186 protein-coding genes and 15 pseudogenes (2 of these 201 running past the window's edge) are annotated in these 230,686 nt (G+C 70.9%); 106 read left to right on the forward strand and 95 right to left on the reverse strand.

The genetic code is table 11. The annotated features are described in order from the left end of the window. Both ACZ9QC_RS37135 and ACZ9QC_RS37140 read left to right on the forward strand, forming a co-directional pair. Window positions 1-196 carry the 3' portion of a sugar phosphate isomerase/epimerase family protein gene (locus ACZ9QC_RS37135; RefSeq protein WP_472917100.1) on the forward strand. It extends 677 nt beyond the left edge of the window, so 196 of the gene's 873 nt are visible here — the last part of the coding sequence; its start codon lies off the left edge, out of view; its stop codon occupies window positions 194-196. 24 nt (window positions 197-220) lie between these two features. Then, window positions 221-2,575 carry an RICIN domain-containing protein gene (locus tag ACZ9QC_RS37140; protein ID WP_472921914.1) on the forward strand — a complete coding sequence of 785 codons (2,355 nt, stop codon included), beginning with the start codon at window positions 221-223 and terminating at the stop codon, window positions 2,573-2,575. Between the two features lie 168 nt (window positions 2,576-2,743). Here the strand turns inward: ACZ9QC_RS37140 and ACZ9QC_RS37145 are convergent, their stop codons facing one another. Beyond that, window positions 2,744-3,514 (reverse strand): FadR/GntR family transcriptional regulator, encoded by a 771-nt coding sequence (locus ACZ9QC_RS37145; protein WP_472917101.1) that lies wholly within the window; start codon window positions 3,512-3,514, stop codon window positions 2,744-2,746. A gap of 159 nt (window positions 3,515-3,673) precedes the next feature. Between ACZ9QC_RS37145 and ACZ9QC_RS37150 the strand changes: the two genes are divergently transcribed. The 7 genes from ACZ9QC_RS37150 to ACZ9QC_RS37180 all read left to right on the forward strand — a co-directional run bounded on the left by ACZ9QC_RS37150 (window position 3,674) and on the right by ACZ9QC_RS37180 (window position 14,017). After that, a complete protein-coding gene (locus ACZ9QC_RS37150; RefSeq protein ID WP_472917102.1) occupies window positions 3,674-4,945 on the forward strand; it encodes an ABC transporter substrate-binding protein in 1,272 nt (423 codons plus the stop codon). Window positions 4,946-5,039: 94 nt separating this feature from the next. Continuing rightward, on the forward strand, window positions 5,040-5,930 hold the full coding sequence (locus ACZ9QC_RS37155; RefSeq protein WP_472917103.1) for a carbohydrate ABC transporter permease: 891 nt from the start codon (window positions 5,040-5,042) through the stop codon (window positions 5,928-5,930). Further along, entirely contained in the window at window positions 5,930-6,757 is an 828-nt protein-coding gene (locus tag ACZ9QC_RS37160) for a carbohydrate ABC transporter permease (protein WP_472917104.1), read from the forward strand. Before ACZ9QC_RS37155 ends, ACZ9QC_RS37160 begins: the two co-directional genes overlap by 1 nt. A gap of 3 nt (window positions 6,758-6,760) precedes the next feature. Next, entirely contained in the window at window positions 6,761-7,963 is a 1,203-nt protein-coding gene (locus tag ACZ9QC_RS37165; RefSeq protein WP_472917105.1) for a mandelate racemase/muconate lactonizing enzyme family protein, read from the forward strand. Between the two features lie 235 nt (window positions 7,964-8,198). Continuing rightward, entirely contained in the window at window positions 8,199-9,173 is a 975-nt protein-coding gene (locus tag ACZ9QC_RS37170) for an RNA polymerase sigma factor (protein ID WP_472917106.1), read from the forward strand. Between the two features lie 400 nt (window positions 9,174-9,573). Further along, window positions 9,574-11,022, forward strand: coding sequence for an RICIN domain-containing protein (locus ACZ9QC_RS37175; protein ID WP_472917107.1), 1,449 nt, complete (start codon window positions 9,574-9,576; stop codon window positions 11,020-11,022). 79 nt (window positions 11,023-11,101) lie between these two features. Further along, window positions 11,102-14,017 carry a glycosyl hydrolase family 95 catalytic domain-containing protein gene (locus tag ACZ9QC_RS37180; RefSeq protein ID WP_472917108.1) on the forward strand — a complete coding sequence of 972 codons (2,916 nt, stop codon included), beginning with the start codon at window positions 11,102-11,104 and terminating at the stop codon, window positions 14,015-14,017. Window positions 14,018-14,074: 57 nt separating this feature from the next. Here the strand turns inward: ACZ9QC_RS37180 and ACZ9QC_RS37185 are convergent, their stop codons facing one another. Further along, window positions 14,075-14,359: a hypothetical protein gene (locus ACZ9QC_RS37185; RefSeq protein ID WP_472917109.1), complete on the reverse strand. Its 285-nt coding sequence runs from the start codon at window positions 14,357-14,359 to the stop codon at window positions 14,075-14,077. Window positions 14,360-14,430: 71 nt separating this feature from the next. Here ACZ9QC_RS37185 and ACZ9QC_RS37190 point away from each other — a divergent pair. Beyond that, window positions 14,431-14,763: pseudogene (locus tag ACZ9QC_RS37190) on the forward strand (aldehyde dehydrogenase family protein); the annotation flags it as partial. A gap of 513 nt (window positions 14,764-15,276) precedes the next feature. On the opposite strand, the pseudogene ACZ9QC_RS37195 reads toward ACZ9QC_RS37190, so the two are convergent. After that, window positions 15,277-15,609 (reverse strand): annotated as a pseudogene (locus tag ACZ9QC_RS37195) (bifunctional methylenetetrahydrofolate dehydrogenase/methenyltetrahydrofolate cyclohydrolase); the annotation flags it as partial. A 127-nt stretch (window positions 15,610-15,736) separates the two neighbouring features. Here ACZ9QC_RS37195 and ACZ9QC_RS37200 point away from each other — a divergent pair. Together ACZ9QC_RS37200 and ACZ9QC_RS37205 are read left to right on the forward strand one after the other, a co-directional pair. Continuing rightward, window positions 15,737-16,387 carry a TetR/AcrR family transcriptional regulator gene (locus tag ACZ9QC_RS37200; protein ID WP_472917110.1) on the forward strand — a complete coding sequence of 217 codons (651 nt, stop codon included), beginning with the start codon at window positions 15,737-15,739 and terminating at the stop codon, window positions 16,385-16,387. A 3-nt stretch (window positions 16,388-16,390) separates the two neighbouring features. After that, window positions 16,391-16,534, forward strand: a pseudogene (locus tag ACZ9QC_RS37205) (ATP-binding protein); the annotation flags it as partial. Window positions 16,535-16,577: 43 nt separating this feature from the next. Here ACZ9QC_RS37205 and ACZ9QC_RS37210 read toward each other — a convergent pair. After that, complete coding sequence (locus ACZ9QC_RS37210; RefSeq protein ID WP_472921915.1) at window positions 16,578-17,147, reverse strand: MarR family winged helix-turn-helix transcriptional regulator; 570 nt, start codon at window positions 17,145-17,147, stop codon at window positions 16,578-16,580. A gap of 437 nt (window positions 17,148-17,584) precedes the next feature. On the opposite strand from ACZ9QC_RS37210, the pseudogene ACZ9QC_RS37215 reads away from it, so the two are divergent. Further along, window positions 17,585-17,793 (forward strand): annotated as a pseudogene (locus ACZ9QC_RS37215) (thiamine pyrophosphate-binding protein); the annotation flags it as partial. An 89-nt stretch (window positions 17,794-17,882) separates the two neighbouring features. Here the strand turns inward: ACZ9QC_RS37215 and ACZ9QC_RS37220 are convergent. The 8 genes and pseudogenes from ACZ9QC_RS37220 to ACZ9QC_RS37255 form a co-directional block, all read right to left on the reverse strand. Next, complete coding sequence (locus ACZ9QC_RS37220) at window positions 17,883-19,370, reverse strand: FG-GAP and VCBS repeat-containing protein (protein WP_472917111.1); 1,488 nt, start codon at window positions 19,368-19,370, stop codon at window positions 17,883-17,885. A gap of 896 nt (window positions 19,371-20,266) precedes the next feature. Further along, on the reverse strand, window positions 20,267-21,298 hold the full coding sequence (locus ACZ9QC_RS37225; RefSeq protein ID WP_472917112.1) for a Rieske 2Fe-2S domain-containing protein: 1,032 nt from the start codon (window positions 21,296-21,298) through the stop codon (window positions 20,267-20,269). A 222-nt stretch (window positions 21,299-21,520) separates the two neighbouring features. Beyond that, window positions 21,521-22,750 carry a monooxygenase gene (locus ACZ9QC_RS37230; RefSeq protein WP_472917113.1) on the reverse strand — a complete coding sequence of 410 codons (1,230 nt, stop codon included), beginning with the start codon at window positions 22,748-22,750 and terminating at the stop codon, window positions 21,521-21,523. 74 nt (window positions 22,751-22,824) lie between these two features. Next, a pseudogene (locus ACZ9QC_RS37235) lies at window positions 22,825-23,272 on the reverse strand (transposase family protein); the annotation flags it as partial. A 3-nt stretch (window positions 23,273-23,275) separates the two neighbouring features. Beyond that, window positions 23,276-24,166 carry a nuclear transport factor 2 family protein gene (locus tag ACZ9QC_RS37240; RefSeq protein ID WP_472917114.1) on the reverse strand — a complete coding sequence of 297 codons (891 nt, stop codon included), beginning with the start codon at window positions 24,164-24,166 and terminating at the stop codon, window positions 23,276-23,278. 30 nt (window positions 24,167-24,196) lie between these two features. Then, a complete protein-coding gene (locus ACZ9QC_RS37245; RefSeq protein WP_472917115.1) occupies window positions 24,197-25,966 on the reverse strand; it encodes a protein-arginine deiminase domain-containing protein in 1,770 nt (589 codons plus the stop codon). A 1,072-nt stretch (window positions 25,967-27,038) separates the two neighbouring features. Beyond that, on the reverse strand, window positions 27,039-28,550 hold the full coding sequence (locus ACZ9QC_RS37250; protein ID WP_472917116.1) for a sensor histidine kinase: 1,512 nt from the start codon (window positions 28,548-28,550) through the stop codon (window positions 27,039-27,041). 25 nt (window positions 28,551-28,575) lie between these two features. After that, complete coding sequence (locus ACZ9QC_RS37255) at window positions 28,576-29,256, reverse strand: response regulator transcription factor (protein ID WP_472917117.1); 681 nt, start codon at window positions 29,254-29,256, stop codon at window positions 28,576-28,578. Window positions 29,257-29,617: 361 nt separating this feature from the next. On the opposite strand from ACZ9QC_RS37255, the gene ACZ9QC_RS37260 reads away from it, so the two are divergent. The 4 genes from ACZ9QC_RS37260 (at window position 29,618) to ACZ9QC_RS37275 (ending at window position 37,459) form a co-directional block, all read left to right on the forward strand. After that, entirely contained in the window at window positions 29,618-32,959 is a 3,342-nt protein-coding gene (locus ACZ9QC_RS37260) for a S8 family peptidase (protein WP_472917118.1), read from the forward strand. A gap of 740 nt (window positions 32,960-33,699) precedes the next feature. Beyond that, window positions 33,700-34,845, forward strand: coding sequence for a sugar ABC transporter substrate-binding protein (locus ACZ9QC_RS37265; protein ID WP_472917119.1), 1,146 nt, complete (start codon window positions 33,700-33,702; stop codon window positions 34,843-34,845). 14 nt (window positions 34,846-34,859) lie between these two features. Then, the gene (locus ACZ9QC_RS37270) at window positions 34,860-36,446 is read left to right on the forward strand and encodes a sugar ABC transporter ATP-binding protein (protein ID WP_472917120.1); all 1,587 of its coding nucleotides are present in this window, start codon (window positions 34,860-34,862) and stop codon (window positions 36,444-36,446) included. After that, window positions 36,443-37,459: an ABC transporter permease gene (locus tag ACZ9QC_RS37275; protein WP_472917121.1), complete on the forward strand. Its 1,017-nt coding sequence runs from the start codon at window positions 36,443-36,445 to the stop codon at window positions 37,457-37,459. The genes ACZ9QC_RS37270 and ACZ9QC_RS37275 overlap by 4 nt, the downstream gene beginning before the upstream one ends. On the opposite strand, the gene ACZ9QC_RS37280 is transcribed toward ACZ9QC_RS37275, so the two are convergent. Further along, window positions 37,460-38,392, reverse strand: a complete 933-nt coding sequence (locus ACZ9QC_RS37280; protein ID WP_472917122.1) for a LysR family transcriptional regulator — start codon at window positions 38,390-38,392, stop codon at window positions 37,460-37,462. A 109-nt stretch (window positions 38,393-38,501) separates the two neighbouring features. Here ACZ9QC_RS37280 and ACZ9QC_RS37285 point away from each other — a divergent pair, with 109 nt between their 5' ends. Beyond that, window positions 38,502-39,440: a LysR family transcriptional regulator gene (locus ACZ9QC_RS37285; protein ID WP_472917123.1), complete on the forward strand. Its 939-nt coding sequence runs from the start codon at window positions 38,502-38,504 to the stop codon at window positions 39,438-39,440. A 356-nt stretch (window positions 39,441-39,796) separates the two neighbouring features. Here the strand turns inward: ACZ9QC_RS37285 and ACZ9QC_RS37290 are convergent, their stop codons facing one another. After that, complete coding sequence (locus tag ACZ9QC_RS37290) at window positions 39,797-40,930, reverse strand: FAD-dependent monooxygenase (RefSeq protein WP_472917124.1); 1,134 nt, start codon at window positions 40,928-40,930, stop codon at window positions 39,797-39,799. A 182-nt stretch (window positions 40,931-41,112) separates the two neighbouring features. Here ACZ9QC_RS37290 and ACZ9QC_RS37295 point away from each other — a divergent pair, with 182 nt between their 5' ends. From ACZ9QC_RS37295 to ACZ9QC_RS37325, 7 genes are read left to right on the forward strand one after another with little or no spacing between them, the layout of a single operon-like run. Further along, window positions 41,113-41,403 carry a putative quinol monooxygenase gene (locus ACZ9QC_RS37295; RefSeq protein ID WP_055539746.1) on the forward strand — a complete coding sequence of 97 codons (291 nt, stop codon included), beginning with the start codon at window positions 41,113-41,115 and terminating at the stop codon, window positions 41,401-41,403. Window positions 41,404-41,405: 2 nt separating this feature from the next. Continuing rightward, window positions 41,406-42,389, forward strand: coding sequence for a fumarylacetoacetate hydrolase family protein (locus ACZ9QC_RS37300; RefSeq protein WP_472917125.1), 984 nt, complete (start codon window positions 41,406-41,408; stop codon window positions 42,387-42,389). Next, window positions 42,390-43,799, forward strand: a complete 1,410-nt coding sequence (locus ACZ9QC_RS37305; RefSeq protein ID WP_472917126.1) for an aldehyde dehydrogenase family protein — start codon at window positions 42,390-42,392, stop codon at window positions 43,797-43,799. A gap of 7 nt (window positions 43,800-43,806) precedes the next feature. Beyond that, entirely contained in the window at window positions 43,807-43,935 is a 129-nt protein-coding gene (locus ACZ9QC_RS37310) for a hypothetical protein (protein WP_472917127.1), read from the forward strand. Then, the gene (locus tag ACZ9QC_RS37315) at window positions 43,932-44,882 is read left to right on the forward strand and encodes a VOC family protein (protein WP_472917128.1); all 951 of its coding nucleotides are present in this window, start codon (window positions 43,932-43,934) and stop codon (window positions 44,880-44,882) included. Before ACZ9QC_RS37310 ends, ACZ9QC_RS37315 begins: the two co-directional genes overlap by 4 nt. Before the next feature lie 11 nt (window positions 44,883-44,893). Then, on the forward strand, window positions 44,894-45,670 hold the full coding sequence (locus ACZ9QC_RS37320; RefSeq protein WP_472917129.1) for an SDR family NAD(P)-dependent oxidoreductase: 777 nt from the start codon (window positions 44,894-44,896) through the stop codon (window positions 45,668-45,670). Window positions 45,671-45,710: 40 nt separating this feature from the next. Then, a complete protein-coding gene (locus ACZ9QC_RS37325; protein WP_472917130.1) occupies window positions 45,711-46,865 on the forward strand; it encodes an alpha/beta hydrolase family protein in 1,155 nt (384 codons plus the stop codon). An 83-nt stretch (window positions 46,866-46,948) separates the two neighbouring features. Here ACZ9QC_RS37325 and ACZ9QC_RS37330 read toward each other — a convergent pair whose 3' ends face one another. Then, window positions 46,949-47,464, reverse strand: coding sequence for a cupin domain-containing protein (locus ACZ9QC_RS37330; RefSeq protein ID WP_472917131.1), 516 nt, complete (start codon window positions 47,462-47,464; stop codon window positions 46,949-46,951). A 445-nt stretch (window positions 47,465-47,909) separates the two neighbouring features. On the opposite strand from ACZ9QC_RS37330, the gene ACZ9QC_RS37335 reads away from it, so the two are divergent. Both ACZ9QC_RS37335 and ACZ9QC_RS37340 read left to right on the forward strand, forming a co-directional pair. Continuing rightward, window positions 47,910-49,154, forward strand: coding sequence for an MFS transporter (locus tag ACZ9QC_RS37335; RefSeq protein ID WP_472917132.1), 1,245 nt, complete (start codon window positions 47,910-47,912; stop codon window positions 49,152-49,154). A gap of 162 nt (window positions 49,155-49,316) precedes the next feature. Then, window positions 49,317-49,536: pseudogene (locus ACZ9QC_RS37340) on the forward strand (IS5/IS1182 family transposase); the annotation flags it as partial. A 4-nt stretch (window positions 49,537-49,540) separates the two neighbouring features. Here ACZ9QC_RS37340 and ACZ9QC_RS37345 read toward each other — a convergent pair. The 4 genes and pseudogenes from ACZ9QC_RS37345 to ACZ9QC_RS37360 form a co-directional block, all read right to left on the reverse strand. Beyond that, a pseudogene (locus ACZ9QC_RS37345) lies at window positions 49,541-49,956 on the reverse strand (CoA-transferase); the annotation flags it as partial. 80 nt (window positions 49,957-50,036) lie between these two features. Beyond that, window positions 50,037-50,519: a barstar family protein gene (locus tag ACZ9QC_RS37350; RefSeq protein WP_472917133.1), complete on the reverse strand. Its 483-nt coding sequence runs from the start codon at window positions 50,517-50,519 to the stop codon at window positions 50,037-50,039. Window positions 50,520-50,681: 162 nt separating this feature from the next. Continuing rightward, window positions 50,682-51,503, reverse strand: a complete 822-nt coding sequence (locus ACZ9QC_RS37355) for a ribonuclease domain-containing protein (protein ID WP_472917134.1) — start codon at window positions 51,501-51,503, stop codon at window positions 50,682-50,684. A gap of 290 nt (window positions 51,504-51,793) precedes the next feature. After that, window positions 51,794-52,009, reverse strand: coding sequence for a hypothetical protein (locus ACZ9QC_RS37360; protein ID WP_472921996.1), 216 nt, complete (start codon window positions 52,007-52,009; stop codon window positions 51,794-51,796). Between ACZ9QC_RS37360 and ACZ9QC_RS37365 the strand changes: the two genes are divergently transcribed. After that, complete coding sequence (locus ACZ9QC_RS37365) at window positions 51,939-52,283, forward strand: hypothetical protein (RefSeq protein WP_472921916.1); 345 nt, start codon at window positions 51,939-51,941, stop codon at window positions 52,281-52,283. The genes ACZ9QC_RS37360 and ACZ9QC_RS37365 overlap by 71 nt on opposite strands. Next, window positions 52,169-52,812: pseudogene (locus tag ACZ9QC_RS37370) on the forward strand (alcohol dehydrogenase catalytic domain-containing protein); the annotation flags it as partial. The gene ACZ9QC_RS37365 and the pseudogene ACZ9QC_RS37370, both read left to right, overlap by 115 nt. 487 nt (window positions 52,813-53,299) lie before the next feature. Here ACZ9QC_RS37370 and ACZ9QC_RS37375 read toward each other — a convergent pair. Continuing rightward, window positions 53,300-54,361 (reverse strand): zinc-binding dehydrogenase, encoded by a 1,062-nt coding sequence (locus ACZ9QC_RS37375; RefSeq protein ID WP_472917135.1) that lies wholly within the window; start codon window positions 54,359-54,361, stop codon window positions 53,300-53,302. Between the two features lie 389 nt (window positions 54,362-54,750). Next, a pseudogene (locus tag ACZ9QC_RS37380) lies at window positions 54,751-54,924 on the reverse strand (alpha/beta fold hydrolase); the annotation flags it as partial. Window positions 54,925-55,550: 626 nt separating this feature from the next. Here ACZ9QC_RS37380 and ACZ9QC_RS37385 point away from each other — a divergent pair. Continuing rightward, on the forward strand, window positions 55,551-58,772 hold the full coding sequence (locus tag ACZ9QC_RS37385) for a bifunctional cytochrome P450/NADPH--P450 reductase (protein ID WP_472917136.1): 3,222 nt from the start codon (window positions 55,551-55,553) through the stop codon (window positions 58,770-58,772). A 242-nt stretch (window positions 58,773-59,014) separates the two neighbouring features. Further along, window positions 59,015-60,202: an MFS transporter gene (locus ACZ9QC_RS37390; RefSeq protein WP_472917137.1), complete on the forward strand. Its 1,188-nt coding sequence runs from the start codon at window positions 59,015-59,017 to the stop codon at window positions 60,200-60,202. Window positions 60,203-60,496: 294 nt separating this feature from the next. Here the strand turns inward: ACZ9QC_RS37390 and ACZ9QC_RS37395 are convergent, their stop codons facing one another. Next, window positions 60,497-61,120, reverse strand: coding sequence for a TetR/AcrR family transcriptional regulator (locus ACZ9QC_RS37395; RefSeq protein WP_472917138.1), 624 nt, complete (start codon window positions 61,118-61,120; stop codon window positions 60,497-60,499). A 42-nt stretch (window positions 61,121-61,162) separates the two neighbouring features. After that, window positions 61,163-61,321 carry a hypothetical protein gene (locus tag ACZ9QC_RS37400; RefSeq protein ID WP_472917139.1) on the reverse strand — a complete coding sequence of 53 codons (159 nt, stop codon included), beginning with the start codon at window positions 61,319-61,321 and terminating at the stop codon, window positions 61,163-61,165. A 578-nt stretch (window positions 61,322-61,899) separates the two neighbouring features. On the opposite strand from ACZ9QC_RS37400, the gene ACZ9QC_RS37405 reads away from it, so the two are divergent. Both ACZ9QC_RS37405 and ACZ9QC_RS37410 read left to right on the forward strand, forming a co-directional pair. Next, the gene (locus ACZ9QC_RS37405) at window positions 61,900-63,102 is read left to right on the forward strand and encodes a hypothetical protein (RefSeq protein WP_472917140.1); all 1,203 of its coding nucleotides are present in this window, start codon (window positions 61,900-61,902) and stop codon (window positions 63,100-63,102) included. Window positions 63,103-63,157: 55 nt separating this feature from the next. Further along, window positions 63,158-63,355, forward strand: a pseudogene (locus tag ACZ9QC_RS37410) (IS1380 family transposase); the annotation flags it as partial. A gap of 512 nt (window positions 63,356-63,867) precedes the next feature. On the opposite strand, the gene ACZ9QC_RS37415 reads toward ACZ9QC_RS37410, so the two are convergent. From ACZ9QC_RS37415 to ACZ9QC_RS37455, 9 genes and pseudogenes are all read right to left on the reverse strand, one after another. Beyond that, complete coding sequence (locus ACZ9QC_RS37415) at window positions 63,868-66,195, reverse strand: transketolase-like TK C-terminal-containing protein (protein ID WP_472917141.1); 2,328 nt, start codon at window positions 66,193-66,195, stop codon at window positions 63,868-63,870. A 245-nt stretch (window positions 66,196-66,440) separates the two neighbouring features. After that, window positions 66,441-68,432: an acyl-CoA synthetase gene (locus ACZ9QC_RS37420; protein WP_472917142.1), complete on the reverse strand. Its 1,992-nt coding sequence runs from the start codon at window positions 68,430-68,432 to the stop codon at window positions 66,441-66,443. A gap of 16 nt (window positions 68,433-68,448) precedes the next feature. Continuing rightward, complete coding sequence (locus ACZ9QC_RS37425) at window positions 68,449-69,663, reverse strand: acyl-CoA dehydrogenase family protein (RefSeq protein ID WP_472917143.1); 1,215 nt, start codon at window positions 69,661-69,663, stop codon at window positions 68,449-68,451. 23 nt (window positions 69,664-69,686) lie between these two features. Further along, window positions 69,687-70,160 carry a flavin reductase family protein gene (locus ACZ9QC_RS37430; protein ID WP_472917144.1) on the reverse strand — a complete coding sequence of 158 codons (474 nt, stop codon included), beginning with the start codon at window positions 70,158-70,160 and terminating at the stop codon, window positions 69,687-69,689. A 20-nt stretch (window positions 70,161-70,180) separates the two neighbouring features. Continuing rightward, window positions 70,181-70,531 (reverse strand): DoxX family protein, encoded by a 351-nt coding sequence (locus ACZ9QC_RS37435; protein WP_472917145.1) that lies wholly within the window; start codon window positions 70,529-70,531, stop codon window positions 70,181-70,183. 61 nt (window positions 70,532-70,592) lie between these two features. Beyond that, window positions 70,593-70,862: pseudogene (locus ACZ9QC_RS37440) on the reverse strand (FAD-dependent oxidoreductase); the annotation flags it as partial. 3 nt (window positions 70,863-70,865) lie between these two features. Next, on the reverse strand, window positions 70,866-71,507 hold the full coding sequence (locus ACZ9QC_RS37445; RefSeq protein ID WP_472917146.1) for a VOC family protein: 642 nt from the start codon (window positions 71,505-71,507) through the stop codon (window positions 70,866-70,868). A gap of 11 nt (window positions 71,508-71,518) precedes the next feature. Further along, window positions 71,519-72,472, reverse strand: coding sequence for a fumarylacetoacetate hydrolase family protein (locus tag ACZ9QC_RS37450; RefSeq protein WP_472917147.1), 954 nt, complete (start codon window positions 72,470-72,472; stop codon window positions 71,519-71,521). A gap of 179 nt (window positions 72,473-72,651) precedes the next feature. Further along, window positions 72,652-74,031, reverse strand: coding sequence for a PucR family transcriptional regulator (locus ACZ9QC_RS37455; RefSeq protein ID WP_472917148.1), 1,380 nt, complete (start codon window positions 74,029-74,031; stop codon window positions 72,652-72,654). Window positions 74,032-74,051: 20 nt separating this feature from the next. Between ACZ9QC_RS37455 and ACZ9QC_RS37460 the strand changes: the two are divergent. Further along, window positions 74,052-74,191, forward strand: a pseudogene (locus tag ACZ9QC_RS37460) (helix-turn-helix domain-containing protein); the annotation flags it as partial. Between the two features lie 561 nt (window positions 74,192-74,752). Here the strand turns inward: ACZ9QC_RS37460 and ACZ9QC_RS37465 are convergent. From ACZ9QC_RS37465 to ACZ9QC_RS37535, 15 genes and pseudogenes are all read right to left on the reverse strand, one after another. Beyond that, window positions 74,753-75,268: a DUF1269 domain-containing protein gene (locus tag ACZ9QC_RS37465; RefSeq protein WP_472917149.1), complete on the reverse strand. Its 516-nt coding sequence runs from the start codon at window positions 75,266-75,268 to the stop codon at window positions 74,753-74,755. Between the two features lie 402 nt (window positions 75,269-75,670). Continuing rightward, window positions 75,671-75,865 (reverse strand): annotated as a pseudogene (locus tag ACZ9QC_RS37470) (transposase); the annotation flags it as partial. Between the two features lie 39 nt (window positions 75,866-75,904). Then, on the reverse strand, window positions 75,905-76,141 hold the full coding sequence (locus tag ACZ9QC_RS37475) for a hypothetical protein (RefSeq protein WP_472917150.1): 237 nt from the start codon (window positions 76,139-76,141) through the stop codon (window positions 75,905-75,907). A 433-nt stretch (window positions 76,142-76,574) separates the two neighbouring features. Beyond that, the gene (locus ACZ9QC_RS37480) at window positions 76,575-77,297 is read right to left on the reverse strand and encodes a FadR/GntR family transcriptional regulator (RefSeq protein WP_472917151.1); all 723 of its coding nucleotides are present in this window, start codon (window positions 77,295-77,297) and stop codon (window positions 76,575-76,577) included. Continuing rightward, window positions 77,288-78,301, reverse strand: a complete 1,014-nt coding sequence (locus tag ACZ9QC_RS37485) for an aldo/keto reductase (protein WP_472921917.1) — start codon at window positions 78,299-78,301, stop codon at window positions 77,288-77,290. The genes ACZ9QC_RS37480 and ACZ9QC_RS37485 overlap by 10 nt, the downstream gene beginning before the upstream one ends. 87 nt (window positions 78,302-78,388) lie before the next feature. Continuing rightward, window positions 78,389-79,483, reverse strand: coding sequence for a PfkB family carbohydrate kinase (locus ACZ9QC_RS37490; RefSeq protein WP_472917152.1), 1,095 nt, complete (start codon window positions 79,481-79,483; stop codon window positions 78,389-78,391). Continuing rightward, window positions 79,480-80,112, reverse strand: a complete 633-nt coding sequence (locus ACZ9QC_RS37495) for a bifunctional 4-hydroxy-2-oxoglutarate aldolase/2-dehydro-3-deoxy-phosphogluconate aldolase (RefSeq protein WP_472917153.1) — start codon at window positions 80,110-80,112, stop codon at window positions 79,480-79,482. The genes ACZ9QC_RS37490 and ACZ9QC_RS37495 overlap by 4 nt, the downstream gene beginning before the upstream one ends. Then, entirely contained in the window at window positions 80,109-80,870 is a 762-nt protein-coding gene (locus tag ACZ9QC_RS37500; RefSeq protein WP_472917154.1) for an SDR family oxidoreductase, read from the reverse strand. Before ACZ9QC_RS37500 ends, ACZ9QC_RS37495 begins: the two co-directional genes overlap by 4 nt. Beyond that, window positions 80,867-81,910 (reverse strand): zinc-dependent alcohol dehydrogenase, encoded by a 1,044-nt coding sequence (locus tag ACZ9QC_RS37505; RefSeq protein ID WP_472917155.1) that lies wholly within the window; start codon window positions 81,908-81,910, stop codon window positions 80,867-80,869. The genes ACZ9QC_RS37500 and ACZ9QC_RS37505 overlap by 4 nt, the downstream gene beginning before the upstream one ends. Next, complete coding sequence (locus tag ACZ9QC_RS37510; protein WP_472917156.1) at window positions 81,907-82,344, reverse strand: RbsD/FucU domain-containing protein; 438 nt, start codon at window positions 82,342-82,344, stop codon at window positions 81,907-81,909. The genes ACZ9QC_RS37505 and ACZ9QC_RS37510 overlap by 4 nt, the downstream gene beginning before the upstream one ends. Continuing rightward, window positions 82,335-83,237 (reverse strand): amidohydrolase family protein, encoded by a 903-nt coding sequence (locus ACZ9QC_RS37515; protein ID WP_472917157.1) that lies wholly within the window; start codon window positions 83,235-83,237, stop codon window positions 82,335-82,337. The genes ACZ9QC_RS37510 and ACZ9QC_RS37515 overlap by 10 nt, the downstream gene beginning before the upstream one ends. After that, window positions 83,230-84,555, reverse strand: coding sequence for an L-fuconate dehydratase (locus ACZ9QC_RS37520; protein WP_472917158.1), 1,326 nt, complete (start codon window positions 84,553-84,555; stop codon window positions 83,230-83,232). Before ACZ9QC_RS37520 ends, ACZ9QC_RS37515 begins: the two co-directional genes overlap by 8 nt. Before the next feature lie 96 nt (window positions 84,556-84,651). After that, the gene (locus tag ACZ9QC_RS37525; RefSeq protein ID WP_472917159.1) at window positions 84,652-85,692 is read right to left on the reverse strand and encodes an ABC transporter permease; all 1,041 of its coding nucleotides are present in this window, start codon (window positions 85,690-85,692) and stop codon (window positions 84,652-84,654) included. Further along, window positions 85,685-87,253, reverse strand: coding sequence for a sugar ABC transporter ATP-binding protein (locus ACZ9QC_RS37530; protein ID WP_472917160.1), 1,569 nt, complete (start codon window positions 87,251-87,253; stop codon window positions 85,685-85,687). Before ACZ9QC_RS37530 ends, ACZ9QC_RS37525 begins: the two co-directional genes overlap by 8 nt. Before the next feature lie 47 nt (window positions 87,254-87,300). Beyond that, entirely contained in the window at window positions 87,301-88,368 is a 1,068-nt protein-coding gene (locus tag ACZ9QC_RS37535; RefSeq protein ID WP_472917161.1) for a sugar ABC transporter substrate-binding protein, read from the reverse strand. Window positions 88,369-89,071: 703 nt separating this feature from the next. On the opposite strand from ACZ9QC_RS37535, the gene ACZ9QC_RS37540 reads away from it, so the two are divergent. The 3 genes and pseudogenes from ACZ9QC_RS37540 (at window position 89,072) to ACZ9QC_RS37550 (ending at window position 94,847) form a co-directional block, all read left to right on the forward strand. Next, complete coding sequence (locus ACZ9QC_RS37540) at window positions 89,072-91,024, forward strand: RICIN domain-containing protein (protein WP_472917162.1); 1,953 nt, start codon at window positions 89,072-89,074, stop codon at window positions 91,022-91,024. 242 nt (window positions 91,025-91,266) lie between these two features. Beyond that, window positions 91,267-91,881: pseudogene (locus tag ACZ9QC_RS37545) on the forward strand (transposase family protein); the annotation flags it as partial. Between the two features lie 1,346 nt (window positions 91,882-93,227). Continuing rightward, complete coding sequence (locus tag ACZ9QC_RS37550; protein ID WP_472917163.1) at window positions 93,228-94,847, forward strand: endonuclease NucS domain-containing protein; 1,620 nt, start codon at window positions 93,228-93,230, stop codon at window positions 94,845-94,847. Window positions 94,848-94,887: 40 nt separating this feature from the next. Here ACZ9QC_RS37550 and ACZ9QC_RS37555 read toward each other — a convergent pair. Beyond that, window positions 94,888-95,490, reverse strand: a pseudogene (locus tag ACZ9QC_RS37555) (IS5 family transposase); the annotation flags it as partial. A 357-nt stretch (window positions 95,491-95,847) separates the two neighbouring features. Here ACZ9QC_RS37555 and ACZ9QC_RS37560 point away from each other — a divergent pair. Continuing rightward, entirely contained in the window at window positions 95,848-96,717 is an 870-nt protein-coding gene (locus ACZ9QC_RS37560) for an IS5 family transposase (RefSeq protein WP_472917164.1), read from the forward strand. A gap of 420 nt (window positions 96,718-97,137) precedes the next feature. Continuing rightward, on the forward strand, window positions 97,138-99,414 hold the full coding sequence (locus ACZ9QC_RS37565; protein ID WP_472917165.1) for a GmrSD restriction endonuclease domain-containing protein: 2,277 nt from the start codon (window positions 97,138-97,140) through the stop codon (window positions 99,412-99,414). Between the two features lie 447 nt (window positions 99,415-99,861). On the opposite strand, the gene exaC is transcribed toward ACZ9QC_RS37565, so the two are convergent. The 5 genes from exaC to xylB form a co-directional block, all read right to left on the reverse strand. Then, entirely contained in the window at window positions 99,862-101,385 is a 1,524-nt protein-coding gene (gene exaC, locus ACZ9QC_RS37570) for an acetaldehyde dehydrogenase ExaC (protein WP_472917166.1), read from the reverse strand. A 164-nt stretch (window positions 101,386-101,549) separates the two neighbouring features. Continuing rightward, window positions 101,550-102,833 (reverse strand): GAF domain-containing protein, encoded by a 1,284-nt coding sequence (locus tag ACZ9QC_RS37575; RefSeq protein WP_472917167.1) that lies wholly within the window; start codon window positions 102,831-102,833, stop codon window positions 101,550-101,552. Window positions 102,834-102,992: 159 nt separating this feature from the next. Next, entirely contained in the window at window positions 102,993-103,592 is a 600-nt protein-coding gene (locus tag ACZ9QC_RS37580) for an N-acetylmuramoyl-L-alanine amidase (RefSeq protein ID WP_472917168.1), read from the reverse strand. Between the two features lie 211 nt (window positions 103,593-103,803). Next, window positions 103,804-105,012, reverse strand: coding sequence for an ROK family protein (locus ACZ9QC_RS37585; RefSeq protein WP_472917169.1), 1,209 nt, complete (start codon window positions 105,010-105,012; stop codon window positions 103,804-103,806). A gap of 115 nt (window positions 105,013-105,127) precedes the next feature. Beyond that, complete coding sequence (xylB, locus tag ACZ9QC_RS37590) at window positions 105,128-106,573, reverse strand: xylulokinase (RefSeq protein WP_472917170.1); 1,446 nt, start codon at window positions 106,571-106,573, stop codon at window positions 105,128-105,130. A gap of 145 nt (window positions 106,574-106,718) precedes the next feature. Here xylB and xylA point away from each other — a divergent pair, with 145 nt between their 5' ends. After that, entirely contained in the window at window positions 106,719-107,885 is a 1,167-nt protein-coding gene (gene xylA / locus ACZ9QC_RS37595) for a xylose isomerase (protein ID WP_472917171.1), read from the forward strand. A 378-nt stretch (window positions 107,886-108,263) separates the two neighbouring features. Then, the gene (locus ACZ9QC_RS37600; RefSeq protein ID WP_472917172.1) at window positions 108,264-108,545 is read left to right on the forward strand and encodes a hypothetical protein; all 282 of its coding nucleotides are present in this window, start codon (window positions 108,264-108,266) and stop codon (window positions 108,543-108,545) included. Window positions 108,546-108,562: 17 nt separating this feature from the next. Here ACZ9QC_RS37600 and ACZ9QC_RS37605 read toward each other — a convergent pair whose 3' ends face one another. After that, the gene (locus tag ACZ9QC_RS37605) at window positions 108,563-109,864 is read right to left on the reverse strand and encodes an SWF or SNF family helicase (protein ID WP_472917173.1); all 1,302 of its coding nucleotides are present in this window, start codon (window positions 109,862-109,864) and stop codon (window positions 108,563-108,565) included. After that, window positions 109,861-112,722 carry a DEAD/DEAH box helicase gene (locus tag ACZ9QC_RS37610; RefSeq protein ID WP_472917174.1) on the reverse strand — a complete coding sequence of 954 codons (2,862 nt, stop codon included), beginning with the start codon at window positions 112,720-112,722 and terminating at the stop codon, window positions 109,861-109,863. The genes ACZ9QC_RS37605 and ACZ9QC_RS37610 overlap by 4 nt, the downstream gene beginning before the upstream one ends. 220 nt (window positions 112,723-112,942) lie before the next feature. On the opposite strand from ACZ9QC_RS37610, the gene ACZ9QC_RS37615 reads away from it, so the two are divergent. Continuing rightward, window positions 112,943-113,155 (forward strand): hypothetical protein, encoded by a 213-nt coding sequence (locus tag ACZ9QC_RS37615; RefSeq protein WP_472917175.1) that lies wholly within the window; start codon window positions 112,943-112,945, stop codon window positions 113,153-113,155. A 43-nt stretch (window positions 113,156-113,198) separates the two neighbouring features. Here the strand turns inward: ACZ9QC_RS37615 and ACZ9QC_RS37620 are convergent, their stop codons facing one another. The 3 genes from ACZ9QC_RS37620 to ACZ9QC_RS37630 all read right to left on the reverse strand — a co-directional run bounded on the left by ACZ9QC_RS37620 (window position 113,199) and on the right by ACZ9QC_RS37630 (window position 115,273). Beyond that, window positions 113,199-114,065 (reverse strand): hypothetical protein, encoded by an 867-nt coding sequence (locus tag ACZ9QC_RS37620; RefSeq protein ID WP_472917176.1) that lies wholly within the window; start codon window positions 114,063-114,065, stop codon window positions 113,199-113,201. 158 nt (window positions 114,066-114,223) lie between these two features. Further along, window positions 114,224-114,520, reverse strand: a complete 297-nt coding sequence (locus ACZ9QC_RS37625) for a hypothetical protein (RefSeq protein ID WP_472917177.1) — start codon at window positions 114,518-114,520, stop codon at window positions 114,224-114,226. Between the two features lie 153 nt (window positions 114,521-114,673). Then, entirely contained in the window at window positions 114,674-115,273 is a 600-nt protein-coding gene (locus tag ACZ9QC_RS37630) for a class I SAM-dependent methyltransferase (protein ID WP_472917178.1), read from the reverse strand. A gap of 152 nt (window positions 115,274-115,425) precedes the next feature. Here ACZ9QC_RS37630 and ACZ9QC_RS37635 point away from each other — a divergent pair, with 152 nt between their 5' ends. From ACZ9QC_RS37635 to ACZ9QC_RS37665, 7 genes are all read left to right on the forward strand, one after another. After that, window positions 115,426-116,202 (forward strand): MHYT domain-containing protein, encoded by a 777-nt coding sequence (locus tag ACZ9QC_RS37635; RefSeq protein WP_472917179.1) that lies wholly within the window; start codon window positions 115,426-115,428, stop codon window positions 116,200-116,202. Window positions 116,203-116,251: 49 nt separating this feature from the next. Continuing rightward, window positions 116,252-118,786 (forward strand): sensor histidine kinase, encoded by a 2,535-nt coding sequence (locus ACZ9QC_RS37640; RefSeq protein ID WP_472917180.1) that lies wholly within the window; start codon window positions 116,252-116,254, stop codon window positions 118,784-118,786. Then, window positions 118,783-119,220, forward strand: coding sequence for a roadblock/LC7 domain-containing protein (locus tag ACZ9QC_RS37645; RefSeq protein ID WP_230224768.1), 438 nt, complete (start codon window positions 118,783-118,785; stop codon window positions 119,218-119,220). Before ACZ9QC_RS37640 ends, ACZ9QC_RS37645 begins: the two co-directional genes overlap by 4 nt. A 20-nt stretch (window positions 119,221-119,240) precedes the next feature. Further along, window positions 119,241-119,657 carry a DUF742 domain-containing protein gene (locus ACZ9QC_RS37650; protein WP_472917181.1) on the forward strand — a complete coding sequence of 139 codons (417 nt, stop codon included), beginning with the start codon at window positions 119,241-119,243 and terminating at the stop codon, window positions 119,655-119,657. 187 nt (window positions 119,658-119,844) lie between these two features. Next, entirely contained in the window at window positions 119,845-120,450 is a 606-nt protein-coding gene (locus ACZ9QC_RS37655) for a GTP-binding protein (RefSeq protein ID WP_184897215.1), read from the forward strand. A 224-nt stretch (window positions 120,451-120,674) separates the two neighbouring features. Further along, on the forward strand, window positions 120,675-121,088 hold the full coding sequence (locus ACZ9QC_RS37660; protein ID WP_184897217.1) for a roadblock/LC7 domain-containing protein: 414 nt from the start codon (window positions 120,675-120,677) through the stop codon (window positions 121,086-121,088). Window positions 121,089-121,220: 132 nt separating this feature from the next. Next, on the forward strand, window positions 121,221-122,291 hold the full coding sequence (locus ACZ9QC_RS37665) for a DUF6397 family protein (RefSeq protein WP_472917182.1): 1,071 nt from the start codon (window positions 121,221-121,223) through the stop codon (window positions 122,289-122,291). Between the two features lie 9 nt (window positions 122,292-122,300). On the opposite strand, the gene ACZ9QC_RS37670 is transcribed toward ACZ9QC_RS37665, so the two are convergent. Together ACZ9QC_RS37670 and ACZ9QC_RS37675 are read right to left on the reverse strand one after the other, a co-directional pair. Continuing rightward, window positions 122,301-123,176, reverse strand: coding sequence for an acyl-CoA thioesterase (locus tag ACZ9QC_RS37670; RefSeq protein WP_184897395.1), 876 nt, complete (start codon window positions 123,174-123,176; stop codon window positions 122,301-122,303). 19 nt (window positions 123,177-123,195) lie between these two features. Next, window positions 123,196-125,709, reverse strand: a complete 2,514-nt coding sequence (locus tag ACZ9QC_RS37675; RefSeq protein WP_472917183.1) for a DEAD/DEAH box helicase — start codon at window positions 125,707-125,709, stop codon at window positions 123,196-123,198. Window positions 125,710-125,875: 166 nt separating this feature from the next. On the opposite strand from ACZ9QC_RS37675, the gene ACZ9QC_RS37680 reads away from it, so the two are divergent. Then, entirely contained in the window at window positions 125,876-126,670 is a 795-nt protein-coding gene (locus ACZ9QC_RS37680; RefSeq protein ID WP_230224779.1) for a metal-dependent hydrolase, read from the forward strand. 65 nt (window positions 126,671-126,735) lie between these two features. On the opposite strand, the gene ACZ9QC_RS37685 is transcribed toward ACZ9QC_RS37680, so the two are convergent. The 3 genes from ACZ9QC_RS37685 to ACZ9QC_RS37695 form a co-directional block, all read right to left on the reverse strand. Further along, on the reverse strand, window positions 126,736-127,206 hold the full coding sequence (locus ACZ9QC_RS37685; RefSeq protein WP_472917184.1) for a DUF5709 domain-containing protein: 471 nt from the start codon (window positions 127,204-127,206) through the stop codon (window positions 126,736-126,738). A 228-nt stretch (window positions 127,207-127,434) separates the two neighbouring features. Beyond that, window positions 127,435-129,216, reverse strand: coding sequence for an ABC transporter ATP-binding protein (locus ACZ9QC_RS37690; protein ID WP_472917185.1), 1,782 nt, complete (start codon window positions 129,214-129,216; stop codon window positions 127,435-127,437). Beyond that, complete coding sequence (locus ACZ9QC_RS37695; RefSeq protein ID WP_472917186.1) at window positions 129,213-131,084, reverse strand: ABC transporter transmembrane domain-containing protein; 1,872 nt, start codon at window positions 131,082-131,084, stop codon at window positions 129,213-129,215. The genes ACZ9QC_RS37690 and ACZ9QC_RS37695 overlap by 4 nt, the downstream gene beginning before the upstream one ends. 358 nt (window positions 131,085-131,442) lie before the next feature. Here ACZ9QC_RS37695 and ACZ9QC_RS37700 point away from each other — a divergent pair, with 358 nt between their 5' ends. From ACZ9QC_RS37700 to ACZ9QC_RS37710, 3 genes are all read left to right on the forward strand, one after another. After that, a complete protein-coding gene (locus ACZ9QC_RS37700; protein WP_472921918.1) occupies window positions 131,443-132,138 on the forward strand; it encodes a L,D-transpeptidase family protein in 696 nt (231 codons plus the stop codon). Between the two features lie 79 nt (window positions 132,139-132,217). Beyond that, a complete protein-coding gene (locus ACZ9QC_RS37705) occupies window positions 132,218-133,897 on the forward strand; it encodes a peptide-N4-asparagine amidase (RefSeq protein WP_472917187.1) in 1,680 nt (559 codons plus the stop codon). A gap of 144 nt (window positions 133,898-134,041) precedes the next feature. Continuing rightward, the gene (locus ACZ9QC_RS37710; RefSeq protein WP_472917188.1) at window positions 134,042-135,412 is read left to right on the forward strand and encodes a cation:dicarboxylate symporter family transporter; all 1,371 of its coding nucleotides are present in this window, start codon (window positions 134,042-134,044) and stop codon (window positions 135,410-135,412) included. An 88-nt stretch (window positions 135,413-135,500) separates the two neighbouring features. On the opposite strand, the gene ACZ9QC_RS37715 is transcribed toward ACZ9QC_RS37710, so the two are convergent. Further along, the gene (locus ACZ9QC_RS37715) at window positions 135,501-135,956 is read right to left on the reverse strand and encodes a MarR family winged helix-turn-helix transcriptional regulator (RefSeq protein WP_472917189.1); all 456 of its coding nucleotides are present in this window, start codon (window positions 135,954-135,956) and stop codon (window positions 135,501-135,503) included. A 150-nt stretch (window positions 135,957-136,106) separates the two neighbouring features. Between ACZ9QC_RS37715 and ACZ9QC_RS37720 the strand changes: the two genes are divergently transcribed. Next, entirely contained in the window at window positions 136,107-138,011 is a 1,905-nt protein-coding gene (locus ACZ9QC_RS37720) for an ABC transporter ATP-binding protein (RefSeq protein ID WP_472917190.1), read from the forward strand. Window positions 138,012-138,054: 43 nt separating this feature from the next. Continuing rightward, entirely contained in the window at window positions 138,055-138,954 is a 900-nt protein-coding gene (gene mltG, locus ACZ9QC_RS37725; RefSeq protein ID WP_472917191.1) for an endolytic transglycosylase MltG, read from the forward strand. A gap of 48 nt (window positions 138,955-139,002) precedes the next feature. Here mltG and ACZ9QC_RS37730 read toward each other — a convergent pair whose 3' ends face one another. The 3 genes from ACZ9QC_RS37730 to ACZ9QC_RS37740 form a co-directional block, all read right to left on the reverse strand. Continuing rightward, a complete protein-coding gene (locus ACZ9QC_RS37730) occupies window positions 139,003-140,079 on the reverse strand; it encodes an NAD(P)-binding domain-containing protein (RefSeq protein WP_472917192.1) in 1,077 nt (358 codons plus the stop codon). Continuing rightward, window positions 140,076-140,705 carry an ATP-binding cassette domain-containing protein gene (locus tag ACZ9QC_RS37735; RefSeq protein WP_472917193.1) on the reverse strand — a complete coding sequence of 210 codons (630 nt, stop codon included), beginning with the start codon at window positions 140,703-140,705 and terminating at the stop codon, window positions 140,076-140,078. Before ACZ9QC_RS37735 ends, ACZ9QC_RS37730 begins: the two co-directional genes overlap by 4 nt. A gap of 136 nt (window positions 140,706-140,841) precedes the next feature. Next, window positions 140,842-140,925, reverse strand: a complete 84-nt coding sequence (locus ACZ9QC_RS37740; RefSeq protein WP_367821903.1) for a putative leader peptide — start codon at window positions 140,923-140,925, stop codon at window positions 140,842-140,844. 164 nt (window positions 140,926-141,089) lie between these two features. Here ACZ9QC_RS37740 and ACZ9QC_RS37745 point away from each other — a divergent pair, with 164 nt between their 5' ends. After that, complete coding sequence (locus tag ACZ9QC_RS37745) at window positions 141,090-141,512, forward strand: secondary thiamine-phosphate synthase enzyme YjbQ (protein ID WP_472917194.1); 423 nt, start codon at window positions 141,090-141,092, stop codon at window positions 141,510-141,512. 460 nt (window positions 141,513-141,972) lie between these two features. Beyond that, window positions 141,973-142,245 (forward strand): hypothetical protein, encoded by a 273-nt coding sequence (locus ACZ9QC_RS37750; protein ID WP_472917195.1) that lies wholly within the window; start codon window positions 141,973-141,975, stop codon window positions 142,243-142,245. A 164-nt stretch (window positions 142,246-142,409) separates the two neighbouring features. On the opposite strand, the gene ACZ9QC_RS37755 is transcribed toward ACZ9QC_RS37750, so the two are convergent. The 3 genes from ACZ9QC_RS37755 to ACZ9QC_RS37765 all read right to left on the reverse strand — a co-directional run bounded on the left by ACZ9QC_RS37755 (window position 142,410) and on the right by ACZ9QC_RS37765 (window position 143,738). Beyond that, window positions 142,410-142,850 (reverse strand): SRPBCC family protein, encoded by a 441-nt coding sequence (locus ACZ9QC_RS37755; protein WP_472917196.1) that lies wholly within the window; start codon window positions 142,848-142,850, stop codon window positions 142,410-142,412. An 88-nt stretch (window positions 142,851-142,938) separates the two neighbouring features. Continuing rightward, window positions 142,939-143,277, reverse strand: coding sequence for an ArsR/SmtB family transcription factor (locus ACZ9QC_RS37760; RefSeq protein ID WP_472917197.1), 339 nt, complete (start codon window positions 143,275-143,277; stop codon window positions 142,939-142,941). After that, a complete protein-coding gene (locus ACZ9QC_RS37765; protein WP_472917198.1) occupies window positions 143,274-143,738 on the reverse strand; it encodes an SRPBCC family protein in 465 nt (154 codons plus the stop codon). The genes ACZ9QC_RS37760 and ACZ9QC_RS37765 overlap by 4 nt, the downstream gene beginning before the upstream one ends. A 442-nt stretch (window positions 143,739-144,180) precedes the next feature. On the opposite strand from ACZ9QC_RS37765, the gene ACZ9QC_RS37770 reads away from it, so the two are divergent. Continuing rightward, on the forward strand, window positions 144,181-144,372 hold the full coding sequence (locus tag ACZ9QC_RS37770) for a hypothetical protein (RefSeq protein WP_472917199.1): 192 nt from the start codon (window positions 144,181-144,183) through the stop codon (window positions 144,370-144,372). Between the two features lie 275 nt (window positions 144,373-144,647). On the opposite strand, the gene ACZ9QC_RS37775 is transcribed toward ACZ9QC_RS37770, so the two are convergent. Together ACZ9QC_RS37775 and ACZ9QC_RS37780 are read right to left on the reverse strand one after the other, a co-directional pair. Beyond that, the gene (locus ACZ9QC_RS37775) at window positions 144,648-145,049 is read right to left on the reverse strand and encodes a maleylpyruvate isomerase N-terminal domain-containing protein (protein ID WP_472917200.1); all 402 of its coding nucleotides are present in this window, start codon (window positions 145,047-145,049) and stop codon (window positions 144,648-144,650) included. Between the two features lie 157 nt (window positions 145,050-145,206). Continuing rightward, the gene (locus tag ACZ9QC_RS37780; protein WP_472917201.1) at window positions 145,207-146,109 is read right to left on the reverse strand and encodes a LysR family transcriptional regulator; all 903 of its coding nucleotides are present in this window, start codon (window positions 146,107-146,109) and stop codon (window positions 145,207-145,209) included. Window positions 146,110-146,273: 164 nt separating this feature from the next. Between ACZ9QC_RS37780 and ACZ9QC_RS37785 the strand changes: the two genes are divergently transcribed. The 4 genes from ACZ9QC_RS37785 (at window position 146,274) to ACZ9QC_RS37800 (ending at window position 152,025) form a co-directional block, all read left to right on the forward strand. Further along, window positions 146,274-146,990 carry an SDR family oxidoreductase gene (locus ACZ9QC_RS37785; RefSeq protein ID WP_472917202.1) on the forward strand — a complete coding sequence of 239 codons (717 nt, stop codon included), beginning with the start codon at window positions 146,274-146,276 and terminating at the stop codon, window positions 146,988-146,990. A gap of 868 nt (window positions 146,991-147,858) precedes the next feature. Then, window positions 147,859-150,615 (forward strand): AMP-binding protein, encoded by a 2,757-nt coding sequence (locus ACZ9QC_RS37790; protein ID WP_472917203.1) that lies wholly within the window; start codon window positions 147,859-147,861, stop codon window positions 150,613-150,615. Between the two features lie 37 nt (window positions 150,616-150,652). Then, window positions 150,653-151,576, forward strand: a complete 924-nt coding sequence (locus ACZ9QC_RS37795; RefSeq protein WP_472917204.1) for an NAD-dependent epimerase/dehydratase family protein — start codon at window positions 150,653-150,655, stop codon at window positions 151,574-151,576. Between the two features lie 17 nt (window positions 151,577-151,593). Next, window positions 151,594-152,025, forward strand: coding sequence for a nuclear transport factor 2 family protein (locus ACZ9QC_RS37800; protein ID WP_472917205.1), 432 nt, complete (start codon window positions 151,594-151,596; stop codon window positions 152,023-152,025). Between the two features lie 369 nt (window positions 152,026-152,394). Here the strand turns inward: ACZ9QC_RS37800 and ACZ9QC_RS37805 are convergent, their stop codons facing one another. Continuing rightward, on the reverse strand, window positions 152,395-153,408 hold the full coding sequence (locus ACZ9QC_RS37805; RefSeq protein WP_472917206.1) for a LysR family transcriptional regulator: 1,014 nt from the start codon (window positions 153,406-153,408) through the stop codon (window positions 152,395-152,397). A 119-nt stretch (window positions 153,409-153,527) separates the two neighbouring features. Here ACZ9QC_RS37805 and ACZ9QC_RS37810 point away from each other — a divergent pair, with 119 nt between their 5' ends. Then, a complete protein-coding gene (locus tag ACZ9QC_RS37810) occupies window positions 153,528-154,199 on the forward strand; it encodes an FMN-dependent NADH-azoreductase (RefSeq protein ID WP_472917207.1) in 672 nt (223 codons plus the stop codon). 29 nt (window positions 154,200-154,228) lie between these two features. Here ACZ9QC_RS37810 and ACZ9QC_RS37815 read toward each other — a convergent pair whose 3' ends face one another. From ACZ9QC_RS37815 to ACZ9QC_RS37845, 7 genes are all read right to left on the reverse strand, one after another. Further along, the gene (locus ACZ9QC_RS37815) at window positions 154,229-155,551 is read right to left on the reverse strand and encodes an FAD-binding oxidoreductase (protein WP_472917208.1); all 1,323 of its coding nucleotides are present in this window, start codon (window positions 155,549-155,551) and stop codon (window positions 154,229-154,231) included. Next, window positions 155,548-156,147 carry a TetR/AcrR family transcriptional regulator gene (locus ACZ9QC_RS37820; RefSeq protein ID WP_472917209.1) on the reverse strand — a complete coding sequence of 200 codons (600 nt, stop codon included), beginning with the start codon at window positions 156,145-156,147 and terminating at the stop codon, window positions 155,548-155,550. Before ACZ9QC_RS37820 ends, ACZ9QC_RS37815 begins: the two co-directional genes overlap by 4 nt. Window positions 156,148-156,216: 69 nt before the next feature. Next, window positions 156,217-157,071 (reverse strand): alpha/beta hydrolase, encoded by an 855-nt coding sequence (locus tag ACZ9QC_RS37825; protein WP_472917210.1) that lies wholly within the window; start codon window positions 157,069-157,071, stop codon window positions 156,217-156,219. 125 nt (window positions 157,072-157,196) lie between these two features. Beyond that, the gene (locus ACZ9QC_RS37830) at window positions 157,197-157,910 is read right to left on the reverse strand and encodes an ABC transporter ATP-binding protein (RefSeq protein ID WP_472917211.1); all 714 of its coding nucleotides are present in this window, start codon (window positions 157,908-157,910) and stop codon (window positions 157,197-157,199) included. Further along, complete coding sequence (locus ACZ9QC_RS37835; protein WP_472917212.1) at window positions 157,907-158,722, reverse strand: ABC transporter ATP-binding protein; 816 nt, start codon at window positions 158,720-158,722, stop codon at window positions 157,907-157,909. The genes ACZ9QC_RS37830 and ACZ9QC_RS37835 overlap by 4 nt, the downstream gene beginning before the upstream one ends. Next, complete coding sequence (locus tag ACZ9QC_RS37840; RefSeq protein ID WP_472917213.1) at window positions 158,719-160,746, reverse strand: branched-chain amino acid ABC transporter permease; 2,028 nt, start codon at window positions 160,744-160,746, stop codon at window positions 158,719-158,721. The genes ACZ9QC_RS37835 and ACZ9QC_RS37840 overlap by 4 nt, the downstream gene beginning before the upstream one ends. A 99-nt stretch (window positions 160,747-160,845) precedes the next feature. Next, entirely contained in the window at window positions 160,846-162,159 is a 1,314-nt protein-coding gene (locus ACZ9QC_RS37845; RefSeq protein ID WP_472917214.1) for an ABC transporter substrate-binding protein, read from the reverse strand. A 278-nt stretch (window positions 162,160-162,437) separates the two neighbouring features. Here ACZ9QC_RS37845 and ACZ9QC_RS37850 point away from each other — a divergent pair, with 278 nt between their 5' ends. Further along, window positions 162,438-163,172 (forward strand): hypothetical protein, encoded by a 735-nt coding sequence (locus ACZ9QC_RS37850; protein ID WP_472917215.1) that lies wholly within the window; start codon window positions 162,438-162,440, stop codon window positions 163,170-163,172. A gap of 201 nt (window positions 163,173-163,373) precedes the next feature. On the opposite strand, the gene ACZ9QC_RS37855 is transcribed toward ACZ9QC_RS37850, so the two are convergent. Beyond that, entirely contained in the window at window positions 163,374-163,991 is a 618-nt protein-coding gene (locus tag ACZ9QC_RS37855) for a hypothetical protein (protein WP_472917216.1), read from the reverse strand. A gap of 328 nt (window positions 163,992-164,319) precedes the next feature. Between ACZ9QC_RS37855 and hisC the strand changes: the two genes are divergently transcribed. Both hisC and ACZ9QC_RS37865 read left to right on the forward strand, forming a co-directional pair. Next, complete coding sequence (hisC, locus tag ACZ9QC_RS37860; RefSeq protein WP_472917217.1) at window positions 164,320-165,366, forward strand: histidinol-phosphate transaminase; 1,047 nt, start codon at window positions 164,320-164,322, stop codon at window positions 165,364-165,366. Continuing rightward, window positions 165,354-167,057, forward strand: coding sequence for an aldehyde dehydrogenase family protein (locus ACZ9QC_RS37865; protein WP_472921919.1), 1,704 nt, complete (start codon window positions 165,354-165,356; stop codon window positions 167,055-167,057). Before hisC ends, ACZ9QC_RS37865 begins: the two co-directional genes overlap by 13 nt. Window positions 167,058-167,178: 121 nt before the next feature. Here the strand turns inward: ACZ9QC_RS37865 and ACZ9QC_RS37870 are convergent, their stop codons facing one another. After that, window positions 167,179-167,670 (reverse strand): Lrp/AsnC family transcriptional regulator, encoded by a 492-nt coding sequence (locus ACZ9QC_RS37870; RefSeq protein ID WP_184897500.1) that lies wholly within the window; start codon window positions 167,668-167,670, stop codon window positions 167,179-167,181. A gap of 129 nt (window positions 167,671-167,799) precedes the next feature. Here ACZ9QC_RS37870 and pdhA point away from each other — a divergent pair, with 129 nt between their 5' ends. From pdhA to ACZ9QC_RS37970, 20 genes are all read left to right on the forward strand, one after another. Continuing rightward, on the forward strand, window positions 167,800-168,921 hold the full coding sequence (pdhA, locus tag ACZ9QC_RS37875; RefSeq protein WP_472917218.1) for a pyruvate dehydrogenase (acetyl-transferring) E1 component subunit alpha: 1,122 nt from the start codon (window positions 167,800-167,802) through the stop codon (window positions 168,919-168,921). Window positions 168,922-168,924: 3 nt separating this feature from the next. Beyond that, window positions 168,925-169,989 carry an alpha-ketoacid dehydrogenase subunit beta gene (locus ACZ9QC_RS37880; RefSeq protein ID WP_472917219.1) on the forward strand — a complete coding sequence of 355 codons (1,065 nt, stop codon included), beginning with the start codon at window positions 168,925-168,927 and terminating at the stop codon, window positions 169,987-169,989. Further along, window positions 169,986-171,515, forward strand: coding sequence for a dihydrolipoamide acetyltransferase family protein (locus ACZ9QC_RS37885; protein ID WP_472917220.1), 1,530 nt, complete (start codon window positions 169,986-169,988; stop codon window positions 171,513-171,515). The genes ACZ9QC_RS37880 and ACZ9QC_RS37885 overlap by 4 nt, the downstream gene beginning before the upstream one ends. Before the next feature lie 167 nt (window positions 171,516-171,682). Beyond that, window positions 171,683-173,383, forward strand: a complete 1,701-nt coding sequence (gene paaN / locus ACZ9QC_RS37890) for a phenylacetic acid degradation protein PaaN (RefSeq protein ID WP_472917221.1) — start codon at window positions 171,683-171,685, stop codon at window positions 173,381-173,383. After that, window positions 173,376-174,599 carry a thiolase family protein gene (locus tag ACZ9QC_RS37895; protein ID WP_472917222.1) on the forward strand — a complete coding sequence of 408 codons (1,224 nt, stop codon included), beginning with the start codon at window positions 173,376-173,378 and terminating at the stop codon, window positions 174,597-174,599. Before paaN ends, ACZ9QC_RS37895 begins: the two co-directional genes overlap by 8 nt. Continuing rightward, a complete protein-coding gene (locus ACZ9QC_RS37900) occupies window positions 174,596-175,342 on the forward strand; it encodes an enoyl-CoA hydratase/isomerase family protein (RefSeq protein WP_472917223.1) in 747 nt (248 codons plus the stop codon). Before ACZ9QC_RS37895 ends, ACZ9QC_RS37900 begins: the two co-directional genes overlap by 4 nt. After that, window positions 175,339-176,193 carry a 3-hydroxyacyl-CoA dehydrogenase family protein gene (locus ACZ9QC_RS37905; protein ID WP_472917224.1) on the forward strand — a complete coding sequence of 285 codons (855 nt, stop codon included), beginning with the start codon at window positions 175,339-175,341 and terminating at the stop codon, window positions 176,191-176,193. Before ACZ9QC_RS37900 ends, ACZ9QC_RS37905 begins: the two co-directional genes overlap by 4 nt. Next, the gene (locus ACZ9QC_RS37910) at window positions 176,190-177,011 is read left to right on the forward strand and encodes an enoyl-CoA hydratase/isomerase family protein (RefSeq protein WP_472917225.1); all 822 of its coding nucleotides are present in this window, start codon (window positions 176,190-176,192) and stop codon (window positions 177,009-177,011) included. Before ACZ9QC_RS37905 ends, ACZ9QC_RS37910 begins: the two co-directional genes overlap by 4 nt. 82 nt (window positions 177,012-177,093) lie before the next feature. Then, complete coding sequence (paaA, locus tag ACZ9QC_RS37915; protein WP_472917226.1) at window positions 177,094-178,077, forward strand: 1,2-phenylacetyl-CoA epoxidase subunit PaaA; 984 nt, start codon at window positions 177,094-177,096, stop codon at window positions 178,075-178,077. After that, window positions 178,074-178,367, forward strand: a complete 294-nt coding sequence (gene paaB, locus ACZ9QC_RS37920; protein ID WP_472917227.1) for a 1,2-phenylacetyl-CoA epoxidase subunit PaaB — start codon at window positions 178,074-178,076, stop codon at window positions 178,365-178,367. The genes paaA and paaB overlap by 4 nt, the downstream gene beginning before the upstream one ends. Before the next feature lie 10 nt (window positions 178,368-178,377). Then, entirely contained in the window at window positions 178,378-179,205 is an 828-nt protein-coding gene (gene paaC / locus ACZ9QC_RS37925; RefSeq protein ID WP_472917228.1) for a 1,2-phenylacetyl-CoA epoxidase subunit PaaC, read from the forward strand. Beyond that, window positions 179,199-179,711 carry a 1,2-phenylacetyl-CoA epoxidase subunit PaaD gene (paaD, locus tag ACZ9QC_RS37930; protein ID WP_472917229.1) on the forward strand — a complete coding sequence of 171 codons (513 nt, stop codon included), beginning with the start codon at window positions 179,199-179,201 and terminating at the stop codon, window positions 179,709-179,711. The genes paaC and paaD overlap by 7 nt, the downstream gene beginning before the upstream one ends. Then, window positions 179,711-180,826 carry a 1,2-phenylacetyl-CoA epoxidase subunit PaaE gene (paaE, locus tag ACZ9QC_RS37935; RefSeq protein ID WP_472917230.1) on the forward strand — a complete coding sequence of 372 codons (1,116 nt, stop codon included), beginning with the start codon at window positions 179,711-179,713 and terminating at the stop codon, window positions 180,824-180,826. The genes paaD and paaE overlap by 1 nt, the downstream gene beginning before the upstream one ends. Window positions 180,827-180,834: 8 nt before the next feature. Beyond that, window positions 180,835-181,602 carry an enoyl-CoA hydratase/isomerase family protein gene (locus ACZ9QC_RS37940; RefSeq protein WP_472917231.1) on the forward strand — a complete coding sequence of 256 codons (768 nt, stop codon included), beginning with the start codon at window positions 180,835-180,837 and terminating at the stop codon, window positions 181,600-181,602. 185 nt (window positions 181,603-181,787) lie between these two features. Next, window positions 181,788-182,990, forward strand: a complete 1,203-nt coding sequence (locus tag ACZ9QC_RS37945) for a cytochrome P450 family protein (RefSeq protein ID WP_472917232.1) — start codon at window positions 181,788-181,790, stop codon at window positions 182,988-182,990. 114 nt (window positions 182,991-183,104) lie between these two features. Continuing rightward, a complete protein-coding gene (locus ACZ9QC_RS37950; protein ID WP_472917233.1) occupies window positions 183,105-183,974 on the forward strand; it encodes an ABC transporter ATP-binding protein in 870 nt (289 codons plus the stop codon). Then, window positions 183,971-184,948 carry an ABC transporter substrate-binding protein gene (locus ACZ9QC_RS37955; RefSeq protein WP_472917234.1) on the forward strand — a complete coding sequence of 326 codons (978 nt, stop codon included), beginning with the start codon at window positions 183,971-183,973 and terminating at the stop codon, window positions 184,946-184,948. The genes ACZ9QC_RS37950 and ACZ9QC_RS37955 overlap by 4 nt, the downstream gene beginning before the upstream one ends. Before the next feature lie 87 nt (window positions 184,949-185,035). Then, a complete protein-coding gene (locus tag ACZ9QC_RS37960) occupies window positions 185,036-187,102 on the forward strand; it encodes an iron ABC transporter permease (protein WP_472917235.1) in 2,067 nt (688 codons plus the stop codon). 521 nt (window positions 187,103-187,623) lie between these two features. Further along, window positions 187,624-191,067: a hypothetical protein gene (locus ACZ9QC_RS37965; protein ID WP_472917236.1), complete on the forward strand. Its 3,444-nt coding sequence runs from the start codon at window positions 187,624-187,626 to the stop codon at window positions 191,065-191,067. Next, the gene (locus ACZ9QC_RS37970) at window positions 191,064-191,951 is read left to right on the forward strand and encodes a GNAT family N-acetyltransferase (RefSeq protein WP_472917237.1); all 888 of its coding nucleotides are present in this window, start codon (window positions 191,064-191,066) and stop codon (window positions 191,949-191,951) included. The genes ACZ9QC_RS37965 and ACZ9QC_RS37970 overlap by 4 nt, the downstream gene beginning before the upstream one ends. Here the strand turns inward: ACZ9QC_RS37970 and ACZ9QC_RS37975 are convergent. From ACZ9QC_RS37975 to ACZ9QC_RS37985, 3 genes are all read right to left on the reverse strand, one after another. Continuing rightward, the gene (locus ACZ9QC_RS37975) at window positions 191,897-193,135 is read right to left on the reverse strand and encodes a PP2C family protein-serine/threonine phosphatase (protein ID WP_472917238.1); all 1,239 of its coding nucleotides are present in this window, start codon (window positions 193,133-193,135) and stop codon (window positions 191,897-191,899) included. The two genes, ACZ9QC_RS37970 and ACZ9QC_RS37975, sit on opposite strands and share 55 nt — an antisense overlap. Window positions 193,136-193,236: 101 nt before the next feature. Next, on the reverse strand, window positions 193,237-194,001 hold the full coding sequence (locus tag ACZ9QC_RS37980) for an IclR family transcriptional regulator (RefSeq protein ID WP_472917239.1): 765 nt from the start codon (window positions 193,999-194,001) through the stop codon (window positions 193,237-193,239). 110 nt (window positions 194,002-194,111) lie between these two features. Continuing rightward, window positions 194,112-194,966 (reverse strand): glycoside hydrolase family 16 protein, encoded by an 855-nt coding sequence (locus ACZ9QC_RS37985; RefSeq protein WP_472917240.1) that lies wholly within the window; start codon window positions 194,964-194,966, stop codon window positions 194,112-194,114. A gap of 255 nt (window positions 194,967-195,221) precedes the next feature. Between ACZ9QC_RS37985 and ACZ9QC_RS37990 the strand changes: the two genes are divergently transcribed. Beyond that, window positions 195,222-196,208: an SDR family oxidoreductase gene (locus ACZ9QC_RS37990; RefSeq protein WP_472917241.1), complete on the forward strand. Its 987-nt coding sequence runs from the start codon at window positions 195,222-195,224 to the stop codon at window positions 196,206-196,208. A gap of 161 nt (window positions 196,209-196,369) precedes the next feature. Here ACZ9QC_RS37990 and ACZ9QC_RS37995 read toward each other — a convergent pair whose 3' ends face one another. After that, entirely contained in the window at window positions 196,370-197,638 is a 1,269-nt protein-coding gene (locus ACZ9QC_RS37995; protein ID WP_472917242.1) for a cytochrome P450, read from the reverse strand. 194 nt (window positions 197,639-197,832) lie between these two features. Here ACZ9QC_RS37995 and ACZ9QC_RS38000 point away from each other — a divergent pair, with 194 nt between their 5' ends. Then, on the forward strand, window positions 197,833-198,321 hold the full coding sequence (locus tag ACZ9QC_RS38000) for a DUF5709 domain-containing protein (RefSeq protein WP_472917243.1): 489 nt from the start codon (window positions 197,833-197,835) through the stop codon (window positions 198,319-198,321). A 269-nt stretch (window positions 198,322-198,590) separates the two neighbouring features. Continuing rightward, a complete protein-coding gene (locus ACZ9QC_RS38005; RefSeq protein ID WP_472917244.1) occupies window positions 198,591-198,929 on the forward strand; it encodes a phosphatase PAP2 family protein in 339 nt (112 codons plus the stop codon). A 58-nt stretch (window positions 198,930-198,987) separates the two neighbouring features. Here ACZ9QC_RS38005 and ACZ9QC_RS38010 read toward each other — a convergent pair whose 3' ends face one another. The 3 genes from ACZ9QC_RS38010 to ACZ9QC_RS38020 form a co-directional block, all read right to left on the reverse strand. After that, complete coding sequence (locus tag ACZ9QC_RS38010; RefSeq protein WP_472917245.1) at window positions 198,988-201,318, reverse strand: S9 family peptidase; 2,331 nt, start codon at window positions 201,316-201,318, stop codon at window positions 198,988-198,990. Further along, a complete protein-coding gene (locus tag ACZ9QC_RS38015) occupies window positions 201,291-203,075 on the reverse strand; it encodes an N-acetylglutaminylglutamine amidotransferase (protein WP_472917246.1) in 1,785 nt (594 codons plus the stop codon). The genes ACZ9QC_RS38010 and ACZ9QC_RS38015 overlap by 28 nt, the downstream gene beginning before the upstream one ends. Window positions 203,076-203,322: 247 nt before the next feature. Continuing rightward, window positions 203,323-204,513 carry a carboxylate-amine ligase gene (locus tag ACZ9QC_RS38020; RefSeq protein WP_472917247.1) on the reverse strand — a complete coding sequence of 397 codons (1,191 nt, stop codon included), beginning with the start codon at window positions 204,511-204,513 and terminating at the stop codon, window positions 203,323-203,325. 253 nt (window positions 204,514-204,766) lie between these two features. Between ACZ9QC_RS38020 and ACZ9QC_RS38025 the strand changes: the two genes are divergently transcribed. The 6 genes from ACZ9QC_RS38025 (at window position 204,767) to ACZ9QC_RS38050 (ending at window position 209,680) form a co-directional block, all read left to right on the forward strand. Then, window positions 204,767-205,381: a dihydrofolate reductase family protein gene (locus tag ACZ9QC_RS38025; RefSeq protein WP_472921920.1), complete on the forward strand. Its 615-nt coding sequence runs from the start codon at window positions 204,767-204,769 to the stop codon at window positions 205,379-205,381. 100 nt (window positions 205,382-205,481) lie between these two features. Further along, window positions 205,482-206,042, forward strand: coding sequence for an RNA polymerase sigma factor (locus tag ACZ9QC_RS38030; protein WP_184897548.1), 561 nt, complete (start codon window positions 205,482-205,484; stop codon window positions 206,040-206,042). Then, window positions 206,039-206,869, forward strand: coding sequence for a zf-HC2 domain-containing protein (locus ACZ9QC_RS38035; protein ID WP_472917248.1), 831 nt, complete (start codon window positions 206,039-206,041; stop codon window positions 206,867-206,869). Before ACZ9QC_RS38030 ends, ACZ9QC_RS38035 begins: the two co-directional genes overlap by 4 nt. Window positions 206,870-206,919: 50 nt before the next feature. After that, on the forward strand, window positions 206,920-207,726 hold the full coding sequence (locus ACZ9QC_RS38040; protein ID WP_472921921.1) for an ABC transporter ATP-binding protein: 807 nt from the start codon (window positions 206,920-206,922) through the stop codon (window positions 207,724-207,726). Next, window positions 207,723-209,105, forward strand: coding sequence for a hypothetical protein (locus tag ACZ9QC_RS38045; RefSeq protein WP_472917249.1), 1,383 nt, complete (start codon window positions 207,723-207,725; stop codon window positions 209,103-209,105). The genes ACZ9QC_RS38040 and ACZ9QC_RS38045 overlap by 4 nt, the downstream gene beginning before the upstream one ends. After that, window positions 209,102-209,680 carry a hypothetical protein gene (locus ACZ9QC_RS38050; protein ID WP_472917250.1) on the forward strand — a complete coding sequence of 193 codons (579 nt, stop codon included), beginning with the start codon at window positions 209,102-209,104 and terminating at the stop codon, window positions 209,678-209,680. The genes ACZ9QC_RS38045 and ACZ9QC_RS38050 overlap by 4 nt, the downstream gene beginning before the upstream one ends. 36 nt (window positions 209,681-209,716) lie before the next feature. Here ACZ9QC_RS38050 and ACZ9QC_RS38055 read toward each other — a convergent pair whose 3' ends face one another. Next, window positions 209,717-211,411: a dolichyl-phosphate-mannose--protein mannosyltransferase gene (locus ACZ9QC_RS38055; RefSeq protein ID WP_472917251.1), complete on the reverse strand. Its 1,695-nt coding sequence runs from the start codon at window positions 211,409-211,411 to the stop codon at window positions 209,717-209,719. A gap of 225 nt (window positions 211,412-211,636) precedes the next feature. Here ACZ9QC_RS38055 and ACZ9QC_RS38060 point away from each other — a divergent pair, with 225 nt between their 5' ends. After that, window positions 211,637-212,491, forward strand: a complete 855-nt coding sequence (locus ACZ9QC_RS38060) for a GNAT family N-acetyltransferase (protein ID WP_472917252.1) — start codon at window positions 211,637-211,639, stop codon at window positions 212,489-212,491. Between the two features lie 129 nt (window positions 212,492-212,620). Here ACZ9QC_RS38060 and ACZ9QC_RS38065 read toward each other — a convergent pair whose 3' ends face one another. Beyond that, window positions 212,621-213,856: an IS701 family transposase gene (locus ACZ9QC_RS38065; RefSeq protein ID WP_472915873.1), complete on the reverse strand. Its 1,236-nt coding sequence runs from the start codon at window positions 213,854-213,856 to the stop codon at window positions 212,621-212,623. A gap of 310 nt (window positions 213,857-214,166) precedes the next feature. Here ACZ9QC_RS38065 and ACZ9QC_RS38070 point away from each other — a divergent pair, with 310 nt between their 5' ends. After that, the gene (locus ACZ9QC_RS38070) at window positions 214,167-214,730 is read left to right on the forward strand and encodes a hemerythrin domain-containing protein (protein ID WP_472917253.1); all 564 of its coding nucleotides are present in this window, start codon (window positions 214,167-214,169) and stop codon (window positions 214,728-214,730) included. Between the two features lie 141 nt (window positions 214,731-214,871). Here the strand turns inward: ACZ9QC_RS38070 and ACZ9QC_RS38075 are convergent, their stop codons facing one another. From ACZ9QC_RS38075 to ACZ9QC_RS38085, 3 genes are all read right to left on the reverse strand, one after another. Next, window positions 214,872-215,042 carry a hypothetical protein gene (locus ACZ9QC_RS38075; RefSeq protein WP_472917254.1) on the reverse strand — a complete coding sequence of 57 codons (171 nt, stop codon included), beginning with the start codon at window positions 215,040-215,042 and terminating at the stop codon, window positions 214,872-214,874. 89 nt (window positions 215,043-215,131) lie between these two features. After that, window positions 215,132-216,016 (reverse strand): SDR family oxidoreductase, encoded by an 885-nt coding sequence (locus ACZ9QC_RS38080; protein ID WP_472917255.1) that lies wholly within the window; start codon window positions 216,014-216,016, stop codon window positions 215,132-215,134. A gap of 386 nt (window positions 216,017-216,402) precedes the next feature. Then, a complete protein-coding gene (locus ACZ9QC_RS38085) occupies window positions 216,403-217,089 on the reverse strand; it encodes a GAF and ANTAR domain-containing protein (protein WP_472917256.1) in 687 nt (228 codons plus the stop codon). Window positions 217,090-217,408: 319 nt separating this feature from the next. Between ACZ9QC_RS38085 and ACZ9QC_RS38090 the strand changes: the two genes are divergently transcribed. From ACZ9QC_RS38090 to ACZ9QC_RS38120, 7 genes are all read left to right on the forward strand, one after another. Continuing rightward, on the forward strand, window positions 217,409-218,563 hold the full coding sequence (locus tag ACZ9QC_RS38090; RefSeq protein ID WP_472917257.1) for an FUSC family protein: 1,155 nt from the start codon (window positions 217,409-217,411) through the stop codon (window positions 218,561-218,563). Window positions 218,564-218,741: 178 nt separating this feature from the next. Next, window positions 218,742-219,209, forward strand: coding sequence for a hypothetical protein (locus tag ACZ9QC_RS38095; protein WP_472917258.1), 468 nt, complete (start codon window positions 218,742-218,744; stop codon window positions 219,207-219,209). A gap of 59 nt (window positions 219,210-219,268) precedes the next feature. Then, complete coding sequence (locus tag ACZ9QC_RS38100) at window positions 219,269-221,053, forward strand: hypothetical protein (RefSeq protein WP_472917259.1); 1,785 nt, start codon at window positions 219,269-219,271, stop codon at window positions 221,051-221,053. Between the two features lie 58 nt (window positions 221,054-221,111). Beyond that, window positions 221,112-221,444 (forward strand): hypothetical protein, encoded by a 333-nt coding sequence (locus ACZ9QC_RS38105; protein ID WP_472917260.1) that lies wholly within the window; start codon window positions 221,112-221,114, stop codon window positions 221,442-221,444. Beyond that, a complete protein-coding gene (locus ACZ9QC_RS38110) occupies window positions 221,441-221,995 on the forward strand; it encodes a hypothetical protein (protein WP_472917261.1) in 555 nt (184 codons plus the stop codon). The genes ACZ9QC_RS38105 and ACZ9QC_RS38110 overlap by 4 nt, the downstream gene beginning before the upstream one ends. A gap of 26 nt (window positions 221,996-222,021) precedes the next feature. Then, on the forward strand, window positions 222,022-223,590 hold the full coding sequence (locus tag ACZ9QC_RS38115) for an AAA family ATPase (RefSeq protein WP_472917262.1): 1,569 nt from the start codon (window positions 222,022-222,024) through the stop codon (window positions 223,588-223,590). Window position 223,591: 1 nt separating this feature from the next. Continuing rightward, complete coding sequence (locus tag ACZ9QC_RS38120) at window positions 223,592-224,179, forward strand: hypothetical protein (protein WP_472917263.1); 588 nt, start codon at window positions 223,592-223,594, stop codon at window positions 224,177-224,179. A 6-nt stretch (window positions 224,180-224,185) separates the two neighbouring features. Here ACZ9QC_RS38120 and ACZ9QC_RS38125 read toward each other — a convergent pair whose 3' ends face one another. Beyond that, window positions 224,186-229,276, reverse strand: coding sequence for a CHAT domain-containing protein (locus ACZ9QC_RS38125; protein WP_472917264.1), 5,091 nt, complete (start codon window positions 229,274-229,276; stop codon window positions 224,186-224,188). Between the two features lie 165 nt (window positions 229,277-229,441). On the opposite strand from ACZ9QC_RS38125, the gene ACZ9QC_RS38130 reads away from it, so the two are divergent. Together ACZ9QC_RS38130 and ACZ9QC_RS38135 are read left to right on the forward strand one after the other, a co-directional pair. Further along, complete coding sequence (locus ACZ9QC_RS38130; protein ID WP_472917265.1) at window positions 229,442-230,158, forward strand: DUF3168 domain-containing protein; 717 nt, start codon at window positions 229,442-229,444, stop codon at window positions 230,156-230,158. A gap of 1 nt (window position 230,159) precedes the next feature. Then, window positions 230,160-230,686, forward strand: the 5' portion of a protein-coding gene (locus tag ACZ9QC_RS38135) for an RES family NAD+ phosphorylase (RefSeq protein ID WP_472917266.1). The gene runs 157 nt beyond the window's last position; 527 of the gene's 684 nt are visible here — the first part of the coding sequence; it begins with the start codon at window positions 230,160-230,162; its stop codon lies off the right edge, out of view.

Below are 230,686 nucleotides of genomic sequence, written 5' to 3' on the forward strand. Positions count from 1 at the left end.
ACGCTTCCTCGCCGGCCTGGCCACGACCGGCTACGGCGGCGCGGTGTGCATCGAGTCGTTCACCGCGCAGAACGAGGCCATCGCCACCGCGGCCTCGATCTGGCGGCCGCTCGCCCCGTCGCAGGACACCCTCGCCCGTGACGGGCTGTCCTACCTCCGAACCGTCCTGCGCGGATTGCCGCCGGAACTGTCCTAAGGAGAAAACGTGTTCACCCCTCTCATGGTACGAAGGCGGCTGCTGACCGCAGTCGCCACAGGCGGCCTGGCCGCGACCACCCTGGTGGCGTTCCCCGCACCCGCGTCCGCGGCCCCCCTCACCCTGCACGCCGCGCCGACCGGCACCGGCACCGACTGCTCCAGCGCCCAGCCGTGCTCACTGACGGCCGCGCAGACGGCGGTGCGCTCACTCAACGACAACATGTCGGACGACATCGTGGTGCAGTTGGCCGATGGTGTGTACCGGCTGGCCCAACCCTTACGCCTGACGGCCGAGGACTCGGGCTCGGGCGGCCACACGGTCGTGTGGCAGGCCGCCCCGTCGGCGCGCCCGGTGATCACCGGTGCACGTGCGGTCACCGGCTGGTCGGTGGCCGACGCGGGCAAGAACATCTGGAAGGCCGAGGTGCCCGCCGGCCTCGACACCCGGCAGCTCTATGTCGACGGCGCCGTCGCCACCCGGGCCCGCACACAGGTGAACAGGGCCGATTTCACGGCCTCCAGCGCCGGAATGAGGTTCTCGAGCGGTGCGCTGAGCTATCTGAACAACCTGGGCAACCAGAGCCGGATCGAGGTGGAGAGCGTCAACTCCTTCACCGACCGGTACTCGCCGGTGCAGAGCATCAGTTCGAACTTCATCACGATGCAGCAGCCGGCGTGGAACAACAACAACTTCGGCTACGACACCCTCATGCGGCCACACCGGGCCGGCCCGTTCTACCTGTCCAACGCGTACGAATTCCTGGACGCGCCCGGCGAGTGGTACCTCAACCCCACGACCAGATCCCTGTACTACATCCCCCTGGCCGGGCAGAACATGAGCACCGTCAGCGTGGAACTGCCCACGCTCCAGTCGCTGGTGAACCTCGGGGGCACGTACAGCGAGCCGGCGCACCACATCACGTTCAGCGGGATCACCTTCACCGGTACGAGCTGGCTGGGCCCCAGCAGCAACCAGGGTTACGCGGACCAGCAGACCGGCGCGTACATCTCCGGCAACTGGAACTGGCCGGGATTCGACTCCTGCCACAACGGCTGCACGCAGTTCGAGGCCGCCCGGCCGCACTGGCAGCAGATGCCGGCCGCCGTGCAGATATCCGCCGCCAACACCATCACCTTCAGCGACTCCCGGTTCGTGAACCTGGGCCAGACGGCCATCGGCATCGGCAACGACGCGAACGCACACGCCAGCGGCGTCGGCCTGGGCGCCGCCGACATCACGGTGACCCGGTCGGAGATCGCCCGGAGCTCAGCCGGCGGCATCCTCGTGGGCGGCGTGCGCGCCGACGCCCACCACCCCGGCGACCAGCGCATGGTCAACAGGGACATCACGATCAGCAACAACCGCATCCACGACCTCGGGGCGGACTACCGGGGCATCGTCTCCGTCCTGACCACGTACGTCACGGGCAGCACCGTCGCCCAGAACGAGGTCTACAACATGCCGTACTCCGGTATGTCGATCGGGTACGGCTGGGGCGCCAACGACGCGGGCGGCAGCACCCACTACGCAGGCCGTGGCCTGTACAACTACCAGCCGCGCTACACGACGCCGACCACCGCGTCCAACAACCGGCTCATCGGCAACTACATCCACGATGTCATGCAGCAGATGAACGACGGCGGCTGCATCTACACGCTCGGATGGAACCCGAGCGCCCAGATCAGCCGGAACTACTGCCTGCGGACCAACGGATACTTCGGGGTGTACTTCGATGAGGGCTCGAAGTACTACACGGCCACCAACAATGTCTTCGCGAACACCGGTACGTGGGCGACGGCCAACTACTGGGGTGGCGAGAACATGGGGAACTGGACCGTCACCAACAACTGGTCGACCAACGGCAGCACGAACATCACCAACGGGGACCGGGGCATCGTGGTCTCCGGCAATGTCACGGTCACCAACGGCAACTGGCCTTCCGGCGCCCAGGACGTGATGGCGTCCGCCGGACCGCAGGGCACCACCCCGCCGCCCACGGGTCAGCAGATCGTGGGTGCGCAGTCCGGCCGCTGCCTGACCGTCCCCGGCACCGCCAACGGCACCCCGACCCAACTCCAGGACTGTGCCGACGCGGCCGGCCAGACCTGGACCCAGACCGCCGGCAAGCAATTGACCGTCCCCGGCGGCAAGTGCCTCGACGCCAGCGGACGCGGCACCACCAACGGCACCCCGGTCATCGTCTGGGACTGCAACGGCCAGGACAACCAGCAGTGGAACGTCAACTCCAACGGCACCATCACCGGCGTCCACTCCGGACTCTGCCTCGACGCCAACGCCGGCGGCACCGCCAACGGCACCAGGATCATCCTCTGGTCCTGCAACGGCGGCACCAACCAGCAGTGGGCACTGCGATAGCGGAACCGACGCCTGTCCGCTCTTCGGGACAGAGCGGATGCCGACAGCGGGGCCCGAGTGGATTCGGGCCCCGCTGCGCCGCGGTGAATCCGCGGCGCAGCACCAGCAGTGTCGTCGTTCCAGTCGCCTCTGGGGCCCTTCTGATGGATCTCTCGTGGGAGAAGGGCCCTAACGCCGCAGCCAGGTCGGCTCGCCCGGCCCGCTGCGGCGCACCACCCACGCCTCGGTGATGTGGGTGAACATCGCCTCGGCCGCACCCTCGGGGTCGTGCGCGGCGATCCGCTCGTAGATACGCCGATGGCCGTGGTTGGACGCGACGCAGAAGGCGCGGCCGGTTCGGCCCGTGTAACGGGCGGAGTTGATGACCTGCCGCTCCAGCGAACGGACCACGGCACGCCCGATGCGGTTCCCCGACGCCTGCATGACGGTGTCGTGGAACGCCCGGTCCTCTTCGTGGTACGAAGCGGGGTCGTCGACCAGCTCATCCATCCGCTCCACCAGACCGCGCAGCCGGTCGGTCTCCTCGGCCTTCGCCAGGCGAGCGGCGACGTTGGCCATATCGGCCTCCAGCACACGGCGCGTTGCGACGAGGTGATCGAGGATGGCCAGGCTCTCGTCCTCGGCGATGGTCGCGCCGAGGACCAACTCGTCAAGCATGTTCCACATCGTCGGCGGGGTGACCATCGTGCCGGCGCCCTGGCGGACCTGCACCAGCCCCTTCTCCTGAAGGATCTTCACCGCCTCGCGGACCACGGTCCGACTGACCGAGAAGGTCGCGCAGAGCACGGGTTCGGGGGGTAGCGGCGAACCGGACGGATGGACTCCACGGACGATCCGCTGCACCAGCTCAGCCGTGACCGCGGCGGCAAGGTTCGCCGGGCGCCGGCTCCAGGCGGGGCCCTCGGAGGCCTCTGCGGATGACTGCGGTACTGCCGTCATGACACCCCCCGGGACCCGTGCCGTACCACGGATGCCCGCCCACTATACGGCATCCCTGTTGACGTCATACGTCATACGAGTTACATACGTCATACGAGTTGCGTTCCTCCTCAACCTCAATCGCCGGACAGCCGGCCACCTCAGGAGAGTGGGGCAGCAATGAAGCAGCGAACACCGTGGTCGGCGCCCCTGGTTGCCGGGCTTGTTGTCTTAGCCGGCTGCGGAAGCGCCTCCGACCCGGATTCGGCGTCCGGTGGTTCGAAGGACAGGCTCGTCGTCTGGGACTGGAAGTCCGGCGACGCCACAGCGTCCTCGTACGTCACGAAGGCCAAGGCCGACTTCGCCAAGCGGCATCCCGGCGTGACGGTCGAGTTCGTCGCGCAGCCGTTCGAGCAGTACTACACCCTGCTCGGGGCCGCCATCCAAGCCGGCAAGGGGCCGGACGTCATGCTCTTCAACGGCGGCGGGCAGATCCGTGACCGCGCGGACTCCCTTCTGCCGTTGGACGAGTACGTCCGTGACGACAGGAAGCGGCTCGCCGGGTGGGAGGCCTTCACCAAGGACAGCAAGACCTACGCCGCTCCGGTGACATTGCAGGGCCACCCGATCTACTACAACAAGTCGCTCTACCGGAAGGCAGGGCTGGACCCGGAGCAGCCGGCCACCAGCTGGGACGAGTTCCTCGCCGACTGCCGGACCCTCACCAGGGCGACCGGTGCCAGATGCTTCGCGCAGGGCAACAAGGAAGGCATCGGTATCCAGTTCTTCCTGTCCGGGCTCGGCTCGGGTGTCCTGTCGCCCACGGAGTACGACGACTGGATCGCCGGCGAACGAGACTGGTCCTCACCGGCGGTCAAGCGGGTCTTCTCGCTCTGGAAAGAGGCCAACGACAAAGGCCTGAACAACGACGGGGCGAACTCCACGGCGATGTTCAACGACGCGTTCGCGGTGTTCCAGTCCCACAAGGCCGCCCACGTCATCGGGTTGATGTCGGACATCGGACACTGGAAGGACTTCGCCGAATTCCTCGACGCCGACGATGTCGGCGTCATGAAGTCGCCCGTCGTCACGGCAGGTGCCACGCCGAGCCTTCCCTATGACGGCGGCATCGGGTACGCCGTCGCGAAGTGGACCAAGGACCCCGAGGTCGCCGCCGACCTGGTGCGCTCCCTGACCTCGACAGAGGCACTGGCGTCGTTCCACGCCGACGCGGGCGCCATCGCGGCCGACCGCACCGTGGACGTCTCGGGCGCCGGCCCAGCCGTCGCCACGATCGTGTCCGAGATCGACCGTGGCAGGCCCGCCCTGCATGTGGCCCTCCCGTCCAAGACCCTAGACCTGATGGGGCGACTGTCTCAGCAACTGCTGAGCGGATCGGTCACGGTCGACGCGGCGGTCAAGCAGCTGGCGGCGTCCGACCAGGCGGGCTGAGGCCATGTCACCCGATGGGTCGGCGGGCGCCGCCGCTGAAGCACGGCGGACCGACGGGGCGCGAGCGGGCGAGGCGGTAGGTGGCCGTGGCCCCGTGTCGAAGTCTCCGCGAGTCCGCAACGGCCGGCGCGCCGATCGCCTCGCCCCCTACGTCCTGGTCGCTCCCGCTGTCCTGATCATCGCGGTGCTCAGGCTCTGGCCACTGGGACTGGGTGTCAACTTCTCCTTCACCGGCGACGGCGAACACAACGGTGCCACGGTGGGGTTCGGCAACTATGCGGAGCTCATCGACGACCCGCTGTTCCACACCGCGCTGCGCAACGTCGGACTGCTGGTGCTGCTGCTGCCGGTCGCGGTCGCGATCCCGGGACTGCTCGCCACCTTCATCTATCTGCGGGTGCCAGGACACCGGTTCTTCCGGAGCGTCTACTTCTTCCCGGCTGTGCTCTCACCGGTGATCGTCGGAGCGATCTTCAACCTGCTCCTGGCCTTCGACGGTCCGCTGAACGCCGTGCTCGGCGGCTCGGGGCTCGGCCCGGTGGACTGGCTCGGCGATCCCGACGTAGCCATGTTCACCGTCGTCGGCGTGCACATCTGGGCGACGTCGGGGATGGCGCTGGTGGTGTTCCTGGCCGGGTTCTCGACCCTGGACCCCGCGCTCCTGGACGCAGCACGGGTCGACGGTGCCTCGCTCGCGCGGATGATCTGGCACGTCATCGTCCCGGGTCTGTCCCGCACCCTCCAGTTCGTCGTCGTCACCACGATGATCGGGATGCTGACCTCGATGTTCGGACTGCTCTACGTCATGACCAGTGGTGGCCCGGAAGGGTCGACCTACCTGCCGGAGTACTACATCTGGGTCCAACAGGGGCAGATGAGCCGTCCGGCGCTCGCGTCGGCCGCGTCCACCCTCCTCTTCCTCATCATGCTGGTCGTGGGCCTGCTGCAGGTCGGCCTGTTGCGCCGGGCGGGGAGGGAGGACTGATGACCCGCCTGGGACCGAGCAGATGGCTGGTCGCCGTGCCGATGGCGCTCCTCGCCCTGGCCACGGTCTACCCGCTGCTGTTCACCGCCAACGTCGCCATGAAGACCCGCCGGGAGTACGTCCTCGACCGGTTCTCCCTGGCAAGCACCCTCAGGTGGGACAACCTCGGCACCGCGTGGAACAGCGACGGCATGGGGCGGTACTTCCTCAACTCCGTGATCGTGGTGACCTGCGCCGTGGCGCTGTTGCTGCTCATCGGGTCCATGGCCGGGTTCGCCCTGGCCCAGGTGCGGTTCCGCGGCTCGTCCGCGCTGGCTCTGGTCTGCCTCGCGGCACTGTTCATCCCGTTTCAGGTGATCATGGTGCCGCTGGCCAGGATCATGGCCGACGGCGGTCTCATCGACACCTATCCGGGGCTGGTCCTCGCCTATGTCGCCCAGTTCCTGCCGTTCACCGTCTTCTTGCTGACGAGCTACTACCGGGCGGTGCCCACCGAGCTCGTCGACGCCGCACGGATCGACGGCAACACCCTGTACGGCGTCTACCGGCGGATCATGCTGCCGATGGGTGCCCCGGCACTGCTGTCGGTGGGCATCCTCGACGCGCTGTTCTGCTGGAACGACGTGCTCATCTCGCTGCTGATGATGCCGTCGGCCGACCATCGCACCCTGATGGTGGGCATCACCGCACTGCGCGGCCAGTACTCCGCCGACATCCCCACCTTCGCGGCCGGTGTCCTGATCGCCGGGCTACCGGTGCTGGTGACCTACCTGTTCCTGCAGCGCCAGATCACCGACGGCGTGACGGCCGGCGCGACGAAGGGATGACGCATGCGCATCACCGGGTACAGAACCCTGACGACGGCACAGCGATGGGGCCGACCTGTCGGTGACGCCAACGGCGTCTACGCCGACGGCGTCGTGCCGGTGCCGGTCGTCATCGTCGAGACCGATGAGGGGATCACCGGAGTCGGCCTGGGACCGCACGTGGAAGCCGAGGCCATCTTCGCCGCCATCGACGGCCAGGACCCGCGCGCGGTGAGCGCCCTCTACGACCGCATGCTGCGGCACACCTTCAAACCCGGGCATGCCGGCGTGGTGTTCGGCACGATCGGCGCGTTCGACACGGCGCTGTGGGACATCAAGGCACAGGCCGTGGGTGAGCCGCTGTGGCGGTTGCTCGGCGGCAACGACCGGATGGTCCCCGCCTACGCCTCCGGCCTGGACATCTCCCTCACCGACGACGAGCTCGTCGCCGCCTACCAGGTCTATGCCGAACGAGGACTGAGGGCGGCGAAGCTCAAGGGCGGCCTGGACATCGAGCGTGACCGGCACCGGCTGACGCTCGTACGCGAGGTGTTGACCGAGGCCGCGCACGGCACCCGGCCAGGGCTCATGCTGGACGCGAACGAGTCCTGGAGCCGCAAGCAGGCGGTACGTCATGTCGGGGAGCTGGAACGCACACTCGACCTGACCTGGGTCGAGGAGCCGGTCCGGCGCTGGGACGCCGACGGCCTGGCCGCTGTCAGCCGTGGCGTACGGACAGCGGTCGCCAGTGGGGAGAACCTCACCGGCCTCGAACAGTTCCGCCCGCTGATCGCGGCGGGAGGCGTCGACATCGTCCAGACGGCCGCGGTCTGGGGAGTCACCCACTTCCTGCGTGTCGCCGCGCTGGCGCACGCCCACGACCTGCCGGTCAGCCCGATCGGCAACACGCCTGTCGGGCTGCTGCACGCCGCGACGTCCGTGCCCAACCACCTCGTCAGCGAACTGCAGGGCCTGCGGCCGCCGGTCGGCGTCGCGATGGACCTGCAGGTCGAGAACGGCGCCTTCGTGCTCGGCGACACACCGGGCCTCGGCATCCGGATCGACGAGACGGTGATGACCGCGGACCGACAGCGAACGACCCACGGGTCCGGCGGACCGCACATCCGGCCGGAACAGGCCGGTCGGCGGCTGCTCGCGGTCGCTCCTGGACCATGCGGAGCCACCGCGGAAGGGACGTTCGACACGATGAGGATGGAGGATCGATGAAGGCGGTTGTCCACCGCGGGGCCCGCCCCCCGCGGACCGAGAACCGGGTCGCCGGGACGCCGGCCCCGGGGAAGGAGTGGCGCGACGCCGTAGCACCGGGCCGCATCGCCACCGACGCCACCGAGGCGTCACGCACGGGCCTCCGGCGCGACCGGGCGAGGCGATTATGAGCCGCCGGGCATCACCGGCCGGCCGCACCCGCGTCGATCGTGCGTACGAACCCGAGGGGGGCGGCGTGCGCGGCACCCGGGACGGCCCGGTCCGAGGCACCGTGTACGGGCTCGTGATGCGAGCCGACCGGGCCGACGAGTCGAGCCTGGTCGTCGCCGCACAGGCCGGCGATCCGCGAGCGCTCGACGACCTGGCCGCGACCTACCTGCCGCTGGTGTACGCGATCGTGCGCAGGGCACTGGGCGAACTCGCGGACGTCGACGACGTGGTGCAGGAGACGATGCTGCGGGCGCTTCACGAGCTGCGCACGTTGCGCGCCCCGGAGTGTTTCCGGCCCTGGCTGGCCACGATCGCGACACGGCAGATCAGCACGTGTCTGCACCGGCGGCAGGCGGACGCCGAACGGACGGCCCCCCTCGACGAGATGACCGACCCGCCGGACGCCGACGCCGAGAACCTGGCCCTGATCCACATCGAGCTGTCCGGTCATCGCCGAGAGACCGTACGCGCCAGTCGATGGCTCGACCCGGACGCCAGGGCGCTGCTGTCGTTGTGGTGGCTGGAGGCCGCGGGCCGGCTGACGAGAGCGGACCTCGCGGCGGCGCTCGGAACGAGCGTGGCCCACGCGGGTGTGCGCGTCCAGCGGATGCGCAACCAGCTGGAGCTGAGCCGGGCACTCGTCGCCGCCCTGGAGGCCGACCCCCGGTGCCCACGGCTGACCGCCGCGCTGGTGGGCTGGGACGGCGTACCGAGCGCGCTGTGGCGCAAGCGCATCACGCGGCACACCCGGTCCTGCGCGGACTGCGGCCGGGCCGCCGACGAACTGGTGCCCCTCGAACGGCTGATCGTCGCCCTGGCACTGCTCCCCGCCCCGTCGGCGCGGCCGGCCGCGGTGGTGTCCAGATCATCGCGTTCGGCGACGGCGCCGTATTTTTCGGCACTACGACGACTGAGACTGTTCAAGCCGGCCGCCGATAACGAGAACTGCCGTGAGGCACGCGCGTCCGTCACTCCAATTCGCCTCCTGAAAACGTTATGAGGGGTGGCCGTTAATAGTCCCGCTTTCTTCGATTGGTCGCACGACGGCTCAGGCCGATGTAAATTGACGATTCCCTCTTGAATGGACCATGACAATCTGCCAATCTTCTAGTCGTCGACGCGTGATGTTCCCCTTCATGGCCTGTGAAAGCGAGAGCCGGAATCGATCTATGAATTACCGGCGCCGACACGGTGAGGTGGCTTCGGGTGAAGCCGGGGAGAGAGGCTTTCCAGGCGCCACGGCAGCGGCATGACGCTGACATGCCCGCTGCGCGAGCGATCTGGGAGGGGGCCGGCGCGGAGAGGGCAATCTCCGCGCCGGCGCGCCCGGCTGCCGGCCGGCGTCGACGCATTCCGCACAGCGCAGATGTGACCACACCGCCCACCGGGAAGGCACGACCATGCCGCACACCCCTCTCAGGCGCCACGTCGCCCGGGCGCTCGCCTGCGTCCTGACGGTCAGCGCGCTCGCGGTCGTCGAGCACCAGAGCGCCTCGTCGGCCGTCGCCGACACCTCCCAGTTCCGCGGCGTCAACTGGGCCCGGCTCGGCGACAACTTCCACGGTGGACCGCTGGTCCTGCACGGATTGAGCGCATCGGACAGCTATCAGACGGTCGTGGCGAAGGCCAATGCCGTCTACACCGGCTTCGAGAGGAACCTCGGCGCCAACACCGTTCGGCTCCCGATCAACACCTATACCGTCGGGACGAGTTGGTGGAACGCGTACACGGGCGCGATAGACGCGGCCACCGCGAAGGGATTCAAGGTCGTCCTCTCCTACTGGGACGACGGGGTGGCCGCCCGCGACGGCCGCATCGTCAACCAGGGCGCCTTCGACACCATGTGGAACACCGTGCTGGCCCGGTACGGCACCAACAGCCTCGTCCACTTCGAGCCGATGAACGAACCGGGCGGGCACAGCGCCGGCGAGTGGGCGAACGTGGTGAGCAACTGGATCAGCAGCCGCCCGTCGATTCCCCGGAACCGCGTCTTCGTCAGCGGCGCCGGCCTGAACACCGACATCAAGTCCATGTGCGCCGACCGCCGCCTCGACGGCACGTTCCTGTCGCTGCACCACTACACGTTCTTCAGCGGCGCGAAAACCTACGACCAGTGGGTGGCGTACCTGCGGAACGCGATCGGCTCCTGCGCCGACCGCACGGTCGTGGACGAGTTCGGCGCTCCGATGGACACCGGGCTCAATTACCACGACGCCGGCAGCACCGACAACTTCGTGCGCTATTTCCGGGCCACCGCCACGGTGCTCCGGGAACTGCGGATCGGCTCCGTCTACTGGCCCGGACTGGGCGGGAAGATACGCGCCGGCCAGGAGGATGACTGGTATGCCATGCAGAAACTGCACGGCACCGGCACCGACCTCACGCTCAGCACCCCCAGCGCCAGCGGCCGCGAACGCCTCCGGTACGGCTGGGGCCTGGACGGCGACACCCCGGCCCCGACGAGCCTGCTGCGCAACGTCGGCACCGGGCGCTGCCTGGACATCCCCGGCGAGACCATGGCGAACGTCCAGGTCCAGGTGGACACCTGCGCCGGCACGGCCGGTCGGCAGTGGACCGTGACGGCCGGCGGACAGATCACCGCGCTCGGGGGCCAGAAGTGCCTGGACGCGTACGGCAGCGGGACGACGAACGGCACCGTGGTCGGCACGTGGGCGTGCAACGGCGGCGACAACCAGCGCTGGACGGTGGGCGCCGACGGCACCGTCCGCAACGTGCACTCCGGCCTCTGCCTCGACGTGCACACCGCCACCTCCAAGGTGCAGCTGTGGGCGTGCTGGGGCGGCGACAACCAGCGATGGCAGATCCAGAGCGCAGACGCACACCACTGACGTGTGACGCGACGCCCGGCTCGGCAGACACGGTGGACCCCCGTCAGTGACCCGCTCCAGTCCGTGAAGGGAGTACGACATGTCCGAGGTGACACGCAGACGGTTCCTCGCCACCGGGGCGGCGGCTGGAGCAGGGATCGTGTCGGGTGGGTGGACGGCCGTGGCCAGGGCCGACTCGGCCGCGCCACCGGAGGTCCTGGCCGCCGACGACCTCGCCCTGTGGTACGACAGGCCGGCCGGCACGGACTGGCTGCGGGCACTGCCGATCGGCAACGGGCGCCTCGGCGCGATGGTGTTCGGAAACGTCGACACCGAACGGCTGCAGCTCAACGAGGACACCGTCTGGGCCGGCGGTCCGTACGACTCCGCCAACACCCGCGGCGCGGCCAACATCGCGGAGATCCGACGGCGGGTCTTCGCGGACCAGTGGGGCCCCGCGCAGGACCTGATCAATCAGACGATGCTCGGCAACCCCGCCGGTCAGCTCGCCTACCAGCCGGTCGGCGACCTGCGGCTCTCCCTCGGCAGCGCCACCGGCGCGACGCAGTACCGCCGGACGCTCGACCTCACCACCGCGACAGCTTCCACGACCTACGTACAGGGCGGTGTGCGGTACCAGCGCGAGGTGTTCGCCAGCGCACCCGACCAGGTGATCGTGGTCCGGCTGACCGCCGACCGCGCCAACTCCCTCTCCTTCACCGCCACGTTCGACAGCCCGCAACGGACCACGGTGTCCAGCCCGGACGGGGCGACGATCGCCCTCGACGGCATCTCCGCGACCATGGAGGGCATCGCCGGACGGGTCCGTTTCCTCGCCCTGGCCCACGCCACCGTGACGGGCGGCACGGTCAGCAGCTCGGGCGGCACGATGCGGGTCTCCGGCGCGACCAGCGTGACGGTGCTGGTGTCGATCGGCTCCAGCTACGTCGACTTCCGCAAGGTCGACGGCGACTACCAGGGGATCGCGCGCGGCCGCCTCACCGCTGCCCGCGGCATCGGCGTCGACGGACTGCGCAGCCGTCATCTCGCCGACTACCAGGCACTGTTCAACCGGGTGTCGATCGATCTGGGACGTACGGCGGCGGCCGACCAGCCGACCGACGTACGGATCGCCCAGCACGCGCAGGTGAACGACCCGCAGTTCTCCGCCCTGTTGTTCCAGTTCGGCCGGTACCTGCTCATCTCGTCCTCCCGGCCGGGCACCCAGCCGGCGAACCTTCAGGGCATCTGGAACGACCAGATGGCTCCGTCCTGGGACTCGAAGTTCACCATCAACGCCAACCTGCCGATGAACTACTGGCCCGCCGACACCACGAACCTGTCCGAATGCTTCCTCCCGGTCTTCGACATGATCGACGACCTGACCGTGACCGGCGCCCGGGTGGCCCAGGCGCAGTACGGCGCCGGCGGCTGGGTGACACATCACAACACCGACGCGTGGCGGGGCGCCTCGGTCGTCGACGGAGCGCAGTGGGGGATGTGGCAGACCGGTGGCGCCTGGCTGGCCACCCTGATCTGGGACCACTACCTGTTCACCGGGGACATCGACTTCCTCCGCTCCCGCTATCCGGCCATGAAGGGCGCCGCCCAGTTCTTCCTCGACACCCTGGTCGTCCATCCGACGCTCGGGCACCTGGTCACCAACCCGTCGAACTCTCCGGAGCTCCCTCACCACGCGAACGTCACCGTCTGCGCGGGCCCCACCATGGACAACCAGATCCTGCGCGACCTCTTCAACGGCGTCGCCCGCGCCGGCGAGGTCCTGGGCGTGGACGCCGGCTTCCGCGCTCAGGTGCTGGCGGCCCGGGACCGGCTGGCGCCGATGCGGGTCGGCTCCCGGGGCAATGTCCAGGAGTGGCTGGCCGACTGGGTGGAGACCGAGCGAACGCACCGGCACGTCTCCCACCTCTACGGTCTGCACCCCAGCAACCAGATCACCAAGCGCGGGACACCCCAGTTGCACGAGGCCGCGCGGCGGACGCTGGAGCTGCGCGGCGACGACGGGACGGGGTGGTCGCTCGCGTGGAAGATCAACTTCTGGGCCCGGCTGGAGGACGGAGCCCGAGCCCACAAGCTGGTCCGGGACCTGGTGCGCACGGACCGGCTCGCGCCCAACATGTTCGACCTGCACCCGCCGTTCCAGATCGACGGCAACTTCGGCGCCACCTCGGGCATTGCGGAGATGCTGGCGCAGAGCCACAACGGCGAACTGCACGTGCTGCCCGCCCTGCCGGCCGCCTGGCCCACCGGGCGCGTGAGCGGACTGCGCGGCCGCGGCGGATACACCGTCGGCGCCGAGTGGAGCAGCGGCCGGACCGAGTTCGTCGTCACACCCGACCGCACCGGTGCCGTCCGGGTACGCGGCCAGGTCTTCACCGGCGACTTCACACTGAAGGACGAGGCGAGCGGCGAGACCGTCCAGTCGAGGCGACTGGAGGCCGATCTCATCGAGTTCACCGGTCAGGCCGGCCGCACCTACCGCGCGTCCGCACTCAGATCGGGGTCGCCGGTGGAGGCCGGCGTGGCCTATCGGCTGGTGGCCCAGCACAGCGGCAAGGCCGCCGACATCGACGGGGCGTCCACGGCTGCCGGTGCGCGGCTGATCCAGTGGCAGATCACTGCCGGTCTCAACCAGCACTTCGAGTTCCTGCCCTCCGACGGCGGGCACTACAAGATCCGGGTGGGGCACAGTGGTCTGGTCCTGCACGCGGCCGGTAGCGGCAGCGGCGCCGACATCACCCAGCAGCCGGACACCGACGCCGCCGGCCAGCAGTGGCGGATCGTCGAGCACGGCGGTGGCGTGATCAGTCTGGTCAACCGGCAGAGCGGCCTCGCCCTGGACGTGTGGGAGGCCTCCACCGCCGACGGAGCCCGCATCTCCCAGTGGGCAGCCACGGGTAGCACCAACCAGCGATTCCGGCTCCAGCGCATCCAGCCCCTGGGCGAACTGCGGTCCGACCGACCGAGGAGAGCCATGTCGCCGAGCACCGAGTGAGCCGCATGATGCCGGTCCACAGATCGTTTCCCGGGCGAGCCGGCCTTGCGCCATTGCTCATATGCTGAGTGTGGTGGTGCCGAGGAGCTGCCGGCCGCCTGGCGACGAGCGGCGATGGATTTCGGTGAGCACCCCGAGTGAACTCGACAGCTCGAACGTGAAGCACGACCCGTGCGTCGCGCGGAACCCGTCGACGACCTGCCGGAACAGAGCAGCGTAGCCCGCCCGCCACGGATCGAGCCGATACCGGCACATCGTCACCGGATCGAACTCCGCCAACATGCTCGGCAAGGACGCCCCCGACCACACGCGGCTGCGCCGGATCACCAACCGCTGGTTCACGCCCAAGGCCGTCGAGGAGTGGTCCAAGGTGATGCGCGCCCGCGTGGAGACCGTGCTCGACGAGGTTCGCCTCCGGCCTGGACGAGGGCGCCCGGCTGCGCGCGGGCGGAGGCCGGGCCCTGGCCGAGACCGGCGGCAGCTACCTGCGGCCCACCGTGTTCGACCGGGTCGACCCCGGCATGCGGCTGGCCCGCGAGGAGATCTTCGGCCCCGTCCTGTCCGTCCTCACCTTCGACGACCTCGACGAGGCGGTCCAGCTGGCCAACGACACCGAGTACGGCCTCGCCGCCGGCCTGTGGACCTCCGGCCTGTCAACCGCCCACCAGGTCTCCCGCGCGCTGAAGGCCGGAACCGTCTGGGTCAACTGCAATGGACTTGGGCCTACCCGTGTGGTCCGAAGTGGCAGACCGACCCGCGTGGGGCTCTGGCGCTCTGCCGTGTCGCCGCCGACGCCCGCCCCGCTGATCCGACCCCGTGGGTGGCTGCGCTTGCGGCGCTGCGGCTCCTGGGACGGCCGAGTTCCGAACTTTCCCCCGTCTGGCGAGATACGCGCGCGTGACCCATGGCACCGGGAGGCGCACCTGCAGATCCTCGGCCACCTCTCCCCGGAGGAGCAGGGCAGCCAGACCGAGCTGCGGGACTTCCTCGACGAGGTCATCGCGGTCATGCCGTGGGACGCGCCGACGGCGTGCCTGCCCCTGACGGCGGCTGTGCGGCAGTACCACCGCGAAAGGAGCGGCGGAGGAATCCAGGCGCTGGGGGTGAACCGGTACTGGTTACAGCCGCACACCGCACGGCTGCTGGACCAGGGCATGGACTACTGGCTGCAACCGGGGCACCCGCGTCACGCGGCCGCCGTCGCGGACCTGGGAATCCTCGCCTACGCCCTGATCCGGGCGGGCCGCAGCCGTGATGCCGGCCCGGGTCATCGGCCCCACTCCGCCGACCGGCGGTGCGAAGGAGCCGGCGACCTGGTCTACGTCCGGGTGGACGTCCCCGAGGATGCCCTCGACGGTCCGGGTGATGCCCACGGACAGGACGGTGGCGCCCGGCTTGATCCAGTCGGGCCCGACGAGGTGGGCCACGCCGGCCGCGGCCACCACCACGTCGGCGACGCGGGCGTGGGCGGCGGTGTCCTGGGTGGCCTCGTGGCACAGGGTCACCGTGGCGTGCTCGGTGCTGCGGGTCAGCATCAGGCCCAGCGGACGGCCCACCGTGATGCCGCAGGCGATGACGCAGAACTGCTGCCCGTGCAATGGCCATGGGAACTCCAGCGCAGAGGGGAGACGAGCGCTGGAGCGAGAATCTATCCATATGGATAACTTGTCAATAGGATAGATTGGCCCTTCGGGGAGCGGCCGGACAGAGGGAGGGCGAGTGACTGCCGAGGCGGAAAAGGGCGGAGACGCCGGCCAGGAGGCCCGGCCCGGTTATGGCGAGGGGCGGGGGGCTCTCCTGGAGGCGGCGGTCAGGGTGGTGGTCCGTGGTGGCCTGCGAAAGCTGACGTATCGTGCGGTCGCAGCGGAAGCCGGTGTCACGCACGGGCTGGTCGCCCACCACTTCGGTTCGCGCGACACGCTGCTCGAAGAGGCGCTGCGGTGGTGCGTCGCCCGCAGCGTCGAGACGTCCTCGCTGGTACCCGCCAGTGGAAGGCTGGAGGATTTCGCCGCGACCCTGGCCGACTTCGTCGCGGCCGACCCCGACCTCCAGATTTTCCAGTACGAGCTGAAGCTCGAATCCAGCCGGCGGCCAGAACTGCGCCGCCACGTCGACCTGCTCTACGACGCCTACCGTAATGCTGTCCGCGAGGCGCTGGCCTGCCTCGACGTGTCACAGGAGATGACGGGAATCGTTTTCGCGGCCCTGGACGGCCTGGTCTTTCACCAGGTCACGTCCGGCGCACCGGACCGCATCGAAGAGAGTGTCGCCGCCTTGCGACGACTCCTCGCGGCCCATCGCGCGCAGGCGTCACCGCAGGCGTCCGGCGGTACATCGAACGAGCCGAACCTCTCTCACACTCCAGCGTGATCGGTCTCCGACGGCGGCCACACCTCGCCCCACCTGCGGCGGGCCGCGATGGAGGACGAGGGCGGCCGAGGCCTGTTCCTGGTCGCGCAACTCACGCAGCAGTGGGGAACCCGGTACACGCCAACGGGTAAGACCATCTGGACCGAGGTGTCGCCGCGATCCGGGCTCCTCCCTTCGGGACTGCCGCGGCTCAGGCCTTACGGCGGCCGCTGCGGCGTGGCGCCGGGGCGGCACCGCCCAACAGATCCTGACGGCGCTTCTCGCCGTTCTCCTCCACCTGCAGCACCACCCGGCGCAGTCCCTCGGCGACGGTCTGGCAGTCCGTGTCGCTGAGCTGCCCGGTGACGAAGGCCTCCTCCTCGTTGAACGCCGGAAAGAGGCGCTGCATCAGCTCCTGCCCTTCGTCGGTCAGGCTCAGGAGCACCAGCCTGCCGTCGGTGGGATGGTCTGCTCGTTGCACAAGCCCTCGCCTTTCCAACGTCCGGGCAACCCCTGTGAGCGTGCCCTTGGAGATCCCGGCTTCTTCGGCCACGTGCCGCGTCTCCGACTCGCCCCAGATCCAGATGACCCAGAGCACCACGAAGGCGGTCCAGGTCAGGTCGACGCCGCGCAGCACGGAGTTCTCCAGGTGCTGCCGCACCGCCGAGGCGGCGCGATAGATGTTGGCGACAACGGCCATCTGCTCATGCCGGACGGGGATACCGCCGAGCCGGGCCGCTGCCAGTTTCTCGGCTTCGGTGATGGATCGATGGCCGGGCACGTGCACGCTCCTTCGGGCCGCCTGAGAAGCCGTGAGACATGGGAATTGTTCGGATCCAAATTATACGGTGCCTCATTGCCCTCGGTCTCATGGGGTCGGCCCCTCCGGGCTCGGGCGCTGCGTTCTCGCACTACGCGGACAGCTTCCTCTGTGCTCGGACCTGCTGCGGACCTACCTCAACCTGGCCCACTCCCATGGCCAGAAGCGAGCCAAACACAGTGCGGACTTCGGTACAGCCGACCGTTGTTGGTTTTGACCTCGTGGTTGAGTTCCTTCACAGCCGGGATGTCGATCGGCTCCGGCAAGAGCGACGCCACCGACTTGTCCAGTCCCCGCCGACTTGTCCAGTCCGGGTCGATCGCCGCCAGCTGCTTGGCGCGCTCCGCCGCCCGCTCTTGGTCCTTCCCGAGGCCCACCTTCCGGGGAAGGACGGACGTCTCGAGGCCGACCTCGGCAAGCTGGAGTCCAACCATCGGCCCTCGGTATCCACGCGGACGCCCGCCTCGCCCTGTCGGCGCTCCTCGAAAGCGTGCCCGCACGGCGGGACTCGACGGCCGCCGACCGCGTACGGACCGTGCTCGACCTCGTCCGCGAGCGCGTCGACCTCCAGGAACTCGCCCTGGAACAGCGGGTGCCGGCCGCTGTCCTCGGCCGAAGCCGGCTCGCCGCGGCCGGACATGACGGTGGGGCGGCACCAGGCCGCCCCACCGAACCCCCGTTGCCCGATCGGCTCGCTCAGCGCAGGAACGCGCCGAAGCGGGCGCCCGTGGCGGGCGCCGAGAGGTCGTCGGCGCCGAACGCGAGGGACGACGTGGCCGTGAGACCGGTCGCCGTGCCGCGCAGCACCCAGACCGCGCCGTTCCAGCTGTTCTCGGCCAGGGAACCGGCCGCGAGGTCGGCGTGGCCGTCACCGTCGACGTCCAGCAGCGCGCTGCTCGCGCCGAACTGGTCGTCGTTCTCGGCGACTCCGGGTACCCCGGCGGTGTCCTGGTGGAAGGTCTGCGTACCGGCGCCCGTGACACCGGAGGCACTGCCGGGGACCAGGGCGACGGACCCGGCGTCGGTGATGTCGCCGATGTCCTCGCCCGGGATGCCGAGCGCGATGTCGCCGAAGCCGTCACCGTTGACGTCCGCCACCGAGACCGTGGAGCCGATCCCGTCGCCCTCCTCCTCCACGCCGGGGAAGCCGGGCAGGTCCTGGTCGAAGGTCTGTACGCGCTCCTCGGACAGGCCGGAGGCCGACCCGAACGCGATCTGGACCTTGCCGCCGTTCCAGTAGTTGCCCACAACGACGTCGTCGAACCCGTCGTTGTTCACGTCCCCGATGCCGGTGCCCGTACCGGTCGCCGTGCCGTCCGCGGGGACCCAGCCGCTGGTGAAGCCCGTGCTGCCACCGCCGAGGAACAGACGGTTGCCCCACTGGCCGTCGCCCGCGTACTTCCAGGCCACGATGTCGTCCTTGCCGTCGCCGTTGACGTCGCCGGTCCGGGTGGAGCGGATGGGCCCGCTGATCGAGTCGCCGTCCTCCTGGCAGCCGCCGTTGGTGGCGCAGGACGCGTCGCCTGCGTCGTAGCCCCACCAGTCGGCCTTGTCCAGCAGCGGCAGGGTGGCGGTGGGCTGTCCGGCACGAGTGACCGGGCCCTTCCACACGGTGGCGTCGCCGCTCGCCGGGTCGTCGCCCGCGCCGGACAGGTAGGAGAACAGGGCGAGGTCCGTCTTGCCGTCGCCGTCGAAGTCGCCGGTCGTGGGGGACTGCCCGTACCCGGGTATGGCCGTGCCGCCGGTGAGTCCGGAGGCGGAGCCCCAGAGGATGACGGAGCCGGGACTGCCGCCCGAGATCACCAGGTCGCTGAAGCCGTCGCCGTCCAGGTCGCCCTTGGCGAAGTTGGTCCCGAAGCGCTGGTTCGCGGTGGCGGAGCCGGGAACGCCGCTGGTGGAGCGGCTGATGAGCTTCTTGTCGGCGGGGGAGACCCCATTGGCGGAGCCGTACATGACGGCCACGTAGCCCGCCTTGGCCTTACTGGAGATCGTGGCGTCCGGAGCCGACACGACCAGGTCGGCGTATCCGTCGCCGTTGAAGTCGTCCTGCGTGTCCGCGGACCCGGTGGCCGCCAGCGCCGGGCCCCCGGTGAGAGCCATGGCGCCGAATCCTCCGGCGAGCAGCACCGCGGCTGCCAGGGGTGCGGTGAGCGCGGTACGGGTTCGGCGGTGTGCTCGGGACATACGTGAGCCTTTCGAGTCGGTCGGTTCTGTACGCGGAAGGCCGCGTTCAGTGGGTACGACTCGAGCCGGGCGATCCCGGTTGTACGTCCCAATGTCATGGATTCGTAACCGAGGAGACAGGTGTGGTGCTGAACTCCCTTGTTGGCACAGGGAATTCAGCGCCTGTGACCGTCGGTCCAGCAGTCGCCTCGACCCACTCGGGGTGGTCGATGAGCGGGTTCTGATGAGGACTCATGCCTCGAGTTCCTCGATGGGAGCAGCGGAACTGGCGAGGGCGTCGATTGCCTCCTCGTACCGTCCCACCTCAGTCGGACGCGGAGGAGCTGCTCGCCGGCATCCGGGCCGTCGCCGCCGGGGACGCGGTGAACGCGCCGGCGCTGACTCGGCGGCTGCGCGACGCGTTCGCCGACCGGCTCGGCGATGACCTCTGCGGACCCGTGCGGGAGGGTCCCCGGCTGGACTCCCTGACCGGCCGCGAGCGCGAGATCGCCGATCCGCTCCGCGTGCATGTGTCCCAGCCCCGCGTACACCTTCATGGGCTGCGGTACCGGGTAGTCGCAGGTTTGGGTGTTGCTGGGAATGGGCTTGCCGTTGCTGCACTGTTGCAGCAGCCGGCCTTCGGTTCGGCGACCTCGGCGACCTCGGCGCCGAAGCGTTTGGCGACCTCGGCGACGGCAGCGGCCCGGTCACACAGCGGGCCGGATTCGTCGTGGCGCAAGGTAGTTCGATCGGAGCCTGCACCACCAGTGTCGCCAGCGGTTCGGCGGCGGCGGTGCCGTCGGTGAGGCGCAGCCGGATTCCGGACTTGTCGGTCTCTCCGCCGCGGCCATCGCTCAACTTCGACGGTATTTCCGTCGCCATCCCTTGCGGACGCTTGACACCGGGCTTGGGTCCGGTCATGCGGTGGTGACCTGCCCGTCGACGACTTGCACGGGCACCTTGATCAGGGGTTTTGTTGCCGGCCCGCCGGTGACTCGGCCGTTGCCGTCGAAGGTGGAGCTGTGGCATGGGCAGCGGAAGCCGGAGCCTGTGGGCGTGATGGGGCAGCCCTGGTGTGTGCAGGTGGCGAGGAATGCCATGAAGGTGTCGGTCGAGGGGCGTAACAGGTATGCGGCGGAACCGTTCGGTGTGGTGAAGCTCGTCGACGAACCGACGGCGACGGCGGAGACCGCAGCGATCACTGTCGGGGAGTTCGTCCCTGGGTCTGTTGGCCGGCTTGGTTTCGGGTTGGTGGTGGTGCGCCGGGTAAGAGCGATGACGCCGCCGCCGAGGACAGTGGTCGTCGCGGTGATCAGGCCGCCCCAGAGCAGGATGCGTCGCTTGACGTCGTCTGGGGTGGAGTTCGGCTGGCGACGACGGCGTATCGCGGCGCGCAGGCGGGCCGTCGTGGAGAACAGGCCTGCGTCGCCGGCAACCAGCAGCGGGGTCCAGGCGGCTGCGAAGACGATGTCGGCGCCGAAGTAGTACGGGCGGGTCGTCCAGCTCACGGTGAGGAAGAAGCTCAGCGCGAGGAGAAACCCGCCGAGTGCGGCGATACGGGTGAACAGCCCGAGCAGAGTACCCAGCCCGACAGCGACCTCGCCGAAGGCGACGACCAGGCCGGTGACGGTCGCGTGTTCGGCCGCGAAGGACACCAGCGGGCCGATCGGGGAGGTTGTCGCGGCGTGCAGCATCTGAGCGTGGACGCCGAGGGGTGAGGTGTGGTCCAGGTAGTGGGTGTCGAGGAACTTGGAGAGGCCCGCATAGAGGAATGTGCCGCCGAGGAAGACGCGTAGCGGCAGAAGTGCCCGGATCGGTGTCCGTAGTGGCGCATCGGGCCGTGGCGTTGTTTCGCCGGGGGAGGGCGTGGGGGACAAGAGAAGTCGCCTTTCATGTCGCAGGTGTGGCGACGAGAATCCCGGTGCACATGTCGTCGCTGGTTCCGTCACCCCACACGACGTATCGCGGCGGGAGTCTTTCAGCTGCGGCAGGAGTTTGCGCAGCCCGGCGTCGTGGGTGCAGGTGACCCGCTGCCGGGTCAGCCGCCCGCGTCACCGCCCGTCCGACCGCCACGACGCCGCACCGGGTGTGAGTTCAGTGCGGACGTGTGTGAGCTCAGAGCTGTTTTCGGCTTCTTGACCTCAGTGAGCTCACACACGTTCGACGCCTCGTCAGGACTTGCGAGGGGAGACCGCCATGATGCCAATGCACATTTCGTCGCTGGTGCCGTCGCCCCACACCACGTAGCGCGGCGGCAGCTTGCTCAGGTGCGGCAGGCGTTTGCGCAGCCCCGCGTCGTGCGTGCAGGTCACCCGCAGGGTGTCTCCCGGGCCGATCTCCACCGGCGCCGGCAGCTTCATCAGCCGCTGGTTGTCGAAGTCGAACTGCGGCACGTCCAGCACGACCTTGGCCTTCGGTGTGCCCGGGTTGAGTTCGACCTTCATGGCCCGCCCGAGCATGTGCATGTGGCCGAATCCGGCGAACAGCGTCATCGGCGCCTCCACCTCGTGGTCGCAGGTCTGGGTGTCACCGGGCTTCGGCGCGCCGCCCTGGTTGCACTCCTCCACCTGACGGTCCGCCATCTCGCCGACATCCGACCCGAACCGCTTCGTCACGTCCGCGATCGAGGCCGCCCGGTCACAGAGCGGCCCCGACTCGTCGGCGGCGCAGGGCAGGTCGGTCGGCGCGTCGAGCGACCATGTCTCGAGTTCCCGGGTCTGCGGCGTGCCGTCCGTCAGCCGCAACCGCACCGCCGAGCGGTCCGACCCGGCCGACTTGCCGTCGGTCGCGAGCAGGTTGTAGTGGATCTGAAGGACGAGCAGGCCGCCCGGCTCCAGCTTGTAGCCGGCGTCCTGGTCGAGCAGCGTCTCCTTGGCGCCCGGAGCCCAGGTGTCCACCCACGCCGCTTCCCCCTCTTCCACCTCGGCGCCGTCCACGCCGGTCCCGCCGAAACACTGCCAGCCGAGGCCGGGGGTCTTCGCGTCCTGCTCACGCACCGCGTCAGCGCCGCCCGGCGGCACCGCGTACACGATGGCGTGGTGTGCGATGGCGACGTTCTCCGGCGTGAACTGGGTCCCGGTCAGGAACGCCGCCTTGGTCAGGCCCGGATCGATCACCTGGCATCGGTACTCGTCCGTGCCGCTCTCCGACGGCGCGGGCGTGTATGCCTCGGCCATCTTCAGGTCGACGAACCGCTCGCCGGCGCGCAGCGGCTGCGGTGGAGCCGACGACCCGCTCGCGTGCGCGCCGCCGTGCGATCCGGTCGCGGCGGGCGCCGCACTGTTGTCGGCGTCCGACCCGCAGGCGACGACAGCGAACGCCGCCGCCAGCACCATGGTGACCGCCCTTAACCTCAACCGCCCGGGCGGCGCTTTCTCTGACGGCGCTGCGTTGACTGCCATCACCAGCCTCCTACATACGGGTTGCATCGCTTGTCTGGATGCCTGATTCCTACCGAGCGAACCTGAGACGACTGTTAGAGGTCGTCTTCGCCCGAGGTTTCATCCCGGAATCTGCCGCTTGTGCGGGCCATGAGGTCTGCCATAGCGATATGGATCATGGCTTCGGAGTGGGCGGGCCGGGTTTCGTAGCCGCGGGCCAGGCGGCGGTGGAGCATGAGCCAGCCGTAGGTCCGCTCGACCACCCACCGCTTCGGGATCGGGGTGAACCCCCTGGTCCCGGGCTTGCGTTGAGCGATTTCCATGTCGATGCCGGGGTCAGCGGCGTGCTCGACGAGGTTCTGGTGGTAGCCGCCATCGACAGACCAGCACGGCAAGGCGAAGGCCCGTCGTGTCGGTGACGATGCTCCGTTTCCTGCCCACGATCTTCTTTCCGGGGTCGATGCCCTGGCCGGAGGCGAGCACGCTGGTGGGGGTTTTCACGCTCTGCGCGTCGATCACGCAGGCCGACGGCTCGGCCTCCCGTGGCTACTGCCCGTCGGCTACGACGTCCCAGTGCTCGATGATCTTTCCGTCGACCACGCGGAAGAGGTCCACGACGACGTAGTCGGAGCTGAAGACCCACACCAGGTCCCCGTCGGCGAGGGTGTTGCCGAACGAGGTCCCGCCGCCTCCGGTGCTGCTGGGCGAGGGAACGTCCTGTGTGTTCTGCTGGAAGAACCGCTTCAGCGGAGCCGTTCCGTTCGGGGCGATCGGGTTGTGCTGGTAGTACCGAGCATCCCAGCTCCTGTCGATCACGGTCGCGTCACCGTCGGAGAGTTTGCGGTAGGCGTCGACCGCGAACTTCCGGTTCTTCTCCTCCTGCTCCTCGGACAGGATCGGTTCCCCGTCCGGGTACCGGTACACGTCGCTGAACAGCGAGTTCCCGCTGGCCGTCTTCTTCGGCACGGTCTGCGTGATGCCCCAGTGCTCCACCAGCTTGCCTTTGTCGACCCGGAACAGGTCGGCCTTGGCCTGGCCGGTCGCCTCGTTCTTCGGGGTGGCCGACGCGTGCCAGTGCACAGCCACCAGGTCACCGTCGGCCGCCACATGCTTGACGGTCGCCACCGCACCGGGGATCTTCGCCTTGACGTCCTTGAACTGCTTGACCTGCCCGTCGGCCCCGCCGGGCACCCCCTTGTCGTGCTGCACGTAGTCGGCGGCGACGAGCTCCTTCACCACATCTGTCTTGTCCTTGTTGAACGCCTCCGAGTACAGGCGCACAACGAGCTCCATGTTCCGCTCCTCGGAGGCCGACGCCGAGCGGGCCGCGGCGGACGACGTCGCCGGGGTGGCCGAGTCGGTGCCGGACGTGCTGCTGCAGGCGGTCGCGAAGCAGGCCACCGCAGCGAGCCAGGGCAGGGTCTTCCGGTATCTCACTCAAGTCTCCTGTGTACGGTCAGTCCGGCCCTACTTGGGGGAGCTCCACCAGGCGGTGCCGGCGGCACGGATCGTGTTGGTGCCGCAGTGCACCTCGCCGGCGGAGACGTGGTGGGTACGCCAGTCGTCCATGTAGCGCACCCGCATGCCGACCTTGGCGTACGCGTTGGTCACCGCCTCGGCGAGGATGTCCTTGCCGCCGACTACCGGGCCCCACTGCTTGGGGGCGAGATACGTGGTGGGGGTCAGCACGACGCCGTTGACGGCACCGGGATGATTGGCGATGACCGGACGGTCCTGCGCTCCGGGGAAGCCACCGAAGCCACTCTCGAACATCGCCGGGATCTTCACGATCTCGGCGTCCGTGACGCCGGTCTCGCGCTTCAGCAGCGCCAGGTTGTCCTTGATCTTCCGGGCCGCGAAGGCGTTGTCCTTGAGCAACTGCCGGTCGGACAGGGCATGGTCGATGGTGGGGACGCGGCCCTGCGCGTAGGAGCGGGGGATGGAGAACACCTTGGTGTGCCCGTGCCCGCCCTTCTGTGCCTTGCGCAGCATGGCGAGCCCGCCCTCCGGATCGGCGATGCCGATCTTCCAGCCGCGCGGGGTGTCGGCGGGCAGGAACTGCACGAACTCGTCCACGTGACCGACGCCGAGCCATCCGGTGTCGAGCACCAGCGGGTCCTGCGCTTCCTGGGCCCTGAGGAAGGCCGTGTGCGCGGGCAGCCGCGAGCCGTGCCGGCCGGTGATGATCCGGCCCGCCGGGTAGGACTTGCCGTTGTGGGTGTACGGCGGGATGGTCTCCAGGTTGCCCGTGGAGTTGATCTGGCCGTCGTACAGCCCCTTGTTGATCTGCACGGCGCCGACACCGGGGCCGCGCAGCTCGAAGACCTGCTTGCCGGCGTCGCGGTCCATCTGCGCGGAGCGGATCATCATGCGCAGGATGCGCGGCTTGCCGCCGGGGCCGGGCATGCTGACATAGCCGGGTTCGATGAAGTCCTGCGCCCAGATGTCCGAGCCGTCCTTGAACTTGTACGTCGGCTTGGTGATACCGGCCTTGCGTACCTCCTTGGCGAACTCCCGCGCGAATTTCCGCTGGTTGGGGTCGTCGCGGTCGCCGTCCACGATCAGCGCCTGCTCGGTGCGCTGGAGGTGGTGCTGCGTCAGGACCGGGGCGGCGCGCAGCATCACCTCGTCGGTGGAGGTGCGGTCGCCGTCGGTGACGGTGTAGCGGACGGTGATCCGGCCGTCCCAGTCCTCCCGTATGACGTCCCGCCCGTCCAGGCCGAGTTGGAGCCCGGCGCGCAAGTCGGCGGCGGTGATGCGGGTACCGGCCGTGACGTAGGTCCAGGTGTCGCCGCGCTTGAGGAACAGCCGGACCTTGGACTTGCCGGAGCCGACCAGCTGGAGGCGGCCCGTGGCGGAGTCCGAGACGTCGGCGACCGGGACCGTGCGCAGCGGCGCCAGGTACTCGGGCGCCCGTACGACAGTCCCCTCGGCGTCGTTGCAGGCCTGGAGCCGGGCGTTGGACAGCCAGCGGCCATCCTGGGTCCTCGTCCGGCAACGCCGCTGTGCGTCACCGAGGCTGGGCAGGAAGATCGCGCCCCGCTCACTGTTCCACGTCGTCTTCCCGGCGACATCGGAATCCCCGGTGACATCGACAGCGCCGTCACGGTTCACGTCGGCACGCATGTCCGCCCGTACAGCCCCCGTACCGGCAGCCGTGGCCGCCGGTACAGTGCTGGAGACGACCGCCAGGGCGATCGCCAACGATGACGCGGCCGTGGCGCTCACTTTGTTCATCGACGCACTCCTCATCGGTGGTGACTTGCACCGTCATCCCATCTCGACCGCATGAGGCATTCACTCCGCCGACCCGCGGGGCCACCCCCGCCGACAGGCCGGGCTCCGGTCATCCGAAAGTTGCAGTTCGTGAACGGCCCACCGGGCTCCGACCCTGGTGGGCCGCCGGATCGCCGAGTGGGCTGGTGCCGTGCATGGGCCCGGGCGGTCGATCACACGCCGTTCCCGAGGGACGGCCCGTCAAGCCGGGTCGCCCGCCGGTGTGGACGCGGCGGCAGCTGATAGACGGCATACGGTGGCGGGCCCTGACCGGTGCCCCCTGGGCGGGACGTGCCCGAACGTCACGGGCCGCGGGACCGGGATTACGGCCTGTTCCAGCGCCGGCAGCGGGACGGCGCCGGGGCAAGGACCCTCACCCAGCTGCAGGCCGAGGCCGATGCGAAGGGCCTGATCACCTGGGACGTGAACGTCGACTCCACCGTCTGCCGGGCGCACCAGCACGCCGCCAGAGCAGCGAGAGGGGGACCTCCAGAAGGCCGCCCGGCGGCGTCTTCGTCGAGCCGGCCGACGGGTTTGGGGCGTCCGGCCGGAGCACGTCGCGGGGCGCGCAGCGGCCAGACGGACACACAGCGCCTGTACGGCGCGCCGAGCGACCGGTACACCGTCCCATTCGATTCCGGTGCCGATCCGTCCCACCGCCAGGGCCGGAGGCAAATGCGCTGGTCTGCTGACGACGACCGGCTCGGGGCTACCGGTGCCACGACGGTGCCAGGGGCGGGCGTGTCCAGCATCGCCGACACCATGCTCGGACTCGGGACCACCGCTATGCCGGTGAAAGTGAAGGCGTCGGCCGTCTTGCGGTCGGTGCGCACGGCCAGCGAGTGGCGCACTCCTGCCCACGGCGCCGGTCGGAGGCCCCGCCCACGAACCACTGATCCTCAAACTGATCGGCCCGGCCGCCTGGCGGCTGCTGCCCACCTCCCTCGGCACCGCCGGCCGGCTACGCGCGGTGCATCCGGAGGCCGTCCGGGCCCGCGCCGAGCACGCGGAACGCAGCCGGGAACAGGAAGCGCTATTCCTCGGCTGGGGTGAGGGCTTGGGGGAGGCGTAGTTGGAAGCATGCTCCGAGGGTTCGGGGGATGAGGGTGAGGGTGCCTTGGTGGCGGTGGGCCAGGTCGCGGGCGATGGCGAGGCCCAGGCCGGTGCCGCCGTGATCGCGGGAACGGGCGTCGTCGAGCCGGACGAAGCGTTCGAAGATGCGGTCGGCGTCTTCGGCGGGCACGCCCGGTCCGTCGTCGTGCACCGTGAGGTCGACCCGGCCGTCCTGGTTCCGGACGGTGATCTGGATGCGGTGTGTGGCGTGGCGGGCGGCGTTGTCGATGAGGTTGCGCAGCAGTCGTTCGTATTCGTCGGGGTTTCCGTGTACGTGTGCGGGGGCGGTGCTGTCGAAGGTGAGGGTCAGCGGCCGTTCGGTGAGGGGGTATTGCTCGGTCAGCCGGGAGGCGAGGGCTGTCAGGTCGACGGTGTCGGGGCCGGCTGCGGGGGTGCGGGTGTCGAGGCGGGCGAGGAGCAGCAGGTCCTCGGCGAGGGCCTGGAGGCGGCGGGTCTGCCGTGCGGCGGTGGTGGCCGCGGCGGGCCAGTCGGTGCGTTCCGGGTAGGCGAGCGCGACTTCCAGGCTGGCCAGCAGTGTGGTGAGGGGGCTGCGTAGTTCGTGGGCGGCGTCCGCGACGAAGCGGCGCTGCTGGGCGGCGGCGTCGTCGAGGCGTTGGAGGGTGGTGTTGATGGTGGTGGCCAGGGCGGCGATCTCGTCCCCCGTATCGGGGACGGTGACGCGTTCGCGGGGGTCGTTCGCGGTGACCGAGGCGGTGAGGACGCGGATGGCCTCGACCGGCCGCAGCGCGATACGGACGGCGAAGTAGGCGACGGCGGCGATCAGTACGAGGCTGACGAGCCCGGCCCGCAGCAGCAGGCGGTCGGTGGCCTCGGTGATGGTCCCGGCGATGTCCTCGGCTGCGTGCGGGAGCACCACCACATAGACCCGCAGCTGGGCGTCGGCGGCGACACCCAGAGCGGCGACTTTGTCGCTGCTCAGTTCATCGGCCCTGACATCGTCGTACATGACCTGGTAGGTTCCGCCGTCCTTGCCGAACCGGTCCCCGGGTGCGGAGTCGGGGCGCGCCGGCAGGCGCACGGGACGGGTCGTAGAGTCCCAGTTCGGCCCCTCGTCCGGTGGGGCGGGCAACTCGGCCTTCGGTGGGGCGGGCAGCACATGGCGGGTGCCGGGATCGAACTCCTCCATGCCTCCGCCGTAGGCGACGGCGGCGCGTCGGCCGGTCGCGACGATCTCATACGGCACGGTGCTTCGGCGAGCGGGAACCGCACCCTTCTCCAGCTGATCGACGAGAGCCAAGAACTGTTTCTGAGTCTGCCCTTGGGCGATCCCTGCGCTCTTGCGGTAGACGTCGTGGTGTACCCACCAGCCGATGCCGGCCAGGATGACGGCGGCGGCCGAGGCCGCGGCCAGGGCCGTGCGGGCTCGTACCGAACGCGGCCACCAGCGGCGTAGCGGCCCGGTCGCATCCACGGTTGGCCACCAGCGGCGTCGCGGCTCAGTCGCGTTCACGGTCGTCCACCAATCGGTAGCCGGTACCCCGCACGGTCTGCAGGGACTGCCGGTGGAAGGCGGCGTCGACCTTCTTGCGCAGTGCGCTGACACGCGCCTCCACCAGGTTGGGATCCCAGGCTTCGTCGGGCCACGCGTGATACAGCAGATCCGTTTTGGAGACCGCCTGGCCCGCCCGGCGGGCCAGCACCTCCAGCACCGCGAACTCCCGGGGTGTGAGTTCCACCCGGGTCCCGGCCCGGCGGCAGACCCGGCCGGCGACGTCCAGCGAGAGGTCGCCCACGGCAAGGACGGGTGGTGCGACCGCGGCGGCTCGTCTGACCAGGGCCCGCAGCCGTGCGACGAGCACCATGTAGGAGAAGGGTTTGGCCAGGTAGTCGTCGGCCCCTGTGTCCAGGGCCTCTGCCTGATCCCAGTCCCCGTCCTTGGCGGTGAGGACCAGGATGGGGGTCGCGTTGCCCTCTCGGCGCAGTTGGGCGCAGACCTTGTAGCCGTTGAGTCCGGGCAGCATCAAGTCCAGTACGACCAGGGCGTATTCACCGGTCCGGGCCATCCACAGACCCTGCCGCCCGTCGTGGGCGAGGTCGACGCTGTAACCCTCAGCGGTCAGACCGGTGTGCAGGGTGTGGGCCAGGTCCACCTCGTCTTCGACCACCAGGATGCGCATGCGGTGCAGCCTTGCACAGCGTCGGGCCGCCTTCCTGATCGGCCGGTCAGGTTGGATCAGCATCCGGTCAACGAGGTCCCGGCACGCTGGCGGAGTGTCTTCGCTACTGCTGAAAGGCCTTGCCACACGTGTCCGTCGCTGAACGTGCCCCCGCCGCGGCCTGGACGGCTTCCCCGCGAAGGGGATGTCCGAGCGGGCGGGCGAAAGCGAACCCTCGTCCTTACGAGCCGACATGAGGAACACCGCGTCAATGGCGAAGCGGGCGGCGGCAAATTCACGCCTGACCAGCAGAAAACCAGCGATCACACCCGGAAGACGACAAGTTATCAGGCAGCCTCCAGGGGGAGACTTGCGCAGAAAAGTGAAAAGAGCATGCGCGGCCACGATCGCCACGGCGGCAGCCGTGGCCCTGGCGGCGGGCATGACCGGCCCGGCGTCGGCGGAGGCCGAGCGTGCAGCCAATGAACCGGCCGGCGCCTCGGCCGTGCAGACCGCGCCCAGGCACCGCATCACCCTGATCACCGGCGACCGCGTCGTGGTCGACGCCGAGGGCCGTGTCATCGGCCTGGAGCGGGCCAAGGGCCGTGAGGGGATACCCGTCCAGATCCGCAAGGCCGAAGGACACACCCTCGTCGTGCCGGCCGACGCCGCGCGGCTGATCGCCACCGGCAAGCTCGACCAGCGGCTCTTCGACGTCACCGAGCTCAACAAGTCGGCCAACCGCAAGGCGCAGAAGCAGGGACTCAAGCTGATCGTCGGCTACCGCGGCGCGGCCGCTGCGGCGAAGGCGGACGTCCGTGACGCGGGTGACACCGAGGTCCGCAGGACTCTCAAGTCGCTGAACGCGGACGCGGTGCTGACGCCCAAGGATGACGCGCCCGACCTGTGGGCCGCGGTCACCGACGCGGGGTCCGACGGCGCGAGGACCGCCTCCGGTGTCGCCCACGTGTGGCTCGACGGGGTCCGAAAGGCCAGCCTCGACAAGTCCGTCCCGCGGATCGGCGCCGGCGAGGCGTGGGCCGCGGGGTACGACGGCAAGGGCGTCAAGATCGCCGTCCTCGACACCGGTGTCGACGGGACCCACGCCGATCTCAAGGGTCAGGTCGTCGCCGAGAAGAACTTCTCCACCGCCGCCGACGCGATCGACAGGCACGGCCACGGCACGCACGTGGCGTCCATCGCGGCCGGTACGGGCGCTGCGTCTCCCGCGGGGTCTGCGGGCAAGTACAAGGGCGTCGCGCCCGGAGCCAAGCTGCTCAGCGGCAAGGTGCTCGGCGACGACGGCTACGGCGACGACTCCGGCATCATCGCCGGTATGGACTGGGCGGTCGAGCAGGGCGCCGACGTCGTGAACCTCAGCCTGGGCGACGTGGACACTCCCGACATCGATCCGCTTGAGGCCCACGTCAACAAGTTGTCCAAGGAGACGGGCACCCTCTTCACGATCGCCGCGGGCAACGACGGGGCCGAGCAGACGATCGGCTCCCCGGGCAGCGCGGAGGCCGCGCTCACCGTGGGCGCCGTCGACGACGAGGACAAGCTGGCTGGGTTGTCCAGCATGGGCCCCGGCCTCGATGGACAGATCAAGCCCGACGTGACCGCCCCCGGCGTGGACATCACGGCAGCCTCGGCCCCGGGCAGCGTCATAGCCCAGGAGGTCGGCGAGAAGCCGCCCGGCTACGTGAGCATCTCGGGTACGTCGATGGCCACCCCGCATGTCGCGGGCGCCGCGGCGATCCTGAAGCAGCAGCACCCCGACTGGACGTACACCCAGCTCAAGGGCGCGCTGACCGGCTCCGCCAAGGGCGGCGCCTACACGCCGTTCCAGCAGGGTTCGGGCCGGATCCAGGTCGACAGGGCCATCAAGCAGACCGTGGTCGCCGACCCGTCGTCGGTGAGCTTCGGCCTCCAGCAGTGGCCGCACACCGACGACACGCCGGTTACCGAGAAGGTCACGTACAAGAACCTCGGGACGACCGACGTCACGCTGACCCTCGCGGTGGCGGGCACCGACCCGAAGGGGCAGACCGCACCGGCCGGCTTCTTCACGCTCGGCGCGAAGACGCTGACCGTCCCGGCGGGCGGCTCGGCCTCCGTCGACCTCACGGTCGACACCAAGCTGGGCGGCACGGTCGACGGCGCCTACTCCGCGTATGTGACCGCCACCGGCGGCGGCCAGAGCGTACGCACGGCGGCGGCGGTGCACCGCGAGGTGGAGTCGTACGACATCACGCTGAAGTTCCTTGGCCGTGACGGTAATCCGGCGAAGTACTACGGCACCAGCCTGGACGGTGTCTCCGGACCGGCACAGGGCAAGTGGTACGCGCCCTACGACGAGTCCGGCACCGTCGAGGTCCGTGTTCCCAAGGGCGGTTACATCCTCAACTCGTCCGTCTCCGTCGACCCGGACGACTTCGCCAAGGGCCTCGACTGGGTGGCGCAGCCGAAGCTGAGCATCACCGAGAAGGCCACGATCACGGTGGACGCGCGGACCGCCAAGCCGGTGGACATCACCGTGCCCGACGCGGCGGCGAAGTCGGAGGTCGCTACGCCGTTGTACACCGTCGGCGTGCCGGACGGCAGCCGCTCGTACGGCTGGTGGCTGGACTCCTATGCCAACTTCCGTACCGCGCACGTCGGCCCGCAGGTCACCGACGGCACCCTGTACCAGCAGTGGGGCGGTCACTGGACCAAGCCCGCCGAGGAGTACGACACCCTCGCCGGCGGCAAGGTCAAGCAGCTCGCCACCGGGTACACCAAGCACTACAAGGCGAGTGAACTGGCCACGGTGAAGACCGGTCTGGGCGCCTCGTCGAGCGGCAAGAAGGGCGTGATCTACGCCTGGGGCGAGCTGCCCGGCAGTACAAGCACCTTTGCGCCCGGGGTCCAGCAGAAGCTGCCCGGCACGCGCACGCTGCGCCTGTCCACCGCGGGCGGGGCGAAGTGGAAACTCGACTTCGAGCAGCACGGCGGGGTCGACGAGTCCGGCTCCCCGATCGTCGAGGCCGTCTACAAGCTTGGCACCCCGCAGACCCTCAAGGCCGGCAAGAGCTACGAGAAGACCTTCAACACGGCGGTCTTCGGCCCGCGCGTCGGCTCAAGCCTCGGTATCTACCGCGAGGGCAACGGCATCTACGGCTCCCTGCCACTGTTCACCGACGGCAAGACCCACTCCGGTTCCTCGCGCTACTCGTCGGTCACCACGACCCTCTACCGCAACGGCGCCAAGGTCGGCTCGAACAGCGACCCACTGGAAGGGGCGGGCATCTTCAAGGTCCCGGCCGGTGACGCCGCGTACAAACTGACCACCTCGGTCAAGCGCAGCGCCAAGGTCGCCGCGGCCTCCACCCGCGTCGACGCCAGCTGGACCTTCCGCTCCAAGAAGGCCGACCTGGCCAAGCTGCCCGCGTCCTCGATCCACTTCGACGCGGCCGTCGGCCTGGACAGCAGGGCTCCGGCCAACAAGAAGGTCTCCGTCCCGGTGACCGTCCAGGGCTCGGCAGCGGGCTCGAACCTGAAGTCCCTGTCGGTGTACGTGTCGTACGACTACGGCCAGACCTGGAAGAAGCTCACCGTCAAGAACGGCAAGATCGCGGTCACGAACCCGGCCAAGGGCAAGGGGATCTCGTTCCACGCCAAGATCGCCGACAAGAAAGGCAACAAGTCGACGATCTCGATCTACAACGCGTACTACGGGAAGTGACCTGATCCGGTGGATCACCGATAGGTTCGCTCAACGCACTCATGCACGGATGGCCCGCCGGAAGCAGAGCTTCCGGCGGGCCATCCGTGCATGAGTCCTTCGAGGACCTTGGCGGTCCTTGCCGATCAACGCCGATCCATGGCGTTTTCGCAGGTCATCCGCAGTGTGCGGTGTCAGCATCGACTGATCCTTGTCAGTCTGTTCCTATCCTTGCGTCCACAACGCGTCCTGACGATCCTCACAGGAGCCTGGCGGGAGACATCAGATAGGCATCGCGCCAGCTTGAGAACTGGGTGCGAACTCGTTCGCAGCGGATTCCCCTTCCAAATGCTTCACGTCGGCGGCGCGCCAGTTCCCTCCGGGCTGGACGCGCCGCCATCTCATGGCCGTATCTGGGTGAAGTGCCCCATCACCCGGGCACACGCGAGCGCGAAAGACTGCGGCAACGGGGCTTCCTGGTCATCGATGCGGTTCGCACCTGCCAACATCCCGCCCACGATCGACAGCGCTTTGCGTCGGCGGCCGTACCGGCGCCGTTCTTCGCGCCGGTCAGCTTCCGCCCCCGTCGCCGAAAGACATAGATCAAGCCACACATCCGGCAAGAACTACCCCGCCGTAACCATAGGCAGCAGCGATCGCTGTCATGAGGACCACCGAGTTCCGAGACGTTCATCGCGCTGTTTCACTCGGGTCACCGCTGGGTTTCCGGCCACGAACGACTGAGTTGATCAGGAGCGTACATGGTGAGAAACAGAGGGCTGGGCGTCCTCGCCGCCTTCGCCGTGCTGGTGATGGCGCTGCTGAGCGCCTGCTCCACCACCCCGACCGCCGAGAGTTCGTCGAGCGGACCGAAGAACGACCAGGCGACGAAGGCGCTGGCCGCCGCGTACAAGGGGGTGACCGGGACACCGCCCACCGTCCCCACCAAGCCCCGGGCCGGTGTGAGCCTGTGGGTCGTGTCCTGCGGGCAGCAGGTGCCGTCGTGTTCGACGCCCGTCGCCGGCGTGCAGGAGGCGGCCAAGGCCGTCGGCTGGAAGGTGAAGATGTGTGACGGGCAGCTCAACCCGACCGGATGGGGCAACTGCATCCGGCAGGCCGCGAGCGCGAAGGCGGACGTCGTCGTCCCCGTGGGCATCGACTGCGTTGCGGTCCAGGCGCCGATGCAGGAAGCGGTCAAGGCAGGCACGAAGATCATCGGTGGTGGAGGCTCGGACTGCGACGCCGCCGGCGGCAAGAAGCTCATGGCGAGCGAGCGGCTCGAACTGCCCGACACGACGGTCGAGCAGTACTGGAAGCTGAACGGAAAGCTCCAGGCCGACTGGCTGATCGGCAAGACCGGCGCCAAGGCCCAGGTCCTCCTGTTGAACTTCACCGACCCGATCTGGGGCCCCTGGATCACCGCGGGCTTCGAGGCGGAGCTCAAGACCTGCGCCGACTGCAAGATCGTGCAGAAGCTCGACCTGTCCAACAACGATGTGGTGACCAACACGATGGCGCAGAAGTTCTCCAGCGCCCTGCTGAAGAACCCGTCGGTGAACGCGGTCTCCGTCCCGGTCGGCGGATGGATGCAGGCCGGCCTGTCCCAGGCCGTCCAGTCCTCCGGGCGGGCCGCCGAGCTGAACGTCTCCAGCGGTTTCGGTGACGCGTCGACGATGGACCTCATCCGTGACAGCGGTTTCGCCTTCGGCGCGATGGGCTACGCCTCGCAGTGGGGCTCCTACGGTTCCGTCGACACCGCCATCCGCATCCTGAACGGAGAGAAGCCGCAGGTCCAGGGTGACGGCTTCCAGATGGTCGACAAGGACAAGAACCTGCCCGCCTCCGGGGACTACCAGGGCGGTGTCGACTACAAGTCGCAGTACCGCAAGCTCTGGGGCCTGAGCTGAAGGCCGCTGACATCATGACGAACACCCACTCCGAGGAAGTCGCGGTCCGTCTGACGGGGATCCGCAAGTCCTTCGGGCCCACCAAGGCGCTGGACGATGCCGAGCTCGTGCTGCGGCGCGGCACCGTCCACGCCCTGCTGGGCGGTAACGGCTCCGGCAAGTCCACCGCCCTCAAGATCCTCGCCGGGGTCCACGAGGCCGACGCGGGCGTCATCCAGGTCGGGCGGGAGCAGTGGCCCGCCCGCACCTGGAGCGCGGCGGCCGGGAGCGGCGCGGGGCTGCGCTTCGTCCACCAGGACCTCGGTCTCTTCGACGCGCTGTCCGTCGCGGAGAACTTCGCGCTCGACGCCGGATACCCCACCACCGCGGTGCGGTCCGTCCGCTGGAAGGAGCTGGAGCGCCGCGTGGTCTCCCTCCTCGACCGCTTCGAGATCGCGGCGGACCCGCGGCAGCCCGTGGGCAGCCTCCGGCCGGCGCAGCGGACCATGGTGGCCATCGCGCGTGCCCTCCAGGACGACGACTCGACGCGGGCCGTGCTCGTCCTCGACGAACCGACGGCGACACTTCCCGCGCACGAGTCGGAGGTCCTGCTCGGCGCGATCCGGCGCCGGGCGGAGCTGGGCCAGACGGTCCTCCTGGTGAGCCACCGGATGCAGGAGGTGCTCTCGGTCGCGCAGGACTTCACCGTCTTCCGCGACGGCCGTACCGTCGCCACCCTGAGCGGGGAGAACCCCACCGAGGACCGGCTCGTCGCCCTGATGACCGGCCGCGACCTGGAACGGGCCCCGCAGGAGCCCGCGGCCACCACAGCCGCTCCTCCCACGGCCACCACGGCCGCTCCTCCCGCGGCCGGGCCGGTGTCGCTCCAGGTGGAGAACCTGGTCTCGGGCCCGCTGCGGGGAGTCACGCTCACCGTCCGGCAGGGGGAGATCGTGGGCGTCACGGGGCTGGTCGGGAGCGGGCGGTCGTCGCTGCTCAAGACCGTCTTCGGAGCGCATCGACCCGAGTCGGGGACGATCACACTGAGCGGCCGCTCCCAGTCCGGCGCGGAGGACGTCAAGGCCCGCATGGCCCAGGGAGTGGCGTACGTCGCCGAGGACCGCGTCGCGGAGTCGTCCCTCATGGAGCTGACCGTCCGCGAGAACATCTCGGTCTCCCGGCTGCGCCGCTTCTGGCGGCCGCATGGCATGAACGCGGCCGAGGAACGCCGCTCGGCGGCGGACCTGGTGCGCCGCCACCGGGTCAAGACCACCGGCGTGGACGGTGTCTTCTCCTCCCTGTCCGGCGGCAACCAGCAGAAGGCGGTACTGGCCCGGTGGCTGTGCCGCGACCCGAGCCTCCTGCTGCTCGACGAGCCGACCCAGGGTGTCGACGTCATGTCGCGCCGGGACATCTACGACACCATCCGGCAGTCCGTCTCGGCGGGCTGCGCGGTCCTGGTCGCCTCCAGCGACTTCGCGGAGCTGTGCGCGCTGTGCGACCGGGTGCTCGTCCTCCAGGACGGCGTGGTCGCGGCCGAGCTCTCCGGCACGCGGCTCACCCCCGACCATCTGACCGCCGCCACCCAGTCCTCGGTGCTCACCACAGGAGACCAGCCATGAGCCAGCAAGTAGCGGAAGAGGCCCCCGTGACCAGCCCCCGCGACGTCCGTACGGTCCGGGTGCGCTCGCTAGTGGAGAGCAACGCGCTGCTGGCGCTGCTGGTTCTGGTCGCCGTGTTCTTCTCGGTCCTGCCGGCCAGCCGGGACGTGTTCCTGTCCGTCGACAACCTGTCGGTGCTGCTGAGCACCCAGGCGACCGTGGCCCTGATCGCGCTGGCCTTGATCCTCCCGCTGGTCAGCGGCTACTTCGACTTCTCCGTGGGAGCCAACGCCGCGGTGTCGACGGTGCTCAGCGCCGGCCTCATGTCCCGCCTGGACCTGCCGCTGTCCGTCGCGTGTGTCGTGTGCGTGGCCGTCGGCGCGCTGATCGGCCTGGTGAACGGTGTGCTGGTGACCCGTTTCCGGATGAACGCCTTCGTGACGACGCTCGGCATGGCCACCTTCCTCGGCGGACTCATCCAGTGGTACACGGGCGGCCAGACCATCCTGAAGGGCATCTCGCCGGACCTGATCCAGTTCGGGGCGACCTCGCTGGCGGGGATTCCGCTGGTCGCCTACATCGTGGTCGTGGTCGCCGCGGTGCTGTGGTACCTGCTGGCGCAGACTCCCTACGGCCGGGCGCTGTACGCCATCGGCGTGAACCCGCGCGCCGCCAGGCTGGTCGGCATCCGGTCCGAACGGTATGTCGCGGTCTCGTTCGTGATGGCGGGCACGATCGCCTCGGCCGCGGGCATCCTGCAACTCGCCCGGACCGGCAGCGCGACCGCCGACTCGGGCACCAGCCTGCTGTTCCCGGCCCTCGCGGCCGCGTTCCTCGGCTCGACCGCCGTACGGCCCGGGTTCTTCAACGTGGTCGGCACGGTCATAGGCGTCCTGTTCGTCTCCGTCGCGGTCAGCGGACTGACCCTGGCCGGAGCCGAGGCCTGGGTGAGCCCCGTCTTCAACGGCGCCGCGCTCCTGACCGCCGTCGGCTTCTCGACCTATCTCGGCCGGCACCGCGGCCAGGCCACCTGATCAGCTGTCGCTCTCGAGCTCGACCGCGACGTCGTAGAGCATCTCCCTAAGCCAGCGACCTGCCGGATCGCTCGATCGCCGCGGATGCCAGTGTGCCGCCTCGGTGATCGGCACCGGCGGCAGCGGCGTTTCCACGATCGCCAGGCCGAGGGCGTCGAGGCAGCGCCGCGCCAGGCGCAGCGGCACGAACGCGCACAGCTCGGTGCCGGCGATCGCGTAGGGCAGGGTGAGCAGGCTCTTGACGGTGATCTGGATGTTCCGGTCGCCCAGCCCGTACGTCTCGGCCACCACCTCCAGTGGGTGCTTGGCGTCACCGGCTCCGGGGAACTCGGCCGTCGCGTGCGGCATCCGCCGCAGGTCGTCGACCGTCAGCCGCCCATCCGCGGTCCACGGGTTGTCCCGCGCGACCAGGCACACCAGATCGTCGGTGAAGATGGGCTGGCGGCTGCCCGGCAGGTCGAAGCCGAGCGGGCCGACGACCAGGTCCCGGTGGGTGAGACGGCTGTTGAAGGCCGACCGGTCGGAGGGCAGGGCGTCGAAAGCGATGGAGCATCCGGGGGCGTGCTCACGCAGGAACCGGGTGATCGGCTCGGCCAGCACCGTCATCGCGTACTCGGAGACGCTGACGGTAAACTGCTTGGTGCTGCGGGCGGGGTCGAACGCCCGGGACTCGCCGAGCAGAGCCTCCGCCGACTCGACCGCCTCGGCCACCACCGGCAGGAGCCGTTCGGCCAACTCGGTGAGATGGAATTCCCTGCCCTGGCGCACCAGCAGCGGGTCGTCGAAGTGGGCACGCAGCCGACCGAGAGCACCGCTCATCGCGGGCTGGCTCACCGACATCCGGGTTCCCGCGTGGGTCAGATTACGTTCTTCGAGCAGCGCCTGGAGAGCGAGCAGGAGGTTGATGTCGACATGAGGTCTGGCCTTGTGCATGATCGCCTCCGGTTTTCGTCATTGTAGGAGCCCTGCAGGCCCCCTGCAGGGGGCCTGCGGAACCCTCCGTTCAACCCGCGCAGGTCGGACCGGTGGAAGGAGTCGAGCGATGACGCTCGGAGGAGTCGACCTCAACCTGCTCACGGCTTTGCGGGTGCTCTTGGAGGAGGGCAACGTGACCCGTGCGGGCCAGCGCCTGGAGCTGAGCCAGTCCGCGATGAGCGGCGCGCTGGCGAAGCTGCGCCGTAGGTTCGACGACGAGCTGCTGACGCGCAACGGCCGGGACTACGAGCTGACCCCGTTCGGCGCCGAGTTGCTGCCCGAGGTCCAGGAGACACTACGGCTGATCAACACGGCGCTCAGGGTCGAGGAGGAGTTCGACCCCGCCACCAGCGAGCGGGTGTTCCGGTTCCTGATGAGTGACTACGCGATCGCGATGGCGCACGAGCACCTTCTGACGCGGGTCCGAGAGGCCGCACCGAACATCCGGCTACAGGTGGATCATCTGTATCTCGGTCCTGATCCGCGGGCGCTGGAACGGGTGCTGGTCGACTACGACGTCCTTGTCGGCCCACTCGGCTACGCGTTTGCCGGGAGGTCACGGCCACTGTGGCGGGACCATTTCGTCTGCCTGGTGGACCCGGGGAATCCCCGGCTGGCCGACGGCCGGCTGTCGATGACCGATGTGGCCGAACTGCCGCACGCCGTGGCGACCTTCGGCCCGAGCAGCCTCACACCCGTGGACCGGGCGTTCGGCGAGATGGGCCTGGAGCGCCGGATCCGGGTTCGGGTGAGCGGCTGGCTGCCACTGCCCTTCGTGATCGAGGGCACCGACATGGTGGCCATCGTGCCCGAGCGGCTCGCGCGTCTGCACGCCGGGCCGGCCGGGCCGCTCACGATGACCCCGCTGCCGTTCGACGACATCCTCCTGGCCGAGGGCTACTGGTTCGCGGCCACCCGGCTGTCCGACCCGGCCCACCGCTGGTTGTTCGAGCGGCTCGACGAGGTGGGCGGCACCCTGGCCGAGCCGGACCCGAGCACGCCGTGAGCCGTCGGTCGGACCGGCCGGGCCCCGTGGTCAGCTTTCAGGGTGCTCCGCTCATCGGCGAGGTAGCCCACGAAGAGGCCGTGCGGATCCCGCTCGGCACGGATCTTCTTCGGACGCTCCCAAGCCACGTCGGACAGGGACCGGACCTGCCGGGTCGCCAGGTCGGATTGCCGCGTCAGCGGGCCGGCCGTGAGCCGAGCACCACGTTGTTCTCGTGGACCACTTCAGCGCAGCCGCGGGGCGCCGGTGGGGCAGCCGACGGTTGAGGAGCCGTCCGGTCCGCGCCCCCTCGAACGCCGGGTCGTCGCGGAGGATCAGCTTGCCGACCAGTCCGTCGGGCGTGTCCGCGCGCCCGCTCACGCCGGCGCCTTCAGGGCCTGGAGCGTCTCGCCCATGATGCGCCCGGGATCGGCGTCCGGCGTCGGACTCATCTCCCACCGCGCGAGCTGGAGACTGTTGTCCAGCACCATCTTCACCCGGGGGAACCGGCGGGTCATGAAGGCCGGCAGCACCGACTCGACGGAGTCGTCGCCGGTCAGCATCTCGGCGAGGACGACGGCGTCCTCCGCGCACATGGCGGCCCCCTGCGCGATGAGCGGCGGACAGGCGTGCGCGGCGTCGCCGATGACGAGTGAGCGCCCGCGGTACCAGGGGTCCTGGACCAGCACGGACTCGATCCACTGGTAGTTCACGACGGCGTCGTCCGCGAGGCCGTCCCGGATCTCGCCCCAGATACCGCCGTATCCCTCGGAGCGCTCCTTGAGGACCTTGCCGCCCGGATACTCGCCGACGTGCGCGCGGTCCAGGTTGCCCTCCAGCAGGTAGGCGTAACAGAGATCGGCGGAGATGGGGCTGTAACCGGCCTTGTACTTGGGGCCGTTGTAATAGACCTCCGCGCAGTCCATGGCCGCGGGCCGCGGCGCGACCACCCGCCAGATGCCCATGCCGACCGGCTCGGGGACGGTCTCGATGCCGAGCATGCCCCGCACCTGGGAGCGGATTCCGTCGGCGCCCACCAACAGGTCGGCGGTCACGGTGGAGCCGTCGCTCAGCGTGGCGGTGACCGCGTCGCCGAGGTCGGTGACGTCGGAGACGGTGGTGCCGAGGCGTACGTCGACGCCGGCCGCGACGACCGCGCGGGCGAGGATGCCCGCCAGGTCGGAGCGGAGCGCGCCCATCGTCGACGGGAGGTCCTCACCGCCGGTGTGCGGGGTGGGGAACTCGGCGATGACCGAGCCGTCCGCCGCGTTCTTCAGCCTGAGCAGGTCGAAAGGGACGCCGTGGGCCATCAGCTCGTCGAGGACGCCGACGGCCCGGAACGCCTTCAGGGCGTTGCCCTGGATGGTGATTCCGTGGCCGGCTCCGGCCCACTCCGGTCTGATCTCGGCGAGGACGACGTCCACGCCACGCTGGGCCAGGGCCAGGGAAAGCACCGATCCGGTGATCCCTCCGCCCACGACGAGTACCCGGGACACCCGTGCGTCGGTCATCGCATTGTTTCCTTCCCGACAAGAGTGAGAAATACAGACTTCCGGAACGTAGGCGCCGCGGCGACCGTCCGTGAACTCAGCGATACGAATGCCTGGCATCTCTCGCCGTGAATTCCGCGTGTCGTGGACGGCCCGTAGCGTCAAGGTCATCCACCACCCCGCCAAGCCCCGAGGAGAACCAGATGGGCTATGTCGTCGTCGCGACCTGGACAGCGAAGCCGGGCAAGGAGGACATCGTCCTCGACGCGATCGAGAAGCTGACCCCGCCGTCCCGTCAGGAGCCGGGAAACCAGTTCTACCAGGCGTACCAGGACCCCTCGAACCCGTCGGTGTTCCGGCTCTTCGAGATCTACGACGACGAGGACGCCTACGCCGCCCACGGCGCTTCCGAGCACTTCGCGGAGTACGGCCACGGTCAGGCCATCCCCGCCCTGGCCGAACGCGAGCGTGCCTTCTACGAGACGATCGGCTGACGATGCGTCTGGCCGCCTTCCGGTTCGCCGAGGACCCGCCGGCCGAGCGCCGCGTGGGCCTCGTCATCGGCACCGCCGCCGAGCTGCGGGTCCACCCCTTTCCGGCCGGCACCGACCTGATCCGTCTCCTCGCCGCCGACCCCACCTCGCGGGACGAGGCGGCCGACAAGGCCGCGGAGACCGACGGGCACCCGCTCGGGGACATCGTGCTGCTGCCGCCGGTCTACCCGGTGGCGATGCGCGACTTCCTCACCTTCGAGGCCCATGTCGAGGGCGTGAGCCGCGGGATGCAGGGCGCGAGCGCCGTCGAGCCCGAGTGGTACGCGGGACCGGCCTTCCTGTTCATGGCCCCGCACGCCGTGCATGGGCCGTTCGACGACGTGGCGGTCCCACCCGACACCGAACGGCTCGACTTCGAACTGGAACTCGCGATCGTGACCTGCCGCGACATCCGCAACGCCACCCCGGACGCCGCGGCGGCGGCGATCGGCGGCTACCTGGTGATGAACGACTGGTCGGCCCGCGACATCCAGGGCCGAGAGATGCGCATCGGACTGGGACCGTCCAAGGGCAAGGACTTCGCCACCACCATCGGCCCCTGGGTGGTCACCCCCGACGAGATCGACGCCTGGCGCAGCACGGACGGCCTGGTCGACCTGGGGATGACCGTGCGCGTCAACGGCGTCGACGTCGGCTCCGACCGGTCCGGCCACATGAGCTGGTCCTTCGAGGAGATGCTGTCCTACGCCTCACGCGCGTCCTGGGTGAAGGCCGGAGAGGTGATCGCCTCCGGCACCTGCGCCACGGGAGCCCTCGCGGAGACCTGGGGCCGCACCGGAACCTTCGAACCACCGCCCCTGCGGGCGGGTGACGTCGTCGAAATGGACATCGAGGGCATCGGCGTCATCCGCAACAGGCTGGTCGTCTCGCAGGAGACCGCCCCGCCGATCCCGGCCGCGCGCCGCCACGTACGAGAGGAGGCCTGAGTGCCGTCCATCAACACCGTCGACCCCGCCACCGGCAAGCCGCTCGCGACCTACCCGGCGCACGGCTGGGACGAGATCGACTCCGTCCTCGACGAGGCGGCAGGGGCGTTCACCACCTGGTCCTCGACCTCCGTCGAGCAGCGCAGCGACCTGCTGCGCCGGGTCGGCGCGCTCCTGACCGAGCGGCGCGAACGGTACGCCGCCCTGATCACCGCCGAGATGGGCAAGCCGCTCGCCGAGGCACGCGGCGAGATCGACAAGTGCGCCTGGAACTGCGGGATCGTCGCGGACCACGCCGCCGACTGGCTGGGTGACCACGAGGTCGCCAGTGCCGCGGGCCGCTCCTGGGTGTCGTACGAACCGCTGGGCGTGGTGTTCGCGGTGATGCCGTGGAACTTCCCGTTCTGGCAGGTGCTGCGGTTCGCCTGCGCCGCGCTGGCCGCCGGTGACGCCGCCGTGTTGAAGCACGCGCCCAATGTGACGGGTTGCGCGCTCGCCGTCGAGGCGCTCTTCGCCGACGCGGGCGCGCCGCGAGGACTGTTCCGTTCGGTGCTCGTGGCCGACGGCGACGTCACCGACCTCGTCCCGCGGATCATCGCCGACGACCGGGTCGTCGCCGTCACCCTCACCGGCAGCGAACGCGCCGGTGCGGCCGTGGGAGCCGCGGCGGGCGCGGCACTGAAGAAGAGCGTCCTCGAACTCGGCGGCTCCGACCCGTTCGTGGTGCTCGACGACGCCGATCTCCCGGCCGCCGCCGACGCCGCGGCGCGCTCACGGTTCGGCAACGCCGGACAGAGCTGTATCGCCGCCAAGCGGTTCATCGTCGCCGACGCGATCGCCGACGAGTTCACCGCGCTGCTGGCCGATCAGGTCGAGCGGATCACGGTCGGCGACCCCACGGCCGACGGCACGACGATGGGACCGCTGGCCCGCGCGGACCTGCGGGACGCCCTGCACCGCCAAGTGACCGACACCATTCGCCAGGGAGCCGTCCTGGTCACCGGCGGACGGCCGCTCGACGGGCCCGGTTTCCACTACGCGCCCACCGTCCTGGACCGGGTCGAGCCGGGCATGACCGGCTTCACCGAGGAGACCTTCGGGCCGGTGGCCTGCGTCGTGCGGGCACGCGACGACGACCACGCCGTGGCGCTGGCCAACGACACCGAGTTCGGACTGGGCGCGGCCGTGTGGAGCGGGTCCGGGCGGGGCCTGGCGGTCGGGAGCCGGATCCGCTCCGGGGCGCTGTTCGTCAACGCCCTCGTCGCCTCCGACCCCCGGCTGCCGTTCGGCGGCATCGGCCGCAGCGGACACGGCAGGGAGCTCGGCGCGGAGGGCGTCCGCGAGTTCACCAACGTCCGCACGGTCTTCGTCGGAGCCGACCCTGCTGCGGCCCCGGCCGAAACCGAGTGAGGGAGCCATGAGCAGCGACACGCTCGACCATGTCGGGCTGAAGCGGCTGGTGCTCGACCGCATCCCCCTCTTCGTCATCGACGGCAGGCAGCCCGGCCCTCGGCTGAGCGCCCCCACCCCAAGGGACACAAGATGAGCGACAAGCCCAACGAGTTCGGCATCACCCACCTACGGCACGTCGACCTCGCCGTACCCGACTACACCACCCAGCGCGCCTTCTACACCAACACCTGGGGCCTGACCGAGGTCGGTTCGGACGGCGACCTCTCCTACCTGGCCGCCGAGGGATCACCCGAGCAGTACGTCATCCGGCTGCGCCACGCCGCCGACAAGCGCCTCGATCTGATCGCCTTCGGAGCCGCGGACCGGGCCGCCGTCGACGCGCTCGCGCAGCGCCTCGGCACCGCCGACGTCCCGCTCGTCACCGAACCCGGCGACCTCGCCACCGCCGGCGGCGGCTACGGGTTCCGGTTCTTCGACATCGACGGCCGCACCGTCGAGATCTCCGCCGACGTCGAGGTCCGTACGCACCGCAAGGTCGAGGAGGGCGAGTCGGTCCCGGTACGGATCTCGCACGCCGTCGTGAACTCGACCGACATCGCCCGGACCCGGTCCTTCTACGAACGGCACCTCGGGTTCCGGCTCAGCGACACCCTGCACAAGGACGGCATGGGTGATCTCATGCACTTCATGCGGTGCAACGACCGGCACCACAGCCTGGCGATCGCCCACGGCCCGCACACCTCGGTGCACCACGTGTCCTTCGAGATGCGCGGCATCGACGAGTACCTGCGCGGCACCGGCCGGGTGATGCGCGCGGGCATCAAGAAGGTGTGGGGGCCCGGCCGCCACCTGGCCGGCAACAACACCTTCTCCTACTTCCTCGATCCGAGCGGCAACACCATGGAGTACACCACCGAACTCGAACGGCTCGACGAGGACGCCTGGCATCCGCACATCTACGACGTGGACGACCCGCTCACCCAGGACCAGTGGGGGACCGCCGATCCGATGAGCGAGCTGATCGCCAAGGAGAGCTTCAACGACGTGGACCGCGGCGTGTTCGTCGCGCCGCCGGTATGAGGGGGCGGGCCATGGGACGGGTCGCCGGGAAGGTCGTGGTCGTGACAGGCGGCGCCCGGGGCCAGGGCGCCGCCGAGGTGGAGGCGCTGGCACGGGAAGGCGCTACGGTGCTGGCGACCGACGTGCTCGACGCCGAGGGCCACGCGCTCGCGGGGCGGCTGGCGGCAGACGGGCTGCACGTCACCTACCTGCCTCTCGACGTCCGCGACCGGCAGGCGTGGGACGCCCTCGCCTCCTACCTGGAGGAACACCACGGGCGGGTCGACGCCCTCGTCAATAACGCCGGGGTCGCCGCCCGGGACCGGATACCCGACGTGGACCCGGAGGCCTGGCAGCGCACCTTCGACATCAACGTCACCGGACCGCTGCACGGCATCCAGGCGCTCGTCCCGCTGATGCGCGCGGGCGCCTCGATCGTCAACGTCTGCTCGGTGGCGGCCATGGCGGGGCACGTCGCGGCCGCGTACACCGCCAGCAAGTGGGCCCTGCGGGGCCTGACCCGCACCGCCTCCCTCGAACTCGGCGGGCGCGGCATCCGGGTCAACGCCGTCATGCCGGGCCTGATCGAGACCCCGCTGATGGCGTCGGCGTCACCCGCCTTCACCTCGGCGGCGCTGGCCGAGATCCCCCTGGGCCGCGCCGGGACCCCGGCCGACATCGCGCCGCTGATGGTCTTCCTGGTGTCCGACGAGTCCGCGTACGTCAACGGCGCCGAACTCGTGGTCGACGGCGGTCTCACGGCCCATGTCTCCCACAAGGGCATCGCGGACGCCATCGCCGCGCCGTAACCGGTCGTGTTCGAGCCGTACTCAGTAAGGACCAAGAGACATGTTCGAGTACTTTCCCGGCAACTACATCTGGAACCTCGGTGTGGTCGCCACCCTCAACAGCGGCGGCACCATCGACGAGGTGGACCGGGCCTGCCGTCCCATCCGGGAGGCGGCCGCGCGCGGTGACGCGGGGACCACGGACTTCATGAAGGCCTGGCAGGGCGTCGCCGACCAGTTGGAGGAGCAGGCCCGGCAGGCCGAGGACGCCGGACACCGGCGCACCGCGGGCCAGAAGTACCTGCGCGCCGCGGCGTACGTCTGCCAGGCGGAGCGGATGCAGAGCGTCTCCTCACCGGGGCGCACAGCGATCTACGAACACTGCCTGCGCCTGCTGCAGAGGTCGTTCGAGCTGCTGGACCCGGCCACCACCCGCGTCGAGGTGCCCTTCGAGGGCACCGCGCTGCCCGCCTACTTCACCCGGGCCGAACCCAGGGACGGACGCCCGGCCCCCTGCATCATCATGTGGAACGGCCTGGACAGCACCAAGGAGCACATGTACACCTCGGGCTGGTGCCACGAGCTCGCGGCCCGCGGCATCTCCACGCTCATGGTGGACTGTCCCGGCAGCGGCGAGGCCCTGCGGCTGCTCGGGCTGACGGCGCGGGTGGAGACCGAGGACTGGGCGCGGGCCTGTGTGGACTACCTGGAGACCCGGGACGACGTCGACGCCGACCGCGTCGGGCTCGTCGGCTGGTCGCTCGGCGGTTACTTCGCGCCGCGCGCCGCGGCCTTCGAGAAGCGGCTGAAGCTCGTCGTCGCGTGGGGGGCCAACCACAACTGGGGCGAGGTGCAGAAGCGCCGGCTGGAGCGGGAGGGCGAGAACCCGGTGCCGCACTACTGGGAGCACGTCCTGTGGGTGTGGGGCGAGCCGGACGTCGACACCTTCATCAAGAACGCCGAGCGCATCACCCTGGACGGGGTCGTCGACAAGATCACGTGCCCGTTCCTCGTCACGCACGGCGAGAACGACCGGCAGATCTCCGTCGAGTACGCCCACCGGTCCTACGAACAGGCCGTGGGCAGCCCCAAGCGGGAGCTGCGGGTGTTCACCGCCGAGGAGGGCGCGACCGAGCACGTCGGCCTCGACCACCTGCCGCACGTCGCCTCGTTCACCGCCGACTGGGTCGCCGACACCTTCGCCGAACTGACCTGACACGCACGGCAAAAGGCGCCGCCGTCGACCGGGGGAGCGATCGACGGCGGTGACCACAGGGGCCGAGGTGGCGGAAGGAGGGCTCAGTCCCTCGGACCGCCCCGCATCAGCCCGTTCAGGCCTGCGCCCGGCAGCGCCTCGGCGAGGGCGTCGTCGAAACGGCCGTCCACCAGGATGAACGCCACCCGGGCCGGTACCTCGCCACGGTTCGCCCAGGCATGGTCGGTGCCACGCTGGACGACGACGTCGCCCGCCCGCAGCGTGACCTCCGAGTCGTCCAGCACCAGGGTGATCTCGCCCTCCAGCACGATGCCGTAGTCGACCGACGCGGTCCGGTGCACCGGCGACTGCAGACCCCGTTCGTCCAGGTGTCCCGGCTCGAACTCGTTGATACGGATCTTGGTGCCCGACGGGGGCGGCGGAACCGCCAGTTCCCGCTCGGTGGGGTCGGCCTCCACCGCGGCGATCGGGGCCGGGGCGCCGGTCGTGTTCCAGATCTCGTGGAAGGCCACTCCGTCCTGCGGGAGGGAGCGGCTCACGGGCACCGGCCCGTCCGATACGACGACGGAGACACCGGTCGGCGAATGCCCGGTGACCACCCGACGAGGAATTCCTCGACTCATGCTGCCTCGATTCCGTTCCGTGTGAGGGGGCGACGGCCGCCGCACGCCGAGTCAACGAGAATCCCCTCGGCGGCCACAAGGTCCCTCTCCATCAGCAGCGGCGATGGGTGCCATTGCCCCCACCGCCCTGCCGCCCTGCCGACCGGCGGCCTGAACGGACCCCGACCGGCCGTTTCTCGTGATGCCGGGTATCGGCGGGAGATCGGGACCGGGAACCATCCAGAGAATGGATAGGCGAGATCTGCCAGTTGAATGGCGTAGGGGGTAGGCGACAGGGAGTAACTTGCCCGATAGTCGTGCAAGTCCAGACGCCCCTCATTCCTCCGGGCGTTTCCCTTCGGTGCACTGGCGCTCCGCGGTGTGGCACGGCCACGGCGGCAGCCTGCCGCGTGCCCTGTCACCGCCCGCGTGGAGGCCTTGCGTGCCCGGTTTCACCTCCTCACCCGCTCCCACCGACGGTTTCGCCGTCCGCAGCACCGAGCCCGTGCCGGAATCCGGGGGCAGGCTGCGCTTGACGCTCCTGATGAGCGGGAGTTGTCTGCCGGTCCTCGGCGCGGTGCTACTCGCTCCCGTGCTGCCGAAGCTGCAGGAGCTGTTCAGGACGGTGCCGGACGCGGACGTACTGGTCCCGTTGATTCTCACGATTCCCGCGCTCACGGTCGCCCTGGTCGCCCCCCTCGCGGGTGTCCTGCTCGACCACCTGGGACGCAGGATTCCGCTGATCGTCGCAACCGTCCTGTACGCGCTGTTCGGCACCGCTCCGCTGTGGCTGGAGTCGCTCGGTGCCATCGTGGCCAGCCGTGCCTTCCTCGGTGTCGCCGAGGCCTTCGTCCTGACCTCCTGCACGACGCTGATCGGCGACTACTACGCGGGCAAGGCACGCCACCGCTACCTGGCCCTGCAGACGGTGTGCGCCACCATTTCCGCCACCGCCTTCTTCATACTCGGCGGGGCGATGGCCACCTCGGACTGGCGCGCCCCGTTCCAGCTCTACGCCGTCGGGCTGCTCCTCGCCCCCGCGATGGCCGCATTCCTGTCCAAGCCCGGGCCGGTCGCCCCCGTGGACGAGACGCTGACCGTCAGGCATCGGCCCTCCTCGGCCGGGCGGCTGGCCGGCATCTGCCTGCTCTCGGTGTTCGGTGGCATCGTCTTCTACGTCGTCCCGGCCGAGACGGCCTACCTGATGAACGGCCTGGGCATACAGTCCAGCACGCTCATCGGCATGGTCACCGCAATTGCCAGCACGGCCACGGTCATCGGTTCGGTCATCTTCGCCTCGATGATCGGCCGGCCGGAGCGCAGACTGGCCGCGATCTTCGCCTTGTGCGCAGCAGGGTTCGTACTGATCAGCCTGGCCCACAACGTGGCGATTCTGATCTTCGGCACCTTCCTGAACTGCATCGGCACCGGCCTTCTGCTGCCCACGCTGCTCACCTGGGCCATGTCGAAGCTGGAATACCGCAACCGTGGCCGGGGCACCGGACTGTGGATCGCGTCGTTCTTCCTCGGGCAGTTCCTCTGCCCACCCGCCCTGCTCACCCTCAAGTCCACCACCGGCCACCTCACGACGGCCGTCGGCGTCCTCGGCCTCGCCTGCGCGCTCGTGGCGGCCGCACTGATGCCCCTCCTCCGGAAGGCCAGCCCGCAGGAGACCCTGCCAGCGTGAGCCGGGCCTGGCCATCCGTCTCCCGGCTCGGCACCGCGTGGCATATTGAGCTTCTTCGAGCTGGTCCCTGATCAGGTGACAGGCTGCGAAGCGCAACGAGCGAGGCCCCTGAGCTGTCGATCGAGATGCCTGACGTCTCAACAACGCTGCTCGGGGCCCTCGTTGGTCATCTGTCCTGCCGCACTCGACCTGCCCCATGCCGCTCGTGGAGTGGGTGGCCATGCCCGTCGTCACCCGTGAGGGCGACCGGCGCTGCAGGCTCCGCCCGTCTCAGCGCGCCATGGTGGCACTGCTCGCGAAGATCGCTGCCGGATTCGGTATCGGCGCGTCCACCGCCCACGCCTGCACCAGCCGGGTCATCGACCGGCTCGCTGAACGCGCGTCGAGACGCGGCGGGCGCCGTGGACGAGGTCCACGGCGCCGCCCATGCCCTTGACCGTCTTTCCGGGGATCATCCAGTTGGCGAGGTCGCCGTGTTCCGAGACCTGCATGGCGCCGAGTACGGCGGTGTCGATGTGGCCGCCGCGGATCATGCCGAAGGACAGGGCCGAGCCGAAGAAGGAGGCGCCGGGCAGGTCGGTGACGGTTTCCTCGCCCGCGTTGATGAGATCCGGGTCGACCTGGTCCTCGGTGGGGTGGGGCCGGTGCCGAGGATGCCGTTCTCGGAGTGCAGGACGACGTGCACGCCGGGCGGGAGGTGGCCGGGGATGAGGGTGGGCAGGCCGATGCCGAGGTTGACGTAGGAGCCGTCGGTGAGTTCGGCGGCGGCGCGGGCGGGCATCTGGTCGCGGGTCCAGGGCATCAGGAACGTACCGTCCTCTTCTCGATGTGCTTGTCGGCTGCTTGCGCCGGCGCCAACTCCACGATCCGCTGCCAGAGGTGTCAGCGGAGTTCCCCACGCTCATCGCGTTCTTCGTGCAGCCGGTCCGGGGCCGCGGCCTGGACACGCCGGGCGAGGACGCGGAGCCGGTGCGGGGTGTCGTGCAGTAGTACACGGATTCGGAAGCCGTCCGGATACACGCCGGCGTCCTCGTCGTCGGCGGCGACCGTGGCGGCGTCGGAGAGGGATTGCAGCAGAACGTGGAGTTCCGAAGGGGGCGCGTCGGTGAGGAGCAGGGCGGCGTCCTCGACCAGGATCGTCAGCGGGCCCGTGGGGGGCGGCCCGTCGGGGTCGGAGTGCCACAAGGCCCTCTCCGAGACGCAGTCATGGAAGGCGTTCCAGTTGTGGCCGAAGTGGCCGGGGAAATCCAGGGCCCGGGCCCACGCGAAGAAGAGCGCTGCCCTGGTGCGGCAGTCGGCGCCCTGAACCACTACGGGATGGATCTCTCCCGTTGGTTCGTTCACGGTCAGTTCCAGCCAGTGCATGAGGCGTCCTCGGTGATGGCGAAGGGGGGCCCTGGGCCCGGAGTTCACGAGCGGGGGCCGCCGGCCGCTCCGCGGAGGAAGGCACCGCGGAGCACCCGTTCTTCGGCGCGTGATCTCCGGGCCCGTGCGATCAGCGCGGGGTCCCGGTCCCGCTCTCGATTCTCACACGCTCCTCCCGATGACCAGCAGGAGGCCGACCAGGAGGGTCCCGATCTGCTGGTAGATGAGGTCACCCCTCTCGTCGGCCTCGCCCAGCCGATCGTTGTTCTGAACCTCGAAGTCCGGGTCCTCGATGGGCGTGATGACGTTCGGGTCCGGTGTGCCACCGCCTTGGCCGCCCGGGGGCGGGTCGCCGGCGGTCTCCTCCGCGACCGGAGTGAGGGAGTTGTCGATGGTGTGGGGGATGTTGGGCATCTCCGGCTGGGCGTCGTCCACGTCGGGGAGGTTCTGGTAGGCGTAGAGGTGGAAGTTGGCGTAGTGGTCGTCGGTGAAGAAGATGAAGCCGTTGGTCGAGTCACGAACGATCCGGTCGGCGTTGCGCGGCGTCCTCCGGGTGGGCCGGAAGTCGATGTCGTACTCGTTGAAGCTCGGCGCCAGCGCGGTGGGGAAGTTGGCCTGGATGAAGGCAGTGAGCTGGCCGTCCCGATCGCCGTAGGTGCCGCCGCGGTAGATGAACTGGAGCCCTGCGGGATTGCCGTTCGCGTCAGTGCCCTGTTCCGAGGACGTGGCCTTGTTCAGCGGCCAGCCCTTGGAGGCCCAGAACGCGACCATGTCGTCGAGACGGTCGGGGAAGGTGAAGCCGCTGCCGTTGTCCACGGCGGCGCTCGCCTTCTGCTGCGACTCGGTCGTCAGCAGGGTCACGCCACCCAGGACGGTCGCGATGGCGAGGAACAAGGCCAGGAACTTCCCGCTGAGCCAGCGGGATCGGCGTTTGTGGCGTTGGCCGCCGGCGGGCTCGGCGGCCGTGGTTCGTTCCGAAGTCATAGCGGAAGACTCCTTCGTACGTGGATCGTGACGGGCCGTCGCCCCCAGGCAGATGGGTGTGGGCGAGCTCTCGCGGGGCGGTTTTCTGCATCCCGGGAGCTACCAGGGCGAGGCGTGTGCGGCCTGATCACCGGTGAACGCGCGCTGTGCGGCGAGTCTTCTCAAGAAGCACAGAGACCACCAGGGTCAAATGTCCCGACCAACAGGCAACATCAGGTTTCCTGATAAACGCAGCCACTGATGACCTGGTCAGAGGAGCGCGGGCGGATCGAGGCCCGCTGTGCCGGTGCTCACATCGAGGGGTCCTGGGCGGGAGGCTCCCCGTCCCACACCTCAACAGCGACCGATGCGGTGTGCGTGTGGCCGCCACTGTGGAAGTCGAGGCGTCCCGGGAAGGCGTTCAGCTTGGCATTCAACGCGCGGGCCCCGACGCTGATGCCCGCCCCGCCGACGATCGACTCCACCAGCCTCGCCTCCGGGCTGACCGCGGTGTTCTCCGGGTTCAAAAGGCTCGTCCTGGCCGCCGCCGAGAGCCAGCAAGTGCACCCCCGGGACACCTTCGTCGAGCTCGGCCAGCGGCGGGTCATCGCCGGGCAGGAGGACCTGATCCCGGACGCAGCGCGCACCTTGGCGGCACAGGGGGCAAGCGCGTGTCACGGTGCCGACTGTTCCTTGGCTCCGACAGGCACGCCGAAGAGGCCCCCGTGCCCACCCGCGGCCCGGGCGAGGTGCTGGTCGAGGTGGGGGCCGCGGGCGTATGCCTGTCCGACGTCCACCTGATCGACGGCAGCATCAGTCCCGCGTTCCCCGTCGACGCCGTCGCGAAGACGTGCATCGTCACGCTCGGCCATGAGGTCGCCGGCGTCGTCCACGCCGTGGGACCGGAGGTGGCCGGGGGACGGAAGCCCGGTACTCGGGCGGTGCTGCAGGCCGGGGGCGTGCGGCGGATGTGGCGCCTGTCCGCGTCGCACCTCGTGTCGGCGGCCGCTGACACGAGGTGTGGACCCTGACGGCGGCTGGGCCGAGTGCGCCGTGGCTCGCGAGGACACCCTGATCGCCCTGCCGGACGACCTCCCCTTCGACCAGGCCGCCATCATCCCCGACGCCGTCTCCACCCCGTACGCCGCCATGGCGGAAACGGGTGCGGTACGCCCGGCGCAGGCGGTCGGGATCAGGTGCGGGCGGCCTCGGTGCCCACGGCATCCGGCTCGCCCGTATGGTCGGCGCGGCCCCGGTCATCGCGGTGGACCCCCTGCCCACGGCTCGGGAGGGGGCCCTCGCCTTCGGTGCCGATCTCGCGCTCGACCCGACGACGGACGCCCGCCCGGTCGACGCGGTATCGGCAGAGTCCCGCAGCCGAACACCCCGGCCGGACCGGAGAGTACCGGAAGGGAATCCAGCCTGTGCGGCGAGTTGCAAAGGAGTGCCCGGCGGCGGCACATGACCTCACCAGGCCACCGCCGGGCTCCTGTGCCGCGCCGGTCCCGCCCCAACGGTCCCGGCGCGGTCCGGGGCCACGAGCCGCTCAGCCGCGACCCCGGGGCAACAGGGGCTGAGACGCGCGCCGAATCCGGACCTTGAGGAGGCGTCGGCGCGCGGCTTGGTCGGCCATCGCCGACCCGCCTGACATCATCCGGGCGCACGGTGGGGAGGGAACGGGCACAGGCTCATTCCTCTCCTGCGATTCATCCGCGTAGCCATCGGACGACGGTGAGCACCGGGTACGTGGAGCTCTGGGCACCACCGACCGCGTGCTCCGATCGTCCGGGCCCCCGCTCAGCACGTAGGACAGACGCTCAAGGGGTGAGCACGAACCGGATCGGGTCGCCGATCTTCTTCTCCAGCCGGCTGACGGCGTCGGCGGCTTCGGCCAGCGGGATGTGGGCGGTGATGGAGGGGGCCAGGTCGAGCCGGCCGGTGGAAGCCAGGCCGATGAGCTGGGTCACGTGTTCAGGTCCGGAGCCGTAGTGGCCACGGATCTGGTTGCCGCGGAAGCAGAACTCCGTGCTGTCGGTGACGGTGAGGGGCTTGGGGGTGAGTCCAGCCAGTACCAGCACCCCGCCGGGGCCAAGGACGGCCGCGGCCTGCTCACGGACCACGGGGACGCCGGCGAAGTCGAAGGCGGCGTCCAGGCCACGGCCACCAGTGGCGAGGTCCACAACAGCGGCGAAGTCCGCCGCGGCAGGGTCGAGCGCGAAGTCGGCGCCGAAGGCGAGGGCGCGCTCGCGGGCCTTCGGCAGCGGGTCGATGGCGATGACGGGGGTCGCCCCGGCCAGGCGGGCGAGCCGGATGCCGTGCGCGCCCAGGCCGCCCGCACCCCAGATGCCGACGGCCTGCGCCGGGCGGACAGCGCCCGTCTCGACAATCGCGGCGTAGGGGGTGGAGACCGCGTCGGGGATGATCGCGGCCTGGTCGAACGGCAAGTGGTCGGGGATCGGGGCGAGCGTGTCCTCGCGGGCGATCGCGTACTCGGCCCAGCCGCCGTCGTAGTCGACTCCACGGGTCAGCGGCATCCGACACGATGAGCGCCGCATGCAGTCGTCGCACTGGCCGCACGCCTGCCCAGCCTGCAGAGCGACACGCATGCCGGGGGCCCAATCCCCCATCAGGTCCGGGCCGAGGGTGTGGACAACGCCCGCGACCTCGTGCCCGAGGGTGACCGCACGCGAGCGGACCACCTCGTCAACAGGGAAGGACGAGCTGAGGCTGCCGTCGATCAAGTGGACGTCGGACAGACAGACTCCGGCGGCCCTGACTTCGATCAGCACCTCTCCAGGGCCGGGAACGGGGATGGCCACCTCCTCCACCGCAAACGTCTGAGTGTCCAGGTGGAGGCGTCCGGCGAGCATCGTGGGCATGGTGTGACCTCGATTTCTTGGATGTCTACGGGCAGGGCCGCGAGGTCGCCATGACCCCGGTAACGCACTGGGGAAGGCAGGCCTTGGTGAGTACAGGTCTGCCTTGGTGTCCGCAGCGACGCGGCGGCATGAAGCAAACATACATCCGACATTGTCATTCGACAATGTCCTTTGATTGAGTTGGTCGACTGGATTGCGTGAAGGCTTCCCCCGTCAGGCAGGCCGGAGCGTCGCAGGCGAGCCGCCGGACGCCGGCATCCAGCGAGGCGACCACCTGCGTCCGCGCCTCCCCGATACAGGGAAGGCCGATCGGCTCCCGCGCCGACGGCCCAGTCAGCGCACGCCTGCCCTCAGGCGCGATGGAGCCCCGTACCGTCCCAGGGAGTTGCGCTTTCGGCGGGCTTGGCGCCGGCGCCGTAGCCGCGCGGGTCGGGACATGTGACGGTGTGGTCGGCGACCTTGTGTCGCCACATCACGTGCGTCTGTGGAAAACCGTGGAGCGGCACGACCGGGCTGCCGGTGCCGCCCACGGCGGCGTTCAGCCTGCGACCGCCGCGCCCCACCCGCTTCGCCGGCGTGCCGACCGCTCGGGCTCAGGCGGCTGCCGCGCTGGGGGCCGGCGGAATCCTGGTTCTCGCAGGGCTCGCTCCGGAGTCGATCGTCGTCCGTGACGGCACCGGGTTCAGTTTCCGGGGCGACGGATCCGCGGCCACGACGGCTCCGGGTGCGAGCACGTGGAACAGTTCACCGGCCTGACCTCCGTCGGACGGATCGATCTGGCCCCGTCCGTCGCCGCGCACATCCCCGCTGGCCGAGGCCGCCGACGCCGCCACCCGGCTGGAGAAGAAGATCGGCGACCCGATCCGGTTTGTTCCCACCCCCTGAAGCCTGCTGACCCCGGCCCAGGGCCACGGCTCGATCGAACGGGTCTGGAAAACGAACGTGGTCTGGCAACGGTCTGCGAAGCCCTCCGGCGACGGTGAGTCGGGGGAGGGGCTTCGTGCCTTGTGACGGGCCTGTGAGTGGAGGGGGGGTTCCCCCGGCCTTGGTCCGGCCTGACGTTTCAAGCCCTCCGAACGTTCCCTCAGTCGACTGTGTCGACCGCCACAATCGAGCGACATTGTCGTCCGACAATGTCGTGTGTATGGTTCTGGCCAGCGACAGCCTGTGCCGAACGAAAGGCAAGCTCATGACTCACGAGACCGTGCGCGGAACCGAGCCGATTCCTCAGCGTCCCGCCCTGCCCCTGGTCGGCCACGCGTTCGACATCCCCAGCGGCGCCGACGGGCTGCTCTATGTGATGAAGGAGGCCAAGGAGCTGGGGCCGCTGTTCAAGCTCCGCGTCTTCGGCAACGAGATCAACTTCGCCTCCGGTCTCGACCTGGTCACCGAGCTGGCGGACGAGAGCCGGTTCCGCAAGAACGTCCACCCCGACCTCGTGATCCTCCGGGACATCGGCGGGGACGGGCTGTTCACCGCGTTCAACGACGAGCCCAACTGGCGTAAGGCGCACGACGTGTTGATGCCGGCGTTCTCCCTCGGTGCGATGCGCGGCTACCACGCGACGATGCTCCGGGTCGCCCGGGAGCTGATCGGGAAGTGGGATCAGGCCGCCGGTGCGGAGGCTGTGAACGTCGCCGACGACATGACACGGCTGACCCTCGACACGATCGGCCTGTGCGGTTTCGGCTACGACTTCGAGTCCTTCAGCCGCGAGGAGCCGCACCCCTTCATCACGGCCCTGTCGAGGGCGCTCGGCTTCGCCCAGGACAAGGGGGAGTCGATCCCGGGCGCGGAGCTGTTCAAGTGGAAGCAGGCGGAGCAGTTCCGTGAGGACGTGGCCCTGATGGAGGGCCTGGTCGACGATGTGATCCGGCAGCGCCGGGCGTCCGGCGACACCAGCACCGACGACCTGCTCGGGCGGATGCTCCACACCCGTGACGCGGTGACGGGCGAGCCGCTGGACGACGTCAACATCCGCTACCAGGCGATCACGTTCCTCATCGCCGGCCACGAGACCACCAGTGGTGCCCTGTCGTTCGCCCTCTACTACCTGACCAAGCACCCCGAGGTGCTGGCCCGGGCCCAGGCCGAGGTCGACGCCCTGTGGGGCGACTCGGACGCCCCCGAGCCCGACTACGGGGACATCGGGAAGCTGACGTACATCCGCCAGGTGCTCAACGAGAGCCTGCGGCTGTGGCCGACGGCGCCCGCCTTCGCGGTGGAGCCGATCGAGGACACCGTCATCGGCGGGAAGTACGCCGTGCGCAAGGGCGAGTCGATCCAGGTCCTCATCCCGCAGCTGCACCGCGACCCCGCGTGGGGCGAGAACGTCGAGCTGTTCGACCCCGACCGGTTCCTGCCCGAGCGGGAACAGGAGCGGCCGGTCCACCTGTTCAAGCCGTTCGGAAGCGGTGAACGCGCCTGCATCGGGCGGCAGTTCGCGCTGCACGAGGCCACCCTGGTCCTCGCGCTCGTGATCCACCGCTACCGCCTGATCGACCACACCAACTACCAGCTGAAGATCAAGCAGTCGCTCACCCTCAAGCCGGACGAGTTCACCCTGAACCTGGCCCGGCGCACCAGCGGCGAGCGCCGCCTGCCCACCGCCGTGGCCCTCGCCGCGGGCAACGCCCCCGCAGGCCAGGACCGGCCCGCCGTCCGGCGCGCCACCGGGACCGCGCTGACCCTGCTGCACGGCTCCAACCTGGGCACCTGCGCGGGCATCGCACGCGACCTGGCGGTGGACGGTGACGAGCGCGGCTTCGCGCCGTCCGTCGCGCCCCTCAACGACGCCGTGGGCAAGCTCTCCCCCGGCGACGGGCCGGTGGTGATCGTGGCAGCTTCCTACAACGGCCGCCCCACCGACGACGCCACGGAGTTCGTCGCCTGGCTGGAGGGCCTTGAGCCGGGCGCGCTCGACGGCCTGCAGTACGCCGTACTCGGCGTCGGCGACCGCAACTGGGCCGCCACCTACCAGCGCGTCCCCACCCTCATCGACGAGCGGCTCAGTGCCGCGGGCGCCACCTCACTGCTGCAGCGCGGTGCCGCGGACGCCGCAGGCGACTTCGCCGGCACCGTCGACCGCTGGACCGGCGAGTTGTGGACCGCCCTGCTGGAGCAGTACGGGACCGCCGCAGACATACAGCAGACCGAGCCGGACGCCGACCAGGAGACGGGCCTGTACGAGCTGCAGGACACCACCGACTCGGTCATCGGCGGGCTCGCGGCACGGCACGGCGTACAGCCGATGGAGGTCCTCGACGCCTACGAACTGGTCGACCTCAACCACGAACTGGGCCGCTCCAAGCGCTTCCTCAAGCTGCGGCTGCCCGAGGGCGTCACCTACCGCACCGGCGACCACCTGGCTGTGCTCCCGAGCAACCCGGCCGCCCTCGTCCAGCGGGTGGCCGACCGCTTCTCCCTCGACCTGGACCGCACCGTCCGGCTCCGCGCCCGCCGCCGCAGCCGGGGCGCCCTGCCCGTCGACCGCCCGCTGACCCTGCGCCGCCTGCTCACCGACTTCGTCGAACTGCAGGATGCCGCCACCCAGGAGCAGATCGCCGTACTCGCCGAGCACACCGCCTGCCCGCCCGAGAAGCGCCCCCTGGCCGAACTCGCCGCCGCCGACGAGGAGACCTTCCGCGAGCAGGTGACCGCCCCCGGACGCAGCCTCCTGGACCTGCTGGAGCGCTACCGGGCCTGCGAGCTGCCGTTCGAGGTCTTCCTGGAGCTGCTGCCGGTGCTGCGCCCGCGCCACTACTCGATCTCCTCGTCCGCAGCGGCGGCACCCGGTGAGGTCGACCTGATGGTGTCGCTGCTCGCCGCGCCCCACCGGGGTGGCGAGGGCACCTTCCGCGGCATCGGCTCGCACTACCTGCAGACCGTGAACGCCGGCGACACGGTCCAGGCGCGGGTGCTGCCCTGCAGCGAGGCGTTCCGGCTGCCCGAGGACGACTCGGTGCCGGTGATCCTGGTCAGCGCGGGCACCGGTCTCGCCCCCTTCCGCGGGGCCGTCCTGGACCGCCACCACACCAAGTCGACCGGCACCCTGCTGTGCTACTTCGGCTGCGACCACCCCGACGTTGACTACCTCCACCGCGAGGAGTTCGAGGCGGCCGAGACAGCCGGAGCCGTGAGCATGCGGCCCACCTTCTCCTGCGCCGCCGAGGACGGCGCCCGCTTCGTCCAGGACCGCATCGCCAAGGAGAGCGACGAGGTCTGGGCGGCACTGGAGGCCGGCGGACGCGTCTACATCTGCGGAGACGGCCGCCGCATGGCTCCGGCGGTACGGGAGGCGTTCATGGCGATCTACCGCACGTACACCGGCGCCGGTGACGAGGAGGCGAGCGCCTGGCTGGCCGCGCTGATCGAGTCCGGCACCTACGTCGAGGACGTCTGGGCCGGCTGACCGCCGACCGCCCGGTGTGCGGTGGCCGACGTCCACCGCACACCCCACCGAGCGACAGGGCCACGGACACTGCTCCCCCCAGGTCCGTGGCCCTGTCTTCTTCACCCCCTGTCCCGCTGCATCTCCCCGTGTCTTCGCTTCCGAACTCGTGAGGTTCTCATGCTCGTTGCACGCTCCGCGCCCCGCCGAGGGCCGCTGGCCCTTCCCTACTCCCCGCAGAACTCCCCGCAGAGGAGCGGTCGGTGAACGCACGCAGCGGCTCCGCCCTGACCTTCGGCGTGGCGGTCGCACTCATCGCCGGAGTGACCCTGGGCAACGGCGGAGCGAACGTGATGCCCGTCTTCGTCGACGACTTCGCGACGCGCTTCGCGCTGTCGGACTCCGCCGCCGGGCTCGTGGCCGCGACCCAGCTGATGGCGACCGCTGTCGTCACGCTGCTGCTGGCCAAGCGGGCGGCGCGGCCGGGGCGGGTGCGGATGACCCGCCTGGGCCTGGCTGTCTCGGGCGTCGGCTTTCTGGCGGCGGCGGCGGTCACCGACCCGGTGAGCCTGGTCCTGGCCAACCTGGTCCTCGGCGCGGGGCTCGGCGCGGTCTACGCGGCGGCCACGGCGGCGCTCGCCGCCACCGACGACGCGGACAAGGCGTCCGCAGTCACCATCTCCGGCGTGGTCGGCGTGACGGCGCTGCTGATCGTGGGCGTCCCCGCGGCCAACCACGACCTGGGGGAGGGCACCGGCTTCCTGCTCATGGCGCTGTGCTGTCTCGCTGCCTGGCCCTTGACACGCCGGCTCCCGGACGGCCCCGCGACATCGGGCGCCGGGTCCGCCGGTACGGGAGAGACGACAGCGGCCAAGCCGTCCGTGGTGCTGCTCCTCGGGACCGCGCTGCTGTGGGCCGTCACCCAGGGGGCGTGGTCGTACGCCTCGGTCCTCGGTCGTCAGCACACCGGCATGTCCCACTCAGCCGTATCGGCCGTCCTCGCGATCTCCAGCGTCGTGGCGCTCGCCGGCGCGGTGGTGGGTCCGGTGGCGGCGCGGAGCTTCGGGCGCATGCGGTCGATGGCCGTCTTCGTCACGGCGCAGGCCCTCGCGATGGCCGCCCTGGTCCTCACCCACGACCCCGTGTTCTTCACCGTCGCGGCCGTCCTCTGGCAGGCCTGCCAACTGGCCGTCCTGGTGCAGATGCTCGCCGCCGCGGCGCTCATCGACCCGACCGGACGCCTGGTGGCCTCCCTCAGCGGTGCGGGTGCGCTGGGCACCGGCATCGGGCCCCTGGCCGTCGGAGCCGTTCTCGAGGGTGCCGGGGCCGACGTGCTCGGCATCGTCCTGGCGATCGGCACCTTCCTCGCCTCGCTGCCCCTGCTGAGGATGACGGTGGCCAGTGGCGAGGCCACCAACGAACCGCAGCCCGGATGCGTGCCGACGGTCTGAAGACGTCCCGACCTCGCGGAACGGCCGCTGCCCCTGTCCGATGTCAGGGGCAGCGGCTGCCTGGGCGTTGAGGGTCGGCTGCCTGGGCGTGGAGGGTCGGCTGCCTGGGCGTGGAGGGTCGGTTGCCTTGGCCACGGGGCGCAGACGCTGCTCCGGCGAAGAGATGACGCCGCCGGACCGGAGGTCTACGACCGGCCCTTCACCGCGGATCAGGCACCTTCCGGTCGGCCGACGTCCGCGGCTCATCGCTGGGTAACGGCGACAAGGGCGAGGCCGGCCTGTTCCGCCCTGTTGTCAGCTCTTCGGCAGGGGCACGAGCTCCATTCGGCCTCCGGCGAGAGCGACGACGGCGGAGACCAGGGCCCGCAGACAGGTGAGCTCGGCCTCCTCGTCGGGCAGTGAGAGATGCTGCACCGAGAGGCCGTCGAAGCCGGCCAGGAAGAACCGGGCGATGGTCTCCGCCGGCTGGGCGAGCTGGTGACCGGTGCGCTCGGCCGCCTCGGTCACCAGCCTCGTTGTCACGGCCGTCACCTGGCCGTAGTGGCTCTCGAGGGCCTCCTGCAGTCGTGGTGTCCGGAGCGCGAACATGGACAGTTCGGTGAGCAGCTGGTGGGTGGTCGGCTGCTCGCGCACGGTCTGCCACAGGGCGGCGGCGAGTGCCGCGACCGTCTCCTCGAAGCCGGCGTCCGCGGGCGCCGCCCGTTCGACCTGTGCGATCAGATTGTGGGTGAGCTGCTCCATGACGGCTCCGTACAGATCTTCCTTGGTGCCGAAGGTGTAGTGCACCGTTGCCTGGGCCACGCCCAGCTCGGCCGCGATGGCGCGGGTGCTTCCGGCGGCGACGCCCTCCCTCGTCATGAGGGCGATGGCGGCCTTGATCAGCTGAGGACGGCGCTCTGCCGCGGATACATGAGCCATGAAGACATTGTAGCGACTTAGTCCAGTGAATGAATCGTTTGATCAGGTCACGTTTCCGGCACTCCTTCTGCGGCTGAGGTCGCGCTGGTCGGTCTCTGCCATGCTCACGGCAACGAGGGGGCCGGCCTCGGCCGCGATCTTGCCCAGCCAGATATGAGCGGGGTCGCGTTCGTGCAGGGGGTGCCACAACAGTGATTCCACCAGCGGTCCCTTCCCGAAAGGCAGGTCGACGAGGGTCGTGCCGCTGCCGGAAGAAGCCGGACGGGCGGCACGCTCAGGGAGCACCCCCGCCCGGTCGGTGCCCGCGATGAGGTGGCGCAGGGACAGGACGTTGCAACAACATCGCCGAGACCCTGCAGCGGATCACCGCGCCGCGCGCCGCGCAGCCCGCCGCGTTCGAGGGCGGCGTAGCGGTCGTACGCGAGGTGCTGAGCCGGCGGTAGGGAGTGTCGCTGGAAAACTTCGAGATGTACGACGGGAGCGGCAGGCCGGTACGGCACCGTGAGGCTGCGCCGGCTCGTCGGTCTGCAGACCGACCGGGGGACGGCTACTTCCGCGCGGCCGAGGAGTGGCTCCGCCATGCGTCCGCTCGCCTGGACGCTCGGCATCCCGCCAGGCCGGCGCCGCCACATGAGCCAAGCCGGCTTCGCGTAGTGCGAGTACCAGTCGTCGCTGACTCGAACCGGTGCCCCTCCCAGTTGGTCACGAGTCTTGGCATAAGGTGCGGTCGAGTTGATGTTCGGATCGTTCATCCACAGTGAGCAAAGGGCGGGTCGGTCATGCCGTTCACGGTGCCGCAGGCGGTGATACGCCGAACCGAAGGTTGGCTTGTCCGGCGAGGTGCACCCACGATGATCGAGGGGTACGGCTTCGTCGATCACGTGCTCCCCCGAATGCTGCCGTCGCTGGCCTTTGTGGCGCTGGCCAGCCTGGCCTGGCTCGTCCCGCTCAGATCCGCGGGCTCGCACGGGTGGATCCTGCTCGGTGGCGTCGCCGTGGTGACGCTGGCCGCGTGGGGCACAAGTACCGTTCTCGTCCGGCGGCTTCCCCGTTTCTCGCGCAGGGCCGCCATCACGATCCTCGCCGCGTACGCCACGATGCCCGTCGCAGTACCTCTGTTGCAGCTCGCCGTCGACGGAGCCGTCACACCGCCGGGCGGCAACGTGGTCGGGCTGCTGGGTTTCGTGATCTTCTTCGCCGCCGTTTTCGTCGCCACACTTCTGGCCACCACCTACGGTCTCGGCACGCTACTGCGTCGGGCGGTCCGCCACTCGGTCTTCGACCTGCGCAACAGCGTGCACCTGCTGGGCCGGGCGCTGCCCGCGTTGCTCTTCGTCACGCTCTTCCTGTTCTTCACCGGCGAGTTGTGGCAGGCCATGAACCGGCTGGCGTGGTGGCGGGTCGTACTCGTCGTCGTGCTCTTCGCCGCGATCACCGTGCTTGCCGCCGCTGCCCGCCTGCGTGACGAGATCGGCCGGGTCGAGCAGGACCTCAGCCGACCCACGCTCGCGGCGGCGTGCCGGGACACTCCCTTGGCCGGTGTGCGGGTCGAGCAGCTGGCGCCCGACGGTCAACTGCCTGCAATGCCGCTGACCCCACGGCAGGAACGCAACCTGCTGCTGATGCTGGCCAGCCGCCAGCTCGTGCAGGCAGCGGTGGTCGGCCTGACGCTGTTCACCTTCTTCCTCGCCCTGGGCGTGCTGGTGGTCACGCCCGAGACAGCGGAACAGTGGATCGGCGAAAATCCACAGATGTCCGCCCTCTTCCCCGTGATCCCCGTCGCGATGTTGCGGAACGCCACACTCCTCGCCGCGTTCGGCAGCATGTACTTCGCGGTCACTTCGATGACGGACGCGGACCATCGACAGCAGTTCTTCGCTCCGATCATCGACGAGATCGAGCGCGTGCTCGCGGTGCACGCGGTGTACCTGGCCGTGCGCGAACCGGCCCCGGCCGCGCCCCAGGGCCTGAGCATCGGATGACCTCTGGGACGGCCAGAGGCATCACTCAGCGCCGCAACAGCGGTTCCGGCTGTACATGCGGTTGACCGTTCGCAAGGAACGGCCGCGCCCTGGAGCCCAGTTGAGAATCACGGACGCGGACGGCATGCGGCTCACCTGCTTCGCCACCAACACCCCCGACCGGCCGATCGCCGAACTCGAACTCCGCCACCGGGTGCGGGCCCGCGCGGAGGACCGCATCCGGGCCGCACGTTCGACCGGCCTGTGGAACCTCCGGCCACGGCCCCGAAGCGCACCGTAGGAGCCCGGCAGGCCGTACCCGCGTCCAGCTGACCGGTCACTCCGCTCCCAGGGTCCGGCCGACCTCATGCCAACGTGGCATTCGACCGGGCCCTCGGTCACGGCGGCCGAACTTCGTGGGTACATGGCAAAGTTGGAGTCAACCGGCTCGTCGGTCGACTATCAGTGAGGCATCCCGCCCCAGCTCTCCTCCATTTTGGGGCGGCTGTCGACGACAAGCGTATTGCCCGGAATCCGATGCATGCCAAGTCCGTGCGATGGCCCAAGGCGGCCCAGGAGCGACGCGACGTGTGGCCGCTGGCTACCGCGCTCGGAGTCCGCGATGAGCACGTCGTTCTCGCAGACGACGTGCGCGTCGAGGGCGTTGCGATACCAGTCGAGAAGTTCTTCGCGCGCGTCGTCTGTAGCACCGCGTGAGCCAGGCGCCTGCTACTCATGGCGGGTTGTTCTCTGATCGAGCTGTACGGGCTTGAGTTGAACGGGGGGCTAATCGACCAGGTCCAGTGCGGCCCCGACGATGCTTTCGGTGTCAAGGTGGTGGTACCGGTAGACCTCGTCCAGGGAGCCGGACTGTCCGAAGCGGGTGACGCCGAGTGCTGTGGTCGGGACCTGGTTGATCGTGGCGAGGAAGGCCAGCGTGTGCGGGTGACCGTCCAGGATCGTGACCAAGGGTGTCGCCCTGTCGGCGGGAAACACCTCGTCAAGGATCCAGTGGTCGGCCGGGTCCTGGCCCTGGCGGGCACGCACGGCGCGGTAGAGGAGGTCGGGGCTGGTGACGCAGATGACATCAGCCCGGATGCCGCTCTGCTCAAGGCGGTCGGCGGCTGCGAGGGCTTCCGGTACGAGGGCGCCCATGACGGCGAGGGTCACCGCCGGGTCGTCTGTGCGCCGCAGCGCGTAGGCCCCGGCCACGACCTGCCGTCGGCGGTGTTCCCGGGCGGCAGGATCGACCGGGACGGCGGCGAGGCCCTGATCGATCGGGCGGGTGGACAGTCGCAGGTAGGCCGAGGTGCCATCCGGCTTCCCAAGGCGTCCGAGACTGGCCAGCAGGGTCCATTCGGTGTCGATGACGAAGGCCGGTTCATAGGTGACGCAGCCGGGCTGTTCGATGCCGATGGAGGGAGTTTTGATCGACTGGTGGGCGCCGCCTTCCGGGGCGAGGGTCACCCCGGAAGGGGTGCCGACCAGAATGGACTGTCCCCCGGCGTAGATGCCGTACGACCACGGCTCCAGGGCGCGTTCGACGAACGGGTCGTAGAGCACGCCGATCGGCAGCAGGGGCTGGCCCCACCGGCTCCAGGCCGTGCCGAGCTCACTGATGAGGCCGACCAGGTTGACCTCGGCGATGCCCAGCTCGATGTGCTGTCCGCTGGGCTGTTCCCGCCAGTGCAGGATCGTTTCGCGGTCGTCGGCGAACCAGTCGGTCCGCTCGGTGGCCGACCAGACACCGACCTTGTTGACCCACCCACCGAGATTCGTCGATGAACTGACGTCGGGGCTCACCGTCACTATGCGCCGCGCGACCTCGGGCGCCTGGCGGGTGAGGTCGAGCAGTGTCCGACCGAGCGCGGCCTGGGTGGTGGCCTTTGAGGACGTGGATGTGCGGCCGAGGTCGAGCGGCAGAGTCTGCGGCGGGACGGGGGAGACTTCCTCCCGTCGCAGGCGCTGTGCGGTCTTGCGGCAGAGCTCCGCCGCAAGGCTGTCCGCGGGTGGCGGCCGCCACGGGTCGTCCACAGCAGCCCCGACCCGGTCCGCCAGCTGACTGATCTGGTCCCCGGTGAGCAGCGCGGAGTGGTTCTGAGGGTGGCCCTGCATGGGCAGGCCGTAGCCTTTGACGGTGTAGGCGAGGATCACGGTGGGCCGTGTGTCGTCGATCGCACCGAATGCCGCGTCGAGCCTGTCAAGATCATGGCCGCCGAGGTTGGCCAGAGCCCTGACCAAGCTCTCGTCGTCCAGCCCGGCGATCAGCTTGGTGATGTCGGCCGCATCGGGGCCGGTGCCGGGCAGCCGACGGCGTACCTCGCCGGCGTCGCAGCGCAACAGGCGCTGGAATTCCGGGTTGCTCATCTCGTCGATACGCCGACGAAGGGCGTCTCCGCCCGGCTCCCGGAAGAGTTGTTCGAGGACTTTTCCGTATTTCAGCTCTATCACCTGCCAGCCGGCGGCGCTGAAGAGCCCACGGAGTCGGTCTGCGGCCAGGTGCGGGACGACCCTGTCCAGCGACTGGCGGTTGAGGTCGACGATCCACACGATCTCGCCCAGGTCGGAGACGGCAGGGTCCAGCACGGCCTCCCACACCGCTCCCTCGTCGAGTTCGGCGTCGCCGACCAGCGAGTACTGCCGGCCGGTGCCGGCTCCGCCGAAGGCACACTCCACATAGCGGCGGGTCACCGCGCCCCATATCGGCGCGGTCGCGCCGATGCCCACGGAGCCGGTCGAGTAGTCCACCGGGTCAGGGTCCTTCGCGCGGCTCGGGTAGCTCTGCAGCCCGCCGAACTCGCGCAGCCGAGAGAGGTAGGACCCGTCGAGGCTGCCCAGCAGGTAGTTGATCGCGTGCAGGACGGGCGAGGCGTGCGGCTTGACCGAAACCCGGTCGCCGACGCGCAGATGCCTGAACCACAAGACGGTCATCAGCGACACCATCGAGGCCGACGACGCCTGGTGTCCGCCCACCTTCAGGCCCGAAGCGTTGGGGCGGACCCGATTGGCATGGTCGACCATCGCGGTCGACAACCACAGAACCCGGTTCTCGACCTCGCGGAGTACGGCGAGATCCTCGCAGGTCGTGGTCCGGTCGAGTGGGGGGCTTGTCATGGTTGCCGTCCTCTACTTCGGTGTGAAACACGAACCGTGAGCGTGCGCTTGCGCACTCACATCAGCAGGGTGAGGAGCCATCGAGAAGGCTGCCTGGTTCGCGCCGGTCTGGGAGTCGTGAGCGGGAGAGATGCGCGAGGACCCACCGCTCTGACCAGGGGTGCGCCCGCACCCTTGCGCGGGGTTTCTTTCAGCGTGTGACGGCGGCGCCGGGGCGCGTTCCGCTTCGCGCTCTCGCCAACGTGTCACTGTTCGGCGCCTTCGGATTCGGCGGTACGCCAGGCCCAGGTCACGGCGTAGCGGGACAGTGTCTCCTGGACTGACGCCGGATCGGCCGACTCCTGGACGGTGACGGTCAGCCGGCCGTCGACAGTGGTCACGTCGAGGACGGCTTCAGGCAGGTCGCCGGCCAGGACCCTCCGCAAGGCGTCTTCACGGAGGGCGGGCTTGAAGGGTTTACCGACGGCGGTGACCGGCAGTTCGCTGACGATGTGGACGTCTTTGGGGGCTGCGGCCGGCTCGGGAACTCCGGCGGCGGCCCAGGCACACAGGTCGGCCTCGTCCACCCCTGCGCCGGGGCGGACCGTCACATAGGCGATCGGGACCTCACCCGAGTGTGGATCGGGACGGCCGACGGCACTGGCGCCGGTCACGTCGGGATGGTCGAGGAGGGCATCCTCGATCACGCTCGGGTCGATGTTGTGCCCGCCTCGGATGATCAGGTCCTTGGCTCGGCCGGTCAGGTAGACGTACCCGTCCGTGTCGACTCGTCCCAGGTCGCCGGTGTCCAGCCAGCCGTCGATGATCTTGCCGTCCGGTTCGGTGACGGGGCGCCCGTCCGGTCCGGGCCGAAGGTAGCCGGGGAACACGGTGGGGCCGCTGATCATCAGCACGCCGTTCTGGCCGGCCGGGAGGTCCCTGCCGTCGGCGACGGCCTTGATCCGCTGGTACGGCAGGCGCTGGCCGACGGAACCGGCGCGGATGCTGCCAGGAAGACTGCGGGCGCTCGCGCAGGTGGCTTCGGTCAGGCCGTAGCCCTCACACAGAGGAACCCCAGTGTGCTGCTCGAACGCGTGCCGGACAGCCGGCGGCAACGGTGAGGCTCCGACGGCGGCGAAGCGGAGGCTGGACAGATCAGCGTCCACCGGGATCTGGGAGAGGACCGAGTACACCGTGGGAACGCCGGACATGGTCACCACCTGGTACTTCTCGATGAGTTTCCAGATGACGCCGTAAAGGTTCGGGTCGCGGTAGCCGAGTGGACCCGTCCACAGGGTTCGCTGCCCCCGGAACAGCGGGGCCAGACCGGTGACCAGCAAGGCGTTCACGTGGAAGAGCGGCAGTCCGGCCAGGAGGGTGGCGCCCTCGTCGAGAGGTGAGATGGCGGCGAGGCTCCAGGCCATCGTGACCTCGTTGCCGTGCGTGTGGGCGGCGAGCTTGGGTGCCCCGGTGGTGCCGCCGGTGTGGAAGTAGGAAGCCAGGTCGCCGGGTCCGGGCCGGTCAGGAGCGTCAAGGTGGTCGGAGGCCGCATGGAGTGCGAGATCCTCCAGATATGCCGTGCGTACGGCGCTCTCTGTGAGCGGTGGTCGGTCGACGCCGGCACCGTCAGGGCGCAGTGCCAGGACAGCGGCCAGGTCCAGTTCCTCGCCCAGCGATACGGCCAGTGCCCAGATCTCGGGGCTGAGCTCCGGCCCGGCGGCAACCAGTACTCGTGCGCCACCGAGCTGCAGCAGGTGCGTGACCGAGACCCGCGACAGCGTCGGGTTGATCGGCTGGGCGACGCCGACCGCCTGTGCCGCGAGGATCGCGGCCAGCAACGTGCCGGTATTGGTCGAGAGCAGCCCGACCGCGTCGCGACGGCGGATGCCGAGCCCCGTGAACACGTTCGCGAGCGCGGTGACCTCAGCGGAGAGATCCGCGAACGTCCACGTTGTCGGGGTGAGCCAACTGGCCGCGTCCGGTAGCAGAACGGCAGAGTCACAGTTCGGCCACTGGGCCGCGGCGCGCTCGACCAGCTCATAGGTGCTGGTCGGCAGCCCACGATCCGCCAGCGGAACAGCCTCGATCGCCGTCAGGTCCGTGCTCTGCGGCCAGAGCAGGTCCGTGGCCTGGGCGGCCGCACGGTCCTCCACGTGACTGGCCGCCTGGACGGTTGCAACGACCGAGGGGGCAGGCAGGTCGGGACGGTCCGGACCTGTGGTGTCTCCAGCCCGTCCGGCGGTGGCATCGGTGCTCACGAATTCTTCTTTCAGGTCAGACGACGGCTGCGATGTGATCGGTGACACCCAGGAGTGCCTTGCCGTAGGTCTCCAGGGAGACCTGGGGCAGGGTGAACGCGTGGCGGGCCGCCACATTGGAGTCGCGCCAGATCCTCTGCAGAGCGTTGACCTCGGCGAAGCTGCCGGCACCGTTGGCGTCCAAGAGGATGTTGAGCGCCTTGTTGACGCTCCGCAGCGCGATCGCTGCGTCGCCGCGGATGCGGGCCCGGGCAGTCAGGTCGGGAAACTCGCCGCGGACGGCATACCGCTGGACGTCGTCAGCGGCACGATAGGCGTGCAGGTGCGCAGTGTCGATCGTGAGGGCTGCCTCGGCGACGAGCAATTGGAAGGCCACTGAGTCGGCCTGCCGAGTGAAGGTCGTGTATGCCAGAGCCTTGCTCGGTGCCGACGCCAGGACCAGGTCCAGAGCGGCGCGGGCCATGCCCAGCTGGGGGCCGACGAGAACCATGACGAGCATCGGTGCGACTGCTGAGCGGTAGCTCGGAGACTCGGGATGGTCAGCGACGTTGGCACCCGTAGCCCCGGCGAGCACAGACAGCGTCCTGTGCTCGGGAACGAATACGTCCTCGGCGACGATCGTGTTGCTGCCCGACGCGCGCATGCCCGCGACGTGCCACGTGTCCTGGACCCGGTAGTCCGCACGCGGGATCATCACCATCGCCTGGTCGACCGTCTCGCCGTTCTCGTCCTGCACCAGCACTCCGCAAGCGGCCCAGCTCGAATGCAGGCTCGCGGACGCATAAGCCCACGTGCCGCTCACCCGATAGCCGCCGTCGACCTTGTGGGCGGTGCCCGATGGAGTCACGACGCCCGACAGGATGGTGTCCGGTCCGTCGGCGAACACCTCATCGATGGCCGGACCGGGGAAGAGACTCGCGGCCCAGGCATTGACATTGGACAGGGTGACGACCCATGAGGTCCCGCCATCAGCCTCGGCAACCGCCGCCGACACATCGAGCAGATCGCGCAAGCTGGACTCCAGGCCGCCATGGCGACGCGGTACCGCGATCCGGAACGCTCCGGCCTGCTGGAGCGCGGCGATGCTCTCCTGCGCCACCCTCCGGTCCTGCTCGCCCTGGGTGGCGTTCTTCCGCAGCAGAGGTGCCAGCTCGCGGATGCGCGCAACCACGTCGTCCACGGGCTCCTGTTTCAACACGGTTTCCGACGAACTGTTTCGCAACGAGGTCATGTGGGTCTCCACAGGGTTTTGGATCACGCGGTCAGTCGGTGGTACGCGGAAGCGTGGAACACCAGCGGTCGTTCGTCGGGCCGGGCGTGCAGCGCCTCAATACGCAGCAGGACGATCGTGTGGTCCCCGGCGCGCATCACGTCGTGGATCGAGCAGTCGAACCAGGCGGTGGCCCCGGGAAGCAGGACTGCACCCTGAGGCGTCACCGTGATGTCAACCCCGGCCAGCCGTTGCTCCGAGCGACTGGCCAGCAGTTGACACAGCTCGATCTGACCACCCCCCAGGACGCTGATGCCCAGCCGCTGCACCTCAAGCAACCGGGCCCAGGACCGGGAACCATCCATCACGCAGACCAACAGCAGCGGAGGATCGAGTGAGACGGACGTGAGTGAACTGGCGAGCATCGCGACCGGTTCGTCACCCGCCATCCCGCACACCGCCGCGACGCCGCTCGGGAAGCATCCGAACGCTCGCCGCAGCTGGGCCTGATCATCCACCGGTGACAGTGAGGAAGGTGTCAACGGGCGACCCCCAGCACTGCGGTGGCAACGGCCAGCAGCCCACACACCACTGCCGGTGCGCTCGCAGGCGCCGGATCGTGAACCCGGACGTGCGCCACGACCGCTCCGGACATCAGCAGTGCGACCCCGATCGCGGCAGCTACGCCGATCGGCGCCCACCACAGGCCACCGATCAAGCCGGCCACGGCGGCGGCCTCAAGCATGCCGATGCGCCGGAAGGCCTCTTCGGAGTAACCCAGATGTGCGGCGTTCTTCGCCATCGAAGGATGGCCGCCCAGCTTCAAAGCGCCGGTCAACGCGACCAGGGTCCCGGTCATGAGCGAGACAACCGCGTACGCGATAGCCATCCTTCTCCGCCTCTCTGCGGTACACGCGGTGTGTTGACCTGCCGCTACATAGTTCGATTTCGCCGAGCGACTCGGTGAGCCGTGAGCACCAGCGGATGACGTTGATCGTTGCGCTGGGGGGTGCCGGCGCGGTGATCTCCGTGGCCGGTCGGGGTGACGCGTGGTGCCAGACTTCGAGTGAGCGGCCGTTGATGAGGTGGGCCGTGGGGTGTATCAGGGGCTGCTCGCGGCGTTCGAGCACCGTGCTGGGAATGCCGTGCCGGGCCGGCAGCAGTGCGAGGGCGCTTCCCGTCGAGCCAGCGCCCGCGATCACGACCGGTGCGGTGCGCATGACCTAGAGAGTCTTCCAGGTGATCGCCCGCCTATTGGCCCGTGGCGTGGTGCCGGGCGGGGTGCCCGCGCCGGGCCGGAGCAGCTCGGCCGGGTCGTCGCCGCGGCGCAGCCGCTCGAGCATGTACTCCGGGTCGAACTCGGTGCCGATCGGGTTGGCGGCGAATTCCTCGCCGGCGAAGAAGGCGGCAGTGGCCTCGGTGGTGGGGTAGTTGTCCACCTGGAACTCCAGGCGGATGCCGTCGGGGTCCTCGTAGTACAGCGAGGGGGTCGGCCCGTGGTTGATGGACCAGACCGGGTGGATGCCCGCCTGCTTGAGTCGCTCGTAGGTGGTGATCAGGCGTTCGAGCGAGGTGAACTGGACGGCGAGGTGGTCGATCCCGTAGACCTTGCGCCGCAGCCGTGCCAGCGGGAAGAGGTATCGCAGGACAGACGGCACCGGGACCAGCGCCAGCCGGTGATGCTCGTGGTCCCAGCTGAGGAAGGTGGCCTGCCGGCCCTGGTGAACCACGCGGGCGCCGAAGACCACGCGGTACCACGCGATCATCTCGTCGCGGCGGGCGGTCTTGACGACCCAGTGCGCGACGAAGGCCGGCGCGGTGTCGTTCCCGGGCTTGCGGGCGCCGACTTCTTTGGCGGCTTCCATGAGCGGTCCTTTCAGGATGTGGTGATGCTGGTGTGCTGGCGGCCGAGGTCGATGGAGCCGTCGGGGCTGCGAATGCTCGCGGTCACGAGGTCACCGGGCTGGAGGTAGGGCTTGCGGAGGTTGGTGCGGATGAACATCCGCCAGAGCTTGTCCTCGGGGAGCAAGGCCGTGGCCAGGCGGCGGACCAGCGCCGGAGGGGTCGTCGCGGCACAGCCGTGGGGGGTGCCGGTGAGCAGCAGGTCCCCGGGACCGAGGTCGCAGAACGTGGTCAGCTCGGTGAGCGTCTCAGCGGGCCGGTAGAGCATGTTGCGGGTGCTGTCGTGCTGGCGGAGCTCGCCGTTGACCTCCAGGCGCAGTTCGAGGTCGTCCAGGAGCGGGAACTCATCCGGCTCCGGGACCGCGAGATAGGGCCCGACCGGGCAGAACCCGCGGTAGCTCTTGCCCTTGAGGAACTGGCCCTGCGGGAGCTGGACGTCGCGGGCGGAGAGGTCGTTGGCGATGGTGATGCCGAAGACGTACTCGTGGAGGTTCTCGGCGGTGACGGTCTCCGGCTGGGTGACCTGCTTGCGCAGCACCAGGGCGAGCTCGATCTCGTGGTCGAGCAGCCGCACGTGGGCCGGCCGGGTGACGGGCGCGTCGGGACCGGTGACCGCGGCGTCCGTCTTGTCGAAGAACAGGTTGAAGGGCCGCGCGTCGGGATCCATCCCGGACTCGATCGCGTGCTGCCGGTAATTGGCGCCCTGGCACAGGACGCGACAGGGCGTGGTCACCGGGGACAGCAGCTCCACCGACCCGGTCGGCAGTCGGGCAGGTTTCTCAACGGCCGACCGCCAGTCGTCGGCGCCGTCACGGATGAGATCCGCGGTCGAGGCGTAGCTGCCGACCAGCGGCGACAGGCCACCGTCGGCAACGGTCGCCCACCGGATCTCGTCATCGAGGCGGTAGCGGGCGAGGTGGATCACCATGCGCGTTCCCTCGCGGGGCGGCGGCGGACCAGCGAGGCCGGCGCCGGTGCGAGCGATCGCGGCCAGTAGCCGAAGTACATGCCGACAGTTCAGCGAACACAGCCGTCGCGGCGCTTGGTCCGTGGTGCAAACCGGCCCGCCGCCGATTGGACCGAAGTCCAAAGGGGCCGTCAGCGCCGTCAGCGCGAGGTGGCCTGTTCGCTCATCACGAGGTCGCCGAACTCCTCCGCGAGCGCCAGCGCAACCTGAAGTTGCATCCGCCGGACCTCGATCTCCCCGCCCCGCAACTGCTCGGCCCGCTGGATGCGGTACGCAACCGTGTTACGCGCGACGTGCAGCATCTCAGCCGTCGTGTTCAGGCTCCGTTCCGTGTCCAGATAGCTCTTGAGCGTGGTGCGCAGGGTGGTGGCAGGCTCCCCGGATCCGGCGAGTCCACCCAGCTCACGGCGCACGAACCGGCGCGCCTCGTCGAGATGCGTGCTGAGCATGGCGAGCAGGTCGAGCTCGGCGTAGTCGAACAGCCACCGGTCGGTGCGGGACAGCATCCCGACCCGGACGGCATCGAGGGCCTGACCGTGACTGGACGCGAACCCCTCGACGCCGGACTCGGGCAGCCCGGCCGCCACCCGGATCCCGGACAGGGGCGTCCCCGTCGATGCCGGCGGCCCCACCCAGGCACCACGGACACTGGACCCCCACGCCCACACCCGTTGCCGGCCGACAGGCAGGATCAAGGTGCCCGTCGCTCCGCCCGCCCGCAGCAACTGCTCCGCGACCCCTGCCAACCGGCCGGGACCGGCCTGTTCGAGGTCGTCAGCCCACACCACCAATGCGGTGTGCCGACGGGTGAGGTCGTAGCCCAGGACGCGGTGCGCATGATCGGCAGCGACCGGCTTTCCGTCGAGGATCTCCTGCACCAGCTCCATGCGCACGGCGGCCGAACTGGTCACCCAGGCAGCGTGCGCCCGGGAGAACTCGCGAGTCATCGCGGCGGACAGCTGGTTGACGATCGCGAACAGCACTTCCGAGATATGCCCCACCGCCGCGAACCGGTCGGAGGCAGGCAGGTGTCGTTCGGCCTCGGCCAGGAGCTCCCTGACAGCGTAGGCATGACCGAGCTGGACGCTTTGCAGCACGTGCTCGATACCGACTCCCCAGCCCACAGCCTCCGCAGCGCCCGTGAGCGCTTCCGCCGGAGGCTCCAGCGCGACCTCGGTGTTCTCGGCCAGCGCAGCGACGATGCTCAACGCGACGGCCTCACATCCCTTCCGCAGCTCCTGCGCGAGGCCGTCCACGCCAAGCTGCGGGATCTGCGTGGTCATGTGATCAGCCATGCCCTGGGCAAGTTCGACGGCCCAGGCCACCGGACCCTCGCCGACCCGGTCGACAAGCCGGTTGATCTGGGCCGAGGGCAGCACCGACCGGGACAACACATTCCGGCCGCGCGGCGCGAGCTCACGAATCCATCCGCCCATGTCGTCCACTGGACCTCGCCAACTCTGTCCGCGACCGAAGCGCAGCGACCAGTCCGTGCCGCCGAGCGCACCCTTGGTCAGCAAGTACAACAGACACCGAACATGACGGCTGGACCGTGCGCCGGGCCGCCGGACGCTTTCAGGTCTCGCCCACCACCGTCCAACGTTGGGCCGACCGCTACCGGCAGCTCGGCAGGCCGGGATGACCGACCGAGCGACCCCAAACCCCTCAAACCCGACACGGGCGCCTTGGTGAAGGACATGGAGGCGCCCCCGCCGAGATCCTCTCCGCCGGGAAGCAGGCCGGAACTCATCCAGTGCTGCCAGAGGTGTCAGCGGAGTTCCCCACGCTCATCGCGTTCTTCGTGCAGCCGGTCCGGGGCCGCGGCCTGGACACGCCGGGCGAGGGCGCGGAGCCGGTGCGGGGTGTCGTGCAGTAGTACACGGATTCGGAAGCCGTCCGGATACACGCCGGCGTCCTCGTCGTCGGCGGCGACCGTGGCGGCGTCGGAGAGGGATCGCAGCAGAACGTGGAGTTCCGAAGGCCGCGCGTCGGTGAGGAGGGCGCCGCGGCGTTGTACGGGGACGCAGTGGCAGGCGTGTGGCGATGGCCACGGTGCGCAGGAAGTCCGGGGCGCGGATCGGCTCGGTGCTTGTCAACAGGGTTCTGTGCCAGCCGCGGCCGCTGGTGTCATGGAGATCTGCCGCCGCTCCGGCCGAGGCGGCGCGGACGGCCCGAATCGCTGGGTAGCCACGGAGCGGTTCGAGTGGCGTCAGCAGCGGTGTGACGCCACCCGGGGCGGGATCAGGCAGTCGGTTCGCCGGTCCTGGCGGGCTGGGGGTTGATCGCGTCGCGGAGCCTCTGCTCCTCGGCCAGGGTCAGTGAGGTGTGCAGGAGGTCACCTCCGTACGGGGCGATCCGGGGCAGCACCTTTTCCTCGGTGGCGTCGATGATCAGGGCGATCACGGCGGCGCCGCCGGGCTGAAGGCGGTGGCCGAGCTGGTTGACGAAGGCCGTGTTGTCGTCCTCGTCCTCGGACACGGCTGCCGTGACGCTGCTGGTGGCGGCGCCTATCGCAGCGCCCAGCAGCGGCTGAAGCAGGAGCAGCCCGATAAGGCCACCCCAGATCGCGCCGGAGACCGCACCGTCGACCACCGGGTTGTCCGAGGAGTGAATCTTGACCCTGCCCTCCTCGTTGCGGGTGACGAGAACCGCATCGGCGAGGTGCAGGGAGTGTTCGGTCTTGAGGGCGTGCAATTCGGCCAGCACCTGCTTGGCGGTGGCCTCGTCGTTGTAGGCCATGGCGATCATGTCGGTCATGGGGTGACTCCTGTCGTGTCGGGACGCACCTGCACACCGGGAACGCCGACGAACGCGATGAGGTGGTGCTCATCGGGAAGCTTTGTCCTGTCCGGGGCTCGGTGACGGCACCACTATGGACTATGTCGAACGACAAAGTCAATCGAGTGACAAAGTCGCCGTCTTGCCGGGGCAGTGGGAGGCGAAAGCGTCGGCTCGCCGAAATGAACCAGTCGTTCATCAACAGGGCGATCCCCTCTTGACCTGTGGGCTGCCGGGCCACGCCCGAGCTGCGCACCGAGTTGTTCTGGCAGGTCAGATCAGTACCAGGGGGGCGGATCGTCGGCCCTCACGGAGGCAGAACACTGTGCGGCAGAAGAGGGTGGGCCACAAGCAGCGGCCTGGCTGGCCGGCGATTGCGCCCAGTACGATCCGGCCGTCGGCCGCCTTCGGCAGTGGCAGGCCGGCAACCGTGCGGCGCAACCGCGTCGGCTCCAGCCAGCCGCGGTCCAAAGCCGCATACAGCGCACCGTGCCCGCGCCGGTTCTCAACCGCCGGCGACAGCTCGACCAGGGCCTTCACCGGCCTGTCCACGCACAACACCGCGTCCGCGAGTTCGAGCTTCCGGCGGCTGGCGCGCATCTGGGCCGACGACGGTTACCAGCCCAGCACCACCGCTGCCTGCCGGGCACCCAGCCCGACTCCTGTCGCTTCCACCGCGGCGGCCATCAACACCTGATGGTCCGGCGACAACTCCTCGGCCCCGGTGGCGTTCTGCCGGTGAGGCACCGCCCGATGCGGTCCCACCCGCTTGCGATGCGACACCTCGCGGATCACTCCGGCGGGCGCATCCGCCTCGGCCGGTGCCTCCAAATACTGCTCCAGCCCGATCACACGGCGCCTGAGCGCTTCTTCCGCGTCCGCCAGAGCCGCCCGCACCCGTTCCAGCTCGGCTTCGAGTTCCCCCCCCGCACAGCCGCGGCCCTCGGTAATCCCACGCCGCTCGGCCCCGTTCGGGGCGCCTGCCGTGTCGGCCGGCGGTCCGGTCTCCTCCAGCGGAGCGACCGAAGGACCGCCAGTCAGGTATCGGGTCGTCTAGCTTGCTCCGCCCCCAAAGTGGTGTCGGCCAGGACACGGCATCCTCGGCGCATTCCTGGTCCGAGCCGCCCGCGCGCGCTGTCGTGCAGCTCGTACGCCGCGTCGCACATCGATCTCGCCCACATCCCGACGCGCGGCGCCGCATCGGCCGGTCCGTCCCATGTCGCTGTCGGCTCCGCCGTCGGCGTGGTCCCGGTGCTCGGGCCGGTGCTGTAGGGGCCACCGGCCGTCAATCCCCGGTTGTCACCCCCCAGGGGAGGGCTTCCCGTGAGCGCAGGTGGTCCCTGAGCCACAGCTCGGTGTTGCTGACGTGCAGCAGTGCGGCGGCCTGGCTGAGCGAAGCGTCGCGGACGGACAGCGCTCGGAAGATGGCCTCGTGCTCGGCGAGTGTCCGGCCTGATGCCTGGGTGTCGACAAGACCGCGCCAGATGCGGGCGCGCAGAGTACGCCCGGAGATGCTCTCCAGGAGTGTGAGCAGCGTTTCGTTTCCCGTGGCGGAGATGACGGCACGGTGGAAGGCGGCGTCGTGCACGTTCAGCCGCTCCACGTCGTCCTGGGCTTCGCGCATGGCCTCCAGGTGGCGCTCGACCTCGGCCAGTTGCTCGTCGGAGATCCGGGTGGCGGCCAGCGCCGTCGCGACCGGTTCCAGGAGCCGCCGCGTTTCCATCAGGTCCTGCAGCGCAGCCGAATCGCCCTGCAGCAGTTCCACCGCACCGCCGAGCCCTTCCAGGAGCAGGCTTGGCTGCAGACTGGTGACATAAGTGCCGTCGCCCCGGCGGACCTCCAGAACCCGGGCGACGGCCAGCGCCTTCACGGCCTCCCGGGCGAGGTTGCGGGACAGCCCCAGCTGGGCGGCCAGCTCCGCCTCCGGAGGGAGCTTCGAGCCCGGCGGCAGTGCTCCGCTGCGGATCAGCTCACGGATCTGCGTGATGGCCCTGTCCGTCAAAGACATCGCATACCCCTTTCCGACTCGTTTGCCGCCGGGACGTCCGGTCTGATGAGTCCCCGGGCTCGCAGGTCGTCCCAGAGCGCTTGGGGGATGTGCTGTTGGCGGAGTTCCACGTTCCGAACGACCTGATCGGTGGTCCGCATTCCGAGGGTGGCGTTGACGACGGCGGGATGGCTGAACGGGAAGGCGATCGCCGCGGCGGGCAACGTCGTGCCGTGTGCCGCGCAGACCTCGGCGATCGCCCGGGCGCGGGCCACCAGGGCCGGGGAAGCCGCCTGGTAGTCGTACTTCATGCCCTCGGCGGGCCGGTCGCGGGAGAGCAGTCCCGAATTGAACACGCCCACGGCCACCACGCTCTTGCCCAGATCCTCGGCGGCGGGCAGGACGTCGTCCAGCGCCGACTGGTCGAGGAGGGTGTAGCGCCCGGCGAGCATGACCACGTCGGCGGCGGTCTCGCGTAGGAAGCGGGCGAGCATGGCCGACTGGTTCATGCCTGCGCCGATCGCGCCGATCACACCTTGGTCGCGCAACTCGGCCAGGGCGGGTATGGCCTCCTCGGCCGCCTGCTTCCAGTGGTCGTCGGGATCATGCAGGTAGACGATGTCCAGCCGGTCCAGGCCCGTGCGCTCCAGGCTGTCCTCGATGGAGCGGAGCACGCCGTCGCGGCTGAAGTCCCACTGCCGGCGCAGGTCGTCGCGGACGACGAAACCCTCGTCGTCGGTGCCCGTGGGCTGCTCGTTGCGGACGAGCAGCCGACCGACCTTGGAGGAGAGCACGTACTCCTCACGCGGCCGGTCACGCAGCGCCGCGCCCAGGCGCCGCTCGGACAGACCGAGGCCGTAATGGGGTGCCGTGTCGAAATACCGGATGCCCGCTTGCCAGGCGGTCTCGACCGCGGTCCGCGCGTCGTGCGCCGGGGTGACCTTGTAGAGGTTGCCGATGACGGAGGCCCCGAACCCGAGTTCGGTGAGTTCGACAGCGGTACTCCCGATCCTCCGGCGCCCCATGCTGTGCTGAGTCAACTGTTCTCCCTGAGAGGCTGTGTCAACTGTTCTCCCGGAGGAGCCGGGACGGCGTGAGCGCTCATGAACCCGTCACCTTCTGACGGCGGCCGAACCGCCCTCCATGAGCGCCTCGACCTCGGCGAGTGAGGCCATGGACACGTCGCCGGGGGTGGTCATGGTGAGGGCGCCGTGCGCTGTCCCGTAGGCCAGGGCGCGGCTCACTCCGGCGACGTCGAGGTTCGCCGCGGGCCCGGTGCCGCACACCGGTCCCCCCTCTTCACCGCCGGCGGTCAGCAGCCCGTAGATCAGGCCTGCCGCGAAGCCATCACCCGACCCGATGCGGTCCAGGACGTGCAAGCCGGGCATCTGCGGGCCGTGGACGAACCCGGTAGGGGCCGACCAGGCGGCCGACGTCCAGTCGTTGACCCCGGCGGAGGGTACTTCCCGCAGAGTCGTCGCCAACACCTTCGCCCCGGGCAGGAGGGCGGCGACGGAGGCAAGTGCGTCGGGCACGCCGTCGGCACCGACCCGCACCGCTCCCGGGTACGGTCCGGCCAGGCCGAGGGCGCCCACGACGACGTCGGCGCGCCGGGCGAGGTGCAGGTCGACCTCGCGGGCCCGGTCGGCGCCGCCGCGGCCGCCCCAGAGACTGGGACGGTAGTTGGGGTCGTAGGAAACCGTCACACCGTGCCGCCGCGCCGCCGCCATGGCCTCGTCGGCGACATCCACGGTGGTGTCGGACAGACCCGCGAAGATGCCGCCGGTGTGGAACCAGCGCACCCCGGCAGAGAACACCGAATCCCAGTCGACGTCCCCTTTGCGTAGCTGGGAGACGGCGGTGTGCGCGCGGTCGCTGACGCCGAGGGCGCCGCGGATGCCGTAGCCGCGCTCGACGAAGTTGAGGCCGTTGCGGGCGGTGCGGCCGATGCCGTCGTCGGGCACCCAGCGGATGAGCGAGGTGTCGACGCCGCCCTGGAGGATCAGGTCCTCGACGAGTCGGCCGACCGCGTTGTCGGCGAGGGCGGTGACGACGGCCGTACGCAGCCCGAAGCAGCGCCGCAGTCCCCGTACGACGTTGTACTCGCCGCCGCCCTCCCACACCTGGAAGGTGCGGGTGGTGCGGATCCTGCCCTCGCCCGGGTCGAAGCGGAGCATCACCTCGCCCAGGGCCAGCACGTCGGTCACGGCGCACTCCCGTGGACTGCCTTGGCGGTCAGCCGACGGATCTCCCCGTACTCGCCCCGCTCCAGATGGGCGGTGGTCGCCATCCAGCTGCCGCCGACGGCGAGGACAGCCGTCTGGGCGAGGTAGGCGGGCAGGCGTGAGGCGTCGATACCGCCGGTCGGCACGAACCGTGCCCTGGGGAAGGGGGCCGCGAGAGCGCGCAGAACCGGGATGCCGCCGAGCGGTTCGGCGGGGAACAGCTTGACGGTGTCCAGGCCCGCCTTCAGGGCGCGCATCAGTTCGGTGGCGGTGGCGATGCCGGGCACCACGGGCACGTTCAGCTCGCGGCACGTGGCGACGACGTCCTCGTCGTAGCCCGGGGAAACGACGAAACGGGCTCCGGCTGCGACGGCCCGCTCTGCCTGCTCGGCGGTGAGGACCGTGCCGGCGCCGACGGCCAGTGCGCCGTGAGCCGCCATGGTCTTGAGTACCTGTTCGGCGTCGGGGGTGCGGAAGGTGACTTCGGCGCACCGAGCGCCGCCCTCGGCGAGCGCTTCGGCCAGTGGGCCGGCCGTGCCGGGGGCGGGCACGGTCAGCACCGGCATGATGCGGGCGCCGTCGAGCACGCCCGCGAGGTCGGTGTCGGTCATCGGCCGAGCCATCCGCCGTCGACGGGCAGGGTGGTGCCGTGGATGTAGGCGGCGGCGTCGGAGGCGAGGAAGACGGTGGCGCCGGCCAGGTCGTCGGCGCTGCCCCAGCGCCCGGCGGGGATACGGTCCAGGATCGCCCTGCTGCGGACGGGGTCGTCCTGGAGGGCCTGGGTGTTGTCGGTGGCGATGTAGCCGGGGGCGATGGCGTTGACGTTGACGCCGTGCGGCGCCCACTCGTTGGCCAGCGCCTTGGTCAGACCGGCGATGCCGTGCTTGGCGGCGGTGTAGCCGGGGACGGTGATGCCGCCCTGGTAGCTGAGCAGCGAGGCGGTGAAGATGACCTTGCCGTGGCCGCGGGCGACCATGCCGGCGCCGACGGCCCGGGTCAGCGCGAACTGCGCGTTGAGGTTGACCTGGAGCACCAACTCCCAGTCGGCGTCGCTGTGTTCGGCGGCCGGGGCGCGGCGGATGGTGCCCGCGTTGTTGACGAGGATGTCCACGGGGCGTTCGCGTCCGGCGAGGTCGGCGCCGAGGGCGCGGACGGCGTCGGGGTCGGCGAAGTCGGTGCGGACGGCTTCGAAGGTGCGGCCCAGGGCGGTGACGTCCTTCTCGACGTCGCTGCCGGACTCCTCCAGGTTGGCGCTCACTCCGATGATGTCGGCTCCGGCTTCGGCGAGGGCTCGGGCCATGGCCCGGCCGATACCGCGCCGGGCTCCGGTGACGACGGCGAGTTTCCCGGTGAGGTCGAAGGCGCTCATACGGCGGCTCCCTGGGCGTCGTCGGTGCAGTCCACCAGGATCTTCATCACGTCGCCGCCGCCCTCCAGCGCCTCGAACGCCGCAGGCGCCTGGGTGAGCGGCACGACCTTGCTGATCAGACGCCCGGCCGGAACCGTGCCGTCGGCGACCAGCGCCACCGCCTTCTCGAAGTCGGCGCGGTCGTACAACCGGGCGCCGACGAGGGTGAGTTCGCGCCAGAAGAAGCGGTGCAGGTTGACCTCGCGGGGCCGGGGGTGGATGGCGACCAGGCACAACCGGCCGCGCACGCCGAGAACCTCGACGGCGGTGTCCACTCCGCCTTGGGCACCGGAGACTTCGAAGGCAACGTCCGCACCGGCGTCGCCGGTCCACTGACGGACCAGTTCGGGCAGGTCGTCGGCGGCCGGGTCCCAGGTGGTCAGCCCCAACTCCTCGGCGAGCAGCCGCCGGTGGGCGCTGAGCTCGACCACCCGGACATCTGCTCCGGCGGCCCGGGCGACCAGGGCGATGAGGATGCCGACGGGGCCGCCGCCGACCACAACGGCCTTCTCGCCCTCGGCGACATGGGCCCGGCCGACATCGTGCACCGCGACCGCGGTCGGCTCCACGAGCGCGGCGTGGTCCAGGGGCAGGGAGTCGGGCAGCCGTACAAGGGTCGTTGCGGGTACGGTCCAGCGCTGCTGCATGGCGCCGGGAGAGTCGATGCCGATGAAGTCGAGGTGCTGGCAGACGTGCTGGTGACCGGCCCGGCAGGCCGGGCAGGTGTCGTCCCAGCGCAGCGGCATCACGGTCACCGCGTCCCCGACCTGCCAGCCTTCCACGTCGGGGCCGACCCCGACGACCCGGCCGGACATCTCGTGCCCCAGGACGGCTGGCGTGGCGACGCGGGCGTCCATGTCGCCGTGGAAAATGTGCAGATCGGTGCCGCAGATACCGACGTAGGCGGGAGCGAGTACCACCTCTCCGGGGCCCGGCTCCACGGTCGATGCGGGAGCGGTGTCCAGGGTGCGGGCAGCCTTGTAGCGGACGGCGAGTGTCATCGTGTCGTCAGGGTCCCTTCAGCGCGGACGCCGATGGTCAGCAGCAGGTTGGCGTAGGTACGGGTGTCGGCGGTGACGACGGCGAGAGCCAGGTCGGGGGAGCGGGCGGCGTCGTAGAACGCGAACCGGTCGAGGGCCTCCACCGGGGCGGGCGCCAGACGCGCGCGATACTCGGCGATGGCCGGCGGTTCCGGTTCGCCCTCGGGCGGCACCATCACTTGGGCCGACTCCACGGGCAGCGCGGTCAGCAGGACGTCGAGGACGGTGGTGACGTCCAGCAGTCCGGGGGCCAGGTTCAGGTGCACGGTCCGGGCGCGGTCTCCGGTGGCGGTGCTCGCAGGGTAGTGGCCGTCGGCCAACAGCACACGGCCGCCGTGGCCGGCGCCGGCCAGCGCTTCGAGAATGCCCGGGTGCAGCAGATCGGTCAGGAGCACGAAGTGCCCTCCTTCCTTCGAAGTGGGTTGAGGCGGTAGAACGTGCTGGCGGTACCGGCGAGGACTGCCTCGACATCGGTCGCGGAGCAGCCGGCCAGAAGCTCCTCCACGGCGGCGGCCCACCGGTTCCAGCCGCCCGCGAGGACGCAGACCGGCCAGTCCGAGCCGAACATCAGCCGGTCGGGGCCGAAGGCCGCCAGCAGCACCTCCCACACCGGCCGGATGTCTTCGACGGTCCACTTCTCGTGGTCGGCCTCGGTGACCAGGCCCGACACCTTGCACCGGACGTGGGGATGCGCGGCCAGTCGCCGCACGCCGCGCTCCCAGTCCTTCAGATTGCGTCGGGCGATGGGCGGCTTGCCTGCGTGGTCGAGCACCAGGGGCAGCTCCGGGAGGCGTTCAGCCAGGCGGATCGCCTGGTCGAACTGGTGATCACGGATGAGGATGTCGTACGCCAGCCCGCGCTCCCGCACCGCATGCAACGACCGCTCCACGGACGGCTGTTGCAGCCAGTGGGGGTCGGACTCGCCCTGGACGAGGTGGCGTACGGCCCGCAGATACCCGCCACCGGGGCCGGCCCGCAGCTGGTCGAGGACGTCGCCGACGGCCGGTGCGGTCAGGTCGACCCAGCCGACGACCGCGCCGACCAGGGGGTCCCGGTCGGCCAGCGCGAGCAGCTCGCGGGTCTCCGACACGGACGTGACGCACTGGACGACGACGGTGCTCCGCAGCCGCCGCCCGGCGATCGGCCGGGTCGCGGCCGATCGCAGGTCGTCCGTGCCGAAGGTCCGGTGGATCGGCGCGTGGCCCGGCTCGCTCAGCCAGGGCTGGGGACGGCGGTCGAGGTCCCACACGTGGTGGTGGGCGTCGACCAGCCCGGGCACATCAGACACGGGCCGACCAGACCGGGCCGTCGGGGTAGGTGTACTCCTTGAGGGAGGCGGGGTGCATCTGTGCGCCGAGCCCCGGCAGTGTCGGCGCCAGGTAGTGGCCGTCGGCGATGCGTACCGGGTCGACGAAGTGCTCGTGCAGGTGGTCGACGTACTCGATGACGCGGTCCTCGGTGGTGCCGGAGACGGCGACGTAGTCGAACATCGACAGGTGCTGGACCATCTCGCACAGGCCGACCCCGCCGGCGTGCGGGCAGACCGGGGCGCCGAACTTCGCGGCGAGCAGCAGGATCGCGAGGTTCTCGTTGACCCCGCCGACCCGCGCGGAGTCGATCTGCACGATGTCCACCGCCTCCGCCTGGAGGAGCTGCTTGAACACGACCCGGTTGGCGACGTGTTCACCGGTGGCGACCTTGATGGGGGTGAGCGCCTTGCGGACGGCGGCGTGGCCGAGGATGTCGTCGGGGGAGGTGGGCTCCTCGATCCAGTACGGGTCGTAGGGGGCCAACTCGCGCATCCAGTCGATGGCGGGCTGGACGTCCCATCTCTGGTTGGCGTCGACGGCGATGCGGATGTCCGGGCCGACGGTCTCGCGGGCGGTGCGCATGCGGCGTACGTCGTCCTGGAGGTCCGCGCCGACCTTCAGCTTGATCTGGGTGAAGCCGTCGGCGACGGCTTCGCGCGCCAGGCGGGACAGCTTCTCGTCGGAGTAGCCGAGCCAGCCCGGGGTGGTGGTGTAGGCGGGGTAACCCCGCTCCAGCAGGTGGGCGATCCGCTCCTCGCGGCCCGGCTCGGCGCGGCGCAGGATCTCCAGTGCCTCCTCGGGGGTGAGGGCGTCGGACAGCCAGCGGAAGTCGACCTGCGCGACCAGCTCCTCGGGCGTCATCTCGGCGAGGAAGCGCCAGACGGGCTTCCCGGCCCGCTTGGCGGCGAGGTCCCAGGCGGCGTTGACGACGGCGCCGGTCGCCATGTGGATGGCGCCCTTCTCCGGGCCGAGCCAGCGCAGTTGGGGGTCGTGGACGAGGGAGCGGGAGAAGGCCCCGAGATCGCCGCAGACCTCCTCGACGGACAGGCCGACCACATGGGGGGCGAGGGCTGCGATGGCGGCGGCCTGGACATCGTTGCCGCGGCCGGTGGTGAAAGCCAGGGCGTGCCCCTCCAGCCCGTCACCGGCGTCGGTGCGCAGGACCACATAGGCGGCGGAGTAGTCGGGCTCGGGGTTCATCGCGTCCGAGCCGTCGAGGTGTTCGGAGGTGGGGAACCGCACGTCCAGGACGTCCAGGGCGGTGATGCGGGCGGATGAGGGCACGGTGGAGGACATGGGCGGCAACTCCTGTGAGGAACAAGGGGACATCGGTCCCTTTGCGACGAGACGTGAACGCGGCGGGGGTCGGGCGGCCGGCGACGGCCGCCCGGGTCATTCCTGGACCTTGCCGCCGGTGATGCGGGAGATGGCGAGGGCGACCAGGATGATCAGGCCGTTGAGGGCGCCGATCCACTGGGCGGGGACCCCCGCGAGGGTGAGCACGTTCTGGATCATGAAGAGCAGGAGGATGCCGCAGAACGCGCCGAACATCGTGCCCTTGCCGCCGTTGAGGCTGATTCCGCCGATGACGGCGGCGGCGAAGACGGTGAAGATGTAGCCGTTGCCCTGGGCCGAGGCCACCGAGGCGAGGCGTCCGGAGAGCAGCAGTCCGGCGAGGGCGGCGAGGAGGCTGCCGGCGACGATGACGATCCACAGCACCCGGTCGGTGCGGATGCCGGCCGCCTTCGCCGCGTCGACGTTGCCGCCGATGGCGTACAGCGAACGGCCGAAGCTGGTCCAGCCGAGGACGACGATGGCGACGGCGAACAGGGTGAGGCAGAGCCAGATGGAGGCGGGGATCCCGAACCACTGGGCGGTGCCGAGGTAGAGCATCGACTCGGGCAGCTGGAAGAACGTCTGGCCGCCGGAGATGCCGGTGAGGACACCGCGCAGGACGATCAGCATGCCGAGGGTGACGATGAAGCCGTTGAGGCCGAAGCGGATGATCAGCAGGGCGTTGATCACGCCGACGAGCACGCCCACGGCGAGGGTGACCGGGATCGACCAGGCGCCGGGCAGGAGCCCGAGGCCGTGTCCGGCGCCCGTGGGGACCACCAGCCAGGCCGCGACGCCGGGCGCCAGGCCCATCGTGGACTCCAGCGACAGGTCCATCTTCTTGACGATCAGGACCATCGTCTGCGCCAGGACCAGCAGGGCGATCTCCGACATGGTCTGCAGGACGTTGACGAGGTTGTCCGCCTGCAGGAAGACCGGGTTGACGATCTGGCCCACGATCGCGATGACGACGATGGCGGGGACCAGGGCGAGGTCCCGCATCCGGGCCAGCGGGATCCGGCCGCCGAACAGGGCCGTCCGCTTGGGCTTGGGTTCCACGGCCTGGGCGGCTGTGTCCGCGAGGACGGTTTCAGGCATTGAGGTCCACTCCTTCCATCGCGGCCACGAGTTCGTGGTCGTGCCAGCCGCGGGCTATCTCTGAGGTCACACGGCCCTGGAACATCACCAGGACCCGGTCGCACATGCGCAGATCGTCGAGTTCGTCGGAGGCGATGAGCACTCCGGTGCCGGTTTCCGCGGTCTCCTCGACCTTGCCGAGGAGGAACTCCTTGGAGCGCACGTCCACGCCCGCGGTCGGGTTGATCAGCACCAGCAGGCGCGGGTCGTCGGCGAGGGCGCGGGCCATGACGACCTTCTGCTGGTTGCCGCCCGAGAGCGCGGAGACGGGCAGCTCGGGTCCCGGGGTCTTGATCGCCAGCTTCTCGATCATGTTGCCGGCCAGCCGGTCCCGTCGGTCACGGCTGAGGAAGCCGTTGTCGCCGAGCCGGTGGGGAACGGACAGGGTGGCGTTGTCCGCGATCGACATGTCCGGTACGAAGCCCTGGTGGTGCCGGTCCTGGGGGACGAATCCGGCGCCGGCGGAGAGGGCGGCGGGCACGCTGCCCGGCCGGGGCCGCTTCCCGGCGATCTCCACCTCGCCCGCCGCCGCGGCCCTCAGGCCGACGACGGTCTCGGCGACCTCGGTGCGTCCGCTGCCGGCGGCGCCCGCGAGCCCGACGATCTCGCCGGCCCCGACCTGGAAGGTGACGTCGCCGTAAGAGCCGTCCGCACTGCCCAGTGCCTGCACGGACAGCGCAGGCGTGGCGGTGCGGTCGAGGGTGCTGGCCCGGTGCTCGTGACGGTCTGCGGCCGCCTCGCCGGTCATGGCGGCGACCAGGTCGGTGCGCGGGAGTTCCGCGACCGGCGCCGTCACGATGTGCCGGGCGTCGCGGAAGACCGTCACCATGTCGCAGATCTCGTAGATCTCCTGGAGGTGGTGGCTGATGAAGAGGAAGGTGACGCCCTGGCGTTGCAGATCGCGGATGCGGCCGAAGAGCCGGCTGATGGCGGCCCCGTCGAGTTGCGCGGTCGGCTCGTCGAGGATGATGAACCGCGCCCCGAAGGACAACGCGCGGGCGATCTCCACGAACTGGCGCTGCTCAACGTCGAGTTCACCGGCCGGAGTCTGCGGGTCCACGTCCACCGACCACGTCGACAGCAGTTCCTGCGCCCGCCGACGCACCCCCTGCCACCTGATGAGCCCGCTGCGGCCATGGTCGTGCCGGTTCAGGAAAAGGTTCTCGGCGACCGTCAGGGTGGGAATGATGGTCGACTTCTGATAGACGCAGGCCACGTGGCGCCGCCAGGCGTCCCGGTCGGTCAGGCGCGGGGCGGGCTCACCGCCGAAGGTCACCGTTCCCTCGTCCGGGGCCTGGAGGCCGGTGAGGACCGACACCAGGGTCGACTTCCCGGCTCCGTTGCGGCCGACGAGCGCGTGGGTCTCGCCGGGCCGGATGGTGATCCGGGCGCCGTCGAGGGCCACCGTCGGACCGAATCGTTTGACTATGCCCGCCGCCTCGACGACGGGCGGGCCCGCCGGGGCCCGTCCGTCGTCCGCCGGGGCGGGCGCGGGGGTGACTGCTCGCTCCCCGTCGCTCATCACAACCGCCTTGTACTCGTTGTCCGTTGGGTGCCTGGCAGGGAAGGTCAGCCGAGGTTGTTGCCCCACAGGGACGTGTCGTCGCTCTTCACACTGGGCACGCCGCCGTACGTGCCGCCGTCGGAGGTGACGAGCGGGGCGGAGAGCTGGTCCTCCAGCAGTCCGTCGCGGACCTTGATGATGGTGCTGTCGTGGTCGGTCTTCCCGGGCTTGAACGTCTTTCCGTCGATCGCGGCCTTGAGGTAGTACAGGGCGTACTTGGCGTAGAGGTCGGCCGGCTGCGAGACGGTGGCGTCGATCTTCCCCTCGGCTATCGACTTCAGCTCCTCGGGGATGCCGTCGTTGGAGACGACGAACACGTGCTTCTTGTTCTTCGGGTCGACGAGCAGGCCCTTCTGCTTGAGGACCTGGAGGGTGCCGGACAGGGCGAAGCTGGACTGCATGTAGACGCCCTTGATGTCCGGGTGCTGCGTCAGACGCGTCTGGAGCTTCTGCGCGGCGACCGCGCCGTCCCAGTTGGTGGCCTCACCGAACACGGTGACATCCGGGTAGTTCTTCTTCATGCATTCGTTGAACGCCTCGGTGCGGTCACGGCCGTTGATGGAGTCCAGACCGCCCTGCAGCATGACGACCTTGCCCTTGCCGCCGAGCTTCGTGCCGAGGTACTGACACGCCTTCTCGCCGTAGGCGCGGTTGTCGGCGCGTACCACCATGAACACATTGCCGGTGTCGGGGCGGGTGTCGACGGTGACGACGGGGATCTTCTTCGCCTCGAGCTGCGCCAGCGTCGGCGCGATGGCGGCGGTGTCCTGCGGGGCCATCGCGAGGCCCTTGACGCCCTGGCTGATGAAAGTCTGGGCGTTGGCGGTGAGCTTGGCGACGTCGTTCTGCGAGTTGGTGGTCTTGAGGGAGAGGCCCAGCTCCTTGGCGGCCTCCGGCGTGTACTTGATGTACGAGTTCCAGAAGTCGGTGTCGGAACGCGGGTAGTCGACGCCGACCAGCGGCGCGCCGCCCGACGACGAGGCGGTGGTCGAGTCACCGCCGCCGCACGCGCTGAGCAGCGCCAGTGCGGACACAGTGGCGACGGCGGAACAAAGAGCGGTTCTGAGTCTCATCGGTACTTCCTCGCGCTGGTCCCGAAGCGGGGGATATTTCGGAGATGCAACAACCGTGTGTCGCTCCCCGGAGAGATGGGATGTTTATAGGTGCATCCAGGTGGCGCTGTCTAGGGGTGGCTGGAGTCTTTCCTGAACAGATGCGGCGAGATGATCTAAGGTGCCCACCGAGGAGCCTCTTCGATGATCAATACATCCCATCAAAGATGCGCATCCGTAATGCGCTTGCCTCTTGTGCTCGCGCCGCCTGGGTGTTTGCCCTCCCAGGTGGCGCCCCTGGCCGCAGGGTCACAGGGGCGCTCACGGGTGTGGACGGCTCCTGCGGTCGACGTCCGTGCCGGTCGAGTTCGGGCGGCAGGACTCTGGTCTCCCTGGCGGGAGCGGGTACGCCCACCGGGGGCTCCTGGCTCGCTGCAAGCGCTTACGGGGCCGCCCCGCCCCCGTAAGACATGGCATGTCTACGGCAGGCAAACAGCCACATAGCGGGAAAAACATCCCATGTTGCACCGCTCGTGAGCACTTTCATCCACTCACCTGTTGACACAGGGCAGATATGTCGTCGACCTTCATGCGTAACATTCGGCGCCTTGGAGCCCACACGGAGGGCCGCCCCCGAAAGTCCGGAGCCCGCACGCCCTCGGGCTGCCGCTCCCAGCCGTCTCACGCCGAACCCTCAGAGCCACCCCTACCAGGGAGTACGCCCATGTCGTCAGGAAGACTGTCCCGCCGCACTTTCCTGGGGGCCGCCACCGGCGCTGCCGCCGCCACTGTGCTGCCCCTCGCGCCCGCCTTCTCGGGCCTGGTGTCCCAGGCGGCAGCCGCCGACCCGCAGACCAACCTGGAGAAGCTGGCCGACATGCGGTTCGGCATGTTCAACCACTTCAGCCTGGGCACGTTCACCAACCAGGAGTGGGCCGAGCCGAACCAGAACCCCGCCCTGTTCGCCCCCACGGCCGTGGACTGTGCCCAGTGGGCGGACGCCGCCGCGGCGGCGAAGATGAGCTACGGCATCCTGACCACGAAGCACCACGACGGCTTCGCCCTGTGGCCGAGCGCCTACGGCACCCAGAACGTCGCCAACAGCTCCTACAAGCATGACGTGGTGAAGGCGTACTGCGACGCCTTCCGCGCGAAGGGGCTCAGGGTCGCGTTCTACTACTCGATATGGGACCGCACCTTCGGCGTCGAGGCGTGGGAGAGCCGGCACAGGGTGTCCGGCCTGGAGATCACGGATGCCATCCAGCCCGGCGACATGACCTTCATCCTCGGTCAGATCACCGAGTTGCTCACCAACTACGGCACCATCGACATGTTCATCACCGACGGCTACGCGTGGCAGATGGGCCAGCAGGCCGTCTCCTACCAGCGCATCCGCGAGCATGTGAAGTCGCTCCAGCCGGACATCGTCATGATCGACCACGGTGCGCTGTCGGTGCCGTGGCTCGGCGACGCGATCTACTTCGAGGAGCCGCTGGGCGTCACCGCTCCGGCCGGGAACACCTACGCCGCCACGCAGGGGCAGACGATCAGCAACGGCTGGTTCTGGCATCCGTCCACACCGACCGAGGGCCTGATGAGCAAGGACGCGATCCTGTCCCATCTTGCGGACCTGGAGCCGAAGTACACCTCGTTCATCCTCAACTGCCCACCCAACCGCAACGGCAAGCTGGACACCAACATCGTCAACCGGCTCGCCGAGGTCGGCGCGGCCTGGAGCCCCGACACCTCCCGCCCGCCCCTGCCGGCGCAGCCACTGCGCGCCGAGCACCCCGTGACACCCGTCAACGCCTACGCGACCGCGTTCCGCGCGGGTGAGGGACCGCTCCGCGTCATCGACGGACTGAGCGACAGGGGCTACGAGACCTGCTGGTCGACTTGGGGCCTGTCCCCGGCTCTGCCCCACTCGATCACGATCGACCTGGGCGGGGTGTGGAGCAACGTCTCCACTCTGGAGTACCTGCCCAAGCAGTGGGGCCGCAGCAACACCACCGACGGCGACATCACCTCGTACACCATCTCCACCAGCACCGACGGCACGAACTTCACCCAGGTCGCCACCGGCACCTGGACCGGAGACCGCGCCCCCAAGGTGGTCGAGTGGCCCGCCCGAAACGTGGGCTTCGTACGGATCCAGGCAGGCGCGGCCACCGGCGGCTACGCCAACATCGGCGGCGTCCACATCGGCGGCCGGACCGCCAAGCCGGCCCTGGTGTCCAGGGTCCTGCCGGGGGACGGCACGGTCTACCGCATCGTCAACCGCAAGAGCGGCAAGGTCGTCGACGTGTTCAACTTCGGCACCGCCAACGGCACCAACATCCAGCAGTGGCCGTGGCTGAACAACACCGCCCAGAAGTGGACCTTCGCCTCCACCGGCGACGGCTACTACGAGATCAAGAACGTCAACAGCGGCAAGCTGATGGAGGTGGCCGGACTCTCACGGGAAGACGGCGGAAACGTCTCCCTCTACGCGGACAAGAACGTGCCCCAGCAGCACTGGGCCGTCACGCCCACCGGCGACGGCTACTACTACTTCACCAACCGGTACAGCGGGCTGTCGCTGAACGTCGACTCGGGCTCGACCGCCGACGGCGCCAACGTCAACCAGCTCACCTACACCCGCGCACCCGAGCAGCAGTGGCAGATCATCGCCCTCTGACACCCCCGGCAACAGGCGGCGCCTCCACCGTTCAACCGTCGTCGGCGAAGGCGCCGCCGTCCTCGGTACGCTTCACCGCACCGCGCCGGGCCAACGGAAAGGCGGTGCGGACACGCCTGCTGCTACGACGGGCACGCCGTACGCGAGCACAGGCGCAGCATCGACCTGGTCGGGACTGTCAGACGAGTGGCTCTGGCCCGTAGTCGGTGGTGACGCCGAGTGGCCCCCTTGATCATGATCTTGTGATGGATATCAACTCCCTTGTGAGGACGGTGCTCTCGGGGCTTTCGGACGCTGGTCGTCGAGGACGTCGTGGACCGCGGCGACGCGGTGGTGGTCTCGGCCCGAACCCGGGACGTGGCGGTGCTGTGTCCGGTGTGCCCGGACGCCCACGGCCAAGGTGCACGGATATCACCGCCGAACGGTGAGGGACGTGCGGGTCGACGGCCGCCAGGTCGTCGTCCACATGCGCATACGGCGGCTGGCCTGTCCGGCCCTGGGCTGCTGGGCGGCAGACAGACCTTCCGCGAGCAGATTCCCGGACTGCTGGAGCGCCGTCAGCGCCGCACGGTGCGGCTTGCCGGGCAGATATCCCAGGTCGCGCGGGAGTTATGCGGCCGGCCGCACGCCTGGCCGGCCTGCTTGCCGTGTCCGTTTCCCGGAGTACCGCGCTGCGCCATCTGCGGCGCCTGCCGCTGCCGCAGCAGGCCAACCCGCGGGTGATCGGCGTGGACGGTTTCGCCCTGCGCCGCCGCCACCGCTACGCCACGATCATCAGCGATGCCGAGACCGGCCGGCGCCTCGCGGTCCTGCCCCACCGCGAGGCGGCCATCCTGGATTCCTGGCTGCGCGAACACCGCGATGCGCCCTGCCGAAGTCGTCCACTTGCAGAAGTCCCAATGCCGCCTCCCTGCCAGTGGGTGGGGGCTGCTGAACCTTAAGGGTGGGGTTGTGATGGCTGGCAAGGAGTGGACCGACGACGGTGCCGTCCACGAGGTCCACTCCCTGAAGCGGCGCGCAGCCAAGTACGACCTGCGGCACGCAGGCATCTCCTTCTGGCTGGCGTCTGGGGTCGACTCGGCCGAGTGCGCGCGAAGAGCAGGGCAGAGGATCCAGGTTCTCTTCCGCTATTACGCCAAGTTCCTCGCGGAGGCACGTCATCGCGCGAACCCTCTCCTTGAGGACTCCATGCGGCGATGGGACGAGCACAAGGATGCGGCAGAGGATGCCTTAGCCCGGGCTTGGCCCGGAAATGCCCCGCAACAGCTGATCAGAGGTGGGACACCAGTGGGAGGAATCGGGACAAAGGTCGAATTTCGCCTCGCGACCTAGACGTACCCGGACGTGGGCGCCTGACGGGTATCTGCGCAGGTCAGGCGCCCTTTTTCGATGCCTAGAAGAAGCCCAGCTTCTTCGGCGAGTACGACACCAGAAGGTTCTTCGTCTGCTGGTGGTACACGCTTACCGTCGTCTCTGACCTGCGGCAAAGGGTGGCACCGTCTGCTTCTGAGCTGATTTGGTCCGCACCTGGTCCGGATCTTGATGCGTGATCTGTGGTGTTGGCGTCCGAGTCCTGCGGTACGACATGGCACAGGCTGTAGAGACCGTCCAGGGGCGTCTACGCCAGTTCATTGCGGGCATGGGATCGCAGGTCAGAGCCTCTTGGTTCGGGAGAGTCTGCCCAGTTGTCGCGATGGTGGGTTGCACTGGGAGGCGAGGACGGCTAGGAGCAGAGGCCCGACGATGTACAGCAGTTCCTGCGCGCCGGTGTCGTGTACGAGCGCGGCGTACCGAAGGCGGGCGTTGGGCAGCACGCCCGGCCACAGCGCCCGCAGCCCGGCCTCCAGGGACGGAGTGGCCAGGCCGCCAGCGATGACGATGGCCGTGGCCAGGCGAACCTCGCATCACCTGACTGTGTGACCCGAGCCTCGACGATGTCGACAGTCTTCCCGCTCCTGAGGTTCTGGTGGCTGAGATCGTCGAGGACCTCCAGTCTGCTCTCGGCGTTCGCTGCGATTGCCGAGACGCTGGAGCAGGCCAAGGCTGATCGCCAGCCTTATGGCGCACCCGGGTCGGAGAGCAAAGAGAACGAGTAGCCCGAGATGCGGTCGTGCTCGGCACGGGGACCGAAAGGGTGCAGGGGACTTGCCAACTGTGCCCCACCCCAGGGCCCTTTGTCAGTGCTTCGGTCTACCCTTCGGCCATGCGACCGCCTCTCGAAAACGTTCTCCGCAATGCGCTCGTACAGAACCTGGAGCTGATCGAGCCGGGGCTCCGGCCGGTTCAGTTCGAGGAGTACCCGCTGCCCAACGCACACGGCACCAGGGGCAGCATCGACATCCTGGCCCGTGATCGCCATCAGATGTGGGTGGTCATCGAGCTGAAGCGGTCCCGGTCCAGCGCGCGGCAAGCCCTGCACGAGGTCAACAAGTACACCGAGCTTCTCTGCCGGGAGAAGAACCTCGCGCCGGACCGCATGCGTGCGGTGATCGTCGCCATGCCGGATGACTGGGAGGAACTCCTGATCGCCGTCAGCCATGCCGCGCGTGACTGGAGTCATGATCTTCGCGGATACCGACTGCTCTTGGACAACAACGGCACCCCCATCGGGACTGAGCGGGTGGAGCTCCTGCCCCGGGCGTTTGAACCCCGCATCACCCCCATCCACAACCTGTTCTTCTTCGCCACGGAGGAACAGCGGGAGCAGGGCTGGAGGATCATCAGCAAGGTCGCGGACGAGCTGGGGGCGCTCGACCTGTTGGCGGCGGATCTGGACCGCGTAGCGGAGAAGCACTACATCCCTGCGCCTTTCGGCCTGTATCTGGCGATCGGCCGAGTGAACGAGGAACTCGCCGCAGTGGATCTCCTGGGTGGTTACGACGGGCCTGAGCCGTTCGCTGACGAGCACCAGGCGGAGTACCTGGCCCTCTGCGAGATCTGCAACCGTCTTGCGCGCAGCAAGCTGCACGGAATGAACATGGAGTCCGCACGGCCAGGGCTGTTGAAGAACCTCCGTGACGACCCCAACTGGGCCATTCAAGGCTTCCGAGGTACCGGCGCCTACGACGTCACAGCCGCCTTCGAAGAGCAGGACCTGTTCCGCTTCCTTACCGGGGACGAACGAGGAGACAGTCAGATCCTGTACACGGGCACCGCCAGCCCGCAGGTAGCCAGCCGTTGGAAGGCGTTCCGGCAGGAGGCTCGGCAGAGCCTGGCTGGCAACCACGAGTGGGATTCGCTGGTGGCCGGTTGGCTCGACGAAGTGGGCCCGAAGGTTGGTGAGGGAGACGTCGGACTGCACGTCTACAACCCCTGTGACCTCCTGCAAACAATCACCCATGGGTGGCCAGACGGCCTGGAGAATCTCCTGCCCATGGTCGTGGGCGAAGCCGTACCCCGCCACGGCCTACGCCACTCGGTACGTGGCGCCCTGTGTTGGAACGGCCGAGGCATGTCCTTGCCCGATGCGGTACGGCTCGTGTACCGCGATCCGCTGTTCCTGATGAGCAACATGTACGCCGGGGCCGTGTGGGAACGTGACCGAGAGCTCTTGGATCTCCTGGGGCTGCACTACGTGCTCCTGGAGAAGATCGGACCCGTTGGGTCCGAGGCGACGGTGGCCGAAGAGCACCGCATCTGGATACATCAAGATCAGGGCGCTCGCGTATACTCCTCGGACACGGATCCTCGCGGGTACGCACAGGCGTACGCAACCATTGCGGCTGATGGCGAGATCGTCTCGATCGGGCAGTACCTCAATAGGCATTCCCACGAGGTGGAGCTGGTGGCTCGGGAGTACGCCGCCTTCACTCATGTCGTCTAAGAGGTCGTTTTCTCCCGTTGTTTCATCCCGGTATGCGGATTTAATCCGGTGATGTCGGGTCACGCCAGGAGATGGTTGCTTCGCCGGTGAGGCGGCGGGCCATGAGGTCGGTCATGGCGAGGTGGATCATGGCTTCGGAGCGGGCTGGGAGGGTCTCGTAGTCGCGGGCCAGGCGGCGGTGGAGCATGAGCCAGCCGTAGGTCCGTTCCACGGCCCAGCGTTTGGGTATCGGGGTGAATCCCCTGGTCCCGGGGGTGCGGGCGCTGATCTCCATGTCGATGCCGAGGGTGGCGGCGTGCTCGACGAGGTGCTTGCGGTAGCCGCCGTCCACCCAGGTCTTGCGGATCGTGGGGTGGTCGGCGGCGACCTGGTTGAGCAGGCGGGTGCCGGCGTTGGAGTCCTGGACGCTGGCCGCGGTGACCAGGACCGCGAGCAGGAGGCCGAGTGTGTCGGTCACGATGCTCCGCTTGCGGCCCACGATCTTCTTGGCGTTGTCCGTGCCCTGGCTCGCGGCGGGGACGCTGGTGGAGGTCTTCACACTCTGTGCGTCGATCACGCAGGCCGAGGGCTCGGTGTTACGGCCCTCCTGTTCGCGGACCAGCTCCCGTAACAGGCCGTTGAGCTGGGCGAAGATGCCGTCCTCCGCCCCAGGCGTCACACCAATCGTCTCGGCATCCACCACCAGCCCGACAGCCCCACCAGCACCAGATCGCCGGACGGTAGAAACATTGCTATACCTCAATGAAACAGATGAAAACGACCTCTAAGAGGTCGTTTTCACCTATGACGTGCGCTTTATCCTGAGTCTTTCGACGCGGTGTCGTCATGCCGACGGGCCTGGTGGAGTGGATGTGGTGGATGCGCCGCATGGGGTGACGGCTGGGACGGGATGCGGCTTGCGCCTGTCTCATCCCAAGACGCCCGTCGCACGGTCCGTGCTTCCGCCGCTTGGGGTGCACGCCTGGGCGTACGCCCCCCCGGGCGGCGGTACGTCCAGGTCATGGTCGAACGTCGTGCGTATCCGAGTGATCTGTCCGATGCCCGCTGGGCGTTGATCGAGCCGGTGCTGAGTGCCTGGCGGGCCGAGCGGCACCGGCATGCGCTGAACATCGGACGCCCGCCTGAGCGCGATCTGCGCGAGATCATGAACGCGATCCTGTACGTGGACCGCACCGGGGCGCAGTGGCGCTACCTGCCGCACGACCTCCCGCCCTGGGAGACCTGCTACGGATACTTCGCCAAGTGGCAGAAGGACGGCGTGTTCACCCAGCTCACCGGCGTGCTGCGCAGGCTGTTACGGCAACAGGAGGGCAAGCGAGCGGAGCCGTCCGCGTGCGTGATCGACGCCCAGAGCGTGAAGACCTCCACCAGCGTCCCGACCGCCGGCCAGGGCACGGACGCGGCCAAGAAGATTGTCGGCCGCAAGCGGAGCATCGTCACCGACACCCTCGGACTGCTGCTCGCGGTGCTGGTCACAGCCGCGAGCGTGCAGGACTCCGTCGCCGGAACCCACCTGATCGACCAGGTGGCCGCCGCCCATCCCACCATCGGCAAGGTCTGGGTGGACGGCGGCTACCGCCAGCACCTCGTCGAGCACGCCGCCCAACTCGGCATCGACATGGAAATCGTCCAACGCACCCACGGGACCAGGGGATTCACCCCGCTACCCAAGCGCTGGACCGTGGAACGGACCTATGGATGGCTGATGTTCCACCGCCGCCTCACACGCGACTACGAGACCCTGCCCGCCCGCTCCGAAGCCGTGATCCACCTCGCCATGACCGACCTGATGGCCCGCCGCCTCACCAACGAAGCCACAATCTCCTGGCGCGACCCGGCCCCTCGGGATCAAACCCCAACTACGGGATGAAACAACGGGAGAAAGCGACCTCTGAGTCCCGCGGCGGGTCAGAGGTGATCGGGAGGGCACCCAGTTGATGCTGTAGGTCTTCCTGGATCCAGGCCCGCGGGATCGAGCGCACCATTCTCGCCTGCTCCGGGGCGCTCGGGGCCGGTCCCACGATGCGGCAGGGCTGCTGCCGATGATCCGCCGACCCGGCGTAGCGCCGTGGCTTGCACGACCGCAGAGATCAGCCCGATGACCATCGACGACGACCTCGCTCTGCTTGACCGACCGCCAGCGGTCAGCCATCGGCACCTCAACTTTGCTGCTACAAGAGCAACTCACGTGGTAAGTCTCTGATGTTGTTCTCTTTCTCTGTTTGTCTCAGTCGCTGAAGCAACCGAAGCATCCGCCCTGACTGACCCGCTGACGTGAGGAGCCCGCACCGTGCCACCCACCCTCTACCGCGACACGGGTTACACCCTTCGGCACCTGATAGAGGACATCGAGGGTGGAAGGATCGGGCTTCCCGACATTCAGCGGCCGTTCGTCTGGTCCGCGACGAAGACCCGCGATCTCTTCGACTCGATGTACCGCGGCTACCCGATCGGCACCCTAATGTTCTGGGAGACCGGAGCCGAGGTGGGGAGCCGGCAGATCGGGACGGGAACGGGCGACCGGGCGCCCCAACGGCTGGTCGTGGACGGGCAGCAGCGGCTCACCGCATTGTTCGCCGTACTCACCGGGCGCAAGGTCGTCAACAAGTCCTTCGACGAGGTCACGCTGCGGATCGCCTTCCACCCGCAGGACCAGACGTTCGAGGTCACGGACGCGGCAATCGAGCGAGACACCGCCTACATCCCGGACATCACCAAGCTCTGGGCCCCGGGCGGCCACCGTGGCGCCGTCCGGGAGTTCTTCCACCGGCTCGAACAGGCCGCAGGCGAGCCCCTGCCGACCACGACGAGGGACGAGCTGGAAGAGCGGATTGACCGCGTCCGGGGCCTGCACGACTTCCGTTTCCAGGTGGTGGAGTTGGACGCCGCAGCCGACGAGGAGCAGGTCGCGGAGATCTTCGTCCGTATCAACTTCCAGGGAGTGAAGCTCAACCAGTCCGACTTCATCCTCACCTTGATGTCGGTGCACTGGGAGAAGGGCCGACGTCAACTGGAGGACTTCTGCCGGGCCGCGGTGGTCGCGGGACTTCCCGGACCGAACCCGCGCAACCCGTTCCTGGACCCTAGCCCGGACCAGCTCCTGCGCGTCGCTGTCGCCGTGGCCTTCCGGCGTGCCCGGCTCCAGCACGTCTACAACGTGCTGCGAGGCAAGGACTTTGAGACCGGAAAGGTCTCCGCCGAGCGGCGCCAGGAACAGTTCGAACGGCTGGCGCAGGCGCACACGCAGGTCCTCGATCTGACCAGCTGGCACGAGTTCTTCCAGTGCATCACCGCGGCCGGCTTCCGTAGCCGCAAGATGATCACCTCTGACACCGCCCTGCTATACAGCTACGCGCTGTGGCTGATCGGACTGCACGACTTCGGGCTGTCGGCGGAAGAACTTCGTCCGGTCATCGCGCGCTGGTTCTTCATGGTGCACACTACCGGCCGTTACTCCAACTCCCCCGAGTCGCAGATGGAGTTTGATCTGGGTCGGATCGGTGACCTGCCGCAGGGTGACGGCCAGGCGTTCGCCGCAGAACTCGCCCGGATCATCTCCGCGCACTTCACCGGTGACTACTGGGACATCTCCCTGCCGAACAGGCTCGACAGCTCATCGTCGTACTCCCCGGTGGTGTTCGCCTACCAGGCGGCGTTGAACATCCTGGACGCCGAGTTGCTCTGCGGCGACCAGCACATCCGCGACCTGATGGATCCGGCGGTCAGGCCCGCCCGGAAGGTTCCCCGGGACCGTCTGTTCTACTCCGAGACCCTCGCGGGTCTTGGTATCACCGATAAACGCCAGGTCAACGCCATCGCCAACATGGCATATGTGACGTGGCCGGCAAGCGAGAAGGGCAACACCGACGCACCTCACGTCTACTGGCCCAGGATCACCGAGGCGATGGACCCGGAGGTGGTCAGGCGGCAGGCCCTGTGGCACGCGCTGCCGGTCGGCTGGGAGCAGCTCGACTACGCGGCCTTCCTGGAACGACGCCGCCAGCTGATCGCCCAAGTGGTACGGGAGGCGTTCGAGACGCTCAGTGCGGACCGACCCGCGTACGTGCCCACCGCTGCGGCCGATCTGATCGCCGCCGGTGAGTCCCAGAGCACCGAGTTCAAGGCGAGTGCCCGCTGGAACGTTCACACCGGGGAGTACGACAAGTCCCTGCAGAACAATCTCGTCAAGACGGTCTGCGGTTTCCTCAACGGGGAGGGCGGCAACCTGTTCGTCGGCGTCGGTGACGACGGGACCGTACTAGGGATCGAGAACGATCTGTCCACCTTGCCGAAGCAGGCTGACCCCGATGGCTACGAACTGTTCGTACGCCAGGTCCTCGATGACAATTTGTCGGCCCCGACCGCGACCACCGTGCGGATCAGTTTTCCCGAGGTGGCCGACCGTGTCGTCTGCCGGGTCAGCGTGGCCGCGGCCGGCAAGGCCGTGTTCGCCAGGCCCACCAAGGGCGGCAGCGCGGCCACCGACTTCTGGGTCCGGGTCGGTAACGCCACTAAGCAGCTGCATGGTGAGGCTCTGCTGCGGTACCGGGAGGAGCACTGGGGGTGATCGTCCACGAAGAGGACCTACCTTGAAACAACCCGCGAGCATGCCGCCGTGAGACCACGTCCGGCGCCCGACGTCGTCGGCACTTCTTCGTCTTCGCACCGCCGCGGACGACGCAAGGTAGCACCTCAGCCGGTCCGTGGCTGGTCCAGGACGGGCACCGATGCGCGGTGAACGAGTTCGGAAAGTTGCTGAACGGTCATGGATGGTCGCTGCAGCCTGTGGGTGCCTGAAAGGGCAAAGCCCTCGCCAGGCACCCAACTTGAGCTCTAGAACAACCAAGTTTCTTCGGACTGTATGAAACAAGAACGCTCTTGAAGCACTGGTCAGGAGGGGTGCAGTCGTGGGAGGAATTGGGAGTTAGCGCGCAAGTCGGGCCCGGTCGAGAGCGGGTTGCACGAAGGGCGCCTGACGGGTGAAAACCCAGGTCAGGCGCCTTTCCTCGTGCCTCTAGAAGAAGCCCAGCTTCTTCGGCGAGTACGACACCAGAAGGTTCTTCGTCTGCTGGTAGTGCTCCAGCATCATCTTGTGCGTTTCGCGGCCGATACCCGACCCCTTGTAGCCGCCGAACGCGGCGTGTGCCGGGTAGGCGTGGTAGCAATTCGTCCAGACGCGGCCCGCCTGGATGAAACGGCCCGCGCGATAGGCCGTGTTGGTGTCGCGCGTCCAGACTCCCGCGCCCAGCCCGTACAGCGTGTCGTTGGCGATCTTGATGGCGTCGTCGAAGTCGTTGAACGAGGTCACGGAGACGACCGGACCGAAGATCTCCTCCTGGAAGATCCGCATCCGGTTGTCACCCTCGAAGATCGTCGGCTGGACGTAGTAACCGCCCTTCAACTCGCCGTCGTGCTCGATGCGTTCCCCGCCGGTCAGAACCTTGGCGCCCTCCTGCCGCCCGATGTCCAGATAGGAGAGGATCTTCTCCAACTGGTCGTTGGAGGCCTGAGCGCCGATCATGGTGTCGGTGTCCAGCGGGTGCCCGGTCCTGATCTGCTCGGTGCGGGCGACGGCCGCCTCCATGAACTCGGCGTAGTTGCCGCGCTGCACCAGCGCCCGCGACGGGCAGGTGCACACCTCGCCCTGGTTGAGCGCGAACATCGTGAAGCCCTCGAGGGCCTTGTCACGGAAGTCGTCGTTCGCCGACCACACGTCGTCGAAGAAGATGTTCGGCGACTTGCCACCGAGTTCGAGCGTCACCGGCGTGATGTTCTCCGAGGCGTACTGCATGATCAGACGCCCCGTCGTCGTCTCGCCCGTGAACGCCACCTTCGCCACTCGCGAACTCGACGCCAGCGGCTTGCCCGCCTCCACCCCGAACCCGTTGACGATGTTCACCACACCCGGCGGCAGCAGATCCGCCACCAGGCTCATCCACACGTGGATGGACGCCGGGGTCTGCTCGGCCGGCTTGAGCACGACCGCGTTGCCCGCCGCCAGCGCCGGCGCCAGTTTCCAGGTCGCCATGAGGATCGGGAAGTTCCACGGGATGATCTGGGCGACCACACCCAGCGGCTCGTGGAAGTGGTACGCCACCGTGTCATCGTCGAGCTCGGCCAGTGAACCCTCCTGCGCGCGGATCGCCCCCGCGAAGTACCGGAAGTGATCGATGGCGAGCGGGATGTCCGCGGCCAGCGTCTCCCGCACCGGCTTGCCGTTCTCCCAGCTCTCCGCGACCGCCAGCTGCTCCAGGTTCGCCTCCATCCGGTCGGCGATCCTCCGCAGGACGTCCGAACGCTCGGTCACCGATGTGCGCCCCCAGCCCGGCGCGGCCGCGTGCGCCGCGTCCAACGCGCGCTCCACGTCCTCGCTCGTACCCCGCGCGATCTCCGTGAACGGCAGCCCGTTCACCGGGCTCGGGTTCTCGAAGTACTGACCGCGCGCCGGCGGCACGTACTCACCGCCGATGAAGTGGTCGTAACGCGCCTCATAGGAGACGACCGCGCCATCCGTACCGGGCGCTGCGAAACGGGTCATGAATACCTGCCTCCCGAGAAGCGCCGCCCGCCGTTGGGCGGCTCTCGCGAGGAGGCTAGAAACCGGAATGTTGCAACGACGTTGCGCCCCGCCCCCGCCCCGCCCCCGCCCCGCCCCGCCCCGCCCCGCCCCGCCCTCCCCACCCCTCCGCCCGAAACGTCCCCCTACTGTTGCCGAGGCCGAGGGCACGCCCACGACGCCGGCACCGACAGCTCCGACTCCAACTCGCGCAGCCGGGACCGTACGGCCGGTGTGGGGCGTACGGCTGCCAGCGCCCGCCACACCTCCAGGTCGTCCTCGCCCCAGGGGGTGTGCGCCCAGTCCGCCAGGAGGTCTGGGTCGTGCCCGGCTACGAGCGCCGTGCGCAGCCCGTCGGCGAGCCTGCGCCGCAGCCGGACGACGGCCGGAGCTTGCGAGCCCGGCAGCAGCGGGCCCGCGTACGCCGACACGGCCGCCGTCACCGCACCTGTCTCCAGCCTCCGTTCCACCACCGCCACATCGGACTCGAGGGGGACCATCAGCCGGTACGGCCGTGACCCCAGCAACCCCGGCCCGAGGAGACGGCGCAGCCGCGCCAGCTCGGCCCGCAACGTCACCGGCGTCACGGACTCGTCCTCGTACAGCGCGCAGAGCAGCTCGTCGCCGGACAGGCCCTCCGGATGGCGGGCGAGCAGCACCAGGATCTCGCTGTGTCGGCGGCTGAGCCTGATCTTCCGCCCTCGGACCAGGAGTTGGGCCTCGTCCCGGCCCAGCGCGGTCAGTTCGAGCGCGTCCGCCGACGCCCCGGGCGGGGTGAGCAGGGCGAGCTGGGACTCGGCGGCCCGTGCGACCGCCTGCACGAAACCCAGGCTGTGCGGATGCGCCAGGCCGTCGCCGCCGGTGATGTCGACCGCACCGAGCACCCGTCCGGTCCGTGGATCGTGCACCGGCGCCGCCGCGCACGTCCACGGCTGCACCCGCCGTATGAAGTGCTCGGCCGCGAACACCTGCACGGGCCTGTCCACGGCCACCGCGGTGCCCGGAGCGTTCGTCCCGACGGCGGACTCCGCCCAGCGCGCACCCGGTACGAAGTTCATCCGGTCGGCCCTCCGTCTGGTCGCCGCGTCCCCCTCGACCCACAGCAGCCTGCCCTGCGCGTCGCAGACGGCCAGCAGATGCTCGCCGTCCGACGCGAACGTGCCCAGCAGCTCGCGTACCAACGGCATCACCCGGGCCAGCGGATGCTCGGCTCGATAGGAACCGAGGTCGCCGTCCGTGAGTTCCACCCGGGCGGTGCCCTCCGGTCCGACACCCGCCTTCGCCGAACGCCGCCACGAGTCCGCCACCACGGAACGCACCGGCCGCGTCACCGTGCCCCGCAGCGTGAACGTCTCGTGCGCGCGACGCAGCACCCGCACCCGCTCGACGGGGTCGGCTCCCGGCTCCAGAGCCACCCAAGGATCGGTCAACTCGGCCTCCCGGAGACGTGCGCACGGCTGCAACCCATCGTCACCGCCGGACCCGCACCCCGACAAGCCGTGCGCTCCGACAAGCCGTGCGCTCCCGCTCCGACAATCGTGCGTTCCGACAAGCCTGTGCGCTCCGGCAGGCCGCGAGCTTCGGCGACGTCAGGCGGCGACGACCAGGCGTATGTAGCGGTCCCAGTCCCAGTGCGGCCCCGGATCGGTGTGGTCGGTGCCCGGCACCTCGTAGTGGCCGATGATGTGGGCGCGGTCCTTCGGGATGCCGTGCCTGTCGCAGATCGAGGCGGTGAGCGCCGCGGACTGCTCGTACATGGCGGAGGTGAGGTACTCGGGGCGGTCGATCCAGCCCTCGTGCTCGATGCCTATGCTCCGCGCGTTGTAGTCCCAGTTGCCGGCGTGCCAGGCGATGTCGCGTTCCCGGACGCACTGGGTGACCCGTCCGTCGGCCGACCGGAGCAGGTAGTGCGCGGAGACCTGCTTCGCCGGGTTCCAGAAGACGGGCAGCGTGTTCTTGTACGTGGTCTGCGTGACATGGATGATCACCATGTCGATGGGCCGGCCGGACGGTCGGTCGGCCGTGGTGTAGTTGGCCGTGCTCGCCGGCTCCCATAGGGCGGGTGTGTGGTCGAGATGTGGCGACTGGGCGTCGGCCCGTGGGCTGGGGAGCAGCGCGTAGGGCATCGCGGCGAGGGCGGCGCCCCGCAGCAGCAGCCGCCTGCTCGGCAACGGCCTGGCTCGCTCCATGTGGCTCTGCCTCTCCGGTCGGTGGGCGGTGCTTGTGCTGGTCGACTCGCATCCGTACTCGGAGACGCAGTCGCACGTCGAACGGCTGCGCCTCACGTGGATCACGGTACGGCGAATGCCGGTCGGGCAGATCGGGCGTGTGGATATCGGTGGAAAACCCGTGAGTTGTGGACAACTCCGTCACCCGACAGAGGGAACGAGTGGCGCCGCGCTACGGGCGCACCCCGGCTGTCGCCGGATCGTCCAGCACCCCACGCACCACCGAGTGGGCCGCACCCAGCAGTGGGCCCTCCGGGCCCAGTCGGGACACGGTCACGGAACATGACGGACCGGCCGTCCGCCGAGCCAACTCCCGCTCCAGCGAGGGCAGCAGCCAGGGCGCGAGAGCGGCCAGGGCCCCTCCCAGCACCACGGTCCGCGGGTCCAGCAGATTCACCGCGCCGGTCAGCGCCACACCGAGCGCGGTGCCGGCGCCGCGCAGAGCCCGGTGCACATCCTTGTCGCCGGCTGCCGCCCGCTCGGCGAGGAACTCGACGCGGTGTTCTCCCGGTTCCAGCCCGGCCGCCCGAAGCACGGCCTCCTCACCGGCGTACTGCTCCAGGCAGCCGCGTCCACCGCACGCGCAGTCGGGGCCCTCCGGTCGGACGGGGATGTGCCCCAACTCGCCCGCGAATCCGCGTGTCCCGCGAAGCAGACGGCCGTCCACGACGACCGCGCCGCCGATGCCGATCTCCGCGGAGACGTGCAGGAAGTCGGACGGTGTGCCGTCCCCGAGCCAGAGTTCCGCGAGACCGCCGAAGTTGGCCTCGTTGTCCACGGTCACCGGCAGACCGGCGGGCAACAGGGCGCCCAGATCCGTGTCGTGCCAGTCGAGGTTGGGAGCACGGACCACCGTGCGGGCGTCGCTCGCCACCAGCCCGGGCACGGCGACCGCGAGCCCAGCGGGCCACAGACCCTCGCCCTCCGCCTCGGCGACCACCCGTCGCACCAGCTCGGTCAGCTCCTCGATGACCGGCTCCGGTGCCCTGCCGCGGTTCGTGCCGTGCCGCACCGCCCGAGCCCGTACCTCGCCCCGCAGATCCACGGCGCAGACCGCCAGGTGGTCGACACCGATCTCCGCGCCGATACCTGTGGGGCCGCGTCCGCTGAGGGCGAGCGCCGAGCCGGGCCGTCCGACGCGTCCCGGACGCTCGGGGCCCAGTTCCTCCAGAAGTCCCGCACGGATCAGCTCGTCCACCAACGTCGACACGGCGGCCCGGGTCAGTCCGATGTGAGAGGCGACGGCGGCCCGGGACAGCGGCCCCTCGGCGTTGACGGTGTGCATGACCCGGGAGAGATTGCGGCGCCGCATGCCCTGCTGGTTGTCGGGCAGGCGGCGGCCGGAGCCGCTCGGGCGGGTTTCGTGCAGTGGTGCGGTCATGCCTCCCTCGGCTCCCGTCGGTGCGTCCCGGTGGGTGTCCCTGTGCGTTTTCCTGTCCGTGCTCTGTAGATCATGCCGGAATCAGATTTTCCCACTCGGGACACCCCCTCACCGGTCAGTCGCCGTCCGGTCCGCGATCCAGCAGCGGCGCCGCGTCGGCCAGCACCCGGGAGATCCTGGTGAGCGTCTCCTCGTCCCGCTCAACGGCCTCCAGGACCGGCCCCCGGGTGGTGTCCCAGCGGCGGGCGACCGCGGCCGGGTCCTCGCCGGTGAGCAGCCCGGCGGCCTGCGCGGCGGCGCCCAGCGCGACCAGTTCCTTCGCCTCGGGGACCTGCACGGGACGCCCCGAGAGGCGCCGCACGGTCTGCTGCCAGGCGGTGCCCCGCGCGCCCCCGCCGATGAGCAGCAGCGGTGCGGAGGTGTCCGCGTCGGAGTCGAGCACCAGGTCCAGGGCGCCGAGCAGGGAGTGGACGGCTCCGTCGTACGCGGCCTGCAGCAGCTGCCCGCCGGTCGTGTCGTGGCGCAGCCCGTGCAGCAGACCCGAGGCGTGCGGCAGAGCCGGGGTACGTTCGCCGTCCAGGTAGGGCAGGAGGGTGACGTTCGTGCCGGGCTCCACGGCCTCGCGGTCGAGGCCCAGCAGGGCGGCCACCCGGTCGACCGCCTGGGTGCAGTTCAGGGTGCAGGCCAGCGGCAGCCAGTCCCCGTGCGCGTCGGCGAAGCCCGCCACCGTGCCGGTGGGATCCGCCGGGCGGTGCCTGGAGACGGCGTACACCGTGCCGGAGGTGCCCAGGCTCAGCACCGGGGTGCCGGGGCGCAGCCCGAGCCCCAGCGCGGCGGCCGCGTTGTCCCCCGTACCGGCGGCGACCAGCGTCCCCTTGGCGAACGGCAGCTCATGGGCGTCCCGTACGGTCCCGGCGACCTCGCCCGGCCGGACCACACGGGGCAGCAGTGCCGGGTCCAGCCCGACATGGGCGAGCACCTCGGCGTCGTACTGCTCCGTCGCCGACGCCCACCATCCCGTGCCGGAGGCGTCGCCGCGATCGGTCGTGCCCTGGCCGGTGAGACGCTCGGTGAGATAGTCGTGCGGCAGGCGCACGGCGGCGGTCGCGCGGACGGCTTCGGGCTCGTTCTCCGCCAGCCAGGCCCACTTCGTCACGGTGAAGGACGGCCCCGGCACGCTGCCGGCGCGCTCCGCCCATGCCTTCGCGCCGCCCAGTTCCTCGACCAGACGGGCTGCCTGCGGCGCGGAGCGCACGTCGTTCCACAGCAGCGCCGGACGTACCGGCTCGCCCCGGGCGTCGAGGGTGACGAGGCCGTGCTGCTGACCGCCGACGGACACCGCCGAGGCCTCGTGCGCCGCCTCTCCGCACTGGCGCAGCGCCTCGCACAGCGCGTCCCACCACTGGCGGGGGTCGCTCTCCCGGCCGGCACCGGAGGACACGGTGTGCGGCGCCTGCCCGCTCGCCACGACCCGGCCGGTCGCCGCGTCGACGACCAGGGCCTTGGTGGACTGTGTGGACGAGTCCACACCGACGACGAGCGGACCCTCGGCAGCTGACATCGGGCTCTCCTTCTCACGCGGCTCATGACCGCCGCTGACGCGGCTGACGTCTCTGTCCGGCGACACCTTGTCTTCCCGGAGACGCGTCCGCATACTAATTTGTAAATCGCCATGACGAAATAGTCGGAGCGCAAGGAGCCGCGGCATGAACTACCAACCCACTCCCGACGACAGGTTCACCTTCGGCCTGTGGACCGTCGGCTGGCAGGGCAGGGACCCGTTCGGCGACGCCACGCGGCGCGCCCTGGACCCGGTCGAGTCGGTGCAGCGTCTGGCGGAGCTCGGCGCCTACGGTGTGACCTTCCACGACGACGACCTGATCCCCTTCGGGTCCTCGGACAGCGAGCGCGAGGAGCACGTCAAGCGCTTCCGCGCGGCCCTGGACACCACTGGCATGACCGTGCCCATGGCCACCACCAACCTCTTCACGCACCCCGTCTTCAAGGACGGCGCGTTCACCGCCAACGACCGCGACGTCCGCCGCTACGCGCTGCGCAAGACGATCCGCAACATCGACCTGGCGGTCGAGCTCGGCGCCAAGATCTACGTCGCCTGGGGCGGCCGCGAGGGCGCCGAGTCCGGCGCCGCCAAGGACGTCCGGGACGCGCTCGACCGCATGAAGGAGGCGTTCGACCTCCTCGGCGAGTACGTCACCTCCCAGGGCTACGACCTGAAGTTCGCGATCGAGCCCAAGCCGAACGAGCCGCGCGGCGACATCCTGCTTCCCACCGTCGGCCACGCCCTGGCCTTCATCGAGCGCCTGGAGCGCCCGGAGCTCTACGGCGTCAACCCCGAGGTCGGCCACGAGCAGATGGCCGGGCTGAACTTCCCGCACGGCATCGCACAGGCCCTGTGGGCGGGCAAGCTCTTCCACATCGACCTCAACGGCCAGTCCGGCATCAAGTACGACCAGGACCTCCGCTTCGGCGCGGGCGACCTGCGCTCCGCGTTCTGGCTGGTCGACCTGCTGGAGAGCGCCGGTTACGCGGGGCCGAAGCACTTCGACTTCAAGCCGCCGCGCACCGAGGACTTCGACGGTGTGTGGGCATCGGCCGCGGGCTGCATGCGCAACTACCTCATCCTCAAGGAGCGTGCGGCCGCCTTCCGCGCCGACCCGGCGGTCCAGGAGGCGCTGCGTGCCGCGCGCCTGGACCAGCTGGCCCAGCCCACGGCCGCCGACGGACTGCAGGCGCTGCTCGCGGACCCGACGGCCTTCGAGGAGTTCGACGCCGAGGCCGCCGCCGCGCGCGGCATGGCCTTCGAGCAGCTCGACCAGCTGGCGATGGACCACCTGTTGGGTGCGCGCGGCTGATCGCGTCGCTCGATCCGGCCGGACCTGTTTCGGCCGGCTCTGCGCCTCCTCCGGTCGGTCTCTGCGCGGAATTCTCCGGAATCATGCGGTCCATGGCATGAGTCCGTAGCAACTCCCGCGCGGGGCTCGCGCCTTGGCCGTTTCGCGGCGACTCTGGACGGTATGGGCCTGCCTACCCCACCGTCCCAGCCGCCGCGACCGCCGGACGGCACACCGCCGTCGAACGGCGGAGGATTCGGGCCCCCGCCAGGGGGCTACGGTCCACCGCCGGGCGATCCGACCGGAGGCGGAGGTGGCTGGCAGCCCCCGAGTCAGGGCGGGGGCTGGCAGTCATCCGATCCGCCCGGTGGACCCTCGTCCGACGGGCGTCGCAGGCTCGTGCTCGTCGCGCTGGCCGTGATCGTCGTCCTCGGCGCCGTCCTCGCCGTGGTGCTGGTGGCCGCCAGGAGTGGGGGACCGGCGGACGACGAGCCGTCGGGCGGTACCGGTGGCGGTACCAGCCCCTCGCCGACCCCGTCACTGAGCCTCCCGTCAGGGCTGCCCAGCGACCTTCCGACGCTGCCCTCGGGCTTCCCCAGCGATCTGCCCAGCGGGTTCCCGACGGGGCTGCCCAGCGATCTGGACTCACTCTTCCCGGACCCGGTCGGCCACATCCGCTGACGGGCCGCTCTCAGGGGTCACCTGGGGGGTTCGCCGACGACCGATGCCAGAGCCGTCGCCGGATCATGGGCCGCCGGGCCCACCGGTGCCCAGCGGCCCCGCTCCTTGCGGAAGGGCCACCAGCGGCCGTCCCGCCCGAGGCGCAGCTGGGCCGATCCGCCCACGACGGTCCAACGGTTGCGCGCGAACCGCAGCGAAGGCCGCTCGCCCTCGTCCCACGCGGTCTCCAGGGCGGCACGCGCGCGTGCGAGCGGCTCCGCCGGTACGTGCCACTCCTCGTCCAGTACGGCGAGACCCGCGGCCCCGCCGTACCGCCAGGCGCGAACGGCGAGCGCCAGTCCTTCCCGGCCGCGCCCCGAACCGTCGCCGAGCCGTGCTTCGATGCCCGGCCCCGGGCCACCGGCGGCCAGCCGCACCACGTCCTGGTCGAACGTCAACTCGTCGTCCAGGGGCTGCCGCTCGTGACCAGGACGCAGAGCCTCGGCCAGCAAACGGTGTGCCTCCCGGGCCGTCTGCGCCGCCAGGAACTCGAGCGCCGCCGGGTCGAGTCCCGGCGCGGGCCCGGTCTCGGTGTCCAGAGAGGGCGGCAGGCCGGGCTCCACGAAGGGCCGGGGCGGCTCGGGGAGCGGCGGCAGGATGTCACCCGCCGCGAACGCCTCGGCGGCGTCCACGTCGTCCCCGTGATCGTCCGCGAGGCTGCTCCCCAGGCCGCTGGACACCTCCTCACCGTCCGCGGCGGTCGCGGTTGCGCGCAGGTGGATTTCGTCCAGCAGCGCACGTTCGGCACGGCCACGCATCAGCAGCAGGACGAACGGGTCCTGATCCAGCAGGCGGGCCACCTGGTAGCAGAGTGCCGAGGTGTGTCCGCAGTGGTCCCAGGCACCGCAGTCGCACGCGGCCTCCAGGTCGCCGAGCCCGGGCAGCAGTTCGACTCCGGCCGTCGCGGCGTCCTCGACCAGATGCGGCGGCATCTCACGGTCGAGCAGGGCAGCCACGTGCCCGGCCCGCTCGACCGCCATGTCCAGAAAGCGGTCCCAGTGTTCCCCGGACAGCTCCTGCAGCAGGACGTCGGCACGGTGGCCGGTGCCGTCGCGGTCCTGGACGACCGCGGTCACGCGCCCCGGGCGCACCGACACCGCGCCCACGGCCCCCGCCCGAGCCAGCCTGCGCCCCGCCTTCACCTGCTCCCCGTCCAGCGCCGCGTCCTCGAGCGCCCGCAACCAGGCCCGGCCCCACCACGTCCGTGCGAAACCGCCGCCCCGTACGGGAGCCAGTGCGGCGAAGGTGCGCTCCTCGTCATGTCCCGTGCGTTCCGTCATCGCGCGTCCCCTCGAAGCTCCACCAGATCGGCCAGTTCTGCGTCGGACAGCTCGGTCAGCGCCGTGTCGCCCGCACCCAGCACCGCGTCGGCCAACTCCCGCTTGCGCAGCAGCATGTCCGCGATGCGGTCCTCGATCGTGCCCTCCGCGATCAACCGGTGCACCTGCACCGGCCGCGTCTGGCCGATGCGGTACGCCCGGTCCGTGGCCTGCGCCTCGACGGCCGGATTCCACCAGCGGTCGTAGTGCACGACGTGCTCGGCCCGCGTCAGGTTCAGACCCGTGCCGGCCGCCTTCAACGACAGCAGGAAGACGGGCACCTCGCCTTCCTGGAAGCGCTCCACCATCTCCTCGCGCTCGGGTACCGGTGTCCCGCCGTGCAGGAAGCGAGTGGGCACCCCGCGCGCAGCCAGGTGACGTTCCAGCAGCCGGGCCATCCGGACGTACTGCGTGAAGACCAGAACGCTCGCCCCTTCGGACAGGATGGTGTCCAGCAGTTCGTCCAGCAGCTCCAACTTCCCCGACCTGCCCGGGATCCGCGGCTTGTCCTCCTTGAGGAACTGGGCGGGGTGGTTGCAGATCTGTTTGAGACCGGTCAGCAGCTTCACGATCAGACCGCGCCGTTCCATGCCGTCGGCGGCGGCGATCTCCGCCATGGTCTCGCGCACCAACGCCTCGTACAGGCCCACCTGTTCCCTGGTGAGCGACACGGCACGGTCGGTCTCGGTCTTCGGCGGCAGTTCCGGCGCGATGCCCGGGTCCGACTTTCGGCGGCGCAGCAGGAACGGCCGTACGAGCCGGGAGAGCCGCTCCGCGGCGGCGGGATCCCGGGCGCCTTCGACGGCCTGCGCGTACCTGGTGCGGAAGGTGCCGAGGCGGCCCAGGAGACCCGGCGTGGTCCAGTCGAGGATCGCCCACAGTTCGGACAGGTTGTTCTCCACGGGGGTGCCGGTGAGCGCCACACGCGCGCGTGCCCCGATGGTGCGCAGTTCCCGTGCCGTGGCCGAGTAGGGGTTCTTCACGTGCTGCGCCTCGTCCGCCACGACCAGACCCCAGGGCACGCGGCCGAGTCGGGGCGCGTCGAGCCGCATGGTGCCGTACGTGGTGAGGACGAACTCCCCGTCGGCGAGTGCGTCGAGACCGCGCCGGGATCCGTGGAAGCGGCGCACCGGCACGCCCGGCGCGAACTTCTCGATCTCGCGCTGCCAGTTGCCCAGCAGAGAGGCCGGACAGACCACGAGGGTGGGGCCGGCGGACGAGGCGTCGGACTGCCGGTGCAGATGCAGAGCGATGAGGGTGATCGTCTTGCCGAGCCCCATGTCGTCGGCGAGACAACCGCCGAGCCCGAGGGAGGTCATCCGGGCCAGCCAGTCGAGCCCTCGCAATTGGTAGTCCCGCAGCGTCGCGGCGAGCGCGGACGGCTGTCCGACCGAGGCCTGCCCCTCGGGGTCCGACAGACGTTCCCGCAGCGTCGCCAGCCACCCGGTGGGCAGGACGTCGACCATCCGGCCGTCGACCTCCGTCGAGCCCGTCAGAGCGGCACCGAGCGCGTCGACGGGCGACACCTTGCGGTCCTGCCGCGCACGAGCGTGGCGGATCTCCGCCGGATCGACCAGGACCCACTTGTCGCGCAGTCGCACCATGGGGCGGTTCGCCTCAGCGAGAACGTCGAGCTCCTGCCGGCTGAGCTGCTGATCGCCGAGCGTGAACCGCCAGTCGAAGGCGAGCAGCGCGTCGGCGGACAGGTACGACGGAGTGTCCGACGCGTTGCGGGCAGGGCCCTGCTCGTCGTCCGGTGGGCCGATGACCGCGCGGGCGGTCAAACCACGGGCCAGTTCCCTGGGCCAGTGCACCTCGACACCGGCCGTCGCCAGCAGCCGGGCCCCCTCGCCGAGCAGTTCGGCGATCTCCTCGTCGGCGATCTCCACCGCGTCCGGCACCGCCGCCGACAGCAGCGGACCGAGCGGAGCCCAGGCGCGGGCGGCCCGGCGCAGCGCCAGCAGGGCGTCCGTCCGCGCGCGCGAGCCGAAGGCGGTCGCGTCGGCCCACACCGCGGACGCGTCCGCGACGAGCGCCGGATCGCTCACGCTGTGCAGCTGGGGTACGACACGGAACACCGGCCGCGTCCCGGCCGGATCGGCGGCGCGGAGCGAGGCGAGCCCGGGAATCTCGACGCGCAGGGACACGCGGACCCCGGCGTCGTGCCCGGCGGCCACGTCCGCGGCCCAGGCGCGCAGTTCGGGAACGGCCCTGGGCTCACGGGCGGTGAAGGCGGAGCCGCCCGCCGCGACGCTCGCGGCGGGGGAGCGGGGCAGAGAGTCCACGACGGCGTCGAGGAATGCGCGCAGCAGCCGCTCCGGATCGGGCAGCCGTGGCGGCTCGCCGTGGTCCACGGGCAGCGCGTGCGCCTCGGGCGGCATCGCCGCGGCCAGGTCCCGGACCTGGTCCAGGTCCTCCGCCCGCAGCGGCCCCGCCCGCCAGGCGTCGTGCCCGTTCGCGGTGACGCCGGGCAACAGCAGGCCTCGCGCGGCGAACTGGAGCGCCAGCAGGGCGGCGGCACTCCAGAAGGCCGTCGACCGGTGGACACCGGTGGTGGCACGCGCGCGCGTGAGCACCGGAAGCGCGGCGTGCACCGGCAGCGACACGACGGGGACCGTGACCCGTCGGACTCCGGGGCCGCCGCGCCGGACGAGCGGCAACTCCCCTTCGGAGCCGTGGGCGATCCGGGGCGGTGCCGTGCCGTCCGGCCGCCAGAAGGCGACGTGGCCGGTGCGGGCGGGGTCCGCGGCCACGAAGACGGCGCTGCAGCGGGCCAGTTCGGACACTTCGGGAAGGGTTGCCACGAGGTTCGGCGGCACAGGGATGCTGGACTCCTCAAATTTGACTACCTAGCCAGGATCGCCGAGGTTACCTCACTGCAAACCTTCACCTGGTGCTCGACGGGGTGATGTGGGTCACTTTTCCCATTGAGTGGGGAGGGCATCTCAGGGTTGTACGGGGGTTCGACTCAGGGACACGTCAGGGTCGTGGTCCGGAACTGCGGGGGGTCCGATCCCGTTTTCAGGACAGAGAGCGGCAGTGGCCGCGAAGGAGGCGACGGACATGTCGAAGAGCACGAAGATCGTCGCAGGGGGTGCGGCAATCGGGATCGTCCTGCTGATCCTGCTGCCCTTCCCCTTCTGGGCCAATCTGCTGATAGTCCTGGGGATCCCCACAGCCGCGTACCTGGCGCTGGACCCCTCGCAGCGGCGCAGGCTGCGCCGCGCCGGACGCAAGGAACTCGGCCGCTGAAATGCCACCGGCCCGCGCGAGCGGGCCGGTGCGGCGGACGGGATCAGTTCGGACGTACGGCGATCTTGTCGAGGGACTCCAGGAGGCCGGGCAGTTCCGGGCCCCTGCCCACCGGCAGCACCTCGCCGGGTTCCTCGTCGAGGAGGACGAACGCGATGTCGTCGGTTCTGGCCACCATCGACCAGCCGGGACCGTCGGCGCGAAGGGTGCGGGCGTCACCCGGCGCGAACGAGGACCGCACCCGCCCCAGGGGCGGAGGGGACTCCACGTACGCGCGCGCCTCCGCGAGCACGCGGCGGATGCCCGTGCGCGGAGCGCCGCCGTCCTTCCCGGCGGCCGACCCGGCTTCCGTCGTGCCGGCTGTGGCCGACGTCGCCGCCCCGTCCGAGCCGCCCTGCCCGGCGAACGAGGCGTCGTCGATCTGCTCCCGCCACATGGACCACTGCAGAGCGATCTCGTCGGCCCCCAGACGCCGCTGGGCGGGACCCCAGACGGCGGTGTCCGGCGGGCTCAGCGGAGGCCGGTCCGACACCTCGGGATCGGGGTCGTGCGGAGCGGGCACCCCCGGTGCCGCCACGGCGACCGCGAGGGGCCAGCCCGGCAGCGCGGCCACCACGGAGTCCTCGTCGGGCGACAGGTCGTACTCCATGCCGCAGTCCCACGACGCGATGGCCACGGCGACCAGCGACACGTCGTCCACCGCCACCGTCCACCTCGCTCCCTCGCCGTCCTGGCCGAGGACGATCCCGTAGCCGTCGGCGAGCGGCGCGAGGTCCAGAGCCGCGCACGCCTCCGGGTAGTCGTCGCCCAGCACGCTGGGGAAGTTCGCGGGCGTGAGCAGTACCGCCGTCAGCACATACAGCGCGTCGTCGTCCCCGGCGGTGACGGCGTCCTCGTCCGTCCCGGCCATGCCGGCCTCCCATCGCTCTCGCTCGTCCGTCGGCGCACCCTAATGCGCCCGGCGGGCCCTTGTCACGAGCGAGAAGCCCGTGCGCAGCTGCGGATATCCCGGGCGAGCTGCAGGTATCCGGGTGGACAGGGGCGAAATGACCGGACACCCTCACTCGTTCAGGCGGCGGGCAGCCCCAGAAGTGACCGCGCGACCGTCTGCGGCGACTCGTCGCGCTCCCGCGCGAGGGCGATCACCGCCCGGCACGCCAGCTCGCTGACTCCGAACGACAGGGCCTCGGGCGACACCCAGGTCGCGGCCTCGTCCATCTGGTCCTGATCGTCCTCGGCGCACGCCGCGATGTAGACGGCGGCCGCCTCGAACAGGTTGTGCGTGCGTTTCGTCTCCCGCGCGTTGGGCTCCGCGCGCAACGAGTCGAGGAATCTGCCGAAGGACTTGCGAACGCTGCCGAACATATGGGCTACCTACCCCCCGCGTCGGTATCACAGCTCGTCCTGCTCAACGTAGAGACGGACTCGCGGCCACAGAAGGGGGACGGCGGGGCGAAGAGCGACGAACGGCGCGTTCAGTACCCTCCCCGGCGCAATCCACCGGGCGACGGCAGGGGGTCAGCCCACGCGCGTGGCGAGCGCCAGGAAACGGGCGTCCTCGTCGGCGTACGACGTCATGCGCCAGCCCGAACCGGCCAGCAGCGGCCTCAGGTTCGCCTCGGCACGCAGGTCCTCCGGGGTGATCTGCCGCCCCTGGCGTGCGGCGAGCGCCGCCCGGCCGATGGGGTGGAACAGCGCCAGTGTGCCGCCCGGCCTGACCACCCGGGCCAGCTCCCGCAGATTCTCCGGGGGGTTCGGAAGGTGTGCGACGAGCCCGGCGGCGAACACCGCGTCCAGCGACGCCGTACGCAGCGGCAGCCGGCCGACGTCGGCGAGCACCAACCGCCCGTCACGATCCCGCCCCGCCCGTACGGCGGCCTCCAGCATGGCGGGCGTCAGATCGGCCCCGAGGACCACTCCCGAGGCCCCCACGGCGGCACGCAACGGCGTCAGGGCCCGTCCCGTGCCGCACCCCGCGTCGAGCACCCGCTCGCCCTCGCGCAGGCCGAGCTCGGCGACCGCGGCGGCGTAGGCGGGCCCGTCGTCGGGAAATCGGGCGTCCCAGCGGGCCGCGCGTGCCGTGAAGAACTCCTGGACGTGTGTGTGGTCGTCGCTCATGCTCCGCATGATCCCTCACCCGAACGACGGAGGAGGCGACGCGCACGTTCGAGCGGGAGGCGGTCGTTCCTATGCATATATGCGCCATATTGCGGCAGCTTTCGAAATGCGCCCCCTCCGTGCTCCCGTGCCCCCACTAGCGTCCCGGGGCCATGGGACACCTGGACCACGCCACCTTCGGCTGGCTGACCCCCGCGCTGTCGTACGCCATGGCCTGCATCGGCGCCGCCCTCGGACTGCGCTGCACGGTCCGCGCCCTCGCCACCACCGGCAGGTCGCGTCGCAACTGGCTCGTCACCGCGGCGTCGGCGATCGGCACCGGCATCTGGACCATGCACTTCGTGGCGATGCTCGGCTTCGGCGTCAGCGGCACCGAGATCCGTTACGACGTGCCGCTGACCGTCCTGAGCCTCCTGGTCGCCATGCTCGTGGTCTGCGCCGGCGTCTTCGCCGTCGGCTACGGCCGCGACCGCGCCCGGGCGCTCCTGCTGGGCGGACTCACCACCGGCCTGGGCGTCGCGAGCATGCACTACCTGGGCATGGCGGCCGTACGGCTGCACGGCGACGTGACCTACGATCCCGCACTCGTCGCCCTCTCCGTCGTGATCGCCGTGGTCGCGGCCACCGCCGCCCTCTGGGCGGCCCTCAACATCGAGTCGCCCGTCGCGGTGACCGTCGCATCCCTCGTCATGGGCGGTGCGGTGAGCAGCATGCACTACACCGCGATGTGGGCGGTGCGCGTGGAGGTCACTCCGTCCGCGGCGATCCTGCCCGGGGCCACGGCGATGCAGTTCATCTTCCCCCTCGCCGTCGGCCTCGGGTCCTACCTCTTCCTCACCTCCGCGTTCGTCGCGCTGTCGCCGACGGCCGGGGAGCGCGAGGCATCCGCGTCGGCCCAGCGGCCGGTCGAGAACGCCGCCGCCCACTAGCCGCGCGACGGCCTTCGAAGCCCGCCCCCGAACCCTGATCGAGGAGGCCATGCGTACACCCCGCAGGACCCCGACAGCCGCCGCCGAGGCGCCACCCCGACCCGCGATACGCGGGCGCCGCGCCCACGCCGGACCACCGGCCGACGAGCACCTCGCGACCGACGGCACCGGCGCCCCGACGAACGGCCCACCCACGCGCGCGGGACGCCGCCACCTGCGCCCCCGCACCGTCCGAGCCAAGATCGTCTGTCTGCTGATGGTGCCGGTCGTCTCCCTGCTCGCACTGTGGGCGTACGCCACCGTCACCACCGCCCAGGACGTCGCCCGCCACCGTCAGCTGCAACGCGTCGACGCCTCCGTACGCGGCCCGGTCGCCGACGCCGTCGCGGCCCTCCAGTCCGAACGCGCGGCCGCCGTACGGTACGCCACCGCACCCTCCGCGGAGCGGGAGAACACGCTCCGCGGACTCGCGCGGCGCACCGACCGGGCCGTGGCCGCCCTGCGCCTCGGCGACCGCCACACCGTCGCCGACGGCACCGACCTGCCCCCAGGGGTCGCCGAACGCCTCTCCGGCTTCGTGACCGGGGCCGAAGACCTGCGTGCGCTGCGGACATCGGTCCTCGACCGCCGCAGCGGCTGGGCGCAGACGTACGAGCGATACACGGCGACCATCTCCACGGCCTTCGGCGTGGGCGGCGCGCTCACCGGCATCCAGGACGCCGAACTCGGCTCCGACGCACGCGTGCTGCTGGAGTTCTCCCGCGCGGCCGAGGCGCTGGCGCAGGAGGACGCGCTCCTGTCCGGCGCCCACCTCGCCAAGACCCTCGACCGCGAGCGGCTGCGCCTGTTCATCGGCGCCGTCGACACACGCCGCACGCTGACCGAAGCCGCCGGAGCGGACCTGCGCGGCCCGGAGAACGCGGCCTGGCAGGAGCTCGCAGGAGGGGACGCCTACGCCGACCTGCGCGCCCTCGAGGACGAGGTGGTCGCGAGCCACCCCGGAGCACAGGTGCTCCACGCCGTCCCCGAGGCGGCCTGGACGTCCGCCCACGCGCGCGTGCGGGACGACATGCGCGGCATCGAGACGGACGCCGGCCGCGGGGTCGCCGACCGGGCCGACCCGTTCACCCGCGCACTGCTCACCCCGGCGGGAGCCGCCGTGCTCCTCGGCCTCGCCGCGGTCGCCGCCTCCCTCGTCATCTCCGTACGCATCGGACGCGGTCTGGTGGTCGAGCTGGTGAGCCTGCGCAACGGCGCCCTGGAGATCGCCCGCCGCAAACTGCCGCACGCCATGCGCAGACTGCGCTCCGGCGAGGAGATCGACGTCGACGCCGAGGCCCCGCCCGGCCCGCCCGCGGAGGACGAGACCGGTCAGGTCGCCGAGGCCCTCGGCACCGTGCACCGCGCGGCCCTCCGCGCGGCGGTCGAGCGCGCCGAACTCGCCAGCGGCATCTCCGGGGTCTTCGTCAATCTCGCCCGCCGCAGCCAGATCCTCGTGCACCGCCAGCTCGCTCTCCTCGACAGTATGGAACGCCGCTCCGACGATCCCGACGAACTCAGCGACCTCTTCCGCCTCGACCACCTCACCACGCGCATGCGCCGCCACGCGGAGAGCCTGATCATCCTCTCCGGCGCCGCCCCCGGCCGTGCCTGGCGCATGCCCGTGTCCCTGACGAACGTGGTCCGGGCGGCCGTCTCCGAGATCGAGGACTACGCGCGCGTGGAACTGCGGCAACTCCCCGAGGCGAAGATCGTCGGCACCGGGGTCGCCGACCTCACCCACCTCCTTGCCGAACTCGTGGAGAACGCCGCCCAGTTCTCACCGCCCCACACGCGCGTACGGGTCACCGGTGAACCGGTCGGCAACGGCTACGCCCTGGAGGTCGAGGACCGGGGCCTCGGCATGGGCAAGGAGACACTCGCCGAGGCCAATCGCCGCATCGAACAGTCCGAGGCCCTCGACCTGTTCGACAGCGACCGGCTCGGCCTGTTCGTGGTGAGCCGCCTCGCCGCCCGGCACGGCATCAAGGTCCACCTGAGGACCTCCCCCTACGGAGGGACCACGGCCGTGGTGCTCCTGCCCACCGCGCTGCTCCACAGCGGCGTGCCGGAACGTTCCCCCGCGGCATCCGCCGAAGCACCCCCGCCCGAGGAACGCGAGTACGCGCGCGTGACCGCGACACCGCGTCAGGAACCCGTGGAGCGGTCGGCGAACCGCCACGCCCTGACGGCTCCCGTGGCCTCCGTCGGGCGGAGTGCGGGGGAGCAGGGCCCGCCCGAGGCGCCGCCCGGTGTGACCACCCTGCGGCCGAACCGCAGGGCGCCGGAACCGGAGGACACGGACCGACTGCCGCGCCGCGTACGACAGGCGCACCTCGCGCCCCAACTGCGCGAGCGACACACCGGGCAGCCCGCGTCGGCGGCGCCGCCCGGAGCGGACGACGAGCGCACGCCGGAACTCGTCAGGGACCGCATGGCGGCCTACCGCGACGGCTGGGCACGAGGCGGCGGCAAGGCACCCGGCAGAGGAGTCGCACAGGGCCCCACGAGGGGCCGCGACAGCAGCGAAGGAGACCCCGCATGATCCAGGACCCGAGTACCAGGGCCACTGAACGCTCCGGTGAACTCGACTGGCTGCTGGACGACTTGGTCCTGCGCGTGCACGAAGTGCGGCACGCCGTGGTCCTGTCCAACGACGGCCTGGCGGTCGGCGCCTCCAGCGACCTCAGGCGCGAGGACGCCGAGCACCTCGCCGCGGTCGCCTCCGGCTTCCACAGTCTCGCCAAGGGCGCGGGCCGTCACTTCGGCGCAGGGGGCGTACGTCAGACGATGGTCGAGATGGACGACGGCTTCCTCTTCGTCGCCGCCGCCGGAGACGGCTCCTGCCTCGCCCTACTCACCTCCGTCACGGCCGACATCGGGCTGGTGGCGTACGAAATGGCACGGCTGGTGAAACGCGTCGGAGAGCACCTGCGGACACCGACCCGAGCCGGCGCACGCCCGCCCACGGCCGGATGAACCAGGGACAGGCCGTGCTCATGACCGAAGACAGTGACACCGGCGCTTCGCACGAACCGGCGGGCGGTCGCTGGTACGACCACGAGGCCGGGCCGCTCGTCCGCCCCTACGCCGTGACGGGCGGGCGCACCAGACCGGGTCACGGCGGACCGCGCTTCGACCTGATCGCCCTGGTCTCGCTCGACCCCGGCGCACCCGGCGCCGACGACGCATTGCTCGGTCCGGAACACCGCGCGCTCCTGGAACTGTGCCGGACCGAGACCCAGTCGGTCGCCGAACTCGCCGCGGGCGCCGACCTGCCCGTCGGTGTCGTACGGGTACTGCTCGGGGACCTCGTGGAGGCGGGCCGCGTCACCATCAGTCGCCCCGTGCCGCCCGCGCGACTGCCGGACGAACGGATCCTGCGGGAGGTGATCGAGGGGCTGAGGGCGCTGTAGATGAACACGAACCCGGTTGCGACCCGTACCGACTTGCGCACCCAACCCGGCTCCGAACGGGCACAAGCGGTCGGTGAGAAGTAAAACCGGTCCAACGCCCCACGAACGAGTGGCAGTTGCCAAGATGCTGACTCCTCACGGCCGTACCGATGTCGATTACGGCCGACACTCCCGAGAGAAGTGATCGATGGTCTCCGAGCATTCCGATGAGACAGACGGCGACACGGGCGCCCTGGCACTGAAGATCCTCGTCGCCGGTGGATTCGGCGTAGGCAAGACCACGCTGGTCGGCGCGGTCAGTGAGATCAAGCCGCTGCGCACCGAGGAACTTCTGAGCGAGGTGGGCCAGTCGGTCGACGATACCGACGGGGTGGACCAGAAGGTCACCACCACCGTCGCCATGGACTTCGGCCGCATCACCATCAGGTCGGGGCTCTCGCTCTACCTGTTCGGCACCCCGGGGCAGGACCGGTTCTGGTTCCTGTGGGACGAGTTGGCGCAGGGGGCGTTGGGCGCCGTCGTCCTCGCGGACACGCGGCGACTGCAGGACTGCTTCCCCGCCGTGGACTACTTCGAGCACCGGCACATCCCCTTCGTGGTCGCCGTCAACTGCTTCTCGGAAGCACGCGCCCACGGCGCCCAGGACGTCTCACGCGCCCTCGACCTGGACCAGGGAACCCCCGTGGTCCTCTGCGACGCCAGGGACCGCGACTCCGGCAAGGAAGTGCTGATACGCCTCGTCGAATACGCCGGGCGGATGCACACCGCCCGGCTGCTCGACTCCGTGGGCTGAACCGGCGCCAACACGCCTGTTCCTGGCCGGATACTGTCCCTTGACACCGCTGTTTCGGGTGGGGAAGCACCCGTTGTCGCTGTTCGCGCGGAAGGACCGGCATGCCTTGTCGGTCATCTTCCCCGCCATGTTCGGATCCTGCTTGCTCCGACAGCAGCCGTGGGGAAGGCTGAATCGTCGGATCCTCCGTGTCCGGGGGAACGACGAAACGGGGAGTGCGAACGATGTCGCAGAACGCGGGGCTCGGTTGGCTGCTGGACGACCTGACCGAGCGCGTGGAACCCATACGACACGCCCTGGTGCTGTCCAACGACGGACTGGTCACCGCGGCCAGCACCGGCCTGCGGCGCGAGGACTCCGAACACCTGGCCGCGGTTTCGTCGGGTCTGCACAGCCTCGCCAAGGGCTCGGGCCGCCACTTCGGCGCCGGTGACGTACGGCAGACGATGATCGAGTTCGACGACGCGGTGCTCTTCGTCACCGCCGCCGGGCCCGGCAGCTGCCTGTGCGTCCTCAGCGCGGCGGAGGCGGACATCGGGCAGATCGCGTACGAGATGACGCTGTTGGTGAACCGTGTCGGCGAACATCTCCGAGTCGACGCCAGACACCCCGAACGTTCGGCCGCGATGGACCGCTGACCTGCGGTTCTCTCTGTGGCGGGCAGAGTTATCCACAGGCCCGCCACGACCTTCCGCGAACGGGCTACGGTTTTTCCCGAGGCGAGCGCGAGACCAGCGCGAGCACCACACACCGCACGGGGGAGAACCGCCATGTCCGGAGACACCGTCACACAGTCGGCCACGCACACCACGACCGCCACCCACACCGCGACCACCGAGCCCAGCACGCCCACCACACGACGTGGCGCCCCGGCATCGGCGAGGGCGGCCAGGGCAGTCAGGACCGCCGGGGCGGCCGGCGGCACCCTGGCACTGAGCCGAGCCGCCCGCGAACTGGGCCTGAAACGCAGCGAACTCGACCTCGCCGTACAACTGGGCTGCCTGCGAACGGTCGTCGACGACGGAGGCGGAGGTCGTCGCGTCCCCCGGGCGGAGATCGAGCGGCTCCGGGCCGAGAAGGGCTTCCCCGAAACCTTGCGGGAACGGGTCGATGCCGTGGGGACCAAAGCAGCCGCCGAGATCCTGGGCGTGCCGCCCACCCGGTTCACGCGCCTCGCACGCCTGGGACTGGTCACGCCGGTCAAGTTTTCGCTCAACCGCTACCGCGCCGTGCTCTGGTTCTATCCGTCGGCCGAACTGCGGCGGTTCGCGGCCGACGAGAGGAACGTCCCCTGGCTGACGGAGCGTGTCCCGGAGGATCTCAGGCGCCGTCTGGACGCGGGACTGGACCTGCGCCCCCGGAACTGGCGTGGGCGCCACCTCGGAGCCCTGCTGAGGCAGGCGGACGACCCCTGGAGCCGCGCGGCCGCTACTGCCTCCCTGCTCGACCCCGTCCAGGTCGCCGAGATCGTCCACGACCCCTACGAGCGCGCCCACCTGCATTTCCACCGGCCCGCGCGAACCCACCACGGGACGCCCGACTCACCCGCCGCACGGATCACCGCGCGGATCATGACCGCGGACGACCCCGATGAGATCGCCTGGCTGCGGGCGGACCTCTACCGGTCCCTCGGCGAGGCCCGGGCCCACCGGCTCGCCCCGAGGCCCCGCCGGAAGGTGCCGTGGTCGTCGGCCTGGGACGAGACACCCGGCGCGACGACCCGCCCCGCAGCGCGGCCACCCCGGGGCCGACGACGCCCCGGGCACCCCGTGCCCGGCGCCGGCACGGCTCCCGAAGGGCGACGCGGTCTGCTGGGCTGGCTCCGGCGCAGACACCACTGACCCGCCCGGTCACGCCTCGAGCTTGCGGAACAGCCCTTCCTGGACGACCGACACGAGCAGACGTCCTTCCAGGTCGTAGATACGGCCGCGGGCCAGTCCGCGGCCGCCGACCGCGATCGGGGACTCCTGGTCGTACAGGAACCACTCGTCCGCGCGGAACGGCCGGTGGAACCACATCGCGTGGTCCAGCGACGCCATGTCGAAGCCACGGGGTCCCCAGAGGGGCTCCACCGGAATGCGGACGGCGTCCAGGAGCGTCATGTCGCTGGCGTACGTCAGCGCGCACGTGTGCACGAGCGGGTCGTCGCCGAGGGGACCCACCGCGCGCATCCACACCGCGCTGCGCGGCTCGGCGTGCTCGACCTCCTCGGCCGTCCAGCGCAGCCGGTCGACATACCGGATGTCGAAGGGCTGCCGCCGGGCCATGCGCTCCAACTGCTCGGGAAGCGTGCCCAGATGCTCGCTGATCTCCTGCGTCACCGTCGGCAGCGACTCGGGGTCGGGCACCTTGCGGGCCGGCGGCAGCTGGTGCTCGAAGCTCCCCTCTTCAGGCTTGTGAAAGGAGGCGGTCAGATTGAAGATCGTGCGGCCCTGCTGCACGGCGGTGACCCGGCGCGTGGTGAACGACCGCCCGTCCCGCACCCGCTCGACCTGGTACACGATCGGCACCCCGGGGCGGCCGGGGCGCAGGAAGTACGCGTGCAGTGAATGCACCGGCCGGTCGCCCTCGGTGGTGCGTCCGGCGGCGACCAGCGCCTGGCCGGCGACCTGCCCGCCGAAGACCCGCTGGAGGGACTCCTGCGGACTGCGCCCACGGAAGATGTTGACCTCGATCTGCTCCAGGTCGAGCAGGTCGACGAGCCGCTCGGCGGGGTTGGTCGTCATGTGCTGGCCTCTCCTGTGCTCACAGCTGACCGACGTCGGTGACCTTGACGACGGCGCGTCCCTCGGCGTCGGAGGCCGCGAGATCGATCTCCGCGCTGATCCCCCAGTCATGATCGCCGTTCGGGTCGGCGAAGGTCTGCCGGACCCGCCACAGCCCGTTCTGCGGCTCCTCCTCGATCATCAGCAGCCGCGGGCCACGGGCATCGGGACCGGTGCCGAGCTCCTCGTACTCGTCCCAGTACTTGTCCATCGCCTCGCCCCACCGCTCGGCGTCCCAGCCGGCCTCGGCGTCCATCTCGCCCAACTCGTCCACCTGGTCGAGCGCGGCCAGTTCGACGCGACGGAACATGGCGTTGCGGACGAGCACCCGGAAGGCACGCGCGTTGGAGGTGACCGGCTTGACCTGATCGGCCCGCTCCTGGGCCTCCTCGGCCGTCATCTCCTCGGGGTTGGCCAGCTGCTCCCACTCGTCGAGGAGACTGGAGTCGACCTGGCGCACCATCTCGCCGAGCCAGGCGATCAGGTCCTCCAGATCGTCGGACTTCAGATCGTCGGGGACGGTGTGGTCGAGGGCCTTGTAGGCGCCGGCGAGGTAACGCAGCACGATGCCTTCGGTGCGGGCCAGTTCGTAGTGGGACACCAACTCCGTGAACGACATGGCCCGTTCGTACATGTCACGGATCACGGACTTCGGCGACAGCGGATGGTCGCCGACCCAGGGGTGGCTCTTGCGGTACGTGTTGTACGCGTGGAAGAGCAGCTCCTCCAGCGGCTTGGGGTAGCTGACGTCCTGCAGCCGCTCCATGCGCTCCTCGTACTCGACGCCGTCGGCCTTCATGGCGGCCACGGCCTCACCGCGCGCCTTGTTCTGCTGGGCGGCGAGGATCTGCCGCGGGTCGTCCAGCGTCGACTCGACGACGGAGACCATGTCGAGGGCGTACGACGGGGATTCAGGGTCCAGAAGTTCGAACGCGGCCAGCGCGAAGGTGGACAGCGGCTGGTTGAGCGCGAAGTCCTGCTGGAGATCGACCGTCAGCCGGACGATACGGCCCTCGGCGTCCGGCTGGTCGAGCTTCTCGACGATGCCGCCGTCGAGGAGCGAGCGGTAGATCGCGATCGCACGGCGGATGTGTCGCAACTGCTGCTTGCGGGGCTCATGGTTGTCCTCCAGCAGATGGCGCATCGCCTCGAAGGCGTTGCCCGGCCGGGCGATCACCGACAGCAGCATGGTGTGCGTGACCCGGAAGCGCGAGGTCAGCGGTTCCGGATCGGAGGCGATGAGCTTCTCGAAGGTGTTGTCGGTCCAGCCGACGAACCCCTCGGGAGCCTTCTTGCGGACCACCTTGCGACGCTTCTTCGGATCGTCGCCGGCCTTGGCGAGGGCCTTCTCGTTCTCGATGACGTGCTCGGGCGCCTGCGCCACCACGAAGCCCGCCGTGTCGAAGCCCGCCCGGCCCGCGCGGCCCGCGATCTGGTGGAACTCACGGGCCCGCAGGGTCCGCACACGGTTGCCGTCGTACTTGGTGAGGGCGGTGAACAGCACGGTGCGGATCGGGACGTTGACGCCGACGCCGAGCGTGTCCGTGCCGCAGATGACCTTCAGCAGACCGGCCTGGGCGAGCTTCTCCACCAGGCGTCGGTATTTGGGCAGCATGCCGGCGTGGTGGACGCCGATGCCGTGCCGAACGTAACGGGAGAGGTTGCGGCCGAACTTGGTGGTGAAACGGAAGTTGCCGATCAGCTCGGCGATCTGGTCCTTCTCCTCCCGCGTGCACATGTTGATGCTCATCAGCGCCTGCGCCCGCTCCACGGCCTGCGCCTGCGTGAAGTGCACGATGTAGACCGGAGCCTGCTTGGTGGCGAGCAGCTCGCCGAGCGTCTCCGTCAGCGGGGTCAGGACATACTCGTAGGACAGGGGCACCGGGCGCGTCGCCGAGCGGACCACGGCGGTCGGGCGACCGGTGCGCCGGGTGAGGTCCTTCTCGAACATCGAGACGTCGCCGAGGGTCGCCGACATCAGGATGAACTGGGCCTGCGGCAGCTCGAGGATCGGGATCTGCCAGGCCCAGCCCCGATCACCCTCCGCGTAGAAGTGGAACTCGTCCATCACGACCTGGCCGACGTCGGCGTGCTTGCCGTCGCGCAGCGCGATGGAGGCCAGCACCTCGGCCGTGCAGCAGATGACGGGGGCGTCGGCGTTCACGGAGGCGTCGCCGGTGAGCATGCCGACGTTCTCCGTGCCGAAGATCTTGCACAGCTCGAAGAACTTCTCCGAGACGAGCGCCTTGATCGGAGCCGTGTAGAAGGTGACCTCGTCGCGGGCGAGAGCCGCGAAGTGGGCACCCGCCGCGATCATGCTCTTGCCGGAGCCGGTGGGCGTCGACACGATCACGTTCGCGCCGGAGACCACCTCGATGAGCGCCTCCTCCTGGTGCGGATAGAGGGTGAGACCGCGTTCCCGGGCCCACGACTCGAAGGCTTCGTAGAGGGCGTCGGGGTCGGCGGTCCGCGGCAGCTGATCGATGAGGGTCACGCCCCCATCTTGCCTGCCCGCGCACCCGATGGGGGAATCGGCTGCCGGACCGAAGATCGCGAACGCTACGCTGTGGCGCCGACGGAACGTCAGCGCACCTGGACAACTGGACAGCGACACAAGGCGCCTGGACAGCGGCACGAACAGAACGGGACGGGGCACGGCCATGATGGGACCAGCACACTCACTGTCGGGAGCCGCCGCATGGCTCGGCGTGGGAGCCGCGGCGGCCGCCACCGGGCACACGATGCCCTGGCCGGTGCTCCTGGTCGGTGCGCTGATCTGCGCGGGTGCCGCGCTCGCCCCCGACCTGGACCACAAGGCGGCGACGATCTCCCGTTCCTTCGGTCCGCTGTCACGCTGGGTGTGCGAGATCGTGGACAAGCTGTCGTACGCCGTCTACAAGGCGACGAAGAAGCAGGGCGACCCGCGTCGCTCGGGTGGGCACCGCACGCTCACGCACACCTGGCTGTGGGCGGCGCTGCTAGGTGCCGGTGCCTCCGTCGCCGCCATCACCGGGGGCCGCTGGGCGGTGCTGGCCATTCTCTTCGTGCACCTGGTCCTGGCCATCGAGGGCCTGCTGTGGCGGGCGGCCCGGGGTTCGAGCAGCGATGTGCTGGTGTGGCTGCTGGCGGCGACGAGCGCCTGGATCCTCGCCGGTGTCCTGGACAAGCCTGGCAACGGGGCGGACTGGCTGTTCACACAGCCGGGCCAGGAGTATCTGTGGCTCGGGCTGCCGATCGTGCTGGGGGCGCTGGTGCACGACATCGGGGACTCGCTGACCGTCTCGGGTTGCCCGATCCTGTGGCCGATACCGATCGGGCGCAAGCGCTGGTACCCCGTGGGCCCGCCGAAGGCGATGCGGTTCCGGGCCGGCAGCTGGGTGGAGCTGAGGGTGCTGATGCCGGTGTTCATGGTGCTCGGGGGAGTGGGTGCGGCGGCGGCGCTGAACGTCATCTGACCGGGTGCGGGCACTGGCTCCGGCGGGACGGCCGCCCGGCTCCGGGGGACGTGCTCGCGCGGCGGTCAGCTCGGCAGGGAGTCCTCGTCCACGATGTGCATGGCGGCCTCCTCGGCGGAGGCGGCGGCCCCGTCGATCCCCACGTCGGTGGCGATCAACCCGCTCTCCTCGTCCTCGTGCGCGCCCTCGTCGGGGGCGACCAGACGGCCGGAGCGCAGGTCGCCCACCTCGTTGTCCAGCGGCTCGCCGTCGGTGTCCTGGGAGTCGCCGATGCCGTCCCCGTCGGGGTAGGCGATGTCCGGGAGCTCTTCGGCGAGGCGCTGCTCCAGCGTCTCCCCGCGCAGCCGCTCCGCCGCCGTCACACCGGTGTGCTCCACCGCCCATGGCCGCTCCGGTGGGGACCAGCCCCGGTCGAGGGGGTCGGCCACACCGTCGGCGACCAGGGTGTCCTCGGCGTCCAGCAGCCCCGCGTCGTCCTGGATCTCGGATCCGTCTGGCTGGTAGACGTCGTCTCCCCATCCGCCGGCTCTGTCCACGGGTACCTCCAGTGGTGGGGCGGGCCCGGTGCCACCGTTCGGCGACGGTGGGCGCACGGACCGCTGGGCCACGGCCCGAACCCCGCGAACCGGGCGGTTCACGGGCGTCCCCCGAATCAGTGCCCACCACCAGCCTTCCACTCGCGTTCGGCACCGCGCAACGGCAGGGCGACGGCAGCCGTCGGACCCCGCCGGAGTCTGCCCCCACTGCCGGGTCCCGCGAGTCGGTCAGCCGTGCCACGACCTCCACAGTGCGGCGTACGCGCCGTCCGCGGCGACGAGCTGGTCGTGGCTGCCCAGCTCGCTGATGCGGCCGTTCTCGACGACGGCGATGACGTCGGCGTCGTGGGCGGTGTGCAGGCGGTGGGCGATGGCGACGACGGTACGGCCGTCGAGGACGCGGGCGAGGGAGCGTTCCAGATGGCGGGCCGCCCGCGGGTCGAGGAGCGAGGTCGCCTCGTCCAGGACCAGCGTGTGCGGGTCGGCGAGGACCAGCCGGGCCAGCGCGATCTGCTGGGCCTGCGCCGGGGTGAGCGTGAACCCACCGGAACCGACCTCGGTGTCCAGCCCCTCGTCCAGAGCTCGCGCCCAGGCGTCGGCGTCGACCGCGCCAAGCGCCGCCCACAGCTCGGCGTCCCCGGCGCCCGTGCGGGCCAGGAGCAGGTTGTCGCGGAGGGAGCCGACGAACACGTGGTGCTCCTGGTTGACCAGGGCGACGTGGGAGCGGACGTCCTCGGCGGGCATCCGGGACAGCTCGGCGCCGCCGAGGGTGACACGGCCGTCGCGGGGCGCGTAGATCCCGGCGAGGAGACGGCCCAGGGTCGACTTGCCCGCGCCGGACGGGCCGACGAGGGCGAGCCGGGTGCCGGGCGCGACCTCCAGGGAGACCTTGCGCAGGACGTCGACGCCTTCGCGGTATCCGAAGCGCACCCGGTCGGCGTGGACATGTCGCCCCTCGGGGGCCACGGCCGGGTCGCCCGCGTCGGGCTCGATGTCGCGTACCCCGACCAGACGGGCCAGCGACACCTCGGCGACCTGCAGCTCGTCGTACCAGCGGAGGATCAGGTTGATCGGGTCGACGAGCATCTGGGCGATGAGCGCGCCCGTGGTCAGCTGCCCGAGGCCGATCCAGCCCTGGAGGACGAACACCCCGCCGATGATCAGGACGGACCCGAGGACCGTGGTGTGCGTGAAATTGATGACGGGGAAGAGCACCGACCGCAGCCACAGGGTGTATCGCTCCCAGGCGGTCCATTCGCGGACCCGCTGGTCGGAGAGGTCGATGCGGCGGGTGCCGAGGCGGTGGGCCTCGACGGTGCGGCCGGCGTCCACCGTCTCCGCGAGGACGGCGGCGACGGCGGCGTACCCCGCGGACTCCGAGCGGTAGGCGGAAGGGGCACGCTTGAAGTACCAGCGGCAGCCCACCACCAGCACGGGCAGGGCCAGCAGAACGGCGAGGGCCAGCGGGGGCGCGGTCACGGCGAGGCCGCCGACGAGCAGGACGACCCACACCACCCCGATGGCCAGCTGGGGCACCGCCTCGCGCATGGCGTTGGCGAGCCGGTCGATGTCCGTGGTGATGCGGGAGAGCAGGTCACCCGTGCCGGCGCGTTCCAGGACACCCGGCGGCAGGCCGACCGACCGGACGAGGAAGTCCTCGCGCAGGTCGGCCAGCATCCGCTCGCCGAGCATGGCGCCGCGCAGTCGTACCTCCCGTACGAAGACGGCCTGGACGACGAGGGCGACGACGAACACCGCCGCGGTGACTTCCAGATGGAGTTCACGCGCTCCGTCGGAGACCCGCTCGACGAGTGCGCCGAGCAGGTAGGGGCCCGCCATCGAGGCCACGACCGCGACCGTGTTGACGGTGATGAGCAGGACGAAGGCCCGGCGGTGCCGGCGGAACAGTTCTGCCACGTAGGCGCGTACGGTCGCGGGGGCGCCGACGGGCAGGGTGTTCGCCGTCGTCGGGGCGGCCGGGTCGTAGGCCGGGGGCGCCACGCCGATCATGCGGTCTCCTCGATCTCTTCCAGTTCGTCCAGCACTTCGCTGAGAGCGGTCCTGCGTTCCTGCGGTCGTGCGGTGAAGGCGGTCTTCTCGGCGTCCTTCTCGGCGTCCCGACTCTCGCCGTTGTTCTCGCGGGTCTCTTCGTCGGTCTCGCGGGTGACGACGGCCCGGTACCGGGGTTCCTTGTGGATCAGGTCGCGGTGCAGGCCGACCGCCGCCACCTCGCCGTCGTGGACGAGGACGACGCGGTCGGCGAGGTCCAGCAGGAGGGGCGAGGAGGTCAGCACGACCGTCGTGCCACCCGCGCGCAGCGAGCGGACGCCGGCGGCGATCCTCGCCTCGGTGTGGGAGTCGACGGCGGAGGTCGGCTCGTCGAGGACCAGCACGTTCGGGTCCGTGATCAGGGAGCGGGCCAGGGCGAGCCGCTGGCGCTGGCCGCCGGACAGGGACCGTCCGCGCTCGGTGATCCGCGCGTCCAGCGGGTCCTCGGCGTCCAGTGACCCCTGGACCAGCGCTTCCAGCACGTCACCGCACTGGGCGGCGGTCAGCGCGTCCTCGGCGGTGACGTGCCCCGAGGCGGGGACGTCGAGGAGTTCGCGGAGGGTGCCGGAGAGCAGCACCGGGTCCTTGTCCTGGACGAGGACGGCCGTGCGGGCGGAGTCGAGGGGCAGTTCGTCGAGCGGTACGCCGCCGAGGAGCACGGAGGTGCCCTCCTCGGGGGCATGGCCGCCCAGCCGTTCCGCCAGTCGTCCGGCCGCGTCGGGGTCACCGCACACCACCGCTGTGAGACACCCGGCGGGCGCGAGCAGCCCGGTGGCCGGGTCGTACAGGTCTCCGGTGGGCACGGTGGCCTCGCGGGACCCCTCGGTGTCCGTACTCCGCTCCAGCGACAGCACCCGGGCGGCCCGCTTCGCGGACGGACGGGAGAAGGAGTACGCCATCGCGATCTCCTCGAAGTGTCTGAGCGGATACGTCAGCAGCATGACCGCGCTGTACACGGTGACCAGTTCGCCGACCGTGATCCGGCCCTCGCGGGCGAGACCCACGCCGTGCCAGACGACCGCGATCATCAGCAGCCCCGGCAGCAGCACCTGGATGCCGGAGATGAGGGCCCACATACGTGCGCTGCGGACGGCGGCGTGCCGGACCTCCTGGGAGGCGCTGCGGTAGCGGTCCAGGAAGAGCTCCTCGCCGCCGATGCCGCGCAGCACGCGCAGGCCCGCGACGGTGTCGGAGGCCAGCTCGGTGGCGCGGCCCGCCTTCTCACGCTGGAAGTCGGCGCGGCGGGTCGCGCGGGGCAGCAGCGGAAGCACGGCCAGGGCGAGGACGGGCACTCCGACGGCGACGACGACGCCCAGGGCGGGCTGGTACACGACCAGGCCGACGCAGACCAGCACCACGGTGAGGGCGGCGGCGGTGAAGCGGGAGACGGCCTCGACGAACCAGCCGATCTTCTCTACGTCGCCGGTGGAGACCGCGACCACCTCTCCGGCCGCGACCCGGCGGGTGAGCGCCGAGCCGAGCTGGGCCGTCCTGCGGGCCAGCAACTGCTGGACGCGGGCCGCGGCCGTGATCCAGTTGGTGACCGCCGACCGGTGCAGGAAGGTGTCGCCCAGCGCGATGGTGAACCCGCACACCAGCAGCGCCACGCCCGCGAGGGCGAGTCGGGAGCCGGAGCGGTCGACGACGGCCTGGACGGCGAAGCCGACGCAGAACGGAAGTCCGGCCACGGAGGTGAAGTGCAACAGCCCCCACGCCAGCGCCTTGAACTGTCCGCCCAGTTGATTCCGGCCGAGCCACCACAGGAATCGTGGGCCCGAGCGAGCGTCCGGCACGCCCGGGTCTTCGTACGGAAGGTCTTGAATCTGCATGACGTCCCAGAGGCTCGAGTCAGGGGTGGGGGAAGTGGGGGGAGGAAAGGGCGGCGGGGTCCAGTGACCGGCTGTGAAAGGTTCGCGTCGCGTCCTGGTCGGAGGCAAACGGTTTTCCGGTGCCGGGCAAAGTTTCGGCCTGGACCGTTCGTGGGAGGCCCGACGCGCGCGGCGCGGGCGCTCGCGTCCGGTGAGCGGTGCGACGATGGACCGTATGCGAATAGGCGGTACCAGGCGGGGACGAACCGGCACGGTGGACGAACAAGGTGCGGGCGGCGCGGGTGGTTCGGACGGCGCGGGCGCGAGGAGGGGCGCGGCTCGTGTCGGGCTCGTCGTGGTGGTCTGTGGCGCACTGGTGATGTCGGCCGCGGCGTGCGGCGGTTCGGGTGACACGAGCGACGGCGCCAAGGCCGACAGGAACGCCACGGCGTCCGGGGGCGGCACGGATCGCGCGGCGACCGAGGCCGCGGACCCGACCCGTGTCCCGGGCGTCGGCGACCGTCTGCAGAAGCAGATCCCCGCGGAGTCCCGCCAGGTCGTGGCCGTCTACGGAGAGGGCAGGGACGACGCCGACGCCACGGTCGTGCTGTACACGAAGAGCGGCTCCACCTGGAAGAAGACCCGCAGTTGGGAGGGCCACAACGGAAAGAAGGGGTGGACCACCGACCATCGGGAGGGCGACAAACGCAGTCCGGTCGGCGTGTTCACGCTGAGCGACGCGGGAGGGGTCCTGGCCGACCCGGGATCCAAGCTGCCGTACAGCAGGTCGGCGTCGTTCCAGGCGCCGCACTACTGGGCCGAGTCGCACTGGCACGACTTCGACTACGTCATCGCGATCGACTACAACAGGGTCAAGGGCACCTCGCCGATCGACCCGACGCGTCCCGAGGGCCAGTCCAAGGGCGGCAGCATCTGGCTGCACATGGACCACGGCAGCGGCACCTCGGCCTGCGTCAGCCTGTCCAAGGCGGGCATGGAGTACCTGCTGCGCACCCTCGACCCGGCCCAGCACCCGGTGATCGTCATGGGGGACAGGGCGGAGCTGGAGGCCTGAGGCGCCCGGTGCGCACGTGAGCGCTTGTGGCCGGAGATGCCATTGCGGCGGGGTGTCGACTCCCCGTAGAACTCCGGCCATGAGAAGCCGGATCATCATGTCCATGCTCACCGGAGCGACCCTCGTGGCGAGCACCCTCCTCGGGGCCACCCCCGCCCAATCCGCTGCCACCCCCGCCCACTCCGCCGCCATCTCTTCCCGGACCGATGGATCCACCGCCGTCCCCGCCGAGTTCGGGACCGACTGGCACGATCCGATCACCGCCGCTCCGCCCGTCTCCCGGCCCGAGAACGCGAGGTCGTGCGAAGTGACGGTCGCCGAGGCGCAGTTCAGGGACTTCACGCCGTACCGGGGGACCTACACGCCGCCGGCGGAGTGCGGGAAGAGATGGAGCAAGGTCGTCCTGCGGCTCGACGGCAAGGTGAAGGGCCGGCAGTTCGACCGCCTCGGCCATCTGCACATCGGCGGCGTCGAGGTGTTCCGGACGTCCACCCCGCAGCCCTCGCCCGACGGCATCGCGTGGTCCGTGGAGAAGGACGTCACGCGCTACAGCGACACCCTGCGCACCGAGCAACCGGTCGAGATGCTCATCGGCAACGTCGTCGACGACACGTACACCGGCGTCCTCGACGTCAAGGTCACGCTCACCTTCTACGTCGGCAGGCCCGATGCTGGGACGGCGGGCACCGTCCCCGACCGCGTCCTCACGCTCCAGGACGGCACCGCCCTCACCACCCCGCGCAACAGCGAGCGCGTCATCGCCGAGGTGTACGCGACCGGGTCCGGCGGCGGCTGCGAGGAGTACTGGTATCTGACGGTGCCCAACGAGGCGCCGTACTCCTGCAAGGCCGACGACGGGCCCTACCGTGAGGTGCGGATCTCTGTGGACGGGCAACTGGCCGGAATCGCCGCGCCGTTCCCGAACGTGTGGACCGGCGGTTGGTCCAACCCCTTCCTCTGGTACGTCGTCCCCGGCCCGCGCGCCTTCGACATCCAACCCCTCCGCTACGACCTCACCCCCTTCGCGGGACTCCTCAACGACGGGCGCCCGCACCGGATCGAGGTGTCCGTCGCCGGCGTGCCCGAGGGGCAGAGCGGTTGGAGCGCCCCGGTCAACGTCCTCGTCTGGCAGGACGAGAAGAAGGAGCACGTCACCGGTGCCCTCACGAAGGTGCGGGAGGGCGACTTCGCCAACGCGTCCACGTACACGCCGGGTGCGGAGCACCGCCTCGACACCGAGGGGAGCCATCGGCTGACCGTCGCCGGGTACGTCGACACCTCCCACGGCCGGGTCACGACCACCGTCCGCCGCAGTCTCCTCAACACCTCCACGCACACCTGGTCGGACGGCGAGAACCCCGACGCGCTCGACGCGAGGTGGAGCGACGACGAGACGGTCACCGTGAGCGGAGGCGGGGGCCGAGGCGGTCGTGGGCAGGACCGGACGACGCGTGTCCAGCGGTCGTACACCATGGACGGAACGACCACGCTCGGCGCGGGAGATCGGCTGCGGACCGTGCTCACGCTCGGCGACCGGGCAACCGTCACCGAGACGCACGACGGGCGGCGCACGGCGTGGTCCCGGCTCGACGACACCTACACCGGCGATGCCACGTACACGGCGAACGTACCGCGCGACCAGCGGCACGCCGTCGGGACGACGAGCGAGCGCTACCGGATGTACGGGTCGGACGGCTGCTACGACCGCTCGCTGGTCTCCGTACAGGGAGTGCTGACGGTGAACCGTACGGGCTGCTGATGCCCCATGCGTGCGATGTGACGCCTGTTCGATGATTTACCTCCGCGAAACACGGCGGTCTTCCCGGCGAGCGACGCCTCCCCGATAGTGATCGGCGCGGAAGAGCTTTTCCGCATGACAGAAAGCCATCTCGGAGGAGTGCCCGTGCCGCAGTCCGTACCGTCCCTGCCGCGACGCGTCGCACGCATGCTGCGTACCTCACTGTTCGCGCAAGTCGCAGTCGCGCTTGTGCTCGGAATCGTCGTCGGAAGGTTGTGGCCGGACACGGCCACGACCTTCCAACCGCTCGGCGACGGTTTCATCCGGCTCATCAAGACCGTCATCTCGCCGCTGGTGTTCTGTGTGGTCGTCGTCGGTATCGCCAAGGCCGGCAATCTGAAGGCGTTCGGGCGGATCGGGCTCAAGGCCCTGATCTGGTTCGAGATCGCCTCGACGGCCGCGCTGCTCATCGGCCTGGTCGCCGCCAACGTCTTCGGCCCCGGCTCGGGCATGAACGTCGACCCCACGAAGCTCGACACCTCGGCGGTCGACGCGAAGACTGCCGGCGGTGAGCTGCCCACGACGAGCGAGTTCATCCTCAACGCGCTGCCGCAGAGCGCGATCGGCGCGTTCGCCGAGAACGCGCTGCTCCAGGTGCTCGTGCTCGCCTGCCTCACCGGCGCCGCGCTGCTGCACCTCGGTCACACCAAGGTGCCGAAGATCCTGCCCGCCATCGAGCAGGCCCAGGAGGTCATCTTCGCGATCGTCGGTTTCGTCATGAAGCTGGCCCCGCTCGCCGTGTTCGGCGCGATGGTGCACCTGGTCGGTGAGTACGGCCTCGGCGTGATGAAGACCTACGCCAAGCTGATCATCCTGTGTTACGCCGTCGCCGCCGTGTTCCTGGTGCTGCTGGGCGTCGCGCTGAAGCTGATGACCGGGCTGAGCCTGTGGAAGTTCGTCCGCTACACCCGGGCCGAGATGCTGCTCGCGCTCGGTACGGCCTCCAGCGAGTCCGTCATGCCGCGCATGATGCAGAAGCTGAGGCAGGCCGGAGCCCGTGACGACGCCGTGGGCCTGGTACTGCCCACCGGGTACTCATTCAACCTGGACGGCGCGTCCATCTACCTCTCCATCGGCACCCTGTTCATCGCGCAGGCCGTGGGAGTTGACCTCAGTCTGAGTCAGCAGGTCACCGTCATCCTGGTCCTCATGCTGACCAGCAAGGGCATGGCGGGCATCCCTGGTTCGGCCTTCCTCGCGCTGTCGGCGACCGCGGCCTCGCTCGGCGCCATCCCGGCCGGTGCCGTCGCCCTCCTCCTGGGGGTCGACCGCATCATGGACTCGATGCGCGTCGCCACCAACCTGCTCGGCAACTGTGTCGCCGTCTTCGCGGTCTCGAAGTGGGAGGGCGCGCTGGACACCGACCGGGCGAAGAAGATGCTCGACGGCGAGATCGAGTTCGTGGAGGAGGACGACGAGTCCGGGACCACTTCCGTGAAGCCGGAGGCTCCCGCTCTCTCCAAAGCGGAGGTCTGATCTCTCCTGCTCCACACTCCGCACAGGAAGGGCCCGGCGCACAACTCCGCGCCGGGCCCTTTCGTGTACGCCTGTTGGGCGCTGCCGCTCAGCAGTGCCGCTCAGCCGTCGGCGCGCCGTCGACCAGCGTGGCGAGCAAGCCTTCGAGCACCCCCCGCTGATCGTCCGACAGCGGCGCCAGGATCTCCGCCGCCGCCGAGCGGCGCGCGTGGTGCAGCTCCCGCAGGACCTTGAGGCCCTCGTCCGTGACCTCTATCCGGATGACTCGCCGGTTGGTGGGGTCGGGCGCCCGGCGCACCCGCCCGCTCTCTTCCAGCGCGTCGACCAGGGTCGTCACGGCCCGCGGCACGACCTCCAGCCGCTCGGCGAGATCGGCCATCCGTGGCGGCGTGTCGTAGTGGGCGAGGGTGCGCAGGAGTCGCGACTGCGCCGGGGTGATCTCCAACCCGCTCTGCTGGAGATGGCGCTTCTGGATGCGGTGCACACGGCGGGTGAGCCGCAGCAACTGCTCGGCGAGCGGTCCGTCGCCGTCGGGGTCGGTCATACCGGGAACAATATCAGGACCATGTTCATTGTGAGTATAGGTAACAATGAGCTAAGCTCCGCAAGGCTTCGGAAGTCCCGTCATCACGACTCACCTCGCACCTCCTCAGCCGCCTCATCTCCCCATACGCCCCACCTCCCGTAGGAGCCCATGCACCCCGACCACGAACCCACCCGGGCGCCGTCCGCCGACACGCGTGACCAGCCCCGACAGGTGCGCCGCATCCTGAAGCTCTTCCGCCCCTACCGGGGTCGGCTCGCGATCGTCGGACTCCTCGTCGGCGCCGCGTCGCTCGCGTCGGTCGCCACGCCCTTCCTCCTCAAGGAGATCCTCGACACCGCGATCCCTGAGGGCCGCACCGGGCTGCTGAGCCTGCTGGCCCTCGGGATGATCCTGAGCGCCGTCCTGACCAGCATCTTCGGTGTCCTGCAGACACTGATCTCCACGACCGTCGGCCAGCGGGTCATGCACGACTTGCGCACCGCCGTCTACGGCCGACTGCAGCGGATGTCGCTCGCCTTCTTCACCCGGACCCGGACGGGCGAGGTCCAGTCCCGCATCGCCAACGACATCGGCGGCATGCAGGCGACCGTCACCTCCACGGCCACCTCCCTGGTGTCCAACACCACCAGCGTGGTCGCCACCGTCGTCGCGATGGTCGCCCTGGACTGGCGGCTCACCGTGGTCACCCTGCTCCTGCTGCCGCTCTTCGTGTGGATAAGCCGCCGGGTCGGGAACGAGCGCAAGAAGATCACCACGCAGCGGCAGAACCAGATGGCCGCCATGGCCGCGACGGTCACCGAGTCGCTCTCCGTCAGCGGCATCCTGCTCGGACGCACCATGGGCCGCGCCGACTCGCTCACCAAGTCCTTCGCCGAGGAGTCCGAGGGGCTCGTCGACCTGGAGGTCAGGGCCAACATGGCCGGGCGCTGGCGCATGGCCGTCATCACCGTCGTCATGGCCGCCATGCCCGCGGTCATCTACTGGACCGCCGGCATCGCGCTCCAGCTCGGCGGCCCGTCCGTCTCCGTCGGCACGCTCGTCGCCTTCGTCTCGCTGCAGCAGAACCTGTTCCGGCCGACCGTCAGCCTGCTGTCCACGGGTGTCCAGATCCAGGCCTCGCTCGCCCTCTTCCAGCGGATCTTCGAGTACCTCGACCTGCCGATCGACATCACCGAGTCCGAGCATCCGGTCCACCTCGACCGGATCAAGGGCGAACTCCGCTTCGAGAATGTCGAGTTCCGCTACGACGCGGACGGCCCCGGCAGCCCCGGTGGTTCCGGCAGGCCCGGTGGTTCCGGTGGTTCCGGCGGCGACGCGAAGCCGCGCCCCGTCCTCGACGGCATCGACCTGACCGTTCCGGCAGGCGGCAGCCTCGCCGTCGTCGGGCCGACCGGTGCCGGCAAGTCCACGCTCGGCGCGCTGGTGCCGAGGCTGTACGACGTCACGGGCGGCCGGGTCACCCTCGACGGGGTCGATGTCCGCGACCTGGACTTCGACACGCTGGCCCGAGGTGTCGGCGTCGTCTCGCAGGAGACGTACCTCTTCCATGCCTCGGTCGCCGACAACCTGCGCTTCGCCAAGCCGGACGCCACCGACGAGGAGCTGTACGCGGCGGCGCGGGCGGCCCAGATCCACGACCACATCGCGGCCCTGCCCGACGGCTACGACACCGTCGTCGGTGAGCGCGGCCACCGCTTCTCCGGCGGGGAGAAGCAGCGGCTCGCCATCGCCCGCACGATCCTGCGCGACCCGCCGGTCCTCATCCTGGACGAGGCGACCAGCGCCCTGGACACCCGTACCGAGCACGCGGTGCAGGAGGCCATCGACGCCCTCTCCGCCAACCGCACCACCGTCACCATCGCGCACCGGCTCTCCACCGTCCGCGGTGCCGACCAGATCGTCGTGCTCGACTCCGGGCGTGCCGTCGAGCGCGGTACGCACGAGGAACTGCTGGAGAGCGGGGGGCGGTACGCGGCGCTGGTCCGGCGGGACGCGCGGCTGAAGCCCGCCCGCGAGGTGGCCAAGGTGCCGAAACTGGAGCCGACAAGATGAAGATATGCCGGGTTTGAGGTGATATGCGGGTTACCGTGCCCGCATGCAGATGAACACTCCGCCACGGAGCACGATTCGACTGACGCGTCGGGGCCGGGCCGCCCTCATCGCGGCCGGGGCCGTCGTGGCGGCCACCGCCGTGGCGGTGCCGCTGCTGAGCGTGGGGGGAGGCGGCGGCGCGGACCAGCGTCCGACGTCCCTGGTGATCCCGGAGGGCTGGCGCTCCGGCCAGGTCTACGAAGCCGTCGACAAGGCCCTCGCGCTGCCCGCCGGATCCACCAGGAAGTCGCTGTCGAAGGCCAGCCTGATGCTGCCCGACGACGCCGAGGGCAACCCGGAGGGCTATCTCTTCCCGGCGACGTATCCGCTGCGGGAGAAGTCGACCCCCGAGTCCCTGCTAGCGGTCATGGTCGAGACCGCCAACAAGAAGTTCAACGGCGGTCAGGTCACGGCCGGGGCCCAGCGCAACGCGATGAACGTCTACCAGGCGGTCACCATCGCGAGCATCATCCAGGCAGAGGCGGCCACCGAGAAGGACATGGGCCGGGTCGCCCGGGTCATCTTCAACCGACTGGAGCGCGGAATGCCGCTGCAGATGGACTCCACCATCAACTACGCGCTGAACCGCTCCACGCTGAACACCACCGTCGACGACACGAAGATCGACAGCCCCTACAACTCGTACCGGCGCATGGGGCTGCCGCCCACCCCGATCGCCAACCCGGGTGAGGCGGCGATGCGTGCGGCCGTCAACCCGGCCTCGGGCGACTGGCTGTACTTCGTCACGGTCAAGCCGGGCGACACCCGGTTCACGGCGAACTACCAGGAACACCTGCGCAATGTCGCCGAGTTCAACCAGAACCGCAGGAAGGCTTCACCGGGAGCCGGGGCGGGCGCGGTCAGCGGGTCGCCCTCGGCCTCGTCCTCACCCGCGACCGGCTGAGCCGAGAGGTCGGCCGAGCTGAGAGGCGCGCCCGGGTCGGTCGGGATGTCAGGCGGCGGCCGGTTCGTCCGCCAGGAGCCGCCGGATGTCCCGTACCGCCGCGCGGCCGGCCCGATTGGCGCCGATCGTGCTCGCCGAAGGGCCGTAGCCGATCAGGTGGACGCGGGGATCGGCGACCGCGCGGGTGCCGTCGACGCGGATGCCGCCACCGGGCTCGCGCAGCCGCAACGGGGCCAGGTGGTCGACGGCGGCGCGGAATCCGGTCGCCCAGAGGATGACGTCGGCGTCCACACGGCGGCCGTCGTCCCACTCCACGCCGTCGGGGGTGATCCGATCGAACATCGGCAGCCGGTCCAGGACGCCGTCCGCGATGCCCTGCCGGATCGCGTCGTTGAGCGGCAGCCCCGTCACCGACACGACACTCCTTGGCGGCAGCCCCTGCCGCACCCGCTCCTCCACCAGAGCGACCGCCGCCCGTCCCGCACCCTCGTCGAACGGTCCCTCGCGGTACACGGGCGGACGCCTCGTCACCCAGGTCGTCGCGGCGGCGTACGGCGCGATCTCCAGCAGGTGTTGGGTCCCGGACGCGCCTCCGCCGACGACGATCACCCGGAGACCCGCGAAGTCCTCGGGTCCGGGGTACTGGGCGGTGTGCAACTGCCGTCCCCGGAAGGTCTCCTGCCCGGGATAGCGCGGCCAGAACGGCCGGTCCCACGTCCCCGTGGCGTTGATCAGCGTCCGTGTCGACCACGAACCGTCCGAGGTCTCGACGAGCAGTCGCCCACCCTCGCCCTCCCGCACCGCGCGGACGTCCACGGGACGCCGTACCCGCAGGTCGAAGGTGCGTTCGTAGGCGGCGAAGTACTCCCCGACGACCTCGGAGGACGGCCGGGCCGGATCGGCTCCCGTCAGCTCCATGCCGGGCAGCGCGTGCATCCCGTGCACCTTGCCGTACGTCAGCGACGGCCAGCGGAACTGCCAGGCGCCGCCCGGCGCGGGGGAGTGGTCCAGCACCACGAAGTCGCGCTCCGGCTCGAAACCGGTGCGGCGCAGGTGATAGGCGCCGGCCAGACCTCCCTGGCCGGCGCCGATGACGACCACCTCGACCTCACGCATGTCGTTCATGCTTCTACCAACGGGGAGGGGGCGCCGGATCTTCCCAGGGGCCCTGCTGTCGTGGTGCCCAGCCGTTCGAGGAGCTGTCCGCGCAGCTCGGCGAAGCGGGGGTCGGCGAGGTCACGGGGTCGGCCCAGGTCGACCGGCGTCTCGTACGCGATGACGCCCGCTTCCATCACCAGGACACGGTCGGCGAGCAGTAACGCGTCCTCGACGTCCTGCGTGGCGAGCAGCACCGCGCAGCCGTGCCGCTGCCACAACTCGCCCACCAGACGCCGTGCCTTGCCCCGGGCACCACCGTCGAGGCCGTCGAACGGCTCGTCGAGCAGCAGCAGTTCGGGCTCCTGGGCCCCTGCCCGCCCGAGCAGGGCGTTGCGCCGCACCGGCCTCCACGGCGTCGACCGCGGTGCCTGGAGCACGACGGCCTTGCGGCGCGGCACCAGGACGGTGCCGGAGATGTCGCGGTCGAGCCCGGCGAGGACACGGAGCAGGGTGGACCGGCCGTGGCCGCCGCGGCCCAGCAGGGCCACGAACTCGCCGTACCGGACGCGGAGTCGGAGGCCGTCGATGACGGCTCGGCCGTCGAGGGAACGGGTGAGCCCTTCTACGTGCACGGCGTGGCGCGTGGTTGCCATGGCAGCAGCCTTCCGGGGGACTCCTGCGGCGGGAATCCAGCTCTGGGGAGGGGAGGAAGGCACCCTGGGCGCAATTCCGCGGCGAGGGTTCGGGGGTCGCGGGGTTCCCGGGCGCCGGGAAAGAATTGAAGAGGCGTCAGCGGCCGCGACGACACGCGGCGGAGGCTACCCGCAGCAGGTCGATGTGACCTCGCGAAGTGAGCAGGGCTGAACGCGACATGCGGGGAAACTAGCCAGCCGGTCCACGCACGGTCAATGGGGTCTCGCGAGGTGGACGCGGTGTATCACGGGGTGGGCCGCTTGCGGGCGGCTGGTCACGGCGGCTGGGTACTCCCGCGCCGACGGGTCCCCGCCCACAGCCACTCGGTGCGCGAGGATGGAACCATGTCCGATGCCTTCACCACCCGAGTTCTGAACGTCGCCTCCGGCTCTCACGAGCGGGTCGTCGACCTCACCCGAGACTGCGAGGCGTTCCTCCGCGAGGCCGCGGCCGGCCGGGACGGCCTCCTCAACGTCTTCGTCCCGCACGCCACGGCCGGGATCGCCATCATCGAGACGGGCGCCGGCAGCGACGACGACCTGCTCGCCGCCCTGCGCACGCTGCTGCCCGCCGACGACCGCTGGCAGCACCGCCATGGCACCCCCGGCCACGGCCGCGACCACGTCCTCCCCGCCATCGTCCCGCCCCACGCGACACTGCCGGTCATCGACGGGAGGCTGGAACTGGGGACCTGGCAGTCGGTGTGCCTGGTGGACACGAACAAGGACAATCCTCGTCGGCAGGTACGGTTGTCGTTCCTTGCGTGACGAGGGGTGCCGACTGTAGGTCCGAAGTCCGGCCGAACCAAACGAGTCTGGCTCGCACTCTGCAGTCCACCCGCACGGGTTCGAGTCCCACCCGCCCAAAATCCGCTGCTCGCGTTCTTGGGAGCGCCGTGTCACGTGCCCCTCGCTCTGAAGCACGACTCTGTGACCTGCGGCGATGTAAGCGATCAATGTTGCTATTGGCCTTGGGGGGTGGCGATTGTCCGGCTCGAAACCAAGATCGAGGGCGCCCGACAGGGTGGGGCGCGGTCCTGCTGGATGGCGCCCTGGTGCGCACCCGACGCAGCACCGGAGCCGACAACTGGCGCAACTACTCCGGTAAGCACATGGCCCACGGCCTGCTCTTCCTCGCCCTGACCGATGAGAAGGGCACTCTTGATCTGGATCTCGCAGGCCCATCCAGGGTGCTCCTCGGAGATCACCGCCGCCGGCTCGACAGGCTGTGCGCCAAGCCGGCCTGGGGTTTGTCGGGCTGGACGACGACCCCGACGACCAGTCGGTGATCAACACGGGGCGCAAGGCAGCACGCGGCATGCGCCTGACCGACGTCCAGAAGGAGGCCAATCGGCCGCTGAGCAGCCAGCGGGCGCCGGTCGAGCACGGCTTCGTGGACCTGAACTGGAGGATTTTCACGAAGGCTCGCATGAAGGCTCGTCACGCCACCCCGCTGCTGCGGGCCTTGCCGGTGCTGACGAACGCCGAGTTCTCCCGGTGACCGACGATCACTGGCTCGCCGGCCGGAGCATCCCGCCCCGAAGGCTCACACCAGACCCGTGATCCGCGACTTCAAGATACAAAATCGTGAATGCCCTCATGTCTTGGCGGAAGCGAGCTTCTGGTTGCGGGAAGCTCGCTTCCGCCAAGACATGAGGGCAAGATCTAGTGCCAGTTGCTGATCTTGACGTCGTGCGGCGCGGGTTCGCCCTTGCCGGTTTCGATCAGTTTCTTGAGGCTCATCAGGAAGGTCGCCCACTTGGTGCTGCAGTGGTACATGAACTCCACCGGCTCCTTCCAGCCTTCGTGCCGGAACAACACGATCGTGAAGCCATCCTCCTGCTTGATCTCGAAGCGGATCTGCGTGCCGATCCACTCCTCGGGTCCGTCGACGACCTCCCAGCGCACGCGCTCGGAGGGCTGAGCCTCCAGGACCTTCATGTCGAACCCGCCGGGCTCGAAGCGGAACCGGATTACTCCCCCGACATCGCCGTCGCCGTCCGTGTCCTGAGTCCACCAGCTCGCCAGCCCATCGACCGTGGTCAAGGCTGCGTAGACAGCGTCGGGAGACGACGTGACTCCGATCCTGTGCAGGATGTCCACCATGTCCGTACCTCTTTCTCGTACCGGCGCCCGCAATCGGGCGCGGTTCATCAGCGCCGCCACGGATGTGGCGACGTTCGTTCGTGAGGGGTCAGCCCTCCTGGCTGCGCTGGATGGCTTCGGCGATCCGCTTGATGCGGTGCAGCCGGGCATCCCAGCTGGCCCCGACCGACGACAACTGCGCGACCGCGCGGGCGAGCTGGGCCTCGTCCACCTCGTAGAGGCGCTCGCGTCCGGACGGCGTGACATGGACCAGCCCGACCCGGTGGAGTACACCCAGGTGTTTGGCGACCGCCTGCCGCGTGACCGGCAGCCGCTCACTCAGCGTGGTCGCCGTCCCGCCGCCCTGCGTCAACAGCAGGTCGAGCATCCGCCGCCGGGTCGGGTCCCCCACCGCCGACCAGAGCTCGTCGTCGATGGTGACGCTCATGGTGCCGACACCAGCCGAGCGACGTACGTGACGAGGCGGGGCAGGAAGTAGTCCCAGCCGGTGACGTGCTCGCGGTACTGCTCCTCGAGCACGGCCGCCTCCCAGCCCTTCTCCCGGAACCCCGTCTCGGTGAAGCGCAGCAGCGTGCTCGTACCCGAGGGGACGAGCTCGAAGGTCACCAGGAGCGAGTTGGCCGGTGTCGCAGCCTCATCCTCGTCGTACACCCACCGGAAGGAGAACCGCCGGGGCGGGTCGGCCTCGATCACCGTGATCGGTACGACATTCGCCTCCGGCGCAGTCCCGTCGCCGAACGAGATGACCCCGGTCGCTCCGGGCACCGGCTCGAGCTCTGCTTCGTCCGGCCACCACTCCCGCAGGTGTTCGGGTCTGCTGATGACCTCGTAGACCACCTCGGGTGTGGCGTCGATGTGGATCTCCCGCTCGATGCTGCCGTACTCCATCCCGCTCTCCTCATCTCGCAACCTTTGGTTGCGTATGACTGTAGGTCCTTCCTCCAGTATGCGCAACCATTGGTTGCTCTAAGGGTGTGCCGGCACCAGATCCGTCATCTGTGTCGCCGCGCCGCCGCTGCCCCTCGTGGGACTCAACACGCACCTCGATGGCCACCTCGCGAATCCGGTCGAGCGCAATCCCGTCGCACTGGACCGCATACAGCGGGCGCGACACCCTTGCGTACGCCGGGTCGCGTCGGCGGTCCGGGCGGTCCGTGGCCCGACCTGACGGACGATTACCCCGGAGCGATCACGCCGTCGCTCAGCCGAAGCACCCCACTTACTGCTCACGCCAGAGCCGTGGCCTGCACCTTCAAGAGGAAACAGGCCCAGTGGGGATGTCGCCGAGGATCCGTCGGAAGGCTTCCACACCCTCGGCCACGGTGGTGGCGTGGTCGGCGACGTTGCGCAGATGGGGTCGCCCTGGTTCATGGCCGAAGGCCAGGCCCTGGTCCGTTGGTGTTTGCACCGCGGCAGGCCGGGCCGTTACCAGGTCCAGGTCGCGATCAGCACGGACGACAGTGACGCTCCGACGGCGGAGGTCACCGGCGGGGGCCAGGTCGGGCACTCTACGACCGGCTGATGGCTCTGGCCCCGACCTCTGTGGTCGCCCTCAACCGCGCGGTCGCCGTGGGGGCGACCGGCGGGCCCGGCAGCGGGGCTGCCCCCGATCGAGGCCTTGGACCTGGACAGCTACCACGCCTGCCACTCCGCCCGCGTCAGCCTGCTCCGCTGCCTCGGCTGTGCGACGGAGGCGGTGGAAGCGCATGACAAGGCGGCAGAACACGCTGACGCCGCCGAGCGGCGTACCTGCATCGCGCCCCTGCGTCGGCCCCGCCGGCGGTGCCTTCCGGCTCGTCAGGGCTTGCGGCCGATGAAGGCGAGCAAGCGAGTCTGGACGTCGGCGCTCTTCGGCACCTCGACTCGCGGTCCGTACTGCCCGCTCGCACGCAGCACGTCGTAACGGTCGACCGCCTGGTCCGGTGGGAATCTCTCCGATGTGCGGGTTCGACAGCAGTCTGTGTGCGGTGGCCGGATCGTCGAGGAGGGCCTGCACTCCATCGTGTGCGTCGCCCAGGCGGCCACCGGGTCGTCGTCCACCGATGGCCCTTTCGGCAGTTCGACTCCGGCACCGGCCTGCAGGAAGGCGGGGAACCACTCGACGAGGTGACGGACGACGTCCCGGGCGGCCCACCCCTCGCACGGCGCCGGGTTGTGCCATGCCTCCGGATCCGTGCCGCGTACGCGGTCGGTGAACACGCCAGCCGTACGTGGGCCGGCGCAGGCTCGAACCCGGCCGGACCGCACTACGGAAACCGCAACAACCCACTCGGCTCGTGGCATCGAGCAGGCGCAAGGACATTCCGGATCCGGTTTCGAACCCGACCTTCGCCCTGTCCCCCCCTGCCGAAGCTGATCAAGAAAGCGGCGGAGTGGTCGGTCCGGCGAGCCGGAGGATCTCGCGGACTCCCACAGGTACGTGCCGCCGGTCGTAGAGGAGCAGCGTGCGGAGCGGCTCCTCGTACGCCAGCGGGACGAAGGCGACCTCGGTGGGCGCGTACCGGGAAACGCTCCGGGGCAGCACGCCCACGCTGAGGCCGGTAGCGATCATCGCCAGTTGCATGGTGACGTCGTGGACCTCGGCGAACCGGCGCGCCTGGAACCCCGTCCGTTGGCACAGGCCGTGGATCCCGAACGGTTGCCCGTGCAAAGCATCCCGGGCGATCACGCTGAAGCGTTCGTTCGCGAGGTCTGCCAAGTCCAGTGCCGGGCGCCGGGCCAGAGGATGGTTGCGGTGCAGTGCAACGGCAAGGGCTTCCTCGGCGAGCTGTGTCGCCTCGATCTGCGCGGGTCGCGATGGTGGAGCGAATCCACTCATCAATGCGAGGTGGATCGTCCCCTGCGGCAGTTGGGCAAGAGCGTCTTCGAGCCGGGTCTCCCGGATCTGTAGCCGGATGTGGGGCCGGTCGGTGGCGAAACGTCGCAGCAGGTCGGCGAGGTGGGCAGGTGGAACCGCGGGGGTCAGGCCGATTGTGAGCATGCCTGCCTCCCCCCGATTTGCCGCCTTCCCCGCCTGGATCGCCATCTGACCGGACTCCAGGGCGTCGCGTGCGTGCGGGAGAAAGGCCGATCCGGCCTCGGTGAGCAGGACTCTGCGGCCGTCCCGGTGCACGAGCTTCATGTCCAGTGCCGTCTCAAGCCGCTGTAACTGCTGCGTCACCGCCGGCTGCGCGATCCCCAGCCGTTCGGCGGCGCGGCTGAAGTGTCTTTCCTCTGCCACCGCGACGAAGCAGCGCAGGCCTTTCATTGAGACGTCCATAACAATATGTTATCACTGCAATATCAGAATACAATTGGACAATGAGATAGCTCCGCTCATACTCTGCTTCTCGGGCTCGATGCCCTGCATGGAAAATAAATACGGAATAATCAATGCGGAAGGTGGAAGGAATGGGGAGAGGGAATGCGGGTTTAAATGGAAAGGTGGCACTCGTCACGGCTTCCTCGCGGGGGATCGGTCGCGCCGTCGCGTTGCGTTTGGGTCGGGACGGCTCGAATGTGGTGGTCAACTACCACTCGAATGAGGCTGCCGCGCGAGATGTCGTCAGCGAGATCGAGCAGCTTGGCAGCAGGGCCGTGGCCGTTCAGGCCGACCTCGCCGTGCCGCACGATGTCACCCGTCTTTTCGAAGAATCGGTGGCCACGTTCGGTGGTCTTGACATCGTCGTGAACAACGCCGGTATGCGGGCCATCGGGTCTATCGCCGCCTTTCCGGTCGAGGACCTCGACCGGCTGCTGGCCATCAACGTCAAGGGGACCTTCCTCGCCCTGCAACAGGCGGCGAACCTTGTTCGCGACGGGGGCCGTATCGTCAACATCTCCACGGGGCACACCAAACGGCCGGGGCCCCACGTCGCCGCGTATGCCGGCACCAAGGCGGCGGTTGAGTATTTCGGACACGTGCTGGCCAAGGAATTGGGCGGCCGGCAGATCACGGTCAACGTGGTGCTTCCGGGCCTCACTGACACCGACGGCTTGTCTCCGGAGTTTCGGGCGAACGCCGACACATTCATCGCTCAGACACCTCTGGGTCGGCTCGGGCGCTCCGAGGACATCGCCGACGTCGTCTCCTTTCTCGTGGGTGACGACGCGCGCTGGGTCACGGGTCAGACGATCGCGGCCGCCGGCGGCCTCGTCTGATGGATCTCTTCGGCATGCGTCGCGGGCGTTGTGGCGGAGGCCGGCCGCGAGGTCGACGAGTTGAGGTCCAACTGGCTGGCCTGATCCTCGGCCGAAGTCATCGGGACGACTGGCCGCTTCGCCGTGGCCGGCTCCCGGTGCTTCCGCCTCCAGATCCTCCAGCTCCTCGACCTGCGCGACCTGGGCCACTGAAGTTGTTCCCCTCGCAGGTGCAGCCGTCGTAGCTCGGAGGATCTGTCACGGGCGCTCGGAAGAGAAGATGCGGAGGCCGCTCCGTCCCTTTCCGGTACGTGTCTCGATTGCTTACGCCCTCCGTCAGGAAAAACGGCGCCGGAGTATTTTGTGGTGCCTCCGACGTCGCAATATGGCGTGGCAAGGCGCCTGGACCGATGATGCGCAGGTCTGAAATGGGACTCCTTTGTTTATCTGCCGCAGAACTCCGTCCGGCCGGTGTGTTCTCCCTCACGTCCAGCGAGGTTTGGCGGGCTATTTTTCCCTTTTTCCGGCGCTTTCTGCTTCCTCGTTGAGCCTTTGACAAGCCCGACCGTCGGTTCTTATTGTTGGCGCGCATTCGGAGTCCCGATGTCGTGGCTCCGGGGGCTGGTCCGGGCGGGGGACGATGAACAGGTGCTTGCCCAATCGGCCGGCGAAAATCGGATTGCACCCTTCCGTTTATTGGCTCTCTGGCGAGGGCCGCGCTCGCCCGCGCTGCCTCTCTGTTTTCCCGGCCGCTGTCACCACCGCCCTTTTCCGTGCGCGGTCGAGTGTGACTCACCAGCACGTCCGAACGACTTTCCGTACGCCGTTCGGCACGCCGTTCCGGCGATCCCGGGCACGACGGCCGACGAAGAGGAAGAAGGCATCCCGCATGACCACAGCCGTGACGAGGACGCGGACCATCGTGGACCTGCTGTGCGACGCCGCCCGGGACCACACGGAGTCCGGGTTGCGCTACCCGCGGGGCGCGGACGACCGGGACGCACCCTTGCAGAGCTATTCCGGCCTCCTCGACGAGGCCCGCTCGGTCCTCACCGGCCTTCGGGAACGCGGCCTCGAGCCGAGGGACAAGGTCGTCCTGCTCCTGGAGAAGCCGCGGGAGTTCCTCGCCGCGTTCTGGGCCTGCCAGCTCGGCGGGTTCGTGCCCTGCCCGATGGCCGCCCTGGGCGGGGACCCGGAGCGGTGGGCGGCCCAGCTGACGCACGTCGACACTCTCCTCGGACATCCGCTGATCGTCACCAGCTCAACCCTCGCCGCCGAACTCCCGCGTGCCAAGGGCCTGTCCGTCGTCCCGTCGGAGGACCTGCGCGCCGAGCACCCCGCAGACTCCTTCCACGAGGCCGATCCCAAGGACGACGCCGTCCTCGTGCTGACGTCCGGCTCCACCGGCAGTTCCAAGGCCGTGCGGCTCAGTCACGCCAACCTGCTCGCCTCCATGGCCGCCAAGAACGGGTACCACGGGCTGACCGCCCAGGACATCAGCCTCAACTGGGTCTCCTTCGACCATGTCGCCGCCCTGCTCGAATGCCACCTGCTGCCGCTGTACGCGGGCAGCACCCAGCTGCACGTCGAAGCGCCCGTAGTGCTTCAGGAGCCGCTGAACTTCCTGCGGATCATCTCCGGATTCGGCGTCACCATGACCTTCACCCCCAACTTCCTGCTGGGGCTGATCAATGCGCAGGCCGACCGGCTCGACGCAGTGAACGGCGACGAGATGGACCTGTCGCGGTTACGGCACGTCATCAGTGGCGGCGAGGCCGTCGTCCGCACCACCGGCGAGACCTTCCTCAGCCGCTTCGCTCCGTACGGGCTGCGTGCCGACGCCCTGTGGCCCGCATTCGGCATGTCGGAGACCTGCGCCGGCAGCATCTACTCCGTCGATTTCCCGGCCGCCGACCAGGGCCAGGAGTTCGCCAACCTGGGACGGCCCGTCGAGGGGCTGCGCATCCGCGTCGCCGACGAGACACACCGCGAACTCCCCGCGGGCGGGGTGGGTGAGCTCCAGCTCAACGGCCCGATGATCACGGCTGGTTACTACAACAACGAGCAGGCCACACAGGACGCCTTCACCCCCGACGGCTGGTTTCGCAGCGGTGACCTCGGCAGGATCGACGACGGTCGGCTCACCCTCGTCGGGCGCACCAAGGACAGCGTCATCGTCAATGGCGTCAACTACTTCAGCCACGACATCGAGACCCTCCTCGAAGGCCTCGACGACGTGGCCCCCTCGTTTGTCGCCGCCTTCCCCACCCGCGCCCCCGCCAGCGACACCGAGCAACTCGTCGTCGCCTTCCATCCGGAGTGCGTCGACGGTGACGAGCTCGCCCTGTACCGGGTGCTGAGCGCGGTGCGCAGCAGCGTCGTCATGCACTGGGGTTTCCGGCCCGCGCTCATCCTGCCGCTGCCGAAGGACGCCTTCCCCAAGACGAGCCTCGGCAAGATCCAGCGCGCGCTGATGCGCAAGCGGCTGGAGACAGGGGCGTACGACGAGGTGAAGGGCTTCGTCGACGACCTGCTTCTGCGTCGACTCGGCGGCTATACCGCGCCCGAGGGCGACACGGAGAAAGTCCTCGTCGGCATCTACGCCGAGATGTTCGACACCGACCCCGGCCGGATGAGTGTCACCGCCAACTTCTTCGACCTGGGTGGCACCTCACTCGACATCCTGCGTCTGCGTTCCCTGGTCGCCCAGCGTCTCGGCGCGGACGGCCTGCAGATCATCACCGTGCTGCGGGCCCCCACCGTGCGTGCCCTGGCCGCGCATCTCGACGGGGCCGCGGACGGCGAGGGGGAATACGACCCGATCGTGCCGATGCAGGTCACCGGCGACAAGACCCCGCTGTTCTGCGTCCATCCGGGCGTCGGCGAGGTCCTCGTCTTCGTCAACCTCGCGAAGTACTTCGTGGGCGAACGGCCGTTCTACGCACTGCGTGCCCGCGGCTTCAACCCCGGCGAGAGGCCCTTCGAGAGCTTCGCCGAGATGGTCGACACGTACGTCGGAGCCATCCGCTCCCGCCAGCCGCACGGCCCGTACGCCGTCGCGGGGTACTCGTACGGCGGCGCGGTCGCCTTCGAGATAGCCAAGGTGCTCGAAGCGCAGGGTGAGCGCGTCGACTTCGTCGGCAGCTTCAACCTGCCGCCGCACATCAAGTACCGCATGAACGAGCTGGACTTCGTCGAAACCGCCGCCAACCTGGCGTTCTTCCTGGAGCTGATCGACAAGAAGCAGTCCCTCGAACTGCCCGCACAGCTGCGGTCGTTGTCCAAGGACGAGCAGCTCGCGTACTTCATCGACCATGCGCCCGAGGGCCGTCTCGCCGAACTCGACCTCACCTTCGAGAAGTTCAAGGCATGGGCGGAACTCGCGGACGGCCTCACGAACCTCGGACGCGGCTACTCGCCCGCCGGCCGGGTCCGCTCGATGAGCGTCTTCTACGCCATCCCGCTGCGCGGCACCAAGGAGGACTGGCTCAACAACGAGCTGCGCCGCTGGGACGAACACGCCACCGGCGAGAACCACTACATCGACGTACCCGGCGAGCACTACACGCTGATGGGCCCGACCCACGTGGCGACCTTCCAGTCGATCCTGCGCAAGGAGCTCGACCGCGCCCTCGGCGACGCCTGAACCCCACCGATCCCCGACCCCCGAGGAGGGGCAGTACGTGAACCGCAAGAAGATCCTGGTGACCGGTGCCACAGGACTGGTGGCGGGACCGGTCGCCGAGGCGCTGGCCGAGGGCAACGAGGTGTGGGCGCTGGGGCGCTTCGGCGCCCCCGGGGCCGAGGAGAAGCTGACCCGCCACGGCATCCGCACCTTCCGCTGGGACATGGACGACACCGGCGCCGGCTCCCTGAAGGGCCTCCCGGAAGACTTCACCCACGTCTTCCACTCCGCGGTCAACCGCGGCGAGGACGGCGACTTCAACGCGGCCGTCGAGGCCAACTCGGTCGCCGCAGGGCGCCTGATGACCCACTGCCGTACCGCCGAGGCGTTCCTGTACGTATCCACCGGCGCCCTGTACGCGCGCCAGACCCTCGACCACAAATACACCGAGACCGACCCGCTGGACGGCAAGGCCGACTGGCTGCCCGTCTACCCCGTGGCCAAGATCGCGGCCGAGGGCACGGTCCGGGCGTTCGCGCAGACCCTCGGCCTGCCGACCGTCATCGCCCGCCTCAACATCGCCTACGGGCCCGCCGGTTACGGCGGTGTGCCGATGCTCTACTTCAAGCGCATGCTCGCCGGCGAGCCGATTCCGGTCCCGTTGGAGGGCCAGAACTGGACCTCGCTGCTGTACATCGACGACCTCGTCGAGCAGGTCCCGCACCTGTGGAACGCGGCGAGCGTCCCGGTGACCCTGACCAACTGGGGCGGCGACGAGTCCGTCGGCATCACCGACTGTGTCCGCTACCTGGAGGAGCTCACCGGGGTCGAGGCGAACCTCGTACCGAGCGAAGTCACCCGCGAGACCTACCAGTTCGACCCGACGCTGCGCCGCTCGCTCACCGGGCCGTGCAAGGTGCCGTGGCGTGAGGGAATCCGGCGCACCCTCGCGGTCCTGCACCCCGACCACCTCAAGAAGTGAGAGGAGCGGCTCCCGTCATGACCGACATCAGCGGCGGTACGGACCGCACGGGCAGCACGGATCCGCTGGCACCGATCCACGCCGCCTACGCCGCCTTCGCGGCCCGCGACGTGGGCGCGCTCCTGGCTGCCTTCGACCCGGACATCGAGTGGGTGCACCCCGAGGGGATGGACAAGTACGGTCTCGGCGGCACCAAGCACGGGCACGCCGGTGTCAAGGAGTTCCTCGGGCGGGTGCCCACCGTCCTCGGCGGCATGCGGCTGCACCCGGGCGAGTTCATCAGGGAGGGCGAACGTGTGGTCGTCTTCGGCAGCCGGGACATCACCTCCCTGAGCGGTTACACGGAGACCCAGCCGTTCGTGCACTCCTGGGTCCTGCGCGACGGGCGGGCCGTCCGCATGGAGGACATCTTCGACACCGTCGCGTTCCACCGTGTGATCGAGAGCTGACGGGCAACGATGACGCACGCCTGACCGGGTCCGGAGGGGACCTTCACGCGGACCGCGCTGTGCCGGCCGCTGCCGACGGTCCCTCCGGACCGGGAACCGGCGCACGCCGTCCCTGTCCTGGTCCGGTCCTCGCCGACGGGCCGGGTGCTCGGCAGCTACCACCGGTTCCTCGACGTCGACGCCCACATCGGCACCCGCCCGCTGCGCCTGGCTCGCGTGCGGCCCGTCGGCGCTGGGAGCGAGCCGGTCGTGGGGGCGGAAGCGGCTGGTCGGTCGGTGTGGATGCGGTCGGTCAGTCGGCGGCTGACGAGGCCGTCACTCCGTGGGCCGAGGAGGTTTCCTCGGCCGTCGGCCGACGCGGCTCGCCGGCTACGGGTCGGGGGTGCCGTCGGCCTCGCCTCGGCAGAGGTCGCCGGACCCCAGGGGGCGGAGTTCGTCCGTCGTGGGGTGGCGGTTCCGGCCTGCCGAGGATCGACGCAGTTCGTCGGCCGCCTCCCGCACGGCCGGCAGCAGGGCCGCCACCGGCGGGCTGTCCAGGGCGCCCTCACGTACCACGAGGGTGATCCGGCGGATGGGCCGGATCCCCTTCAGCGCGATGCGGGCCACCGGATGCCCCGGCCGGTCAGGCACCAGGTCGGGGACGAGCGCGACGCCCCAGTCCATCGAGACCAGCCCGAACACGGCCTGCATGTCCCCGATGTCGGAGACGATGTCGGGGGCGAAACCGGCGTCGGCGCACAGGCGCAGGACCAGCTGTCCGAGCCTGGACGTCCGGTCCAGCAGCCACGGCTGCTCCGCGAACTCGGCGAGGGCGCGCGGCTCCTCGCTCCGGGCGAGCGGGTGACCGGGCGCGATGGCCAGGCGGATGAGGTCACTGATCACCTCCTCCTCGTACAGCCCCGGCACCCGTGGCTCGGGCACCTGCGGGTAGCCGGAGGCCAGGACGGCGTCGAGCCGCCCGAGCCGGACCGTCTGCCGGCCCTCGTCGGGGTCGACGCCGTGCAGGGTGATGCGCAGTTCCGGATGCCGTGCGCGCAACCGGTTCAACGCCGGCACCAGCAGGGCCGGCCCCTCGTGGAGCGGTACGCCCACCCGCAGCTCACCGGTGACCTTGCCGTCCCGGGCATGCAACTGTGCCTCTGCGGCCTCAAGTTGGGCGAGGACCCGCTCGGTGTGCGCCACCAGCAGTCGTCCGGCGGCGGTCAGCTCGGCCCGTTTGCTGCCACGGTCCAGCAGCGCGGCGCCGGTCTCCGACTCCAGTGCGGACAGCTGCTGGGAGACCGCGGAACGCGTGTAGTTGAGTGCCTGCGCGGCCGCGGCGATCGAGCCCCGGGCCCCCACCTCGCGCAGCAGCACCAGTTTCCGTACGTCCAGCACCGTCACCCTCGCTAACGCTTCTGGTTAAGAAGTAACACGCCAGATTACGGGACAACGGTCCTGCCGGCGACTTCAATGGAGATCGACATCCCCCCAACGCGCCGACCACACAAGGGACTTCCGCCATGCCCGTACTGCTTCATCTCGACTCCAGCCCCCGCCGGGGCTCGGTCTCCCGCCAGATCTCGGGTGAGTTCGCGGAGACCTGGCGCAAGGTCAACCCCGACGGCCGCTACGTCTACCGTGACCTGGCCGCCGACCCCGTACCGCATGTCGACCACGCCCAGATCGAGGTCATGCACCGCTTGGAGACGGAGGGCATACGCGACGTCGCGGTGGCCCGCGCGGCGACGCGCACGCCCGAGGAGGAAGCGAGCTGGGCGGTGACCTGGCCGCTGATCGAGGAACTCCTCGCGGCCGACACCATCCTGCTCGGCGTGCCGATGTACAACTTCTCGGTGCCGTCCACGTTCAAGGCGTGGTTCGACCGCGTCCTCATCGCGCCGCTGATCGCCGACCCGGCCACCGGCCAGGGCCCGCTCTCCGGCAAGCGGGTCGTGGTGGCCTCCGCCCGCGGCGGCGCCTACGGGCCGGGCACGCCCCGCCACGACTTCGACCACCAGGAGCCGTACCTGAAGGCGGCGCTCAGCATGGTGGGCCTCGCCTCCGACCTCACGTTCCTGCACGCGGAGCTGACCAAGTCGGCGCACGTGCCCCGGCTCCAGCAGTTCAAGGAGATGGCGGCCACCTCGTACCAGGCGGCGATCGACGGCGCCCGCACACACGGCGAGGCCTGAACAGCCCCGTACGTCCCCGGCAACCGCCCTCACCACAGAGGGAAGTTGCGGTCGAACACGTTGTCCGGGTCGTACCGGGCCTTGAGCGCGCGCAGCCGGGTCAGGGTCGGCTCGGGGAACGCCTCGGCGAGGGCCTCGGGGGAACGGCGGGTGTCGAAGCTGAGGTACACGCCGTTCACCTCCGGGGCGAGCCGTGCCCAGTGGGCGTCGAGGGAGCGCTCCCGGTCGGGCACGGTCGCGGAGAGCAGTTGGAAGTTCTGGGTACGGTGGGCGTAGGCGGTGGCCGAGGGACTGACGTCGTTGACCGCGCGGCCCACCGAACGGAACTGCCCCATCAGCACCTGCTCCGATGCCAGTGCGTCCGCGAGGGACCGGGCGGTGTGCGGGGAGACACGGTCGAGCAGCCCGGAGCGGGTGGCGCCCAGGCCCTGCCCCCGGTGCGGGGCGCCACCGACCGGCACCAGCGCCGGGTACGGGGCGAGCACCGCCTCCTGGCGCAGCATCGGGCCCAGGCCCAGCAGGGGAGTCAACACCCGCTGAGCGGCGTCCGGGCGGTCTCCGGCGTACACCGCGGCGACGTGAGCCATGGCCGGGCGGCCCGGTGCGGCGGGCATGAGGGTGAGGAAGCTCGTGAGCTCGCGGGGCGCGGCCTCCAGGACGGCCCCCCACTCCTCGACGAGCGACGCGGTCTCCCGCGCGTCGAAGACCAGGTTGGCGAAGACGACGTCACCTGTCTCGGACGCCTCCACCTCCACCGCCGTGACCACGCCGAAGTTGCCGCCCGCGCCCCGGACCGCCCAGAACAGATCGGGGTGGTGCTCCGCGTCGGCACGGACGAACGTGCCGTCGGCCAGGACGATTTCGACGGCCGTCACGTGGTCGATGGTCAGCCCGTCCCGTCGCGCGAACCAGCCCATGCCGCCTGCGGTGACCAGCCCGCCCACGCCCACGTCGCCGGTGTCTCCGGAGCTGATGGCGAGCCCGTGCGGGGCGAGGAGCTGCGCGACTCTCCCCCAGCGGGCGCCCGCTCCGATCCGGACCCGGCGTCGCGTCCGGTCCAGCACCGCGACGTGGTCGAGGCGGGAGACGTCGACGACGACACCGCCGTCGTTGGTCGACCGTCCGCTGATGCCATGCCCGCCGCTGCGCACGGACACCACTGTGCCCTTGCTGCGGGCGTACGCCAGTGCCGCGGCCGTCTCCTCCACGCTCTCGGGGAAGATCACCATGGCCGGGGCGCCCCGGTGCACGTATCCGTGGCGCACCCGCTCGTAGCGGGCGTCGGACGGCAGGACCGTCCGGCCGGTGAGGGACGCGGGTAACGCGACGTGGGCGAGGCCCTGTTCCGTCATGACGGGGAGGTCCCTTCCAAGGACTCGGGAGGATCGACGGGCTCAAGGAGGCACCTGAGAGTGCGGGTCAGGTACGCCACGAGCCGGTCCGGAGGCATCTCGGCCACCGGGCCGCCACGCAGCACGTACCGGCTGAAGACGACGCCGATGAGCTGGGAAGCGAGCAGGTCGACGCGCTCGTCCGTGTCGGGCCCGCTCAGCACCGTGCGGTATGCCTCCATGCTGCTGCGCCGCATCGCCGCGTACAGGTCGGTGGCGGCCTGCTCGTCGGAAGCGGCGCTGCGGATCAGCGCGAGGAACGGATCGTTGCCGTCGGCGTGTTCCATGCGTTCGACGAAGGCCCGTGCGATCCGGTCCGGCAGGGTCTCGGGCGGGCCGGGCAGCAGCTCGGGCAGGTCGCGGGGGCCGGGCACGGCCGCGAGGAACAGCTGCTCCTTCGAGCCGAAGTGCCGCATGACCAGACCGTGGGTGACACCGGCCCGCCCCGCGATCTCCCGGATGGTGGCACGGGTGTAGCCCCGCTCGGCGAACGCGGCCCGCGCCGCCTCCAGAATCGCCTCGCGATGGACCTCGGGGGCGCGGACGCGTCTCCTCACGACGGCGGGACGCTGGGGGGTTCGATGCTCACCCTCTTAATGTACATCTGGTCATTAGCAGCGCCGGGGTCAGCGGGCGAGGGCGCGGTCCAGCCAGGCCAGCAGGTCGCTGACGACCTCCTGTTTGTTGGTCTCGTGGAACAGCTCGTGCCGGGCTTCGGGATAACTGAGACAGGTCACGTCGATGAGGCCGGCCTCGCCGTAGCGTTCGACAAGCAGGTTGCTGAGTGAGAGACCGGCGTTCAGCGGGTCGTGATCCCCGACCAGAACGCAGATGGGCAGATCAGCCGGGATGCCCTTGGGCTGGGCAAGCGACGCCGAGGCGACGGTGATGTCAGCCATGCCCTGGGCGTCGAGGCTGAAGCCGCACAGGGGGTCGGCGAGGTAGGCGTCGACGGCCGGTTCGTCCCGGCTGAGCCAGTCGAACGGCGTGCGGCTGGGCTGGAACCCCTCGTTGAGCGCGAGCAGCGGGTCCCCTCCCGCCGCGGCCTCCTGCGCCTGTGCCGCGAGCATGACGTCGACCGCGGTGGTACCGGCGAGGGCGAGAGCGTCGATCAGGTGGGCGTGGTCCAGGACGTACTGCTGCGAGGCGAAGGAACCGAGGCTGTGTCCGAGCAGGACCAGGGGCAGGCCGGGGTGCTGCTCGCGGATGGTCTCCGACAGGGTGACCATGTCACCGACGAGCCGGTTCCAGCCGTCGTCCCCGAGATGACCGGGCTCGGCGTGCCTGCTCAGCCCGTGTCCGCGGTGATCGTTGGCATAGACGGCGTACCCCTGGGCGGTCAGCTCCGCCGCGAGGGGGGCGTAACGGCCGGCGTGCTCTCCCATGCCGTGGGCGATCTGGACGACGGCGCGCGGGGGCGTCTCCGGCTTCCATTCGTGCACGTGGATCTGGACGCCGTCTTCGCTTTCGAAGGTGAACATCGGGTTCCTTGTCTTGGGTACGCGGGCAGCCCTGAGAACCCGGCCGAGTGGTGGAGGGTGGGCCGGCCCGAGCGGTTCAGGCTCACGGCGGTTGTGGCGTACGGCGGTTGTGGCCGCCGACCGGGTCAGGCGTGCTGCTCGCCGAGGTAGCCGGCGATGATCCGGGACTGGTCGGCCCGCAGTTCCCGGGCCGAGGCGTGCGTGGTGATCTCGCCGTGGGAGAGGACGTAGCCGCGGTCGGCTATGTCGAGGGCGAGGCCGACGTGCTGTTCGACGAGCAGCACCCCGCAGCCGGTGTCGTCGGCGTAGCGCCTGACGATGGGCAGCAGCTCCTCGACGATGATGGGTGCCAGACCGAGGCTGAGCTCGTCGAGCAGGAGCAGCTTGGGGCCGCGGGCCAGGGCGCGCCCCATGGCGAGCATCTGTTGCTCGCCGCCGGAGAGCAGCCCTGCCTTGCGGTCCTGGAGGCGGGACAGGGCGGGGAAGTACCGCTGGGCGGCCGCCTGGTCCAGGCGCTCGCCCCGGTGACCGAGGCGCAGGTGTTCCGCCACCGTGAGGCCGGAGAAGATGCCTCGTCCTTCCGGAACGTGGGCGATGCCGAGGCGGGCGCGGGTCGCTGCCGGGATCCTGCCGAGGTCCGTTCCGTTGAAGGTGATCGTGCCGGCAAGGGGGCGCAGCAGCGCGGAGACGGTCTTGAGCGTGGTGGTCTTCCCCGCTCCGTTGGCCCCGAGGAGGGCGACGACCTCTCCCGCGCCCACTTCGAGGTCGATCCCGCGGATGACAGCGGCTCCGTCGTATCCGGCGGTGAGTCCGGCCATCTCCAGGACTGGGGTGCTCATGATGTCTCCGGTGTGCTGGTGAGGGCCTTGGCGGAGCTGCCGGCCGAAGTGCCGGACGCGGTGGCGGGCTCGACGGCGGACGCCCCGAGGTAGGCGGTCACGACGGCGGGGTCGGTCCGGACCTGTGCCGGTGTCCCGGAGGCGATCACCTTGCCGAACTCCAGGACGACGACGTGGTCGCAGATGCCCATCACGAGGCTCATGTCGTGGTCGATGAGGAGCAGCGCGGTACCGGCGTCGGCGACCGCGCGCAGTCTGCGTCCGAGTTCGGCGCTCTCCGTCGTGTCCAGGCCGGCCGCGGGTTCGTCGAGGCAGATGACGCGGGGGCGAGCTGCCAAGGCCCGTGCCACACCGACGAGTTTGCGTCTGCCCTGGGACAGTTCGTGTGCCGAGGCGTCGGCCAGGTCCTCCAGTCCCAGGGCCGCGAGGGCTTCCGGGACAGCGGGGTTCGGGGACGGGCGGCGCCCGAAGGTCTCGCCGAGCGTGGTCCACCACGTCGAGGGGTCCGCCGTGACCTGCAGGTTCTCCGCGACTGTGAGGTCTTCGAAGAGTTCGCTGCTCTGGAAGGTGCGGGCGAGCCCTCGGCGGGCCCGTACATGGGGCGGCCGTCCGGTCAGGTCCTTGCCGTCCAGTTCCACCCTTCCCCGGGCCGTGACGAGGCCGGTGACCGCGTCCACGAAGGTGGTCTTGCCGGCCCCGTTGGGGCCGATGAGCCCCACGAGTTGACCCTCGCCGACCTCCAGGGAGACATCGCTGAGCGCGTGGACGCCGCCGTAGCTGACGCCCAACTGCTGGACAGAGAGCACGTTCACGGTGCGACCTCCTTGGCTTCGGCAGTGGTACGGCCGAGGTGGATCTCCGGTGAGCCGACGGCGGATGCGTCGCCGGCCGGTGGTCCCGTCGTGGCCGCCGCGCGTCTCGCCCTCTTCGCCGCCCTCCGGCGGTGGGCGGCGCCCGCGATGCCGTCGGGGTTGGCGATCAGCGTCACGATCAGGGAGACGCCGCCGAAGAGCAGGGCCCAGGTCCCCTTGATCCCGAACCACTTGTCCAGTGCGTGGGGCAGCAGCGCCTCGGTGGACATCAGCCCCGCGATCACGGCTCCGGACACCATGGTGATGCCGCCGATGTAGGCGAAACCGATCAGGCCGAGGGCGGCCAGCGCGGTGAACCGGGCGGCGCTGACCGAGCCGAAGTTGTAGCCGTAGAGGGTGCCGGCGGCGCTGGCGATGAAGGAACTGATCGTGAACGCTGCGATCTTCACGGCCCGCACGTCGACCCCCGCTGCCGCGGCGGCGCGCTCGTTGGAGCGGACGGCGAGCATCCGCCGGCCGAGTCCGGTGCGCCTGAGATGGGCGACGTACAGTCCGAGGGCGACGGTGACGGCCAGGACGAGGAAGCCGAACATGGGGCTGGGTTCGTTGCCGTCCAGGCCGCGGAAGTCCGCTTTCGGTCCGAGGTCGATCCCGAACAGGCTCGGCGGGGGTACGGACACGCCGGCCGTCCCGCCGAACGAGGTGTTGTTGAACAGCGCCTGTTCCATGGCCAGGGCCGCGGCCAGGGTGACGACGGCCAGGCTCACGCCCCGCACCCGCAGGGCGGAGACGCCCGCGGCCACTCCCAGCAGGGTGGCCAGCACCATCGCGCCGAGGGCGGAGAACGGGAACGGGATCCCCCACTTGACCGAGAGGTGGGAGAGGACGAAGCCCGCGGTTCCGGAGAGCGCGAGCTGCATCACGGAGATCTGTCCGACGTAGCCGGTGATGACGACGTAGGACAGGACGATGACCATGCCGATCAACGAGTTTGTGAGTGCCTGGCGGAAGTCGAACGGGAGCACGATCAGCGCGGCGGCGGCGACCGCGGTGGCCATCAGGGCGGGACGGAGCAGCCGCTCGGGCAGGGGCACCGCGGGCAGTCGCTGTTCGACGAGTTCACCGCGGCGCGGCAGACCGGCACCCCGCACGTACAGGGCGACGACCATCAGGGCGAAGACGAGGAGCTGCTGGAGGCCGGGCATGGCGTTGCCGTTGTCGGTCGGGAACCAGCTCTGCGTGGACAGGTAGTACACGATCGACTGGAGCACGCCGATGAGGATGCCCGCGGTGCAGGCGATCCACAGCGAGGTGAACCCGGCGAAGAGGGCGGCGGCCAGGGCCGGTACCACCTGCAGGGGGAGCGTCATGGAGTCGACCTGCACGATGGGCGCGGCCAGGACACCGAGGAGCCCGGCGACCAGGGCGGCCAGGAGTGTGTTGGCCATCGAGACGCTGTTGGGCGACAGGCCTGCCAGCAGAGCGGCCTGTTCGTTCTCCGAGGCCGCGCGGGTGGCCAGGCCGAAGCGGCTCCATCGGTACAGGGCCCCGAGGGCCAGGGCGATCACGACGACCAGTCCGGCCAGGACGAAGCGGTCGGAGGGTGTGGTGACGCCCAGCATGGTGACGGTGCCGGTCGGCAGGATGCTCGGCGCCTGCTGCGGCTGTACCCCGAAGACCAGGAGCACGGTGGCCTGCAGGGTGAGCAGGATGCCGAGGGAGGCCGCGAGTTTGGCCAGGGGCGAGACGGTGCGCAGCGGCTTGAAGACCGCCACCTCGGTCAGGACTCCGACGGCCAGCGCGACGGCGAGCGCCCCGGCGAGAGCGGGTCCCACGGGCAGGGTGAAGCCGAAGAAACCGGTGGTCAGGGCCCAGAAGGCATAGGCCGAAGCCATGGCGACCGCGCCGGTGGACAGGTTGATGATGCCCGAGCCCCGGTAGGTGACCACCACGCCGAGCGCGATGCCGGCGATCAGTGCCCCCTGGCCGAGGCCGAGCACGGCGAAGAGCAGGATCTGTTCCAATTCATGACTCCTGTCATGAGTCCGCGAGTCCGTGAGTTCACGCCGCTGAGGTGCGTCCTGCGAGGGCCGCGACCTCAGCGGCGGCGGGGCGGGCCGGGCTCACCGGGGCGGGCGGATCCAGTCGGTCAGGGGCTTGAACTGGCCCTTGCCTTCGTACTGGTAGAACCTCGCCTGGTCGTTGCAGACGGCGGGGGCGTCCGCGTACTTGCCGCACTCGACCTCTGCGGCGCCCATGACGACCGGCCCGGGGAACTTCTTGAGCTGCTCGGTCACGGACGCGGAGGTGATCTTGTCCGGGCCGATGGCGTTGAGCACCTTCGCGTACGTCAGGATCGTGCTCCAGCCCAGCGGCGCGAAGACCTTGGACTGGTCGTCCTTGCTCAGCCCCGCCTGCGCCGAGACCTTCAGGAACGCCTTGGAGTCGGCGGCCGAGGGGTCCATCGGCAGTGTCTGGGCGACACCGTACGTCCAGGCGGGCAGGTCCCCGCCGAGCCCCTGGGCGACATCGGGGGACATGCACAGCGGCGTGGAGACCACCGGCTTGGTGACATTGAGCTGCTTCAGTGCCTTGGCGATGCCGACGCATCCGCCACCGATGGAGATGGGGACCACGACATCCGCGGTGTTCGCGCCGGCCGCGGTGACCGGGCCGATCAGGTCGGTGGACTGCGCGTCGAATCCGACGGACTTCACCTTCAGACCGGCGGCTTTCAGGCCCTTCACCGCCGCCCCGGAGGCGATCTTGTCGCCGGGCGTGTTCGTGTGGATCACCGCCGCGGTCTTCGCCTTCAGCACGTCACGGGCGTACGTGCCCCAGGTGCCGAAGATGTGCGGCAGGTCGCCGAACGTGCTGAAGGTGTTCTTCGCGGTGGGCATGGTCGGGCCCGTCGCCACCCCGACCAGCACGGGCTTCTTCCCCGCGATCACGGAGTTGAAGGAGGCGTCGCCGAGGTAGAGGTTGCCGACGCCGATGGCGGAGACCTCCTTGTCGCCCAGCAGTTGCTGGCCGCACTTCTGTCCCTCCTCCTCGGCGGACACCACCGTGCAGACGTTCAGCTTCAGCGGGTGCCCGCCGATGCCGCCCAGCTCGTCGTTGACGTACTTCACGGCGGCACGGGCACCCAGGGTGGCTTCGGGGTTGCCGCCGGGGCCGCCTTCGACGTTCACCCAGCCCAGGGTGACCGGGTCGAGGCCGGCGTCGGCCTTGCCCGCGTTTCCGCCGACGTAGCCGAGGTAGTCCGTGACGACGTCACTCGCCGAGCGGGAGTCCGAAGTCGCGGAGGAGCCACCTCCGGAGGCGCCGGACGACGAGGGCGCGTCGGTGCCCGGCCCGCTGCATGCGGCGACGCCCAGCAGGGGCGTCAGGGCGGCGGAGACGAGGCCGAGTCTCAGGGGACGTGAGATTGCGGGCATGCGAGATCCTCCAGGATCGGAAAACGGCAGGGCGGCGTTGCCCGGCACGGCATGCGGGGAGAGCACGGAAAGCAGAGAAAGGCAGGTGGGCGCACCGGGGTGACCGGTGCCTCGGACCAGCCCGAGGGACCTCGAAAGGCCAGGTGATCGGCGCTTTCGGGTTTCGTAACTTTCTTACGGATCGGGAATCTAGGTGTACGCTGGCCCCCTGTCAACGCCCCGGTTCACACCGAATTAACGATCATGCAATGGGAGGGAAGGACATGACGGAGCACGCCGTGAGACGCAGGCTCCCCCGGCGCTCACCCGAAGAGACCCGGGCCCTCATGCTGGAAGCGGCCACCAAGCTCGTCTGCGCCGGCGCCTCCGACACGAGCGAGGAGGCTGTCTCCGCAGCCCTTGCTCACATCCGCGTCAAGCGGGTCACCGAGGAAGCCACCCGCATCATGCGGGAGAGGCTGGGCGACGACACGGCACCGGCGATCACGACCGGATCCATCTACCAGATCTGGCCCGCCCAGGCCGACTTCCAGGCAGATCTCCTCTTCCACCTCACCAGCCGACAGGCCGAACTGGTCCCGGGGCTGCCGGAGAGCATCCGGCGTTTCAAGGAGGCGGTCGACAGCGGCACGACCTGGCAGGAGGCTCTCAACGACGTCCTGACGGACAACCACGAGAACCACCGCGTGGACCCGATCTACCGTGTGCTGCTCGGCTTCTACGCCAGTGCCGCCAACCCACGCGTCCGCGATGCCCTGGGGCACTACGGCGAGTCGTTCACCGAGGTCGCCTGTGAGGCGTACCAGGCGCTGCTGGACGCCTACGGGCTGCGCATGCGCACGCCCTACAAGGTCGAACACCTCGCCACCACCATCGCCGCCCTGCTCGACGGCTTCCACATGCGCTGGATCGCCGGACATCCCCACCTGGAGGACCCGGAGGGACGGGACCGCTGGTCCCTCGCCACCCGGGCGGCGGTCATGGTGTTCGACCAGTTCACCGAACCGGCGTAGGCGGGTGCGCACGTCCACGCGTCGATGAGCGCCGTGGAAGCGTTCGTCTCGGGCTGTTGGGTCGTCGACTTCGCCTGACCGGACATGGCCGCTGACCCCCGATGTCTCGTCGCCGCCGTCCCCATGGTTCGCTCCGGCGACGCGCTGCCGGCCTCGGCCGTCACGCTCCGGCGGTGCGGGCGATGCGGGCGGTGCAGGTGGTCACGGATGGTTGATTCCCCATGGGTTCGTGGTGGGGTCTCCGGGTGTGCCGCACGCGGTCTTCGGTGGGAGGAGGCGCTGGGCGGCGATTCGGGTGGTGCGGAACGCCGTGTCCGCCGTTGTGGAGGCAGGCGTCAAGCGACGTGTGGTGGAAGGGAGTTCGGTCCGCGCCAGAGGCTTGCCCGGGTACGCCGCCATGAGGAGGCCGGTGCAGTCGTCGCGTTCCCTCGGTGAGAGGCCCGCGGGGAAGCCGATGGTCCGGGGGCTGCTCCCGTCGGTGGTCAGGCGGAAGCGCAGGACGGACCTCAGGTTCGTCCCCGCCGTCGTGGCGGTGGCCTCCCAGAACTGGACCTGCACTGGGATCGGGTCGCACAGGGGCGCGCCGGTGTGCGGACCGATCACCACCGCCGCGTCCTCGGACGCCGTCTCGTCGGGGAACGACACCCGCAGCCACTGCGCCCGCTTCTCGGCCGACCAGCCGTCGGCCGTCCGGCAGGCGCCGGCGCCCGCCTGTACGCCGTCGGCCTTTTCGGCCTTTTCCGCGCAGCCGGTGGTCAGCAGCGTAAGAACCGCCGTCAGTGACGCCAACGACCCGTGGGCGAGCTGGGGCCTGGACATGGTCTCCCTCGATCGGCGCGGGCGAGGCGCCGGCGGCCTCGCTCAGTGGAGGCAGTCTCCGCGGAGCGCGATGAGGGCCGGGGGACCGGAAAAGGGCATGTGGCCGACTTGTGATCAACACGCCCTCGCGGGGCCGGGCCGTCCGTCTCGCGGGAGCGGTTCTCAGAGGGGTCCGGCGGGACTACTTGCTGGTACAGGCGCGGCTGATCGACAGTTCGTCGCCTGATTTCCCATTTGGTTGAACGGTTGTCGATCGCTGTCCACGATTCTCCTGTCCAGTGCCCGGAGGCACGACTTCCGGCCCCGTCGCTGCAGAAGCGAGTCGAGCATGGTGCGCGTCCGTTCGTCCCTGGCCCAGCTGCCCGCCTACGTCCCCGGCCGGAAAATGCCCGGCGCGGTCGCGCTGGCGAGCAACGAGTCCCCGTACGGGCTGCTGCCCGGTGTCGCGGCGCGGCTCGCGGAACTGGCCGGGGGGGTGTCGCGGTATCCCGACATGAGCGCCGCCGCGCTCGTCCGGGCCCTCGCCGAGCACCACGACGTCGCCCCCGAGCGGATCGCGGTGGGCGCCGGTTCCTCGGAGGTCTGCGCACAACTGCTGCACTCGGTCGTCGGGCCCGGCGACGAGGTCGTCTTCGGCTGGCGGTCCTTCGAGGCGTACCCGATCCTCACGGCGGTGGCGGGCGGTACGGCGGTGCGGGTCCCGCTGCGTGCGCACGGGCTGGACCTCGACGCCATGGCCGAGGCGGTCGGTGACCGGACCCGGCTGGTGTTCGTCTGCAACCCCAACAACCCCACCTCCACCGCGGTCGGTGAGCAGGCGCTGCGCGACTTCGCGGACCGGGTGCCGCAGGACGTACTGATCGTCGTCGACGAGGCGTACCGCGAGTACGCCGACCCGGAGCTGGTCCCCGACGCCCTCGCTCTGCTCGGCGACCGGCCGAACGTGGTGGTGCTGCGGACCTTCTCCAAGGCGTACGGCCTGGCCGGGCTGCGGGTCGGCTACTGCGTGGGCTCGCCCGGCATCGCGGAGCACGTCCGCAAGACCCAGATCCCGTTCAGCGTCAGCGCGCTCGCCCAGGAGGCGGCGGTGGTCGCCCTCGGCGAGCACGCGGAGGTCGTCCGGCGGGCCGCCCTCACGACCGCCGAACGGCAGCGGGTGACACTGCGGTTGCGCGACCTCGGCTTCGAAGTCCCCGACTCCCAGGCCAACTTCGTCTGGCTGCCGCTCGCCGGTGACAGCGCGGACTTCGCCCTGCACTGCCTCGGCGGCGATGTCGTCGTGCGCCCGTTCGTCGGCGAGGGCGTCCGGGCGACGATCGGGCTGCGGGCGGAGAACGACGCGCTGCTCGCGCTCGCCGCGAGCTGGAGAGGCTGACGGCCGTGCGCGTGGGGCCGTACGAGCGGCATCGCGAGCTGCTGCAGCAGGCGGTACGGGCCGTGGCGGCCGGTGAGTGCTGCGCACCGTTCACTCGCGCGGGGCGGGGCGGCGCCGACGCGGGCATGAGGTCGGCACGGACCGCGGAGAAGGTGTTCGGCTCGCTGTCGGGTCGCGCCTTCGAACTCGGCCAGCCCGGTGAAATCGGCCGGGTGTGCACCGAGTCCTCGCCGTACGGGGTCGTCATGGACATCGGCTATCCGCGGTGCGACCCCGCGGCGCTGGTGGCGGCGGCCGGCCGGGCGATGGCCGGCTGGCGGGCCGCCGGGCCGTACCAGCGGGCCGGGGTGGCGGTGGAGATACTGCGCCGGCTGAACACCCGCAGTCATGAGCTGGCGCTCGCGGTGCACCACACCACGGGCCGGTCCCTCACGGCCGCGTTCCGGGCCGCCGGGCCGCCCGCCCAGGACCGCGCACTGGAGGTGGTGGCCCGCGCGTTCGCCGAGTCGGAGCGTGTTCCCGCGGACCTGCGCTGGGAGAGTCCGCGCGGCCGGAAGGAACCGCTGGCGATGGCGGGCACCTGCGCCCTGGCGCCGCGCGGTGTGTCACTGCTCGTCGGCTGCCCCGAGCATCCCACCTGGAACGGCTGGCCTGCCCTGTTCGCCAGCCTGGTGACCGGCAACCCGGTGATCGTGGCCCCCCATCCCCGATCCGTGCTGCCACTGGCGATCACCGTGCGCGTCGCGCGGCAGGTGCTGGCGGAGGCCGGGCACGACCCCGACCTCGTCACCCTGGCCGTCGCGGCACCCGGGGAACCGCTGTGGCAGCGGCTGGCCACGGACCCGGCGGTACGCATCGTCGACTTCACCGGGCCTGCCCGGTTCGCCGACTGGCTGGAGCAACACGCCCGGCAGGCCGCCGTGTTCGCCCACCGGACCGGGCTGAACACCGTGGTCGTCGACTCCACCGAGGACTACCGCGGCCTGGTGCGCGGCCTCGCGCTCTCCCTGTGCCTGTGCGGCGGAACGGTACGTACGACACCGCAGAACATCCTCGTGCCGACGGCGGGCATCGCGACCGACGAGGGCCACAAGACCCTCCGCGACCTCGGCGCCGACCTCGGCGACGCCGTCGACCGGCTGCTCGGGCACCCGGTCCGCGTGGCCAGGCTGCTGGGCGCGATCGTCGACAACGAGGTGCGCACGGGACTGACACAGGCCGCGCGGTACGGCGCGGTGGTGCACGCCTCCGGGGCGCTGCACCACCCGGACCATCCCGGCGCCGACCTGCGCAGCCCGCTCGTGGTGCGGCTGGGGGCGCGGGACGAGCGGGTCTACGCCCGGGAGTGGCCCGGGCCGGTTGCCTTCCTCGTGGGCACCGACTCGACCTCGCACAGCCTGGAGATCTTCCGCCGCACGGTCGGCCGCCACGGTGCGCAGTTCGCCGTGGTGCACTCGACCGATCCGCTGGTCCTGGCGGCCACCGAGGCGGCGGCGCTCGACGCCGGCGTCCACCTGGTGGAGAACCTCGCCGACGACCTGCCCGCCGACCCTTCCTCGGCCGCGCCCGAACCGCCGGGCGGCGGGGCGCACTTCGTCACCGGGCGCTTCCGGGTGGTGCGCTCCCGCGGCCGCAGCGCCGCCGCCGTACGCCCGCCCGGGCGCGACCCCGGGGAACTCGTCGGCGCCTGACCGGCAGGCCGCACTCCGTCGGCCCGGCCGGGACGCCTCGGGGCGTGGTCGGGGCGGCCCGGGTACCGGTCGGGGCGGGCCGGGGACCGGTCGGCCCGTCAGGCGCCGACGAATTCCCCGGTCAGCCCGTCCAGTCCGCCCCGCGCCCCCGCACTTCGTCGAACACCAGCCAGGTCCGCGTCGAACGCACCCCGGAAACCCCCTGGATCCTCTCCAGCACGACCGAGCGCAGCGCCTCGTTGTCCGGCGCGCGCACCAGTACCAGGACGTCGAAGTCGCCCGTCACCAGGGAGACATGCTCCACGTACGGGATGTCGCGCAGCTCACGCGAGATGTCCCGCCAGGCGGCCTGCTCGGTGCTCAGGGTGACATAGGCGCTCGTGCCGAGGCCGGCCCGCTTGGGGTTCAGCTGCGCGGTGAAGCCGGTGATCACCCCCTCGGACAGCAGCCTGCCGATGCGTGTGTAGGCGTTGGCACGCGAGATGTGCACCTGCTCGGCCAGCGCGCGGACCGACTGGCGGGCGTCCTTCAGCAGCCGGGCCAGGATCTGGCGGTCGGTGTCGTCGAGCGGGACGGCAGTTCGTCCGGGCACGGGCCCCGTCGGCGAGTCCATCTCAGACACATTGCTCTCCAGAACCTGAGGATTCGGCATTTCATCTGCGGTTCACGCGAAGTCTTGAACACATATTCCCACGTCGTCACCATTCTCCTGTCAAGCGTCCAGAGAAAGCGAGCGCCCTCCATGTCCGTGAAGAGCCTCCGACAGACGGTCCAGGGCCTCCTGCCGTCCCTCACCCCGGTGCGGTTCGTGGCCGAGGACGGCACCCCCGTGGCCAAGCCCCCGGCCGGCTACCGCGAGCCCTCGGTGGAGGCCCTGCGCGAGGCATACCGGCGGATGGTCCTGGGGCGCCGCTTCGACACCCAGGCCACCGCGCTCACCAAGCAGGGGCGGCTCGCCGTCTACCCGTCCAGCCGGGGCCAGGAGGCCTGCCAGGTCGGCGCCGTGCTCGCGCTGCGCCCGGACGACTGGGTGTTCCCGACCTACCGGGACTCCGTCGCCCTGGTCACCCGTGGCATCGACCCGGTCGAGGTGCTCACCCTGCTGCGCGGCGACTGGCACTGCGGCTACGACCCCGCCGCCACCCGCGTCGCCCCCCAGTGCACCCCGCTGGCCACCCAGGTGCTGCACGCCACCGGCATGGCCGAGGCGCAGCGCCGCAAGGGCGAGGACGGCGTGGCCATGGCCCTGATCGGCGACGGTGCCACCAGCGAGGGCGACTTCCACGAGGCGCTGAACTTCGCGGCCGTCCTCCGCGCGCCGGTCGTCTTCTTCGTCCAGAACAACAAGTACGCGATCTCCGTCCCCCTGGCCCGGCAGACCGCGGCACCCGCCCTCGCCTACAAGGGCATCGGCTACGGGGTGCGCTCCGAGCAGGTCGACGGCAACGACCTGGTCGCCGTGCTCGCGGTGCTCACCGACGCCGTCGCGCACGCCCGCGCCGGGCACGGCCCCGTCCTGGTCGAGGCGCACACCTACCGCATGGACGCGCACACCAACGCCGACGACGCGACCCGCTACCGCGACGCCGAGGAGGTCGAGCGCTGGGGCGCCGCGGACCCCCTCAGCCGACTGGAGGCACACCTGCGGGCCCGTGGCGCCCTCACCGACGCCGACACGGCCGCGATACGGGAGGAGGCGGAAGCCCTGGCCGCGGACCTGCGCACCCGCATGAACACGGACACCGCCCCCGACCCGCTGGAGCTGTTCGACCACGTCTACGCCGAGCCCACCCCGCAACTGCGCGAGCAGCGCGCCCAGTTGGCGGCCGAGCTCGCCGAGACCGCCCTGACCCAGGAGGACTGACCCATGGCCGAGACCACCGAGGCCACCGGGCCCACCGAGGCCACCGGGCCCACCAAGGTCACCATGGCGCAGGCGCTCAACACCGCCCTGCGCGACGCCCTGCGCGAGGACGACCGTGTGCTCGTCTTCGGCGAGGACGTCGGCCCGCTCGGCGGCGTCTTCCGCATCACCGACGGACTGACCCGCGACTTCGGCGAGGAGAGGTGCTTCGACACCCCGCTCGCCGAGGCCGGCATCGTAGGGCTCGCCGTCGGCATGGCGATGGGCGGCTTCCGACCCGTGGTGGAGATGCAGTTCGACGCCTTCGCCTACCCGGCGTTCGAGCAGATCGCCTCCCACGTCGCCAAGCTGCGCAACCGGACCCGGGGACGGCTCTCGCTGCCGCTGGTGATCCGCGTCCCGTACGCGGGCGGCATCGGCGGTGTCGAGCACCACTGCGACTCCAGCGAGGCGTACTACGCCCACACCCCCGGCCTGAAGGTCGTCACCCCGGCCACCGCCGAGGACGCGTACTGGCTGCTGAGGGACGCCATCGCCGACCCCGACCCGGTGGTCTTCCTGGAGCCGAAGAAGCTCTACTGGTCGCGCGAGGACACCGACCTGGCGCGGCGCGGCGCGCTGCCGTTCGGGCGGGCGGCGATACGGCGGGAGGGCCGTGACGCCACGGTCGTCGCCTACGGGCCGTCGGTCCCGGTGGCCCTGGCCGCGGCCGAGGCCGCCGCGGTCGAGGGCATCGAGCTGGAGGTGGTCGACCTGCGCACGATCGTCCCCTTCGACGACGAGACGGTGACGGCCTCCGTACGGCGGACCGGGCGCTGCCTGGTCGTGCAGGAGGCTCAGGGTTTCGCCGGGGTCGGGGCGGAGATCGCCGCGCGCGTCCAGGAACGCTGCTTCCACTCGCTCGCCGCGCCCGTCCTGCGCGTGGCCGGCTTCGACATCCCCTATCCGCCGCCGAAGCTGGAGCACGCGCATCTGCCCGGCGTCGACCGGATCCTCGACGCCGTCGACCGCCTCCAGTTCGGTGACGAACCGGACACCCGGCACCTTCTGAAGGGAGCGGTCGCATGACCACCGCAACGCGTCCGGAGCAGCTGTTCCGGCTGCCCGACCTCGGCGAAGGGCTGACCGAGGCGGAGATCGTCGAGTGGAAGGTCGCCGTCGGCGACACCGTGACCGTCGACCAGGTCGTGGTCGAGGTCGAGACCGCCAAGGCCGCGGTCGAGGTGCCGGTCCCGTACGCGGGCACGGTGCTCCGGCTGCACGCGGAGGCGGGCACGGCGCTGCCGGTGGGGGAGCCGCTGATCACCGTGGGGGCGGGAGCCCCCGCCGTGGCCGACGGGGCCGTGGGCGGGCCCCGGTCCGAGGAGGCGGGTGGCGCACCGGAGCCGGTGAAGACGGCCGACGCGGCGGCGGAGCGTTACCGGGAGGAGGAACAGGCCGGATCCGGCAATGTGCTGATCGGCTACGGCACCGGCCACGGCCCGACGACCTCGCGCCGCCGCCGTCGTCGCGGTGCCGCGGCGGCGAGCCCGTCCGCGGGCGCCGCGCCTGCCGGAGCCGCCGGGAGCGCTGCCGGTGCCGCGCAGCGATCCGGAGCGGTCGACAGTGCCGTACCGGCGGGCGGCTCCGTATCCGCGTCGCACATCGCACCGGACACCTCGGCCACCGCCACCCCCACCGCCGTCACGGCGCACGCCCCCCGGGTGATCTCGCCCCTCGTGCGCAGGATGGCCCGGGACCACGGCGTCGACCTCGGCGGCTTGTCACCCTCCGGGCCGGCGGGAGTCGTCCTCAGAAGGGACGTCGAGCAGGCCGTCGCCCGGGCCGCCGGGCAGGCCGCGAGCCCGGCCCACCAGGCCGAGGCCCCCGTCCCCACACCGCAGGCGCCGACCACGGCGGCCGGTACCGAGCGCATCCCCCTGCGCGGAGTCCGCCGGGCCGTCGCCGACAAGCTCTCCCGCAGCCGGACCGAGATCCCCGACGCCACCACCTGGGTCGACGTGGACGCGACCGGGCTGCTGGAGGCCAAGAAAGCGCTGGAGTCCGCCGGTTCCGGCACGCGCATCGGTCTGCTGGCGCTGTTCGCCCGCATCTGTGTCGCCGGGCTGCGCCGCTTCCCCGAACTGAATTCCACCGTCGACACCGAGCGCCGGGAGATCCTCCGCCACGGCCAGGTGCACCTGGGCTTCGCCGCCCAGACCGAACGCGGGCTGGTCGTCCCGGTCGTCCGCGACGCCCACCTCATGACGACCGTCCAACTGGCCGCCGAAATCGCCCGGTTGACCGAGCTCGCCCGCGGCGGGAACCTGCCCCCGTCCGCGCTGACCGGAGGCACCTTCACCCTCAACAACTACGGGGTGTTCGGCGTCGACGGATCCACACCGATCATCAACCACCCGGAGGCCGCCCTGCTCGGCGTCGGCCGCCTCGTCGACAAACCATGGGTCGTGGACGGCCGGTTGACGGTCCGCAAGGTCACACAGCTCTCCTTCAGCTTCGACCACAGGGTCTGTGACGGCGGAGTGGCCGGTGGCTTCCTGCGCTTCGTGGCCGACTGCGTCGAGCGCCCGGCGATCCTGCTCGCGGACGTCTGATCCGCCGGCCTCACCCGTAGGCGCCCACCCCGGTCCATCGCCTGCTCCGGGCCTGCCGCCTCCCAGCCCCCGCGCCTCCCAGCCCCTGTCTCCCCGCCCCGCCCTGCCTCCGCCCCGTGGCGGACCGCACCCACCTACCTACCGAACGTTCGGCCAGGAGTTTCCCGATGCCCACCGATTTCTACGCCCGCCACGCGGACCTGCTCCAGCAGGCCGTGGAGCACGCCGCCGACCGCGGCTACTGGACGCCGTACCCGGAGACACCCAGCACCTCCGCCTACGGAGCCGAGGCGCCCCAGCAGGGTGAGGCCGCCTTCCGCGTCCTCCTCGGCAACCCCTTCCCCCTCGAAGGACATCCCGGCGCGGGCACCGTCCCCGCCACCGAGTTCTCGCCCTACGGCTTCCCGCTCGGCGTCAGCTACCCCTACCTCGCACCCGACGCGGCCGTCGCCACGGCCAAGGCCGCCGCCACGGCATGGCGCGCCGCGAGCCCCGACACCCGCGCCGGGGTCGCGGCCGAGATCCTGGCCCGGCTGAACGCGGCGAGCTTCGAGATCGCGCATGCCGTCCAGCACACCACCGGCCAGCCGTTCGTGATGGCCTTCCAGGCCGGCGGCCCGCACGCCCAGGACCGCGGGCTCGAAGCGGTGGCGTACGCCTGGTACGAGCAGAAGCGCCACCCGGACACCACGCGCTGGAGCAAGCCGCAGCGCCGGGGCGGCCCGCTCGCCATGGACAAGACCTACACCCCGGTCGGACGCGGCGTCGCCGTGCTGATCGCCTGCAACACCTTCCCCACCTGGAACGGCTACCCGGGCCTGTTCGCGAGCCTGGTCACCGGCAACCCGGTCGTCGTCAAGCCGCACCGGCGGGCCGTGCTGCCGCTGGCCATCACGGTGCGCATCGCCCGCGAGGTCCTGGCGGAGGCCGGATTCGACCCGGATGTGGTGCTGCTCGCCGCCCAGCGCCCCGGCGAACGCACCGCCCCCGCCCTGGCCACGCACCCCGACGTGCGCATCGTGGACTTCACCGGGTCCAGCGAGTTCGGCGACTGGCTGGAGACCAACGCCCGCCAGGCCGCCGTGCACACCGAGAAGGCCGGACTGAACACCGTCCTCGTCGACTCCACCGACGACTACGCCGGGCTGCTGCGCAACCTGGCCTTCTCGCTCGCCCTCTACAGCGGTCAGATGTGCACCACCCCGCAGAACATCCTGGTCCCGCGCGAGGGCTTCACCACCGACCAGGGGCCGCGCACGGCCGACGAGTTCGCCGGCGACCTGGGCACGGCGCTGGACAACCTGCTCGGCGACCCCGCGCGTGCCGTCGGCACCCTGGGCGCGATCGTGAACGAGGGCGTCCTGAACGGGCTGGAGGAGGCGGCGACGGTCCTCGACGGCCGTATCACGCACCCCTCCCGGAAGCTGGTGCACCCCGAGCACCCGGAAGCCGTCGTCCGCACCCCGCTGGTGGCCCGGCTGGACGCCGGGGCCGACGAGAAGACGTACACCAGGGAGTGGTTCGGACCCGTCGCGTTCGTCATCGGTACCGACTCCACCGCGCACGGCCTGCGGCTCCTGCACGGCACAGTCCGCCGCCACGGCGCGCTGACCGCCTCGGTGTACACCACCGACGCCGACGTGCTGGAGGCGACCCGCGAGGCCGCGTTGGACGCGGGCGTGCACCTGTCGGAGAACCTGACCGGCGCCGTCTTCGTCAACCAGTCCGCCGCCTTCAGCGACTTCCACGGCACCGCGGCCAACCCCGCCGCCAACGCCGCCCTCACCGACCCGGCCTTCGTCACCGGCCGCTTCTCGGTGGTCCAGTCCCGCCGCCACGCCCCCGCCGAGGAGCCCGCCCATGTCTGACGACGTCTTCCTGATCGACGGCGCGCGCACCCCCCAGGGCCGCTACGGCGGCGCACTGGCCAACGTACGTCCCGACGACCTGGCCGCCCTGGTGGTGGGTGAGGCGGTGCGCCGCGCGGGGATCCCGTCCGAGGCCGTGGACGAGGTGGTCCTGGGGGCCGCCAATCAGGCGGGCGAGGACAACCGGGACGTGGCGCGCATGGCCGTACTGCTGGCGGGGCTGCCGCACACCGTCCCCGGCTACACGGTCAACCGGCTCTGCGCCTCCGGGCTGACCGCTGTCGCGAGCGCCGCCCAGGCGATCCGCTCCGGGGAAGCGGACCTGGTGGTCGCGGGCGGGGTGGAGTCCATGACCCGCGCCCCCTGGGTGATGGCCAAACCCGGCACCCCCTGGGCCAAGCCGGGGGAGGTGCACGACACCTCACTGGGCTGGCGCTTCACCAACCCGCGCTTCGCCGCCGCCGACCGGGCCGTGCCCGCGGGGGCCGGTCCCGAGACGGTCAAGGTGACCCTCACGATGGGGGAGACGGCCGAGGAGGTCGCGGCCCTGCACGGCATCACCCGCCTCGAGTCCGACGCGTTCGCCCTGCGCAGTCACCGGCGGGCCGTGGCGGCACAGGAGGCGGGGCGCTTCGACCGCGAGATCGTGCCGGTCCCGGTGAAGGACGGCGAGGTCACCCGCGACGAGGGGCCGCGTCCCGGCACGACGCTGGAAAGGCTCGGCGCGCTGCGGACCATCTTCCGCGAGGACGGCATCGTCACCGCCGGCTCCTCCTCGCCGCTGTCGGACGGCGCCGCCGCCCTGGTGGTCGCGAGCGCCGAGGCGGTGCGGCGGTACGGGCTCACCCCGCGGGCGCGGATCGTCACCTCCGCGTCGGCCGGCGTCCAGCCCCACATCATGGGCCTCGGCCCGGTGCCCGCCACACAGAAGGCCCTGGCCCGCGTCGGCTGGCAGGCGGGCGACCTGGACGCGGTCGAGCTGAACGAGGCGTTCGCCGCCCAGGCGCTGGCCGTGACACGCCGTCTCGGGCTCGACGAGGAGCGGGTCAACGCCGACGGCGGTGCCATCGCGCTCGGCCATCCCCTCGGCTGCTCCGGTGCCCGCATCCTGCTGACACTGCTCGGCCGGCTGGAGCGCGAGGACGCCCGCCGGGGCCTGGCAACCCTGTGCGTGGGAGTCGGCCAGGGCGTCGCCATGCTCGTGGAGCGGGTGTGAGCACCGCCTACGAGACGCTGCTCGTCGAGGAGCGAGAAGACCGGGTCGTCGTCACCCTGCACCGGCCCGAGGCCCGCAACGCCATCAGCGGCCGCATGATCGCCGAGCTGCACGAGGTGTGCGCTCTGTTGGAAGCCGATCCGAAGCTGCTGCTGCTCACCGGGCACGGCGGTGTCTTCGCGGGCGGCGCCGACATCGCCGAACTGCTGCGACGGGGCCGCGACGAAGCCCTCCAGGGCATCAACAGCCGCCTGTTCGAGCGCGTGCGCCGACTCCCCATGCCCACGCTCGCGGCCGTCGACGGCTGGGCCCTGGGCGGCGGAGCCGAACTGGCGTACGCCTGCGACCTGCGCATCGCGGGTCCGGACGCCGTCTTCGGCAACCCCGAGCCGGGGCTCGGCATCCTCGCCGCGGCCGGGGCCTGCCGGTGGCTGCCCGAGCTGGTCGGCGAGTCCGTCGCCAAGCAGATGCTGCTGGCGGGGCGGAACCTCGACGCGGCCGCGGCACTGGCGGCGGGGCTGGTCATCGACGTCGTACCGGCTCAGAAGCTGCTGGACGGGGCGCACGCCCTGCTCGACCGCATGGCCCGCTCCTCCGCCACCGCGCTGCGGCTGACGAAGCTCGTCGTCGACGCACCCGGTGCCCATCCGGCCGTCGACGACCTGGCGCAGGCCGTGCTGTTCGAGGGACAGGACAAGAAGGACCGCATGACACGCTTCCTGGAGAAGAGGAGCCGGGCATGACCTCAGCACCCGCAGTCGTCGGGGTCATCGGCGGCGGCCGTATGGGCGCCGGTATCGCACAGTCCTTCGCGACGGCCGGATCGGCCGTGACCGTCGTGGAGAGCGGTGAACAGGCCGCGGCCGCGGCATTGGACCGCGTCGCCGCCGGACTGAGCCGAGCAGCCGAGCGCGGCGCACTGGGCGAGCCCGCGGAGGCGGTGCTGGCCCGGGTGACCACGGTCCCGTCCGTCGACGCCCTGCCCGCGCACGCCGACCTGGTCGTCGAGGCCGTCCCCGAGGACGCCGCGCTCAAGGCCCGGATCCTCACCGCCGCGGAGCAGGCGGTGAGCGCCGGCACGGTACTGGCCAGCAACACCAGTTCCCTGTCGGTCACCGACCTCGCCGCCGCCCTCACCCGGCCCGACCGCTTCCTGGGCATGCACTTCTTCAACCCCGTGCCAGCCTCCGAACTGGTCGAGATCGTCGTCGCACCCGGCACCGGGGCCGACACCGTCGAGGCGGCCCTCGGCTGGACCCGCTGCCTCGGCAAGAAGGACGTCGTCGTCAAGGACTCGCCCGGCTTCGCCAGCAGTCGCCTCGGCCTGGCCCTGGGCCTGGAGGCGATCCGCATGGTCGAGGAGGGCGTCGCCGAACCGGACGCCATCGACGACGCCATGCGGCTCGGCTACAAGCACCCCATGGGGCCGCTGCGCCTGACCGACCTGGTCGGGCTCGACGTACGCCTCGCCATCGCCGAGCACCTGCACGCCACGCTCGGCGAACGCTTCGCCCCGCCCCGGCTGCTGCGGGAGAAGGTCGCCCTCGGCGAGCTCGGCCGCAAGACCGGAAAGGGCTTCTACACATGGGAATGAGCGCCACGAACCGGCCTTCGGCCGACGAGACCGGGCACGGCATCGGCTACACCCTGGACGGCGGCGTCGCCGTCATCGAACTCCGAAGGCCCTCCGCGGGAAACGCCCTGGACGTGTCGTTGCGCGCCGGACTGATCGCCGCGGTACGCCGGGTGCGCCAAGACGGCGACCTCGTCCGGGCGGTGCTGGTCACCGCCGAGGGCCGGCACTTCTGCGTCGGACAGGACCTCAAGGAGCACGCACGGGCGCTGGAGAGCGCACCCGCCTCCGCCTTCGCCATCGTCCGGGACGAGTACAACCCGCTCGTCGAGGAACTGCGCACGCTGCCGCAGCCCGTGGTCGCGGCCGTCGAGGGTGCCTGCGTCGGAGCGGGACTGGGGCTCGCGCTCTGTGCCGACCTACGGGTCGCCGGAGCCGGCGCCCGCTTCGCGACCGCATTCACCGGGATCGGCCTGGCCGCCGACAGCGGTCTGAGCGGGGCCCTGGCGCAGGCGGTCGGTCCGTCGCGGGCCGCCGCCCTGATGCTGCTAGGCGACCGCTTCGACGCGGAAGCGGCGCAGCGGTGGGGCCTGGTCCACAGCGTCGTGCCGGACGGCGGCGCCGCTGCGGAGGGCCTGGCTCTGGCCAAGCGCCTCGCCGCCGGTCCCACCGCCGCGTACGCCGAGGTCAAGGCGCTCCTCCGGGCCGACGGAGCGCCCTTGCCCGTCGTCCTGGAACGCGAAGCGGCGGCCCAGGAACGACTGGGCTCCACCGAGGACCACCGGGCTGCCGTACGGGCCTTCCTCGAAGGCCGGCAGCCGTCCTTCGCCGGACGCTGACCCGACTGCGGCACCTGCCGTAGCACGGAGAACTCAACCATGACGCAGGCCGAACGAATGTTCGGTAGGGAAGGTAGGGGAGATGTCCGCGACATACGCCGACGCGTCGGCGGGCCGCGCAGAACCGGAGCTCCAGGAGCATTTCGAGGCGACGATCGCGCGGGACCAGCGGATCGAGCCGCGTGACTGGATGCCGGAGGGGTATCGCCGGACCTTGGTGCGGCAGATCGCGCAGCACGCGCATTCGGAGATCATCGGCATGCAGCCGGAGGGGGAGTGGATCACGCGTGCGCCGTCGTTGCGCCGTAAGGCGATTCTGTTCGCCAAGGTGCAGGACGAGGCGGGGCATGGGCTGTATCTGTACTCGGCTGCGGAGACGCTGGGTGCGGACCGTGCGGATCTCACGCGGCGGCTGATCGAGGGGCGCCAGAAGTACTCGTCGATCTTCAACTACCCGACCCTGAGCTTCGCCGACGTCGGGGTGATCGGCTGGTTCGTGGACGGGGCCGCGATCTGCAACCAGGTGCCGCTGTGCCGCAGTTCCTACGGGCCGTATGCGCGGGCGATGGTGCGGATCTGCAAGGAGGAGTCGTTCCATCAGCGGCAGGGCTATGAGCTGTTGCTGACGATGATGCGTGGCACCGGCGAGCAGCGGGCGATGGTGCAGGACGCGGTGGACCGCTGGTGGTGGCCGTCGCTGATGATGTTCGGTCCGCCCGATGACGCCTCGCCGAACTCTGCGCAGTCGATGGCGTGGAAGATCAAGCGGCACTCCAACGACGAGTTGCGGCAGCGGTTCGTCGACATGACGGTCCCGCAGGCGGAGAAGCTCGGCGTCGCCCTGCCCGACTCCGAGTTGCGCTGGAACGCCGAGCGCGGCCACCACGACTTCGGCACCCCCGACTGGGACGAGTTGACCAGAGTGATCTCCGGCGACGGGCCCCGCAACGCCGAGCGCGTCGCCCGGCGCCGGGCTGCCCATGAGGAGGGCGCCTGGGTCAGGGAGGCGGCCACCGCCCACGCCGCCAAGCAGGCGGCCCGTACGCAGAAGGGAGCGGTGGCATGACCACCGAGAAGAACGACTGGCCGCTGTACGAGGTGTTCGTGCGGGGCAAGCGCGGTCTGAACCATGTCCATGTGGGCTCGTTGCACGCCGCCGACAACCAGATGGCGCTCACGCACGCCCGTGACCTGTACACCCGCCGTAACGAGGGCGTGTCGATCTGGGTCGTGCGCAGCGAGTACATCGCCGCCTCCACCCGTGACGAGAAGGACCCCTTCTTCGAGCCGAGCGCCGACAAGGTGTACCGCCATCCCACGTTCTACGACATCCCCGACGACGTCCCGCACATCTGAGGAGCAGGGTATGAGTGACGACCACGTCTACCTGACCCTGGCCGAGGGGCACGAGGACGACACCCGCTGGGCGTACGGCACCGGCTTCGAGGACCCCCTGCACGGTGTGGACACCGCGGTGCCCGACGGCGTCGACAGCGGCGAACTGGCCGCCGTCTGTGTCGCGTTGGCCGACGATGCCCTGGTCAGTGCCCAGCGGCTCGCCGAATGGACCACCCGCGCGCCCGAGCTGGAGGAGGAGGTGGCCCTGGCGAACATCGGGCTCGACCTGCTCGGCCAGGCCCGTCTGCTGTACTCCCGTGCCGGGCAGGTCGACGGCAGCGGACGCGGCGAGGACGCCTACGCCTACTTCCGCGACCCCGACGACTTCCGCAACGTACGCCTCGCCGAACTCCCCTGCGGAGACTTCGCGTTCTCGATCGCCCGACTGCTGGTCCTGTCCACCTGGAGGCTCGCGCACTTCGAGCGGCTGGCCACGCACCCGGACCCGGTCCTCGCGGCGATCGCCGCCAAGGGCGTCAAGGAGCTGAGCTACCACCGGCAGTACGCCGCCGAATGGGCCGTACGGCTGGGCGACGGCACCGCCGAGTCGCGTCACCGGATGCGGGACGCGCTGGAGCAGGTCGCGCCGTACATGGAAGAGCTGTTCACCGCGTATGACGTCCGGGACGAAGTCGGAGCGGTGCTGAAGCAGGTCACGGAGGCGGCCGGACTGCCGATGCCGGTCTACCGGCCGCTGTCCGGCGCCGGCCGCGACGGCAAGCACGGCGCGCACCTCGCCCCGCTGCTGGCCGAGTTGCAGAGCGTGGCCCGTGCCCACCCGGACGCGACATGGTGACCGTACCGACGGATGTGCGCCGTGCCCGTCGCATCGCCGCGTCCGTGCCGGATCCCGAGCTGCCCATGCTGACCCTGGCCGACCTCGGCGTGCTGCGGGGCGTCGAGGCCGGTGAGGACGGGACCGTCGTCGTCAGCCTCACCCCGACCTACTCCGGCTGTCCGGCCATGGCCGAGATGCGCGCCGACGTGGCCGCGCGCCTCACAGCCGCCGGATACGCGGTCCGGGTGCGCACGGTGCTCGACCCGCCCTGGACCACCGACTGGATCACACCGAGCGGCCGCCGCACCCTCGCCGAGCACGGCATCGCGCCCCCCGGGCCGGCGCCGCGACCCTCCTCCGGCCCGGTGCCGCTGACGCTGTCACCCATCCGCCCCGCAGTGCCGTGCCCTTGGTGCGGCTCGGCCGACACGCAGGAGACCTCCCGCTTCGGCGCCACTTCCTGCAAGGCGCTGTGGCGCTGCCGCGCCTGCCGCGAACCCTTCGAGTACGTCAAGGAGATCTGATGGAGGACCTGCTGCCACCCGGCACCTCCGCCGCCGTGCCCGTGCGGCGACGTCGCCCGGCCTTCCACCCCCTGCGCGTGGCCGCCGTGCAGCGGCTGTGCGAGGACGCGGTCGCGATCGGCTTCGACATCCCGGACGACCTGGCGGAGGAGTTCACCTTCGCCCCGGGCCAGTCGCTCACCCTGCGCCGCGAGGTCGACGGGCGGGACGAGCGTCGCTCCTACTCGATCTGTTCGCCGGTGGGCGCACGACCGCGCATCGGGGTGCGCGAAGTGCCCGGCGGGCTGTTCTCCTCCTGGCTGGTCCACGACGTACGGCCCGGCGACACCCTGGAGGTGATGGCCCCGACCGGTGCCTTCACCCCCGAACTCACCGCGCCCGGCCACCACGTCCTCGTCGCGGCGGGGTCCGGCATCACCCCCATGCTCTCCATCGCCGAGTCGGTTCTCGCCGCCGACGACCGCTCGCGGGTCACGCTGTTCTACGGCAACCGCCGCACCGGATCGGTCATGTTCGCCGACGAACTCGCCGACCTCAAGGACCTGTACCCGGCGCGCTTCCAGCTCGCCCACGTCCTCTCCCGCGAACCCCGCGAGGCCGAGGTGCTCTCCGGCCGCCTGGACACCGACCGCCTCTGCGCCCTCATCGGCGGCCTCGTCGACGTCACCGCGGCGGACCACTGGTGGCTGTGCGGGCCCCACGGCATGGTCCGCGACGCGCAACGGGTCCTGGCCGACCTGAGGGTGCCCGACACCCGTATCCACCAGGAGCTGTTCCACGCGGACGACGCGCCGGTACGGCAGACGCGGCGGCACGAGGAAGCCGTCGCCGAGGGCCCCGTCAGCCTGGTCACGGTCACGCTCGACGGCCGGTCCACCACCGCCGCGCTGCCCCGCGCGGCCACGCTGCTGGACGGTGCCCAGCGGACGCGCCCGGACCTGCCCTTCGCCTGCAAGGGCGGTGTGTGCGGCACCTGCCGCGCCCTGGTCACCGAAGGGGAGGCCGACATGCGCCGCAACTTCGCCCTCGAAGCCGCCGAGGTCGAGGCCGGCTATGTGCTGACCTGCCAGACCTTCCCCGTCTCCGAGACGCTGACCGTCGACTTCGACAGCTGAGGAAGCCCATGTCCGTGCGTCTGGAAGTCGCCGACGGTGTCGGCACGATCCGCCTCGACCGCCCGCCGATGAACGCCCTCGACATCGCCACCCAGGACCGGCTCGGCGAGCTCGCCGCGGAGGTGACCGAGCGGGACGACGTCCGGGCGGTGATCCTTCACGGCGGCGAGAAGGTGTTCGCGGCCGGCGCGGACATCAAGGAGATGGAGCTCCTCGACCACGCGGCCATGGTCAGGCGCTCGCGGCCGCTCCAGGATGCCTTCACCGCTGTCGCTCGCATACCCAAGCCGGTCGTCGCCGCGATCACCGGTTACGCACTCGGCGGCGGCTGCGAACTGGCCCTCTGCGCCGACTATCGGATCGCCGCCGACCATGCCAGGCTCGGCCAGCCCGAGATCCTGCTCGGACTGATCCCCGGCGCGGGCGGTACCCAGCGCCTGTCCCGGCTCGTGGGCCCCTCCAAGGCCAAGGACCTCATCTTCACCGGCCGGACGGTCAAGGCTGACGAGGCCGTTCGGATCGGCCTGGTGGACCTCGTGGTTCCGGCCGCCGAGGTGTACGCGCACGCGCGGGACTGGGCCGCCCGGCTGGCCAAGGGCCCCGCACTCGCGCTGCGGGCCGCCAAGGAGTCGATCGACCGGGGCCTGGAGACCGACCTCGACACCGGTCTCAGCATCGAGCGCAACTGGTTCGCGGGCCTGTTCGCGACGGAGGACCGCGAGCGGGGGATGCGCAGCTTCGTCGAGGAGGGCCCTGGCAGGGCGACGTTTCTCTGACTGAATGCGGCTCGGAACGGTCGGTCGCGCCGGCCGGCCTGGTAACCCCCGGCCGGCATCACGGGTCGTCCCGCCGGCCGGGCGGGGGTTACCGGGCCGGCCGGCATCCGGCAGGCTTGTCCGCCGGTCGCGTTCTGCCGTCGGAGCGCCGTTCCGAGAGGCGATCTTGACTAGGGTGGAGCCCCATGTCGACCACAACGCCCGAGCAGCCGCCCCTCGTCGATCCCGCCGAACTCGTCGCGGACCCCTACGCGGTGTACACGCGGCTGCGGGAGGCCGGGCCGGTGCACCGGATCGCCGGGACGGACGGGCTTCCCGCCTGGCTGGTCACGCGGTACGACGACGTGCGCCAGGCCCTCGCCGACCCCCGGCTCTCCCTCGACAAGCGCAACGCGACCCCCGGCGGCTACCACGGGCTCGCACTTCCGCCGGCGCTGGACGCGAACCTGCTGAACATGGACCCGCCGGACCACACCCGCATCCGGCGCCTGGTGTCCCAGGCGTTCACCCCGCGCCGTGTCGCCGGCCTGCGCGACCCCATCAGGCGGACCGCCGACGCGCTGCTCGACGCCGTCGAACCGCACGGGCGGGCCGACCTCATCGCCTCGTACGCCGCACCCCTGCCGATCAGCGTGATCTGCGACCTGCTCGGCGTGGCCCCGCACGACCGGCACGACTTCCGGTCCTGGACCGACACCCTGATCGCCCCGGACCCGACACGACCGGAACGCGCGAAGGAGGCCGTCCGCGACATGCTGGGCTTCTTCACCCTGCTCATCGCGGGCAAGCGCGCCGAGCCGTCCGACGACCTGCTCTCCGCGCTGATCGCCGTACGCGACGACGAGGACCGGCTCAGCGAGGACGAACTCATGTCCCTCGCCTTCCTGATCCTGTTCGCGGGATACGAGAACACGGTCCACCTCATCGGCAACTCCACCCTGGCCCTGCTCCGCCACCCCGGGCAACTGCGCGCCGTGCGTGCCGACCCCGGCCGACTGAGCGGCGCGATCGAGGAGTTGGCCCGCTACGACGGTCCCGTGCCCCTGGCCATCCGGCGCTTCCCCGTCGAGGACGTCACCATCGGCGGGGTGGTCGTCCCGGCCGGTGAGACCGTCCTGCTGTCCCTGGCCGCCGCGCACCGGGACCCGCACCGCTTCACCGACCCCGACCGGCTCGACATCGGCCGCGACGCCACCGGGCATCTCGCCCTCGGCCACGGCATCCACTACTGCCTCGGCGCGCCGCTGGCCCGGATGGAGACCGAGATCGCCCTCGCCGCGCTCCTCGACCGGTTCCCCGGTCTGGCCCTCGACATCGCCCCGGACGAGGTGCGTTGGCGGCCGTCCATGCGGGCCCGCGGTCTGCTCGAACTGCCGGTGCGGTTCTGAAGGGGGCGCCGGACGCCCTCCTTCGTGCGGACGCGATGACGCTCGACGACCGGCTGAATCCGGCCGAAGGGGGACCCTTGCCAGCCGCTATTTAGGTTAGGCTAACCTTCGCATGTGGGATCTGGTGAGGAAGCAGCCGACACCCCGAGGCTACGCGGGCATGCCCTGTCGGCCACGGGCGTGACCGTGTCGTACGACGGCGTCGATGTCGTGCACGACGTCGCGATCGCGCTCCGGCCCGGCGAGGTGACCGCACTGGTAGGTCCCAACGGCAGCGGCAAGTCGACGCTGCTACGGACCGTCGCCCGGCTGCAACGGCCGCGCCACGCCGCACTCCGGATCGACGCCGACACCGACGGACTCGCCCTGACCTCCCGTGAGTTCGCGCGACACGTCGCCCTGCTGACCCAGGGCCGGCCCACGCCCAGCGGACTGACCGTGCGTGACGTCGTCGAGTTCGGCCGGTACCCGTACCGGGGCCGCTTCGGCCGCAGGGATCCCGACGCGACGGCCGCCGTCGACCGGGCTCTCGCGCTGACCGGCGTTGCGGACCTTGCCGAGCGCGGCGCCGACCATCTGTCGGGCGGGCAGTTGCAGCGGGTGTGGCTCGCCAGTTGTCTCGCCCAGGAGACCGGCGTGCTCCTGCTGGACGAGCCGACCACCTATCTCGACCTGCGCTACCAGGTCGAACTCCTCGACCTCGTCCGCGACCTGGCGGACGACCACGGCATCGCCGTCGGCGTCGTCCTGCACGACCTCGACCAGGCGGCGGCCGTCGCCGACCGGATCACCCTGCTCGAAGCGGGCCGGATCGTCGCCGAGGGCCGCCCCGAGGACGTCCTGACGCCGGAACGGCTGACCGCCGTCTACGGCATCCGCATCGATGTCGACACCGACCCCCTCACCGGCCGGCTGCGCACCCGCCCGGTCGGTCGTCACCACACCCGCACCACCCGAAGCGAAAGGCTCCGCACCACCTCATGAGACGTCTCCTGCTCCCCGCGGCCACCGTCGTCGCGGCCCTCACCCTCGCCGCCTGCGGTACCACCGAGCCCGCCGCCGACAGCACCGAGAAGACCTCCGAGGCCATCACCCTCACCGACTCCACCGGCAAGAAGGTCGAACTCGACGGCCCGGCCACCAAGGTCGTCGCCACCGAGTGGAACGAGGTCGAATTCCTCCTGACCCTCGGCGTGGACCCCGTCGGCGTCGCGGACGTCAAGGGCTACCGGACCTGGGACCAGGCCGTGCCGCTGAAGAACGAGCCGAAGGACATCGGCACGCGCGGCGAGCCGAGCATGGACACCATCGCCTCCCTCGAGCCCGACCTGATCGTGGCCTCCTCCGACCTGGCGCCCGCCGCCGTCAAGCAACTGCGCGAGATCGCCCCGGTGCTGGGGATCCAGTCCGCGGACGCCTCCGACCAGATCGGGCAGATGCTGGACAACCTCGACCTCATCGCCAAGGCGACCGGGACCACCGACAAGGCCGAGAGCGCCCGGAAGAGCTTCGAGGCCAAGGTCGCCGAGGGCAGGAAGGCCCTGGCCGACGCCGGTCTCGACGGCACGGACATCGCCTTCGCCGACGGCTACGTCGCCTCCAACCAGGTCTCCCTGCGCCCCTACACCAGCGGTTCGCTGATCGGCGCCGTCAACGAGAGGCTCGGTCTGAAGAACGCCTGGAAGGTGAAGGGCGACGCCGACTACGGGCTCGGCACCACCGACGTCGAGGGTCTGACCGGCCTGCCGAAGGACGTCCAGTTCGCCTACATAGGCAACGACGAGGACGAGACCAGCAACCCCTTCAGCAACGAACTGGCGAAGAACGCGGTGTGGAAGTCCCTCGCGTTCGTGAAGTCCGGCGATGTGCACCGACTGCCCGACGGCATCTGGATGTTCGGCGGCCCGGGGTCGATGGAGGCGTACATCGACGCCCTCGTGGACGCGCTGACGAAGTAGCAGGGACGCAGCAGCAACGACACACAGCAGTACTGACACGCATGCAGTACTGACACAGCAGAAGAGACGAAGCAGAAGCACGGAGCCATGGCCGTCACCGCGACTTCCCCCGCCCCCCGTCCGTCGACAGCGGCGACCCGGACGGGTGCGGCCGCGGTGACGGCCGCGCTCGTCCTCCTGGTCGCCGCCCTCGCCGTCGTCGACCTCACCCAGGGCACGGCCGCCGTCGGGCCGGGCGAGGTGCTCAAGGCCCTGACCGGCCGCGCCGACCCCGGCGACGCGTCCGTCGTGATCGCCTCCCGGCTGCCCCGGATGGCCGCCGGGATCCTCGTCGGCGTCCTGCTCGGTGTCGCCGGGGCAGTGCTGCAGGCCGTCAGCCGCAATGTGCTCGCCTCGCCCGACACCCTCGCCGTGAACGCCGGTGCCTACCTGGCGCTCGGCATCGTTGGCGTCACCGGTGTGTCGCTGCCCCTGCTCGCCTCCTCCGGCGTCGCGTTCGTGGGCGGGCTGCTGGCCGCGGCCGTCGTGCTCTCCCTCTCCGGCCTCGGCACGGGCACCGTACGGCTCGTGCTCGCGGGCACCGCCCTGATGCTGGGCCTGAACTCCCTCACCGAGGGACTGCTGCTGCTGTTCCCGCAGCAGACCGAGGGCCTCTACCAGTGGAACCAGGGCAGCATCGGCCAGAACGGCTTCGACGGTGTCCTGCAGATGCTGCCGGTCGCCGCGATCGGGCTCGTCGGCCTGCTGCTGACGGCCCGTCGGGTCGACGCGCTCGCCCTCGGCGACGACGCCGCGCGCGGGCTCGGCGTCCCGGTCCGCGCCACGCGGGTGACGGTCGTCGTCCTGGCGACCCTGCTGTCTGCGGCGGCCGTCACCCTCGCCGGGCCCATCGGCTTCGTCGGCCTGTGCGCACCGGCACTGGTGCGTCCCCTCGCCCGCCGCTTCCGGGGCTTCGCCCGCTCCCGGGGCTCCCTGCCCGCGGCCGGTCTGGTCGGGGCCGCGCTGGTCGTCGGGTCAGACGTCCTGCTCCGCGCCCTCGTCCCCGCCGACACGGCGGTCGCCGTACCCACCGGCGTCGTCACCAGCCTGATCGGCGCCGTGTTCCTGGTGGTCATGGCGCTCAGGCTGCGCGACACCTCCGGAGCCGAGGCGCCCGACCGAATGCGCATCCCCAGCCGAACGGCGTTCCTGGTCATCGTGGGCGTCCTCGCGGCTGTGACGGTGGGCGTCATCGTCGCCGGCGTCCTGCTGGGCGACAGCACCCTCCTGCTCGGAGACGTCGCGAACTGGGTGCGGGGACGGGCGGGCCGAACGGTGTCCTTCGTGCTGGACACCCGGGTGCCGCGCGTTCTCGCGGCCCTCTGCGCGGGCGCGGCGCTCGCCCTGGCCGGCACGCTGGTGCAGGCTGTGACCCGCAACCCGCTCGCGGAGCCGGCGATCCTGGGCGTCTCCGGCGGGGCCGCGCTCGGCGCCGTCCTGCTCGTCACCACCGTGCCCGTCGTCGGGGGCTGGGGCATCGCGGGCGCCGCGTTCACGGGCGCCGCCCTCGCCTCGGCGCTCGTCTTCGGGCTCGCCGCCCGGGGCGGCTACCAGCAGAACCGGCTGGTCCTCGTCGGCATCGGCGTGGCCGCCGCCACCACGGCACTGATCAGCCTGCTCATCGTGCTCACCGACCCCTTCAACGCCACCAAGGCGCTGACCTGGCTGTCCGGTTCGACGTACGGCCGGACCATGCCGGATGTGCTGCCCGTCGCGTGTGTGGTGGCGGTGGGGCTCGTCGTCGCGGTCGCCCGCCGTACCGAACTGGACCTGGTCTCCCTGGACGAGCACACCCCCCGCCTGCTGGGGCTGCCGCTGTCCCGGGCCAGACTCGGGTTCCTGACGGTGGCCGTCCTGCTCAGCGCGACCGCCGTCGCCTCCGCCGGCACCATCGGTTTCGTGGGTCTCGTCGCACCGCACGCGGCGCGGGCCCTGGTGGGCCGACGGCACGTGCGGGTGGTCCCGGTCGCCGTCCTCCTCGGGGCCACCCTCGTCTGCACGGCGGACCTCCTCGGCCGCACGGTGATCGCCCCCGCCCAGCTGGGCGCCGGCCTCATGACCGCCGTGATCGGCACGCCGTACTTCCTCCACCTGCTGATCCGGACCCGACGCTAGCCCCCACGGCCGTCGCCGGGGTCGTGGGCCGGTCGACGTCCGAGGGCGCGCGGCAGCCGGCGCTCGGGGTTGCGGGTGGGTCGTCGTCCGGGGATGTGGGGCAGCCGTCGCTCGGACGTGCGGGTCGGCCGTCTGGGGAGGTGCCGGGCGGCCGTCGCCCGGAGTTGCGGGCCCGGTCGTTGTCCGGGGCCCGCAGCAGCCGGCGCTCGGGGTTGCGGGTCGGTTGTCGTCCGGAGGCGCGGGGGAGCCGGTGCCCCGAGTTGCGGGCCGGTCGTCGTCCGGGGGTGCGGGGCAGCCGGCGCCTGGAGGTGCGGGACGGTCGATGTCTGGGGGCGCGCGGCAGCGTCGTTCGGACGTTTGGATCGGTCGTCGTCGGGAGGCGCGGGGCTGCCGTCGCTCCGAGTCGTGGGGCGGTCGTCGCTCGGACGTGCGGGTCGGTCGTCGTCCAAAGGTGGCGCTCTGCTCGGTCATGCCGTGCTTAATCGATCGCGGGGACCGATCCCGCCCGGCACAATCGGCGCATGCCGACCACCGCGGAGCAACTGCTGTCCGCCCTCGAACCGTTGCCGTTCCCCGCACGTCTCACCCTGACGGCACGGACCGCCCGGCGGCTCGCGGACGAGGGGACGCTCGCCCCGTTCCTGACCGACCTGGACGGACGCGGGCCCTACGCACGGCGGCTCGCGGCGCTGGCGGCTCTCGTCGGACGGGACGTGGAGTTCCTCTCGGAGCGGCTCGCGGACCCGGACCCGGTGGTCGCCGGGTACGCGCGGCGCGCCGCACGCGACCTGCCCGTACCGGACCGGGCGGTGGAGGCGGCGTACGACGACGCACCGGCCGTGCTGCGGCAGCGGCTCGCCCGTCTGCTCGCCGCCGGAGGCCGCACCGCGCTCGCCGAGCGGATGGTGGCGCGGCTGCGCGCCGACTGGGGCGACGCCGAGGCCGCGCGCCTGCTGCTGGCCTGCTCCACCCCGTTCGTGGCACGGGAGTTGCCCGGACTCGCCCACGCCGTCGACGGCTGGACCCGGCTCGCGTCCCGGCATCCCGACCCGGTGCTCGACCACGCCGAGCGGACCCTGGCCGACCGGGCAGGCGGGCAGCAGCGGGACGACTGGTGGGCGCTGCACGCCACCACGGTCGCCGCGCTCGCGCCCCTGCGCCCCGAGCGGGTGCTGACCCTGCTGGAACGGTACGGCCCCGTTGGCCTGCCGCCCGCGCTGAGCCGCGCACTCGCGCCCTTGGCCACCACCGACGTCGAACGCGTCATCCGCTGGCTCACCTCCCCCGACCGCGGGCGACAGGGCCATGAGCGGGTGCCGCCGCCCGGAGTGCTGCGCGCGCTCCTGCGGGCCGAGCCTGCGTCGCTCACCGCGTTGGGCCGGCACTGGCTGCGGCGCGGCCCGTACTTCGCCGCACTGGTCAGGGCCATGGCCCCCGGCCGACGCCCCGCCTTCGTGGACGCGGTCGGCAGCGGGACTGGCCAGGACCCCGCCCAGGCCGTCCTCGAACTGCTGCCGCGCGAGCGCCGCTGGGCGGAAGTGCGGCGCGAGGCGGCCGCGTTCGACGGCACGGGCTACTGGTGGGACGACCTGGACATCCTCGCCCAAGGCCCGCTCGACGAGGCGCGCTCCGCACTGCTGGCCGCGATCGGGCGGTCCCACGCCGACGACCGTGCCGCCGTCTGGCCGCTGTACGTGGCCTGCGCCGCCCGGGACGGCGGCCGTGCCGCTGTCACCGAAGTGCTGACGGCGGCGGGACGGCGGTTGCGCAACGAGCGGGACACCGTGCGCGCCGCGGCGCTCGGCGCGTTCGCCGCAGCGCATCCGCGTGTCTTCGCCCCGGCCGACGTACCGCTGCTCGACGCGATCGCCACCGACGCCCTGGAGGCCCGGGACACGTCGTCCGCCACCCTGACGGCCCTGCGCACGCTGGCGATTCGCCTGCTCGTTGAACATGCGGGGGCCGGGGCCGGGGCCGCCACGGGTGACGTGCCGGGCGACCGTGGCGAGGCGGTCAGCGATGCCGGCACCGGCCTGCGGGAGTGGGCGCTTCGCACGCTCGTGCGTATCACGGAGCGGGTCGGGGTGCCCGACTTCGGACCGCTCCATCGGGAGCTGCGCAGGGGACAGGAGCAGCACCTCCTCGACGCCCTGCGCCCCTCGCTCGACGCCGGGGCCGGACGGGCCGACTTCCGGCTGCTGCTGGGACTCGCCGCCGCGCTGGGACCGCGCGCCCGACGGCTGCCCGAACTCCAGGACCGGCTGGCCACGGCGGTGGAACGCGGCGACGACGAGACCTTCGAGGCGGCCGCACGACTGTGGCTGGCCGCACCGGCGACCCGCGACGAACGGGCCGCCCGCATCGTCGCCCGCGAACCGTCGGCGGTCGTCCTCCCTCCCGTACGACACGTGCTGTCCCGGCGGCGCACGGACCTGCTGGACGCACTGCTGGCCGACGCCCCGCCCCATGGCCGTTTCCTGGTGGACGGCGCCCGGCGCCCGCTGCCGGACCTCGCCGACAGCGACCGCTGGCTGCCACGCCAGCAGCGGGCGGCGGTCCGGCTGGCCGGAGAGGCGATCGCGGACCGCACGCTCCCGCTCGACGACCGGGCCGCCCTGATCCGGGCCGCCGCGCCGGTGCCCGAGTTCGGGCGTGCCCTGGCGTTCGCGCACGAGGACGACCCCGACGTGGTCGTCGCCGAGGCCGCGCTCGGAGCCCTGCCCCGTACCGACCGGCCGCACGACGCCCTGCCGACGCTGCTGGACCGGGCCGACGGCGACCGGGCCAGGGTGGCCGTGTACGCGGCGGCCCGCGCCGCCCGCTTCGCCGCCCCGTCCCAACTCGCCCACGCGCTGGGCCCGTTGCTCACCGGCGAGCGGCCCGCGAAGGTCACCTCCCGCAAGGAGGCCGTACGGCTCGCAGCCCGCTTCCTGCCGCCCCGGAGCGCGGTCCCCCTGCTGGCGAGCACCTTCCACGCCCCCGACCGGCACCCGGACGTACGGGCCGCCGTCGTCCGCGCCCTGCCCCCGCTGCTCGGTGAGCCGCAGGCCCGGGCCCTGATCGAGGACGCGGCACGCGACGACACCGCTCCCGTGCACGAAGCCCTACTGGCCGTCACCCCCTGGGAGTTGGCCGAACCACACCGTCGCACGTACGCCGCCGTCGTCTGCTCGGCCTACGACACGTCCCTCGCGCTCACGGAAGGCTTCGCCGGCCACGCCATGCTTCACGCGATGGGCGTGTGGTGCCGCTATTCGCCCGAGCTCGCCCGCTGTATCTCCGGAACGGCCGGCGACCTCGACGACCGGGCGCGCTGGAGCTTCGCGGCGTGGGCGCTGCGTGATCTGGCCGCCTCCGAACTGCCCCACCCCGTGGGCGGTGTCGCGCCCGGCAGTGTGTTCCACAGCGCGGTGGCCGAACTGTTGGCGGCGACGCACACCCCGGAGGGCGGCTGCGACGCGCTGGAGAACCGTGACGTGCCGGCGCTGCAGCGACTGCGGCATCTGACGTCGTTCTCCTACGCCGCAGGCGTCCGCGCCGAGTTGCTGGAGACGGTCGCGGAGCAACTGGCGGGTGAACCACTGCTCGCGCCGGAACGCCTCGAGCTGCGGGGCCTGTTGGTCGGACTCACCACGGAGCCGACCGAACTCCTCGAACGACTGCGGGACCTCGCGGCGGAGTTCGAGGACGTCGGGGTGAGCGTCGCGATCCAGACCTCCGAACGGCTGCGCCTGGCCTCGGCGCATCGCGTCCCGGGGTGCGTCGAGGCCCTGCTGGCCGCCGCCGACGGGTTCGCCCGCGACGGCCGCACCGCGCCCGGTCTGCTGGCGGTCGGCCTGGTGCGGGGGACGGGTCTGTCCCTCGGCTGGACCGAGGAGTGGCGCGCCCTGTTGCGCCTGCTGCGCTGCCACGCGGACCCCGACGTGCGCCATCAGGCGTACCGGACCACGACGCACAGCGAATGACGCGCCCGGACGGCCAGCGGCCCGCCGACGACGGCGGCCGCTGGCTTCTCACCGACGACGTCGACGACTTCCTCGCCCGAGCCGGAGGCTTCCTGCGCTCGCGCCCCGTCCCGCACACCGTGCACCTGACGGTCACCGAGACACTGCGTACGTCCGGGCCGCACGCGTACGGCGCCGAGGCCCCGGTGCTGGGGCGGCTGGAGTGGGCGGGCGAGGTCCGCGCCACCTTCTTCCGCACCCCGCCCCACCGTCTGAGCCTCACCCCGCTCACTCCCGACCAGGCCGACGCCCTCGCCGCCCACCTGGCCGGGCTCGGCCACCGCCTCCCGGGGGTGAGCGCGGACCGCGATACTGCCTCAGCCTTCGCCCGCGCGTGGCACCGGCGCACCGGGGCGGTCCCGACACGGTGCGCACGTCATCGCCTGTACCGTCTTGGCACGCTCACCCCACCGCGGCCGCTGCCGCCGGGCCGGAGCCGGGTGGCCGGGCCCCAGGACCGGGAGCGACTCGTGCGGTGGTACCACGAGTTCGCCGCCGATGTCGGCGAGGCGCCCTCCGAGGCCGCCGCCGCCCGCTTCGCCCGCGGGCGTGTCACCCTGTGGGAGAACCCGGACGGCACCCCCGTCTCCCTGGCCGGGGTCACCCCGGTGATCGCCGGGCAGGTGCGGGTGACCACCGTCCACACCCCGGCCCACCTGCGCGGCCGCGGATACGCGGGTGCCGTGACCGCCGAGGCGAGCCGCGCCGCGACGGCCGCCGGCGCCCGGCAGGTCCTGCTGTTCACCAACCTCGACAACGCCACGAGCAACGCGCTCTACCTGCGCCTCGGTTATGTCCCGGTCGGTGACTTCGCCGGGTACGACTTCTCGCCGGAACCGCTGTGACGAGGAACCCCCGGGAGCCGTTGGCCCGGCCCCGGGGCGGGCGCCGTCGGTTTGCGGAGCAGCAGGAGGGCCGCGTCGTCGTGCAGGCGGCCGCCCACGTGTTTCAGCAGTTCGTCGTGCAGGGCCGTGAGAGTGTGGGCCGGCTCCTCGGAGAGATGGTGTGCCAGTCGCTCCGTGAGCGGGTAGAACTCGCGGTCGCGGTCCCGGGCCTCCGTGACCCCGTCGGTGTGGAGCAGCAGCTGGTCACCGTCGGCGAAGGGCAGTGCCTGCAGCGCGGGGGTCTCGCCCGTGAGGGCGCGCAGCCCGAGGGGCGGCGCCGGTAGGGCCGGCTCCACGGGGACCACGTCGCCGCCGCGCACCAGCAGCGGCGGCGCGTGCCCGCAGTTGACCAGCTCCAGCCGATCCGGCTCGGGGTGCCCGGCGACCACGGCGGTGACGAAGTCGTCGCAGCGCAGATTGCGGGCCAGGCTCCGCTCGATCCGGTCGACCACCGCGAGCAGGTCGGGCTCCTCGTACGCCGCCTCCCGGAACACCCCGACCACCAGGGCGGCGACCCCCACCGCGGGCAGCCCCTTGCCGCGCACATCGCCCACGATCAGCCGCACCCCGTAGGGGGTGGGCACGAGCGCGTACAGATCCCCGCCGATACGGGCCTCGGCGGCGGCCGCGCTGTACCGGACGGCCACCTGGAACGGGCCGACGACCGCCGGCACCGGCTGCAGCAGTGCGTGCTGGGCGGCCTCGGCGACCGAGCGCACGGCCGCCAGGACCCGCTCGCGGCGCCCGCGCAGCGCACCGGCCAGCCCGCTCGCCAGGGTGACGGCCGCCAGCGCGGACAGCACCGCGGCCAGCTCGTGTCCCGGCGCGCCGTCCCGGAGGCCGAGCATCGTGCCCAGCACCCCGGCGAGCAGCCCGACACAGAGGACGCCGCCCGGCCCGCTGGTGGTCGCGGCCAGCGCCGGCCCTGCCGCGAGCAGCGGCAGCCAGGTGTGCCCGGCCCCGCCGAACAGACCGACGACCACGATGACGGACACGATCAGCACGAGCACGACGGGCAGCACGGGCGTACCGGAGGCGAGCTGCGCGGCGACCCGGTTCCGGGCCGCCGCGCCCGGGGCTGCCGCTCGTCCCCGGGGCGGCCGGATCGGCCCGTGGTCGCCGCCGAGCTCTCGGGTGTGACTCATGTTTCGCCCGCAGTCCTCACCTGTGCGTGGAGCATGCGCTCCGGAATTGTCCGTTTGATCCAGGAAAGAGGATGGGCGCGGGCGCCACAAGGAGCCGATTTTCAGATAGTGAGCGACAGGCCCCTGGTCACCCGGCTCGCGGTCGGGAGCAGCCTGGCCCGGACCTCGTCGAGGCGGGAGAGCCGGTCCGCCCGCAGCGAGACCCCGAGCGAGCCGAGCGTGTCCCCGCTGTACACGGGCACCGCGACACAGACCGTGCCGAGGGAGTACTCCTCCAGATCCGTGACGGCCGGCGCGATGGGGGAGGAGTCCAGTCGGCGGAGCAGCTCCGGGGCGTCGGTGATGGTCCGCGGGGTGAGGTCCGCCAGATGGTGTCGGGAGAGATAGTCCTGGCGGGACTCCTCGTCCAGCTCACGCAGCACCGACTTGCCCAGCGCGGTGGCGTGCCCGGCGTCCTCGAACCCCACCCAGAGGTCCACCCGGGGCGCCCGGGCGCTGTCCACGATCTCGGCGACCCGGATCTCACCGTCCTCGTAGAAGGTGAGGTACGCGGCGGTGGTGAGCTCGTCCCGCAGCGCGGCGAGCGTCGGCCGGATCCGGCTGAGCAGGGCCTGCCCCCTGCCGGTGGTGTGCAGGGCCGTCACCTTGTCGCCCAGGACGAAGCCGCCGTCGGCCAGTTTCCGCAGATAGCCGTCGTGGACCAGGGTCCGCAGCAGGTGGTAGGCGGTGGCCAGGGGCAGCCCGGTCTCCCGTGCCAGCTGCTTCGCGGGCGCGCCGTTCTCGTGGGCGCTCACCGCCTCCAGCAGGCGGAAGGCCCGCTGCACGGAGGTGATGAGTGTGGGGCCGGGGCCTTCGTGCGCAGCCATACGACCAGCGTGCGCCGGGCACGCGACCCCGGCAAGCTCCGCCCGGGTGCCCTGCCCGGGCGAGCCCGCCCGCGTAGGGCACCTGGGCCGGGACCCTTCGACGGCGACGATCACTTCCACCCGTACGCGTAGGCCGCGACCCACGTGATGTCGAGCTGGGCGCTGCTGCCCGGTGCCGCGCCCGGTCCTTCCAGGGCGCTCTCGTTCTGCAGCACCCACGACAGCGGCCGGTCCGGCACGTCCCGGGTGTCGTGGCCAACCAGCCGCCCGTCCACGAAGAACCGGACATGCCCCGGCGTCCACTCCGTCGACACGGTGTGCCACCGGGTCCAGTCGTCGCTCCCCGGGAAGTATCCCTGTTCACCGCCGCCGCAGGGATGGTGGAACGCCGTGAGGTCGCCGGTCCACTCACCCTCGGGATGATCCATCTCGCAGCCCCCGCCGTGGTGCAGCCAGGCCGACTTGTATCCCGGGGCGAGCTTCGTCACCTTGATACGGGCGCTGTACTTGCCGTACTTCATCTGCATCACCGCACGGGGTACCACCGCCGCAGCGTGCACGGGACCCCCGTCGGCGGGCCGCCACATGCGGATGAACATCCGGCCGTCGCCGTTCTCCGCAGGGCCCACGCTCACCGTGTCCTCCGGGTGGTAGACACCCACGACGTCCCGGCCCCGGTCGTTGGCCGTGTCACGCCAACCCGTCGGATATGCCCACCAGTTGTCGCGGTACGCGCCGGTGAGGCCCCCGCAGTGGGCGGCGGAGGTGTCGACCCGGTGCTCGCAGTCGCTGAACCCGCCCAGCGGCACCCGGTCGCCGTCGAAGTCCTCCGCGAGGACCTGCCAGAACGGCCCGCAGTCCCCTCGGGGCAGGTCGGTGCCGGCGACACGGCAGGCGTCGGCCGACACCGGCGCTCCCTCGGCACGGGGAACACCGACGAGCGCCACCAGCAGCAGGAGACCCACGGAGGGCCACACCGCTCGTCCACGACGTTTCGGTGCCGCGTGCGAACCCATCGGACAGCCCCCTTCGTCCCACCGAGGGATGCGTGGCGCGAGGGAGCATCGTCACCGCAGGACCGCTCCGGCGCCATCCCCGCGGCCGGCCGCTTTCCGGAGGGTCGTGCTCCGCCATGGCCGAGGTGAATCGGCGGTTTCGGGTACTCGGGGCCCGGAGCCGGACCCGACGCGTCCGGGACGTCGGACCTGAGGAGGTACGCGATGCGACTGCGGGAACACGTGGTGGTGGTGACGGGAGCGTCCAGCGGGATCGGCCGGGCCACGGCCGAGGCCTTCGCCGGCAAGGGGTGCGCCGTGGTGCTGGCGGCCCGCCGTGAGGAGGCGCTGGAGGCGACCGCCCGGGAGTGCGAGACGCACCGCGGGGCGCGGACGCTGGTCGTGCCGACCGACATGACCGACGCCAAGGCGGTCGAGGACCTGGCGAGGCGCGCGGTGGAGGAGTTCGGCCGGATCGACGTCTGGGTCAACAACGCGGCCGTCAACGCCTTCGGCCGGTTCGAGGACGTACCGCTGGAGGACTTCCGGCGGGTCCTGGACGTCAACGTGATGGGCTACGTCCACGGGGCGCGCGCGGCTCTGCCGGTGATGCGCGCGCAGGGGCGCGGGACGCTCGTCAACATCTCCTCGATCGTGGGAGCCGTCGCCCAGCCCTACAGCCACCCGTACAGCATGTCCAAACACGCCGTGCAGGGCTTCGGATCCAGCCTGCGGCAGCAGCTGCGGGTGGAAGGGGTGAAGGGCGTGCGGGTGTGCACGGTGATGCCCGCGACCATCGACACCCCGCACTTCGAACAGTCGGCCAACTACACCGGGCGCAAGGTCGTCGCCATGCCGCCCGTCTACAGCCCCGAGCGGGTCGCCAAGGCCGTCGTCGACCTGGTCCGGCACCCGCACCGGGAAGTGGTGGTCGGCCCGGCCGGGCGGGCCCTGGTACGCAGGGCGCGGAAGAACCCGGCCCTGGCGGAGCGGGTGATGGCCAAGCAGACCGACAAGACCCATCTGTCCCACGACGAGGCGGCCCCGGCCACGCACGGAACGCTGCACGTCCCCGCTCCCGGCGAGGGAGCGGTGCACGGCGGCTGGGGCGGTCGGCGCCGCACGGCGCTGCGCCGGACGGCGGTCGGCGCGGTGCTGGGCGCGGGCGCGGTCGCTGTGGGACGCCGGATCAGCCGGGAGACGGCCGCCTGACCGGGCTGACCGACAGGCTGACCGCCTGAGCGGACCCGACCGGGCCGCTCGGCCCGGCCGAGCGGACGAGACGTGGGTGCGGGCGAACGGCCCGCACCCACGCCGACTCTCAGCCGCGTACCCTCAGCGCGGCGGTTCCACTTCGGCGGTCGCCTCGCGCCCTATCGCGACGCCGGTTCCCGCGCGGGTACCCGGACGGACTCCATGACGAAGCCGCTGCGCACCCGCGCCGGCATCCGGGTCAGCGGGATCCGCAGATCCTGCGCGGGCACCTCGTACTCGAGCCGGGCCAGCCGCGGCCCCAGGGCCCGCAGCAGCGCGACGGTGACGTCCTCGCCGGGGCAGCGATGACCGGTGGCGCGGTCGCCGCCGCCCTGCGGCACCAGGTCGTCACGGCCGGGCGGCCGCTCCAGGAAACGCTGCGGTTCGAAGGTGTACGGGAGGTCCCACAGGTCGGGGTCGTGGTTCTGCCCGTACAGGTCGAGCAGGACCATGGCGCCCGCCGGAATCGGCTCGCCCCGCCACTCCAGGTCGGTCACGGCCAGCCCTCCGACGAAGGGCGCGAACGGGTAGAAGCGCCGCAGCTCGTGGGCGAACGCCACGGCGTACTCGGGGTCGTCCTCGGCCAGCCGCTCCCGCACGTCGGGCCGCAGCCGCAGCGCGTGCCCGGCGTAGGTGACGAACCAGCACACGGCGACGGTGGGGCGGACGATGTTGAGGAGTTCCACCGCGGCGGTGTGCGGGTCGAGGGGCAGGCCGTCGGCGTCCTGGTGCCGGACCACCACGTCCAGCGGCGATCCGGGCGGCGCGGTGGCGGCGCCCTCCCGGACGTCGCCCACCAGACCCGCCAGCCAGGCCTCGCTGCGGCTGCGGGCCCGTCGGGCCCGCCAGTGCCGGGGCCCCGCCGTGGCGAAACCGTCGACCATGGCGACCATGTCACGGGCCGTGTCCTCGGCCTCGGACTCGTCCAGCGGGATCCCGGCCCACCGGCAGACACCCAGCGTGAGCGCCCGGCTCGCCTCGTCGAACAGCACGACCGAGCGCCGGCCGGGCCAGGACCGTACGGCCGTGTCCCAGGCGTCGGCGACCTGCTCGACCAGGTCGGCGACCGCTTTCGGGCCGGTGAGCAGCGAGAGGAACATCTCCTTGCGCACGCGATGGGCCGGACCGTCCAGGGTGTGCACCGCCCCGTGGCCGAACAGGGTGCTCAGCACCGGGCCGGGCAGCGCCGTCGCCCGTTCCACGTGCCGCTCGTCGTAGAAGAACCGGACGGCCTCCGGGCCCCACAGGGCGACGGTGTGCCGTCCCGCCAGGCGGGCGCGGACCAGGGGACCGGCGGTACGGCGCCGACGGTCGGGCAGCCAGGTGTATCCCTTGACCAGGGCCGTGAGCGAACTGTCGACCAGCGGGGTGCGAGGGCTCGGATTCATGCCGACCCGAGTGCCCGCCCCGGTCCGCCGGTAACGCGGGGAGCGCGGGCACCGCACGGCTGGCCGAAGCGCGCGCCGCGGGCGTGGTCGTGACGTGGACGAGAGGGCGGTCGCGGCACAGAGGTGTTACACCCCACGGAACTCGGTACTCCGCACGGAGACCACCAACCGGTCGGACACCCCCGGAGGCGAGCATGAGCGACGAGAACATGGCGGACGACGCCTACCAGCCCACCGGTGGCAACGAGGAGCAGGAGGACGCCGCCCCGCTGGATCTCCAGGACGCGCTCGACGAACGCACGTACGACGACATGCTGGACGAGGGCTATTCGCCGCCGGAGAGGCCGCTGGGCGTCACCAAGAGCGGGACCACGGCCGCCGAGCAGCACGAGGGCGAGTCCCTCGACGACAGACTGCGGCAGGAGGTGCCCGATGTGGAGGTGCCGGCGGGGGACGGCATCGGCGACCTCCCGGGCGGTGAGGGCGAACCCCTCGATCCGGAGGCCGGATCGGACCGCGCCGGCCGTCTCGTCGCACCCGACGAGGGCACCCGGACGGACACCACCAAGGAACTGATCGCCGAGGACGAGGGCATCGACGGCGGCGCTGCGGGCGCGGAGGAGGCGGCGATGCACATCGTCCCCGACGACGCGCTGTCCCCGACGGATTCCCCGGAGGTCTGAAGGACTCGCGTCGGCCCGCTCGTCGGTTCACCCGTCGGCCCGGGCGTCGGCCCGCGCCTCGGCTCGGTGCCGACCGCCGCGCCGCCGCTCCGCACGCGGCCTGTCACGGCCGCGGGGCGAGCGGTGCACAACGGGAGCATGAAGGTGTCGGCCGGGCTGCGTGCGGGTCGGTGGCTTGCCAAGCGGCTGGCGGTTCGCGGCGGCCGGGGGGCGGCGGGCGCGGCCGACGAGCGGCGGCGGCGGGCCTGGCGGCGCTGACGGTGGCGCAGGTGGGCTCCAACGCGGTCGCCAAGCAGCTGATCGACCGGCGCAGGCCGCCGAGGGAGTGGTTCCCGCACGCCGAGGTCGACGACCGTCCCGCGTCGACGTCGTTCCCGTCCGGCCACACCGTCGGCGCGGTCGCGTTCACGGCCGCCGTCTGGCCCACCTGGCCCGCGACCGGCGCCGCGTGCGCGGTCCCCACCGTGCTCGCGGCCGTCGAGCGGGTGCAGAGCGGAGCGCACTTCCCGAGCGATGTCGCCGCAGGCGCCGTGATCGGACTGGCCGGTGCCTGGACCGCCCGCCGCCGCCCACGCCTGTTGCTCCTCGCCGTCCGCCGACTGCCCTGACGCACGGGGACGTCGCCGGAGCACGAGGAACGCACGACCGGCGTGACCGATCGGCCGTCTACTCGGCGATGTGGCGCTGGAGCCAGTCGGCGGCGGTCCGGCGGAAGATCCTGCGGCTGTCCGCGCGCAGGAAGTCGTGGCCCTCGTCGCGGAGCAGCAGCAGTTCCGCCCGCAGACCGCGCTCCCGGGCCGCGCGGACGAACTGCTCGGACTCGCCGAGCGGCACGTTGGTGTCGTGTTCGCCGTGGACCGCGAGGACGGGGACGCGCAGGGCGTCCACGCGGGTCATCGGGGACAGCGCCCGCAGCAGTTCACGGTCGCGCTCCGGGTGGCCGTACTTGTGCGCGGCCGACTCCGCGATCCACGGCTCGGTGCCGGCGTAGAAGGTCGCGAAGTCGGACATGCCACAGGCCGCGACGCCGGTGCGGAAGAGGTCCGGGTGCCACACGAGGGACGCCATCACCAGGTAGCCGCCGTAGGAGCGCCCCATCACGGCCAGCCGCCGGGGATCGGCGAGACCGGCGACGACGACATGGGCCGCGCAGGCGGCGACGTCCTCGATCGCGGCGAACCGGCCCGTCCCGAGGTCGGCGTCGACGAACGACCGGCCGTGTCCCGACGAGCCGCGCACGTCCGGCGCGAAGACGTCGAGGCCCCGGCCCAGCAGCTCGTGGTAGAGCGGGTTGAACACGGGCCGTTCCTGCTCCTCCGGTCCGCCGTGCAGATGGATCACACAGGGCGCGGGCTCTCCGGCTCCCCGGTCGGGAGCCCGGTAGTACCAGCCGCTCAGCGGGAGTCCGTCCCGCGCGACGAGCCGCAGCGGCACGGGACGTACGGGCGGGCGGCCGGGCGGGACCGCGTCCTCGTCCCGGGACGACCACGCGGTCCGTCGCGCGGTGCCCTCGGGGAACCACCACACGCCGGGGCGGCGCTGCGAGCCGGACAGGGCCAGCACGAGTCCCGCCCGCCCGTCGACACGCGGGATGCGCGTCACGACCTCGTGCGGCAGCGACACCGTCCGCGACGGCCCCACCCGGGCCTCCCCGGCGGACGTCGGCGACACGGAGGCGACCTCCAGCTCGGTGGCGCCGCGCACGTTCCAGGCGAGTGCCGCGGTGTACCCGTCGTGGCCGAGCGCCAGCAGCTCCAGTCCGCAGTCCGCGCGCTCGGCGGCGACGCTCCGCCCCAGGGCCGCGCCCTCGGCGTCGAGGCGGACGGCGAACAGCGCGGCGAACTCACGGGCCGCGTCGCTGCGCAGCCACAGCGTCGTACCGTCCGGGGAGAACCGGCCGATCCACGGGTCCCCGTCGGCGACGTGCAGGGCGAAGGTGGTCCGTAGATCGCCGGTCCGGACGACGAGGGCCTCGCGGCGGCCGCGCGGCCCCCGGCGCAGGAGGGCCAGCCGCCCGTCCCTGCTGATGTCGCACACGCGCAGGGTCGCCGCGCCGCGTTCCACCGCCACCAGGGTGGGCGCCGCCACGCCCAGGGGGTCGACCAGATAGGCGGCCAGCCCTCCGCCCGACGTCCTCTCGCGGGGCGTCTCGCCGTCCCGCTCCTGGGCGCCTGGCGTCCCCGCCTCGCCCCGGTCCTCGGGGCCCCGCGTGTCGCGGCCGGACCCGGGGCGGGCCTCGCCGTGGTGCGGGCCGCCCAGGAGCACGGCCCGGCCGTCGCGGGTGGCCCAGCCCGGCGGGCGGGGCGCGGTGTAGGTGTCCGGATCGGCGAGGCCGGGGCCCATGGGTGCGGCTCCCTCCTCCCCTTCGGCCCCGCCCGGCGTGCGGACCGGCTCGGCGACGGTGACGGCGACCGCCGTACCGTCGTGCTGCCAGCAGCCCAGATACGCGGAGCTGCCCGGTTCGGCACCGGCGAGGATGCGCCGCCCGGTCCCGTCGGGCCGGACGCACAGCACCCTGGTGTGCTCGCCGCCTCCAGGGGCGGTGGTGTAGGCGATCCAGCGACCGTCGGGCGACCAGGCCACCTCCTTGACCGGGTGAGGATCGGAGTCCAGCAGATGGACCTCGTCCCCGCCGACCGGCCCGGTCCACAGCTGGGGGACCCCGCTCCGGTCGCAGATGAACGCGACGTACCTGCCGCTCGGGTCCACCGACGGGTACCAGCAGCCGTGCGATCGCAACGGCTGTGGCGTGTCCAGCGGGGCGGCGGTGTCCGGCAGCGGGACCGGCACCGGGGCCGTGGCGCCCGCCGGCGTCGGCGTGAGGGCCGTGCCTGCCTGGCCGTTCGTTCCCGGCGCCCCTGGGGCCGCGGCGGCCGGGCCGTGTTCCTCGGGGCGCCACGGCGTCCCGTCGACGAGGTCCTCGCCGACGGGGGAGGGGCGGGGGGAGCCCGTGAGGGGGTGCGCCCCGGTCACCTGATTCCGTGCGTTTGCAGCCATATCTCCAGCAAAGCTACCTGCCACAGCTCGTTCGCCCCACGCCTGGCGCGGTGTTCGTCCGGTGCCGCCAGCAGCCTGGCCACGTAGGAGTCCCGGAAGATGCCGCGTGACCTGGCCTCGGGCGCGGACAGGGCCTCACGGACCCGCCCCAGCACCGGTCCCGCCATGTGCTTGACGGCGGGGACCGGGAAGTACCCCTTCGGCCGGTCGACGACCTCGGCGGGCAGGACCTCGCGGCCCGCGGCCTTGAGCACCCCCTTCCCGCCGTCGGTGAGCTTCAGCTCCGGAGGGCAGACGGCGGCCAGCTCCACGAGTTCGTGGTCGAGGAACGGGACGCGGGCCTCCAGGCCCCAGTCCATGGTCATGTTGTCCACGCGCTTGACCGGGTCGTCGACGAGCATCACCTCGGCGTCCAGCCGCAGCGCCGCGTCGAGCGCGGTCTCGGCGCCGGGGCGCGCCATGTGGGCGCGCACGAAGTGGCCGGAGACGTCGTGATCGGGCAGCACGTGCGGTTGCAGCATGCCGGCGAGGTCGGAGTGCGACCGGTCGAAGTACGTCTCGGCGTACGCCTCGGCCGCCCGTTCTCTCGGGGCGGCGGCGATGTCCGGGTACCAGTGGTAGCCGGCGAAGACCTCGTCGGCGCCCTGGCCGCTCTGCACGACCTTCACCTCCTTCGCGACCTGTTCGGCGAGCAGGTGGAAGGCCACCACGTCATGGCTGACCATCGGCTCGCTCATCGCCTCGATCGCCGCGTCCAGGGCCGTCGACACCCGGTCCGAGGGCACCATCAGCTGGTGGTGTTCGGTGCCGAAGTGCCGGGCGACCAGGTCGGAGTAGCGGAACTCGTCGCCCTCCTCGCCGCCCTCGGACTCGAAGCCCACGCTGAACGTCGCGAGATCGCGCTGCCCCTCGTCGGCCAGCAGCGCCACGATCAGGCTGGAGTCGAGGCCGCCGGACAGGAGGACGCCCACGGGCACGTCGGCGACCATGCGCCGGCGGACGGCGGTGCGCAGCGCTTGGAGCACCGCGTCCCGCCAGTCGTCCGCGTCCATCCCCGTGTCCCCGGGCCGACGGGTGTACGGCGGCTGCCAGTAGCGGATGTCGCGGTGGCTGCCGTCTGGCTCCACCACCCGCACGGTCGCCGCGGGAAGCTTGCGCACGCCCGCGAGCACGGTGTGCGGTGCGGTCACCGTGGCGTGCCAGCTCAGGTACTGGTGCAGCGCGACCGGGTCGAGCGAGGTGTCGACGCCGCCGCCCGCCAGGAGCGCCGGCAGCGAGGAGGCGAACCGCAGCCGCCCCGGCGCCTGGGCCAGGTACAGCGGCTTGATGCCCAGCCGGTCGCGGGCCAGCACCAGGCGTCCGGTGGTCTGTTCGACGATGGCGAAGGCGAACATGCCGTAGAAGTGGTCGACGCAGGAGGTGCCCCACTGCTGGTAGGCCTTGAGCACCACCTCGGTGTCGGAGCCGGAGAAGAAGTGGTGGCCGAGGCCGCGCAGTTCCTCGCGCAACTCCTTGTAGTTGTAGACGCAGCCGTTGAAGACACCGGCGATCCGGCCCGCCGGGTCCGTCATCGGCTGGGCCCCGCACTCGGACAGGTCGATGATCTTCAGCCTGCGGTGACCCAGGGCGACGGCGTTCTGCGACCACAGGCCCCTGCCGTCCGGGCCCCGGGGTGCGAGTCGGTCGGTCATGCGCTCGACGGCGGCCAGGTCGGGCCGCCCGCCGTCGAAGCGGATCTCTCCGCTGAGACCGCACATCAGACCGCACCTCCTCGCAGGGGGTGACCGTCGGCCGGACCGCCCGGAGGCGATGCCTCGATCGGGCAGGAGCCGGTGCGTTTCGGGTGCGTCTCCGTCTTGCTGCTGGGCATGCGAGCCACTCCTTGATCACGGTGGCACCGGCTCCAGGGGGCGGACGACGGGTTCTCCGTCCAGGTCTCCGCGCCGTGACCTGTCGCGGGGGCGGTGGCCGGTGCCTGTGTCTCCGCACCGCCCCGCGGACGGGTCAGCCGCCGATGGACTCGACCGAGTACGCCGCCGAGGTCCCCGCCGGTCCGGCCCCACCGGCCGCGGCGACGGGCCGGCGGACGGCCCCGGGGCCGGTGCCCTGCCCGTGGTCGCCCCGGGTGTCGGCCGCCGCCGCCTTGACGCAGGCGAGCAGGCCTTCCCGCTCGGCGACCTGGCGCAGCCGGTGGGCCGCGCTGCCCCTGGCCAGGGCCTCCTCGGTGAGCGTGCGGACGGTGTCCCAGTCGCCGAGGGCCTCCAGGGCCGGGCGCAGCCTGCGGACCAGGGTGTGCACGACCTCGGGGGCGGGCGCGGCGGCGCGGGTGACCGGGTCGACGAGGGTGCCTTCCAGGCCCGCCTGTGCCGCCCGCCAGACCGCGGCCCGCAGCCACTCGTGCCTGCCGTCGCAGCCCGCGCCGGGCCGCTCCAGGCCGGCCCTGGCGTCCTCCACGAGGGCGCGGAAGAGACCGGCTATCAGGACGACCGTCTCGACGCGCGGGCAGGCGTCGCAGATGCGCAGCTCCAGGGTCCGCTGGTGCTCGCTCGGCCGCAGGTCGTAATAGACCATGCCAGGGTCCTTGATCACGCCGGAGCGGATCAGGTCCTCGACGGCGGCGTCGTAGTCGGCGGCCCCGGCGAAGCAGCCGACCGGTCCCGCGGTGGGCCAGCGCTGCCACAGCATGGTGCGCCAGCTCGCGTAGCCCGTGTCCGAGCCGAGCCAGAACGGCGAGCTGGCGGACAGGGCCAGCAGCGGGGGCAGCCACGGCGACACCGCGCACATGATCCGCACGGCCGTGTCCCGGTCGGGCACGTCGACATGGACCTGTGCGCTGCACACCAGCTGCTCGTCGGCCACCTTCCGGTACTCGTCGACCAGGGCCCGGTAGCGGAAGTCCGGGGTGGCGTCACCGGGTGTCACCCGCGCGAACGGCACGGTCCCGGCCGCCACGACGGTCAGGCCGAGCCCGGTGGCCACCTCGTCCAGCCGCCGCCGCGCTCCGCTCAGATCCGCGTGCAGGTTGTCGAGCGCGGAGTGGACGGGGCTGTTCCACTCCACCGCCGACCGTTGGAGCTCGGCCTTGAACTCGGGGCCGGGCAGTCGGCCGAGGATCGCGCCGGCCCCGGGGACCAGTCGCCCGTTCTCCGCGTCCAGAACATGAAACTCTTCCTCTACGCCTACACGAACGGTCACGGCTTCTCCCTCATCCGTACCCGAGATCGCCCGCCGGGCCGAGGCCCTTCGACGACCGCTGCGTGGTGCGAGTTCCCGACAAACGCACAAATAGTCCCATCTCTGCACTTCCGCCGCCAATGCGTCACGTGTCAGCGGTGTTCCGCCGGTCCTGGCGACGGATGTGGCGGGCGGTGTCGAAAGCGGAGTTCGCCGATCGACATGAGAGTGAAAGCAGTACGACCCAGGACTTCAGGAGTACCTCACCGTGACCGTGACCGTGACTGCGGATTTGGCCATCTCCCTCGACGGCTTCATCGCCGGCACCGGCGTCTCCCCGGACAACCCGGGGGGCGACGGCGCCGAGCCGCTCTTCGAGTGGATCCACAACCTGGCGAGCTGGCGCGAGCGCCAGGGCATGACCGGCGGCGAGGAGAACCAGGACTCCGAACTGATGCGCGAATGGTTCGACGCCACCGGGGCGGTGATCATGGGCCGCACGATGTACGACCTGGGCGAGGAGTTCTGGGGCGACAACCCGCCGTTCTGGACCCCCGTCTTCGTGCTGACCCACCGCCCGAGGCCCACCCTGGTCAAGGAGGGCGGCACCACCTTCACCTTCGTCACCGACGGTGTCCACGGCGCCCTCGACCGGGCGCGGGCCGCCGCCGGGGGCCGCAACGTCGACATCGCGGGCGGCGCGGACACCGTGCGGCAGTACCTCCGGGAAGGGCTCATCGACGAGGTGCAGCTGCACGTCGTGCCCGCGCTTCTCGGGGCCGGGCTGCGGCCCTTCGGCGACGCGGGCGCCGGACGGCGCGACCTCGAGACGGTCAGGGTGGTCCACACCCCGCTCGCCACGCACCTGAAGTACCGCTTCGTGCGGTGACCGCGACCCCGGCGTCGAGGCACCGTGAAGCCCTCAGAGGCGTGTGACGGGGATCACTCCGGGCGGAAAACCCGTCGCGCGGGTGCCGCGTCTAGGGGGTGTGAGATCAGTCAGGAAGGCAGCGGGAGAGCCGGACGAGGAACGCCTCGTCCGGCTCGTGGCCAAGGGCGACCGCGCGGCGTTCGACGAGCTGTACCGGCGCACCGCGCCATGGCTGGCGGTGCGGTTGCGCCGCCGCTGCGCCGACGAGCAGATCGTCGCCGAAGTCATGCAGGAGACGTACCTGGCGGTGTGGCGCGCGGCGGGCGCGTTCGCCGGGGCGGCCGTCGGGGGGACCGCCGTCGGCTGGCTGTGGACCATCGCCGCCCGCCGGCTCGTGGACGCCTTCCGGCGCAGGGCCCACCACGCGGAACCGCCGCCCGCGGCCGCAGCGCACCCCGTTGCGCCCGCCGCCGAGGACGAGGCGCTCGCGGCGACCGTCGGCGGCGACGTCGGCGACGCACTGCGCCGCCTCGCGCCCGAACTCAGGGCGGTACTGCAGGCCATGGTGCTCGACGGACTGACCGTCCGGGAGACCTCGGTCCTGCTCGGCGTGCCCGAGGGCACGGTCAAGACCCGTGCCCGCCGGGCCCGGACCGAGATGCGGAAGGCCCTGGCATGAGTGTGGAACACGCGTCGACGCGGCTCATCGACGGTTACGCGCGCGGCGACACCGACCTCGCCGCCGACGAGGTGTGGGCCCTGGAAGCACACCTGGAGGCCTGCCGCACCTGCCGGGACCGACTGTCGGCCGCCGTCACCGCGAGCGCGCCCGCCGTGACCGCCCTGGTCGGCACCGTATGGGCCGACCTGGAACCCCGGCTTGCCGCCACCGCCACCATGCCCCGCGGGCGACGGCTGGCCGCCCGGCTGTCGACCTGGCTGACGCCCACGACGGTGCCGTGGCTCGCCATGGTCATGAGCGTGACCCTGATCGCGCTGCTGTTCGACCTCGCCGACCCCGGCACGGGCCCCGGCTCCCGCGAGGTGTCGCTGGTGCTGCTGTTCTCCCCCGTCCTGCCCGTACTCGGCGTCGCGGCCTCGTGGGCACGCGGCCTGGACCCGGCGTACGAGCTGACGGCCTCCGTGCCCCGGGCCGGGCTCCCCCTGGTGCTGCGGCGCACCGTGGCCGTGCTCGTCCTGGTCGTGCCCGCGCTGTTCGTGGGCGGATGGGCGACAGGGGTGACGGCCGCCCAGTGGCTGCTGCCCTGTCTGGCGTTCACCTCGACGACCCTCGCACTCGGCGGAGTCGTCGGCGTGACCCGCGCCGCCGTCGCGCTGGTCGCGGTGTGGGCCGCCGTGGTCGTGGCGCCGACCCTGGCCACCGGCCGCACACCCCTCGCTCTCCGGACGGACGGCATGCCCCTGTGGGGGCTGATCCTCGCGCTCGGCATCGGTGTCGTGATCGCCCGCAGGGGCGCCTACTCCGTGCTGGGAGCCCATCGATGACTCCCAAGACGACCCCCAAGACGACCACCGACGGGAAGGAACCACACGTGATGACCGCGCTGACCGCGGCCGACCTCGCGCCGACGCCCTACGCCTGGGAGATCCGGGCCACGGGACTGAAGGTGAGGGCCGGGCGGAAACGGATGGCCGTCGACGGGCTCGATCTGTCGCTCGGCACCGGCGTGCACGGCCTGCTCGGACCCAACGGGGCCGGCAAGACCACCCTCATCCGCGCGCTGGCCACCGTGCTGCGCCCCGCCGAGGGCACCCTGGAACTGCTCGGCGTGTCCGCCGGAGGGCTCGGCGAACACCGGGCACTGCGCCGCCGCATCGGCTATCTGCCACAGGAGTTCGGCTACTACAAGCGCTTCACCGCGCGCGAGTTCATCGAGTACATGGCATGGCTGAAGGAGGTCCCGAAGGCCGACATCCCCGCTGCCGTGCAGCGGGCCATCGAGCGGGTCGGCCTCGCCGACCGCGCCGACGAGCGGATGAAGGCCCTCTCGGGCGGCATGGTACGGCGCGTCGGGATCGCCCAGGCCATCGTCAACGACCCGGCGATCCTGCTCCTCGACGAGCCGACCGTCGGCCTGGACCCCGCCCAACGGCTGCGCTTCCGCGAGCTGTTGCAGGAGCTGGGCACGGACACCTGTGTCGTCGTCTCGACCCATCTGGTGGAGGACGTCGCCGCCGCCTGCACCGACGTGGTCCTCTTCGCCGAGGGCCGACTCGTCTTCCAGGGCACCCCCGACGAACTCGCCGCCGCGGGCGGACCCGAGCACGTCGGCGACAGCCCCCTGGAGCGCGGCTACTCGGCGCTGCTGCTCGACCCCCGCCAGGAGAGGGGCACCTGGTGAACGGCCGTGTCCTGCGCATCGAGCTGAGACGCTCCGTCGCCCCCTGGGCCGGCGTCGTGTCCCTCTGCGTAGCCCTGGCGTTCCTGTACCTGGTGAGCGGACCGTGGTGGAAGGGCTCAGCGCCGTGGACGAGCCAGTGGACGTCCCTGGCCCTGTGGACCCGGTTCCTGCTGGCCGTCCTGTGGCCGCTCGCGCTGGCGCTCGGCGCCCTCCAGGGGCTGCGCGACCACCGCTCCCGCATGACCGAGCTGCTCGACAGCACCCCACGGCCCGCCCGGCACCGGGCGTCCACGACCGCGGGCGCGACGGCGATCACGCTGAGCGCGGCCTTCACACTCGTCGTCCTCCTGGGCGCGGTCCAGGTGATCGGCACCACCGAGTACACACACCTCGGCTGGCTGCCGATCACGCTGGTCGCCGTTCTCGCGCTCCTCGCGGGGGCCCTGCTCGGCATGGGGATCGGACGCAACCTCCCCTCCCCGCTGACCCCACCCGCACTGGCCGTGGCCGCCTTCGTCTTCGTCAACCTGCTGCGGATGTCGACGGAGTCGGCCGTGCCGACGGCCATCTCGGGGCCGACCCGCGTCGCTCTGCTGTCACCGGCGGTGGACGAGATGCTCAACGTGTTCCTGACCCTCTCCGCCCCCGTGCACCTGGGTCAGACGGTCTGGCTGCTCGGCATGGCCGTGACCGGTTTCGCCCTGCTGGCCGCTGCCACGCCGCGCGCCCGGCTGCTCGCCCTCGCACCCGTCCTGGCGGGCGCCGTGATCGCCCTGCTCGTCCTGCCCGCCGACCCCCGCCGGGTGTACGTCGTCGACGAGGCCGCCGCGGCCCAGGTGTGCGACGGACCGGTGTGCGTGGCCGCCGTCCACCAGGAGCGCCTGCCGGACTTCGCGGAACCGGGGAAGAAGGCGCTGCGCCACCTGCGGGACGTCCTCGGCGGCGAGGCACCGACCACCGTCCGGGAGAGCACCGCGCGACGGGGGATCCTCGACGCGCCGGAACGGTCACGCACGGCCGTCCTCTTCGACTTCGGCGACAGCGTGATCGCCGACGCCGAGGGCGAGCAGCTGACACGGGCCCTCCTCGGGCAGGGCATGGCGCCGGTCTGCTTCGCCCGCAGTGCCAACGAGAGCGGCACGGTCGGCGAACTCGCCGCGCAGAGCGTCGTCGCGGGCTGGGTCCTCGGCGATCTGCAGCCCTTCGAGGGCGCCATGCACCCGCAGAGCAACCAACTCGCCACGGCCCGCCCGGTGTTCAAGGAACTCAAGGCCCTGCCGTGGTCCGAGCAGATCGCCCGCGTCAAGGCCGCGCACACCGCCGCGGTCTCCTGCTCGGGCGACCCGCTCAGCATCCTGGACGGCGGTACGGCCCGATGAGATGGCTGACCCTGTACGCACGCTCCCGGCAGGTGCCCGGGTCGCTCGCCGCCGTACTGATCAGCGCGGCCGCGGTGTGGGCGCTGGTCGCCCGGGACGGCGGCGGGGGACCGGTCGATCCGAAAACGCCCGTGTTCGTCCTCGTCGCCGGGGTGGCGGCCGCCTCGATCGGGCTCGGCGGGCAGGACCTGGCGCTGGACCGTACGGCCGCGATCGGCTGGCGGCCCCGCAGGGCGGCCCATGTGCTGCTCATCGGCACGGTCGTCGCCGCCGTGCTCCTCGCGATACGGGCGACGGGCACCGACCTGGCCCCCACCGCGTTCGTCGTCCGTGACAGCGCGGGGCTGACGGGGCTCGTCGCCCTCGGAGCTGTCGTGTGCGGGGCACCGTACGCGTGGACCCCGGCGGTCGTCTGGCTGTCGTTCTCGGTCTTCGCCCCGCCCCCGACGAGCGTGCCGACGGAGATCGCGACCTGGATGCTGCTGCCGCCCGGCACGCCCGCGGCCACCTGGACGGCCCTGGCCCTCGCGGTCACCGGCACCACGGTGTACGCCCTCGCGGGCCCGCGACGGTAGCCGCCCGGCTCAGCGGCGGGAGTACCGAGGCGGGGCTCATATCCAGGTGTCGAGCCACATCCGGACCTGCCAGTCGGGATACGGGATCGTCAGGCCCGTGTAGATCGGGAAGAAGTAGATGAAGTTCCAGACGATCAGCAGGACGAGGGTCCCGACCGCCACCGCTCCCCGGTTGCGGCGGTCGGCGCCCGCACCAGGCGGACCCAGCAACGCGCCCAGCGTCATGGCCACGGCCAGACACACGTACGGCACGAACACGACGGCGTAGAAGGCGAAGATCGTGCGGTCCTGGTAGAGGAACCAGGGCAGGTAGCCGGCGGCCACCGCGCAGAGCACCGCGCCCGCGCGCCAGTCCCGGCGCAGCGCCCACCGGAACAGCAGGTACCCGAGGGCGCAGCACGCCGTCCACCACAGCATCGGCGTCCCCAGGGCGAGGATCGCCTGGGAGCAGCCGGTCAGCGCGTGACAGCCGGCCTCACCGGGCTCGGGCGACCGGTACGAGAACAGCACGGGACGGCCGAGGACCAGCCAACTCCACGGGTTGGACTCGTACTTGTGGTAGGTCTCCAGGCCCACGTTGAACCGGTAGACGGCGGACTCGTAGTGCCACAGGCTGCGCAGCGGCGCCGGGATCCACGACCAGACGCCGCCGCGGCCGTCCGCCCAGTGCCGGCCGTAGCCGTCGTCGGACAGGAACCAGCCGGTCCATGTCACCAGATACGTCACTGCGGCGACGGGGGCGAGGGAGAGCACGGACCGGCCGAGGTCCTTGCGCAGCACCGCCCGGTACGGGCGGCGCGCCCCCGCGACGCGGCGGGCGCCGACGTCCCACAGCACGGTCAGGACCATGAAGAAGGCCAGGAAGTACAGGCCGTTCCACTTGGTCGAGGCGGCGAGACCCAGACACACACCCGCCGCGAGCCGCCACGGGCGCCATCCCGTGCCGGCGTGGTCCCCGGTGTCCCCGTCCGGGCGGACATGCCCGTCCGGCGCCACCGGCAGCGCCGCCGCGAGCCGGGCCCGGGCGTGGTCCCGGTCGAGCAGCAGGCAACCGAACGCCGCCAGGACGAAGAACATGACGATCAGGTCGAGCAGCGCGGTGCGGCTCATCACGAAGTGCAGACCGTCCACCGCCATCAGCGCGCCGGCCAGACAGCCCAGGAACGTGGAACGGAACAGCCGGCGTCCGACGCGGCACAGCATCAGAACCGACAGCGTGCCGAGGAGGGCCGTCATGAAGCGCCAGCCGAACGGTTCGAGACCGAACATCCACTCCCCGACGGCGATCACCCACTTGCCCGTCGGCGGGTGCGCGACGAAGGCGCCGGTGTCGGAGAGCGGGATCACCTGCGGGTCGGCCAGCACCTGCGGGTCGGCGACCTTACGGTCCGGCCAGGTGCCCTCGTAGCCGAGCCGCAGCAGCGACCACGCGTCCTTGGCGTAGTACGTCTCGTCGAAGGCGAGTTCGTGCGGCTGTCCGAGGCGCCAGAAGCGGATCGACCCCGCCAGCAGGGCCACGAGCAGCGGCCCCAGCCACCCCGTCGCCCGCGCGATCCGGTACGCGGACGTCGGCCCGAGCCCGACACGCTCCCAGATCCGGGTCCCCGGCTCGGGGAAGGGCGGCACCAGCCGCTCGCGCAGGTCGCTGAGGGGCCGCCCCACGTACCCGAACGGGCGCGGACGGTCGATCCGGTCGAGGGACGCCGTCGTCGGACGGGGGCCGTGGAGCATCGCGGTGACAGAGTCCTTCAAGAGTGTGTACGAACATGGCCTCGCCGCTCACGCGGAACGGTGCACCCACCCACGCACCCCCCGCGCGTTCGTCTCAGGAGATCGTAATGGGCGCGCGTTCGCCCCCTTCGGGCCGGTGCGTCTCGCACACCAACGGCCCCCGACGACCAACTGCCCACCATCGCCCACGAATCCGGATGCGGGACGGCGTCGCCCCGTGGTGGGATGCGGCCCGTGAGCGAAATGTTGCGGACCCGTATCGAGCGGTACTACACCACCGTGCCGTCGCTGTTCGCGGACGTCGAGGAGTTCGGGCCGCTGCGGCTCTTCGTGCGCAAAGAGCCGGGCGCTCCCTACTACGGCGGGCCCGGTCACGCCCAGCCCACGGTGGGAATGGCCGCAGCGATCGATGCCGCCGACATCGCGCGGGTCCGGGCCCGGCAGCGTGAACTCGGTGTCCCGGAGTCGTTCGAGTGGCTGGCCGAGTCGGCGCCGGCGCTGCGGACCGCGATCGAGGACTCTGGACTGCCGGTGCTGGAACGCCCGTTGATGGCGTTGGACCCGTCCCACCGCATCGCCCCGCATCCGGTGCCGGACGGTGTGACCCTCCGGGCGCTGACCGCCGACGATCCCGTGCTGCCCGCGGCCCTCGCCCTGCCGCGGCTGGCCTTCGCGGACGAGGGCACCGCCGTGGGCGCGGCCGGCCGAGCGGAGTTGGCGGCGGTGGCCCGGGAGCTGATCGCGGACGGCACCGTGGCGACGATCCGGCCCGTGCTCCGCGCCGGGCACAAGGCGCTCGTCGCCGCCGTCGCCCCGGACGGTACGCCGCTGGCCGTCGGCCACTTCCATCCGATGGACGGCACCACCGAGATCGGCGGCGTCGGCACACTGCCCACCGCCCGTCGGCAGGGCCTGGCCGCAGCCGTCACGGCGGCCTTGGTCGCACACGCCCGCGACCACGGGGTGCGCACCGTCTTCCTCGCCTACGCCGAGGACACCGTGGCCCGCATCTACTCCCGTCTGGGCTTCCGCCCCGCCGGTTGCACCCTGCTGATCGCCGACCAGCCCGCCCGGTCCTAGTAGTGCTTCGTTAGGTTGTGGGCTGTCTGCGGCGTCTCCGAGGGCTGGGTAGGGGGCGGCCGCAGGTGGTGCAGGTACCGGTCCAGCACCTCAGCAGGTCCTGAAGGACGTCGAGGACCTGGTAGAGGGTTAGGCCGGTGTGCGGACTTTTGGGTCGAGCCGCCGCAGGGTGAGGAAGGCCTGGGCGGCGGTGACGAGGGTGACGTGGTGGTGCCAGCCGCGCCAGGTGCGGCCCTCGAAGTGGTCCAGCCCCAGGCCGTGCTTGAGCTCGCGGTAGTCGTGCTCGATCCGCCAGCGCATCTTGGCCCATCGCACCAGGTCAGCGGCCGGTGTGGTGGCAGGCAGGTTCGATATCCAGTAGTCCGTGGGAGTGTCCTGGCCGTCCGGCCACTCGACAAGGAGTGTCTGGACAGGCAGGACGCCGTCCCACCGGTTGCGGCCGCCGCCCGCCTCCTGGGCTGCGGCCAGGGACTGCTTGCCCGCGGGCCGCACCCTCAGCACCGCGAACCGTGAGGTCATCGCGCCCTTGCTGCCCTGCCTCCAGGTCACCTCGGTGAACCGCTCTGCCCCCGCCTGTGCTGCGAGGACACAAACGGCTCGCGGTGGGGTGCGGTAGCGGGGAAGGGTGGGCGGTCCGAGCCCGCCATAGGCAGGCCGGCCAGGCTCGGCATCCTCCGCATGGGCGACTTCCTTCCCGGTCAGGGCCAGGACATAGGCCAGCCCGCGCTCCTCCAGACCGAGCCGGAAGGGGGTGCTGACGCCGTAGCCGGCGTCGGCGACCACGACCGGCGCCTTCAACTGCCAGGTGGCGAGTGTGTCCAGCAGGCCGAGCGCCAGACGCCACTTCTCCCGGTGCACCACGCCGTCGGGGACGCCTGCCCTGCGGCATCGGTCCGGCTCGTCCGTCCACTCACGCGGCAGATACAACTGCCATTCCAACGGGCACGAGGCGGTGTCGGTGGCGGCATGGACACTGACCGCGACCTGGCAGTTCGCCCGTTTGCCGACCGCTCCGCAGTACTGGCGGGCCACCCCGACCGACGCCGTGCCGCACTTGGGGAACGACACATCGTCGATCACCCACACCTCGGGCCCGACAACTTGGGACAGCCGCTCGGCGATCCGCCGCCTAACCGGCAGCGGATCCCACGGTGACTGGCTCACGAACTGCTGCAGGGCCTGCATGTTCCCGTCCGGCAGACGCTCGGCCATCGGCTGGACCGACTTGCGCCGACCGTCCAGCATCAGACCCCGCAGATAACACTCGCCCCACCGCCGCTGATCACGCCGCGACAACGACCCGAACACATCGGCAACGAACTCCGCCAACTCACCCCGGAGCCGTTCCACCTCCCCCAACCTCACCCGAGGAAGCTGCCCACGAACAGCCGAGATCACCCAACGTAACGAAGCACTACTAGGGCCCTTCTGATGGCTCTCCGCGGCGCCGCGGCGGTCCATCAGAAGGGCCCTAGCGGTCGATCGCCGACCACCGCCGTGTCGGTGAGGGTCGCCCGCCGGCACGCTGCCGAGCTCGGCGATCGCCCGTCAGACGACGTCGCGGGAGGGCCGCGTGGCTGAGCCTTTCGCGGGTACTCGGGGTCGCGCCGGGGGCCCGACGAGGCTCGCGGGTACGGATGGCGCAGGCGTCGTATCGAGGAGAGGAGCGGGAGACATGGGACACGGTGGAGATGTCATCGACGAACTGACCGCGGACCACGGGGAAGTGGAGGAGATGTTCGGCCGGATCGAGGCGCTGCCCTCCGGTGACCCCCAGCGCAAGCAGTACATGGACCAGGTCACCATCGAGCTGGTGCGTCACTCGGTCGCCGAGGAGGCGTACCTCTACCCGGCGGTCCGCGAGCACCTTCCGGACGGTGACGCGATCGCCGACCGTGAGCTGGAGGACCACGCTGAGGCCGAACGCACCATGAAGGCGCTGGAGGGGTGCGAGGCCGACCACGACGACTTCGACCTGCTGGCCACGCAGCTGATGACCGAGATCAGGTCGCACATCCAGGACGAGGAGAGCAACCTCTTCCCCAGGTTGCGCGCGGCCTGCTCGGCGGACGCCCTGAACAGTCTCGGCGACAAGGTCCGCACGGCCAAGAAGACGGCCCCGACCCGGCCGCACCCGGCGGCCCCGGACACCCCGCCGGCCAACAAGCTGCTCGCCCCCGGAATGGGCCTCGTGGACCGCATGCGGGACGCGCTGTCCGGCCGGGGCAAGGACGACTGACGGGGCACGCGACTGACGGGGCGGACGGCGGCGGGGCCGGTGGCCACCAGGTGATCCTGGTGGCCACCGGCCCCGCCGCCGTCGTCGTGGTCTGCTTCGAGAGGGACTCGCCACGCCCGCCGCGTGGGCCGACGTCCGTCGTCAGTCGTCACCCTTCACGATGTGCGAGTCCGTCCCGGCCCCCGCTGCCTGCGTGCGCTCCCGGTCCGTCACGGCCGGCAGGCACAGGCGTACACCCTTCCCGCGCCGACGCCGGGCCTCGGCCCAGCCGCTCTCGCGGACGACGAGTTTTTCGACGGTGTGGGTGCTCACGGCAACTCATCTTCTTTCCGAACCCGAATGCGAACCGCTTCCTGCTGTCGCGCCCACGGGTGCCCGGTGCCGGAGCGCTCAAACGGCCCTCAGGGCAGCGGGGTGCCGCCGGTGGCGTTGAGGATCTCCGCCGTGACGAAGCTCGCCCGGTCGGAGGCGAGGAACACGTACGCCGGTGCCATCTCGGCGGGTTGGGCGGGCCTGCCGAGCGGCGCCTGCTTGCCGAACTCCTTCGTGTCCGGGAGCGTCGCCGGGATCAGCGGCGTCCACACCGGCCCCGGCGCCACCGCGTTCACCCGGATGCCGTCCGGGGCGACCATCTGCGCCAGCCCCTGGGTGAACGTCACGATCGCGCCCTTGGTCATGGCGTAGTCGAGGAGGTGCGGACTCGGCTTGTACGCCTGCACGGACGTGGTGTTGATGATCGAGCCGCCCGCCGGGATGTGCGGCAGGGCCTCCCGGCACAGCCAGAACATGCCGTAGAGGTTCGTCCGCACCACCCGGTCGAACTGCTCCGTGGTGATCGCGCCGATGCCGTCGGACTGCGCCATCTGGTAGGCGGCGTTGTTGATCAGCACGTCGATCCGGCCGAACTCGTCGACGGCCCGCTCGATCAGGCGACGGCACTGCTCCTCGTCGCGTACGTCGCAGGGGACGGCGATCGCCTTCCGCCCGGCCTCCTCGACGAGCCGGACCGTCTCCCGGGCGTCCTCGGCCTCCTCCGGCAGATGGGTGAAGAGGACGTCCGCGCCCTCCCGGGCGTACGCCAGGGCGACCGCGCGGCCGATACCGGAGTCCCCTCCGGTCAGTACCGTGCTGCGGTCCTGGAGCAGTCCGCTGCCCCGGTAGGAGTCCTCCCCGTGGTCGGGCGGCGGGTCCATCGGACCGGTCCAGCCGGGATGGTCCTGATCCTGCTGGGGAAGGTCCGGCCGGGGATGCCGCTCGACCGGGTTCCGCACGTCGTCGTCGTTCATGGGTACGGCCCTTCGTCGGGTGGTGGCGGAGGACGGTCGCCCCCGCGTGCCCGTGCCGGGTACCCGAACGGACCCGCTCGACGCCGCGAGGGGCGTCCGGACGTGCCTGGTCGACGCCGCGTGGCGGTGCCCGCACCGGCCCGCTCGACGCCGTGTCGGCCGTCGGGTTCGGCTGTGGCCGAATCCGTCGGAAGTGGTCGGTGGTTCCGGGGTGTGGGGAGCCGAGGCGGGGGGACTTGGTGGGGAGGACGGGTACGACGGCGCTCCCCTGGGGGTCGGCCCGGCCAGGCTTCTCTGGTTCTGACAACGTGCCGGAGGAGCCGTCCCCTGGACGCGTCAGGGGCCCATCCGCCCTGGTGTCACGGTCCGGCCCACGCGCCGTGGCATCAGAGGCTGCCCTGCTCGCAGACCCGGCGGGCGACCTCGCGGAGCTTGATGTTGTGCTCCTGCGAGAAGCGGCGCAGCACGTCGAACGCCTGCTCCTCGGTCAGCTGGTGGCTGCCCATGAGGATGCCCATCGCCTCGCCGATCACATGGCGGGTGGCGACGGCCTGCTCCAGCTGGGCATGGGTGCGCGCGCTGGAGAAGGCGACCGCCGCGTGCGAGGCCAGCAGCCAGCCGGCCAACTCGCTGACCTCGGTGAACGCGCCGGGCTCGCGCGAGTAGAGATTCAGGGCGCCGAGGTCCTCGTCGTCGGTGAAGAGCAGGAAGCCCATCATGCTGCCCACCCCGAGACCGCGTGCCTGCGGTGCGTAGGCCGGCCAGCGCGGCTGCTCGGCGGAGAAGTCGGAGATACGGAAGACGCGCTCGCCCTCCGAATCACGGGCGGCGTCGAAACAGGGCCCCTCCCGCAGCCGCTCCTGCAGCCGGTCGCTGTCGACGACCAGCTGGTCCGTGGGAGCGAGAGTCTCCGCGGACGTGCCCCGTACCACGAGGATGCCGGCCGCGTCGCAGCCCTCCACCAGTTCGGTGGCCGAGGCCGTGATCCGCTCCAGTGTGGAGTCGACCGAAGGCTGTGCCAGCAGGTCGCGCGCCATCGACGCCATCTGCTGGGCGAACCGATCCCAGTCCACACCGTCCTCCGTTTCGCCCGGCCCGGGATATTTCGACGTATCAAGCCTCGCACGCGACCCCGCGGAGAGGCGGCCACGACTGCCGCCTTCCCGGGGCGGCGCACGGTACGCCACCGTCGTCACGGTGGGCGCGGGTCACCGGGTGTCGACGATGCCGCCGGTCACGGCGATGACCTCGCGGTGATCAGCGCGGCCTTGGAGGCCGCGTAGTCGATCAACGTCGCGCCCCGGGCGCGGACCAGGCCGCCCACCGTGGCTGTCCGCCGCGGAATCACGATCGGCAGGTGCGGGTCGCCGCTGTCGTGGCACTTGGTGGGGCATGGAGTGGACCGGCAGGGTGATGCGGGCGACACGGCGGCGCGGTGCGGCGGCCGTACGGACGGTGCGGTTGGCGTGGGCCGGACCGGGACGGGAACGGGATCTGGTGGCGCAGGCCGGCAAGGCGGCGCTGGCCGCCTGGCTGGCGTGGGCGGTCGCGGGCTGGTGGCTCGCGGCCCCCATGGCGTTCGTGGCGCCCTGGGTGGCGGTCGTCCTGGTGGAGTCCACGGTGTTCCGGTCGCTCGCCCACGGGTTGCAGCAGCTCGGGGCCATCGCGGTGGGCACGGTGGTGGCCACCGGCGTGGCCCTGGTACTGGACCACACGCTGGCCACGATGGCCCTGGTGCTGCCGACGGTGCTGCTGCTGGGCCAGTGGCAACGGCTGGGGAGCCAGGGCGTCTACGCCGCCACGGGCGCGCTCTTCGTGCTGACCGGCGGCCAGGTCACCGTCGCCGCTTCGGCCGCGCGCATCGCGGAGGCGGTCTTCGGCGCCCTGGTGGGCGTCGCGGTCAACGCGCTGATCAGGCCCCCGGTGTATCTGCGCGACACCCGCGCCGCGCTGTGGGACGCGGCCCGGGAGGCCGAGTCGATCCTGGACGCGGTCGCGGAAGGGCTGGCCGCCGGGGAGTGGGAAGGGCGCCAGGCGGGGGAGTGGCACGAGCGCGCACTGCGGCTCGGGCGGCTGGTCGACCAGGCGCGGCAGGCCATCGGCTGGAGCAAGGAGAGCATGCGGGTCAACCCGTGGGGGCGCCGCAGGCACGCCGTCGCCCCGCCCGGCAACGCGTACGCCGACGCGCTGGCCGTGCTCGACCAGGTGGCCGTCCACACCTCGGGCGTGACCCGGACGGTGTGGGAGGCCGCCGACGGCGGGGGGAAGGCCGCCCGCCCGGCCGAGGCGATCGCCCGGCCCTACGCGGACTTCCTGCACCGCACCGCCCGCGCCGTCAGCCTCTACGGACGGACCCGGTTCGCCCCGGGCGGCCACGACGACGCCGGCGCGGAGGAGCTGCGCGAGGCCGTCGGGGAACTCCACCGCACCCTCGACGACTTCCGCGGTCGGCTGCCCGCCGTCGCCGACGACCCCGACGCGCTGGTGACGTACGGGACGCTGCTGGCCCAGGCCCACCGCCTGGCCGACCAGCTCGTCCAGCACTGAGCCGGCGTCGGTCACGGTGGGCGGCCCGGTAGTTATCCGGTACTTATCCGGGTAGTAAACGGTCATTGTCGATGGATACCGCTCAAGTTAGGCGCAGTTGACGAGGCGTCACTACCCTTCGGATACCGAGCGTCACCTGAAGGGACGCCTGTCGGTCCATGTTCAGCAGGGGGCATTCATGGGTTCCGTTGAGCGGCCTCGCCGCGTCGTCGTCCCTCCGGGCACGTTCGTCGCGCACAGCGGTGCCCGGACCGCCGCGCCGTCCACGACGGGGCCGGCCGCGACCCGGCAGCTGTTCGCCACCCGGACGCCGGAACTCCTCGGCCGGCTGCGCCGGTTGGACGCCGCCGTGGACGACGCCTCGGTCCGGGACATCGCTGCCTGGCTGCACGAGCAGTACGTGAGCCGGGGAGCGCCGGTGCCCGTGGGATTCGTCGCGCCCTGCCTGCTCGGCTCCCCCTACGTGGACCATCGGCTCGGCCTCGACGGGCGCATCCTGGGGCACTGCGCGGCACAGGACGTCATGCCGCCGCCGTTCGACGCCGCCCGCATGCTGGCCCGCTCGGGCGCGTACGCGTTCGTCGAGGTGTACGCCGACGGACTGGTGCTGCCCGTGCTGCCCGACGGCAGCGTCGTCAGGCCCTGAGCCGGCGCACAGGCGGACCGCGCTTCAGCAGAACGACACGGCAGGGAACGGAGACCCGCGTGAGCGACATCAACCTCGGCCCGATCGTCAGCAGACTCATCAACCTGGAGCGCCAGCTCGACCGCTCCGTCCGCTCGCTCGGCGGTCAGATCGAGCAGGTGGACGAAGAGGTCCGCGACGTCAAGGCCGTACAGGCGCAGACGAAGGACCGCCTGGACGTGCTCTACGAGAAGTTCCTGGAGTTCGTCGGGAGATCCGAACGCATCGCCGCCGCCCAGCGCGCCGAGACCCGGATCGTCCGCATCAACGACGAGATCGAGCACACGTACGGCCATCACAAGGTGGTCCGCCGCTCCGCCACCGGCATCCTCCAGGCCTTCGACACCGGGCTCGTCCAGGAGGAGACGGTCCGGCAGGTCAGCGAGGAGCTGATGATCCAGACGCCGCGCTACTGGCTGGCCCCCGCCCTGGTCGGGCTGGCCGCCTGGGCGGGCGACGACGAGGCGCTGTGCGCGCGGGCCGTGGAGGAGGCGTTCCGGCGCTCGACCTCGAAGACCTCCCTCTTCTTCGCCCTGATCCTGCGCAGACAGGGGCGGCAGGACGCGTCCGTGCGCTGGCTGCGGCACTACCTGGAGGGCCAGGACCCCCGGGTGCTCGGCCGGGAGTTCCAGGTCATCCTGGAGTGCGTCTCCCAGGGCGCCTTCGGGGCGCGGGGCCGTCAACTACTCGCCGAAACCCTGGAGGAGTGGCGGCAGCGCCTGCTCGACGACGACGCCGTACGCGCCGCCCAGGTGGCGCGCTGGCGTCAGGAGATCGACTCGCTGCGCGCCCCCTCGGCCGCCGACGACTTCCCGCGCCTTGCCGATGTGTGCCCGCAGTGGCCGGTGCTGGACGACCTCCTCGCCCGTGCCCGCGCGCACGAGGCACTCCTCGCCCGCTTCCGCGCCCTCATGGAGAGCGAACTCCTGCCCGCCTCCCACCTGGAGGACACCGTCGACGACATCCTCGACGGTCTGGTCCGCAACTCGGACGAGGAGGAACTCCCCCTGCAACGCGAGTTGTTGCTCAACGAGGCCATCGTGCGCCACGAGGGGGACGAGGACGCCGCCCGCCAGGAGGTGGACATGCGGTCCGAGGCGCTGGACGAGACCCGCAACTATCTGAGCGTGCAGTCGGTCGCCGCCCTCGACCCCACGGCCGTGGGCGCCTCGCCGGCGGCGCAGCGGATGGCCGTCGCGTCGTGCCAGGAGTGGTTCGCGCAGGCGCACGCCGGATTCAGCCGCGACTACCGGGCAGCGATGCCGCCGAAGATCGAGATCTCCCTGCGCAACACCTACGGCGTCAGCCACGGCACCCAGCGCTTCAAGCTCACCACCTGGACCAAGCCGCTCACCGACGACCTGCCCGACCTGGAGGCGTCGTTGACCCGGCACTGGAGCGGCTACGTCGACCTGTACGTCAAGTCGCTCGCCTACAACTACACCTCCCAGCTCGCCCTCCTCGGTGCCACGGTCGCCGCCATCCTCGTGGTGTTCCTCGGTGTGAACGTCGGCTTCGCCTTCCTCGCGGCGATCGCCGTCGGAGGGATCTGGGGGATCGTCCTGCACAACCGTGCCGAGGCCGGGCGCACCGCGCAGGAGAAGGCCCGCGAACTGCTCAGCCGGCACATGGCGGAGGCACTCGACCGGCTCCGGGGCGCCCACGCCGAACTCACCGACTGGCAACAGCAGTACTGGGCCGCCGACTTCGTCGAGGCCGAGGCCCGCACCTTCATCGCGTCCCTGAACACCGCGACCAACGCGCCCTCCCCGTTCGAGGGCCGCGTCGTCGGAACCGGCGACTGATTCCACCGGGACCACCGGGACCACCCGGAGCGGCCGAGACCACCGAGAGGAAACGACCATGAGCGACGATCTCGCCTTCTCGCCCGACGCGGCGCCGCCCTGGCTCAGACCGGAGATCCCGGAGCACCTGCGCCCGCTCGCCGCGCCCCCCAGGCCGGCCCAGCCGCCGGACGTCCCCGACCAGCGCGACCCCGCCGCCCCTCCGCCGTCCGACCCCGCTGCACCGTCCCCCGCACCCGCCCCCTGGGCCTCGGGGCCGGCCCGGCCGCCGGGGCAGCCCGCGCCCGATCCCGTCACCCGACGGCTGCGGCGGACCGTGACCGACCTGCCGGCCTGGGACCCCCTGCCGCCCGGTGAACAACTCGTACGCCGACCCCAGAGGGACCTGTGAGCCGCGCCCGGTGGGGAGGCGACAGCGACTACCTGAGCTGGGCCCGCACCCTGGACGAATGGGCCGACGGCACCCGCCCCGACCTCGTCCAACTGCCCCCGCTGTCCCCCGACGACCTGCCCGCCGACACCTGGCAGCGTCTGCTCGCCCGCATCGCCTCCGCCGTCGACCGCCGCCTCCAGGGCGGACTGGACCTGATGGTGCGTGAGGTGAACGACGCGGCCGACGAGTTCTCGGTGGGCCGGGCCCTCACCCGTGGCCGCGACGTGCTGCGCTCCGTCCGCTCCGTCGTCACCCACCCGAGCCTGCCCGCCGACTTCCGCGCCCGCATGGCGACCCTCATGGACGAGCACACCCGCCGACTGCAGGAGGAACTCGAACGGGGTGTGCGGGCCCTGCTCGCGGACGGCGCCGACCCCCACGCCGTCGAGACCCGGCGCCGCACCCTGCGCGACAACCCCCTCACCGCCGTCCTGTCCGAACCCTCCGCCCCGCCCCCGGCCGGCTGGTACGAGCCGACCGGACGACGGCGCATCGTCACCCCCGACTGACGGCAACGGCACCCCGGAGACCCACCATGTCGAACTACTCCGACAGCAAGCGTGACCTGGACAACTACCTCACCGCCCGGGTGCCCGTCGTCGGACTGCGCACCATCGAACAGGCCCGCGCCCTGCGCATGCTCAAAGAGGTGGCGACCCAGCCGAGGCGCGCCAACCAGCAGTTCTGGATCCACACCAGAGCCACCGGACTGCGTGATCTGCGGTCGGGAGCGGCCGTCCTCGACGACCGCTCGCTGACCGGCGCCATGGACTTCGCCGCCGCCCAGTTCGCCGCCCGCCCCCACGCCACCCTCGTCCTGGTCGACCCAGGCGAGCTGGAGTCCGACACCCCCTTCACCCGTAACGTCGCCGAACTGGCGCGGATCGCCGACACCCACGCCGGATGCGTCGTCCTCATCACGGACAACCCGATCTGGAGCGGTCTGCAACGACTCGGTATGAGCCTGCAGTTGGACCTGCCGAACGCCGACGAGATGTACGCCACCATCAGCGGCTTCCTCACCGACCACCGGGGCGTGGTCTCCATCGCCTGGACCGAGCACGACGCCCGCCGGGCCGCCGAGTTCCTCCAGGGCGTCACCGAGGGCGAGGCGGTGAACCTCATGGCCACCCTCATCGCCAAGGGGTCCGTGGAGGCCGCCGACGTGCTGACCCTCGCCAGCTCCAAGGACCGCATCTTCAACAACCTCGCCGGACTCGAACGCCTCGCCCTCAAGGACGTCGACTACTCCGTCGGCGGCCTGACCAGCCTGCGCGGCTGGCTGGAGCGCAAACACCGGCTCATCCACACCGACCTGCGCGGCACCCAACTGCGCCCGCCGCGCGGTGTCCTGCTGGTCGGCGTCCCCGGCTGCGGGAAGTCCCTGTCGGCGAAGGCCATCGCCCAGCAGTGGCGGCTGCCGCTGTACCGACTGGACATGGCCAGCATCCACGGCCGCTACCTGGGCGAGTCCGAGGGACGGATGCGGGAGGCGCTGGACGCCGCCGACCGGGTCGCCCCCTGCATCCTGTGGATCGACGAGATCGAGAAGGGACTGGCCGGCAGCCACGACAGCTCCGGCGTGCAGCAGCGCATCATCGGACAGTTCCTGTTCTGGCTCCAGGAGTCGGACTCCCGGGTCTTCGTCGTCGCCACCGCCAACGACGTGCGCAGCCTGCCGCCCGAGCTGCTGCGCAAGGGACGCTTCGACGAACTGTTCTTCGTGGACCTGCCGGACGACCAGGACCGCAGGGAGATCATCGCCCTCTACTACCGGCGCTACGTCAAGGCCGAACCCCACCCGGACCAGCTCGACCGTCTCGTCGACCTCTCCGAGGGCTTCGCCGGCTCCGACATCGAATCGGCCCTGCACGACGTGGGCGCCGAGGTCCTGCTCGGCGGCGGGGTGGAGCGGCTCGACGCCTCGTTCGTCGAGGACACCTTCGCCAACACGGCTCCCCTCAGCCGCAGCAACCCCGAACAGATCGAGGAGATCCGCGCCTGGGGCCGGGAACGCGCGGTACCCGCCGGACGGCCCGGCCCGGCCACCACCACTCCCGGAGCGGGCACCGCGCGCAGGGTGGTCGTCCTCGGCGACACCTGAGATGGGGGACGCGTGGGTGGCCCTGGCGGTCGCCACGGTCGGCGTCGTCGGCACGCTGGGCGCCGCCCTGCTGACGCAGAGCCGGGCCGACCGCACCAAACGACTGGAACTCCAGGCGCTGGCCCGGCAGCAGGGCGAGGAGCGCGAGCACGCCGAGCGGGTGCGCCGGGCCGAGCTGGTCGCGGCCCGGGGGCGCGAACGGCACGAGCTGCGGCGTGCCTGCTGCGTCGCCCTCAACACCGCCGCCCGGCAGTACCAGACCGCCCAGGTCAACCTGTGGCACGCCCTGCGGGACGGCAGCGGGGTGGAGGACTGCGCACAGCGACTGGACGAGCGCCGCGCCGCCCACCGCGAGGCCTACGCCGAGGCCCAGTTGATCCTGCCGACCGCCGTGCTGGTCACCGCGGGCGCCGCGAGCAGGCAGCTCAACAGCGGGTATGGCACGCTCCGGAAGTTCCTAGCCGCCGTGCCCCTGGACGCCGGGACACTGGACGCGTTCGACCCGGAGGTCCGCGAGGCGTGGACACTCCTGGCGGACATGCGCCAGGAGATGCGCCGCGATCTGGGCGTCGACGACACCGATGGCTGACGCCCCCTACTGACCGTGGTGCGTGAACGACGCCCAGATCTCCAGCTCGTCCGGCGGCCCGGTCGTGGCGTCCGCCAACAGCGCCTCGCACGCGGCCAGTTCGGCAGGCAGCACCCGGTCGTGGTCCAGCATCCACAACTGGGCCGCCCGCAGCGCGTCCCGGGGTGGCGTGCCCTGTCTCATGTGGTGGTGGACGAGGAGCACCAGCAGCGTCGTCCGGGGGTCGTCAGCGATGGCCCAGCGGGAGCCGACGACCGCCGTGGCGCCCGCGCCCAGGAAGGCCGTCGCCAGGGTCAGGGCCTCGTCGTGGTCGCTCAGGGTCAGATCGCTCGTGCAGTTGGCGAGCAGCACCGTGCCACCGGGCATCCCGGGATCGCGGCCCGCGGCGCCGGTCAGCAGGTCCTGCACCGACACCGTGTGCGTGGCGTCCAGTTTGAGGACGGAGTCGTTGGAGGTCGTGCCGGTGTCCGCGTGACAGTTGACGTGCAGCAGCGCGGTCGGCGAGGGCCCCCGTCCCGGCAGGAACGGTTCGAGCGACCGCGGCTCCGGCGGCAGCGCCGCCCCGCCGGTGCCCGTGCCCCCGCCCATGCCGCCGATCACGGTGACCCGCGGATGGAGGGAGGCGACGAGCGCCGCTTCACGGTGCATGGTGGGCGAGCCGTCCGGGTCGACCACGACGGCCACATGGCCCTGGCCGAGGACGGCCGTGGGGCGGGCGGCGACCTCGATGAGCTGACGGGCGCTGGCACAGTACGAGATGACGGCCCGCTCGCACGCGTGGCCGGCCTTCGCCGCCTCCCGCCCGCCCGGGGTCGAGGTCGTGGACACCGGCCGGCGGGCCGCGTGCCAGGGGACGATGCCCAGCGGGCCCACGGGCGCGAGAACGAGCCGTGGAACACGGCCGGGCCACCAGGTCTCGGCGGCCGCCAGGAGCGGTTCCATCGCGACTTGCCCGGCCCATGAGCACAGCCGCCCCAGAGCCGACCGCCACCGACCCTCCAGCAGGAGCAGCGCCTTGCGACGGCGTTCGTGCATGACCAGCGGGTGGTGCGGGGCGGGCGGCTCCCGACGGCCCTCCTCCTGGAAGGCCTGCAGAGCGGTGTCGTACGCGCCGACGGGGCCGGTGGGCACCGAGGTCAGCCCGGGCAGCCGCAGCGAACGGACTGCTCCGGTCGCCGTGACGATCACCGCATGGCCGCAGGCCCCGTCCTCGCCGGGCACGAGATAGACCAGCGCGTCGGTCCCCATCCGGCGCAGCGTGCGCCCGAGCACTCCCGGACGGGGCGCGGACAGCAGCCGTTTCTCGGCGGCGCCGCCCGCCAGCGCCTCCAGGACGCGGCGCCGCAGATCGTCGGGCACCTCGCTCAGCCGGCCACCGTCGACGGCGGCCCGCACCCAGGCGTCGGCCAGCTCCGCGTGACCGGCTTCGCGCAGCAGGTCGGGGACGGTGACGTTCATCGTCGTCGCGTTCAGCACCAGCCCGCGCCCGAGTTCGAGCGCCTCGAACGCCGCCTCGGGCAGCCCGTCGGCGAGGCTCCAGCGGACCAGCCGCAGCATGTCCGGCGCGATGGCCCGCGCGGCTTCGAGCCCGTGGTCCGCGCCCGACTGCAGCAGCACGGCGCGGCCGTACGCGGTCAGCGCCGATCTGCCCGTCTCACGGGACTGCCGCCGGTGTTCGGCCTCCTGCGGGCCGAAGGCGCGATGGGCGAGGGCGATCGTCCGGATCAGCGCGATGGCGAAGGGGTCACCAGGGCTCGCGTTGAGCACCACCCACGCCTCGCGCAGGACGGCGACCGCCTCCTCCAACTCCTCGCGCAGCCCCGACTCCAGGTGCCGGGTGAGCAGCAGGGTGCCCAGCCCGTACAGACACCGCCCGCGCGACCCGTGGAACTCGTGCGGCCCCTCCGCCGCCGCACCCCTCAACAGGGCGATGCCCCGACCGAGGGCGTCGAGCCGGTCCGGCGCCGCCTGCCCCGCGACGGCCGTGCGCCGCGCGAGGGCCGCCGCCGCGCGCAGACGCAGCGCGGGGCGGTGCGGACTCCCGGCCGGACAGGCCGTCGCGGCCTCGACGAGCGCGCCCACGGCGGCCTCGACCGCCTCGGTGTCCCCCGTCTCGCGTGCCTCGCGCAGGGCGTGCGCCGCCAGTTCCGTACGTACGGCCGGCATCCGGGGATGGTCCGCGGGCAGTGTGCGCCCGGCTTCCTGCCAGGCGCGCACGGCGTCGGCGGCCAGCGTCGGGGAGGGCCGCCGACGGGACCGCGCGAGCAGCAGCCACGCCGTGCCCGCGGCGGCCAACAGCTCACTCCTGAAGGGGGCGTGGCCGCCCGTCGGCTCCGAGGCGCGGAAGACGTGCGGCGGCACGCGCGGATCCCCGGCCTCGGCCAGCACGGTGTGCAGCGGCGGACGGACGAGGTCCTCGGGTGTGCGTTCGAGCAGCACGTCGTACTCGTGCACGGCGGCGTCGAGATCGGCGTGGTCGCCCAGCAGGACATGCCGGTCGAGGAGGAGATGGGCCAGGAATTCGGCACACCGGTCGGCCAGCGCCGGGGAGGCCGGTGGCGCCCCGTGCTCGTTGCCGTTGCCCGAGGTCGTGGCTTGCGCTGCCGTCGTCGCGTCCCCCGCCGTGTCCGGGGTGGAGAGGGCCCGCCGGACGAGGGCGATCGCGCTCGTCAGGTCCTGGCCGTCGCGCTCGCGGAGCCAGCGGCGGTAGTGCAGCAGGGCCCGTGCGGCGGCCACGGCCGCGCTCGCCGGGGCCCCGTCGCCGCCGAGGATCTCTGCGACCCGGCCGGACGGCAGGGCGAACGGGTCGGGCGTGCCGTCCCCGAGCAGTACGGTCGCGGCCGGGTCGATCGTGGGCGGGGTGAGCGCGCCCTCGTCCTCCGGCGGCTCCGCCGGGCCGGAGGCGCCGGGTGCGGGGCTCTGCGGCCGGTTCCCCGGCGCCGCGTCCGTCCGTTGCCGGCGTGCGGCGGCCGGGAACAGCGTGCCCAGCAGCGTCCGGACGTCGGCCACCGCCCCTTGCCGCAGCGCCTCGTCGACCATCACGCGCGTCGCGGATCCCGGCGGCAGCAGGGCTCGGGCCTGACGGAGCGTCGCCGTGGTGGTGGCCCGGTCCGTGAGCGTGGCTTCTCCCGAACGGTCCAGGACGAGCCCCAGGGTGCCCGCCACGGCCAGCATCATGGCCTTGAGGCCCCAGGCCTCCGGTTCGAGCAGCGGTGCGGCCCGCCGCAACCGGTCCGACCAGACGCGGCAGTCCGCCGCCGACGGCATGCCGTCCGGTGAGCGCAGGAAGCCCACCATGACGGAGAGGAAGACGAAGTACGGCTCCTGCTCCGTGGCGGCCGGGTCCAGCAGCCCGGCGAGCAGGTGCAGATCGTCCTCGACGGTGGGAAACCCGGTGACGTCCGGCACCGGCCGGTCCCCGGACTCCTGAGGCACGGTGAACGGGTCCGTGTACCAGACGCGGTAGAGCATCGCGGTGCGGAACGAGGCGTGCAGGTTGTCGTCGCGGAACTCGCTGTCGGCCGGGGCGCGTTCCAGGACGACGCGCAGGATCCGCAGGGCGTCGCGGAGGGACTCGTGCCGGACCTTCGGCAGCGCGCAGGCGAAGTCCAGCAGCAGGGCGACGCCCAGCACACACTGGGCGCCCAGGTGGAGTTCGTCCTCGTGGTGGTAGAGGCCGGTCGCCGTGCGCAGCAGGCCGATGGCCTCGCGGAGGTCCGCCACCATGCGGGGCGCGGCCCGGGCGGGCGACAGGGCCGGGTCCGCGGTGCCGGTCGTGAGCGCGTTGTTGGACAGGTCGTACGCGTACGGCATACCGCGGTCGATCGCCCGCTGGTTCAGGGTGATCGCGGTCTTGAGGACGAGTTCGGCCCGGTCGGTGTCGTCCGGCGCGACGAGGGAGGCGAGTTCACGTGCGCGGGCCGCGAGCCGGTCCACGCCGTCGTCGTCCAGCAGTCCGTTCGACAGCTCGACCCAGAGCAGGTCGACGATCCCGGCCAGACACGCCACCCTCGCCTCGCCTGTCCCGGGGAGGCGGGTCAGTGCCTCCTCCCACAGGGCTCCGGCCTCGGCGCGGTCATGGGCCGGTGCCGGGTCGTCGGGGTGCTGGGCCGCGCGATTGCGTTCGGACCGTTCCGCGAGGGCCAGCCCCAGGTTCGTCGCGATCCGGTGGGAGGCCTCCTCGGGCAGCGCGGGATGGGCGAGGGCGGTCCGGTACCAGTCCACGGCGATCGCCTGGGCCCGCTGACCGGTGTCGTACTGCGTCAGCGCGTCGCACGCGTCCGCGCCCAGCTCGGCCGCGTCGCCGCCTCCGGGGCCGGTGTCGCTCAGCAGCGGCCGCAGCAAGTCGAGCACGCCCCCGAACTCGACGGCGGGATCCGGGGGCCGAGGGCTCGAAGGGGCCGACTGTTCGTAGCGGTCACCCAGTTCGAGCAAGGACAGCATCGCGAGATCGAAGGCCACGGCGGGGCGCAGGTCCGCGTCGAGGTCGTCGGAGTCGTGTGCCGACCGCAGGAGTCCGACGGCGGCGCGGCGGTCCGCGAGCCGTTCCGGACTGTCGTGGTCGGGGCAGCGGCAGCGGTCCGAGAGCACCAGACCCAGCACCGCCCGGCACAAGGTGGCGTCCGGCAGGTGCCGCACGTCCGGGCCACTGAGGATCGGGCCGAGCAGGTCGACGACCCGGTCCGCGTCGGCCGACCGCCGGGTGCCGGGCTCGTTCGTACGCCAGCGTTCCGCGAGGTCGAGGGCGAGTTCACGGCGGACGAGCACCAGGTCGGCGCGGTCGGGCGGGGTGCCGGGCCCGGGGGAGGAGTACGCCTCGGTGGCCAGGGAATGTACGAGGTCCAGGCGCGCGATCGTGTCGTCCAGGTCGGCGGGTGCCTGGCCGTACGCGTAGCGGAGCCTGGCCGCGTCGGCGGACATCCCGAGCAGCAGCCGGAGTTCGGCCGGGCCGGTGGAGGAGTCGGTCAGCTCCGTCAGGTTCCGCTCCACCTCGTCGAGGAGGTCCACGACGTGCTCCCGGCCTTCCCTCTCCAAAGCGTCCTCGGCCGCTTCGAGGAGCTGTACGACGAGGTCGATCCGAGCGAAACGATCCGACATCCCGGATTCCCCGGAGTGATCATCGATTCCCTGATTCCCGGTGTACACGAAATCCCCCTGCCCGCTTCGGGGAATGCTCCCCGTACCGGCTCTCGAATTGCCAATCGGATCGTAGCTCACTAGCGTACGGCCGCATCCGGATTCCGGATTCCAGGAGGGGAACGAATGGACGAGTACGAGCAGCAACTAATCGCCGCGCTCGTGTCGGAACCGCAGTCGATCCGGGAAAAACTCGCCCCGGAGGACCGGGAACAACTCGACGTCCTGCTGGACCTCGTCGCCGAGGGCGGGAGCGAGGAACGGCTGCGCGGGATCGCCCGCGCCGTCGCCGCCCATCTGCGCACGGCCCTGCCGGGCGACGAGGGGCGGGCGGTGAGCCGGCGCTACACCTCCTCGTCGCTCGTCCAGCGGCCGCCGCACGAGGTGCTCCTGGACCGCTTCGCACTGGGCGGGCCGGCCCTGCCGGGTGGGACGGGCCTGCCCGGCGGGGGCGCAGAGGGGGTCCGGGGGTCCCGTGGCGCACCGCCGGGCGCGGTGCGGTGGGCCTCGGCGCGCGAGCGCCTGCTGGCCGAGCCCGCCCTGACGGAAACGGACCTGACGGAACTCTTCGGCGTCGCGGCCGACCAGCCCGGACTGATCAGGCTCCGCGCGTCCGCGGGGCCCGAGCAACTGCCCGCGTTCCAGTTCGACGGCGAGGGCCGCCCCCGGCCGCTGGTGCTCGCCATCAACGCGATGCTCGGCGCGGCGGCCGACCCGTGGGGGGTGGCCGACTGGTGGCTGGGGCCCAATCCGTGGCTGGACGCCGTGCCGGCGACCCTGCTCGGCACGGGGCTGGACGATCAACTGCTCGCCGCCGCGAGCGTGGTGGGGGAGGACGACTGACATGGCTCGTGGAGCGAAACTGCCCGAGAAGGGCACCGCGAACGCCAGGAGGGTGGTCCGCCGGGCGGGCGAGGTCTTCTACCGGGTGCACTCGCGGCGCCGCAGGGCGCACCACTTCAACCCGGAGCCGCAGGACCACCACTTCGGCGGCGGTCGCTTCGACAGCACGCCGAACGATTCCTACGCCTACCTGTACGCGGCCCCCAAACCCGAGACCGCGATCATCGAGAGGTTCGTCCGCACCCTGCGCTTCGACGGCCTGGGCAACTCCCGCGTCCTGCCGCGGAAGGAACTGGACGGCAGACTGCTGTCCCAGGTGCGGCTCACCCGGGACGTCGAACTGGTCTCCCTGTGCAGCATCGTCCACCTCAACGCCGTGCAGCAGAGCGACTGGTGGCTGGTGGAGTCCGACCCCACGGAGTACGCGTTCACCCGGCGCTGGGGGCACTGGCTGCGCGGCGAGGCGGACTGGGCGGACGGCTTCGTCTGGCGGTCGCGGCTGGACGGACCCAACGAGTCCCTGGTCCT

It is taken from the genome of Streptomyces sp. HUAS MS02 (assembly GCF_055702265.1).

Coding starts and splice junctions, on each gene's coding strand:
- ACZ9QC_RS37660 (WP_184897217.1), top strand. CDS start 120,675: ATGTCGCAGAACGCGGGGCTCGGTTGGCTGCTGGACGACCTGACCGAG.
- ACZ9QC_RS38090 (WP_472917257.1), top strand. CDS start 217,409: ATGGAGTGGACCGGCAGGGTGATGCGGGCGACACGGCGGCGCGGTGCG.
- ACZ9QC_RS37970 (WP_472917237.1), top strand. CDS start 191,064: ATGACGCGCCCGGACGGCCAGCGGCCCGCCGACGACGGCGGCCGCTGG.
- ACZ9QC_RS37525 (WP_472917159.1), bottom strand. CDS start 85,692: ATGCCTGAAACCGTCCTCGCGGACACAGCCGCCCAGGCCGTGGAACCC.
- ACZ9QC_RS37265 (WP_472917119.1), top strand. CDS start 33,700: ATGGTGAGAAACAGAGGGCTGGGCGTCCTCGCCGCCTTCGCCGTGCTG.
- ACZ9QC_RS37270 (WP_472917120.1), top strand. CDS start 34,860: ATGACGAACACCCACTCCGAGGAAGTCGCGGTCCGTCTGACGGGGATC.
- ACZ9QC_RS37160 (WP_472917104.1), top strand. CDS start 5,930: ATGACCCGCCTGGGACCGAGCAGATGGCTGGTCGCCGTGCCGATGGCG.
- ACZ9QC_RS38070 (WP_472917253.1), top strand. CDS start 214,167: ATGGGACACGGTGGAGATGTCATCGACGAACTGACCGCGGACCACGGG.
- ACZ9QC_RS37295 (WP_055539746.1), top strand. CDS start 41,113: ATGGGCTATGTCGTCGTCGCGACCTGGACAGCGAAGCCGGGCAAGGAG.
- ACZ9QC_RS37870 (WP_184897500.1), bottom strand. CDS start 167,670: ATGGACTCGCCGACGGGGCCCGTGCCCGGACGAACTGCCGTCCCGCTC.
- ACZ9QC_RS37145 (WP_472917101.1), bottom strand. CDS start 3,514: ATGACGGCAGTACCGCAGTCATCCGCAGAGGCCTCCGAGGGCCCCGCC.
- hisC (WP_472917217.1), top strand. CDS start 164,320: ATGGTGCGCGTCCGTTCGTCCCTGGCCCAGCTGCCCGCCTACGTCCCC.
- ACZ9QC_RS38095 (WP_472917258.1), top strand. CDS start 218,742: ATGGGTTCCGTTGAGCGGCCTCGCCGCGTCGTCGTCCCTCCGGGCACG.
- ACZ9QC_RS37445 (WP_472917146.1), bottom strand. CDS start 71,507: ATGGAAGCCGCCAAAGAAGTCGGCGCCCGCAAGCCCGGGAACGACACC.
- ACZ9QC_RS37965 (WP_472917236.1), top strand. CDS start 187,624: ATGCCGACCACCGCGGAGCAACTGCTGTCCGCCCTCGAACCGTTGCCG.
- ACZ9QC_RS37530 (WP_472917160.1), bottom strand. CDS start 87,253: ATGAGCGACGGGGAGCGAGCAGTCACCCCCGCGCCCGCCCCGGCGGAC.
- ACZ9QC_RS37645 (WP_230224768.1), top strand. CDS start 118,783: ATGATCCAGGACCCGAGTACCAGGGCCACTGAACGCTCCGGTGAACTC.
- ACZ9QC_RS37355 (WP_472917134.1), bottom strand. CDS start 51,503: ATGACTTCGGAACGAACCACGGCCGCCGAGCCCGCCGGCGGCCAACGC.
- ACZ9QC_RS37830 (WP_472917211.1), bottom strand. CDS start 157,910: ATGAGCACCCCAGTCCTGGAGATGGCCGGACTCACCGCCGGATACGAC.
- paaN (WP_472917221.1), top strand. CDS start 171,683: ATGCCCACCGATTTCTACGCCCGCCACGCGGACCTGCTCCAGCAGGCC.
- ACZ9QC_RS37655 (WP_184897215.1), top strand. CDS start 119,845: ATGGTCTCCGAGCATTCCGATGAGACAGACGGCGACACGGGCGCCCTG.
- ACZ9QC_RS37350 (WP_472917133.1), bottom strand. CDS start 50,519: ATGCACTGGCTGGAACTGACCGTGAACGAACCAACGGGAGAGATCCAT.
- xylA (WP_472917171.1), top strand. CDS start 106,719: ATGAACTACCAACCCACTCCCGACGACAGGTTCACCTTCGGCCTGTGG.
- ACZ9QC_RS37495 (WP_472917153.1), bottom strand. CDS start 80,112: ATGACCGACACCGACCTCGCGGGCGTGCTCGACGGCGCCCGCATCATG.
- ACZ9QC_RS37285 (WP_472917123.1), top strand. CDS start 38,502: ATGACGCTCGGAGGAGTCGACCTCAACCTGCTCACGGCTTTGCGGGTG.
- ACZ9QC_RS37845 (WP_472917214.1), bottom strand. CDS start 162,159: ATGCCCGCAATCTCACGTCCCCTGAGACTCGGCCTCGTCTCCGCCGCC.
- ACZ9QC_RS37415 (WP_472917141.1), bottom strand. CDS start 66,195: ATGACAAGCCCCCCACTCGACCGGACCACGACCTGCGAGGATCTCGCC.
- ACZ9QC_RS37745 (WP_472917194.1), top strand. CDS start 141,090: ATGTCCGATGCCTTCACCACCCGAGTTCTGAACGTCGCCTCCGGCTCT.
- ACZ9QC_RS38060 (WP_472917252.1), top strand. CDS start 211,637: ATGCGGCCCGTGAGCGAAATGTTGCGGACCCGTATCGAGCGGTACTAC.
- ACZ9QC_RS38055 (WP_472917251.1), bottom strand. CDS start 211,411: ATGCTCCACGGCCCCCGTCCGACGACGGCGTCCCTCGACCGGATCGAC.
- ACZ9QC_RS37150 (WP_472917102.1), top strand. CDS start 3,674: ATGAAGCAGCGAACACCGTGGTCGGCGCCCCTGGTTGCCGGGCTTGTT.
- ACZ9QC_RS37385 (WP_472917136.1), top strand. CDS start 55,551: ATGACTCACGAGACCGTGCGCGGAACCGAGCCGATTCCTCAGCGTCCC.
- ACZ9QC_RS37255 (WP_472917117.1), bottom strand. CDS start 29,256: ATGCGCATCCTGGTGGTCGAAGACGAGGTGGACCTGGCCCACACCCTG.
- ACZ9QC_RS37220 (WP_472917111.1), bottom strand. CDS start 19,370: ATGTCCCGAGCACACCGCCGAACCCGTACCGCGCTCACCGCACCCCTG.
- ACZ9QC_RS37810 (WP_472917207.1), top strand. CDS start 153,528: ATGCCCGTACTGCTTCATCTCGACTCCAGCCCCCGCCGGGGCTCGGTC.
- ACZ9QC_RS37405 (WP_472917140.1), top strand. CDS start 61,900: ATGCCGTTCACGGTGCCGCAGGCGGTGATACGCCGAACCGAAGGTTGG.
- ACZ9QC_RS37550 (WP_472917163.1), top strand. CDS start 93,228: ATGCGACCGCCTCTCGAAAACGTTCTCCGCAATGCGCTCGTACAGAAC.
- ACZ9QC_RS37165 (WP_472917105.1), top strand. CDS start 6,761: ATGCGCATCACCGGGTACAGAACCCTGACGACGGCACAGCGATGGGGC.
- ACZ9QC_RS37955 (WP_472917234.1), top strand. CDS start 183,971: ATGAGACGTCTCCTGCTCCCCGCGGCCACCGTCGTCGCGGCCCTCACC.
- ACZ9QC_RS37640 (WP_472917180.1), top strand. CDS start 116,252: ATGCGTACACCCCGCAGGACCCCGACAGCCGCCGCCGAGGCGCCACCC.
- ACZ9QC_RS37880 (WP_472917219.1), top strand. CDS start 168,925: ATGGCCGAGACCACCGAGGCCACCGGGCCCACCGAGGCCACCGGGCCC.
- ACZ9QC_RS37230 (WP_472917113.1), bottom strand. CDS start 22,750: ATGGCAGTCAACGCAGCGCCGTCAGAGAAAGCGCCGCCCGGGCGGTTG.
- ACZ9QC_RS37500 (WP_472917154.1), bottom strand. CDS start 80,870: ATGAGCGCCTTCGACCTCACCGGGAAACTCGCCGTCGTCACCGGAGCC.
- ACZ9QC_RS38040 (WP_472921921.1), top strand. CDS start 206,920: ATGACCGCGCTGACCGCGGCCGACCTCGCGCCGACGCCCTACGCCTGG.
- ACZ9QC_RS37760 (WP_472917197.1), bottom strand. CDS start 143,277: ATGAGCGTCACCATCGACGACGAGCTCTGGTCGGCGGTGGGGGACCCG.
- ACZ9QC_RS37310 (WP_472917127.1), top strand. CDS start 43,807: ATGAGCAGCGACACGCTCGACCATGTCGGGCTGAAGCGGCTGGTGCTC.
- paaC (WP_472917228.1), top strand. CDS start 178,378: ATGAGTGACGACCACGTCTACCTGACCCTGGCCGAGGGGCACGAGGAC.
- paaD (WP_472917229.1), top strand. CDS start 179,199: ATGGTGACCGTACCGACGGATGTGCGCCGTGCCCGTCGCATCGCCGCG.
- ACZ9QC_RS37560 (WP_472917164.1), top strand. CDS start 95,848: ATGGTCGAACGTCGTGCGTATCCGAGTGATCTGTCCGATGCCCGCTGG.
- ACZ9QC_RS37635 (WP_472917179.1), top strand. CDS start 115,426: ATGGGACACCTGGACCACGCCACCTTCGGCTGGCTGACCCCCGCGCTG.
- ACZ9QC_RS37320 (WP_472917129.1), top strand. CDS start 44,894: ATGGGACGGGTCGCCGGGAAGGTCGTGGTCGTGACAGGCGGCGCCCGG.
- ACZ9QC_RS37520 (WP_472917158.1), bottom strand. CDS start 84,555: ATGTCCTCCACCGTGCCCTCATCCGCCCGCATCACCGCCCTGGACGTC.
- ACZ9QC_RS37180 (WP_472917108.1), top strand. CDS start 11,102: ATGTCCGAGGTGACACGCAGACGGTTCCTCGCCACCGGGGCGGCGGCT.
- ACZ9QC_RS37535 (WP_472917161.1), bottom strand. CDS start 88,368: ATGAGACTCAGAACCGCTCTTTGTTCCGCCGTCGCCACTGTGTCCGCA.
- ACZ9QC_RS37695 (WP_472917186.1), bottom strand. CDS start 131,084: ATGCAGATTCAAGACCTTCCGTACGAAGACCCGGGCGTGCCGGACGCT.
- ACZ9QC_RS37620 (WP_472917176.1), bottom strand. CDS start 114,065: ATGGCCGGGACGGACGAGGACGCCGTCACCGCCGGGGACGACGACGCG.
- ACZ9QC_RS37365 (WP_472921916.1), top strand. CDS start 51,939: ATGCCCGCCCCGCCGACGATCGACTCCACCAGCCTCGCCTCCGGGCTG.
- ACZ9QC_RS37800 (WP_472917205.1), top strand. CDS start 151,594: ATGACCGACATCAGCGGCGGTACGGACCGCACGGGCAGCACGGATCCG.
- ACZ9QC_RS37605 (WP_472917173.1), bottom strand. CDS start 109,864: ATGACGGAACGCACGGGACATGACGAGGAGCGCACCTTCGCCGCACTG.
- ACZ9QC_RS37245 (WP_472917115.1), bottom strand. CDS start 25,966: ATGAACAAAGTGAGCGCCACGGCCGCGTCATCGTTGGCGATCGCCCTG.
- ACZ9QC_RS37585 (WP_472917169.1), bottom strand. CDS start 105,012: ATGACCGCACCACTGCACGAAACCCGCCCGAGCGGCTCCGGCCGCCGC.
- ACZ9QC_RS37700 (WP_472921918.1), top strand. CDS start 131,443: ATGTCGGCCGCGGCGTGCGGCGGTTCGGGTGACACGAGCGACGGCGCC.
- ACZ9QC_RS37375 (WP_472917135.1), bottom strand. CDS start 54,361: ATGCCCACGATGCTCGCCGGACGCCTCCACCTGGACACTCAGACGTTT.
- paaB (WP_472917227.1), top strand. CDS start 178,074: ATGACCACCGAGAAGAACGACTGGCCGCTGTACGAGGTGTTCGTGCGG.
- ACZ9QC_RS38120 (WP_472917263.1), top strand. CDS start 223,592: ATGGGGGACGCGTGGGTGGCCCTGGCGGTCGCCACGGTCGGCGTCGTC.
- ACZ9QC_RS37625 (WP_472917177.1), bottom strand. CDS start 114,520: ATGTTCGGCAGCGTTCGCAAGTCCTTCGGCAGATTCCTCGACTCGTTG.
- ACZ9QC_RS37465 (WP_472917149.1), bottom strand. CDS start 75,268: ATGACCGACATGATCGCCATGGCCTACAACGACGAGGCCACCGCCAAG.
- ACZ9QC_RS37650 (WP_472917181.1), top strand. CDS start 119,241: ATGACCGAAGACAGTGACACCGGCGCTTCGCACGAACCGGCGGGCGGT.
- ACZ9QC_RS37300 (WP_472917125.1), top strand. CDS start 41,406: ATGCGTCTGGCCGCCTTCCGGTTCGCCGAGGACCCGCCGGCCGAGCGC.
- ACZ9QC_RS37740 (WP_367821903.1), bottom strand. CDS start 140,925: ATGTCGCGTTCAGCCCTGCTCACTTCGCGAGGTCACATCGACCTGCTG.
- ACZ9QC_RS38015 (WP_472917246.1), bottom strand. CDS start 203,075: ATGTGCGGTCTCAGCGGAGAGATCCGCTTCGACGGCGGGCGGCCCGAC.
- exaC (WP_472917166.1), bottom strand. CDS start 101,385: ATGACCCGTTTCGCAGCGCCCGGTACGGATGGCGCGGTCGTCTCCTAT.
- ACZ9QC_RS37975 (WP_472917238.1), bottom strand. CDS start 193,135: ATGAGTCACACCCGAGAGCTCGGCGGCGACCACGGGCCGATCCGGCCG.
- ACZ9QC_RS37940 (WP_472917231.1), top strand. CDS start 180,835: ATGTCCGTGCGTCTGGAAGTCGCCGACGGTGTCGGCACGATCCGCCTC.
- ACZ9QC_RS38010 (WP_472917245.1), bottom strand. CDS start 201,318: ATGGCTGCAAACGCACGGAATCAGGTGACCGGGGCGCACCCCCTCACG.
- ACZ9QC_RS37980 (WP_472917239.1), bottom strand. CDS start 194,001: ATGGCTGCGCACGAAGGCCCCGGCCCCACACTCATCACCTCCGTGCAG.
- ACZ9QC_RS37855 (WP_472917216.1), bottom strand. CDS start 163,991: ATGTCCAGGCCCCAGCTCGCCCACGGGTCGTTGGCGTCACTGACGGCG.
- ACZ9QC_RS38080 (WP_472917255.1), bottom strand. CDS start 216,016: ATGAACGACGACGACGTGCGGAACCCGGTCGAGCGGCATCCCCGGCCG.
- ACZ9QC_RS37680 (WP_230224779.1), top strand. CDS start 125,876: ATGATGGGACCAGCACACTCACTGTCGGGAGCCGCCGCATGGCTCGGC.
- ACZ9QC_RS37995 (WP_472917242.1), bottom strand. CDS start 197,638: ATGAATCCGAGCCCTCGCACCCCGCTGGTCGACAGTTCGCTCACGGCC.
- ACZ9QC_RS37960 (WP_472917235.1), top strand. CDS start 185,036: ATGGCCGTCACCGCGACTTCCCCCGCCCCCCGTCCGTCGACAGCGGCG.
- ACZ9QC_RS37705 (WP_472917187.1), top strand. CDS start 132,218: ATGAGAAGCCGGATCATCATGTCCATGCTCACCGGAGCGACCCTCGTG.
- ACZ9QC_RS37630 (WP_472917178.1), bottom strand. CDS start 115,273: ATGAGCGACGACCACACACACGTCCAGGAGTTCTTCACGGCACGCGCG.
- ACZ9QC_RS37140 (WP_472921914.1), top strand. CDS start 221: ATGGTACGAAGGCGGCTGCTGACCGCAGTCGCCACAGGCGGCCTGGCC.
- ACZ9QC_RS37450 (WP_472917147.1), bottom strand. CDS start 72,472: ATGGTGATCCACCTCGCCCGCTACCGCCTCGATGACGAGATCCGGTGG.
- ACZ9QC_RS38035 (WP_472917248.1), top strand. CDS start 206,039: ATGAGTGTGGAACACGCGTCGACGCGGCTCATCGACGGTTACGCGCGC.
- ACZ9QC_RS37505 (WP_472917155.1), bottom strand. CDS start 81,910: ATGACACTCGCCGTCCGCTACAAGGCTGCCCGCACCCTGGACACCGCT.
- ACZ9QC_RS37715 (WP_472917189.1), bottom strand. CDS start 135,956: ATGACCGACCCCGACGGCGACGGACCGCTCGCCGAGCAGTTGCTGCGG.
- ACZ9QC_RS38000 (WP_472917243.1), top strand. CDS start 197,833: ATGAGCGACGAGAACATGGCGGACGACGCCTACCAGCCCACCGGTGGC.
- ACZ9QC_RS37990 (WP_472917241.1), top strand. CDS start 195,222: ATGCGACTGCGGGAACACGTGGTGGTGGTGACGGGAGCGTCCAGCGGG.
- ACZ9QC_RS37315 (WP_472917128.1), top strand. CDS start 43,932: ATGAGCGACAAGCCCAACGAGTTCGGCATCACCCACCTACGGCACGTC.
- ACZ9QC_RS37580 (WP_472917168.1), bottom strand. CDS start 103,592: ATGGAGCGAGCCAGGCCGTTGCCGAGCAGGCGGCTGCTGCTGCGGGGC.
- ACZ9QC_RS37885 (WP_472917220.1), top strand. CDS start 169,986: ATGACCACCGCAACGCGTCCGGAGCAGCTGTTCCGGCTGCCCGACCTC.
- pdhA (WP_472917218.1), top strand. CDS start 167,800: ATGTCCGTGAAGAGCCTCCGACAGACGGTCCAGGGCCTCCTGCCGTCC.
- ACZ9QC_RS37665 (WP_472917182.1), top strand. CDS start 121,221: ATGTCCGGAGACACCGTCACACAGTCGGCCACGCACACCACGACCGCC.
- ACZ9QC_RS37765 (WP_472917198.1), bottom strand. CDS start 143,738: ATGGAGTACGGCAGCATCGAGCGGGAGATCCACATCGACGCCACACCC.
- paaA (WP_472917226.1), top strand. CDS start 177,094: ATGTCCGCGACATACGCCGACGCGTCGGCGGGCCGCGCAGAACCGGAG.
- ACZ9QC_RS37290 (WP_472917124.1), bottom strand. CDS start 40,930: ATGACCGACGCACGGGTGTCCCGGGTACTCGTCGTGGGCGGAGGGATC.
- mltG (WP_472917191.1), top strand. CDS start 138,055: ATGCAGATGAACACTCCGCCACGGAGCACGATTCGACTGACGCGTCGG.
- ACZ9QC_RS37280 (WP_472917122.1), bottom strand. CDS start 38,392: ATGCACAAGGCCAGACCTCATGTCGACATCAACCTCCTGCTCGCTCTC.
- ACZ9QC_RS37485 (WP_472921917.1), bottom strand. CDS start 78,301: ATGGGGCGCCGGAGGATCGGGAGTACCGCTGTCGAACTCACCGAACTC.
- ACZ9QC_RS37670 (WP_184897395.1), bottom strand. CDS start 123,176: ATGACGACCAACCCCGCCGAGCGGCTCGTCGACCTGCTCGACCTGGAG.
- ACZ9QC_RS37690 (WP_472917185.1), bottom strand. CDS start 129,216: ATGATCGGCGTGGCGCCCCCGGCCTACGACCCGGCCGCCCCGACGACG.
- ACZ9QC_RS37815 (WP_472917208.1), bottom strand. CDS start 155,551: ATGACGGAACAGGGCCTCGCCCACGTCGCGTTACCCGCGTCCCTCACC.
- ACZ9QC_RS37730 (WP_472917192.1), bottom strand. CDS start 140,079: ATGAACGACATGCGTGAGGTCGAGGTGGTCGTCATCGGCGCCGGCCAG.
- ACZ9QC_RS38125 (WP_472917264.1), bottom strand. CDS start 229,276: ATGTCGGATCGTTTCGCTCGGATCGACCTCGTCGTACAGCTCCTCGAA.
- ACZ9QC_RS37735 (WP_472917193.1), bottom strand. CDS start 140,705: ATGGCAACCACGCGCCACGCCGTGCACGTAGAAGGGCTCACCCGTTCC.
- paaE (WP_472917230.1), top strand. CDS start 179,711: ATGGAGGACCTGCTGCCACCCGGCACCTCCGCCGCCGTGCCCGTGCGG.
- xylB (WP_472917170.1), bottom strand. CDS start 106,573: ATGTCAGCTGCCGAGGGTCCGCTCGTCGTCGGTGTGGACTCGTCCACA.
- ACZ9QC_RS38105 (WP_472917260.1), top strand. CDS start 221,112: ATGAGCGACGATCTCGCCTTCTCGCCCGACGCGGCGCCGCCCTGGCTC.
- ACZ9QC_RS37325 (WP_472917130.1), top strand. CDS start 45,711: ATGTTCGAGTACTTTCCCGGCAACTACATCTGGAACCTCGGTGTGGTC.
- ACZ9QC_RS37480 (WP_472917151.1), bottom strand. CDS start 77,297: ATGTCTTTGACGGACAGGGCCATCACGCAGATCCGTGAGCTGATCCGC.
- ACZ9QC_RS37395 (WP_472917138.1), bottom strand. CDS start 61,120: ATGGCTCATGTATCCGCGGCAGAGCGCCGTCCTCAGCTGATCAAGGCC.
- ACZ9QC_RS38050 (WP_472917250.1), top strand. CDS start 209,102: ATGAGATGGCTGACCCTGTACGCACGCTCCCGGCAGGTGCCCGGGTCG.
- ACZ9QC_RS38115 (WP_472917262.1), top strand. CDS start 222,022: ATGTCGAACTACTCCGACAGCAAGCGTGACCTGGACAACTACCTCACC.
- ACZ9QC_RS37175 (WP_472917107.1), top strand. CDS start 9,574: ATGCCGCACACCCCTCTCAGGCGCCACGTCGCCCGGGCGCTCGCCTGC.
- ACZ9QC_RS37825 (WP_472917210.1), bottom strand. CDS start 157,071: ATGTTCACCTTCGAAAGCGAAGACGGCGTCCAGATCCACGTGCACGAA.
- ACZ9QC_RS37945 (WP_472917232.1), top strand. CDS start 181,788: ATGTCGACCACAACGCCCGAGCAGCCGCCCCTCGTCGATCCCGCCGAA.
- ACZ9QC_RS37425 (WP_472917143.1), bottom strand. CDS start 69,663: ATGACCTCGTTGCGAAACAGTTCGTCGGAAACCGTGTTGAAACAGGAG.
- ACZ9QC_RS37790 (WP_472917203.1), top strand. CDS start 147,859: ATGACCACAGCCGTGACGAGGACGCGGACCATCGTGGACCTGCTGTGC.
- ACZ9QC_RS37275 (WP_472917121.1), top strand. CDS start 36,443: ATGAGCCAGCAAGTAGCGGAAGAGGCCCCCGTGACCAGCCCCCGCGAC.
- ACZ9QC_RS37895 (WP_472917222.1), top strand. CDS start 173,376: ATGTCTGACGACGTCTTCCTGATCGACGGCGCGCGCACCCCCCAGGGC.
- ACZ9QC_RS37905 (WP_472917224.1), top strand. CDS start 175,339: ATGACCTCAGCACCCGCAGTCGTCGGGGTCATCGGCGGCGGCCGTATG.
- ACZ9QC_RS37540 (WP_472917162.1), top strand. CDS start 89,072: ATGTCGTCAGGAAGACTGTCCCGCCGCACTTTCCTGGGGGCCGCCACC.
- ACZ9QC_RS38130 (WP_472917265.1), top strand. CDS start 229,442: ATGGACGAGTACGAGCAGCAACTAATCGCCGCGCTCGTGTCGGAACCG.
- ACZ9QC_RS37780 (WP_472917201.1), bottom strand. CDS start 146,109: ATGGACGTCTCAATGAAAGGCCTGCGCTGCTTCGTCGCGGTGGCAGAG.
- ACZ9QC_RS37910 (WP_472917225.1), top strand. CDS start 176,190: ATGAGCGCCACGAACCGGCCTTCGGCCGACGAGACCGGGCACGGCATC.
- ACZ9QC_RS37720 (WP_472917190.1), top strand. CDS start 136,107: ATGCACCCCGACCACGAACCCACCCGGGCGCCGTCCGCCGACACGCGT.
- ACZ9QC_RS37755 (WP_472917196.1), bottom strand. CDS start 142,850: ATGGTGGACATCCTGCACAGGATCGGAGTCACGTCGTCTCCCGACGCT.
- ACZ9QC_RS37435 (WP_472917145.1), bottom strand. CDS start 70,531: ATGGCTATCGCGTACGCGGTTGTCTCGCTCATGACCGGGACCCTGGTC.